This is a genomic window from Salinivibrio sp. VGrn1 (assembly GCF_009377995.1).
GTDB lineage: Bacteria > Pseudomonadota > Gammaproteobacteria > Enterobacterales > Vibrionaceae > Salinivibrio > Salinivibrio siamensis.
This window is the reverse complement of sequence record NZ_SATA01000008.1, coordinates 1-168,920: the sequence shown is the minus strand read 5'-3', so window position 1 is coordinate 168,920 and position 168,920 is coordinate 1. Positions and strand designations below refer to the sequence as shown.

Below are 168,920 nucleotides of genomic sequence, written 5' to 3'. Positions count from 1 at the left end.
CCTCGTCAGCCGTTTCATCTGCCTCGCGAGTCGCCTCTGGCTCAGCTGGCTCGTCCGCTAGAGCATCGTCTTCGTTTAACTCTGCTTGCGGTTCGTCATCAGCGTCCTCGTCGGCCGTTTCATCTACCTCGCGAGTCGCCTCTGGCTTAGCCGATTCGTCCGCCGGTGCGTCGTCTTCGTTTAACTCGGCTTGCAGCTCGTCGTCAGCCGTTTCATCTGCCTCGCCGGTAGCCTCTGGCGCAGCTGGCTCGTCCGCCGGTGCATCGTCCTCATTTAACTCTGCTTGCGGCTCGTCGTCAGCGCCCTCGTCAGCCGTTTCATCTGCCTCGATAGTCGCTTCTGGCTCAGCTGGCTCGTCCGCTGGAGCGTCGTCTTCACTTAACTCGTCTTGTGGTTCGTCGTCAGCGTCATCGTCAGCCGTTTCATCTTCCTCGCGAGTCGCTTCTGGCACGGCCGATTCGTCCGCCGGTGCATCGTCGCCCTCATTTAACTCGGCTTGCGGCTCGTCGTCAGCGTCCTCGTCGGCCGTTTCATCTTCCTCGCCGCTAACTTCTGGCGTGCCCGATTCGTCCGCCGGTGCGTCGTCTTCGTTTAACTCGGCTTGCGGTTCGTCGTCAGCGTCCTCGTCAGCCGTTTCATCTGCCTCGCTAGTCGCTTCTGGTGCAGCTGGCTCGTCCGCCGGTGCGTCATCTTCATTTAACTCAGCTTGCGGCTCGTCGTCTTGCTCGACGCGCGTCTCTGAGCCTTGATCACTTGTAGGTGTTTCTTCTGATTGCTCATCCGACGTGTAAAGAAGTTGCTCGAGCTCCGCTTCGTTCGGATCACTGTCATCTTCTTCTCCCCACAGTGCCGGATCGTCCTCATCAGCGAGTGGGTCTGGTTCATCGTCATCCCCCAACACTTCTTCTAGTAAAGCGTCAGAATCTTCTAGATGAGGATCATCATCTTTGTCTAAGACTTCATCCAGTAATGCATCACTACTTTCATCGAATTCGTCCTCAGTATCATCCCCTTCATTTAGCCAGCTGTCCTCGTCTTCTTCATCACCGACAAGTTCATCAAGCAACTCTGTCGTGTTATCGAGAGAAACGGCATCGTCATCGTTATCATCATCTGATAAGTCAATATCTTGGCTTAAATCCAGCTCAGGCTCATCGTCCAGCACCGAGTCAAACAAGGCGTCATTAGGCGCTTGCTCGTCATTGTTTTCGCTCTCTCGTGAAGCCTGTTCTTTGGTCTCGGTATTTTCGTCCTCAGGTTCATCAGCAGCGGAGACCTCATCGGCAGTCGTGTCTTCACCCGTTTCGCCTGCCAACAAGGCATCGATATCGTCGACATCACTGTCATTGCCTTCTTCGAGCGCTTTGGCCCACTCTGCGGCAAGTGCTTCATCAGCACTCATTTCCTCTTCAGGTTGCTCTGCCTCGCCCGTTTCTAATTCGCTGTCATCGTCGGATGATGTGTCATCGGCGGCGCTTTCCGTATCAGCCGGCGGCGCATCTGCCAACTCATCCAATGCGCGCTCCATGTCTTCAAGACCGATAGCATCATCGCTGGTGGGCGCGACACTCGATTCATTGCCAGCCATGTCATCGAGTTCGTCATCAAGATCCAGATCGTCCAGGTCGGTATCATCGCCAAACGCGACATCCTCGTATCCCTTACCGTCATCGGTGATCTCTAGCTCATCGTCATCTTGCGGATCGTCAACATCGCTTTCATCGTCATCCGGATCGGGCACCATGACCACAGGCATATCGTCCATATCATCATGATCCAGCGCCGCAGGCTCTTCCGCGTCTTCCTCTTGCTTTCTACGACGTGCGAGGAAGAAGAATATCGCGCCTGCAATCAAGGCCCCAGGAATGATGGCCAACATGGCAAGCAATAATGGGCTATCAAGTAAAGACTCAACCGCGGATGGGGGTTGGGTATCCTTTGCCACCTGTTGCTGACGCTGGGTTTCTAAAAATGCTCGGATCTCTTTATTAAGCTCGGCATCACCACTTACCTGTTCTTTTAACGCGCTCAACTCGTGCTGCACTTCAGACAGACGGACCTTGAGCACATGATTGCTCTCAACCAGGCGAGTCATCTCTTGATCAGAGGCTTGCAGCTGAGACTGTAGGTTTTGTACCACTTGTGGCTCTGGGGCGCTCGCTGTCGAGCTCTCACCACTAGGTTGGGCGTCTGACGCGTCTTCGCTATTTGGTGCTGGTTGGGTCTGCGCAGCTTGGTTATTATCGGCTTGTGCTGACTGTGGTTGTGGGCTCGGTTGCTCAACCTGTTCGCTCAGGGGCGTGGTATTTTGGGCTTGCTTACGCGCTTCATCAATTTCAAGCCGATTGATCACGTCCTGGGTGCTTTCTCGCTCAATTTGCGTCAGCGTCGGCATCACTAAGGTGCTACCCGGCTGCAAGCTATGAATATTGTTGTTGGTGAATGCGTCGGTATTAAGACGAAAAATCGCACCGAGCGTCTGATACACACTTACTTGCGTATTAGGACGCATTTGAGTCGCAATCGACCACAAGGTTTCGTTGGCCCCAGTTGGGCCATATTGTTGTGCCGATGCAACCGCTGGCGTCGGTTGGGGCGAGGCGGTTTCGGCCGCCATTTCATCTTGCGGACCAAGAATGCGTATTGCCGCTTCGACCGGCAACGTTGAAACACTGACAAGCGCAACCGCCAATACCCCTGCGACGGCAATGAGATGCCGCTTAACGCGATGCGGGGTTTTGGTCAATCGAGTTTGAGAAGAAGACTGTTCACTTTGCTGTGCGTTGGACACACCCGCACTCCCTTATGGCAAAAATGGCCTCACTAAATATCTAACTATATCGGAAGCCATGCTAAAAACTGTAGTTTGGTGATATAAAAGTGTGTTGCGCGATCAAACTGTGGGCGCTCTGCCTCAGTTTTGACTCGATGATAGCATCGTCACACGTCGCGTATCGTCCATCGTTGCAAATTTAATGCCTAAAAAAATACCCCATCAACGGATGGGGTATCAATCAACCTAGTGTGGTGATGGGCGGGCTATCACGCTCTTTTACGGATCATAGGCTTGTTGATTAAAGGTAATCGCGAACCAGTACTTCAGCAATTTGCACTGAGTTCGTCGCTGCGCCTTTACGCACATTGTCTGCCACCACCCAGAGGTTAAGTCCATTGGGGTGGCTGATATCATTGCGAATACGCCCGACGAGCACTTTATCTGAGCCAGTGCCTTCTTTCACCTGTGTAGGATAGTCTTCCCCTTCAAAGACCTCGATATGTTCATGCTGACTCAAGATCGCCACCGCTTCCGTCGCGTCAATCGGTTGACGGCACTCAAGGTGCACAGCTTCAGCATGACCGTAAAACACGGGCACTCTCACACAAGTAGGGTTAACCCCTATCATCTCATCGGCAAGAATTTTCTGAGTTTCCCACACCATTTTCATTTCTTCTTTGGTGTAGCCATTTTCCATAAACTGATCAATCTGGGGCAAACAATTAAAAGCAATTTGCTTGCTGTATAACGCAGGCTCCGCATCTTGGCTGTTAAGCAATTTAACCGTCTGTCCGGCAAGCTCATCGACGCCTGCTTTCCCTGACCCAGAAACCGATTGGTAGGTAGACACATTTAAGCGTTCGATACCGACGGCATCGTAAATAGGTTTTAATGCCACCAGCATCTGAATCGTCGAGCAATTTGGGTTAGCAATAATATTACGGTTACGAAAGTCACCAATCGCGGCGGCGTTCACCTCAGGCACCACCAAGGGTACGTCGAAGTCATAGCGGAACTGCGACGTGTTATCGATAACGACGACGCCCGCATCTGCTGCAATCGGCGCCCAGTGCGCAGAAGCCTGTGCGCCCGCCGAGAACAAGCCAAGCTGAACCTGTGTCCAATCAAACTTGTCGACATTTTGCACACGCAAGCTCTCACCTTTGAAGCTAATGGTTTCACCTGCACTTCGCTCACTGGCGAGGAGGTGTAGCGTGCCAATGGGAAAATCGCGCTCTTCTAAAATCTCGATCATGGTGCGCCCTACCGCACCGGTTGCGCCCAAAATGGCAACGTCAAATGCTTGTGTCATGCATGCTCCTCAATACTAAAGCCCAGCTTAGCCAGCGACTGTAACCCGAAATCAGCCTGTCCGGCTACCGTGATCGCACTGTACTCGCGTCGATCCCAGTAATTTTTTCGCAATTGGTCAAAGGCTGTACGCTGAGCCTGTTTGTCATCACCTGCGGTATGCATGGCACGACGAAAATCACTGTCATCTCGGCGAATATCGTAGACCAATTGGGTCAGTGCCATCAGATCGCTTTGTTGCCACGGCTGTGCCAAGGCAACCTGTGGAATCGGCGCCGTGGGCAGCAGCTCACTGGCATGCACACGATGAGGCAAGTCAAGGTGTTCACACAGTGCGTTAAAGACCATGGTGGTACCACGGGCTTTTCCTTCCAGACCATAGCCTGCAATATGAGGTGTGGCAAACGTGAGCTGGTCCATAAGGGCAAGGTCGACCTCAGGCTCATGTTCATAAACATCCAACACCGCATCAATGTCGCCTCGTGCTAACCGCGCTTTAAGTGCATGGTTGTCAACAATCGGGCCACGCGCAGCATTTATCAAAATGCTGCCTGACGCAAGCGCCTCTAACCGAGCTTGATTCATGAGGTGGTAAGTGGGGTGCTCACCAGTCGTGGTCAAAGGTGTATGGAAAGTGACCACGTCCGATTTTGCGATCAGAGTATCAATGTCCACCATGTCAGCAAGGTTCTCTCGAGCCTGACGAGGTGGGTCGCAAAGCAAAGTTGTAATCCCAAGAGCCGCAAGCCGCGCAGCCAAGTAGTCTCCCACATGACCCACGCCAACAATACCGACTGTGCGGTCGGTCAATTTAAAGCCTTGCTGTTGTGCCAATACCAATAAAGCACTGATCACATATTCCGCGACACCAACCTTATTACAACCTGGCGCTGCCGTGCCATGGATGCCTTGTGCGTGCAAGGCGTTAAAATCAAGATGATCTTCACCAGCAGTGGCTGAACCGACAAAACGAAGACGGGTGGCACCGTCAATCAGCGCATGGTTCACTTGCGTGACGCTTCTCACCATTAATGCATCAGCATCGATTAAATCCGCGGCACGGATTGCGCGCCCGGGTAATGCAACCACCTCACCCAATTGACTAAACAAGGTTTGGGCATAAGGCATGTTTTCGTCTACGACAATTTTCACGTTCAACGTCCTATGTGAGTCGGTGCATCGCTTATCGGATGCTAAATGCGAGAAGGTTATTGTATCTGTCTCACGGTAAGAAAACACCCTTCAGCTGAGCGGGTTACCCCGCTTACCGGGTGGCCTCAGACATAAAAAAACCCGGCCGAAGCCGGGTAAATCCAGGACCTGAAAAGACCATTAACGGCTCTCAACGATAATGATCCGTGTCTGATGGCAGAGTCTCTCTGCAAACCTGGAAACAGGCGCGGGATCAGCTGCGATACTTTTCAATCACCAAGGTGGCGTTGGTACCGCCGAACCCAAAGCTGTTCGACATCACGCGCGTCAGTGCTTGCTCTCGCGGTTGGGTCACAATATCTAACCCTTCAGCCGCGGGATCCAAGTTCTCCACATTGATACTTGGCGCGACAAAGCCTTGTTCAAGCATCAAGGTTGAATAGATGGCTTCGTGCACACCAGCAGCACCGAGCGCGTGACCTGTCATTGACTTAGTCGCAGAAATGGCTGGGCTCTTACCGCCAAACACTTCTTGAATTGCGCCTAGCTCTTTCACATCACCCACAGGCGTTGATGTACCATGCGTATTGATGTAATCAACCTCGCCATCCACATCTTGCATCGCCATATTCATACAGCGCACAGCGCCTTCACCCGACGGTGCCACCATGTCATACCCGTCAGACGTTGCACCGTACCCGACAATTTCACCGTAGATGGTCGCACCACGCGCCAACGCATGCTCCAGCTCTTCCACGACCAGCATGCCGCCGCCACCTGAAATGACGAAACCGTCCCGGTCCGCGTCATAGGTGCGTGATGCCTTTTGCGGATCATCATTGTATTTGGTTGAAAGGGCTCCCATCGCGTCAAACATCATGGTAAGCGACCAATCCAGCTCTTCACCGCCACCGGCAAACACCACATCTTGTTTACCCAGTTGAATCAGCTCTAGGGCATGGCCGATACAATGTGCCGAAGTCGCACATGCAGAGCTCATGGTGTAGTTCACCCCTTTGATTTGGAACGGAGTCGCCAAACACGCTGAAACAGTTGATGACATGGTGCGCGGCACCATGTAAGGGCCAACACGTTTAACCCCTTTCTCGCGCAATGTATCAACGGCGGTAACTTGGTTAACGGATGACGCGCCCCCCGACCCGGCAACTAAACCAGTTCGTGGGTTAGAAACCTGCTCAGGGGCTAAGCCCGAGTCTTCGATTGCCTGTTCCATCGCTAGGTAGGCAAAACCCGCCGCGTCACCCATAAAGCGCATTCTTTTGCGATCAATATGGTCGGCGGGGTTGAGTTTGAGATCACCCCAAACATTGCTGCGCAGCTTCATATCTGCAAACTGCTGAGAAAAGTTAATGCCAGATTTTCCCGCTTTGAGCGACTCCAGCACTTCTTTGACGTTGTTACCAATACTGGAAACAATCCCCATGCCTGTAATGACAGCTCGTTTCATGATTCTTTCCTAGACGTTAATTTCGCAGTGGATGATAGCGTTTTTAAAGCTGATAAGTGGTCAGCTTTCCTTAGAGCCAGTACAATTTGCTTTTTCCTTTCCTGTGTAAGAGGCATTTGTGAGCACTCCCTCGATCGACCACGCAAAAATCAGCTGGAATGATACGGGCACCCCCGTCGCGGAACAGTTTGATGACGTCTACTTTTCCAATCACGACGGTTTGGCCGAGACCCGCTATGTGTTCATCGAACAAAACCAACTTCCCGCACGTTGGCAAACCGCCACATCATCCCGGTTTGTGATTGCGGAAACCGGCTTTGGCACTGGGCTCAACTTTCTGGCTACTTGGGCAGCATTCGAGCAGTTCCGTCAAACCCATCCAAATGCACCTGTGACCCAGCTTCACTTTATCAGTTTTGAGAAGTACCCCCTGACAGTAGAGGATCTCGCCCGTGCACATCAAGCTTGGCCAGAGCTGGCAAGCTATGCTGAGCAATTACGTGCCTATTACCCCGTCCCGCTCGCGGGTTGTCAACGTGTCGTCTTGGCTCAAGGTCAGATTACACTCGATTTGTGGTTTGGTGATATTAAAGATTGGTTACCACAAGTGCCAACGGGCCCTGGAGGGATCGTGGATGCTTGGTATTTAGACGGCTTTGCCCCAAGCAAAAACCCAGAGATGTGGAATCAAGCCTTGTTTAATGGCATGGCACGACTTGCGCGCGAGCAATGTACCTGTGCCACCTTCACAGCGGCGGGATTTGTGCGCCGTGGCCTTATCGAGGCCGGTTTTGAGATGAAAAAAGTAAAAGGCTTCGGCTTCAAACGCGACATGTTGTCAGGCACATTGCCTGCTCGCCAAGCCGCTGCAAGCTACTCACCTTGGTATGCACGCTCACCTGCCTCAACAGCGGACGACATCGCCATTATTGGCGGCGGCATTGCCAGTGCCGCCTTAATCACCGCATTGCTTCAACGGGGTAAGCAAGTCACGCTGTATTGCCAAGACCCGCGCCCTGCGGCTGGCGCATCTGGGAACCATCAAGGCGCCATTTATCCGCTTTTAAATGGCAATAACGATAATTTAAGCCAGTTTTTTGCCCCCGCCTTTTTGTTTTCTCGCCAATTTATCGATCAGCAACGCACGCGAGGTATCCCATTTGAACACGACTGGTGTGGCGTCACGCAACTCGGCTACGACGAAAAAAGTGCCGCTAAGCTCGCTAAGATGGTCGATGGTGCCTTTCCTGAAGCATTGGTCACACCGTTAAATGTCGATGGCGTGAGCGAGAAAGTCGGTTTAGAAACCGGACATGCCGGCGTGTTTTATCCGCTTGGCGGCTGGATGAGCCCGCAACAGTTTACCGCGGGCGTGATTGATGCAGCGATAGCCAGCGGGCAGCTTGATGCTTATTTTGGTTGTCATGTGAATGCGCTGACGCAATCGGACAATGGTTGGACACTCGATACCAGCATGGGTGAGGTTTGTCATCAAAATGTGGTGATCGCCAATGGCCACCAAGCAGATAGCTTCAGCCAAACACAGCCTATTCCGGTTTACCCCGTGCGCGGTCAAGTCAGCCATGTGCCCACCAATACCGAACTCAGTAAGCTCAACACTGTATTGTGTTTCGAAGGCTATTTAACACCGGCTAATCAGGGGGAGGAACATTGTCTAGGCGCCAGCTATCGTCGCAATAATGCTGACTTAGCGTTCCAAGCTGCCGATCAGCTAGAAAATCAACAACGCTTAACCGATTGTATCGACACTGAGTGGGCGCGCGCGGTGCCACTGGCGGAAAAAGGACGCGTTGGGGTGCGCTGCGCCAGTCGCGACCATTTACCCTTTGTGGGCAACGTGTGTGATTATGACGCCTTGGTTTCCACCTACCAAACCTTGCAAAAAGACAAAGAAAAGGCGGACGCCGTTCCCGTTTACCCAGGATTATTTTGCTTACTGGGGCTCGGCTCTCGCGGCCTCACCTCAGCGCCATTGGCGGCAGAAGTGCTAGCAGCACAGCTGTGTGACGAGCCTTTACCTTTACCTCAGTCGGTCCTAGACACTCTGCATCCAGGGCGAATGTGGGTTCGTAAGCTGCTAAAAGGTAAAGCACTGTAGCCCCCTCGGATAAGGTCAAAAAAAAAGCCATCGTCGAGGCGATGGCTTTCTTTTTCCAAGACGTATCGTTTGTGATACCGCTTAATGTTCGATTTAAAACAGCACGTTACGCGTCTTTTTCCACTTGCTGCTGCAATAGATCCCACAGCGCTCCGACGAGACGTTGGTCGCCGGGTGACAGCTCACTGGCATTGTCATTGAGACTGGCATCGACGCGCGCTTTCAATGCTGACACCTCATCAACGCCTTCCAACTCACAGTCCGCTGCCGCTAAAGAAACGTGGCCACGTAAATAGCCACTGGCAAACAATTCATCGTCTGAGGCGGTTTCTACCATCTCATCGATTAACGCTAGAATGCGTGCTTCGTAGTCTTGAACTTTCATCTTTTTAACCTTGGCTTGGCTTGGCAACGTAAAGGTATCTGGCGTCAACGGTGCAACACCATAAAAGTCTCGCAAGGTATCAGAAAACTGCTTGGCGCGCACGGGCAAAGCGGCGCTTGTCGATGCATCCGAGACATATTGTACGACTTGTTGCCGAACTTTATCAGTAAACGCGTGGCGATCGGGCTCAACACCACTTAAATTGTCGCAGCTCACTTGAAAGCGAAACCCACAGCTTGCAGAGAGGATCCATTCAATCGCTTGCGGCTTCACTTCGACCGCCTCGAAGGCCGCTTGCGTGTCAGCGTCACGGCCATCCGGATGATACCAATAGCCATAGTCTTCCCATTGACGGCGCTGCACACCGGCAATGGTCCAGTGTGCAATTTCGTGTAAGGCAGAGGCAAAAAATCCGCGGGCAAAGATCACGCGGTGATGCGGGTGCGCCGCATCCGCAGGTAAGTAAATAGGTTCATCCCCGCCACGCACCAGCTCAGTATTGAAAGAGGCAAGAAAGGATTGGTTAAAAAGTTGGATCAAGTCGTGATAATCGTGGGTCATACTGCTCTTTAATAAGATCAAATATCAATAAGAAAACAAAAACACGCTCTTAGCGATAAAAAGCCGCACATACCTCGGCTAAACCTTTCAATATACACATTCTTTTTAATGTGTTTTTTACTACAAATTTGATTGTGAAAGGCAAATAAGGCCACTACAATGCGCGTCAATTTCTAATCTCAATGTAAGGTGTCGGGTTGTATGTTGTTATTGACGCTTTATGTCATAGGCATTACCGCGGAAGCCATGACAGGCGCGCTCAGTGCCGGGCGAAAACACATGGACTGGTTTGGGGTGATGTTTGTCGCTAGTGCCACCGCTATCGGAGGCGGGACAGTCCGCGATATTCTTTTTGGCCACTACCCTCTAACCTGGGTCGCTAACCCACACTTTCTCGTGATCACCTGCCTCGCCGGCTTGATCACGCCATGGATTGCCAGTTGGGTTGCTCGCAATTATAAACTCTTTGTTACCCTAGATGCACTGGGCCTTGCCGCTTTTAGTATTATCGGTTGCCGTGTGGCGATGGATATGGGGTTACACCCGTTAATTTGCATGGTTTCATCCTTGATTACCGGTATTTTTGGTGGGCTATTGCGCGACTTGATCTGTCGTCAATCGCCTATGGTATTGCACAAAGAGCTGTATGCCTTGGTCGCCTTTGTCACCGGTGCGCTCTACTTTAGTTTGATTCGACTTGATGTCGGTGAACTGATTGCGACCGTCGCCAGTTTAGTGATTGGTTTTGGATTCCGAATGGCGGCTGTTCGCTTTAGCTGGTCGTTACCGGTTTTCCGCTTTGAAGCCCCTTCCTCTCTACACTGATAAAAAAACCGCACAACGTAGTGCGGTTTTTGTCTGTCGCGTGAGAAGAACGCGCTGTTAAGTGCTGGGGTTTTCGCCCATTTGTCCACGATGACGCAGCAAGTGGTCCATCAACACAATCGCCACCATCGCTTCAGCAATCGGCACCGCACGGATACCCACACACGGGTCATGACGACCACGCGTCACCACATCCGCGGATTCACCGTGAACATCAATACTCTTGCCCGGCACGGTAATGCTCGAGGTGGGTTTGAGCGCTAAATGTGCCACCAATGGCTGGCCTGAAGAGATCCCACCGAGAATGCCACCAGCATGGTTTGAGGCAAACCCTTCAGGGTGAATTTCATCGCGATGTTCACTGCCACGCTGCTGCACCACATCAAAACCATCACCAATTTCGACCCCTTTTACCGCATTGATCCCCATTAGCGCATGGGCAATATCTGCATCTAAGCGATCAAATACCGGCTCACCTAGGCCTACCGGCAGATTCTCCGCCACCACGGTCAGTTTGGCACCAATTGAGTCGCCGTCTTTTTTGAGCTGACGGATAAGTGCATCTAACTCCTCGAGCTTATTTGCGTCCGGGCAGAAGAAGGGGTTTTGCTCGACTTGAGCCCAATCGACCGTGTCTATGGTCACCTCTCCCATCTGCGCCAAGTAAGCACGCACTTGAATGCCATGTACTTGCGCGAGGTATTTTTTAGCCACCGCGCCTGCAGCCACGCGCATCGCCGTTTCACGCGCTGACGAGCGACCACCGCCGCGGTAGTCGCGGATGCCGTATTTATGATGGTAGGTAAAGTCCGCATGACCGGGACGAAACACATCTTTGATTTTGGAGTAGTCTTTCGAGCGCTGATCGGTGTTTTCGATCATCAACCCGATCGATGTCCCCGTGGTTTGGCCCTCAAAGACCCCAGAAAGGATTTTCACCGCATCCGGCTCACGGCGCTGTGTGGTGTATTTCGACGTGCCGGGACGACGGCGATCGAGATCATGCTGCATATCCGCTTCGCTCAGTGCTAACCCCGGCGGGCAGCCGTCAATAATCGCCCCCAACGCAACGCCGTGGCTTTCTCCAAAGGTCGTGACGCGAAATATCTGTCCTATCGTGTTGCCTGCCATGCCTTCCTCTATTTGCCTGATCGGCATTGTTGTATTTTTGCGTACTTTGTTAGCAATTAACCATAAAGCAACCAAAGACGCAAAAAAAATCCAGGCGCATGAGGCAACGCTTGTCAGTGATAGAGAATAAAAAAGCCAGCTCGAGGCTGGCTTTATATCGAAAAGATGCCTTGCCGCTAATCGCGATAAAGCGCAAATTCATCGGCACACGCAACGAGGTCATGGCGGCTGATCATAAACACGCCATGACCGCCGTTTTCAAACTCAATCCAGTGCAAAGGCAAATGACCATACTGCTCTTGCATATGCACGATCGAGTTGCCGACTTCACAGACCAATACGCCCTCTTCTGTGAGATAATCGGGGGCATTAGCAAGCATACGCCGTACTAACTTTAAGCCATCCGTGCCGGCGGCAAGCCCCAGCTCAGGTTCATGGCGAAACTCATCCGGTAAGTCGTCCATATCCTCCGCGTCAACATACGGTGGGTTGCTCACAATTAAGTCGTATTTATCGTGCGGGACATCTTTTAGTAAATCCGATCGCATCGGGATCACTTGCTCTTCCAAGCCATGATCCTGAATATTGATTTCAGCCACATCCAGCGCGTCGGTGGAAATATCCACCGCATCGATCTCTGCCTCTGGGAACGCATAAGCACACGCGATAGCGATACAACCACTGCCCGTGCATAAATCCATAATCCGGCGAGGCGGGTGAGGCAAGATGCCAGCGAATTCTTGCTGGATAAGCTCACCAATCGGTGAACGTGGAACGAGCACGCGCTCGTCGACAAAAAACTCTAAGCCACAGAAATACGCTTTGTTGGTCAGATAGGCAACCGGTGTTTTATCATTGATACGTGCAATGACACGCTCAACAATACGATGCTTTTCACTGGTGGTCAGACGCGAAAAGCGCGTTTCTGAGGGCACATCGATCGGCAAGTAGAGTGTCGGTAAGACCAGCTGTACCGCCTCATCCCACGCGTTATCGGTGCCGTGGCCATAAAACAAGCCTGCCGCATTGAAACGACTGACGGTCCAGCGCAGCATGTCTTGCAGCGTATGTAACTCGCTGACCACCTCTTCAGTAAAAATCGTATCCACATTGGCCTCCATCGGCTTCATGCAATTGGGGGTCGCCCTTTGACGCGAGGTCAGTACAATAAGCAGCATTTTGAGCTGGCTGAATGTACAATTCAGGTCATCACCTCGGGGACAGTTTTTATGAGCAAAAAACCATCGATGACGGAAGAGGACTTGGCGCTATTCCGTGATGCCGTCAAGGGCGCAAAAAAGTTGAAGCAGGATACCATAAACCCGCCACAACGCCAGACGACCAAAACGCGCAAACAACGTCAGTTTGAGCGACAGAGTAGCGATCATGCGTTTTACTTTTCCGATGAGTTCGAGCCGCTGCTCAGTGAATCGGGCCCGATGCAGTACGCCCGCCAGGATGTCTCTAAATACGAGGTCAAGCGGCTTCGCCGTGGTGTGTATGTGCCCGATATCTATCTCGATTTACACGGGATGACCCAAACAGAAGCCAAACGAGAGCTGGGGGCGATGCTCGCGGCCTGTGTGAAAGACGGTATTCGTTGCGCCAGCGTAATGCACGGGATTGGTAAACGCGTACTCAAAGACAAAATTCCACTGTGGCTAGCACAACACCCCAATGTGATGGCGTTTCACCAAGCCCCACGTGAGTTTGGTGGGGATGCCGCCTTGCTGGTGTTGATTGAAGTGCCTGAGCGCTAAAGCAACCTGTCGCTAAAGAAACAGGTCAGCATCAAGCCGCTTTATCTATTTCGGATTCAAAAGCTGTCGTGGTGACATATGCGCACTCAGCGACGCCTGGTGGGTCGTGACGTCCACTTCTATCATGGCCATGGCTGAGGTCGCAAACATTGGCGGTTGCCCCTCTTGCACCCACTCGTTAGTGAGGTATCCGACTAAGGGCAGATGAGAGACAACCAAGACCACGTCGAGCGTCTCAACCTCTATCATTGCATTGACATAATCATAGACACGATCACTTTGCCCATAAGGGGTGATCTCTTCTTCCGTGATCACCTCTTTTGCATCGGGTAATAAAGGCGCACATACCTGCCATGTCTGTTGCGCACGTAAGTAAGGGCTCACCAACACTTTATCAATCACTTTTCCATCTAATTGCTGGTTCAGCCACGTCGCCATCTGTTTACTTTGTTGTTCACCATTGGCAGTTAGCGCGCGGTCGCTATCACTGGCCGCAAATGCTTGCGCTTCGCCATGACGCATTATGATTACTTTCATCGCCTTAATACCCACATTCATATGCCAAGATTGGCTGCATGCTATCAAGATGAACCGCAAAAGACCAAATAAGTGGTTTGCGACTCTGGTCACTGGTAGTCATACTTACTACTAACTTATTTACTCTGATAGTGAGATGCTTGTGCACGTTAGCCCTAACGACCATAAACACTACCGTTATATCACGCTTCCTAACGCATTACGTGTCTTATTGGTGAATGACCCATATGCGCATCGTAGTGCCGCAGCATTGTCAGTGAATGTCGGTCACTTCCACGATCCAGACGAGCGACAAGGGCTGGCCCACTTTCTTGAGCATATGCTTTTTTTGGGGACTGAGCAGTACCCCGTCATCGGTGACTTTCAGCGCTTTATTAGCCAGCATGGTGGCCACAATAACGCGTGGACAGGCACAGAACACACTACCTTCTTTTTCGATATTCGCCCCCGCCAGTTCGCCGCGAGCTTAGATCGCTTCAGCGCATTTTTCATTTCACCGCGTTTTGATGCTGATGCCGTGGATAAAGAGCGCCAATCGGTCGACGCCGAGTATCGCATGAAGCTCAATGACGACGTGCGACGTATCTATCAAGTTCATAAAGAAACCATCAACCCCAACCATCCATTTGCCAAGTTCTCCGTTGGCAGTGTCGAGACGCTCGCGGACCGCGATGACTCCAATGTACGTGATGATCTCATCGCCTTTTACCAAGCTAACTACAGCGCCAATCTTATGACACTGGCATTGACCGGGCCACAGTCATTGGATGAGCTTGAGCGCTTCGCGAAACAATATTTTTCCGCCATTGCCAACCATCACTACCCCGAACTTGCCATCAATGCGCCCTTAGTCACCAAAAATGAGCAGCATCAATGGGTGAGCATTGAACCTTTAAAAGACGTTCGTAAGCTCACCTTGGCGTTTTCTGTCCCTGAAAGTCCCGAGCAATACCGCACTAAGCCTTTGTCTTACATTGCCCATTTATTGGGGTATGAGGGGCCAGGGAGTTTAATGTCACTATTAAAAAATAAGGGCTATATCAACACCTTGTCTGCGGGTGGTGGGATCAGCGGGCGAGATTTTCGTGAATTTACCCTCGGTTTTTCGTTGACGCCATTAGGGCTTAGCCATCTCGACGACATTATTGCCTATGTTTTTCAAGCCATTGCCCTCATTCGGCGCGATGGATTACAACCTTGGCGTTATCAAGAAAAACGACAAGTCCAAGAGCTGGCATTTCATTACCAAGACCCGCACCGACCCATTGATACCGTCAGTCATTTGGTGATGAACATGCAGCATTATGCGCCAGCCGATCTTCTGTATGGCGACTACATGATGACAGGGTTTGATCGCCACCAGATTCAAGCCATGCTACAACATATGAGCGTCGATAATCTTCGCGTGATGCTGGTTGCCAAAGGGCTAAGTTACGATCAGTGCGCCGATTGGTATCACACGCCCTACGCGGTGAAACGCTTTTCTACGCAACAAATTGCCAAATGGAAAACCGATTACATTTCACCGGCACTGACACTGCCTGACCCCAACCCTTATATTGCCGATGCCCTGCATCCACTGGCTATCGAGCAAGATGCCAGCGAGGTACCAAGCTTAATTGAAGCGCTACCTGGTTTCCGCCTTTGGCATGGCCAAGAACCCCACTTTCGCGTGCCTAAAGGCCACATCTATATCGCCATCGATAGCCCACATGCCGTGGCGACGGTGAAAAACATTGTCATGACCCGCTTAAGTGTTGAAATGTTGCTCGAAGCCCTAAATGAGCAAGCCTATCAGGCTGAAATTGCGGGAATAAATTACAATTTATACGCGCACCAAGGTGGGGTAACGCTGACACTCAGTGGCTTCAATGACAAGCAGCCGCTATTGCTCGAACTTATCTTGAAAACCTTCTCTCAGCGCAGTTTCAACCCTGAGCGCTTCGAGACCATAAAAGCGCAGCTGCAACGTAGCTGGGAAAACGCAGAAAAGAACAAGCCGCTGAGCCAATTATATAACAGCATGACCGGGCTGCTTCAGCCTAATAATCCACCGTATCACGCCCTTTTAGCGGCATTGGAAACGGTGACCCTGAGTGACTTACCTGACTTTGTCGATGCCATGCTCGCCACCTTGCATGTCGATATGTTTATGTATGGTAATTGGCACCGCCATCATGCCAAGGCCTTAGCAGAAACTGTCAAAGACAGTTTGCGCGTGAAAGGACAAGCGTATCAAGAGTCTGTGCGTCCGTTGACCTTACTTGAGGGCGTCGGTACCGTCAGTTTTGAGCGCCCTCTTGCGCATGCTGAGTCAGCGCTTCTAGTGTATTACCAAAGTTCATCGACCGACCCTCAAGCTGTGGCGACCTACACCTTGGCCAACCACCTGATGTCGGCGACTTTTTTCAACGAACTGCGCACCAAACAACAATTAGGTTATATGGTTGGTGCTAATAACTTACCGCTAAACCGCCACCCTGGACTGATTTTTTATGTGCAGTCCCCCATGGCAGGCCCCAACCAGTTAATGGCAGCGATTGACGACTTTCTCAATGCTTTTTTCATGGTGCTGTTAGAAATGACGGAGGCAAGCTGGCAAAGCAGCAAGCAAAGCTTATTGGCACAAGTGAGAGAGCCGGATAATAACCTACGAGCTCGCGCTCAACGTTACTGGATCAGTATTGGCAACAAAGACTATCAATACCAACGTCGCGAGCAGGTTGCAGAGGCGATGGCGACACTCAGTCGCGCGGATATGGTGCGGTTTGTGGTCAATACACTCAAGCCGAGAACCGCAGATAGGTTAGTCATGCACAGTTGCGGGACAGAACATCAACAAGATGCACACCTAGACGGTGCCTATCCGATTGCGGATATCGCTGCCTTCCGCGCTTTATGTCAGCGTAGTGAGGACTAATCTCCCAATCAATAGAAAGGGCAGCCACTGGCTGCCCTTTCTATCATTGGCTGGCTAACGGTTAGCTTTCGGGGTAAAACACCTGCCCTTCTTTGGCCATCACGGTTAAGCGCTCACAAGGAGCAAATCGTTCACCGTAACGATTTTGATGCTCGTTGAGCAAGTTGACCACACGGTCAATGCCGATATGGTCCATATAGCGGAAAGGTCCGCCCAAGAACGGCGGGAAGCCGATACCAAAGATCGCACCGATGTCACCGTCACGTGCAGAACGAATCACGCCCTCATCGAGGCATCGTGCCGCTTCATTGAGCATCATCAATACGCAGCGCTGCGCCACCTCATGACCAGACAACTGGGCGTTAAGGGTAATATTGAGCAAGCTGTAGACTTTCTTATCGGCCTGCTTAGCCTTGCTGCCTTTTTTGCTGGCATCGTAGCGATAGAAGCCCTTACCTGTTTTACGCCCTTTGCGGTCGTCATTCAGCAGCACATCGAAAACATCCGGCGCTTCAAAACGCTCCCCAAGCTCTTGCGTCAGGATAGGCGCTATCTTAGCGCCAATATCAATGCCCACCTCATCAAGTAAGGTGATAGGCCCAACAGGGAAGCCAAAGTCCAATAGCGCGGTGTCGATATGCTCAATGCTTTCTCCAGCCAACAACACGCGCGCGGCCTCATTCATATAAGGGGCAAGGATCCGGTTGACGTAAAAGCCTGCGCTATCACCGACCACAATCGGCGTTTTACCTTGCTGGCGCGCCAGCTTAACTACAGTCGAAATCGTCTTATCACTGGTGTTTTTATGGGGGATCACCTCCACCAGTGGCATTTTTTCTACCGGGCTAAAGTAGTGCAAGCCCACAATGTTTTCCGGGCGCTGGCTGCCTTCAGCGATTTGGTGGATAGGCAATGACGAGGTATTGGTAGCAAAAATCGCGTCCTTCTCGGTGATGGACTCCATCTCTTCCACCATGCGGTGTTTAAGCGATAAATCTTCAAATACCGCTTCGATCACCACATCCGAGTTAGAGAGGGTCGTCGCCTGTGTATCGCCCGATAGCTGCATCATCGTCGCTTGCAGCTCGGCCTTACTGAGCTGTTTACGCTTGCGTTTTTTGTCCAGCAGTTGATAGCTATACCGCAGAGCATTCAAAATACCATCTTCGCTCACATCTTTCACGCGTACGGGATAACCCGCTTTTGCGACCGAAACATGCGCAATTCCCGCGCCCATCAAGCCACCGCCAAGCACGCCAATACGACTGATATCGCTGGGCTCAGCATCGGCACCGTTTTCTTTTTTCATCGCGGTGGTCGCGAAGAAAATGCTACGAAGTGCTTTAGACTCCGACGTCATCACCAGCTCACCAAACTGGCGCGCTTCTTCCTCAAAGCCGGCTTTCAAACCTTTATCGAGGCCCTTTTTCACCACGGATAAAATGGCATCGGCGGCAGGGTAATTACCACGGGTTTTCGCTCGCGCTTTTTTGCCTGCTTGATCAAAGACGATGTTACGCCCAACCGCATTCCCACTCAGCATCCAGCTTTGCCAGCTGCGGTTGCGTTTTGGTTTCGATTTCTGCGCCAGCTGTTCGGCCACGTCGAGCAAAACGGTATCTGGCACACAGTCATCCACCACACCAAGCTTTTTCGCTTTTTTGGCGCGTAACTGTTTGCCCGTTAGCATCATATCGAGTGCGTCAGGCACACCGATAAGGCGAGGGAGTCGCTGTGTACCGCCCGACCCTGGCAACAAGCCTAGTTGTACTTCTGGCAAGCCAAGGCGCGTTTTATCCCAATCTGTGGCCACACGGCTGTGACAGGCAAGCGCGAGCTCCAGCCCACCACCTAGGCAAGGGCCGTGAATGGCTGCCACCACGTGAAATGGAAGCTTTTCAATGCGTGAAAACAGAGCCTGACCTTGCGCGGCAATATCGCGGGCTTGCTCGGCGCTGTCACAGGCTTCTAGCATGCGCACGTCTGCACCGGCCACAAAGTTATCTGGCTTACCAGAGTGAATCACTAGCCCTTTCACGCTTTTATCGTTTTCGAGTTGGTCTAATACCGCGGAAACGCCCTCAACAAAGCTTGCCTGCAGCGTATTCATGCTCTCGCCCGGCACATCAATGGTCAGCCAGGCTATTTGGTTATCAGCAACCGTTAAATGAAAGGCTTGATGGGTTTCTGTGGTCATTATTCTGCCTCCAAGATCATTGCTGCGCCTAGGCCACCTGCTGCACAGGCTGTGTTCAATGCTAATCCGCCGCCACGACGTTTTAATTCACGTAAGGTTTGGGTGATCATCCGCGCGCCTGTCGCGGCAAATGGATGGCCGTAGGCGATTGACCCCCCTAACACGTTGAATTTATCCATATCGATGTCACCAATCGCGCGGTCACGATTTAAATGCTCACGAGCAAAGGCGTCGGAGGCAAACATTTTAACATTGGATAAGGTTTGCGCAGCGAACGCCTCGTGCATATCAATCAAGGTTAAGTCCGCAAGAGAAATCCCCGCACGATCAAGCGCAAGTGGTGTGGCGTAAGAAGGGCCCATCAGCATGTCTTTTTCCACCCCGATGGCGGAGAACGCATACGAGCGAATGTAACCGAGCACCTCAAGACCCAATGCTTTCGCGCGACTCTCTGGCATCATCAATACCGCAGCCGCACCATCAGTCAGCGGCGTGCTATTGGCCGCCGTGACCGAGCCATGCTTACGGTCGAATGCAGGACGCAACTTAGCGTAGTCCTCCAGCGTGGAGTCGGGGCGCAGGTTATTATCTTGTGCAATCCATGTTTTGTAAGGTTCGGGATAGGCCGTCATCACTTCATCGCTGAGCAAGCCTTCATCCCAAGCTTTGCTCGCCAGTTGATGGGAGCGCAGCGCTAGCGCATCTTGCTCTTTGCGTGGGATCTGATGCGACTTTGCCATTTGCTCGGCCGTTTGCCCCATGCTCAGCCCCGTCGAATATTCAGCCACGGCGGGCGGAACCGGTGCCAGATCTTTCACTGAAAGCTTACTGAGCAGCTTTAATCGCTTGCTCATGGTTTTCGCCTTGCTCAAGTCTAGTAATGTCCGCGCCAGTTTTTTACTAACGCCGATGGGCAGTACGGATGATGAATCCGCCCCGCCGGCAATACCCACTTGAATAGTGCCTGCAACCATACTCTCTGCCACATTGGCGACCGCCTGAAAGCTGGTGGCACAGGCACGCGTAACACTGTAGGCATCGGTGTGAATATCCATGCCAGTACCTAGCACGATTTCGCGAGCAATGTTTGGCGCTTCAGGCATTTGCACCACCTGACCAAACACCACTTGATCAATGTCTTTCGGGGAAATACTGCTTCGGTTGAGCATCTCTTGTACCACCATTTTGCCGAGATCAACCGCTGGCACGTCAGTATAAGCGGTTGATTGGCGGGCAAAGGGTGTGCGTAGCCCAGACACAATAGCAATGCGATCACCATTGCTGGTTTTGAGGTGTTGCTGAGACGTCATCACTGCTCCTTAGGATGTTCTACAGGTCTGACCACGAGTGTAACCAAATTGTTACCAGCTTAAAACATCCGTTTTAATTGATTGGTAAGATTGCCAACAGGCGCACAGATCCGCTACCCGTGTCACCACAATGGTTCATGGTAAACAAACGAAAAAGCAAAAAGAAAAATAAAAAAAGGGGCCTTGCGCGAACGCAGGCCCCAAAAATATTGGAAAGCAAAACGATAATCTGGGAAGTGTGCAGTGCTTTTCCCGCACCCAGATCCGAACAGAAAGTCATATCATTCAAAAAGGAAACGCCGTTCACTCAACCTCACGAGTGTCGACACATGGCCGATAACGACAGGAGTCACTTTACCGACTTGTCGGGTTCTAATATTGAAACAGATCAAACTTGTACCGATTTTTCACCTAAGATGAAATAAAATGACAAATCACTCGGTCTTTATAGGCTGACTAATCCATGGATAAAGGCTCATCCGGTATGACCCGACAAGCACGATACGAGGCATTGGTGCGCGCATGGCATCGTGACCTCTACCGCTATGCCTACTGGTTAGCAAAAGACTCGCATATCGCGGAAGACTTGGTGCAAGAAACCTGCTTACGCGCTTGGCGCTCGTTAGACAGCTTGCAAGATGACAAGGCAGCCAAAGCCTGGCTAATCACCATTTTGCGCCGAGAGAATGCGAGGCGCTTCGAACGGAAGCAGTTTGACCATGTGGACATTGACGATGGCGAATTGGAAGACAAAACGCGACCCAGCGAAGAAGCGTCCATGGAACAACGCTGGCTACACCGGCAGATTGCCGCTTTATCACCGGAATATCGCGAGCCCTTGGTCTTACAGGTTATTGCCGGTTTTAGCGGCGACGAAATCGCCCAAATCTTGGATTTGAACAAAAACACAGTGATGACTCGCCTCTTTCGCGCTCGCGCTCAACTCAAAGAAGCGCTGGACACCACCGCCACCTCAGGAGGCCAACAGTATGGACGATCTTGAATTTCGCCGCCGCCTACTTGCAGACCCTTATGATACTGATCCTGAGTTGCAAGCCGCCAAGGCCGAGTCTGAACGTCACCAAAACTATGCGGACGATATCGCCGAGTTGGACAGTAAAATCGACCAAGCGCTTCGCGTGGATGTGCCAGAAGACTTAGCCGATAAAATTTTGTTTTCGCAAACCACCGACGTTGAGCAACGAGCCAAACGTCCGCGCTGGCATCTCGCTATTGCCGCCTCTATTGCCTTTGTGTTTGGTATTGCACTTGGTCAGTTTAATTGGGGGCACGCGACGCTCGACCTTAATCAAACGGCATTGGCGCACTATTATCACGAACATGCCTTTATAGAAGGTATTAACGAGGGGGCGACCATTGAGCAAGTCAACGCGAAGTTACAACCCTTTGGCAAAGCGTTTAATGCGCTCCCCGGCGAGGTGACTTACATCAACCATTGTAGTTTTGGTGAGCAACATGCCCTACACATGGTGATGGAGAGTGATGGACAAGCCTATACGGTGTTTGTGGTCCCGTCTGCCAGTCAGGCGCCCGCACAAAAAAGTGACGGAAAAATGCAAGCCGTCAGCCGCCCCGTGCATTCAGCGAGCGTGATTGTGGTCGGCGAGGCGAAAAGCGCCGCCGCCCCCATTGCCGAGCAACTGCAACAGCAACTCACCCCCAGAGCGATCTAACCGCGTATTGTGCGCCCTCTCGGCAGGCAGAGAGGGCGCATGCTGTGATTTTTCCTTCCGCGCCAACGACTTTTCGCCTCCTAATGTGTAACAGGTGTGCGCTGAGTTCATCCTTCGTCGCTTAAATCCCCGCCAACACAGCAGATAAAAACACTAAAAACTCGTTTTTTGTTGTTTCATTATTTTGTTTTTACCCTTTATCGTAGCGATAAATTGATTTACGCACGCGAGCTTTTACTCTAGGCCTCCCTTTATACAGCGAACAAGTAAGCAGATGAAAAATAATAAGATCGTTTATCTTGCCGTCGCCACCGCGCTCGGCTCTCTTTCCACGACCGCACACAGTGCCGGTTTTCAGCTCGCAGAAACCTCAGCAACCGGCCTTGGCCGCGCTTTCGCAGGGGAAGCAGCAATGGCGGATAACGCCAGTGCGCAATTTCGTAACCCTGCGCTATTAAGCTACCTTGCCGACACGCAAGTATCAGCAGGGGGTATCTATGTGAACCCTAACGTTGATATTGATGGGACAAACACAAACATCTCGAATGATAAAAAGACTGCAACGTCAACCGATGATGTTGCCCATGATGCCGTGATCCCTAATTTCTATTTTGCCCATCAAATCGACGATCGCTTTACCGCGGGCTTAGCTCTGGCGACCAACTTTGGCATGGAAACCGATTTGGGCAATGACTTTACTGGGACCCAGTTTGGTAACGAAGCGGCGGTGACTACCTTTGAGATCAACCCTAATATCGCTTGGAAAGCCACCGAGCAATTACGCCTCGGTGCCGGTATCCGTTATGTGTTGGGAGAAGGGAGTATTGGCGCGCAAGCGAATACGATGGCCGCTAACAAGTCCATTCCGGCAGGATCGACTTTAAAATATATGGAAGGGGATGACCGTGCTTGGGGTTGGCAATTGGGGGCCGTGTACGACATCAATGACAAGCACCGCGTTGGTATTAGCTATCGCTCCGAAGTAAACCTAACGCTGGATGGACATGCTGAAGGGGTCACTTACAACAAGATAGAAATTGATAAAGGTCAACTCGCACCAAAAGACCTTTTGAGTGGCAACCACTATCCCGGCAGTATGGATCTCACCCTGCCCGCTACCGCCGAGCTCTCTTCGTTGCATCAACTGACTGAGCAGTGGGCGGTACACACCAGTATTAACTGGACCGAGTGGAACAGTTTTGACAAGTTAGAAGCAGATATTCCATCGCTGTCTAATGACCCACAAATGGTAAAAGTAGAAAATTGGGAAGATAACTACCGCTTTGCCATCGGCACCACCTATCAGTGGGATCAGCAGCTGACGCTCCGCTCAGGCGTTGCCTATGACACGTCGGCGGTAAGCGATAAAAATCGCACCCTGACCATCCCAGAAACTGACCGGACCTGGTTAAGCGTGGGCGCCGGCTATGACGTGACCCCTAAGCTCACGCTAGATGCGGCCTTTACCTATGTGTTTGCCAAAGATGCCCCGGTGAAAGAGCCGCGTGATGGCATCAACTCTGAATCAGAGAAAAATGCAGAGGCTCTATTTGGTAAATTTGAAGGCGAAACCACAGGTAATGTGTGGTTAGTTGGCGTGCAAGCCAGCTATCGTTTCTAAGCATCACGCCTTATCCAACAAAAACACCACGGCTTTGGCCGTGGTGTTTTTTATCGCGTTTTACCTAACTCGCTTACGCTGATCTACGGCGCGGCATCGATATCATCGATAAAATCATCGAGAAACTCATCATCCAAGGCAGGTTGTTGCTCAAGCGCTTCATCCCCTTTGGCGCGATAGCGACGGTTTTGCAGGTAAGCCTCTCGTGCAAACGCATAAGGGTCCGGCGAGTTATCCAATTGCGACTCCTGAGACACTAACGCTGCGCGCGACTCCATCCCATCAAACATCCATTTTAAAACCGACTGCGGCAGGGTGAGTAACGCAAGCGGCGGATAAAGGCCATCAACGACTTCGCCCGCGCCTTCTCGCACTGAGGTAGGCCCATAGCCAGGCAGCATAATATACGCGCCCGTTCCCACATCATAGTGACCGATGGCATCACCAAATTCGCGCTGATCATATTTTTGAATATCAGCCGCTGACGCGATATCAATCAAGCCCCCTAACCCAAACAAGGTGTTGATCCAAAAGCGGTTAAAATGGGTCGCGGCTTTCTCGCCTTCCAGCATGATCAAACTATTCAACATGCTGGCGGGCTCTTCGAGGTTGCCCAAAAAGTTAGAAATCCCGGTACGCACGGGGCTTGGCACGTAATCAACATAAGCGATTGAAACAGGACGCGCCACATAGGGATCCAGATAATCGTAGTTGACCGTCCACATCGCACGGTTAAAGCCTTCTAACGGGTCTTCTGGGTGCGGCTCTGCCCCTGGCGGACGTGATACACAACCGGATAACAGGCCGAGTACCGCCACCATCAAACACAGACGTTTCCACATCAAATGGGATTCCTCTACACAATGAAAGGCTGGGAATGCCCAGCCTTGCTAACAATGATGACTATTCTGTCTTGGTTATTGCTGTTTGTCGATAACCAGTTCAGCCTGGCTGCCCACGCTTACCTCAGAACTCTGCCCAATCCAATCACCTTGCTTGGTGGCCACATTGCCGTCTTGGTCAATCCGCGCCCGAATCACCACCTTATCATACGAGGATAACGCCTGATTAGGATTTAAGCTGTCAGTGTCTGCCAAATCTACAGACAAGGGAAACTTCGATAAAGGCAGGCGCTTGGCCGCGATTGGCATCGGTGAGTTTGCCGATGCATGCGCGGAAATAATCACCACGCCGTCCTGGGGTAACTGCACTTGCTGACCCAGTGCCACTGTTACCGCGACTTTCGCACCATCGGCGCTGTTAAGCGCTAGCTTCGCGCGTGCGATCGACTGATCTAACGTCTGGTTACGCGGATCGTCACTGCCTATCAAGGTTTTCATCGCCTTCCACGTGGCAATGGCATCTTGATATCGCCCTTGCTCGAACGCTTGATACGCGAGCAACGACATCGCCTGCAGATTAAAGGGATCCGCTTTCACCACGGATTTTAATAAATTCTGTGCCCGCACACTGTCTGCCTCATCACCGGCAAACAACAAGGCTTGCGCCAACCCGACTTGAACATCAGGTTGTGAAGGCGCCAAAGCATAGGCTTTTTCCATAGCGCCTTTGGCCGTTTCACCGTCTCGATTAGCAAGGCCAATACGACCCAGCAACAGCCACCCTGTACTATCGGTCGGCTCATGCTGCAAGCGTGTGCGCAGCGCCAAGGTTAAGTCTTGCATCTCTTGTTGCGTCAGCGGCTGTTCATTGTCCAGTAGACGCTTGGACAATGACGGTAACTGTTGGGCAGTTTGTTGCCACTGCGCTACTTGGTTGGCACTGCCCTCAATGCCATACAAGCCGAAGCTGACCACCGCCAGTACGACTAAACCTGGCACCCACTGCATCGGCGTCAGGCGCAAATGACGCGCTTGTTTGGCTTTCTCCTTTTCTGGGATATCGTCCAGCAATGATTGCTGCAGATCCTGCCTCAGATCGCGTGCATTATCGATTAAGCCTTCTGCACTTTCCGCTTCAATTTCTTCCACACGGTCAAAGTAAAAGGCTTTATTGAGTGCATCACGGCTCCCCTGATGATCGTGCTCACTTTTTTGCCAAAGGGGCCACAAAAACATCACTGCGCCAAGGACAAAAAACACCAAGGTCGCGCCCCAAAACTCAATCATTTTGGCTCCTTATTTTGCTGGGTTGACGCATGCTCAGATGACGCCGGTTGCTCCGCGGGGGTATCCATGTTCGTTGCTGAGGTGCCTGCAGGTGAATCATCGTCCTCTTCTGTCGATGACAACAGCGCATCGAGCCGTTGCTGCTCCTCATCGCTCAACGCGTGATTGATGGTCTGCTTGGCACGTCGGCTGCGCACTATCATCACCCCCACGCCAGACATCAGCACCAGCGCAGGCGCCAGCCATAGAATTACAGTTGATGCGGTGACGGGCGGGTTGTAAGTCACAAAGTTGCCGTAACGCGCGATCATAAAGCTGCGAATCTCTTCATCCGTCCGACCTTGCTGTAACATTTGGTGCACTTTTTGGCGTAAATCCTGCGCAAGCTCGGCGTTAGAATCGGCAATGCTGTTATTTTGACACTTGGGGCAGCGTAACTCACTGGTGAGGGCACGAAACCGAGCCTCTTGCTCGGCCGAGTCGAATTGGTACACGTCAATCGCATTCGCTAACGCCAAGGTCGCGCTCAGCCACAGCACGCTGAGTAGGATCAGTCGCTTCATCCGTCAACCTCCTTCAATGCGTCGAACTTCGGCTTGAGGGTCTCCTGCCAATTACGAGCGTTCACATCACCCACGTGCCGGTACTGAATCACGCCGTTAGCATCAATCAAAAACGTTTCCGGCGCACCGTACACACCCAAATCAAGCCCTAACATCCCATCGCCATCATACAGACTAATCTGGTAAGGATTACCGAGGTTGTTCAACCATTTGATTGCTTTTTCACGATCATCTTTGTAATTGAGACCGATAATTTTTACCCCTTGCGCCGCCAGTTTGTTCAAAAACTGGTGTTCGGCATAACAGGTCGGACACCAGGTTGCCCACACGTTAAGCAGCAATGGTTCGCCTGTGAAAATGGCCTGGTCATACTCCTTGCTCGGCGTTTGTAGATCCTCGAGATGAAAAGCGGGCACGGGTTTACCGACCAAGACTGACTCCAGCTTAGTCGGATCATCCCCTTTGGCGTTGTTGTCGAGCTGAGCGACAAAAAAGCCCGCCAGTGCCGCAAACGCCAATAATGGCAAAAACCAAAGTACCTTCTTCATACGCTGGCCTCCTGCTTGGGTACCCGCTTGCGACGAAACCGGTAGCGCTTATCGCTGATCGCTAACGCACCACCCAGCGCCATGACAATGGCACCAAACCAAATCCAACGCACAAAGGGTTTGTAGTAAAGTCGCATTGCCCATGAGCCATCAGGCAACTCTTCACCCATAGCGATGTATAGGTCACGCGTAAAGCCACGATCGATGGTCGCTTCAGTCATCATCGAGCGCTGCACTGAATAGAACCGCTTTTCGGCATCCAAATGGTTGATAAAGGTGTCACCACGGTATACATCAAACGAGGCCACGTAACCCTGGTAGTTAGGCCCTTGCTTGTCTGATAAGTCGGTAAACTTAAAGGTATAACCTTGCAAAGTGACGCTGCTGCCCGGCGCCATTTTGACATCACGCTCAATGTCATAATTCTCAACCATTGCCACCCCAATAATGGTGATCGCAAGGCCAATATGACCCAGCACCATGGCCCAATGGCTGCGCCCCAGTTTTTTAATCCCTACTGTAAAGGCATGACGATGGGTAGCACGCAAGTGAAGCTCATAGCCATGCAGGAAGGTGATCCACAGCGCCATGGTTACGCCCATTGCCGCCATCGCTTTGAAACTGTCCGCTAAGGTTGCGATGGCACCGACACCTAGAACAACAGCCGCAATACCACTCACGAGCATCGGTTTGGCTAAGGTTGACAGCTTGTCACGCTTCCAGCGAATCAAAGGTCCAATGCCGAGGAAAAAGGCAAACGGTAGCATCAGCCACGCAAACAGGAAGTTAAAGAAGGGCTCGCCAATCGACACCGAGCCAAGGCCCAACTGCTTGTGCACAAGCGGCAATAAGGTGCCAATGAGGACGATGACAAGCGCTGTCATTAACAAAGTATTGTTAACCAGCAAGGCATTTTCTCGTGAAATGAACGACACCTTAGTGCGCCCTTTGATCTCAGAGGCGCGCATCGCATAAAGCAGCAATGAACCGCCAATCACCACCACAAGAAAGCCAAGAATAAACAAGCCACGCGCCGGATCGGAGGCGAACGAATGCACCGATACCAACACCCCAGAGCGCACCAAGAATGTCCCTAACAAGCTGAGTGAGAACGCAGAAATGGCGAGTAACACGGTCCACGCTTTAAAGGTGCCCCGTTTCTCTGTCACCGCCAATGAGTGCATCAAAGCGGTACCCGCCAGCCAAGGCATGAATGAGGCATTTTCGACTGGATCCCAAAACCACCAGCCGCCCCAGCCAAGCTCGTAATAAGCCCACCAAGAGCCGAGCGCAATGCCTAAGGTTAAAAATAACCATGCGGCGGTGGTCCAAGGACGCGACCAGCGCGCCCACGCGGTGTCCAAACGTCCCGCAAGCAGTGAACCAATAGCAAACGCAAAGGCGACCGAAAAACCTACATACCCCATGTACAAAATAGGAGGATGCACAATGAGCCCCGGATCTTGCAACAATGGGTTGAGGTCACGCCCGTCGACGGGGAAATAAGGCAAGGTGCGGTCAAACGGGTTCGAGGTAAGAATAATAAACAACAAGAAACCGACCGAAATCATTCCCATCACGGCCAATACCCGTGCGACCGAAGACAACGGCATGCCGCGGCTAAATACCGCCACCGCCACGGTCCAAAGCGCCTGAATCAGCACCCAAAGTAACAGTGATCCCTCGTGCGCCCCCCAAACTGCGGTTAAGCGATAGTACCAAGGCAAGGCACTGTTGGAGTTGCTCGCGACATAGGCCACCGTAAAGTCGTTGGTATAAAATGCCCAACTCAACGCGATAAAAGAAAACAGCAACATGGCAAACATCCCCAAAGAGAGAGGACGCGCCATTTTCATCATCCCTTCATGGCCTTGATTGGCGCCATACAGCGGATAGAAACTCAATAACAGCGCCAGTCCCAACGACAGGATTAACGCATAATGCCCGAGCTCAACAATCATAACTGACTACCTTGTTTTTGCTCCTCTGTGTATTCAAGCGGCTGATGATTCTTTTCCATCGCCTCGGCTATCTCAGGCGGCATATACTCTTCATCATGCTTAGCCAACACCTCACTCGCTTTCACAGTGCGTGAGTTAACCAGCACGCCTTGGGCGACAATACCTTGCCCCTCCCGAAAAAGGTCCGGCAAAATTCCTTCATACGTCACGGTGACGGCGGGACCCACATCGGCAACATCAAACTGAATTTGCAACGATTCCTGATCGCGCTTCACTGAACCTTCCACCACCATGCCGCCAATTCTTAAGCGCTGGCCCACCTCGGGCTTGCTTCCATCCGGCTTGCCTTGCACGATTTCAGTCGGTGTGTAGAACAGATCCATGTTTTGGTTCAAGGCATACAAAACCAAACCGATAGTGGTCGAAACACCAATTAGCAACGCTAACGTGATCCACAACCGTTTTTTACGTCGGGGCGTCATAATGTGTTCTCCAGTGCTTGTGCATCTTTTATTCGCTGCTCACGGGCGATTTGCTGTTTGACCGCTTGCAGGCGTTTTTTATGTGTCCGTCGATAACCAAGGATGAGTGCCAGCATCGCAGCCGCCGTGATACCAAATGCGCTCCAGACATAAGCGGCATAGCCTCCCATCGCTAAAAACGCACTAAAACTCTCAAAATGCATTATTTCCCCTCCGCCAGTGCACGAACCCAAGGCCGGTGAGACTCTCTTAATAAAATTTGATTACGCAGTCCCATCAAGGTCAAGGCGACAAAAAAGCAGGCAAAGCCTAATAAACAAACAAGTAACGGCCAAAGCATCCCAGGGTCGATCGAGGGGCGGGCAAACTTAGTGATCGTGGCGCCTTGATGCAGCGTGTTCCACCATTCAACCGAAAAGTGGATAATAGGCAGGTTAATCACCCCCACCATCGCCAAGATCCCCGCCGCTTGCGAGGCCGTGCGCGCATCGTCAAACGCGTTATACAAAGCCATGACACCAATGTAGAGGAACAATAGAATTAACTCAGAAGTGAGGCGTGCATCCCACACCCACCACGCGCCCCACATGGGCTTGCCCCAAATGGCCCCAGTGACTAAGGCGATAAAGGTGAACACGGCCCCCACTGGTGCAATAGCACCCACCGCCCAATCCGCCATTTTTAACTGCCAAACACGACCAATAAACGCCGCGATGGCCATCGACATATAGGCCCCCATCGACCAAATAGCGGCAGGGACATGAATATAGATAATGCGAAAACTATCGCCTTGTTGGTAGTCTGCTGGCGCGAAGGCTAAGCCCCAAACCATGCCCACAACCAAGCTCAAGCCTGCCAACACAGCAAACCAAGGGAGAAGTTTTCCACACAGCCGGTAGCTCACTTCCGGCTTTGCGTAAGGGTGAAGCCACTTCCACATGACAATTGCTCTACTTCCTGATTAATAATTAGTTCACGCTCACACGCAACGCGGCGGCGATAGCAAAGGGGGCCAGGGTGACGGACCCGGCCAACATGGCACCAAGGATCGCCAGCTGTCCATTGATGTCTGCACCAAATCCCGCCATATCAATTGCTGAGGTGGCAAAAATCAGTACAGGAATATAAAGCGGGAGGATCAGCAAGCTCAAAAGAACACCTCCCTTGCGAAGACCCACTGTTAAGGCAACCCCGATCGCACCAACAAAACTCAATGTGGGCGTGCCCAACAATAGGGTCATCACCACCGCTTGATACTGGACCCCATCTAGCGATAGCAATAATGCCAACACTGGGCTGACTAATAACAAGGGCAAGCCGGTCAATAACCAGTGGGCAATGACTTTAGCAATCACTAACAGCGGCAAGGGGACGGGCATCAGCATCATTTGCTCAAGCGACCCATCAAGGTAGTCATCACGGAACAAACGCTCAAGTGACAGCAGTGCAGACAGTAATGCCGCGACCCAGATAATGCCGGGGGCGATGGTCTGCAGTAACTGAGGGCCAGGCCCAACACCGAGCGGGAATAAGGTGATCACAATAATAAAAAACCACAAAGGGTTTAGACTATCAGCCGGCTGACGAAAAGCGACTTTTAACTCTCGGCGAATAATCAACCACATCGCTTTGATCATTGCGCCCCCAAACGAATACGACGCAATAGCGGGTGACCCACAAACATGTCCTGGTGAGTGGTAAATAGCACCATTCCGCCTTGTTGCACATGCCGCTCAAACACAGCTTCAAGCACTTTCACCCCTTGTTTATCAATCGCCGTCAGCGGCTCATCGAGAATCCACAATCTCCGGTCACTTAACCAAAGCCGTGCGAGGGCAACGCGCCGGTTTTGTCCCGCAGACAGCTGTCCCGCGGGGATATCCTCACGCCCCGCCAAACCGACCTTGGCAAGTGCTTGCCAAATTGCATCATGATCACACCGTCCATGCATCCGCATGTAATAGGCCAGATTTTCAAACGCGGTGAGTTCGCGCTTGACCCCTGTGGTGTGACCTAAAAAAAGAAGATCGCGATAAAAGGCATCGCGTTGTTGGGTGATCGCCTGCTGCTGCCAACAGACCTCGCCACTGTCCGCCAACCCAAGGCCAGCGATGATACGCAATAATGTGGTTTTGCCTGCTCCATTTGGGCCTTCTACTTGTACGAGATCACCAGGAGCCAGAGAGAATGTCAGCGCATCAAACAACACTCGGTCATCACGAACACAGCAAAGCTGTTTCACTTCCAACATGACAAATGTTGCATCCTGCTTGTGTTACAAAAGTGGACGCATAGTACCACAATGGTCAAAATGACTGTTAGTTACCACAGGGTTGCAAAGTGTGACTCGCGTAAATAATTGTGAGAAACCATGAAGATTGCACCAACCAATCTACAGCATTTGATGGTAAAACCCGCAGCCATCGCCTCACCGTCCTTGCCATCAATCGATGGCCGCGCGCTGTCGCAGGCACAATTTACCCTAATACATACCGCGGCCAGCACAGGGTTGGCCGATGTGTTAGCCCAGTTACATTTGTTACCTGCACTGACTGCCACCATGAGACAACAGCCAGCATCAACCCAAGCGTTAATGCAATCACTACTTACCGCTTGGACGCTTCCCACTCCCGGCCATCAACAGGGAACCAGTTCAGACACCATTGTCCAGTGGCTCACACAACGCCCTGCCGATAAGTTGCTTGCCACACTACTCAAGCAATGGCTCTCGCCCCAGTCAGAGGGCGATAATCTTACGGGTTCATTAAGACTGATGGCCGAGCAAAGAGTGGCTGAGTCATCACGCCCTGGCGAGTGGCAATGGGTATTACCTTTTTCCGATCTCCAGCGGCCGCCCGTTCGTGTCACGGCAAAAAAACAAGGTGAACAAACGTCTCCCTCCACTGAGGAAACGGTTCAGTGGCACGTTCGCCTATATCTTCCGGTTAGGCACCAATTTGTCCGTGCCGACTTAACCTTGTCCAAGCACGAAAGAGCACTCACACTGACCGCACCGACAACGACACTCAAACACCGCATTCATCAAACGCTTGACTGGCTCAGTGAGCGGTTTGCGCATCAAGCGATTGCCTTAGATATAGCGATCAGTGAAGAGATCGATGAAACCGGACCAGAATCAGAGAGTGATGTGCCAGCCGCTGGCATTTCCATGAGGGTTTAATGATGAAAGATAAAAAACGCGCAGTGGCTCTCGGGTATGACGGCTACCAGGCCCCAAAAGTCAAAGCGAAAGCCACTGATCAACTGGCGCTGGAGCTGATTGAGGCCTTGAGTGAGCAAGGTGCACTCATTCATCAAGATGCTCATTTACTCGCCTGGCTAGACCGATTAGATAAAGATGATGAGATCCCACCTGAGCTCTATCGAGTGATTGCCGAATTGATTGCGTACGCTTGGGTACTGGAGGGAAAGACCCCGCCAGGTTGGCAGGGACATACACCGATAGACACCTTGGTATAGGGTATCGGAGAGTTTTAGTGGTTAGCGCTGCTGATTGGCAGCTTGTCGTTTACGCAGATTAAGCAGCAATTCGGCCTCTGCTTTGGGGAGATCACACTCTTGCATTAACTCATCAACATCCGCGCCCAAATCAACCATTTTACTGGCTCGACTATAGAGACGGCTTTCCGAATCCTGCATTTCCAGCTCAACATGCTTTTCTAACAACTCATCCACATTGGCAGATAAATCGGCGAGCTTCTGCCCCATCCCCATGCTACCTGCCCGCAATTCATTAAATTGCTTCGCTAAGCTGTCATGGCGTTGACGCGCACTCTTGAGCACGGTTTCCATAGCTTGCAGCTTATTCTCTAGTCGCTGCCTGGCACGCTTTTCTGCGCGAAGGCGCCATAAAGCAACGATGGCAAACACCACCGTCACAGCAACAGGCGACCACGTCAGCACAAGCTCCATCATTACAGCATTGCCATCTCATTCCATTCTTCGTCGGTCAACAGCTTGTTGAGATCAACCAAGATAAGAAGCTCGCCATTGCGGTTACTCACGCCTTGAATAAACTTAGCGCTTTCTTCCGTGCCAACACTTGGCGTGGTATCGATTTCTGATGTTTTCAGGTACACCACTTCCGCGACGCTATCAACCATAATACCAATCACCTGGGTCTCGGCTTCGATAACGATCACGCGCGTGTTATCGGTGACCTCGGCTGACGCCAAGCCAAAACGCGACCGTGTATCTATCACGGTAACGACGTTGCCGCGCAAGTTAATGATACCTAATACATAGTCAGGGGCGCCCGGTACGGGTGCAATCTCAGTGTAACGCAGCACTTCACGTACCTGCATTACATTAATGCCGTAGGTCTCTTCTTCAAGCTGAAAAGTAACCCACTGCAACACCTCGTCATTGACGCCTTCTTTTTGAATTTCAGCTACCTGAGACATTGATTTTCCTCTTTACGCGCTGTGTAACTAGTTATTACGCCATCGCCTTGGCGTCAATTCCCTGATTTAACATAGCAATAAATGCTTGAACATGGATCAGAGCACACATTTTTTCTTTAACCATGCCCGCTAGCCAAGGTCGCTTTCCCGCTTGTTTTCGCCAGCGAATCGCTTTGCCACTGAGCGTCTGAGTACCGAGTAACTGATCACACGCCAGTCCCCACTTACTATCGCCCAGAATCACAATATAATTATAGTCGTCCCTGTGCTGATTATCTGCCAGTTTTTCTGGCATCACCCAGCGAGCGGTATCAACAACATCAAGCTGTTGTTGCTTTTCTGTCTGCAATCCTAGATACCAATCCGGCCGACCGATAAGGCGATTGCACTCGCCCAATTGATGAATACCGCCCAATTCGGCTAAAGGGACCGCGTAGGTCACACCCATGCTTTCAAAGAATAATACCTGAAACTCTGCTTCCGTTTCAGCATTTTCCCATTGAGTGGGGGGCAGATCGTCACCGGCTTGCGTGTCGGCTTCAGCCTCGTCGTGAATCTGCTCTGCTTGTACCGTCTCCTCAACGGCCTCTGTATCAAGTTCCGGATCAGCTTGTTCTGCTTCTACCGCGACATCGACGTACGCTTCGGTCTCGGTCTCGGTCTCGGTCTCGGTCTCGGTCTCGGTCTCGGTCTCGGTCTCGGTCTCGGTCTCGGTCTCGGTCTCGGTCTCGGTCTCGGTCTCGGTAAGAGTTTCTACCTCAGGGACCGCCTCGTCTACCTGAACCTGCTCCTCAACATCAAGCCCCCAATCGGCCATGGTATAGGTTTCAAGGGTTTGCTCTTGTGCCTCTTCCACAGCAGGATCGACAACCTGCTCGGCCGTCTCTTGGGCAACGTCTTCTTCAGTTTGGGTCGCCGTTTTCGTTTCCAGCTCCGCCTCTTCATCGACTTTGAGCTGGGCAAGTAATCGCTCGACTTCCGCCAAGTCGCGTTCCGGCTCAGCATACGCGACCGGCTCAGGTATTCCCGCATTCATTATAGGCTGTGGCTGAAGCCGTGGGGAAGCATCACCGAGGTACGATGCAGACGACACCTCCGGCGTGGCACTAGCGGGCTCTACAGGCTGTTTGCCTGGTTGGGCTACCTCACCTAAGTCATCCAGCAGGGCCTCAAAGTAATCGTCGAGCGCTTGACCACTGGATAGGGCATTATGCTTGTTCATCCTGCTCCAGTCGCTCCAAATAGGTTAATAGAGTTTTGTAGGCAAATACACCACGGCAATTTTTCGCATAGAAAGACGCTGGCATATGCTTTAAGCTTGCATCTCGAAACTTAGTATCGATAGGCACGGCTGAGGCCCAGACCTGATCGCTATAGCGAATTTTAAGCTCCTGTAGGGTTTCCAGCGATGCCCGCGTACGCTTGTCGTACATGGTTGGAATGATAGTGAGATTAAAGTTAGAGCTACGAGACTTTTGCATGATCTGCAACGTGCGCATCATACGTTCCAACCCTTTCATCGCCAAAAACTCGGTCTGAACCGGGATCAATACACGATGACTGGCCGCCAACGCGTTGACCATCATCACGCCCAAAATCGGTGGGCAATCAATCAACACATAGTCATATTCGTCAGCCAATGCATCCAGTGCTTTTTTTAGCACCAACCCCATGCCACCCCGGTTCCCCATCACACGGTCTAACGTCGCCAGCGACATGTGTGCAGGAATTAAGTCCATATTCTCAAACTGTGTTTTGACAATGAGCGGCTTCACAGTCTCTTTATTGACAGTTTGTAGTTGAAACAAATCAAACAAGCTCGCTGGCAGCTGCTCTGAATCAAAATTCAAATAGGTCGAGAGAGAAGCGTGTGGATCCGTATCCACTAGCAGGACACGTTTCTTACGTTCACTGATCAATCCTGCCAATGTCACCGTGGTGGTTGTCTTACCAACACCGCCCTTTTGGTTGGCGATACTCCAGACTATCAAGCCCCACTCCTTATTTTAAATTCAGCTCAACCATGATGCGTTCGGCGATCCTCTCCAGCGGTAAGTCTTCCGACGAGATACCCGCTTTCGCCACTGCTTGCGGCATGCCATAAACGACACAGCTTTCTTCGTCCTGTGCCCAGATAGTTGCCCCCGCGCTTTTTAGCATACGTGCGCCCTCTCGACCATCTGCGCCCATACCGGTGAGCACCATCGACAGAACCTTATCGCCATATATTTTAGCGGCGGAGCCAAAGGTCACATCCACACAAGGCTTGTAATTCATCCGCTCGCCGCCGTCGAGAATTTTTAGACGTGCCGCGCCTGGTCTGCCATCAATCATCATTTGCATCCCTCCCGGCGCCAGGTAGGCGTGCCCAGGTTTGAGCGTGTCCCCATCTTTCGCTTCAACGACAGTGATTTTGCTCAGTCCATTCAGGCGCTGCGCAAACGCCGATGTGAATGTGGCAGGCATATGTTGAATCAAAACAATCGGCAGCGGAAAGTTTGCAGGTAGCTTGGTCAGTACTTTTTGCAACGCAACGGGACCACCGGTCGACGTACCAATCGCCATCAATTGGTAACGTTTCCCTGTGGCGGTAAATCGCGCTGGCGCCTTGGACGGCGCACTCGTCCCCACCGCAGGGCGGGACGCTGGGCGCGCAGGCGTGCGCACACCGCCCGATGGCGAAGCCGTTTGCCCAGTACTGCCTGGGGAGGATGGGCGCGTCGCACGTCGAAGTACCGGCCGTTTACGCGCAATTTCGAGTACGCGCTGTTGCAGTAAACTGGTCGCTTCTTCGCGATTGCGAGCGATGTCCTCAAACTTTTTAGGAAGAAAGTCGAGCGCCCCAGCTTCAAGTGCATCTAACGTGGCTTTCGCCCCATCATGCGTCAACGATGAAAACATCAAAATTGGTGTGGGCGTTTGCGCCATGATCTGGCGCACCGCCGAGATACCATCAAGTACTGGCATCTCCACATCCATAGTGACAACGTCAGGCTTGAGTTGAGCGGTTTTTTCCACCGCTTCCTTGCCATTCACTGCACTATCAATGACCTCCATTCTCGGATCGGCATTGATGATTTCACTAACACGGCGACGGAAGAAACTGGAGTCATCTACCACCAATACTTTTACTGCCATGGGCGTCCTTTTCTCAAATTAACCTGCGTAATGTTTCAACAGGTTGGGCACATCCAAGATCAGAGCAATATGACCATCACTGGTGATGGTTGCCCCTGCCATTCCCGGCGTCCCTTGAAGTAGTTCGTCAAGTGGCTTAATGACCACCTCCTCTTGACCAAACAAGGTGTCTACCACAAACGCGATGCGTTGATGCGCGATTTGCACGATCACCACATGTCCCTTGGTTTTATCGATATCAGTTGATCCTTTACACAACCAATCTTGCAAGAAGAAAATCGGGATGGCTTTGTCTCGAACAATCAAGGTAAGCTGCCCATCCACCGTGTTGGTTTTGGACATGTCCAAGCTGATAATTTCACTGACATTCGACAGCGGGAAGGCAAACGGATTTTCACCAACGCCTACCATCAAGGTTGGCAATATCGCCAGCGTTAATGGCACCTTGATTTCCAGGACTGTCCCTCGACCTAACTCAGAGTCGATATTAATCGAGCCATTAAGCTTGGTGATGCCGGTTTTCACCACATCCATCCCCACACCACGACCAGAAATATCGGAAATCTCGGTTTTGGTTGAAAAGCCAGGAGCAAAAATCAGGTTGTACGCTTCACTATTACTTAAGCGAGCCGCCGCTTCTGCATCAAGGACACCACGGTCAACCGCGATGCTCTTCAGCTTTTCAGCATCCATACCGCCACCGTCATCAGCAATGGTCAGGAGAATATGATCCCCTTCTTGTGACGCTTTGAGGGTGATGGTACCGACACGAGGTTTACCCGCTTTTTCACGCTCATCAGGCATTTCAATACCGTGATCCACCGAGTTACGTACCAAGTGGACCATAGGGTCAGCCAGCGCTTCGACCAGGTTTTTATCCAGATCGGTTTCTTCGCCCTGCATTTCCAGGACGATTTCTTTTTTCAAGCTACGTGCTAAGTCACGGACAACGCGGGGGAAGCGGCCAAATACTTTTTTAATTGGCTGCATACGCGTTTTCATCACCGCGCCTTGCAAGTCGGCAGTAACCACATCTAGGTTGGTAACCGCCTTGGCCATGCTTTCATCGTTGCTGCTTTGGCCCAGACTCACTAAGCGGTTACGCACCAACACCAGCTCACCGACCATATTCATAATGCCGTCAAGCGTGGAGGTATTAACTCGTACCGTTTGCTCTTGTTGAGGGGCGGCCGGTGGCTTCTTCTCAGGTGCCTTTTCTGCCGCAGCAGGCGCTTTAGCACCCGCGCCGGCACTTTTCGGTGTACTTTCTTTCGCGGGCTCAGGCTTGCTCGCTTTTTGTGCGGGCGCAGGCTCCGACTTTGGCTGAGGTTTGGCTTGTGCATCCACCTTATCGGCATCCGCTTTCGCTTTCTCCGCTTCGGCGGCGGGGCCTTTGCCTTTACCGTGCAAATCATCCAAGAGCTTTTCAAACTCGTCGTCATCGATCAGCTCATCACCACCAGATTGGGACGACGCCGAAGCGGGCTTATCCGATGGCGCTGATGGACTTTCATTGCTGGTGTCGCTTGCCCCTCCAGCAGGGCCTTTACCTGCACCGTGCAAATCATCAAGCAGTTTTTCGAACTCGTCGTCGGTAATATCGCCGCTATCCGCCTCAGTGCTTTCCACCACCTCAGGCTTTTCTGATGCTGAATCAGACGCCGTGGGTGCTTTTCCCTCACCATGGAGCTGATCGAGCAACTTGTCGAATTCATCTTGGGTGATCTCATCCACTGAGTCGCCACTGATCGCACTGTCGTCTTGGTTTGATGCGTCACTTTCAGACGCCTCAGGTTCAGGTTCGGGTTCTGGCTCGGGGTCTGGTTCAGGTGCAGGCTCTTCCACCACAGCCTCATCTTCACTCGCGGGTTTCGCATAGCGGTGTAGTGCTTCAAGCAAGGCACCATCGGCTGGCACTGGCTCTTCGCGGTTTTGTACCGCGGCGAATTGATCATTGACAGTGTCCAGCGCCTGCAAAATGGTGTCCATCACATCTGATGTCACCTCACGTCCGTGATTACGTAAGTTGTCAAAGACGTTTTCAGCACCGTGGCACGTATCGACCAGCGCATTTAAGCCAAGAAAGCCCGCGCCACCTTTTACCGTGTGGAAGCCACGGAAAATACTGTTTAGTAAGTCTGCATCATCAGGGGCACGCTCCAAATCGACCAGCTGCTCAGACATCTGCTCGAGGATCTCTCCCGCTTCAATCAAAAAGTCCTGAAGGATTTCTTCATCCATCTCAAAGCTCATAGCGCACCTCTAAAAACCCAAACTCGATAATAAATCGTCAACATCATCTTGGCTGTGAACCACGTCATCGCGCTCTTCAGGGTGAATCACAGGACCCTCAGGGGCTGACTTATCGGTGGTATCATCTGCTTTTTTCGCCGGTGCTGCGTCAATCGCAGCGCCATCCATGCCAAAGGCGGTAAGTATTTCTACCAGCTGTTGCTCAACTTCTTGCACCAATTCAATCACGCGCCGAATAACTTGGCCGGTTAAGTCTTGGAAGTCTTGTGCCATGAGGATTTCAGTCAGGTGCGCGTGCAATTCTGTCGCGCCCCCTTCTACTTGGGTCAAGAGTTCGTCAATGTTGTGACACAACGACTTGAACTCATCCAAGGCAATCTCACCGCGCATCAGGCTGTTCCAGTTGGGGCGAACAGCTTGCAAGTTGTCTTGCAGCTCGCTTGCTATCGGCATGGTTCGTTCAACCGAATCCATGGTTTTGTTGGCGGCCAATTCGGTTTTCTGCATGACATACGTGAGCCTGTCGCGAGCGTCAGGGATATCCACGTTGGCCAAATCACTCACTCTAGGATCCAAACGAAAGTCAGTAATCGAGTCATGTAATTGGCGGGTGAGCTTCCCCACTTCATTGAACAGTGGGTCACGCGCTTCTTTCGCTATTTCGGTAAGAAGCGTATTAGCGTTATCTTGCTCTCCGTTTTCAAGATACGCGACCAATTGTTTCGCTTGGTCCAGATTGATCATGGCGGTTCCTTCTTACTGTGCGCTTGCGAATTACATACGCTCGAAAATCTTATCGAGCTTTTCTTTCAACGTAGCGGCAGTAAAAGGTTTAACAATGTAACCGTTCACCCCTGCTTGCGCGGCTTCTACAATTTGCTCGCGCTTCGCCTCAGCGGTGATCATCAATACAGGCAGGTGCTTAAGATCGCCGTCCTTACGGATTTCTTTAAGCAAGTCAATCCCCTGCATACCAGGCATATTCCAATCGGTCACGACAAAATCAATACCGCCTTTTTTGAGGATTGGCAGCGCGGTTAAGCCGTCATCCGCTTCAACGGTATTGTTGAAACCTAAGTCACGAAGAAGATTCTTTACGATACGGCGCATTGTTGAAAAATCATCAACAACGAGAATTTTCATGTTTTTATCCAAGGTTGCCTCCGGTGAGGTCTCGTTTTATTGTCGAAACAGTTACTTACTCACTATGCCAAGCGGATAGCTTAGCTCTCAAACGTTGCGTAGCCTGACTTTGAATCTGACAGACCCGGGATTCACTGACCCCTATCACTGCTCCTATCTCTTTGAGGTTTAATTCCTCATCATAATAAAGAGATAGCACCAGCGCCTCTCTTTCAGGAAGACTTTTGATCGCCGCCGCTAATGCGGCTTTGAAACTGTCTTCCGCAACACCCTGAAAGGGAGTGTTGTCATTACGGCGACTCTCTGTTGTGAATGCATCTTCAGAGACGCCCAGATCATCCATCCCGATCAAACGCCCACAGTTTACATCGTTAAGCGCCTGATGGTACTGCTCTAAGCTCATATCAAGCTTTTCTGCAACCTCCACGTCGGTTGGATCCCGACCTAACGCTTTTTCTAGCGATGCGATAGCATCACTGATTGAACGACTCGCCTTGTGGACAGACCGTGGCACCCAGTCACCGCGGCGCATATCATCCAGCATAGCACCGCGAATTCGAATACCGGCATAAGTTTCAAAACTCGCCCCTTTGGCGGGGTCATAATTTTGCTGTGCCTCAAGGAGGCCGACCATACCAGCTTGGATCAAATCTTCTACTTGAACACTCGGTGGCAAGCGCCCCATCAAGTGATGCGCGATGCGCTTGACCAAACTCGAATAACGCTCAAGTACCGCTTGGCGATCTGCCCCTGTGCGGCTATACGTGAGCGCTCTATTCACGAACTAACTCTCCTGCGTCATCATTTTTGATAAGCAACCGCTCAACAAAAAACTCAAGATGGCCTCCCGGATTTCGCGGCACCGGCCAAGTCAGCGCTTTGTTCGCCAGCGCATTCATTGCCAATGATGCGGGCGAGCGAGGAAATGCGTCAATGACAACTTTTTGTTTTCTCACTGCTTGCCTCACCCTTTCGTCAACGGGAACACATGCTACTAATTCTAGATTAGCATTGAGAAACCTTTCAGTGACTCGCGTTAATTTTGTGAACAAGTCTCGTCCTTCACGGTAGCTTCTGACCATATTTGCAACAACTTTAAAGCGTGTCACACCATGTTCACGGCTGAGTACTTTAATCAATGCATACGCATCAGTAATTGATGTAGGTTCATCACAGACCACAATGACGACATCTTGTGCGGCGCGCGAGAAACTCAGTACCATGTCTGAAATCCCCGCGGCAGTATCCACTAAGAGTACATCAACCTCTTCTTCGAGTGTACCAAAAGCGCGAATTAAACCAGCATGTTGCGCCGGTGTGAGCTCCGTCATACCTTGAAGACCAGACGATGCAGGTACGATTTTCATACCGTGCGGACCTTCGAGAATAATATCTTTCAGATCACAGACGCCTTGAAGCACATGAGACAGATTCTTGCCCGCTCTTAGGCCAAGTAGCACATCCACATTGGCGAGGCCAAGGTCGGCATCCAACACCATGACTTTTTTCCCTTGGCGAGCCATAGACGCGGCCATTCCCAGCGTGACATTGGTTTTTCCTACGCCACCTTTTCCCCCGGTTACGGTAATAACCTTGGTGCGTGACGGATTGGTTAAACGGCGCAGGCCGCTTGCTTGATCTTGCATGCTTGTCTCAATCATAAAAGTCCGCCCCATTCGACTCTGGGACATCACTGTTCCAGAAGTGATTGTGCTGATCCGCACCTGACTCCAACATTTCACTGGCTTTGCCAACCAGGAACTGTCCCGTGGCTTGGCGGATATCTTCCGGCACACGTTGCCCGTCGGCTAAGTAGGCCACAGGCAGGGCATTTTCGATGGTGACACACAACAATTCACCGAGGCTGAGCGATTCATCGAGTTTGGTCAGAACACATCCCGATAACGGGATGCGGCGAAAATGTTCAATGGTTTCTTGCAATACACGGCGTTGTGATGTCGCCGGTAACACCAGTAGGCTACGAATATGCGAGCCACTATTTTGCATCAGGGTATCGAGCTGTTCCGACAAGCGAAGATCACGCTGCCCCATCCCGGCGGTATCTAGCAATATCAAGCGTCTATGACGCAGCTGATAAAGGATGTCGGCAAGCTCATCGGCATCTTTAGCCACTTTAACGGGGCAACCAAGAATACGGCCGTACGTGGCTAACTGTTCATGGGCACCGATACGGAATGTATCTGTGGTCACCAAGGCAATATCTTCCGGGCCAAATTCCATCGCGGCTCGCGCCGCCAGCTTAGCAATCGTAGTGGTTTTCCCGACCCCTGTCGGACCAAGAAGTGCAATCACGCCGCCGGTTTCTAGCATATTCTCGTCAACCGTGATCACCTGATCCGCAACCAAGTCAAGGAGCGCTTGCCACGCCTCATTCGGTGGTGTCTCTTCTGGGATATAACAGGCCAGTTGATCCGCTAGCTCAGAAGATAGTCCCATACGCTCTAAGCGTTTGATAAGCATGGCGCGTAACGGCTCTCGCCGCTCTACCTCTTGCCACATAAGCCCCGACAATTGGTGTTCTAATAAGCTTCGAATTGATGCCATTTCCTGACGCATTGCATCAATTTCTTGATGAGAAGCCTGGGATTGGCGTGCCTCAAACCGGGATGGATCTAGCTTAGGCTTGGACGTTGACGAAGATGCATGCGGACCGCTCGACTTATTGGCAGCCGTTTGCCAGCCAGAACGACTGCTACTTTTAAGTTGCCGACGAGGCTCATAACCGCGTCCTAGCGCGGCGGGCCGCTCGTCAGCCCCTGATGGCGATGGGCTCCGTGCTGGCTGCTTTTGTTGGCGTTGTAGCAACGCGCTCAACGAATCAGCTTCTGTTTCTGGTTCCGCGGGCTGAGATTGGTCACGGTACTCATCCAACATGGCAGAAAAACGAGGTGGGCGCTTAGTATGACCGTTTTGACGACCACCTGCCTGTTGCCGTTGACGCAGTTGCACTTGATCATCCGCAAGTTGGCGGTGAGCCTGAGAATAAGCCTGAGCAGATTGTTGCTGCGCTTTTAGTGCGGGCTTATCAGGCATTGGCTCTGTATCCGCATCAACCGCCGCGACAATTTCTACGCCGCCTGTCACTTTTTTGTTAGACATGATCACCGCATCAGCGCCAAGTTCTTCTTTCACTTGGCTTAACGCTGCTCTCATATCCTTTGCAAAAAAACGTTTTATTTTCAAAGCACTGCCCTACTCATAAACGATGTTAATTGTTGCCAACCGCATTGACGATACGAATTTGTTTTTCATCAGGCACTTCTTGATAAGACAAGACGCGTAGTGTCGGTATTGTGTTTTTAACAAATTTCGCCAATGTCGCTCGTAGCACGCCAGACGTTAGCAATACGGCCGGCTCTCCTTGCAACTCTTGCTGTTGCGTCGCTTCAGCCAACGAAGACTGCAACCGCTCAGCCAGACCCGGCTCAATCCCTGTCGACTCGCCACCGGATGCCTGCATAGTTTTATGCAACATCTGTTCCAGTTCAGGAACAAGCGTAATAACTGGCAGTTCAGGGGCGCTGCCATTGATTTCTTGAACGATCAGACGACGCAATGCAATCCTGACTGCTGCGGTTAAAATGTCAGGATCTTGACTCTTACCGGTATACTCAGCCATGGTTTGCACGATAGTGCGAATATCACGAATAGGGATCGCTTCACTCAGTAAGTTTTGCAGTACTTTGACTAGCACACTGAGCGGAATTTGATCCGGGATCAGTCCTTCAACCAAGCGCGGTACTTGCTTACCTAACATATCGACCAGATTTTGCGCTTCCTCATGACCCAATAAACGCTCGGCGTTGTTGGTCAACATCTGGCTAAGGTGGGTGGCCAACACAGTGGCAGAGTCAACCACGGTGTAACCGAGCGCTTGGGCATGCTCTCGTTGGCTTGGCTCAATCCAAACCGCCTCAAGGCCGAAAGCCGGATCCTGGGTGGGCTCGCCGTCGATAGGGCCAAAAACTTGACCTGGGTTGATCGCGAGTTCATGTTGAGGGTGGACGTCGGCTTCTCCGACAGCGACCCCCATTAAGGTGATGCGATAGTTATGGGGTGGCAGTTCAAGGTTGTCGCGAATATGTACCGGTGGGATCAAAAAACCAAAATCTTGCGACAGCTTTTTACGTACGCCTTTGACTCGGTCGAGCAGCTCTCCGCCCTGATCACGATCGACCATGGCAATCAGACGATATCCAACCTCTAGTCCGATAACATCTACCGGCTGCACATCGTCCCATGATAACTCTTTCGGTTTAGCGGGCGCGGCTTCGGGAAGATCGGTTTGCTCCGGCGCTTGCTGTGATTTTTGATATTGCTTGTATTTCCAGTACGCCAGGCCACCACAAATCACTGCCAGCAGCAAGAAAGGCACATGAGGCATCCCCGGTACTAGCCCCATCACCGTCAAAATACCGGTGGCAATCATCAACGCACGCGGGTTATCAAACAGCTGGAATACCACCTGTTGTCCCATGTCTTCTTCGGTGTTTTGTCGCGTCACCATGATGGCGGCGCCTATCGACAGCAGCAACGACGGTATTTGTGCAACCAGACCATCACCAATGGTCAGTAAGGTATATACCTCCAACGCCTCGGAAAAACCCAAGCCATGTTGACCCATCCCGATAGACAAGCCACCCACAATGTTGATGAAAAGGATCAAAATACCGGCGATGGCATCGCCTTTAACGAATTTAGACGCACCGTCCATTGAGCCATAAAAATCCGCTTCTTGCGTGACTTCTTGGCGTCGTGACCGTGCTTGTTCTTGGTCGATAAGCCCTGCGTTTAAGTCGGCATCGATCGCCATTTGTTTACCCGGCAATGCATCCAAGGTAAAACGCGCGGTCACTTCTGAAATCCGGCCCGCACCTTTGGTGACGACCATGAAGTTAATGATCATCAGGATAAGAAAGACCACCAAGCCCACGGCATAGTTACCACCAATGACCACCGAGCCAAAAGCACCAATCACTTGGCCTGCTGCATCCGAGCCCTCGTGTCCATAAAGCAAAACCACACGCGTGGAAGCAACGTTAAGCGCCAGCCGCATTAACGTTGCAATCAAGAGCACCGCTGGGAAAGCCGCAAACTCAAGTGGGCGCCGTGTATAAATGGTGACCAGCAAGACCACGAGCGACAATGCAATGTTAAATGAGAACATCAAGTCGAGCAGCATCGGTGGAACAGGCAGAACCACCATCGCTAAGGTCGCTAATACCAGTGCTGGCGCGCCGATAGCCGGCATCGCTCCTAACTTGTGGTAAGGCACTTTGTCAGAAAATGGCAATCGCCAGTTGGCTTTTAACATGTTAAGCGTTCAAATCCATGATTGGTGAACGCGGGCCTGTGCCGCGTATAATCAAAACGGGAATGCAGAGGAAGCAAGTTTTACGCCAAAAAAAGACAATAAAGTGTCAGCATTTTGGCACTGCGCTGACATTGCCGCGTTCAGCAACGCTTAGTCATGCTGCAAGTCGGAAGGGATAGGTAAATAAGCGTCATCAGGACGAGTGGGTCGTCGACCCCGTCCTTTTTTGTATTGCTTAAGCTGGAAGACATACGCCAAGACCTGCGCGACGGCGGTAAACAAACCGTCAGGGATCTGTTGCTCAAGCTCGGTGCTAAAATACAATGCCCGCGCCAGTGGGGGAGCGGGGACAATGGCAATGTCATATTCAGCCGCAATTTCTCGTATTTTCAATGCAGTAAAGTCCGAGCCTTTAGCTATCACGACGGGCGCACTATCCATATCACTGTTGTAGCGTAGCGCCACGGAGTAGTGTTCGGGGTTAGTCACGACCACATCGGCTTGAGGCACGTCCGCCATCATCCGGCGTTGCGCCATCTCACGCTGCAACATGCGAATACGCCCTTTCACTTCTGGGCTACCCTCAGTTTCTTTGTGCTCGTCTTTTACCTCTTGCTTGGTCATTTTAAGCTGCTCATTGTGTTGCCAAATTTGAAACGGCACATCAATGACCACCACAACCAACAGTGAGCAACACACGAGCAATACGAAGTTCATTAATATGTCGAGCGCGTGGTAGAGATTGCTGGGAAAGGTATCAATGGTCAGCTCAAAGAAGTCTTCCAGGTTCACATAAACCAGATAAGCCGCCACGCCGGCGACCAACAGCACTTTGAGGATAGACTTCAATAGCTCGACCAAGCCTTGGGTGCCAAACATACGCTTAAACCCAGAAAGCGGACTCATTTTCGACAGCTTAGGCCGTGCAGCTTCCCAAGAGAAACTCACCCCACCAAGCCCGGCCGCTCCCACGAGGCCGGAGATAAATAGCACAATCAAGATCAGCCCAAGTGGCAAAATCAAATGCAGTAGCTCACCGACCACCACCAGCATCAGCTCTGAGCTATCAAAGATCTCTGCACGTGACAAGGAGAATAGGCGCGTCATCAATGCCATTAAGGCTTCGCCCAGCGCTTGCCCGAACCACATCAAACTGATCGCCCCGACCACTAACACTGCCACGGAAGCCAGTTCTCTTGAGCGCGGTACTTGGCCCTTTTCCCGCGCCTGCTCCTGCCTTCGGGGCGTGGCGTCTTCTGTTCTTTCCTGACCGTCGCTCTCTGCCATGCCTCTACTCGCAATTAATTCGAATTAGCGAACAAACTTGGTTTAACCCTGTTTCCCAATGATTGTTGTAATGCGTCAACATACCGAACAGCAAATACCAGCTGATCAGCAACCCCATTAACAATGCAAAAGCGAAGCCAAGAGAGAAAATGTTTAGCTGCGGCGCGGCGCGCGTCATCACACCAAATGACAAGTTGACCACCAGCAAGGCGATAACGCCTGCTAGGGAAATACTGAGGGCAACTTTAAACATGATCCCGAACCACTGCGCCAAACTGCGGTAGTCGGCAGCACCAATCATCTCGCCAATCGGTAAGGTATCAAAGCTCATCACCACTAGGTTAAGCATTTTTAAATGCCCATCCGTGGCGAGAAACAACATCACCGCCAAAAATAAGTAAAACTGCCCTAGCAAAGGGGTATTCTGACCATTAGCCGGGTCGACCATGGATGCGAAACCCAAGCTCGACTGCATCCCCAAAATTTGCCCTAACACCACAAACGTTTGGGTGATAAATTGAGTGACCATCCCCATCGCCACACCTATGATCACTTGCTGCGCAAGCACGGTAAACCCCGCAAAAGAGACCAGCTCGATATTCTCGGGGGCGGCCGGTAACGCGGGCATCACGGCAAAGGTAATCGCTAAAGAGAGGTAGAGGCGGATCCTCACTGGCACAAACCGCGCGCCAAAGAAGGTCATCGCCATCATCATTGACGAAATACGGGTAAAGGGCCAAAAGTAGTTAGCCATCCAAGATAAAATCACCGAGGCTGGATATTCCATGGCTTGCCTCGTCAGTAGAGAATGTTGGGGATGTGATCAATCAAGCGATAGAAATACTCCATCAGCATTCGTGTCATCCAGTGGCCAAAAAACATCAGCGCAATAAAGGTCGCGATCAAACGCGGTAAAAAGCTCAGCGTTTGCTCGTTAATCGAGGTTGCCGCTTGAAAGATGGCGACAATCAGGCCAACCAACAAACCAGGCACCACAATCGCTGAGACGAGGAGTAACACCAAATAGAGCGCATCTTGGAAAAGCTCGACAAACGCTTCTGGGGCCATCGCTGCCTCCTTTAGCCGAAACTGGCTGCTAAGGTGGAGAGGATCAAGTTCCACCCGTCAACCAGAACAAATAGCATCAACTTGAAGGGTAACGACACTATCATGGGCGATAGCATCATCATACCCATTGCCATCAATACCGACGCCACGACCAAATCAATCACCAAAAACGGCAAGAACAGCATAAAGCCAATTTGGAACGCGGTTTTGAGCTCAGACGTTACAAACGCGGGGATCAGCACCGTCATCGGGACTTGTTCAGGCTCATCGACTTGTGATCCGGACATATTGACGAAGGTTTCCAAATCTTTAACCCGCGTTTGCCGGAGCATAAACTCACGCAGCGGCACCTGTACCCGATCAAAGGCTTCCCTTGCTGTGACTTGTTCATTGATATAAGGCTGAATCGCCTCTGTGTTCATTCGGTCAATCACAGGTGACATAATAAATAAGGTCAAAAACATCGCGATGCCAATGATCACTTGGTTCGATGGCGTTTGCTGTAACCCCATGGCTTGACGCAAAATGGCCATCACCACCACGATCCGAGTGAACGACGTCATTAAAATGACAACCGCTGGCAAAAAGCCCAGCGCGGTCATTATTGCCAGAATTTGCAACGTGACGGAGTAGTCTTCACTGCCATCCGGGTTGACACGCATCGTGACCGCTGGGATCCCGCCTCCCGTATTGCGACCCACTTCTAAACGTGCCGCCTCACCACTTTCGCTAATCGATTCGGTGGTGATGCTTTCTTGTGCTGGCGTCGCTTCTTGTTCGGCTGCAGCAAACGGTGTAAATAAGGTAGCTGCCACCCAGACCCAAGCGGCCAATAACATTCGTATCGTCATTTTCGATTCAACAGTTGGCTAAGCTGATTGGCAAAGCGAGAAGGCTTGTCAGACGCTGGCGTCGCCGTTGGAATGGGGTTATCCAGTGTTTTTAACACGTTCACGCTGGTAGCCGTTACGCCGACAACCAGCTGCTCGCCGTGGATATCGACCACCAGAATGCGCTCCTTTTGACCCACTGCCAATTGGCTGACGATCGTGATTCCGTCACTTTGCTGTGCCAGCCCCGGCACTTTTAATCGTCGCAGCAACCAGGCCAGAGCAAAGATAAGCCCAAGCACCAACCCCAGCGACAACAGCATTGTCACTATACTGACCTCGGGCGCCGCCGCCCACACGGGCATTGGCACCAAGAGTACACCCCAAACGCGTCGGTTCACCGTCATCCCTATCGTAGTTTCTTAATCCGTTCAGTTTGGCTAATCACATCCGTGAGGCGGATACCAAACTTGTCGTTAACGACCACCACTTCACCGTGTGCGATAAGCGTGCCATTGACCAGCACATCGAGCGACTCCCCGGCCAACCTATCTAACTCAACCACCGAGCCTTGGTTGAGCTGAAGCAGGTTACGGATGTTAATTTGCGTATGCCCCACTTCCATAGAAATGGTCACTGGAATATCGAGGATCGCGTCCAGTTTGCGCTGTTCATCCGCCCCCATTTTTTGCTCGCTGTCATCAGTGAGCTCTTCAAGTGGTGCCGCTTGTACATCATCAGAGCCCTCGGCATCAGATTGCTCAGCCAGGGCTGCAGCCCAATCATCGTCTACATCATTTTGATCCATGACGTCTCACCCTTGTTTACAGATTCTGATCACTGAGCATTACCTTGTTTATCATCGATGGGTAAATCTTCCTCGAGATCATCGAGTAGCTCAGGTTTATCCTGCAACAGCGAAATGTCCGATTTCGCCATTTCAGGACGCTTAAGTTTTTCCACAATTTTCAGTGCCAGCTTATCGTTAGATTGTCCCATCTTCGCGCGATAGGTGGGCAAGTCTTCCACGAACACCGTACACGCATCCGGCATATCAACCGGAATCACATCGCCTTTTTGCAGCTCCATCAGATCGCGCAAGGATAAAGTGACATCTAAAAGCTTGGCACTCAATTCAACATTCACATCCAAGATTTCATCCCGTAGCGCTTTACTCCAGCGCACATCGGTATCCATCTTGTCACTTTGTACCCCGGCATCAAGTAGCTCGCGAATCGGCTCCAGCATTGAGTAGGGCATGACCATATGAATGTCACCGCCACCACCATCAAGCTCGATATGGAATGAGCTCACCACAATCACTTCTGAAGGGCTGACAATGTTGGCCATTGCCGGATTAACCTCTGAGTCTAAATACTCAAAGGCCACTTCCATCACGGGCGCCCACGCGTCTTTGTAATCCTCAAACATCAACTTCAGCAGCATCTGGATCACACGCCGCTCTGTCGGGGTAAACTCCCGCCCTTCAATTCGAGCATGAAAGCGCCCATCGCCACCAAAAAAGTTTTCCACCAATATGAACACCAGACGGGCTTCCATGGTGATCAAGCTGGTGCCTTTTAGTGGGCGAAAACGCACCATATTCAAACTGGTCGGCACGTACAAGGTGTTTTGATACTCGCCAAACTTCATCATCTGCACGCCGTTGATCGACACTTCGGCGGTTTTACGCAGCATGTTAAACAAGCTAATGCGCATATGACGGGCAAAGCGCTCATTAATAAGCTCGAGCGTCGGCATCCGCCCACGCACAATTCTGTCTTGTGACGAGAAATCAAACTGAACCGCACCACCTTCACCTACTTCGGGCTCGTTATCCTCCTCTTCAACGTCATCAACACCGTGAAGAAGCGCATCAATCTCGTCTTGGCTGAGTAAGTCAGTCACGTCATCACCTATTGCATCACAAATCCAGTAAAGAGCACACGCTCTACCACCGGCTCGCCCGTTACTTTGATTAAGGCCGCGCGCACATTTTCTGCCGACTGGCGACGAATTTCGAGTTGGCCTTGTGGTGTGCGCAGTTGCTCCACCGTCGCCGCACCAAACGTATTAAGAAGCGCGTGCTCAATCAGCGGTAAGTTTTCCTTCGCTAGGGTTTCCATCTCACTGCCACGCACTAACAACTGGGTATTGACTTGCACCAGTCGTTGTTGCTCATCCCCGGTGACATTAAAAACAAAGGGTTTAGGCAAGGTGACATAAATCGCGGGCAGGGCATTGTTTTGTTCCTCGAGGACAATGTCTTCTTGGCTGCCGTCATCACCAGATAGGAAAAAGAACGCCGCACCGCCTACCGCCGCGAGCAATACAACGGCGGCGACAATGATAATAATCAGCTTTTTCTTGCTCCCACCTTGCTCTGGGGTTGCGTTATCATCTGCCATGGCTGGTCTTGCTCCTTGTTATTTAAGCATAGTAATCGACGGCGCGATCACTGTGTGAGACGTTCAGCGTTTGCCCGGCTAGCATGGCATCATCGCCATCATCCGGCCCTGTCGTGCCAAGTGGTGCCCCACCTGCATTGCCAGCACCATCGCCATGCTGGCCAGAGGCCATCTGTTGTGCACCACTGTCTTGCTGTTGAACCGACCCCTGGGCTAACTGTAGCCCTTGTTGCTGCAACATATCGCGCAACCTTGGCATCGCTTGCTCGACAGCATCACGCGCTTGCTGGTTCGCCACCGTGATATGCACAGAGGCTTGGTCGTTGTTTATCCCCAACTTAATTTGCATGCGTCCAAGCTCGGGTGGGTCGAGACGAATATCCACTTGCTTGAGGTTTTTAGACAACATGACATTGATTCGCTCAGTCAGTGCCGCGCCCGCGTCGCTAGGTGTTTGCCCCAAAGGTAGCGGGGCCTGCGCAGTTTGAGCGACCTGAATATCTTGTCGTACTGTCGCTGCGTTCGCGCTTGGTGTGCCTAGACTGCTTGCCAATTGCTGGGCCAAGTTCTCGCCTCGTGAGGCCCCTTCCGCCGCGCTTGCAGCGCTGCCTGCAGCCAATGCGGCGTCAGTTTGAACCGCCTGTTCTGCCATCGCTTTCAATGCCGCTTTACTGACATGGTCTGACCGTTCATTTTGCCCGGCTAACATAGAAGCGGCATTCGGGTTGCCTGTTGCGCCACCTTTTACGTCAGGGTTTGCCATATTCTGTTGTAGGCCCGACGCCTGTCGCAGCTTATCAGCCAATTCATTCGTTTTCGTCGTCGCCCCTTCTTTGGCTAACCAATCTTTAAGCGCAGACTCTTTATTGGCTGACGCAGCATCGCCTAAGGCAGACTCACCGGGCGCCATCTTAGCGGCGGCGGCCCCATGTTGATTCTCCTGCTGCGCCTTCATGGCCGCCCATTTGATCGCCGGTCCATCCACTGGGAGAGATTGCCCCCCTTTAGGCATCTCACCACTGCTATCAAGCGCCACTTGGCGCCCAGCACCTTGTTCCAATGCGGCGCCACGATCTTGCGTGGCTTTAACCTGGGCGACTAACGCGGCGAGTTGTTCGGGCGATAACTGCGCCAATACCTCCTCCGCGGAAACCTCATCCGGTAGCGCTTTAGAGAGTTCGGCAAGCAGTGCTTGTTTGTCTACTTCACCCTCTTGACCCTGTAGGTCTACTCGCGCGTTACTGTCAACGTCGCTCATCGGTAATGCATCGGCAGATAATGCCGTGGTATCCCCACCGGCAGGCAAGGTTTTGCCAGTAAGCATGTCCGCCGCTTGATTCAAACGCATTAATAAAGATTGGCTTTCTTCCATTGCCGTCATATCGGCAATTTTTTCCATCTCCGCCTCGCTGAAAACACCGTCAGCCAACATGGCTTCCGCATCAATGGCCTGACCATCGACGAGTAAGGTTTTGCCATCAGGGGTTAGCTTGATAGACTCCCCTTGTCCTTCACTTCCATCAAGGGATTGATGCAAAGCGGACAAAAAGCCGGCACTTTTCTCTCCTTTCACCTCGCTGGACGCGCCCTCACTCGGCGCAGACAGGGTTTTACTCGAAACATTGGAAAGTGTCAGCATTGACTGCGTCATAAGTTTCTCATCATTACCTATGGTTACCTATGCGTCAGCTTGGCATCAGCTGGCGCGTCGGTAATGAGAAAGCAATTATCGCGCCATTTTATTGTGAAGAGAAGGACGAGGGGCGTCGACGTGCGATAATCGCTGCCATTTCATCCATTTGTCGTTGTTCTTGGTAACGAGCACGCTCTGCTTCCTCACGTTCTCGTTTTTCTATCAGCCACTCTAGTGATTGCCGGTGCTGGCGGGTTTGTTGCCATGTCTGACGGCACTGCTCTAAATGATCTTTAAATTGATGCTCTGCATCTCTTTGTTTTGCCAAGGTTTCATCAAGCTGAACAATGAATTTATTTAAATGACCAAAGGCGCTGGCCGATAAGCCTGACTGACCACGCTCAGACATCTGACGGCAATACTCAAGCCGGTACTGTTCAATTTGCTCCAACTGGCGATAGTAATCATCAAGTGATTGCTGAGCCGCGCTCACACTGAGCTGAGCCTGCTTTTCATCCTCTTGGGCTTTGTCTAACAGCAACTGAAGTGCGTGATCGGCCATCGGTTACCCCTGTAAGGTTGAACGCAACATGTTGACACACATATCAAAAGGAACCACTTCTTTGATCCCTTGCTGCAGATAATTGTCGAGCTTGGGCTTCAAACTAAACGCCTGATCAACCGCCGCATCACTGCCAGGTTTGTAGGCGCCTATCGAGACCAGATCTTGATTTTTACGGCACACGGACAACACTTGCCGCACCGCTTTCGACATCAGTATTTGCTCATCGCTGGTAATATTGGGCATCACTCGACTCACTGAACGCTCAACGTCAATGGCAGGATAATGACCGCTATCTGCTAACTCGCGCGATAGCACAATATGACCATCGAGTATCGCTCGTGCTGCATCGGCAATAGGGTCTTGTAAATCATCCCCCTCGGTCAGCACGGTAAAAAAGGCCGTGATCGACCCCTGTCCAACGGCACCGTTCCCCGCGCGCTCAACCAGTGAGGGTAAGCGCGCAAACACCGAAGGCGGATACCCTTTGGTCGCGGGTGGCTCGCCCACCGACAACGCAATTTCGCGCTGAGCCTGCGCAAACCGCGTTAACGAGTCCATCAATAAGAGAACATCAAGACCCAGATCGCGAAAATACTCAGCAATGGTCAACGCCGTTTGGCAGCCTTTTAACCGCACCAGCGGTGAGGCGTCGGCAGGCGCGGCAACCACTACCGCTCGGGCACGGCCTTCTTCTCCGAGGATATCATCGATAAACTCTTTCACTTCTCGGCCACGCTCACCAATCAACCCCACGACCACCACTTGTGCAGTGGTACCGCGTGTCATCATCCCCAAGGTGACAGATTTACCCACCCCAGAACCAGCAAACAAGCCGATACGCTGCCCTTTCCCCACCGTCAAAAGACCATTGATCGCTTTGATGCCAACATCAAGCGGCTCACGGATGGGTTGACGTGATAAGGGGTTAATGGGCATGCCCTCCAAACTCGCCTGTTTATCCGTGTAGATGTCGCCTTTACCGTCCAGTGGGTTACCCATGCCATCAATAACACGTCCCAACAGCTCCATACCCACCGAGAGTTGACTGCGTTCAGACAAAGGCGTCACTCTTGCACCTGGCAATACGCCTGATACTTGCTCGTTGGGCATCAGGTATAAAAGTTCGTCGGCAAATCCCACGACTTCGGCTTCAATAGTGCCATTAAGGGTTTCAACCGAACAAACAGACCCAATGGGCGCGCGACAGCCTATCGCTTCAAGTGTCAGCCCAACCATACGCACCAATTTGCCCGACGCCACTGGCTTGGGGGCTAAATTATCAAGCTGACATTGTTTTAACCGCTCAGCGAGTTGGCTCATTATGATTGCCCTGGATCCTCAGTCGATGTGGGTTCATCTTGCGTCGTGGCCGTGGCGTCTTGCTCAACGGGTTCGTCACTCGACGGCTCGCGCTCAGCGGTCGCTGATTCGTTGGCATAGGCGCCAGTATCAATAGGCTCTACCGTTGCGCCGTCTGATGGCGTGGATTGCCGGGGTTGATTCTGCCCTTGAAACTCTCTTAATAACGCGTCCACGCGGTCAGCATAGCGATAGTCGACGACTGAATCTTTGGCTTTTACATGGACGTCTCCACGCGAGAGTGCGGGCTCTGATTGCAAAGTCCAGTCGCGGGCAGCCAGCATATCGTTGTCATACGCGTCGGTGACAATGGCATAGTCATCTGGATGCAAAGCAGCAGTAACCGGGTGGTCGGCCACTGGCAAAGCGGCAATGGCGGCCCGTAAGGTGTGTAGAATCACCTGAGGGTTAGTGTCTAGCTCCACGCCTGTCAATGATTTCGTCAAGGTCTGGACCATCACTAACAGTTGTTGCTCGACATCGATATCCAGCTTTTCTAATGGATGACTTAGCTGATTGAGAATACTGTCAAGCTGCTGGCAACGCGCTTCAATCAGCGCTTGGCCATCGGCGAGGCCTTGCTCAAACCCCGCCTTTTTTCCTTCTTCATGGCCTTTCTCATGCCCTTGTTCTAAACCGGCTTCGAGCCCCTCAGCATGCCCCAGCTGCTTGCCTTCTTCATACCCTTCGTCATAGCCCTGCTGGCGAATAGCATCGAGGGCATCGGCGGTTAAAGGTTCGGGGGCTGGCTCGTTTTCCTCCAGCTCCACCTCAACGTCCGGCTCCCAACTGGGGTCATAATTGAGTGCGGTCTCTTTGGGCAGGTTTTCGCCTTCGTTGTAAGGGGGCAGTGCCCACCTATCAATGCTTTCGGCATCGGCCTCATCGACGCGGATATAGCCACGGCGTTTTTCTAAACTCATCGTTGCCCCTTACAAAAACGACTTAGACGAATTCATCGCCGCCGCCTCCGGTAAGCATGATTTCACCTGCATCAGCGAGACGGCGTGCGACAGATAGAATCTCTTTCTGCGCCCCTTCCACGTCTGAAACCCGGATTGGCCCCATGGCTTCGATATCATCTTGCAACATTTCTGCTGCACGTTTAGACATGTTGCGATAGATTTTCTCGCGCAAGTTATCTTCCGCCCCTTTGAGCGCTTTTTGCAGCACTTCTTGTGGTACATCACGTAGCAAGGTTTGTACGCCGCGATCGTCCACATCAATCAAGTTATCAAACACGAACATCAAGTCTTGGATTTGTGAGGCCATCTCTTCGTCTTGATCGCGAATCGAGTCCATCAACACCCCTTCGACGCTGTTGTCCATGTAGTTCATGATTTCCGCTGCCGCTTTCAAGCCACCAATTTTGGCCGCTTGTGCCCCTGCTTGACCTGCAAACTGTTTCTCCATGATCTCATTCAGCTCATGGAGTGCGGCTGGTTGCACTTCTTCAAGGTTGGCAATCCGCATCATTAAATCGAGACGGTCACGCTCTACAAATTGCGAGAGGATCTCTGCCGAATGCTCGGGATCCAAATAGGATAAGACGATGGTTTGGATTTGCGGGTGCTCGTTGATGATAATGCTGGCCACTTGGCGCGGATCCATCCATTTCAGTGAGTCCAAGCCTTTGGAGCCGCTGCCCAACAAGATCTGATCGACCAAATTATTCGCTTTGTCCTCACCCAAGGCTGCTACCAGGGCGTTGCGCACAAAGTCTTCACTCCCCATCCCAATCGAGGTGTATTTTTGGATTTCCTCCAAAAAAGCTCGATGGACGGCAGCCACTTTGTCCGAGTTAAGGTCAGTCATCGAGGTCATGGCCGCGCCTACCCGCTGAACCTGTTTCGGCTCAAGGTGGCGAATAATACTCGCGGCGTCTTGTTCACTTAAACTGAGCAGCAAAATGGCGGCTTTTTCAATCCCACTCAACGAGTTGACATCGAAGTTTGAGCCCGCTTGCTCATCACCGCCTGTGGTTGCGACTTCATTTGCCATCTTCGGTTACCCAATTTTTCACCGCTTGTGCGGCCAGGTCTGGCTCATTAGCCACCAGCGCCCGCACCGCTTTTAACAAGTCTTCATCTTTATGTAAGTTTGGCAGCTCAACATCCGACGCTGACATCGCAAAGTTGCTAGAGCCGTCAAGCTCAGAGCCTATCAAGCCGACATCATCCCCATCAGGGGTAACTGGCAAGCCGTCTGGGCCAAGGATTTCGCCATTGGGACCCACGGTGTTGCCATCTTCGTCGGTATTTGGATAAAGCAGCTTTTTCATCGCTGGACGAACCAAGACCACGATAATAACAATAATCACCAAGGCCGCCGCTAACCACCGTACCCAGTCATTAAAGTTGGGATGATCCCAAATCGGCACATCTTGCTCGGCCGCTTGCTCTGGCTCAACAAAGGGGACGGCGATGACTTCAAGTACATCTCCACGTTGTTCGCTAAAGCCCACCCCGCCCATTAAGAGACGGCGGATTTTGGCCAGTTCATCGTCTGACAACGGCTGCTTGACCGTATCCCCGGTTTCAGGGTCGACACTTTGTTTAAAGTTCACCGCCACAGAAACAGTTTGCCGATCAATAACGCCTGACTGCGCGCGGCGGTGGCGAATGGTGGTATCGAGTTCAAAGTTACGTGTCGATTCGCGGCTCACTGAGCCGGTACCACCTGCACCATTTTTAAGATCCCTGACGTCTTCCGGAATGGAGGCATCGGCCGGCGGCTGGTTGCTTAACGCCCCTGGAATACCCGCTACACGATCCGAGCCATTATAATCTTCGCGCGTATATTCGCTTCGTGTTGCCGGTGTGTTGGGGTTAAACTGACGCTGCGTTTCTTCTAACGAACTGAAATCCAGTGACACGTCGACTTGCGAGGTATAGTTACCCAGCCCTAGTACGGGGATCAGTATTGAGTCGATTTTTTCGCGCAATTGACGTTCTTGCTTACGTTCCAATTCGTACTCTTTGCGTCGCGCCGCTGACGCAGGATCTTCACTGCCAGAATTTAGCAAACGACCATGTTGGTCGGTAACGGTGACGCGCGTGGGTTTTAGCGAGGGGACGGCAGAGGCGACCATATCAACGATGGAGTCCACTTCCTCTTGACCCAAGGTGTTCGTCCCTCCCAAGGTTAAGAATACCGTGGCCGACGCCTCTTGATTGTGGCGCACAAAGACACTCTGTTTGGGCATCGCTAACAAGACACGTGCTTTTCGCACTTGCCGCACTTCTTCAATCGCGGCGGCGAGCTGTCGCTCACGGCTAAGTTTTAAACGTTCTTGCTCGAGTTTTTGCGAGACGCCAAAACCCATGTCATTGAGCAAAATTTCATCGCCTTCGGCCGTGCTGGTATTCAGCCCTACCCGGGTTAAACCGAGACGAATCGAGGAATAATCGCTTGAGGGGACGCGGATGGTATTACCATCCAGTTGGTATTCTACTTTGTTTTGGTCAAGGTGATCCAAAACAGGGATCAGTTCTTCTGTTTCGTACGTACCCAGTGGCCGCATTTCGGGTTCCTGCACCCAAAAAAACAGCATCATGATCAGCGCAACACAAATCGCAACCGCTAACACCAAGATCAACTGGCGCACCATGTCGAGATCGCCAAATATCGAGTTTGACGATGCTGACTGCTCTGATGCGTCCGGATCTTGCGTGCTTTGCTCTGCGTCTAATGCCGCATCGGTTGATGGCAGTGCTGCTGCGCCATCTGAAACCGCCAGATCGGTGTTTTGGTTCTCTTCAGCCACTGATTAATTCCTACATTAAACAGGCATATTCATGAGTTCTTTATACGCCTCAACTAACTTGTTGCGCGTTTGCACGGTGGCATCAAACGCCACACTCGACTTGTTTCGAGCAATCATGACATCCGATAAGCTTACATTGCGGTCACCTTCATCGAACCGTGTGGCAAGCTCACCCGACGTCTTTTGCAATCCATTTACATGGTTAATCGCACTGGCAAGCATATCGCCAAATTCTTGGCTGACTTGTTGACCAGTTGCAGGCTGAGAGACATTCTTCGCCGCTGCCGCCATGGCTTGCATCTCTTGCGTCAAGGCATTCGCTTTCATCGTCGATCCTTCCTGTGTCAATATTTTGTCAATTCAGTCAGATTTTCATCAGTCATCTTACCATGTGCAACTTTGAGACCACTTTCGCAAAGGCTGACGACTTTGGGTGATTACTGGGGAATATCAATCCCGGCGTCGCGCATTTTGGCGAGCTTATAGCGCAGTGTCCTGGGGCTGATCCCTAAGCGCTCTGCCACATCTTTACGCCGCCCCTCACAGGCTCGAATGGTCTCCAGTATGATGGAAAACTCCTGATCGCGTAATTCATTGCCTAACCCTGCACCATTAGACTGCGCTTCCATCGCATCATGACTCGGTACTGAAGATGACGTTGTCGCCGAAACGGTTGATTGGCTATCCATCACCTTACTTTGTAAACTCGAGGCATCTTGCCAGTCTTGCCCTTCAAGTAAAATATCTGTCGCTTGAATATGAGATTGGGTTGCCAGTATCAAGGCACGCTGCATCACGTTATCAAGCTCCCTGACATTGCCCGGCCAGGTGTAATTCAACAACTTTTGCTCAGCGTCAGGCTGTATGCTTGGGCAAGGGAGACCTTGTTTTTGACAATGCCGTGATAATAAATAGTTTGCCAACGGGATGATGTCACCTGGGCGTTCATATAACGCAGGCCACGTGATGGGAAACACATTCAGACGGTAATATAAGTCTTCACGAAAGTGCCCTTGGGCAACATAGTCTTTTAGATCGCGGTTGCTAGTGGCAAGCACGCGCAAGTCAAGCTGAATGCTTTTGCGACCCCCGAGACGTTCCACCTCTCGCTCTTGTAACACACGGAGCAGTTTGGCTTGTAGCCCCAAATCCATCTCACTGATTTCATCCAATAAGATAGTGCCACCTTGGGCTTGCTCAAATTTTCCCGGACACGCTTGCACAGCACCGGTAAACGCCCCTTTTTCATAGCCAAAAAGGGTTGCTTCCAGCATGTTTTCTGGAATCGCGGCACAGTTAATCGCGACAAACGGGGCACTCGCGCGGGTAGAATGGTCATGGATATAGCGCGCCATCACTTCTTTACCCGACCCTGAGGGTCCAAGGATCATCACGTTGGCATCAGTGTTGGCAACCTTATCGGCCAAGGCTAACAAGGCGACGCTTTTAGGATCCTCTGCAATGGCATCCGAGTCGTCACTTTTAACCGGGGCGTAGCGACTGACCATATTAAGTAGCACTTCAGGCGCAAAGGGTTTGGCCATATAGTCGATCGCCCCCTCTTTCATGGCAGCGACCGCATCCTCAATGTTGGCATAAGCCGTCATGAGCAAAACGGGTAAATTCGGCATATGTGTTTTGATTGAGCGCAAAAGCGCCAAGCCATCCATACCCGCCATCTGTACATCTGAAACAACAATATCAATCGGCTCGGCTTTGAGTGTCACTAGGGCTTGCTCTGCACTGTCCGCCTCACGCCAATGGTATCCCGCCAAGGCTAGGGTATCGACCAGCGCCTCGCGCAAGCCTTCATCATCTTCAACGATTAGCACTGTGGTTTGGCTCATTGTGTTTCTCCTACGCTCTTACCCTGCTCTGCCGCTACACCCTTGGCGAGCGGCAAACACAATGTAAAACAGGCCCCTTTTTCAGGCTCCGATTGTAAGGTGAGCTTGCCATCATGGGCATGACACACCATTTGCACAACGGCGAGGCCAAGACCTGTACCTTGCTGTCGTGTAGTAAAAAAAGGCTCTAAAACTTTCGCTTGCAGTTCAGGCGCAATCCCAGGACCATTGTCCGCAACAGACAGCAATAAATTATCGCCTTGTTGGCGCGAATCAACCACAACTTGGCAGCCCTTGCCTGCCACTTGAGCGGCATTGACGACCAAGTTACTCAGCGCGCTGGCCAATGCATTGGGGTTACCGAGCAACGCAAGACTCTCATCATCACTGTTGATGGCAAAGTCAACATCGTGACCTTGAATCACCGCATCCACCATCGGCTCGAACTCGTTAAACAACTGCTCAACGGTAAACACTTTAACCACTTTGTTGTCGCCACCCTTCGCAAACAACAACATATCATTCACTTGTTTTTCCAAGTCATGTAGCCGGTCTAACAGTTTGAATTGAAACCGCTGCCGGGTCGCATCGTTGAGGTTGGGCGCGCCAAGATTCGACGCATATAAAATCGCGCTAGATAGCGGCGTACGCACTTGGTGTGCCAGCGACGCCACCATTTTCCCCAACGACGATAGCCGTTGCAGATCACTGACGCGCGACTGCAATAAACGGGTTTCTGTCATGTCGGTGATCAAGATAAGTTGCCCTGAATCGGACGCAGAAATGGCAAGCTTCACCCGACGACCATCTTTGAGAGAGACTTCGTGTCCATCATCATCTCGCGGCGAGAATGCGCGTTGAATCACATCAAACCATCGCTGCTGAGTAAGCGGTTCCCCAAGAAGGCGATGTGCCTCTGGATTGGCTTCAGCGACACGGCCATTCGCATCAAGCAAAATAACGCCTGCTGGCATCACATCGAGAACTTGCTTATACCGAGTGACTTGTTGATCCACTGATCCCAGTGGCGAAGATTGGGTTTCCATTTAGGCAACACACATTTCGATCAAGGTTTTACTCACTTAAGCAGAGATTATGCCATAAAAATAACTAATATTATCAGCTAGTTGAAGACAAAAAAGCGAAGTCATTTTTTTGACTCCGCTTTTTGACGCCTCGTCGTTCTAGATTAATTCTTCCTTATTCAATCCGTACTTTCGCATCTTTTCTACCAGTGTCGTTCGCCGCATACTCAGCATGTCAGCCGCCCTAGCAACCACACCAGACTGCGCCTCTAGCGCCTGCTTAATCAAATCAATCTCAACCTCGGCGAGGGTTTCTTTCAAGTTAACCCCCTCAGGCGGCAAGCTTGTGAATCCTGGGCTATCTGCAAAGCCTGGCATATCCTCTTCGAAAGCAGGTTCGTCCGGCTCATGAAACATCGCCGTTAGCGCATCACGCTCCGCCATTTCAGTATCTTCGACCGAATAGGCCTCAGGCTGGAATTCAGGGATATCACTGTAGCGATATTTAGCTGGCAAATGGTTCACATCGACCATTTGCCCAGGATACAAGATAACCAAACGTTCAATGAGATTAGCCAGCTCGCGTACATTGCCTGGCCACTCATGCTCCATCAGCGAATTAATCGCGCGAGGTGAAATATGGATCCGACCATTACCTTCCACATCAAGACGAGACATGAGCTCATGGATCAATAGCGGAATATCATCAATTCGCTCGCGCAGCGCTGGCATTTCGATAGGAAAGACATTGAGTCGATAATACAAATCTTCTCGAAACTCACCGTCTTTGATCATGGTTTCTAGCGTACGGTGGGTCGCGGCAACGACGCGAACATTGGCGCGAATGCTTTTGTTGCCTCCCACTCGCTCAAACGTGCGTTCTTGCAACACACGTAACAATTTGACTTGCATTGGCATCGGCATGTCGCCGATTTCATCCAAAAACAGCGTTCCGCCTTCCGCCAGTTCGAAGCGCCCTTTACGCGCTGAAATCGCGCCCGTAAAGGCACCTTTCTCGTGACCGAAGAGTTCGCTTTCTAACAGCTCTCCTGGAATCGCCCCACAATTGACGGGCACAAAGGGGCCAGACGCGCGCGATGAGGCATGGTGAATATGACGCGCCACCACTTCTTTTCCGGTACCGGATTCACCGAGGATCAAAACACTGGCTTCGGTAAAAGCGACCTGTTCAATAAGATGACGGACCTGTTCGATGGCATCGCTTTTGCCCACCATATTATGAAAGGCGGTATTATCGCCAGACAACTGTGGAATACTGAAAGCCTGTTTACCAGCAAACTCGCGGCAGTGATGGAGTGCATCGAATAATTGCGGGTAGTTCAAAGGTAGCCCAAGTTCACCCACATAGTTAGGTAACCCTGAAAGCTCACGATCGTGGCGTCGAATCGCAATCACAGGCACGTGATGATAGGTCGCAAGCTGCTCAAGTACTTTTTCAAGTAGCGGTGTCGAGCGGACGTGGCCAAGAAAACATGCGCCCCAGTTTTGCTCCCAAAGTGCATCACTGACATCTGTGGTCGAGTGAAGCGCGTAACGCTCGCCGATAAAGTCGAGTATCACGCCGAGATCGTGACGAAACTGGTCATCGTCATCGATAACGAGGATCTTTGCTAAATCTTGCATGTGTGAGATACGTCTGCCCTGATAACTTTTTATAATTGTGTCGCTTTTAAGCAACAACAATCTCAATTTTAATCAAGACATTGTAATAGAGAACGCGCATAAGGCAACCGGAGACACAGTAAACCTGTGACTCCAGTGCCATGTCAGTGGTTTGATAGGCAGTTTAACTGGTCGCTTGAGTCATATTATGGTATTCGGAAGGGATCTGGTCCCAAGCGGATTTTATCTCTCTTAACAGCTCAATCACATCGTCGATGGGTTCCGGTTTGTTTTCCAAATTCGCGGTACTCACCTGACGAATCATAAAGTCATAGATGGCGTCTAAGTTATCAGCAATATCGCCGCCATCATCCATTGATAGACATGCACGTAGATTAATAATGATATCTAACGCTTTACCTAACCGCTCACCTTTGACGGATAAGTCGCCTTGTGCCATGGCAGCTTTGCCTTGAATTAAGCGCTCAATCGCGCCTGCCATCAGCATTTGGATAACCTTATGAGGCGACGCAGCGCTTAATTGACTGTCAACCGAGACCTTCTTGTAGGCCTGTAGTGAGCCTCTCATAGTCTTCCTCACTTATTGAAATTTCTTATACAGCTGCACAGACTGCTTCCCCTTGCGCTGCTGTAACAAGCGCTTGGCAGCATCGGCTTTCTGCCCCTCGAGTGCATCAATGAGCGTTTCTGTTCTTGCTAACGCTTGAGACCATTGCTGTTGATTCGGCGCTTGTGGCGACGCTGCAATCTGCTCAAGCAACGCTTGTCTGTCATGCAATTGCTGAGCCAGTTTTTCTGAATCAATGTCACTCATGTTCAATTGCTGCGCAATTGCTTCATCAATCTGCTCGAGTGCGTCGAGCCATTCGGATACCTGGGTCATCATTAACCCGGCATAATGTTTTGCATAGCTTGTAACTGTGAACGCATTTGCGAGGTGGCTTCTTCCATCGCAGAAAAGCGCTGCATGGTGCGCGACTCTAAGTTTTCCATGCGGCGGTCTAACTCTCGTTGGTCATCACGAAGGCGAAGTTTTTGCTCTGACAATGTGCTTTCACGATTACTGATCGCACCACCCGCGCCGGTAAAGCCGCCGACGACTTGTTCAAGCTGACGCGCAAAGCCATCATTACCACCAAAAAAACCTTCCAATGCGTTAAAGTTTTGACGCAGTTGCCGATCAAGCACCTTGTTGTCGACTTCTAGACGACCGTCCATAGTAGTAGTGACACCAAGCTCGCTCAGGGTTTTCATTCCCTCCGGGGCTTGCTCAATCGGTGACGAGAAAAGATTGCGCAATCGACTGGTTGCCGTTCGAATGACACTTTCCCCCACCAAAGGGCCACCTTGCTGGGTCTCAGGGTCATACTTACTGACCGCTTGCGAGACACGGAAAAACGCATTGTAATTATCGACGAACGACGTAATGGTCGAACGTACAGACTCTCGGTCATGTTCAACGGCGAGTGCCAACGGCTTATCACTGGTTTGCGCGACTTCCAGTGATACGCCTTCGATGGCATTATCAAAGGTGTTCGTGGCACTGGAGACTGACGCGATACCATCAATCAGTATCTTGGCATCTTGTGCAGCTTGCATTTGTGCCATGCCGTTATTGGCTTGTCCCGCTTTGAAGCCTAACTGATGAAGCGCACTCCCCACTTGCGCATCAACACTGACTTCCACCTGATTATCCGCCCCCGTTTTATTGCCATTCAACACCATGCGTGCGCCGCTATCATCTTGGATAAGCGACGCTTGTACACCGGGATTTTTCGGATCGCTATTAATCGCACGCACGATGTCTGCCAAGCTGTCTTTGCCTTGGGGAACATCAATCACACTGGTGCGATTACCCATGGTAATAGTGAGCTTGCCACTACCTAAAGACGCATCAGCATCAACGCCCGGTGACACAAGCTTGTGTGCACCCGCGAGTTGCTGAACATCGATTTGATAACGACCGGGGATGGCATCTGGCGTCGCGCTGGCGCCAAGTGCGTCTGGATTGCTAACTGATGTGGTTCTCGCCGCAAAACCTTCATTACGACGAAAATCGTACATTTGGGTTTTGAGTTTATCGAGAGATTCTTTTAAGCGGCCAAACGCACTGATGTCGGTTTCGACATCATTCATGCGTTTGACGATACGCTCTTGTTTAGGTGCACGCTCAGCATCCACGATTTTAGTGACCATGGAGTTGATATCCATGCCACCGCCCATGCCTGCTGCCTTAACACTCATAACGACTCTCTCACCTCGTTATACCTTTTCTGTGACAAGCCCTCGCGCGTGTTGCGACAATTGCTTAGCAAGCTCTAACATTTCCTGCTCTGGGATCTGACGGATGATGTCACCACTGTTCATTTCATAAACGGTGACCACACTGCGTCCTGTGTCTTCATCCAAACGGAATGCGAGCCCCTTGTTAAAGTCGGACATAAACTCATCGAGCCGCTCTACCAACTTCTCCAGTTGTTTGCGTTGTAGCTGACGATTTTCCTCAATGCGCTGTGACTGCTCTACACGGCGTTGTTGCATTGACTCTCTCGCCTCACGACGCTCTGCCTGCTGGTGCTGGCTGACCGGATCTGGGCGTACTTTTCCAACTCTTACATCTCTAGCAACCTTTGTGCCATCAGAATGAGCTGAGTGCGGCAGGGATGAATTTGTAACGGATGAAATGTCCATCGCTATTCACCTCCCAAAACGTAGCGGCGGCGATTAGGCCGCCACTCGTGAATGGTTTAACCGAGCAAGCTCAGTGCGGCTTGTGGTGCCTGCTTGGCTTGCGCCAAAATAGAGGTACCAGATTGCTGCAAGATTTGTGATTTGGTCAAGTTGGTTGTTTCTTTGGCAAAGTCCACATCACGGATACGGCTGTTAGAGGCCGAGACGTTTTCATTAACGTTATCCAAGTTGGCAATGGTGTGGCTCAAGCGGTTTTGCTTCGCACCCAATTCCGCACGGTGAGAGTCGATAAACTGCATTGCATTATCAATCATACCCACGGCTTTTTGCGCACCACCCATAGACGAAACATCAACATCTTTAATGGTTTCATCCACTTTGGTACCCATCGCTAGCGATGTTGCCAAGGCTCCCGTGAAGGTGGCATCTGATCCAGCACCGGTTACGATTTGCAGCTCGCCATCTTCAGTCACAGACGCACTCAGTTTATCTTGAGCTTGACCATTGATGTAAGTAGCGATCTCTTCAATATCATCTCCGCCTTTGGCCGTCACATTGATAGATGTGGACGTCCCGTCAGCATTAGTGATATTGATTGCCATGGTGGCACCGGCAGTCGCCGTCCAACCTGCTGATTTAGCGTTAGCGGCCGTAAAGCTTGCCCCACCCATTTCGCTGTGGTCAGCACGGATGTTTTTAAACTCCATCATCACAGCTTCACCGGCGTCTGCACCCACTTGGAAAGAGCGCGTACCGAAGGTACCGTTAAGCAGTTTCGCCCCACCAAACGAGGTGGTTTCTGCGATACGGTTCAGTTCGTCTTTCAGCGCGACAACCTCTTCTTGGATTGCGCTACGCTCAGCATCACCGTTGGCACCGTTAGCTGATTGCAGTGACAAGTCACGCATACGTTGCAAGATGTTGCTTGACTCTTCCATCGCACCTTCAGCGGTTTGCGCCATTGAGATGCCGTCATTCGCATTTCGTACAGCCACGCCCAAACCACTGCTTTGTGCCATCAAACGGTTAGAAATCTGAAGGCCTGCCGCGTCGTCTTTAGCACTGTTAATGCGAGAACCGGATGACAAACGCTCCATCGAGTTGTTCAGCGCATCGGTTGAGTTATTCAAATAACGCTGAGCAGTCATCGCAGGGACGTTAGTGTTAACAGTAATAGCCATAACTATTCTCCTTTGGTTCTAGGTCCGGCTTCGCCCAGCTGACCAGGGAAAACCAGTATCAAAATTGTTCACAACCCATTTAGCGGCGCACGTTGAGAAAGCTTTAGCTTTTTTTGTCGGTGCTTGGCGGTGCATTTACACCACTGCCGTAAGGCGCTATGAAGGTTAACGCCCAAAGGAGAAATATCTTTAGCAAGATTTTGCGAAAAAATGGCACAAAAAAAAGCGGCAACCCATTGCCGCTTTTAGTGTGTTGATATAAAGAGAATTATTGCAGAAGGTTCAGTGCCGCTTGTGGCATTTGTTTCGCTTGCGCCAACATGGAGGTGCCCGCCTGCTGCAAGATCTGCCCTTTGGTCATTGCCGTGGTCTCTCGGGCAAAGTCGGTATCGCGGATCCGGCTATTCGATGCCGCCACGTTTTCCTGAATATTCGACAAGTTGCTAATGGTGTGGCTGAGTCGGTTTTGCTTGGCACCCAAGTCCGCACGTTGGCTGTCAATATAGCGCATAGCCGAATCAATCACCCCCACAGCCATTTGCGCGCCACCCACATCTGACACATCAATGTCAGCAGTAGAGACCAGATCGCCATTACCGCTCGCTAAACCAAGTGATGCCGCTAGACCACCACTAAATGTGACCGCCCCCTGCACATCGGGCTCTTGCACAAAGACTTGCAATTGCCCCTGTTCATCAACCGATGCGGTGAGCATTTCATCCGATTGACCATTGATATAGCTGGCCAGCTCTTCGACATCATCGCCCGCTTTTGCATTAATGCTCAAGCTGATGTTTTCACCATCTTTAGTCGTAAATTGCAGCTGTAATGTCGAGGCTGCGCCATCCACTTCCCACCCAGCTGATTTGGGTTGACCGCCAACAAATTCTACGCCACCCATGCGGAAATCATCAGCGCGAATACTCGATAGTCCCATGATGATCGCCTCACCGGCATCCGCACCAATTTGGAACGAGGCTTCACCAAACGAGCCATTAAGCAATCGACGGCCACCAAACGCCGTGGTTTCAGCAATCCGGTTAAGCTCATCTTTCAGTGCTTCTACCTCTTCTTGGATAGCGACACGCTCAGATTTACCATTGGCACCGTTTGCAGACTGGAGGGAAAGATCCCGCATACGCTGCAAAATGTTGGTCGATTCCTGCATTGCCCCTTCGGCAGTCTGCGCAATAGAAATACCATCATTGGCGTTTCGCATTGCCACATCAAGGCCTCGTGTTTGGGCAACCAAACGGTTAGAGATCTGCAAACCCGCCGCGTCGTCTTTAGCACTGTTAATTCGGCTACCTGACGACAGACGTTCCATTGAATTATTCAACTCATCGGTCGCTTTATTCAGGTAACGCTGCGCAGTCATCGCAGACACGTTGGTGTTAACTGTTACACCCATTTTGCTCTCCTTTGACTTTCGCTTGCTTTGCGAAACAGCCTACCCGCGACGTGTTGCACTGTGTTTGGCGGTGCTGCGGGAACAGCTTGTTAATCAGTTTCAAAATCAGCCCGTTCAAAAACTGGCCGCTTGTTCGAATAAATACAATATGTGTGCCAACTTTTTTAAATCCTTAAAAATCATGATTTTAAACGCTTTTCGTTGTACTAACAGCCAAAATTGATTCAAAAAGCGCTGCCGCTTTTCTGTGCTTGGCGGCAAGGTGCGGCAATGCCTCGCCTAGCTTTTGCCGTCTATGTGAGCGTTAGCCTGCAAGTTAGCGGCCAACTTCGCTCAACAGCCGGACGCGAGGCATATTTTTTGCTAAATTATTGGCTTATCGATGCTCGCCAGCCTCTTGCGGTAATACGCGAGGCTCTCACGGATAACAGGACGATGTAACCGATGACGCAAGACAATGACGGCCACACTAATATGACGCTGGATGACGCCTTCCAGCTCGGGATTCGTCTTTACCAAGAAGGGAAGAAAACCGACGCGCGGCAAGTGTTCGAGCAAATACTGAGCCACGCACCCGATACCGTGCAAGTGCGGCAAGTGCTGGCCGTATTGGATGCGGAAGCGGGGCAACACGCGCAAGCAATGGCTCACCTTGACCACGCGCTTGAGCATGCCCCTGACGATCTGTCTTTGTTATTCGATAAGGCACAGTTATTGACGCAACAAGGGCATAATCACGCGGCCATGGAACTTGTTGAGACATTGTTTGCCGCCGCTCCGACGAACCAAGACATCCTTAATTTGCGTGAGCAGTTAACAGCCAAGCTCGGCCTACAGGGAGAAAGTCGTCGAACGCATGCTTTGCGTGACGAGCTCCACCAGCTAAAAAACCAAGGGCTGGCCGATGAAATTAACAAAACCTTGTCAGTGGCGGCTGATTTGGTCGCTGATGGGCATAGTGACCAAGCTGAGCAGCTTTACCAAACCATACTCACGCTGGAGCCGGATTACCCACCGGCGCTGATGGCATTGGCGCAACAAGCATTGGATCAGAAAGCGTTCGGCAAAGCACAACAATTGCTACTACGTGGCAGTGAAAAAGCACAGGCTCATCCAGTTTGGCAACTGCTACTCATCCGCGCAGAAGCCGGACTGGGGGAGTATGCCAGCGCGCGCCAGCGCTGTTTAACGACCTATAAGCAAACGCAAGACACGGCATTTTTGCGTCAACTCCTAGTGGTTTATCTCAATGAAGCTAACTGGCTAGAAGCAAGTAAACTGGCCAAACAATGTTTGCGTGATGAACCTGAGCGCGGTGAACTACACTATGCCCATGCCCGTGCGACCTTCGAACTGCTCAAGCAGCACCATCAATTTACCCAAGATAAATTAACCGATTGCTACCAGATCCACCTCAAGGCACTCAATCATGTCAAGGATAAGCAAGCCAATACGTTACAAGCACAACTGGGCGAGCTTGATTGGTATATGGGCGATATTGAGCAAGCACAGCATCGTCTAGAAGCATTGCTATCGGCGCAGCCGGATGATCAGGCACTGCGATTTAACCTGGCGTTTGTCTATCGTACGCAAATGGCCTGGGAGAAATTCTACCAAGCCAATGAAGCTGGGATTGAATGCGGTCGCCGCCTCAAATATCACGGCAACTTACCCCGTTGGGATTTATCTCGGCCAAAAACCGATGCCGTGCTTATCATGCCCGAGCAAGGGGTTGGGGATGAACTGGCTTATTTTCACAATGTTGCCATGGTGGTTGAACGCACTCGGAAAGTGTATGTCGGCTGTGATCCCCGCTTAGAGCCCCTACTACGCCAAGCTTTCCCCAGCACGGAAATTGTGCCCATTTCTCGTACTGACGGGAAAGACATTTTTGTGCCAGAGCATGTCCTGGCCGATATTGATAGTTGGATTGCCGGTGGCTCGTTGGCGGGCCTGTGCTACCAACACTTTGGGCGCCATTTGTATCACCAAACCTACATTGTCCCAGATGTCGCCGCCGATGCGCCTTGGATCGCCCCGTTAGCCGAGCTACATCAACACGGGCCCGTGTTTGGCGTGTGTTGGCGAAGTGGCCTCGCCGCCGCCACCCGTAATATTCACTATTTGGTCGCGGATGAATTGGCTGGCTGGATAAAAACCATGCGCCAGCTTTGCCCCAATGCCCAATTTGTCAATTTGCAATATGGCGAGTGTGATAAAGAACTCAGTAAAATTAAGAAACAAACGGGGGTCGAGATCGTCTCCTTGCCGGGACTGGATCTTAAAAATGACTTTATGGGGACGGCGCACACAATCAAACAATTGTCTGGTGTGTTTACCGCAGGGACAGCGGTACACAGGCTGACGGTTGCAGTTGGCACCCCATGTTATGTGTTTTTTGCCGGCCATCAGCACAGTGATATGCAAACCCCTGACGCGATGCCGGGGAACCATGAGTACGCGTTCAGTTATCCGCCCATGCTCAAAGATAAGCAACCCCTGCTCGATGCCATGGCACACCGTATGGTGAGTGACCTCTGCCCCTGAAGGATGAGACTGCAAGTCTAAACGAATACAAAACGGGGCCGCTGATGCGACCCCGTTTTTCTCTTATCTTCGGCACCTTGTGGCCAACAAAGGCTTACGCTTTGGGTTAGATATAATTAAACAGCGAGAGATCTTTCGTTTTGGCAAAGGCCTGTTGGGACGCTTGCAGCGCGAGCATGTCCTCGTTCATATCGATGGCCGCCTGGGTATAGTCCAGGTCTTCCATGGTGCCCAGTGAGCGGTTGAGTACCAACTTGAAGTCTTTGTGCATACTTTCTTGCCTATCTAAGGTGGTCAGTCGTGTTCCCACTTCTGAACGAGCCTTGTTCAAATGCTTGAAGGCTGCTGCAAACTGTTCGGTCACTTGGTGGAGTTCTGCTGTGGCAGACGCATCGTCAATATCGGCATAAGACAGCGCGGCACCATTTTTAAACGAATCAAAAACGTTAAAACTGTCTTGCCTTTCAAGGTTAATGGTATCACCTGGCTTCATCTCACCCTCGAAAGTCATTTTCAGCGTGTTCCACTCAACGCCGTTTTGAGGATCATACAGCCCGGCACTGACCTCAGTACCATCTTGCATCAACGAGTAGGTGGTGTCCCCACTCGCATTAACGTCAAAAGACACCGAATAGTTAGAGGTATCCGCATCATTGGTATTTTCCGCTTTCGCCATCAGCAGTAAAGACCCGTCTTCAAGATCGTATTCAGGCTGATAATCACCAAAAGGGTTATCAATTTCCATAAACAGTTTATCGCCTGGATCAGACGTCGGCACTTCTACCGCTGGGGCTACTTGGGCCGTACGAAAGTAACTATCCCCCGCATAACGCACGTTGCCTTGGCTATCACGATAAAAAGGCTGCGTACTGGTTTGGGTACCAGAAAACAAGAAATTGCCTGACTCATCCTTGGTGTTCACCAAGTCCATAAAGTTATCAAACATCCCTTGCAAATCTTGCCGATGCGCGGTGCGGTCTTCCACCGATAACGAGCCGTTGATCATCGCCATCACTTTGCGTTTCGCGCCGTCCATGAGCTGTTCGGACTCATCAATCGCGATTTCTTCGCGAGTTTGTCGGTTTCGCGCTAACGTTATCGAGTCAATAAATTGGTCAATCTGCTCATCTTGCTGGCGAAAGTTTTGAATGTAGATAGACGACACCGGATCATCACCGGATGTAATAACACGTTTCCCCGTCGCCATCTGCTCTTGGTTATCCTGCACCTTCACATTCTGACGCATAATGTCGTTGGAGACCGACTGGTAATTGTGAAAGCTGGCAATACGACTAATCATACTGTCCTACCTTATCGCGTTGCATTGAGCAGAGAGTCAAATGTTTCGTTAGCGGCGGTCATAATCCGTGACGCCGCCATGTACGCGCGCTGAAACTTCATCATATTGGCCGCTTCTTCATCCAGGTTCACCCCAGACACTTCCGCCACACGACTTTCTGCGGCATCGTGTTCAACCATACTCACATCTTGCAGACGCTCATAAGAGGCTTTTTGCACCCCAAGATCGGTACTTAGTCCCTCATAGACATCGAGCACCGTCGAGCGACCGTTATCCATCAGTTTTTCCGTTTGCAGCTCTTGCATGCGGATAAGATTACTATTGTCACCATCAGCCGGGATAAGGCTGATAGCCAGCACATCATCCGGTGCCGCTTTATCGTTGATCTCAACGACAGTGCCATTGACATCAATCGGTCCACCCGGTGGGTAGGCTTGTGGCGCGACCAAGACTTGCCCCTTAGGATCGGTCACCGCAAATTGGCTGCCATCGGGGGAGAGCCGAACTTGAAACTCTTTTTGTCCACCGGCTTGTAAAATTCGCACATCACCGTCGCCATGACTCACCGAGCTTGCACTGACATAACTTTGCGCCGCAATATTCGCCGGATCCTCCATGGTCACACGCATTTGCCCAGCCGCTGAGCGAGCGGGCCGAATTAAAACGCGCTCATTAGCCGCCAACCCGGCATCCACTTGTACTCGCATCCCGTCGACATTAAAACTAGGCGGCGTGCCACTCGGTGTCACCGTCGATTGCTTTCCATCCGGTGAGGTGAGGGTATATTGGGTGCCATCAAATTTCAGTTGATAATCACCCCGCTTGAGCTGCTGAAGATCATCGATATAAACTTTCAAGTCAGCGGTAGAGTCGCCGCTTTTTATCGCGCGCGCACTCGCAATACGGTCACTGTTGTAGTCAGTGAAAATGTTCTTGCCAACCTCACCGTTAAGATCAAACCCTTGACCCTGTAAGTCATTGAGCGATTCAGAAAAGCCAATGGCCATCCGTCCTAATTCGTCTCGCGCTTGTCCTAAGGTATCATCACGATATTCAAACAATGCCCCGAGTTTGCCGCGGATGTCTTGATTAGAAATCGCTTTCACTGTCTTACCTTCCACCAACGCCAAACGACGCTCTTGATGGTCAGGCTTGCCCGGCAAGGTGGTCAACTCGCTACTATTCATCCCTGACACCAACATATGGCCACTGCCGATAATCACGTTGAATAGCCCATCTTCACGCGCGTTCACACTCACCTGCGTATATTCAGAGAGCTCTTTGATCAGCTTGTCATGCCGGTCTAGCAAGTCATTGGCTTCGGCGGGCGTTTTCAGTATGGCTTTATGCACATCCACCAACTCTTGACCAATGTCATTCATTCGTTTGACGGTGGCATCAATTTGCGAGGACGTATCAATTGATTGCTGCTGCAACACACCATAAACATCGTTCATACCAGAAGCGACCATACGCGCTTTCTCGAGCACGACTTTACGAGCGCCCATGTCGCTGGGGCTATCTGCCAGCCCTTTGACCGCCCCATAAAATTCGTTCATATTCTCGGGTATTTTTTTGGCCGAATGCGCCATCATATCGTCAAGCCGCCCAAGCTGTTCATTGCGGGCAGCAGCATGAGAAAGGTTTGACGTCGAGACATTTAACTCGTTGACCGCAAACTTGTCATAGTTGCGGCGTATTGCCGCGGCATGGACACCGGTGCCGTAGTTATTGCCGCCCCAAAACTGGACATCATTGGTTTTTTGCTCAACCGACTGACGACTATATCCCTCCGTATTCACGTTAGAGATATTGTGACCTGTTGTATTCAGCTGTCGCTGCGCAGTCAGTACGCCTTGCGACCCAAGGGAAAGCAGGTCCAAGCCCATTGTGCCTCCAAATAACCCGGCAATTAAAACGAGATACTAGGGGTTAAGCAAAAATTGAGCCAAGGAGTGAATTTGAGTTATTGTCTCATTAAAACAATGTATTAAGGAGTTCAAGAGTACAATTAAAGCAAGATGAAGTAAAAACGGCAAGCTCTTGCCTGCCGCCGCCTTAGTCCATCATGCCACGCACTTGGTCGAGCACACGAATGACTTTATCGGCATATTCCGGATCGGTGGCATATCCGGCTTGATGAAGTGCCCGAATAAACTGTTCAGGTTGCGCAGATTGCGATAAAGCTTGCTCATAGCGCGGGTTGTCACGCAAAAATGAGACGAAATCGTCAAAACTCTCTTGATAGGAGGGGTACGACCGAAAGCTTGCCGTTTCTTTGACCGGGATCCCGTCATACACTTCTAGGGTTTGTGTGGCGACTTTATCGCCTCCCCAACGTTGATCCGCTTTTATATTAAACAAGTTATGACTGTTATCGCGGGCATTGGCGATAACCTTTTTTCCCCAACCGGTTTCTAGTGCTGCTTGAGCAAGAATAATCGCCGGATCCGTGCCTAACGCGCGGGCCGCGCGACGAGCATGCGGTGCCAGCGTGTTCACAAAGGAATCAGGCGAATCGAAGCCTTCTGAACGTTGGGGCGTAGGGGGACTGGCGACTGGCGGCGCGATAGACTGACTATCGAGCGCCGCAATCGCTTTTTCTGCTGCCTCTCGACTACGGTTTTGATCCAACGGCAAAGATTGCGCCGACGCGCGAGCCGCTTCATTCATATCTGGCTGGCTGTCGCCTTGCGCTTTGCCTAATTGTTCAACAATCATATCCGCGAGGCCCAGTGAGCCCTCTCGGCTTAGTTCACTGGCCATTTGTTCATCGGCCATCTGCTCATAAAACTTCGAGGTACGATCGTCGATTAAATCAGACTCAAACGCCTCATTGGCATCACGCATTGACTTGAACAGCATCTGGGTAAATAAGGACTCGAACTGCTCGGCGGCTGAACGCAACGCCGCTTGCTCATCCCCTTCTTCCCCTTTCACGGCTTGGCGACGTAGTGAGTCGAGCTGGCTTATATCGTGTACAAATTGACTATCAACAGGAGATTTCATGCGTTGCCCTATATCACTATCAATTGGCCATCAATGGCCCCAGCTTGTTTCAGCGCTTGCAGAATCGCCATGAGATCGGAGGGAGCAGCACCAACGCCATTCACGGCGCGGACTAAGTCGTCTAATGTCACGCCAGGTTTAAAGTGGAACATCCGCCCTTGCTCTTCCTCAACATTGATCTCGGTATCAGGCGTGACCACAGCTTCACCGCCACCTAATGGATTAGGCTGATCAACATTGAAGTCCTCTTGGATCGAGACCGTCATGCCACCATGGGTGATCGCCGCTGGGCGAAGGCGCACATTTTGCCCGACCACAATCGTGCCAGTGCGAGAATTAACGATTATTTTCGCTGCCGCATCACCCGGCTGAAACTCAATATTTTCAACCGTTGATAAGAAAGCCACACGCTGGCTAACATCACGCGGTGCTCTGACTCTCACTGAGGTTGCATCCATAGCTGATGCGGTTGACGGACCAAGAAAGCGATTAACCGCATCCGCCATACGCTGTGCGGTAGTAAAGTCGGATTGGAATAAGTTGAAAGTCAGGTAATCACCACGACCAAAAGGATTAGGAACTTCCCGCTCAACGGACGCGCCATTAGTGATCCGTCCAACGGTTGGGGTGTTGCCCACCAACTGAGAGCCATCAGCACCGGTGGCGCTAAAACCGCCCACAATCAAGTTTCCTTGTGCGGTCGCATAGACATTACCATCCAAGCCTTTGAGAAAAGTTTGTAACAAGGTGCCACCACGTAAGCTCTCTGCCGAACCAATCGACGACACGGTAACGTCAAGTTTTTGACCTTGTTTTGCAAACGCGGGCAAGTCAGCGGTGACGGCAACGGCGGCAATGTTAGCTGATTGAGGATTGATATCTGGCGGCAATTGGATGCCAAAGTTTTCCAGCATCGACTTAAAGCTTTGATCGGTAAAGGGCGTGCTTTCACCTGTACCGGGTAACCCCACCACCAAGCCATAGCCGGTTAGGGTGTTACTGCGTACCCCTGCGACCTCCGCCACATCTTTGATGCGTGCGGCGAGGCTTGGCATCGCCACCATCAGCAAGACTATCGATAACAACCACTTTTTCACGTCAACTCTCCGACACATTGTAGGGCTACAAGGTGACATTAAAGAATCGTGCCAACCAGCCTTGCTCTTGGGTATCTTGTCGCTCACCTGTCCCTGAATACTGAATTCTAGCGTTGGAAATACGGGTCGAAGCAATGGTGTTGTCAGGGCCAATATCGGCCGGGCGAATTGTACCGCTGAGGCGGATATATTCCTCCCCTGAATTCAAGGTAAGCCACTTTTCACCGCGTACCATCAAATTCCCATTCGCGAGTACATCCACCACCTGTACAGAGATAGAGCCTTGCAGGCTGTTGCTCTGATCCGCCGAGGTGGAGCCGGTTACCGAGTTGTCGTTACTGACCTCGTACGACAGTGTTCGCTCACCAATGGTGATCTCCTCACCGCCTAGTGATAAGGGATCCATACTGAGATCATTGGATTTAGCCAAGTCAGAACTGGCACTTTTTTGCGCTTGGGTGTTTTCTTCCAGCATCACGGTCACAATGTCACCCAGACTACGTGGTTTTGAACCATCGTACAGGTCACGCTGGTCATTCACGTTGAATAAGGATCCTGTCGCCGTGGCGTAATGCTCGGGCGCTTGTTGCGGCCGGATTGGCGACCACGCTGGATCATCCGCTTTGGGGTCTTCACGTTGACGCAATAAGCCAATCAAGCCTTCGCTGTCCGGTGTGGTGTCCCCTTCGACCGCGTCGGTGGTCGAGGTCGCTTGGTCAAGATCACTGCCTGTGTCTTGTTGCCCCGGCAATGAACAGCCACCTAGCCCCAACAAGGTGGCAAGGAAAAGGCCTGGGATTAATATACGTTGCACCGTCATCATTGCCTCCTTAACCCTTATTACAGCTGCTGATTGACGTAGCTGAGCATCTGGTCGACCGACGAGATCACTTTGGAGTTCATTTCGTAGACGCGCTGAGCCTCAATCATATTCACCAGCTCTTCGGTGACATTCACGTTAGAGGTTTCCAGCATCGATTGCTTCACTTCACCGAACCCATCGAGTCCAGGCACCCCCTCTTGAGGATCACCACTCGCACCAGTGGGCAGGTAAATATTCTGGCCGATAGGCTCCAACCCACCTGGGTTAATAAAATCAACCGTGGTTATTTGCCCGAGTACTTGGTTCTCTTGTTGACCACGTAATCGCACAGACACTTCACCATCCGTTCCGACCGTAATTTGTACCGCGTCTTCAGGAACAGTAATTTCTGGCTCTAGCGTATAGCCCGCACCTGATGTCACTATCGTGCCTTCGTCATTCAGGGTAAATTGGCCGTTACGCTGATAGCCGATGTTGCCATCAGGCAGTAATACTTGGAAAAAGCCATCCCCTTCAATCATCATATCAAGGGCATTGTCTGTGGTTTGCACATTACCATTGGTGTGCACGCGCTGAGTGGCCACCACTTTTGAACCAGCACCGAGCATCAATCCACTTGGCAACTCAGTGTTCTGTGAGGATTGCCCACCTGGTTGGTTGATGTTCTGGTAGAAGAGATCTTCAAACACCGCGCGTGATTTTTTAAACCCGACCGTGGATGCGTTGGCTAGGTTATTCGAAATCGTCGAGATATTGGTCTGCTGCGCATCAAGTCCGGTTTTACTGACCCATAATGCTGGATGCATAATTACTTCCTCTTAATAAACCTTAGCCAAGCCGTAATAACGATGAAGACGACTCGTCCATTTTTTCCGCGGTTTTCATTAACTTCACTTGCATTTCAAAATGACGTTGCAAGTCGATTAACCCAGTCATCTCACCCACAGCGTTGACATTACTGCCTTCTAACGCGCCCGTTTGCAACGTCACACCCGCATCGGCCGGAAACACAGTGCCGGGCTCTTTGGGTTTGAACACGCCGTCTTTGTCTTTAAAGAGATCTTGATTATCTGGGCGAACCAGTTTGATTCTATCCACCACTTCCATCGCATCAGCTGGCGCACCTTGGGGGAGTACAGAGACACCGCCGTCTTTGCCCACTTCAATTTTGGCTGCAGGGAGGGGAATAAATATCGGGCCCCCACTCTCTCCGACAATGAGGTTACCATTACTGTTTTGGAGTAAGCCGGTTTGATCCACTTTGAGATGGCCCGCACGGGTATAGCCTTCTTGCCCTTGGCTGTCTAGCACTGACATCCAGCCTTCACCTTGCACCGCCACATCGAGGTTTCGGCCAGTGGTGATCGTCGAGCCTTGTTCAAAGCTGTATCCAGGTCGCTCAGTCATGTTAAACACACGGCTGGGTAGTCCTTCACCATAGGCCTGCATGGAGCGAGATTGCTCTAAATCTGCTCGAAAGCCTGTGGTGCTGACATTGGCCAGGTTATTGGCGCGCAGTTGCATGGCCTGCATATCTTGCTTTGCGCCACTCATGGCTAGGTATAACGAGCGATCCATAATTGGTTGCCTCCACAATCGTTCTACAGAGAAGAAAGCAAAGAGCGTGCCAGTAATTTAAATCGTTAAATATCAGCACTTTAACAGGGATGTGGTGTGGTTAAAAAGAAAGAAAAAAGGGAGAGAATGGAAAAGCCTTGCCGCCCTATGGCTAAGCGGCAAGGCGTATCATCGCTAGCGGATCTGTAGGATATTTTGTTGCATCTGGTTGCTCACTTCCAAGGCACGAGAGTTTGCTTGGAAATTTCGCTGCGCGGTGATCAAATCAACCAACTCTTGGGTCATATCGATATTGGACTGTTCGATCGTGCCACTTTTTACCTGCCCGAAGGCTCCTTGCATCGCTTCACCAAAAACGGGGTCACCCGAATCTTGCGTCACGTCCCATTGCGTATTGCCCACTTGTGCCAAGCCTTGCTGGTTGGCAACACGCACCATCGCCACTCGTCCTAGCGCGACATTTTCGCCGTTACTGTAGGTCGCCATGATAGTGCCTTTAGGATCAATGTCGACTTTGGTGAGATACCCCGTGGTTGCGCCATCATCGGTGAATTTTCGCATCTCAAACGGTGCCGCATACTGGGTCGGATTATCGAAGTTGAGCGTGAGCTGCTGATCACCATTCGCGCCGTTCATTTCCAATCCCGCCCCCGCAGGCCCTAGGGCATCGGTCACGATCGGGTTGCCACCATTGATATTGTTCACTGAACCATCAGAGTTAAAGTCGATGGTGTGGCCAACCTGTCCAGACGCGCTCGTCACGTTACCACCTTGAATATTCACCGGCTTCTCGCCTTCAGGATCTGTCATGGTGTAGTACACTGACCAGCTGTTCGGGTTCGCCGGATCGTTGCCTTTTACATAGTACGTCGACAACTTATATGGCTGACCGAGGGAGTCATAGACTGTGGCAGAGGTTTGCTTATTGTAGGTTTCTGGATCTTCAAAATTAAACTGCGCGGGATCTTTCTCTTCCCCGCCGGCAGGCAAGTTCAAGCCGATATCAACATTTTGTGACGCACGAGGCTGGCCAAACTGATCTGGGACATTGAGCGACTGCGGCTCATACGACGAAACCTGCTGAGTATCAGGGTCGACATTATAACCGAGCAGATACTGGCCTTCAGAGTTGATAATGTCGTTATTTTTATCAAGGTGGAAGGCACCGTTGCGCGTTAAGTGGTAATCGTTGTTTTGCAGCTTGTCATTTGACACGCCGAAAAAACCATTACCGCTAATCCGCAAATCAAGCGGGTTGTTGGTGTAGATACTCGAGCCTTCGTGGAACTGCTGTGCCACGGTCGACGTTTGTACACCGGTCCCGTTCGTGGTCTTCGAATTAGAGAAGATGGAGGTTGAGTAGACATCACCAAACTCAGCACGTGACTCCTTAAAGCCATACGTATTGGCATTCGAGATGTTGTTACTGGTGGTGTTCATGTCTTTCTGGGCCGCACCAAGGCCACTTAACGCAATATTAAAACCCATTGCTTTTCACTCCTAATAAATCGGTTAGCCTTTCGTCACATTTCCGACGTCGGCATTACCGACCTCTAGCACTTCAGCAAGCTTAAACGGTGAGGAGAAGCCGGCAAGATTTAGCATCACGTTGCCATCGCCATTCCCCAGCAAGACACTGTTTACATTGGCATAGGTCGACACATCAAACTCTTGAGTTTGGCCATCAACCAAGCCGCTAACTTTGAGCTTATAGGTCCCTTCCGGCATAGGATTGCCGTTATCGTCGAGCCCATCCCATTCCACACGGTGATCGCCCGGCGGTTTGGCACCCATACTGAACGTTCGTAATAGCTGTCCTTGTTCGTTTTCAACTCGGACACTGACGTTATCGAGCGCACGCGGCAACTTCACCATACCAGCCACACCGCCAGTCTCTCCTTTAACACCTGTCGATCCAGGCACAAGGACATCACGTCCGACCAAGGATGACGCTTGCAATGCTTGGTTGGAAGTAATCGACTCGTTGAACGTATCAAACTGATTGTTCATTTTGCCGATGCCTTCTACCGTCGCAAAAGACGCCATCTGCGAGATCATCTTGTCATTATCGACAGGTTTGAACGGATCCTGTTGTGACAGCTGTTTGGTGAGCAGAGAAAGAAAGTCTTCTTGCTTGAGTGCCTGTTTGCCTGTTGTACTATCTTGGCTCTCTTGCAGTTTTTTCTCTTGCTGCGCCTTTAGCTGGTCAATGTAGGACAGTCCGTTACTCGAACCTGTACCGTCGATTCCGGCCATCTTCGCCTCCTACATTACTGCCCCATCTGAAGCGTACGCATCAGCATTTGTTTACTGGCATCGGCAACCTGCACGTTGGTCTGGTAGGCCCGCGATGCCGAAATCATGTTCGCCATTTCTTCCATGACATTCACGTTCGGTTTGAAGATATACCCTTCTTCATTCGACATCGGATGATCAGGGTTATATTCCGCCCGTAATGGCTTTTGGCTTTCCACAATACCGTCAATGTTGACCGGCACACTTTCCCCTTGCTGTTTAAAGCGGTTAAGCTCCGCAGAGAAAATCGGATGCCGAGCTCGATACGTTTCTTCCGCAGAACTGCTCACCGAGTTGGCATTGGCCAGGTTGCTTGATGTGGTGTTCAATCGTACTGACTCGGCACTCATCGCCGATCCCGACACGTTAAAAATATTAAACAAACTCATCGATTATTTCCCATTCAATGCCTTCTTCATGTTCTTGAACTTAGAGCCAAGAAAGTCCAGTGAGGCTTGGTATTCTAGTGCGTTCTGCATGAACAAATTCTTTTCTAATTGCGCATCAACCGTGTTGCCATCGCCAGTGTCTGGTTGCGTGGGGATACGGTATTTCTTTTCCCCCATCACCTGGCTAGAGGCAGCAATGTGCCGCTCATTGGTGCGGCTTAGGCCAATACTTGCCTCGGATGTTGCCGCTTTTAAGGCGCGTTGAAAGTCGATGTCTTGCGCCTTGTAACCTGGCGTGTTGGCATTCGCAATGTTGCTAGACAGGGTTTCTGCCCGCTTGCCTCTAACGCCAACTGTGTGCTGGTGCACACCAAGTGCATTGTCAAATGTGATCGCCATGGACAACCTCCGAGTTCTTACTGCATGTAATAAAGCAAACAGGGTGCCAAGTTTTCAACAAGGCCTTGTTTTTGTCTTCAGCTCAGGTGGGACGTGGGGTGAGAGACAGGAATGTCTATCGATAAAAAGTGAGAGAGCGGCAGAGAGATGTAAAAAGCGGCAAACCATGTGCCGCTTTGCCGCCTGCTATTTAAGCTTATAGATAATGCCGGGGTTACAGCGGATCATTTCAAACTTATCGGTTAACCCCGTGAGTGACTCCGACGCGCCCAAGATCAAGTAACCGCCAGGATTCAATGCCCCCGCCATCTGATTCAACACTTTGGCTTTCATATCAGGTGAAAAGTAGATCAGTACATTACGACAAAAAATGATGTCGAACTTGCCTAACAGACTATAGCTTTCCATCAAGTTTTGCGGGCGGAACGTCACCATGCGCTTGATATTTTCTTTCACCCGCATTTTGCCATCTCCCACGTCCTCGAAAAAGGTACGTCGACGTTCCGGCGACAGTCCGCGTCCCAGTGCCAAGTTGTCGTATATCCCCTGGCGACACGCCTCCAGCATGGATGTCGATATATCAGTCGCGGTGATACTCACGCTTCCAAGCATGCCAGGTTTGCGTTGCTGGGTTTCCGCCACTGTCATGGCAATGGAGTAGGGCTCCTGCCCTGAGGAGCTTGCTGAAGACCAGATTTTTATCGGCTTACGAGATTTGGCTAGCTCGGGTAACAAACGATGTGCCAGCACTTCATACGGATAAGTATCGCGAAACCATAAGGTTTCATTGGTGGTCATCGCATCTATCGCAGCGACTGCCAGCTCGCGATTACGTCCAGTGGTGACTGACTTTATCAACTCTGACAGCGACCCCACACCAAATTTATTCACCAGCGGGCTCAAGCGGCTACGTACCAGATACTGCTTGCTGTCTCCCAGTACGATCCCACACTTGGCTTCGAGATGTTTGCAAAAGTCTCGATATTCTTGGTCACTGATTGCTACATTTGTCATTAATTAACTCAATCGCTTTGGTTGGGTTACGACTTAACCGCCTCGAGTACGGTAGAGCCCAATTCGTCAGGGTCGAACTTCGCGATAAACGAGTTAGCCCCGACACGCTCAACCATGGCCTCATTAAATACCCCACTCAATGATGAGTGCAATACTACATGAAGATCTTTAAGACTCGAATCTTTTCTAATCTCAGTTGTGAGGGTATACCCATCCATTTCAGGCATTTCGATATCGGAGATCACCAAGGCAAGTTGACTATAGATGCTTCCCTCAGCGGCCATTTCTTTCAGTTTTTCGAGTGCTTCTTTGCCATCTTGTACCAAGATAACGTCATAACCGACGCTTTCAACCGCGCGCTTCACCTGTCGGCGTGCAACGCTGGAATCATCGGCCACTAGCACTTGACTCGGAGCACTTTCTTCCCGCTCTTCACGTTTCGAGAGTACTTCCTCACTCACATCTTCATTCACAGGCGCGATTTCATTGAGAATTTTTTCAACGTCGAGCACTTCCACCAACTCGTTATCAATTTCGGTGACCGCAGTGAGGTAGTGCGATCGTCCTGTCCCTTGCGGGGGAGGAAGAATTTTTTCCCAGTTCATATTGACGATACGCTCGACCGAGCCGACTAAAAAGCCCTGCATGGAACGGTTAAACTCGGCAATAATCACAAAGCGGTTCTCTGGATCGGGAATAGCTGGCCCGCCAGTTGCTAGGCTCATGTCGATGACAGAGACGGTTTGACCGCGGATGTGGGCCACTCCTTTCACCAAAGGATGCAAATTTGCCATTGCGGTGAGCCGTGGGCACTGCAACACTTCTTTGACTTTAAAAACATTAATGCCAAAGCGCTGTTTTCTCATCAGGCGGAAAGTCAACAGCTCTAACCGGTTTTGCCCTACCAGCTGTGTACGCTGGTTGACCGAATCAAGAACACCACCTGTCATAAGATAAACTCCATATTGCCCCGTTTTTTTTGTAGAGTAGCATGGTAATCATAGTGGGTAATCACATGACTCTCGAGAAAAGAAGGGATTTTTTTTCTTAACGTCCGCTACTGCTGGATTGAATTATGTCCAAGATATCACGTTTATTTATCGTCATTTGGCTTGCAAGCTTTAGCCTAAGTATAGCTGCTGCGACAGTAAGTCAAATTGAAGCGGTGCAAGAAGCCGCAGAGGCACATGTCGCCGGTATTATTTCTCTACCTAAAAATGGCGAACTCAACATCGCGGCGGGGAACCTTGATTCGCGCATGCGCCTAACCGATTGCCCCGTGCCACTCGACACCAAAGTGCCAGGCCGTCAACAGATTAATACCTCGGTCACCGTGATGGTGTCTTGTGATCGAGACAACTGGCAAGTGTATATTCCGGTTAAAATCGAGTTGATGACCCCCTCGGTTGTCGCAAAGCGACCACTCAACCGTGGCATGACTATTGCATCGAATGATCTAGCTGTTCAAATGGTAAATAGTCGGTTTCAACGCGGGCATACCTATACGCAACCCGCGCGTTTAATTGGCTCTAAAGTCAAACGAACCGTGGGAATAGGTGAACCGATCAGCAGTAACGATGTCTGCGCCGTGTGTCGAAATGATGACGTTTTGATCACTGCGCAAGGAAACGGACTGAACATTGTTGCAAAAGGCACGGCATTAAGTGATGGCGCTCTAGGTGAGCAAATAAAAGTGAAGAACAATAAATCTAACCGGATTGTCGATGCTACAATCTCAGCGGTCGGCGAAGTAACGGTTAATTTCTAACTTTTTACGTCACAATGCTAAAGTAACAGCAAGGTGTGCCGATATGCTGAGCAACGGACTCAAAAAGCGACTGACAGTAAGGCGATGTTATGGCGAGTATTGACCAACTACGTGGTAATCAGCAACCCCTGACCACAACTCGTAATACGAGTAACCAGACCAAAACACAAGAAACGCAAAGCGGCTCAGTCCGTGAACAGCAAGGGGTAAAACCCCAAGACGACGCTGTTTCACTCAGCCAACAAAGCCAAGTGATCGATAAAATGAATCAGAAAATGGCATCTGAGCCTTACTTTGATAGCGCCAAGGTTGATCAAATCAAGCAAGCGATATCAAACGGCTCTTACAAAGTAGATCCTGATAAGCTCGCCGCAAACATGATGCGTTTCGAGAACGATCTCAACGACAGCTAAGCTGATTGGAGTGGTTATGACCCCTACTGCGCCTTTAAAAACCTTGGTTGAACAGCAACTCGAGCGAGTCCAAGCGCTACAAAGCGTGCTCGAGCAAGAAGCCGGTGTCATTGCCAGCCGCTCCTCTGAAGATATCGAAGCAATAGCCAAGCAAAAACAGTCGCTTATCAACGAAATTCAACGTAATGATGCGCAAATTAGCCGTCACCCAGAGCGCGATTTACTTAACCATGATGAAACGTTAAGTGAACACGTGAATGCCATTCAAGCCACCCTCTCAGCCTGCAAACAGCAAAATGAAACCAATGGCATCGCGCTTCAGCGCGCGAGTCTGAGTATTCATCGCCTGCGCAACCTGTTCCAAGAAAGCGGTGGTAAGTCAGAATTGACCTATAATCAAGACGGCAATGCGTCGGGGAGAAAAACCCTAGGCACTAACGTTAAAGCATAACGTCTTTCCTACGAACAACGACCACGCTCCAAGCCACCACACCGGCCACCTATTTGTCTCGCTTTTCTTGCCTATCTTATCGGCGCACAATCGTCTGCCTGTTTTTTGTCGACTCTGGCTTGCTCCCTAAGATGGCCTAACGCACTATCGCGCCACGATGGTACCTGACTCAAGCACAAAAAAAGCGAGCATAGTGCTCGCTCTCCGTCTAAAGGCATACGTCGTTTTTACACCCTGCCTGCTTAAGTGCCAAGATGTTGGCGTCATCCTTCTCATTTGATCAAAGCAAGACGCCCTAGTGGCTAGAAAATAATATTATTGTTATTCGGTACAGGCTGCGATTCGCCATAGCGTTTCATTTTCTGCATGGTATCGAGATCGAGTTCGAGTTCAGTGACGTAACTGTCACCCACTTTATAACTGGCCACCACTTCTGCGCCGCGAATAATACCATCCACCGCGCCCTGGGTCGTGTCGCGGCCTAAACTTTGATCATCAACGCGTGCACGGCTGCTAACCCGCAAGCCATATACTTGTTCACTCAATTCTTTGTACGCATCCACTTTAGAGGCACGCATGGCCCGGGTTTCTTTTTCTTCTTGGGTTGCGCCTTGTTGTGCACTAATTGACGCCATTCCCACCGCCGAGATGATATTTTCTTCTTTCATCTTAGTTAATGGCTGACAGGCTGACAGCATCAGCAAGATTGCGATGACAAATCCGTGTTTCGTAAACATTTATCTACCTTACTCTTTCCTGTACTAAGGTTTTAGCACCACTGTCTCTCGCTTCACGCGGTTTTGATCGTCTCGAATAATCACGCCATCGCGTTTGCGAACCTTGTATAAACTATCAATATCACGCCCAATACGATCGGCCGGCAAGAAGCCCTGCGCCGAAGCAACCACCACGCGAGATTCCATACCGATTACCCGGGCATTAACCAATACCCCGCCGCCTTGACGCAACATAGTCCCCGTCAATACATAATCGATTTGTTGTTCAGGGTTAAGTTCTTTCCAGTCTCGGCTAATGGTAAAATCACCATCTTCCGTCACCCGAATCGCGCCCGTCGATTTAAAGTCAATCACCGTAAAGCCGCGGCGCTGCATTTGATAAATCAGTCCCTCGGTGACGGTATTACCTAACCAGTTGGTCTCATCCATTTTTTGCAAATCAACAAACGAGGTGACCGCCAAGGGCGTTCGCGCTGTCAAATACGCATTGGTGGCTAACAGCTCATCGGCCATACTGTTTAGAAAGTAATCAAGCGTGTGACGTGGCCGCTGCTTAAGGAAAAACTCACTGCCCGAATACGGCTCTTTGCCGTTATAAATTGGCGTGTAAGCACAGCCTGTTACCAATAGCGCTACTATCGCCACTATCCACTTTTTCATCGTATCATGCTCCGCGCTCAGTCATCGATGTGAGACAAGTGTGTCATTAAGGGTATCGGTTGATTTGATGAAACCTTTACCTTTGATTGCTGGCTCTATTTAGGTACACAACTTGCATCAGCGTCTTTGCGTCATCTTTTTGGTAGGGCTTAACCCTACGCTCTAATAGATTGAAAGCAATTTCCATACCCACTAAGTGAGATCTTGACTATGAAAACCCTTTTGGCGCGGTTAACGCTCATTGTCAGCCTGAGTGTCGCTCCTTGGACACACGCGGCGTGGTATGAAGTATCGGCCAGTTCCCCCATACTCGAAAGCCAGCAAGCCGCCCGTGTTCGGGCACTTGAAGCCGCGACCTTTGATGCTATGCGCTTTGCCGGTGCCGATGTAGGTAGCTTGCAGCAACTCAAGCGTTTTTACTCGCAAGCTAAACCTGGTTATCAGTTTAGCGGCAATGCGGTACGCGAGGTACAAGTCTTAGAAGAAGGCACTCAAGGCGGCAATTATGTTGTCAATCTGCGCTTAGATATCTATCCATCGGCAAACGCTTGCCACAAAACCCAGTATAAAAAAGGCATGGTGTTAACACGTTTTCCGATTGTTTCACCCCAACAAGCCGCGTTAGGGGGCATTTATCAATTTGGCGATGACTTTTCGGTACTCCTCAACCGTGAGATAAAACAACACGCACAGAGCTTTGTCGGGCGTGGTATCGCCAATGTTGATGTCTCTCCTAATGCGCCCCGCACGGTGGCCATGTTAGCTGAAGACAAAGACGCGCAGTTTGTGATCACCGGCGCAATCACTGATCTGTCTGCCACGACGGACGCCAGTGGCTTTGGTGAGGCACAAAATAACCGCCAATTGGCCGTCAATGTCCAGGCAATGGACAGTGAGAGTGGTGAAGTCATATTTCAACGCCGCTATCGCGATGTTGCCCAATGGCCGTTTGAACGCCATAGCCAAGTCGATACCCAGACCGCGCGCTTTTGGCAATCTCCTTATGGGCAAATGGCACGCCGAATGAGTCGAAATATATTGTTAGACTTGGAGTCATCACTGTCTTGTCGCGCCAGTAAGCCAGAAATCGTCGCCCTTAAAGACAATATTGCACAAATAAGTGTCGGGCGTATCAATGGGGTTAAACAAGGCGATCAACTGAACCTGTGGCACATTGCCTCGTTCACCGATGATTTAGGTATCGTACGTACTCAACGTCGAAAAAGCGGCATCACACTGACCGTTGCACGCGTTTATGAAAGCAGCGCGGAAGCCGTGGTTCAGCCCAATAATCTCAGCGGCAGCATACAAATCGGCGACATAGTGACCAAAGGGGTAAATTAAATGAAAACAGGCGCTTAAATCGCGCCTGTTTTTACGTATAATGTCGACACGCTCTCATAGCTCAACAGGATAGAGCAGTCGCCTCCTAAGCGATCGATCGGGGTTCGAGTCCCTGTGGGAGCGCCATCTTTTTCTTACGCCACCTGAGCTTCGTCGTTGTCTGTCGATAACTTCTTATACTCAGCATGCGCTTTCTCCGCCTGCTGAGAAAGGCGAACTTTACGAGCAATTGCATCTTTTAAAGCTTTTTCTGCTTTTCTCAACTTCGCAACTTGCTGCTCTGAAAGCTCATTCATCTCATTTTCAAGGATTTCCCCTTTAAAAAAGCCAAAGTACTCACGTTTCAGAGATGTCAGTGCTTCCGTCTCTTTTTGCACGTCTTCGACGGCCTGGCGTGCAGACTGACATAAGCTTTCAAACTCTCCGAAAGCTGCGCCTTCATGTGACCATGGATCAACCTGCGGGAAAGCCTCAATATGAATGACAGGATCTTCATACTCAGCCTGCTCTCGCAGATCAAGCGTTGCGGCTCGCACAAATGAGATCATCAACAACACCGATATCACCAGTAACGGCAACCCACCAACAATTGCAGCCGTCTGTAATGTCGATAAGCCCCCCATAAACATCAAAACAGCAGGCAAGAAGGACAGCGCAAACGCCCAAAACAAGCGATTCCAACGCATTGGCTCTTCTTCAACATTATTCTGTACAACAGCAGCAAGAATGTAAGATATTGAATCAAACGTCGTTGCTGTGAATATGACACATAATAAGGTAAAAACGGCGATGACCAGGGTCGACATCGGTAACTGATCTAGGGTCGCGAAGATCGCAGCGGGTGCGCCTTGTGCGTTGAGAATCGCGACGACATCAAGTTGGCCACCTAATTGTAGCGATAGGCCATAGTTGCCCAAGACGATAAAGAATAGCGCGCAGCCCATTGAACCAAAGAAAATGGCGCCCGTGACCATCTCTTTAATGGTACGTCCTCGGGAAATCCGCGCGACAAATAGGCCCATAACCGGAGCAAACACTAACCACCATGCCCAATAGAAAATGGTCCAATCTTGTGGGAACTGAGTGTTGGAGAACTCGCCATAGCCTCCAAATGGCTCAGCCCAAGTCGCCATAGAGAAAAAGTTCGACATCATGCGACCGATTGCGTCTAGCCCTGTTTCGAGCATAAACACACTGGGACCAACGATAAAAACGAACAGCAGTAACCCCATTGATCCCCAAAAATTGATATTGCTTAGGAATTTAATCCCTTTTTCCATCCCGACATAAGACGAATAGGCAAAAATCGTCGTACAAATAATGAGCACGCCAACTTGGGTCAATGTATTGTTCGGTAGCCCCGTCAAATATGTCAAACCGCCATTAATAAGTGGTGCGGCTAAACCTAATGTCGTTGCCGCCCCACCCAACATGCCAAAGATAAACATGACATCTAAACATTTACCAAGCGCCCCCTTAGCTCGCCGCTCGCCTATCGCTGGCATTAATGCATTCGAGATTTTTAGCGCAGGTTGTTTCCGAACATAAAAGAAATAAGAGATCGGCAGCGCAGGGATCATATAAATAGCCCAAGCAACGGGTCCCCAATGGAAAATACCGTAGGTGGATGCCCACTGAATCGCGGCTTCACTGCCAGGCGCGTGCTGAAAGGGCGGATTTTGATAGTAATAAGCCCACTCGATACAGCCCCAGTAGAGAATACTGGCACCAATACCACCACAGAATAGCATTGCCGCCCATGAAGCTAGGCCAAACTCTGGTTTCTCGTCTTTTTCGCCCAGTTTGATTTGCCCTAAATCACTAAAGATCACAAAAACCATAAAAAACAACGCAGCAAGCCCGAGAGCCAAATAGGCAACACCGAGCTTACTGGTCATCATGTCTTTTGCATAAGCGATCCACTCTGCACCTTTGACAGGAAAGGCAGCTAACAGTGTCACAACAAGCAGCAACAGCCCTATTGAACCAATAAATGTTGGTTTATCAATAAGTTTTGTATTCATAACTTATATCTCCAGCAAGTAATCGACGCGAGTCTATACTTTTTTCGAAGAATTAAATAACAAAACTTTCTTATGGTAACGAACAGATAATTTTTTCGATGCGAGTGTCGCTTTTTCAGAGCTAACCGTTGCTTAAGCGGCTCACTAAATAGGGAGGAAGTGAGTCATGAGCCACAAGCTCAGCATTGCCATCACGCCAGCTAAAATGTCGTCCAACATGATCCCTAAGCCACCATGGATGTGCTTATCCAACCAGCTGATCGGCCATGGCTTAACCATATCGAAGAGGCGGAATAACACAAAACCGGCTAAAACGGTTTGCCAGTCGGTGGTAGGCACCAACGCCATTGTCAGCCAAAAACCAACAAACTCATCCCAAACAATCGCTCCATGATCATGCACTTGCATGTCTTTCGATGCCCGACCACAGATAGCAATGCCCGCTAAGCTACCGACAATAATCGCCAACCACAGTGCAAGCGTTCCCCCAACGTTCACCAGCACCAGGTAGAATGGCACCGCAAACAAGGTACCGACCGTCCCGGGTACAATCGGTGATAAGCCACTGCCAAAGCCAAGTGCCAATAGATGATATGGATTGGTCAAGGATAAACGATGCTTAGGATCTGTCACGACGTGGCTCCTTAAAATGATCCCATCCAGACAGCACCCAATCGAGAGGCTGACTGTCTGCCACAAGTTCAAGGCGGTGGTTGCCGGTTATTTGCCCGATGCATTGCACATTGACTCCGCTGTGCTTAAGCGTCGTATCTAGCATCCCCCGATACATTTCCGGTACCGTAAAACAAAGCTCGTACTCCTCGCCACTGGTGAGGGCGAGTTTTTGTGCCTGCTCAGTATCGCCGATCTCCGCTAACAAAGACTCAGAAAGCGGCAGTTGCGTCACATCAACTTTTGCACCGACACCACTAGCGGTGAGGATGTGGGTTAAGTCTGCGTGTAAACCATCAGAAATATCAATCGCCGCTGACGCGATACCTCGCAATGCCTGTCCAGCGGTCACTCGTGGCTGAGCCCGATAATGACGATTGATCAATGTGGTTGCGCGAGCCTTATCAACCACTGGCTTGCCGAGAATATAATCAAGCCCGGCTTGGCTCTCACCCAATGTGCCGGTCACAAAAATCCAGTCGCCCGGTTTCGCCCCCGCACGAGTCAGCGCCTGCCCTTTAGGAACATGACCATGTAGGGTAATGGTGATGCTTTTGGGCCCACGTGTGGTATCACCGCCAATCAGCTGGACTTGAAAGTGCTCGGCAAGGGCCGCAAAGCCTTGGCAAAACCCTGCCACCCAAGCTTCATCGGGGTCAGGCAAGGTAAGCGCCAGTGAACACCACGCTGGTATTGCGCCCATTGCAGCTAAATCGCTTAAGTTAGAGGCTAACGCTTTATGCGCCACATCAGAGGCACTCGCAGTCGGAAGAAAATGGGTGCCCTCCACCAGCGTATCTGTGGTCACCACTAACTGGCAGCCTTCAGGGACCTCGACCAACGCACAGTCATCACCAATACCTAAAGCGACATCACGACGCTTGACCGGCTGACGAGCGAAGTAGTCGCGAATCAAATCAAATTCGTTGCGTGTCATAAACACTATTTTGTTGGATAGAACAATAAAAAGGCCAGCAGTGCTGGCCTAGTCAGGAAGGGATTAGCGCAGCCGAGGGTACGCTTTATCCAAGACGCCATTAACAAACTTATGGCTGTCTTCTGCGCCAAAGCGTTTGGCCAGTTCCACGGCCTCATTGATAACCACTTTGTAGGGGACATCGTCGCACTTGATCAGCTCATACATTGCAAGGCGTAGTAAGGCGTGCTCCATATCATCTAAATCCTGCAAAGGACGGGATAGGTACGGGCGCATCTTACTATCAAGCTCTTGATGGCTAAGCGCTACACCGCTAAACAGATTACGAAAATAAGCAACATCCGTTTCTGGTTCACGTAGAAGCGGCTCGGTTTTCTGATGCTCGTCTTCTTCTTCGTATTTATCTGCGGCAAGAAACGCGGCTTCAATATCAGCGACATTGCCTTGCGCTAGCTGCCATGAATAGATGGCTTGCAATGCAAACTGACGTGCATTACGTCGTGCGGCTGGTTTCACTTTAACCCCCATTTAGGATTCAATTTGGGACAGAACATTCACCATTTCAAGCGCGCTCAGTGCAGCCTCTGCCCCTTTGTTACCAGCCTTGGTACCTGCGCGTTCGATCGCTTGCTCAATGGTGTCTACCGTCAGCACACCAAATGCGACTGGGGTTTCAAACTCCAGTGCAACTTGTGCTAACCCTTTATTACATTCTCCGGCGACATAGTCAAAATGCGGTGTGCCACCACGGATCACCGATCCGAGTGCCACAATCGCGTCATAGCGACCGCTCTTGGCGAGCTTTTGGGTCACCACAGGCAACTCGTAGGCACCTGGGCAACGCACCACGGTGATATTATCGTCGTTGACTTGGCCTTGGCGCTTCAGTGCGTCAACCGCACCATCCAGCAAACTCTCGTTGATAAAGCTATTAAAGCGAGAGATAACAATAGCAACCTGCGCGTTGGGCGCGGCAAATGCCCCTTCGATTACGTTCATGAGCCTTCCTGTGACTTGCTTTCCGGAATGAGAAACCGCGCGATTCTACCACATTTTTATCCGATGGCACCATGTTCCGTGCCAGTCGATGATGGTGCTAATCGCGCGCCCCGTTTATCTATCTTATTCGGTGACGTATTCCACCACGTTCAGGCCAAAGCCTGACAAGGCATGATAACGCTTGGTCGACGACGACAGCAGGCGCATTTGCTTGACACCAAGATCCGCCAATATTTGCGACCCAATCCCCACTCGGCGAGAGGTCCCCTGCCATTTAGCGCCGGCGGGTTTTTCACCTTTATCTTGCGCTTCAAACGCTTTCACTTTGTTGATAATGGCATCGCTGGTTTCTTCTTTACCCAGAATCACCAACACCCCGCCTTCATCGCTAACCCTTTGCATCGCGCGGGTCAGACTCCAGCTGCGCTCAGCCGTCCGATCAGATTGGAGCACATCGGTAAAAGTGTCTTGCAGATGCACACGCACTAGGGTGGGATCGGCGGTCACCTCGCCTTTACACATCGCATAATGGATTTGGTTATCAATGGTGTCGCGGTAGGTGACTAAATCAAACTCACCAAATTCCGTCGGCAATTTACAAGACGCCACCCGTTCAATGGTCGTCTCGTTGAGATTACGGTATTCAATCAAATCGGCAATGGTGCCCAGCTTGATGCCGTGTTTGTCACAGAATACTTCCAAGTCTGGGCGACGCGCCATGGTGCCGTCTTCATTTAAGATCTCAACGATCACGGAAGCAGGACTATAGCCACCTAAACGGGCCAGATCGCACCCCGCTTCGGTGTGGCCAGCACGGGTGAGCACCCCTCCTTCTTGCGCCATCAAGGGGAAGACGTGGCCCGGCTGCACCAAGTCAGCCGCTTTAGCGTCGGGAGTAACCGCGGCTTGCACGGTGCGTGCGCGGTCGGCCGCCGATATCCCGGTGGTAACACCCTCTGCCGCTTCAATCGACACGGTAAACGCGGTGGAAAATTGCGCATTATTGTCCGACACCATCAAAGGCAACCCAAGTTGCTGGCAGCGCTGCTGGGTCAGCGTCAAACAAATCAACCCTCGGCCATGCGTGGCCATAAAGTTGATCGCTTCTGGGGTCACAGCTTCTGCCGCGATGATCAAATCACCTTCATTCTCGCGATCTTCGTCATCCATCAACACCACCATTTTGCCTTGGCGGATATCGTCAATGATTTCTTGAGCGCTACTAATTGCCATCTTGGGATCCTTATTTCAAAAAGCCGGAACGGGCCAATGTGTCTAGACTGACACCCGTTGATTGTGTCGGTTCAGCGGCCTTGTCACCGAGCATCAATCGCTCAAGGTAACGGGCAATGACATCGACTTCGATGTTTACCTTGCGCCCAGGCGCAAAGTGCTGAATAGTGGTTTGCTCAGCCGTGTGCGGCACGATGGTGAGTTTAAACGCACTGCCGTTCACCTCGTTCACCGTCAAACTGATACCATCCACCGTGATAGAGCCTTTCAATGCCACATACTTGGCGAGTTCAGGCGGTAATGCAATCCAGTACTCCCAGGCGCGGCCAGTTTGGCTAACGGACGTTACTTCTCCCAAGCCATCAACATGCCCCGAAACCATATGACCGCCAAAACGGGTGGTAGGTAGCATGGCTTTCTCAAGGTTAACGCTATCTCCTACCGACAAGGCGCCCAGCGATGAACGCGCCAAAGTCTCAGAGGAGACATCCGCGCTATAGCCCGTTGCGGTCAATGCGACGACAGTCAAGCACACCCCGTTGGTGGCAATGCTGTCACCCAGTTTGACGTCCGAGAGATCAAGCGCACCGCTGTCGATCGTCAGAGTAATGTCTTGTCCCCGACGACTCAGGGTTTGTACGCGCCCTATCGCTTCAATAATTCCAGTAAACATTGTTCTTAATACTCTTGCGTAATTACGGCATGCTCAGAGAGGCTCGCCCGTAAGCGGACATCGTCACCGACAGTCTTTACCTGGTTAAAGTGGAAACGTGGCGCGTCATCCATCGACTCTAATCCGCCTAATGCGACCAAAGGACGGCTATCGGCCCCTAATAATACCGGCGCTTGGTAGACAATCAGCTCATCCACCAAGGATTCACTCAGCAGCTGGCTTGCCAGCCTCGCGCCTGCTTCCACCCATACTTTGTCAATATCATGTTCCGCCAATGCACGAAGGATAGTGGTGAGCGATGCATCGGGCATCACCCATTCTTGCACGTTATCTGGCCACGCTTTATTACTCGGCGTATCAACAATACGGATCACGTTGCCCGCAAGTTGATAGACACTCGCTTCCGGCACGGTTTGATTGTGTTTATCCAAGATCACACGTGTCGGTTGGCGTCGCGTCGATTGAGGATAATGGTCGAGGACAGCACGAGGAAGTTGGTTGTCACGGACATTGAGGCTCGGGTTATCCGCAATCACCGTGGCACTGGTCGATAGAATCGCACTCGCTTGCGCGCGAAATGCTTGCACATCGGCGCGCGCGGGTTCCCCAGTGATCCATTTACTGTGCCCATTCGCCAAGGCGGTGCGCCCATCGAGGCTCCCTGCCAGTTTGAGCTGCACATAGGGCATTTTAGTTTGCATACGTTTGATAAAACCGGGGTTCAGCGCGTTGGCGCGCTCGGCCATCACGCCCACAACCACCTCAATGCCGGCTTCTTGTAACCGTGCGATTCCACGTCCAGCTACTTGCGGGTTTGGGTCTTGCATCGCGCACACGACGCGGCTAACGTTGGCAGCAATCAGCGCATCGCAACACGGCGGCGTGCGACCATAGTGAGAACAAGGCTCTAAGGTGACGTAAGCTGTCGCCCCTTGTGCGCGTGCTCCCGCAGCCTTTAATGCATGTACTTCAGCGTGCGGGCCGCCGGGGGCAATATGAAACCCTTCACCGACCACTTCGTCGCCCTGTGCAATCACACAACCGACATTAGGATTAGGCGTGGTGGTATAACAGCCTTGCGCCGCGAGCGCTAACGCGCGCATCATCATGGTTGTATCCCGATCGCTTTGACTCATTTTTGCAACCGTGCGATTTCTTCGCCAAATTCACGAATGTCTTCAAAACTGTGATACACAGAGGCAAAGCGAATATAAGCCACTTTATCGAGCTCCTTGAGCGCTTCCATGACCAAGTTCCCTACCATGGCAGAGCCAATTTCGCGCTCTCCGGTGGCACGCAAACGTGACTTTATACTGTTGATCGCTTTTTCAATATCATCCGCGCTCACTGGACGCTTTTCTAATGCGCGTTGAATGCCGCCACGCAGTTTCTCTTCGTCAAACGGCTCTCGGTTACCGTTGGTCTTAATCACCCGTGGCATCACTAATTCCGCCGTTTCGAACGTGGTATAACGCTCTGCGCACGCCAAACACTGGCGGCGACGGCGAACTTGGTGACCATCAGCCACAAGACGAGAATCGATCACTTTGGTGTCGGTAGCACCACAGAATGGACAGTGCATGAGTGTCGCCTCCTCAATATCGTCTTGCTAGTGTAACCGATTTGTAGCGATGAAAAAGCCTATCGAAGAGGACTTTATGGTGGTTTTGTGTGCTAAACAAAGCCAGTGAGGCACATCGTGTCGATAAAAATAAAAAAGACGCCCAAAGGCGCCTTATAACCTATTCATTTCCGTGTTATTAATTAGGCATACACAGGCAGGCGACGGCAAATCGCTTGGACTTTTTCTTTGGTCTCGGCAATCACTTGCTCATTATCGATATTATCCAAGACATCACACATCCAATGCGCAAGCTGCTCAGCATCTTGCTCAGTAAAGCCACGACGTGTAATGGCTGGGGTGCCCACACGAATACCAGAGGTGACAAACGGGCTGCGTGGGTCGTTCGGCACACTGTTTTTGTTCACAGTGATATTAGCCGCGCCCAGTGCTGCGTCTGCTTCTTTTCCGGTAATGTCTTTATCGATAAGATCAACCAGCAACAAATGATTATCGGTTGAGCCTGATACTATTTTGTAGCCACGCGCTTGGAAGCCTTTGACCATCGCGCGAGCATTATCAATCACACGCGCTTGGTAAGCCTTAAACTCAGGTTCCATCGCCTCTTTAAACGCGACAGCTTTACCCGCAATTACGTGCATCAGTGGGCCACCTTGACCACCTGGGAACACCGCAGAGTTGAGCTTTTTGTAGAGGTCTTCACCCGCATTAGACAGGATCAAACCACCGCGAGGGCCCGCAAGCGTTTTGTGGGTAGTGGTCGTCACCACATGCGCGTGTGGCAATGGATCTGGATATACGCCTGCCGCAATTAAACCCGCGACGTGCGCCATATCGACCAATAGCCATGCGCCCACTTTATCGGCGATTTCACGCATGCGCTTCCAATCCACCACTTGTGAATAAGCAGAAAAGCCACCGATGAGCATTTTGGGCTTGTGCTCCAGCGCAAGCTGTTCCATTTGCTCATAGTCAATTTTGCCCGCTTCATCGATACCGTAAGGGATGACATGGTAATGCTTACCAGAAAAGTTGACCGGCGAGCCATGAGTCAGGTGACCACCATGCGCCAAGCTCATTCCCAGAACCGTATCTCCAGGGTTGAGCAGGGCCATATATACCGCGCTATTTGCTTGTGAACCTGAGTGAGGCTGCACATTCGCATACTCACAACCAAACAGTTCACACGCGCGCTCAATCGCCAGCGCTTCGGCTTTATCGACATACTCACACCCACCGTAATAGCGCTTGCCGGGATAGCCTTCCGCGTACTTGTTGGTCAGTTGAGAGCCTTGCGCTTCCATGACGCGTGGGCTGGTGTAGTTTTCTGATGCGATCAGCTCAATGTGTTCTTCCTGACGTGCCGTTTCTTCTTCAATGGCGGCGAACAGGGCGGGATCGTAATCCGCAATCTTCATGTCACGCTTTAGCATTTGTCTCTCCTGACTTAACATTGGCGGGCAATTACCCATAAAGCAAACGCTAGGGCTTTTTCAGCTCACCTAGCAAAAACCGGCGCAGGGGCGATGGCTTAGATCACGCCTTGGCTTAGTCGCCTTAAGATGACAAATCAAAGCGATTAAGCCAAGGAAAATCGTTCGCCATACCAGCACCACGCAAACGTTTTCGTTACCGCTATGACTGCGTTTGCTATTCTACAAAAAATCCAACCTATCAGGTAGCCTGCGTCACAATTTTTTATCGCGCATGGCAATCGTAATGGTCGGGCGTCAACGAACATAGTCGGTGTAAAGGTTTTACAGCTGAGTATCATAATGCTGACATTCTACATTCAAGTGATTTACCTCCCCGCCTTTCTCTTCGTCCTAATTGGCGATAAAATCCGCGCCCGATTATCCCATTAACTTTTTACCGCCAGCCCTTTGGGTTTTGGCGGGCTTTTTGTTGTTATCACGTTTTTGTTGTTGTCACGCTAATAAGTAGGGAGAAGCCGTGTGAGTCAGTATCAACACAGCTTTAAAGAAGACATTATTGCTATTGCCTCTGGCGCGTTCTTAGTCGCCCAAGGGGTGTTTTTCTTGCAACAAGCCGGACTTTTAACGGGCGGGACCACAGGGCTGGCTCTGTTGGTCAGCCAATTTACAGACTTGTCCTTCGGCACCCTGTACTTTCTGTGTAATTGCCCATTTTATTTGATGGCATGGTTTCGCATGAGCCCACGCTTCGCACTGCGCAGCTTACTTGCGGGGGGCGCGGTATCGGTGATGGCTGACCATATTGCCTATTTCTTTGAAATTACCTGGCTGGCACCTGCGTACTGTGCCGTCATTGGTGGGTTGCTAATGGGCGTCGGCATGTTGATGATCTTCCGTCACAACGCCAGCTTAGGCGGCTTTAACGTCTTGGTGCTCTATTGTCAGGACAAGTTTGGGATCTCGGCAGGAAAACTACAAATGGGCATCGACTGCACCATCCTCGCGTTATCTTTCTTCCTCATCGACCTCAACCTCTTGATGTGGTCGGTGGTTGGCGCGATTGTGCTCAACTTAGTCTTGGCGATGAATCATAAGCCCGGGCGCTATCAGGCGCATCCTGCTAACCCCGGGGCTTGAGCGCCCTCTCAACGCTAATCAATCCGACAGCACGGCGCAAAACAACAAAGCCAAGCATGATGCTTGGCTTTTTACTACTGATCGTATTCGCTTATAGCGCGTGATTAAATCGCTTCTTCGTCTTCTTCACCGGTACGGATGCGCACCACGCGCTCAACATCAAAGACAAAGATTTTGCCATCTCCGATTTTACCGGTTTGTGCGGTATCAATAATGGTATCCACACACTGCTCAGCCACATCGTTACTGACGATCACTTCAAGCTTCACTTTGGGTAAAAAATCGACCATATATTCGGCGCCGCGATAAAGCTCAGTGTGGCCTTTTTGACGACCAAAGCCTTTTACCTCTGAGACGGTCATCCCCGTAATCCCCACGTCGGCGAGCGCCTCGCGTACGTCATCGAGTTTAAATGGCTTGATGATGGCTTCAATTTTTTTCATTCTGTTATCCCTCTCGTTGGCCGCTGGCCGGTCCTGATGGATCAAGTGTTTAGCTCAAATTGTATCGCAGCAGGATAAAAAATCATCCATCGATTCACGCATAACACGAAAAAGCCGCCAAACGATGGCGGCTTGTATCACATTTAAGGGTTACCCCAAGGTCACCCGCGCATTGCGGAACATACGCATCCACGCACTGTCTTCGCCCCAATCATCTGGGTGCCAAGAGTTGGCGACTGTACGGAATACCCGCTCAGGGTGCGGCATCATAATGGTGACGCGGCCCGACTCTGTGGTCAGCGCGGTAATGCCATTCGGTGAGCCATTCGGGTTGGCAGGATACGCTTGTGTTGGCAGGCCGTGATTATCGGTGTAACGCAGCGTCACCGTGCCGGACGCTTCAATGGCCGCCAGATGCTCAGCATCGCGCACCTCCACGCGCCCCTCACCATGCGATATCGCAATAGGCATCCGTGACCCTGCCATCCCGGCAAAGAAGGCGGAGGGGCTGGATTGCACTTCCACCATGCTAAAGCGGGCTTCAAAGCGCTCCGACTCGTTACGAACAAATCGTGGCCAGTGTGCAGCGCCTGGGATCAGTTCATGTAGGTTCGATAGCATCTGGCAGCCATTACACACGCCAAGTGCTAAGGTGTCTTCACGCGTAAAGAAGGCACTAAATTGATCGCGCGCGCGGCTGTTAAACAATATTGATTTTGCCCAACCTTCACCGGCGCCCAACACGTCACCGTAAGAGAAGCCGCCACAGGCCACCAGCCCTTGGAAGCCGTCCAAACTGACGCGTCCTGAGAGAATGTCACTCATATGAACGTCCACGGCGTTAAATCCAGCGCGATCGAAGGCAGCTGCCATTTCCACATGCGAGTTCACGCCTTGCTCACGCAAAATAGCCATGGTCGGTTGTTGACCGGTGGCGATATAAGGCGCAGCGATGTCTTCGTGCACATCAAAGCTCAGGCTAGCGTGTAAACCAGGATCGACCGCCTGCTTGGCGTCAAATTCTTGGCGAGCACAGTCCGGATTATCGCGACGCGCTTGCATCTGATACGTGGTTTCAGCCCAAATCTGACGTAAGTGCTGACGACTGGCTTGATAGATAGGCGCCTCACCGTGACGTAAGATAATCTCATCGCTATCACTTAGGCCGCCAATCAGATGGCTGCATGCGGTCAATTGATGTTCGGCCAACACCGCATAAACACGCTCAAGATCTTGCGCCGCTACTTGGATCACCGCGCCCAGCTCTTCGTTAAACAGCACTGGCAAGGCATCGTCGCCTAAACGGGCGATATCCACGTCAATACCGGTATGACCGGCAAACGCCATTTCCGCCAAGGTGACGAACAGTCCGCCATCGGCACGGTCGTGATACGCCAGTAGCTTTTGCTCTGCCACCAAGGTTTGCATCGCATGGAAAAAGCCTTTTAGGCGAGCGCTGCTGGTGACATCGGCAGGCTTATCGCCCAATTGATGATAAACCTGAGCCAACGCGGTTGCGCCCAGACGCTGCGCCCCTTCTCCGAGGTCAATCGCGATCAGGTGGCTATCACCTTTATCGGTCCGCAATTGTGGGGTCACGGTACGACGCACATCTTCCACGCGGCCAAAGGCGGTGATGATCAGCGACATCGGCGCGGTCACGGTTTTGTTTTCACCGTCTTGCTGCCACTGGGTTTTCATCGACATTGAGTCTTTACCCACTGGAATGGTCAGTGACAGCTCAGGACACAGCTCCTCACCCACGGCCTTGACCGCTTCGTACAAGCCGGCGTCCTCGCCTGGGTGCCCCGCCGCAGACATCCAGTTCGCAGACAGTTTAATGTTAGTCAGGCTACCAATATCGGCACAGGCAATATTGGTGAGTGCTTCTCCCACCGCCATACGGGCAGAGGCAGCAAAGTCAAGCAAGGCAGCTGGGGTACGCTCACCCATCGCCATCGCTTCGCCGTGATAACTGTCATAGCTGGCCGCCGTCACCGCACAGTTGGCGACCGGTACCTGCCACGGGCCGACCATTTGGTCACGCGCAACCAATCCGGTCACCGAACGGTCACCGATAGTGATCAAGAAGGTTTTCTCCGCTACCGCCGGCAAGCGTAAAACACGCTCACAGGCTTCCTCCAGCTCAATGCCTTGGGTGTTAAGCGCGGCACCTGTCACTTGCTGACGCGTCACATCCCGATGCATTCTGGGCGCTTTACCCAGCAAGATGTCCATCGGCATGTCGATAGGGGTATTGTCGAAGTGGCTGTCTTCAAGCGACAGATGACGCGCATCGGAGGCCTCACCAATCACCGCGTACGGCGCCCGTTCACGCTCGCACAAGGCTTCAAAACGCGCCATATTTTCGGGTTTGACCGCCAAGACATAACGCTCTTGTGACTCGTTACACCAAATGGCAAGCGGACTCATTCCCGGCTCGTCATTAGGAATATCACGCAAATTAAAGCGCCCACCGCGGCCGCCATCATCGACCAGCTCTGGCATGGCATTGGACAGGCCACCCGCGCCCACATCGTGGATAAAGGCAATCGGGTTATCGTCACCAAGCTGCCAGCAACGATCAATCACCTCTTGGCAGCGACGCTCCATTTCTGGGTTCTCACGCTGTACCGAGGCAAAGTCCAAGTCTTCCGCCGACTGGCCTGATGCCATCGACGATGCCGCCCCGCCACCCAGGCCGATGTTCATCGCTGGGCCACCTAACACAATCAGTTTGGCGCCCACATCTATCTCGCCTTTTTGCACATGGCCATCGCGGATGTTACCCATACCACCGGCGATCATGATCGGCTTGTGGTAGCCACGGACTTCTTCCCCCGCATGTGAGGTCACCCATTGCTCATAGGTACGGAAGTAGCCCAGCAAGTTAGGGCGACCGAATTCGTTGTTAAACGCCGCGCCGCCCAACGGGCCTTCCAGCATAATATCGAGCGCAGTGGCAATGCGCTCAGGCTTGCCATAATAGCGCTCCCACGGCTGAATAAAGCCCGGAATTTTAAGGTTAGAGACAGAAAAACCGACCAATCCCGCCTTAGGTTTGCCCCCGACACCGGTCGCCCCCTCGTCACGAATTTCACCGCCTGAGCCGGTCGCTGCGCCTGGCCACGGTGAAATCGCGGTGGGATGGTTATGGGTTTCCACCTTCATCAAAATATGAGCCGGCTCATGATGATATTGATAAGTGTGGCTCTCTGGAGTGGGGAAAAAGCGTCCAACGTTTGAGCCCGTCATCACGGCTGCGTTGTCTTTATACGCCGACAGCACGTTATCTGGGGTTTGCTCATAGGTGTTTTTGATCATCTTAAACAGCGATTTAGGCTGCTTTTCACCATTGATGGTCCAGTCGGCGTTAAAGATTTTGTGTCGGCAATGCTCTGAGTTAGCTTGCGCAAACATCATCAGTTCGATGTCGTTTGGGTTACGCCCCAGCTGGGTGAAGTTCTCGACCAGATAGTCAATTTCGTCTTCTGCCAGTGCCAACCCTAAAGCTTGGTTGGCCTCGACTAAGGCGGCTCGGCCACCGGAGAGAATGTCTACGCTATGCATCGGCGCAGGTTCCGCTTGCTCAAACAACACCGCGGCGGCCTCAAGTTCACTGAACACCGCTTCCATCATCCGATCGTGCAACAATCCGACTAAGGTCGCGTGTTGCTCATTGGTCAAAGGCGCAGATAACTGAATATAGTACGCCGTCCCGCGCTCCAAGCGTTTGACCGCATCCAAGCCGCAGTTATGGGCAATATCGGTTGCCTTGGAGGACCACGGCGACAAGGTGCCGGGGCGAGGCGTCACGAGAAACAATATGCCTTCCGGCGCGTGCGGCGATAAGGTTGGTCCGTAAGTCAGCAGCTTTTCGAGCTTTTCGCGACTCGCGCTATCCAAAGGATGATACAAGTCGGCGAAATGAATAAACTCAGCATACAGTGCCGTGACAGGTAACTGGTGTGCTTGGCAGCTCGCCAGTAATTTGTTGACACGAAACTCAGACAGTGCGGGGGAACCACGCAAAATATCCATGTGCGTACGTCTCTCGTTAGCGGTAAATGAAAGGGGTATACCCAAGTTATCGCATCTTGGCACCATAACTTGGGTATCACCACCGGCATTGCCGCAATGGTTGCTCTCTCCGTTATCGTTAACGCTGACTCCCAGGGCAGTCCTCCCACGTTGCTCGGAGGTGTCGCCACGCCACACGCGCTTTAAGACTGGCGTTTTGCCTAAGCGGCCGCCATTATAGGGGAAAACTGTCACCGACAACACACCTGACGCAACCGTTTGCGCAAAAAATTTTCCCTCTATCGGTCTGACGTCTATTCACGTAGAATGGCGCGTCTATCGATCATCGCTAGCCGTTTGATGCTGGCATGCAACAGTGAGCGACAGCCTTTGACACAGCGTGACTTTTCTTTGCGATCATGGATGATTAGCCTAACGGTGCTTGTGCTTAGCCTCACCGTCACAGGCTGTGATTGGACGTTCGACGATCGTACCGTTCTAGAAAAAATTCGAGACCGTGGTGTCTTAAGAGTCGGGACACTCAACAACGAACTCTCTTACTACATCGGCCCCGACGGCCCTACCGGACTAGATTACGAGCTCGCCGCTCGGTTTGCTGACAAGCTCGGGGTCAAGCTAGAAATGGTGCCCACTTATACGCTTTCCGGCCTCTTTCCAGCCCTTGAACGCGGCGACGTGGATCTGATTGCGGCAGGCCTTACCATTACCGACCAACGTTTAGCTCAGTTTCGCCCTGGCCCTGCCTACTACTTTGTCAGCCAACAAGTGGTCTATAAAAAAGGGCATTGGCGCCCGCGGGATGTTGATGATTTTAATCGTGAAGATGCCATCATGGCGGTGGTGGAAGACTCTAGCCACGACCTCACCTTGCAAGCGTTAAAACAAGATCACCCTGATCTCAGCTGGAAAGTCGTGCAGGACGCCGACGATGATGAGCTGCTTAAACAAGTCGCAGACGGTGAGATTGACTTTACCATTGCCGACTCCGTCGATATTGCCTTGATGCAACGCACCCACCCAGATATTGCCGTCGCCATGGCCCTTAGTGAGGACGAACCCGTGGCCTGGTTTATGAAAAAACAAGGCGACAGCAGTGCCTATGCCTTAATGGTCAACTTCTTCGGTGAGATAAACCAAACTGGCGAATTAGCTATTTTAGAAGAGAAGTATTTTGGTCACGTCGACCAATTCGATTACGTCGATACCCGCGCCTTTTTACGGGCATTGGAGAGCAAGTTGCCTAAGTGGGAGCCGCTTTTCAAAAAGCACGCGAACGATTTTGATTGGCGCTTACTGGCGGCCCTATCGTATCAAGAGTCACATTGGAACCCACGGGCGATCTCCCCCACTGGGGTGCGCGGCATGATGATGCTTACCCTGCCGACGGCCAAATCCGTGGGCGTGCGCAATCGCCTCGACCCAGAGCAAAGCATTAAAGGCGGTTCGCTCTACCTGCAACGTGTACTTGACCGTGTACCAGACAGTGTTAATCCACACGAGCGCATTTGGTTTGCTCTCGCGTCTTACAATATTGGTTTTGGCCATATGATGGATGCGCGCCGACTGACGGAGGCGCAAGGCGCCGATCCTAACTCTTGGAGTGATGTAAAACAGCGGCTGCCATTGTTAGCCAAGCGCCAGTATTACACCCAAACACGCTACGGCTACGCGCGTGGCTACGAAGCGCTTAGCTACGTCGAAAATATTCGCCGCTATTACCAAAGTATTCTAGGCTATGAGAAAGCGCACATAGAGTCACTTGACAGCCAACAAGTTGAAGATCTCGGTGGTCTGCAGACGATCGTCGCCCCTGACGAGCCGTCGGAAAATGCCCCCGAGCAAACAACCGAGCAAGCGCCTGACCCGGCGTCATCGCAGTCAGAGGATAACTCGACACCGCAATCAGACACGCAACCGCAATGAGGACAGCATGGTTCCAAGAAAACGGCTGGTGAAACAAAGCTTTCGCAAAAACAACATTTCATCCGCTAACCGGCGTAAGCGTATGCGCCAAAATATGCACAAGAAGGTACTTTGGCGACAACGTGCCTTTGCGATTCGTGAATTTGCGGCTTTTGATGACGCGTTTTAGGACACCTTGCCTGAGTCAGGTAAGCAAGATTGAGATTGACAGGCTGCTTTTTTAGCGGCCTTTTTTTCGGCACGACGACGGCGGAAAAAGGCTTGCAGTTGCGCACGGCATTCCGCTTCTAACACCCCTCCCTCACTTTGCACATGATGATTAACACCGTCATAGCTGAGTAAGTTCATTACCGAGCCAGCGGCCCCGGTTTTGGGATCTGGCGCGCCAAAGAAAACCTTTCTGACACGGCCATGCACCATCGCCGCCGCACACATGGGACAAGGCTCTAATGTCACATAAAGGTCCGCGTCTAATAAACGATAATTACCCAGCACTTGGCCGGCTTGGCGTAATGCCATCACTTCGGCATGGGCCGTCGCATCATGCTGGGTAATGGTTCGGTTCCACCCCGTGCCCACCACCTCACCTTGATACACCACGACAGCGCCAACAGGCACTTCACCCTCTTGCTCCGCTTTGTCTGCTAGCTGGATCGCGTGGCGCATATAAACGTCGTGCTCGCTACCCGACGCGTGTGGATCTTTCATCCCAACCTCTGTGACTAACAACCTAATACGCCCTCAGTATACGATACAAATAAGCCGGCTCGAAGGCCGGCTTAAGACACTCAACGCGCAACAGCGTATTACTGCACCAAGTATTGGTAACTGGCTTGAATGCCCAGAGGCAATCCTAGCGCCCAGTAGGCGAGCAAGAATAAGGTCCAGCCCACCAGCATGGTCAGAGAATAAGGGATCATCATTGAAGCCACGGTACCAATCCCCGTGGTTTTCACGTAACGCTGGCAGTACACCACCACCAACGGGAAGAACACCATCAATGGCGAGATAATGTTCGACACGGAATCACCCACACGATAAGCCGCTTGCGACAATTCAGGGGAAATGCCCACGACCATTAACATCGGCACGAGAATCGGCCCAATCAGCCCCCATTTCGCCGACGCGGAACCAATCAATAAGTTCACCATTGCCGTCAGCAAAATCATCCCCACAATCGTCATCTCACCTGGCAGGTTCATTGACTGCAACAGCTCCGCGCCGTTGAGCGCCAACAAAGTACCAATGTTTGATTGGGTAAATGCGGCTAAGAATTGCGCGCAGAAAAACGCCATCACCATATAAGCGCCCATGGTCGCCATGGTGTCAGACATGGATTTGATCACGTCTTGGCTAGTTTTAAAGGTACCCGCGGTTTTGCCATAAACAATGCCTGGAATAATAAACAGCACAAAAATCAGCGGCACGATCGATTGCATAATCGGTGCATCAAACGCGGTCAGCTCGCCCGCCGGTGAACGGAGTGGTGACGTTTCCGGCCATGAGGCCGCCACCAGAGCGGCAATTCCTAGCAGCATCGCCAGCCCAGCTCGATTAAACGCCTTCCCTTCAATCGCCGTAAAAGAGCCTAAATCCGGTGCGTCTTCTGCATCCTCATCAATCGGCGTGCGATTTAGACGTGGCTCGACTATTTTCTCAGTCACAAACCAGCCCAGCGCCACAATCAAAATCGATGACAGACCAGTGAAATACAGGTTCGCAAGCGGGTTTACCTGATAGCTATCGTCCAACACATGCGCGGCAGATTCAGTAAAACCGGCCAGCAAAGGGTCAATCCCTGACGGAATAAAGTTCGCGGAGAAGCCGCCCGATACCCCGGCAAAGGCGGCAGCAATACCGGCCAACGGATGACGACCCGCGGCGTGGAAGATAATCCCGCCCAGCGGGATCACCAGCACATAGCCTGCATCTGCGGCGGTATGAGAAACGATCGCCACCAGAATCAGCATCGGCGTAAGCGCTTGCTTTGGCGTCACACTCAGCATTTTCTTAAGGCCGGTGGTAATAAAGCCGGACTGGTCAGCCACCCCCACACCGAGCATCGCCACCAAAACAATTCCCAGCGGCGCAAATCCAGTAAAGGTGTCAACCATATTGGCTAAAAAGTGGGCGAGCGCACTACCGGTGAGCAGGTTTTTCACTTGGACAGCGTCACCGGTCAAAGGGTGGACTGAATCAAAAGAAACCTGAGAGAGAATGGCTGATAATACCCACACGGTGATCAGCCCCCAGAAAAACAATAGCGCGGGATCCGGAATTCGGTTCCCTGCCCGCTCTATCATGTTCAAAAACCGATCCATGCCGCGCGGCTGGCCAGCATCGGTTGAGTCGCTTATGTGTTGGCTCACTGTTTACTCCATTTTTCGATGTTGTGTCTTTGCTTACCTGATCCACCAGGCTTTAGTGACATTAAAATGACAAACCATCGCCAGTAAAGCAAAAAACAGCATAGTTAGCCATAAGCAAGCCAGTTAACCAAATGTTAAATTATTTTGTAGTTAGAAAAGCAGCACAAAAAACGGATGCTTACTGAGGACACTGAAACATTTAGAAACAAAAAACCTATATGGCGTGGAAGTCGTGTTTTAACCCCTAGCAATCTATGTCATCAAATATATGATGGAGGTAAACCCACTCGAGGAGATCACCATGAAATCCATTTCGCGTGTCATAAAAGCCCCTGCACCGCACTGGGTCGGTAATGGTTTCCCTGCCCGCTCACTGTTTTCCTATCACAATCAAGCGGCGGAGATGAGCCCCTTTTTACTGCTGGACTATGCTGGCCCGATGCACTTTCCGGCGGATGGCGTGAAGCGAGGCGTGGGTGAGCATCCCCATCGCGGCTTTGAAACCGTGACCATTGTGTACCAAGGTGAAGTGGCGCATCGTGACTCCATCGGTAAAGGCGGCGTGATTGGCCCCGGGGATGTGCAGTGGATGACCGCAGGCAGCGGCATTATGCACGAGGAGTTTCATTCCAGTGCGTTCAGCCACACTGGCGGCGAGCTGCAAATGGCGCAACTGTGGGTTAACCTCCCCAAAAAAGACAAAATGACCGACCCGAACTATCAAGGCATTCGCAAAGCCGATATCCCCGACATTCCCCTGGCCGATAAGGCGGGCACATTACGGCTCATAGCCGGTGAGTTTGAGGGCCAGCAGGGACCGGCCAAAACCTTCAGTCCTATGCAGGTTTGGGATATACGGTTAAACGCTGACGGAAAAACGCAGCTTACGCTCCCCCAAGACTGGACCACCGCGGTGGTAATACTGGAGGGCAATGTCAGTATCAACGGCGCCGACCCAATTGGCGATGCCGATATGGCACTGCTTAGTCGCCAAGGACGCGAGGTCGCATTGCACGCCTCACAAGATAGCGTGATTTTGCTACTCAGTGGCGAGCCCATGACCGATCCCATCGTCGGTCATGGCCCTTTTGTGATGAATACTAAGCAAGAGATTTTGCAAGCGTTCAACGATCTGCAAGCAGGTAAATTCGGACAGTTATAAGGACTGAGCCAAGACGCTGTCATCCGCGAATACCAATAAAAAAGTCCGCCATTGCGCGGACTTTTTCTATTTAGAGCTTGTTAACGTCAAGCTTTTCGGTTGGAAATTATTCCCACTCAATTGTCGCTGGCGGTTTGCCGGAGACGTCGTAAACCACGCGGGAGATGCCGTCGACTTCGTTGATAATGCGGTTCGACACTTTGCCAAGGAAATCGTATGGCAGGTGTGCCCAATGTGCAGTCATAAAGTCGATGGTCTCGACGGCACGCAGGGCAATGATCCAGTCGTATTTACGGCCATCGCCCATCACGCCTACCGAACGAACCGGTAGGAATACCGCAAAGGCTTGCGAGACTTTCTCGTAGAGATCGGCGTTGCGTAGCTCTTCGATAAAGATCGCATCGGCGCGACGAAGCAGATCGCAGTATTCTTTTTGAATTTCACCTAGCACACGCACACCAAGGCCTGGCCCTGGGAAGGGGTGGCGATAAAGCATGTGGTACGGTAAGCCTAGCTCAAGGCCAATTTTACGCACTTCGTCTTTGAACAACTCTTTGAGTGGCTCAACCAGACCCATTTCCATCTCTTCCGGCAAACCACCGACGTTGTGGTGTGATTTGATCACATGCGCTTTACCGGTTTTCGAGGCCGCTGACTCAATCACATCCGGGTAGATGGTGCCTTGTGCCAGCCACTTGGCATTTTTCATTTTGCTCGCTTGCTCATCGAATACTTCGACAAACACGCGGCCAATGATTTTACGCTTGGCTTCCGGATCCGCTTCGCCTTTAAGGGCATCGAGGAAACGGTCTTCGGCGTTAACATGAATAATATTCAAACCAAAGTGGTCACCGAACATTTCCAGTACTTGCTCACCTTCGTTAAGGCGTAGCAGGCCATTATCGACGAACACACACGTGAGCTTATCGCCAATTGCACGGTGAACCAGCATGGCGACCACAGAAGAGTCAACGCCGCCAGACAAGCCAAGGATCACCTCATCATCCCCGACTTGCTCGCGAATACGCTCAATCGCATCGTCAATAATGGTGGCTGGCGTCCACAAGCGCTCGCATTGGCAGATTTGCATCACAAACTGCTCCAACATGCGTTGGCCTTGGCGAGTATGGGTCACTTCTGGGTGGAATTGCACACCATAAAAACGCTTGTCTTCATTGGCCATGGCCGCGAAGGGGCAAGTGTCCGTCTCGGCCACTTTGACAAAATCTTCTGGAATGGCGACCACTTTATCACCATGGCTCATCCATACATCGAGGAGCGCGTGACCGTCATCGGCGATGGCATCTTCAATGCCATCAAACAACGCGCTTTGTCCAACGCGTTTTACTTGCGCATAGCCAAATTCACGGTGATCAGAGCCGGCCACTTTACCACCAAGCTGCTCAGCCATGGTTTGCATGCCATAACAGACGCCCAACACAGGCACACCCGCGTTAAAGACATATTGCGGTGCTCGTGGCGAGTTCTCCTCTGCCACGCTCTCTGGACCACCGGATAGGATGATGCCGTTAGGGGCAAAGTCACGAATGTCTTGCTCATCGACATCCCAGCTCCAAAGCTCACAATACACACCGATCTCGCGTACACGGCGCGCAATCAATTGGGTGTACTGGGAGCCAAAATCAAGGATCAAAATACGTTGAGCATGAATGTTCTGGGTCATTATCTGGCTTTCTCAATTAAGTGGAACAAAGGGGAGCCGCGCTCCCCTCTCAAATGCATCGCGGTGGTGATGTCTTTAGCCGAGACGGTAGTTCGGCGCTTCTTTAGTAATGGTGACATCATGCGCGTGTGACTCTTTCATGCCCGCGCCAGTGACGCGAACAAACTGCGCTTGGGTACGCATCTCTTCAATGGTGGCAGAGCCGGTGAGGCCCATGCTGGAGCGCAGGCCACCCATTTGCTGATGAATGATCTCTTTCATCATGCCTTTGTAATCGACACGCCCTTCAATCCCTTCAGGTACCAGCTTGTCTGCGGCGTTGTCGCTTTGGAAGTAACGGTCAGACGAGCCTTTTGACATCGCGCCCACCGAGCCCATACCGCGATATGATTTATATGCACGGCCTTGGTAAAGTTCGACTTCCCCTGGAGACTCTTCGGTACCAGCGAGCATTGAGCCCACCATCACGCACGACGCGCCCGCGGCAATCGCTTTACACAAATCCCCTGAGAAGCGGATACCGCCATCGGCAATCACCGGAATGCCGTACTCTTGCGCTACAGCGGCTGCATCACTGATCGCCGTGATCTGCGGGACACCGACGCCGGTAACGATACGCGTGGTACAGATTGAGCCTGGGCCAATTCCAACCTTGACGGCATCGACACCGGCTTCAATCAGGGCGCGTGCGCCTTCAGCGGTGGCGACATTGCCGCCCACAATCTGCAGGTTCGGGTACGCCGCACGTGCTTCACGGATGCGTTGCAACACCCCTTCAGAGTGGCCGTGTGATGAGTCAATCAGCAGCACATCCACGCCCGCTTCAACCAAGGCGGCAATGCGCTCCTCGTTGCCCGCACCGGCACCAACCGCGCCGCCGACACGCAAGCGACCTTGTTCGTCTTTACAGGCATTAGGCTTGCTTTCCGCTTTTTGGAAATCTTTGGCGGTGATCATACCGGTGAGATGATGACTTGGGTTGACCACTAAAATCTTCTCGACGCGGTGCTGTTGCATGAGCTGTTGTACCTGCTCACGCTCTGCGCCTTCTTGCACAGTGGCGAGGCGAGATTTTGGTGTCATCACGTCTTCGACGCGCTTGCTTAAGTCAGACACAAAACGCACGTCACGGCCTGTGATGATCCCCACCAGCTCTTTTTGTGCATTGACAACAGGGTAACCGGCAAAGCCGTTACGCTCAGTCAGTGCCTTCACGTCAGCAATGGTCATTTCTGGGGTTACAGTCACTGGATTGGTGACCATGCCTGCTTCATAGATTTTGACCAAGCGTACTTGTTCGGCTTGTTGCTCGATAGTCATGTTCTTATGGATAAAGCCAAGACCACCTTCTTGCGCCAAGGCAATCGCCAAACGGGCTTCGGTCACCGTGTCCATCGCGGCGGATAGAACAGGAATGTTTAAGCTGATCGAGCGTGTCAGTTTTGTACGCAGATCGGCATGGTTAGGAAGAACATTTGAGTGGGCAGGGACGAGGAGTACATCGTCAAAGGTTAGCGCTTCTTTCGCGATTCTCAGCATTGCAATATCTCACACCAAAATTTGTGAAGGGGAACAAAATATTGCCGCAGCATTATACGTGCAGCGCAAACGTTTGGCTATCGATTTTTACTAAGAATGTCCGTTTGTTGGGCAACTCAGATTTAGTCGGTTGATTTATCAACAGATATCCGCGGGACTTTTTCGCAACCGATTGCTATAGGTCTATTTGGCATACCGGAATGCGACAGGTAGTATGCTGACAAGCTTATTGAAAGGGACCGAGATCGTGACCGCTAATAACCGAAATATTCTTTCCGTCTCTCGCTTAAATGCCGAAGTGCGTCTTTGCTTGGAGAAAAACATCGGTATCGTCTGGCTCACGGGGGAAATCTCTAATTTTACCGCTGCGACATCCGGTCACTGGTATTTATCGTTGAAAGATAACCAAAGCCAAGTTAAATGTGCGATGTTCCGTGGTAACAATCGCCGCGTGATGTTCAAACCTAAAAACGGCGATCAAGTGTTGGTACGTGCGCGTGTCTCTATGTACGAGCCTCGCGGCGACTATCAACTGATCTTAGAAAGCATGCAGCCCGAAGGCGATGGACGACTGCAACAGGCGTTTGAGCAACGCAAACAAGCGTTAGCCGCTGAAGGCTTATTCGCACAAAGCGCCAAACAGGTCTTGCCCGACCAACCCAAACGCGTTGGCATAATCACCTCCAAAACAGGCGCTGCCTTGCACGATATTCTAAATGTGTTGAAACGGCGCGATCCGAGCCTGCCAGTGGTTATCTATCCAACGCTGGTACAAGGACAAGAGGCAGCGGTCTCAATTGCCCAAGCCATTGGACGTGCCAACAGCCGCAACGAATGTGATGTGCTGATTGTTGGCCGTGGCGGTGGCTCACTCGAAGATTTATGGTGCTTTAATGAAGAAATCGTCGCCCGTACTATCGCCGCCAGTCAGATCCCTATTGTCAGTGCCGTGGGCCATGAGGTGGATGTTACCATTGCTGACTTTGTTGCCGACGTGCGCGCGCCGACGCCATCAGCCGCCGCAGAATTAGTGAGCCGTGACCTCAGTTATCGCTTGCAGCAATATCAGCAGCGCGAGCAAGCGCTCAAAAACGCGATTGGCACCCTCCTGTATCGCCAGCAGCGGGCACTGACGCAGCACGAACACCGTTTGTCTCATCAGCACCCTCGCCGTCGTCTACAACAGCAAAGTCAGCATATTGATGAGCTGCAAAGACGGATGCACCAGGCACTCACTAAGCAGTTTTCACGGTACAGCAGCCAACTGAACACGCTAGATAATCGATTGCAGCGCATGACGCCTGACCGTCGTATTCAGCAACATCAGGCTCAATTGGCGCAATACCATCAACGCCTCACCCACGCGATGGACTCACACCTGTCACATGCGCAACAGCGACTCGCCACCTTGGTCGCCACCTTAGATGCGGTCAGCCCACTTGCCACCCTTTCTCGCGGCTATTCAATTAGCCGTGATAGTGATGGGCACATCGTCACTAACATCAACCAGCTAGAAGAGGGCGATACCTTACACACTCAGCTCAGCAACGGCGATGTCACCAGCGTGGTTCGGCAGCGACACCCGCATCAATCTTCTGATTAAACTCTGCACAACACACATCTGACCGATCAGTAAGCGATCGCGCGATCTTGGGGTTTATTCCCCTTGATCAGCTTCCTACCCTGAAAAGAATATTTATCAATACACTTCCCGAAAGCATAAGTTACATATTCTGCATTTGGATTTTTAAAAGGATAAAAATCTGAAAAGTGTTTTATTAAAGCCTGGATCCAGAACAATCTAAAAGCGTGACGTGGGAAGGGGTGTCGATTTTATCACCGCTCAAAACCTGAGCGGCAGCGTGACACACTAGGATCTAAGACAACAGATAATCGCGCTCATTAATGTGAGTCAGATCACTTTTATTCAGTAACCGATCCCAAGAGAGATCGAACCCACCAAATCGCGATCAAAAAAAGCCCAGCATCGCTGCTGGGCTTTGTATTACTTCTTATTACGGTTTTTCACCATATCCATTAAGCGTTTACGCTGACGGGATTGAGATAATGTCAGCTTTTCTTTTTTCCCCTCATAGGGGTTTTCGCTGTTTTGGAACTGGATCTTGATCGGCGTACCCATAATATCCAGGGTTCGCCGATAGTAATTCATCAAATAACGCTTATAAGAATCTGGTAGCTCTTTGACCAAGTTACCATGAACCACCACAATCGGTGGATTGTAACCGCCTGCGTGCGCATATTTGAGCTTCACCCGACGTCCCCGGATCATCGGTGGTTGATGGTCATCTTGCGCCATTTTCAGAATACGGGTGAGCATCGCGGTTCCGACGCGTTTTGTCGCTGACTGATACGCCTCTTGAATCGACTCGAACAAGTGGCCTACCCCGGTGCCGTGCAAAGCAGAAATAAAATGCACACGGGCAAAGTCGACAAACCCTAAGCGGCGATCAAGCTCAGACTTCACGCGCTCTTTCACTTCGCTATCTAAGCCATCCCACTTGTTGACCGCCAAAACAATCGAGCGGCCCGCATTCAGCGCAAAACCAAGTAAGCTTAAGTCTTGGTCCGAGATGTTCTCTCGTGCGTCGATTACCAACAATACGACGTTGGCATCTTCAATCGCCTTGAGGGTTTGGATCACCGAGAATTTTTCTACCTTGTCGGTCACCCGTTTACGACGTCGCACCCCGGCAGTATCAATCATCACGTATTCGCGACCATCACGCTCCATGGGAATGTAAATCGAGTCACGGGTAGTGCCTGGCATGTCATAAACCACCACGCGCTCTTCGCCCAGCATACGGTTAGTCAGGGTTGATTTACCCACATTGGGACGGCCGATAATACCGATTTTAATCGGCAGCGACTGTAAGTATTCATACTCGCTTTCAGCCTGCTCTTCGGTTTTAACCGCGTCTTCGCCACTGTCGAGCGTATCCGCTTCATCGGTCAAATCGACCAAGCCTGCTTGCTCGTCGTCCTCGTCCGCGGACACTTGCTCAACCAAAGGCGTCAACGCACGATTAATCAAGCCACTCACGCCTCGACCATGCGCGGCGGCAATTTGGAACATGTTGTCCATGCCCAACTGCCAAAAGTCCGCGGTTGCCGTGTCTGGGTCAATACCATCCACTTTGTTCACCACCAAGAAGGTGGTTTTTTCACGGGTACGGATATGCTGAGCAATGTCTTTGTCCGCTGGCGTAAGACCGGCTCGACCATCCACCATAAACAGCACGACATCGGCTTCTTCAATCGCCGCTAGCGACTGCTCCGCCATCTTGGTTTCTACACCTTCTTCGGTGCCGTCAATGCCGCCGGTGTCGATCACGATAAACTCGTGATCATCCAGCAATGCTTTGCCGTATTTTCGATCCCTGGTCAGTCCCGGAAAATCCGCTACTAATGCATCGCGTGTGCGGGTAAGACGGTTAAAGAGCGTCGATTTCCCCACATTCGGGCGCCCCACTAGGGCTATAACAGGAATCATGTAGACCTCTTCTTTTCATTCGCTTTATTAATAAACAAGGCTCCCGACTGTCTTTGCAGCCAGGAGCCTAAATATAAACTGGGTGGCTTCGCTTACTCGATACTCAGCTTTCTCAGTTGACCATCACGGGTGATCACGATATAGCCATCATCCGTTTGCACCGGGGCAACAGCGATCCCGTTACCTTCCAGTGATTGCTGCGCGACAAAATCGCCCGTTTGCGGATCAAGCCAATGCAAGTAGCCTTGGCTGTCGCCGACCACCAGATAGCCGCCGCTTGCCGCGGGTGCCGTTAAGATACGGTACGCCAACTGTGTGTTGCGCCACTTCTCTAAGCCGTTGCGTGCATCTAACGCAACAATATTGTCTTTATCATCAATAAGATAAATACTATTGCCTGCTACGAGGAAGTCTTTAGCAGAGGAAAAATCCCGCTTCCACGCCGCTTTTCCGGAGCGCAAATCAATAGAGACTAATTGGCCATTATAGCCTACTGCATACAAACGGTCGCCATCGATCACTGGGGTCGCATCCACATCCACTAAGCGGTCGATTTCAGTCGCCCCTTTTGGTGTCGAGATAGGAATTTGCCAAATAGACCGTCCGGTTTCGATCATTGCCGCGCCTAGGCGTCCATTGGCCATCCCCCAGAATACGCCGCCGGAAATAGTCACCGGCGCACTTTCACCGCGTAGGCTCAAGTTCGGCACATCATTGGTGTTGTTCCACTGTGGCTCGCCCGATTCCGCGTCCAATGCCACTAACTCACCACGGCTGGTGTTAACGATCACCAACCCAGCTTCCACCAAAGGCTTGGCCAGCACTTCGCCATTCACGTTCTGTTGCCAAACCCGCTCGCCGGTTTCCGCATCCAGTGCGTACACTTGACCCGTTTCGCCACCCACATACACTTTGCCGTATGAGGCGCTCAACCCGCCGGAGAGCAACGCCGGTGTCTCGTCTTGCACCGACTGTTGCCAGATAGATTCACCGCTTTCTAAATCAAACGCGGCGACTAAACCTTGTCGATCAGCCGCAAAGACTTTGTCATAGGCCACTGTGGGCTGAAGTGCGGAATAATACTGCCCGACACCGTCGCCCACTTGTGCTCGCCAATGCTGGGTTGAAGATATCTCATTGGTCACAGCAGGCAGTGGCGCCATTTGCACCACATCTTCTTCACCGGCACAGCCAGCCAGTACAGCCATGGTCGTGGCCATTGCAGCCATGCGCCATAATCGTTTTTTCATACCACGACCTTATTGACTCAGATTATCAAGCTTCATGTTAACGGTCGGGCTTTCCGCCGCCGCCAATGACGCTGCATACGCGTCTCGCGCTGCCTGCTTGTCGCCCTGACGAAGCAAGACGTCGCCGCGGATCTCTTCCACTTTCGCGGTCCAGCTCTGCGTGGTGACTTTGTCGAGTTCGCTCAATGCGGCTGGGTAATTGCCTAACTCCGCTTCAACGCGCGCCAGGCGTGTCGTCACCAACCCGTACAGCGCCTCGTCTTTCACGGCTTGCTGAGCATTTTGCAATTGCTCACGGGCACTTTCCAGCTCCCCTTGCGCAACATGCTTTTGTGCCAGCTGCAATGCCGCCAAGGCACGATAACCTTCATGGCCTTCTAATTGGCTCAATGACACGGTATCGCCGCTTTCAATACCACTTAGCACTTGTTCGTATTGCTGCGAGGCTTGCTCTTGGTTGGTGAGCTGTTGTGACTGAAAATAACGCCAGCCATATAACGCCCCCAAACCGACAACGGCGCCGATCACGACCGCTTTACCGTTGTCTCGCCACCACTTCTTAATGGCTTCAACCTGCTGCTCTTCTGTGGTGTAGACGTCCACGTTCTGTCCTCTTAAATCAATGCTTTTAGTGACGCGGCGATCTCATCCTGATTCAGTGTTTGTTGCTCGCCGCCTTTCAAATCTTTTAACGCCACTGTGCCGTTAGCAACTTCATCCTCGCCTAGCACGAGCGCCACAGAGGCGCCGACTTTATCCGCGCGCTTAAACTGTTTCTTAAAGCTACCACCGCCAAAATGTGACATCACACGCAGTCCGGGCACCTGTTCGCGTAAGCGCTCCGCCAGTTTCATCCCAGCGATCATCGCGCCTTCACCCGCCGTGACCATGTACACATCCACCGCCGGGCGGACATCATCTTGGTTGAGGTTTTCCAGCATCAGAACCAAACGCTCCAATCCCATTGCAAATCCAACGGCTGGCGTCGCTTTCCCCCCGAGTTGCTCAACCAAGCCATCATAACGGCCACCACCGCACACCGTGCCTTGCGCCCCCAAGCTATCGGTGATCCACTCAAACACGGTCCGGTTGTAGTAGTCGAGGCCACGTACCAAACGGTGGTTAACTTGGTATTCGATACCTGCCGCGTCCAAGAGTTCACACAAGAGAGCAAAATGCTGTTTTGATTCGTCATCCAGATAATCACCCAACTGAGGCGCATTAACCAATACAGCTTGGATGTCCGCATTTTTGGTATCGAGCACGCGCAATGGGTTGGTCTGCATTCGACGCTTGCTGTCTTCATCCAACACTGATTCGTGTTGCATCAAAAAGTCCACCAGCGCTTGACGATAGTTCGCACGCGCTTGTGGTGAGCCGATTGAGTTAAGCTCCAATCGCACATGCTCAGCAATGCCCAGCTCACGCCACATACGTGCGGTCATCATGATAAGTTCCGCGTCCACGTCTGGGCCATTTAGGCCAAACACCTCAACGCCAAACTGATGAAACTGGCGATAACGACCTTTTTGTGGGCGCTCATGACGGAACATAGGCCCGGTGTACCACAAGCGGTGCTCTTGGTTGTACAGCAGGCCATTTTCGATCCCCGCTCGGACACAACCCGCGGTCCCTTCAGGACGCAAAGTGAGGCTGTCGCCGTTGCGATCATCGAAGGTGTACATTTCTTTTTCGACAACGTCTGTCACTTCGCCAATCGCACGGCTAAACAAATGCGTTGCTTCCACAATAGGCATGCGAACTTCGCTATAGCCGTAAGCGCTCACTACCTTTTTAATCGTAGATTCGAGCTTTTGCCATAAAGGAGATTGAGACGGGAGGCAGTCATTCATGCCTCGAATTGCTTGAATTGTTTTAGCCACGTTAACTTCCGTTACCGACATGATAGAAAAGGGGAGAAGGCCGCCTAACGGCTTAGCCTTCTTGATCGATTTGTGACACCTTGATGCGGTTGCGTTCATCCATCATCGCCGCTTTGGCGCGGATTTTTGCCTCCAACTCATCCACCAAGTTGTCGTTATTAAAGCGCTCTTTTTGGCGTTTACCGTCGAGGTAATAAGCGCTGCGCTTGTTACCTCCAGCCAAACCGAGGTGAGACGCTTCGGCTTCACCCGGGCCATTGACCACACAACCAATCACGGAGACATCCATTGGGGTCAGTATATCTTCCACGCGCTGCTCGAGCGCATTGACTGTACCAATCACATCAAACTCTTGACGCGAACAGCTCGGACACGCAATAAAATTGACGCCGCGCGAGCGAATGCGAAGTGATTTGAGAATATCGAAGCCCACTTTGATTTCTTCTACCGGATCGGCGGCGAGCGATACCCGCAAGGTATCACCAATGCCTTCCGCCAGTAGCATTCCCAAACCAACGGATGACTTAACCGCACCAGCACGCGCGCCACCAGCCTCCGTAATGCCAAGGTGTAAAGGCTGATCAATCTGCCGAGCAAGTTTGCGATAAGACTCAACCGCCAAGAAGACATCTGACGCTTTGACGCTGACTTTAAATTGATCGAAGTTAAGACGGTCCAAGATATCGACATGACGCATGGCCGACTCGACCAAAGCATCGGGCGTTGGCTCCCCGTATTTTTCTTGCAGATCGCGCTCAAGTGAGCCGCCATTCACACCAATTCGGATTGGAATGTTTTTATCACGTGCGGCATCTACCACCGCCCGAATGCGCTCTTCTTTACCAATATTGCCTGGGTTGATACGCAAACAATCGACACCATACTCCGCCACTTTTAATGCAATACGGTAGTCAAAGTGGATGTCTGCCACCAAAGGGATCGACGTTTGCGCTTTAATCTCTTTAAACGCTTCCGCCGCGTCCATGGTGGGTACTGACACCCGAACGATATCTGCACCCACCCCTTCTAGCGCTTTGATTTGCGCGACGGTGGCTGCCACATCTGTGGTTCGCGTGTTGGTCATAGATTGCACGGCAATCGGCGCGCCATCACCAATCGGCACATTGCCGACATTGATGCGCGTTGAGGGACGGCGTTTGATGGGAGTTTCGTTGTGCATATCGACGTTCTCTGATTACTGCGGAAGGCGCAACCGAGCCACTTGGCCGGTTGGGAAGCCATCAAGATCAATGTTGTCGCCATTAAAGGTGATTTTCACCACACTAGGGGCACCCAATACTAATTGATACGGGGTGTCGCCGGTTAAGGTCACTTGTTCACCCTCAGATTTTATCCCGGTTGCCAGTCGCTCACCATTGGCGTCTCGCACGTCTATCCAGCAATCTCCACTAAAGGTCATCACCAGACGGTTATTGACCGTGCTTGCGGGGGCTTCATCCTCAGACGCTGCCGTTGGTTGTGCCTCTGGTGTTGTTTGCGTTGTCGCCTCGTCCGTTTGCGCCGACTCAACCGCAGTGGCCGATTCTGACGCGGTCGATGCTGATGGGCTCACCTCATCTGACACCGGCGCGTTCGCGGCATCTTGTACATCAGTGACCTGCGGCTCCGCCCCTTGTGAGGCCGCCGAATCTGTCATCGCAGGCTCGGCCATTGCCGGTGCATCGGTGGCAACCATCGCGCTATCTTGTGCTGATGGGGTCGTGACGAGTTCATCCGCTTGTTGGCTATCCAATTGTGTTGGCACGGACGTCATAGCCTGCTGATTCTGCCAATACCACACGCCGGTGATCCCGACCGCAATGGCAATAATCACCCAAGACAGCCACATTAATCGACTTTCGCTCTTTTGCCGCCGCGTTTTGCGCGAGAAGCTTTGCATTTTTTGTACGGTAGCCGCACTGCTCGCTTCCATATTACTATTACCCAACAGCTGATCGGCGTCGATTTGCATCAGCTTGGCATAGGAGCGCAAATAGCCACGTGTAAACGTGGCCAATTGATCCATGTCTGGGTTGTTTTGTTCAAGATCCTCAATGACACTGACCCGCAACCGAAGTCGGTCAGCAACATCACGAACACTCCAGCCCATTTTCTCTCGCGCTTGCTTTAATACTTCCCCGGGCGCAGGTTGGGTATCAGATTGCGCTTGTTCTTCCGTCTGTTCAGTATTCATTCGCTAGGTACAATTGATATTCTTTGGATTCTGGAAACCGTTGCGCCAATCGCTGAGCGTCATGGGCAGCTCGCTCCGTGTAGCCTTGTTGCTGATAAGCTTTCACTAGCAATAACAGTCCGGCAGGCTGAACACCAACGCGTTGGTGGAGCCGCTTGATACGTGCGACGGCTGCTGCCTCTTGCCCAGTCTCTATCTCTAACTTGGCAAGTTGTAAACCCGCACGGACATTCCGCGGGTCGTGATCAGCCGCTTTGCTAAACAAGGCTTTTGCGCGTTCTACGTGGCCAGCTTTTAGCTGACAAAACGCCGCGTTTTCATAACTGTCTGACACACGATGATAATACGGTTGTACGACTGCTTGCAAAAATGCGTCATTTGCCGCGGCAAACCGCTGTTGTTCGCACAAGAAAACACCGTAATTGTTATATACATCGCCTTTTTCAGACGCTTGCGCTAACGCTTGTTGATATAAGCGATCCGCTTTGTCGTTTTCACCGACACGTTGTTGATAATACGCCATCGACAGCGAGGTGCGATAGTAGTTAGGTGCATATTGGCGCGCTTGCTGCAAGTTTTGCTGCGCTTGTTGATAGCGATCACTGTTTAGATAGCCTAATCCCAGTGCAATACGCGCCTCTGCGGCTTGAATCTTATCAAAATTGGGCTCACTGTGCTGCGAACTTGGCGTTGAACAACCAGCCAACGCCATCAACACGCCCACAACCCAAACCGTTTTTGTCATGCCATCCCCTTATCGCCATCTCATTTAGACGGGTCGAACAGGGATCACCTCCTGTGCGCCCAGTCGCTTCTCGGCACGCTTAGTTCGGTCGACAATGTCACCGGCTAGTTGGCCACACGCTGCGTCAATGTCATCGCCTCGTGTTTTACGTACCGTCACAGTAAAGTCGTATTCCATCAAGGTTTTCATAAACCTATCAATACGAGAATTACTCGGTTTGTTGAACGGTGATCCAGGATACGGGTTAAATGGGATCAGGTTAATCTTCGCTGGGGTGTCTTTTAATAGCTCTGCGAGTTGGCGCGCATGCTCCATGTAGTCATTGACATGATCCAGCAAGATATATTCTACCGTCACACGGCCGCGGTTGGCATTTGAGGTTGCGATATAACGGTGTACCGCATCCAAAAAGGCCTCGATATCCCAACGATCGTTAATTGGCATGATTTGGCTACGCAGCTCATCGTTCGGCGCATGCAGTGAGATGGCCAAGGCGACATCGATTTTGCCAATCATTTGCTCCAAGCCAGAGACCACACCCGATGTCGACACGGTGACTCGGCGCTTAGATAAGCCATAAGCATTGTCGTCGAGCATCAAATTCAGAGAAGGGAGAAGGTTTTTCATGTTGAGCAGCGGCTCTCCCATGCCCATCATCACCACGTTAGTGATCGGACGACGGCCCGTCTCTTTCTCAATGCCGATCTCTTTCGACGCACGCCACACTTGCCCGATGATCTCAGACACACGCAAGTTGCGGTTAAAACCTTGTGCCCCGGTTGAGCAGAACTTGCAATCAAGCGCACAGCCTACCTGAGAGGAGACACACAGTGTCGCGCGGTCATCTTCGGGGATATACACGGTTTCCACGTCTTGACCGCCCACACGCATTGCCCATTTGATGGTGCCATCTTGGGAGTAATGCGCTTCACTGACTTCTGGGGCTTTAATTTCTGCCACCCGCTTGAGCTTCTCACGCAACTTCTTGTTGATGTTGTTCATTTCATCGAAGTCGTCGCAACCAAAGTGATACATCCACTTCATGACTTGGTCAGCACGGAAGGCTTTTTCGCCGAGCTCATCAGCGAAGTAGGCACGCAATCCTTGCCTGTCAAAATCAAGCAGATTAACTTTCTCTGTCGTCATTGGGGGTTGCCTCGTAAGAACTAGCTAGGTGGTAAGACTGAATCATCGCCTCACGCGTGCCGATGTCTTACCTTGATCATAGCCAAGATATCTCCTCGGGACGCGCTTAAGGCGCGAAATTGTACAGGCTTTAGATCACAGTTTCCACTCTCTAACAGCGGGGTTATTCAATGTGGTTGTCTGATTTCGATAGGCAGAAAAAAAGAGGCTGACGCCTCTTTTTGAAGATTAAAAAGCAGGTGTTTGATTTAGCAGCGAGGATGAATTTCATCCGCGGTAAAAAAGTACGCGATTTCGCGCTCTGCAGACGCAGGGCTATCAGAGCCATGCACTGAGTTATATTGCATGCTTTCCGCATAGTCAGCGCGCAATGTGCCACACGCTGCTTCTTCTGGGTTGGTTTTTCCCATCAACTCACGGTAGCGGCTAATCGCGCTCTCGCCTTCTAGTACTTGCACCATGATAGGGCCTGACGTCATGAACCCAACCAAGGATTCAAAGAAAGGCTTCCCTTGGTGCTCGGCATAAAATCCTTCTGCCTGCTCTTTGCTAAGATGGAGCATTTTCGCCGCCACGATACGCAAACCTGCACTTTCGATACGCTGATAAAGCGTGCCAATTAAATTACGCTCTACGGCATCAGGTTTAACGATAGAAAAAGTGCGTTCAATGGTCATTCGCTTGTCCTTTCACTGTCTGAATCTGGCCCGCTAGGGGCAACAACGCGCCTACCCTAGCAAATTTCCTCGCGTGTCCCTATGACCAATCGGGTGAAGCGTTAACTCACACAAAATTTTTGTTAACCTTTCACCCAAGGTGTCACAGGTCTATTTCGCTTGGTCGAGCAATACACGCGCTAGGGTTTTCACACCCATACCGGTCGCGCCCACGGCCCATTTATCATTGGCCGCTTTGCGGTAAGTGCCAGAGCAATCAATGTGCATCCAGCCTTTTTGATAATCCTCAACAAAGTAGGAAAGGAACGCCGCCGCGGTGCTCGCACCTGGCATGTACGCCCCCATGGATGCATTGGCAATATCCGCAAACGAGGAAGGCAGCAGCTGGCGATGGAACTCGGCCAATGGCAACGGCCACATGCCCTCGCCTTCTTTTTGTGCCGCGTCAAGCGTACGGTGTGCGAGCTCATCGTCGAAACTAAACAGCGCATGATAGTCATTACCCAACGCGGCTTTTGCCGATCCGGTGAGCGTGGCACAATCAATCAGAAGTTCAGGTTTTTGTTCACTGGCGTACATCAGGCCATCAGCGAGCACCAAGCGCCCTTCCGCATCGGTATTGAGCACTTCAACGGTCACGCCATTTTTGTACGTGATAATATCACCCAACTTGTAAGCACTGCTTGAGATCATGTTCTCGGCACAGCAGAGTACCAGTTTAACGCGTTTATTCAGCCCCTTGGCAATCGCCATCGCCAGCGCCCCGGTCGCCGTCGCTGAGCCGCCCATGTCCGCTTTCATGGTGGTCATAAAGTCGGAGCCTTTAATGCTGTAGCCCCCAGAATCAAAGGTGATCCCTTTCCCCACCAAACAGGCATACACAGGCGCGTCCGGATCGCCTGTAGGGTTATAGTCAAGTTGTAACATGGTCGGTTTGCGCGCCGAGCCACGACCGACGGTATAAATGCCATTCCAGCCTTTTTCTAACAGGTCGGTACCGGAAATGATTTTATAAGTGACTTGGTCGGGGGCCATGGACTTAACAAACTCCCCTGCACGCGCCACTAACTGATGTGGCCCAACTTCTTCTGCCGTTTGGTTGATAATATCGCGTACCCAGTCACCCACGGTCTGTCGAAGCTCGAACTCTTGCGTATCGGCATCGTTCAACACGGTCTGCGTAAAGGCGACCTTATTTTTGGGGCCACGAAGCCCTTGGTAGAACGCCCAGACTAATTCAAGATCCCAGTGTTCTCCTGTGAGTGTCAGCGCAGGCACACCTTGCCCTTCAAGCTTGCGCGCCGCTTGTTGCACCTTGTCTCGCGGGTTGGCATCGCTCGACACATGGATCACCGCGTTGTCAGCGTCAAAGGAGACCAGCGCGTTATCGCCCCACTGTGGCGCCGCCGGCTGATGCGACAGGATAACGTTTAATGAATCTGACATATTGCACTCCTTGTACTGTCTCGCTGCTTTTACTGTACAGCGTGTCTCACTGGGCTCTCAGACAAACGCCTGGACGCCTCAGCGATATGAAAAAAGCGAGCCCATTGGCCCGCTTTGAATGTATGTTTTATTGGCCACAGGTACTGTGCCGAGCCGGAGACGATAACACAAGTATTATCAATCACTCGCGAGAGCTAGCCCTCAGTCTCGCTCATCCATCCAGCACATGATGATCGCCTCGAGGATGCGCTCATTGGAACGCTCTGGGTCATCGTCAAAATCATCCAGTTCAGTGATCCACTGATGCAAATCAGTAAAACGAACCGTTGTTGGATCGACATCTGGGTAGGCGTCACAAAGCTCGATTGCAATATCGAGCGAGTCTGTCCATTTTAAGCTCATCTTGCTTCTCCGTCCGTTACAGCCTTGGATTAATGGTTTTCGGCTGCGTGATTCAAGGTATAGCGCGGGATCTCAACCACCAAATCTTCATCGGTAATTTTTGCTTGGCAACCCAAGCGAGACTCCGGCTCAAGCCCCCACGCTTTGTCGAGCATGTCATCTTCTAGCTCATCACTTTCGTCTAACGAGTCGAACCCTTCACGGATCACCACATGGCAGGTGGTACACGCACACGACTTTTCACACGCGTGTTCAATGCCAATGCCATTTTTCAACGCCACGTCGAGGACTGTTTCCCCTTCTTTCGCTTCCAATTCCGCACCTTCTGGGCATAACTCGTGGTGCGGCAGAACAATAATCTTAGGCATGATTACACCTCATCAATGGATTGGCCGGCCAACGCATGACGAATCGATTGATCCATGCGGCGTGCCGCAAAGGTCTGGCTGGCTTTGTCTAATGCTTTGATCCCGGCTTCAATGGCGGCGCCATCATCACCGTTGCGCAAGGCAATCAAGGCTTCTATTTCTTTCACCAAAGCTTGCTGCTCATCAGGGTTGAGCAGGTTATCCCCGTCTTGTTGCATGGCAACCAGCAAGCCTTCGATCACACGATCGGCTTCCACACGCTGCTCCGCCAAGTAGCGGGCATCTTTGTCTTCTTCCGCATGGGTAAATGACGATTTGATCATGGTGGCAATCTCATCATCACTCAAGCCATAAGAGGGCTTCACTTGGATAGACGCTTCCACTTCGGTGGATTTTTCCATCGCCGTCACGGACAACAAGCCATCAGCATCTACTTGATAAGTCACGCGAACATGGGCCGCCCCCGCCGTCATCGGTGGGATGCCTTTGAGGCTAAAACGTGCTAATGAGCGGCAATCGTCTACCATTTCACGCTCACCTTGTACCACATGCACTTTCATGCCGGTTTGGCCATCTTTAAACGTGGTGAATTCTTGCGCTTTTGCCACAGGAATGGTGGTGTTGCGTGGGATAATTTTCTCCACCAAACCGCCCATGGTTTCGATACCAAGAGAAAGCGGGATCACATCTAACAGCAACATGTCAGAGTCTGGTTTGTTGCCCACCAAAATATCAGCTTGTGTCGCGGCGCCAACGGCAACCACTTTATCTGGATCGATGCTGGTCAGTGGCTCGCGACCGAAAAACGTACCAACCTGTTCACGCACGGCGGGAACACGGGTAGAACCGCCCACCATCACGACTTCCAGCACCTCATCGGCACTGACACCGGCATCTTTTAATGCGCGGCGGCATGACATCAAGGTTTTCTTAATAAGTGGAGCAACCAATTGATCGAACGTTTCACGGCTCAACTCGCCTTGCCACCCCAGCACATCGATGGACGCGCTGTCAGCAGAAGAAAGGGCAATTTTCGCCTGCGTGGCGGCGTGCAGCACGGTACGGCGCTGATCGCCACTGAGGGTGTCAAACCCGGCTTGCTCACAGATCCATTGCTCGAGTAGATGGTCAAAGTCGTCTCCGCCCAATGCGGAATCGCCGCCGGTCGCCATGACCTCAAACACGCCCTGAGACAAGCGTAGAATCGAGATATCAAAGGTGCCGCCACCTAGGTCATAGACCGCAATCACCCCTTCTTGGCCCGAATCAAGGCCATAAGCAATCGCCGCAGCGGTAGGCTCGTTAAGCAAACGCAGCACGTTTAGGCCTGCCAGCTTCGCCGCATCTTTAGTCCCCGCACGTTGTGCGTCATCAAAATAAGCGGGTACGGTGATCACCACACCTTCAAGCGCGTCGCCCAAACTTTTTTCCGCACGTTCGCGAACGGTGCGTAAGATATCGGACGAGCCCTGCACTGGGTTAATCGCGCCACGGCGGGTTTCCACTTGTGGCAAGCCATTTTCGGTTTGTGAAAACTGATAAGGAAGTTGCGGATAACGGGCTTGCACATCGTCTAATGAACGCCCCATCATGCGTTTGACAGACACCAAGGTATTGGCGCTATCCGTTTGCACGTGTGGGAGGGCGTCATAGCCCACGGAAATGGCATCATCACCGTAATGGACCACAGAAGGGATCAGTGGTCGATCTTGTTCGTCGTTCAAGGTGGTTGCGGTACCGCTTCGTACCGTGGCCACCAAGGTGTTGGTGGTACCCAAATCGATGCCGACCGCGTGCTTGTGCTCATGCGGCGCGGCACTTTGACCGGGCTCTGAAATTTGTAACAGTGCCATGTCTAATCCTTAAACTTTACTGCGTTGACAGGCGAAAGGGCGATCAACTCATCAGCTGATCTTCGACACGCTCCACTTCATGGCGAAGCTTTTCTGCGAACTTGAGTTTACGCACAATCACGGCGGCCTCTTGCCACTGTGACGCAGCCAATGCCTGTTTAACCTCTAGAATCAATGCGTCGTAGAGTGACTGGGCTTTTTCACCAAAATCAAACAGCGCCGCTTCATCTTGGCTATCGGTAATCGACTCGAGCTCCTCACGCAACGTCATTTGCTGCATCAGGAACTCAGGATCCTGCATGGTTTGCTGTTCGTCTTTTAAGTCAATACCTTGCAACGTCAGCATATACTCAGCGCGTCGAACCGGATCTTTTAACGTCTGAAACGCGTCATTCACTTGCGATGCTTTCTGTACCGCCTGCAGACGGGTTTTCTCGTCTTGGCTAGCAACATTATCGGGATGGTACTGACGTTGCAATTCCCGAAACGTTGAAGAAAGCGAGCTACCGTCCAGCTCAAACTGATACGGTAGCTCGAAAAGTTCAAAATGATTCATGTGCTCTCACGGATTACACGTTGAAGCTTTCGCCACAACCACATTCACTACTCACGTTAGGGTTGTTGAATTGAAAACCTTCATTCAGGCCTTCTTTAACAAAATCCAGCTCTGTCCCTTCGAGATAGAGCAAGCTCTTACCATCGACGATTACCTTGACATCATCGTACTCAAAAACCTGATCGCCTTCTTGCAGCTCATCCGCAAATTCGAGTACATAGGCCATGCCTGAACACCCTGACGTTCTCACGCCCAGGCGCAAGCCAATGCCTTTGCCACGGTTATTGAGAAACGCTCTGACGCGATCTGCTGCCGCCTGTGTCATGGTAATAGCCATATATCAACAACCCCTTCGTTTTACTGCTGGTGTTTTTTCTTGTAATCACTGACCGCCGCTTTAATGGCGTCTTCCGCCAAGATAGAGCAGTGCACCTTGACGGGTGGTAGCTCTAATTCTTCTGCGATCTCAGAATTTTTGATCGCAGCAGCGTCGTCAATCGAGCGGCCTTTCACCCACTCGGTAACCAGTGAGCTCGAGGCAATCGCCGAGCCGCAGCCGTATGTTTTAAACTTGGCGTCTTCGATGATGCCTTCGTCATTCACCTTGATTTGTAGTTTCATGACGTCGCCACACGCAGGGGCACCAACCATGCCATTACCAACCGATGGGTCGCCTTTCTCAAACGAGCCAACGTTACGTGGGTTTTCGTAGTGGTCAATTACTTTATCGCTGTAAGCCATAATCGTTTCCTCAATATGATTGCTCACTGTTGCCAGCTGGCGCGTTATTCGAGTTAGTGGTGCGCCCATTCAACGGTACTTAGATCGATACCGTCTTTGTACATGTCCCAAAGTGGTGACATTTCACGCAGCTTGTTAACTGCTTCACGCACTTTCTCAATCGCATAATCCACTTCTTCTTCCGTCGTAAAGCGACCAAAGGAGAAGCGCAGCGAGCTATGTGCGAGCTCATCGTCGCGTCCAAGCGCACGAAGCACATAGGAAGGTTCAAGGCTTGCTGAGGTACACGCAGACCCTGACGATACCGCCAGATCTTTCAGTGCCATCAGCAATGACTCGCCTTCAACAAAGGCAAAGCTCACGTTTAGGTTATGTGGAACACGCTGTTCCAAATCGCCATTGACGTAAACTTCTTCTAAATCTTTCACGCCTTCATAAAAACGCTCGCGCAATGCCAGCGCATGTTGGAAGTCTTTCTCGCGCTCTTCTTTCGCGATACGGAACGCTTCACCCATGCCCACAATTTGGTGAGTAGGCAATGTGCCTGAACGCATACCACGCTCGTGACCACCACCATGCATTTGCGCTTCAATGCGTACGCGTGGCTTACGGCGAACGTACAAGGCACCAATGCCTTTAGGGCCGTACGCTTTGTGTGCGCTGAACGAGATCAAATCGATTTTCATCTCTTTGACGTCCAGTGGCACTTTACCCACTGACTGCGCCGCATCGACGTGGAACATAATTTTACGTTCACGACAAAGCTCGCCAATCGCAGAGATATCTTGAATCACGCCAATCTCGTTATTCACGTGCATGATTGACACTAAAATCGTGTCATCACGCATCGCCGCTTCGAGCTTCTTCAGATCGACCAGGCCGTTTTCTTCTGGCTCAAGATACGTCACCTCAAAGCCTTCACGCTCCAGTTGACGGCAAGGGTCAAGCACGGCTTTATGCTCTGTTTTGCAGGTAATAATGTGCTTGCCTTTCTTGGAGTAGAAATTAGCAATACCTTTGATAGCCAAGTTGTCTGACTCAGTCGCGCCAGAGGTAAACACGATCTCACGTGGGTCGGCATTGCAGTAATTGGCAATGTTCTCACGCGCTGTATCAACCGCTTCTTCTGCTTGCCAGCCAAAGCGGTGTGAACGAGAGGCCGGGTTACCAAAAAACCCGTCCATGGTCAGGTACTGACTCATTTTTTCAGCAACGCGCGGATCCACCGGACACGTGGCTGAATAATCAAAATAAATGGGCAATTTCATGTTTTTCTCCAATTACACCGACATTGGTCATCAGGAGCGAACGTTCACGCCTATGGTGGCGCTATCTTGTTTGACCTTCGAGCTAAATGTGTTTCTGGGCGCCAATGAGGCATCCAGTTTAGCGTCCTGACGATCTGCTACTTGCTTCACTTCGTTATCATGCATCAGCTCACCGAGCGTGATGTCGTTTAAAAAGCCGCTAATTCGGGCACTTAAGTCGTGCCACAGAGTATGTGTTAAACAACGGGTGCCGCCTTGGCAATCCGCTTTACCTTGGCACTTGGTCGCGTCGACAGATTCGTCAACGGCAGCAATCACGGCCCCCACGGCAATGTCACTTGCCGCAATACCGAGGCGATAGCCGCCGCCGGGACCACGTACACTTGTCACCAACCCCGACTTGCGGAGCCGTGAAAAAAGTTGCTCAAGATAAGACAAGGAAATGCCTTGACGCTCAGAGATGTCCGCCAGTGGTACAGGACCCTGCTCGGCATGAAGCGCCACATCGAGCATGGCGGTAACCGCATAACGGCCTTTCGAAGTCAATCTCATAACACGCTACCTGTGGTGAATAGATGCTCAGATAGTTACATACCCGAGTAATTTGGTCAAGTATTTACCTGAGTATTTTTGTCAGGTTTTCACCTTAAGTTACGCATGCTCGGTTGAAAGGATCACTGAGCGCGATGATTATCGGTATTTTGCTCGCGCGATGCCGCTTGTTGGGTCACTTTTTCGATGGATGACAGCACCCCCCGTAAAATATTTAACTCTTGGCTCTCAAGTCGCGCTCGGTTAAAGAGCCGACGTAACTTGGTCATCACCATCCCGGGATGCTGAGTACGGATAAATCCGGTTTTGCTAAGGACCGTTTCTAGGTGCTGATAAAACCGTGAAAGCTCTTCATTTAAAGGGTAGGTTTGTTCCAGCGTGGGGCCTTGATAGGCTTGACTGTCTAACCAAGCGACGCGCATTTCATAGCACAGGGTTTGTACCGCCATCGCCAAGTTCAACGAGCTATAGTCTGGGTTGGACGGAATCGACACATGATAATGACAGGTCTGCAGCTCTTCATTGGTCAAGCCAGTGCGCTCGCGACCAAAGACAATCGCCACCGGGTGAGTACTCGCCTCTTCCACGGCCTTTTTACCGCATTCGCGCGCATCGAGCATCGGCCACTCGAGTGTCCGGCTTCTTGCACTGGTTCCCACCACAAGGCCACAGTCTGCCACTGCCTCTTCTAAGGTACCGACGACCCGCGCATTGTTGGCGATATCACTGGCACCGGCCGCCAACGCAATGGCTTGGCCATCCACTTTACATTCGGGGGCCACGAGGGTCATATTGCTAAGCCCCATGACTTTCATTGCCCTTGCGGCTGAGCCAATATTACCGGAATGGGAAGTTCCCACCAATACGACGCGGATTTGATCTAGCATGATGTTGTTTTCGTCTCTTACGCTGTGCACCCTTGGTGGGGTGGGCAGGTGTCTGTTAGATCTGCGCAGTTTATCACAGTGCAATCGATAATACTTCTCAGCTAAGCGTGTCGCGCCAGTTCACGGACGTCGCGACGGTCAAAAAATACCCACTTTCCTTTTGCTCTGGCTCTGTTATACTCCGCCCCGCTTTCGTTCTTTAACATCCGTTGGGAAAACCGTATGCATCCGATGCTAAACATCGCCGTCCGTGCTGCACGGAAGGCTGGCGACTTTATCGCCAAATCTGCAGAAAACAGAGACAACATCGAAACCGCGCAAAAAGGCAGTAATGACTTTGTCACTAATGTCGACAAAGCGGCAGAACAAATCATCATCGACATCATCAAAAAGTCCTACCCGGACCACACCATCGTTGGCGAAGAGTCAGGCGTGGCTGAAGGGAAAGATAGCGACTATCAATGGATCATCGACCCACTGGATGGCACCACCAACTTCGTTAACGACTTTCCCCATTTCAGCGTGTCTATCGCGGTGCGTATTAAAGGCCGCACTGAGATCGGCTGCGTTTACGACCCTATCCGTAATGAGCTATTCACCGCACAACGTGGTGCTGGCGCACAACTCAATAACAAGCGTATTCGTACCGGTAGCGCCAAAGAGCTCGACGGCACAATCTTAGCGACGGGCTTCCCCTTCAAAGCAAAGCAACACGCTGAAGGCTTTATGGCGGTCGTGAGCGCGTTATTCGTTGATTGTGCTGATTTCCGTCGCACCGGCTCTGCCGCGTTGGATCTTTGCTATGTGGCCGCAGGCCGTGTTGATGGCTTTTTTGAGCTTGGCCTGAAACCGTGGGATATCGCGGCAGGCGAATTGATTGCCCGTGAAGCTGGGGCGATTTGTACCGACTTTAACGGTGGAACCGACTACATGCGTAGCGGTAACGTGGTAAGCGGTGCACCACGCGTCGTAAAAGGCATGCTGGCCAAAGTGCGCGAGAACGCCCCTGAGTCGATGAAAAAATAATGCTTCCCTCTGGGTATAAAAAAAGCGACGCTCGGTGAGCGTCGCTTTTTTTATGCCGTCAAATCATCGGCTGTCTCTTTAACACTGAGTGCCATACTGGCTGCGACGCACACCGAGTGTGCAATTCGCCCCGCAACAGACGCGGGGCGAGCGCATCAAGGCATCGCGTCAAACTCTTGCCCTTCTTTTTCCACTTCTGGCACCAACAGGTGCTCACGCGCAATACCCAGCTTCAATGCCAGAGCAGACGCCACGTAGATTGAAGAGTAGGTACCCACAGTGATACCAATCAGCAAGGCCATCGCAAAGCCGTGGATCATGGTTCCACCCAAGGTGAACAGTGCAATCACCACAAACAAAGTCGTGCCCGAGGTAATGGTGGTTCGACTCAGGGTCTGAGAGACAGACGCATTAATGATTTCATCTGACTCACCTTTACGCAGCTTACGGAAGTTTTCACGAATACGGTCGAACACCACAATAGTATCGTTCAACGAGTACCCCACCACCGTCAACAACGCAGCGACAATGGTCAAGTCCACTTCGACTTGGAACAAGGAGAAAATACCCAAGGTAATGATCACATCGTGCGCCAGTGCCATCACCGCGCCAGCCGCCAAGCGCCACTCGAAACGGAACGACACGTAGATCAGGATACAGACCAGCGCGATAATAATCGCCAACCCACCCGCTTCGGTCAGCTCGTCACCCACATTCGGGCCAACAAACTCGATGCGGCGCATTTCTACCTGATCACCCGTACCTGTTTTGATGGCATTGAGCACCTCGTTACCGAGGTTCTCGCCTTCCATATCATCACGCGGACGCAGGCGCACCATCACATCAGTGGCACTACCGAAGTTTTGTACCACGGCGTCACCAAAGCCGTCAGCCGCCAGTGACTCACGAATTTGCGGTAAGTCAGCGGGCTGTTCAAAGCCCACTTCTATCAAGGTACCACCGGTAAAGTCGAGCCCCCAGTTAAGCCACTTAGTGGATAGGGTGACGACAGACGCGGCAATCATGGCGATGGACAACACGAAGGCCAATTTAGACCAACGCATAAAGTTGATCGACATGTCCGGTTTAAATATTTGAAACATGCTTGGACTCCCTTAAATCGACAGTTTCTTGACGCGCTTACCACCGTACACCAAGTTAACCAGTGCACGCGTACCAATGATGGCAGTAAACATCGAGGTCAAAATACCGATCGACAGTGTCACCGCGAAGCCTTTTATCGCGCCTGTTCCCACAGCAAACAAGATGATTGCGGTGATCAGCGTGGTGATATTGGCATCGGCGATGGTACTAAACGCGTTAGAATAACCACGGTCGATTGCATGTTGAGGATTGCGTCCTTCGTGGATTTCTTCGCGGATCCGCTCAAAAATCAGCACGTTGGCATCGACCGCCATCCCCACTGTCAAGACGATACCGGCAATACCAGGCAGTGTCATGGTCGCCCCTGGGATCAGAGACATAATACCGATGATCAAGACGATATTGGCGAGCAAGGCACAGTTGGCAAACAGACCAAAGCGACGATAGTAAATCAAGGTGAAGAGCATCACCGCCACCAAGCCCCAGATACAGGCTTGCACACCCATGTTGATATTTTGCTGACCCATTGATGGACCAATGGTGCGCTCTTCAACAATCGAGATAGGCGCAATCAAGGCACCTGCGCGCAGCAGCAGCGCCAAGTTATGTGCTTCGGCGGCAGAATCAATGCCGGTAATGCGGAAATTACGTCCCAAAGCAGACTGGATCGTGGCTTGGTTAATCACTTCTTCGTGTTTTTCCAAGATCACTTTGCCGTCTTCGTCACGCTCGCCACTGTCTTTGTATTCTGCAAACACGGTGGCCATCAGCTCACCAATATTGCGCTTACTGAAGTCCGCCATTTTGTCACCACCCTCACTGTCGAGAGAGATGTTAACTTGTGGTCGGCTGTATTCATCGCGGGAGGAGCTGGCGTCAGTAATGTGTGAGCCCGTCAAAATGACCCGCTTTTTCAGCACGGCGGGACGGCCATCTCGAGTACGCATCAACTCGCTGCCCGGTGGCACGCGGCCTGCCATGGCGGCAGATAGGTCAGCGTCCTGATCCACTTCGCGGAATTCCAAGGTCGCGGTGGCACCAAGAATTTCTTTCGCGCGTGCCGTGTCTTGCACACCGGGGAGTTCAACCACAATACGGCTTGCGCCCTGACGTTGCACCAAAGGCTCGGCCACACCCAGTTCATTCACACGGTTGCGCAGAATGGTAATGTTTTGCGCCACCGCGTAGTTACGAATCTCTTTGAGGCGCTCTTCTTTGTAAACCGCGGCTAATCGCCCTTCATCTTCATCGACAGAAAAGTTCATGTCGAGGTAGTTGTTCGAGAGCAGTTCTAGCGCTTTATTGGTGTCTTCGGCATTACGCAGATTCACCACAACACGGGTGTTATCTTCTATTCGTAAACCACGATAACGGATACGCGCTTCACGTAAGTCGGTGCGGAAGCTGTCTTCTTGCTGGGTGATCAGCTTTTCTAATGCTGCATCCATGTCCACTTCCATCAGGAAGTGCACCCCACCACGTAGGTCTAGGCCAAGCTTCATCGGGGTAGCACCCAGCGTATCCAGCCACGATGGCGTTGCAGGCGCCAAGTTTAAGGCAACAACATAGTCATCACTGTCGAAACGCGACATCAAGGCATCACGGGCACTGATTTGTGCTTCCGTGTCTTTAAAGCGGGCTAAGACGGTACCGTCTTCGAGCGCAATGGATTGGTAGGAAAGGTCGTTCGATTCGAGGGTCTGTTTGATGGAGTCCAACGCAGTCATATCTACCGAGGCGCCACGCGCCCCGGAAATTTGTACTGCTGGATCTTCACCGTATAAATTGGGAAGCGCATACACGATGCCAATAACCAGTGTTATTAGCACCATGATGTACTTCCACAAAGGATAACGGTTTAGCACAGCATGCATCCTTTATGGTTGCGAGAATTAGAGAGACTGGATAGTACCTTTAGGCAGTACTGCCGTCACGAAGTCTTTTTTGATGGTCACTTCGTTATTATCGTTGAGTGCAATCACAATAAAGTCATTGTCTTCAGCGATTTGAGTGATCTTACCCACTAAACCACCTCCGGTTAGCACTTCGTCCCCTTTGCTCATAGATGCCATAAGGTTTTTGTGCTCTTTGACACGCTTAGATTGCGGGCGGTAGATCATAAAGTAAAAAATCACCGCAAAGAGACCAAGCATGATAAAAAGCTGCATTCCGCCACCTTGTGGTGCGGCTTCAGCGGCTGCGTGAGCTTGTGAGATAAACATTCAATCACGTCCTCGTTCTAGTTGTTGAATTCGAAATTAATCGAGCGGCGGCACTTCCTTGCCACGACGCGCGTAGAAATCCGCTACAAAGGCATCTAATCTACCTTCGTCAATCGCGTTACGCAAACCTTCCATCACGCGCTGATAGTAGCGTAAGTTGTGGATGGTGTTGAGTCGCGCGCCTAGGATCTCATTACAGCGGTCTAAATGGTAGAGGTAAGCACGGCTGTAGTGGCGGCAAGTGTAACAGTCACACTCGGGATCCAGAGGCGAGGTATCACTTTTATGTTTCGCATTGCGGATCTTGATCACACCGCCAGTAATAAACAAGTGGCCATTACGTGCGTTTCGTGTCGGCATCACACAATCAAACATGTCGACGCCACGACGAACCCCTTCGACCAAATCTTCAGGTTTCCCTACGCCCATCAGATAGCGCGGTTTATCCTCTGGCAGCTGTGGACAAGTGTGCTCCAAGATCCGGTGCATGTCTTCTTTCGGCTCTCCGACCGCTAGGCCGCCAACGGCATACCCATCAAAACCGATCTCGGTAAGACCTTCTACAGATACATCTCGCAAGTCCTCGTACACGCCGCCTTGTACAATACCAAACAAGGCATTTTTGTTACCTAATTTGTCAAAGTGATTGCGGCTACGTTTTGCCCAGCGTAGTGACATCTCCATCGACTTTTTCGCTTCGTCATGCGTGGCAGGATAGGGCGTACACTCATCAAAAATCATCACGATGTCTGATCCCAAGTCATATTGGATCTCCATCGATTTTTCCGCGTCCATAAAGATGCGATCGCCGTTCACTGGGTTGCGAAAGTGCACCCCTTCTTCGGTGATTTTACGGATATCGCCCAAACTGAACACTTGGAAACCGCCAGAGTCGGTCAAAATAGGGCCATGCCACTGCATAAAGTCATGCAAATCCCCGTGCAGTCGCATAATTTCCTGACCTGGGCGTAGCCATAGATGAAAAGTGTTCCCTAATAGGATCTCCGCCCCAGTCCCTTTCACTTCTTCAGGCGTCATCCCTTTGACGGTGCCATAGGTACCCACCGGCATAAAAGCCGGCGTTTCCACAGTGCCGCGTTCAAAGATTAAGCGGCCACGGCGAGCGCGTCCGTCGGTTTTTTTCAGTTCGTATTCCACGAATCCTCCTCAGTGCCAGAGAAACAGTCTGGCGTGTGTCTTATGCTAACAGGTTTACCCTGCCGCAAGCATAGCGCACACGGACACAAGAGCCCGTGTTCTCATCATGTCGTCAGTGGTGCTGACGGGTAATAAACATGGCATCGCCATAGCTGAAAAAGCGATAGCGTTCTTCAACCGCCGCACGATAAGCGGCCATGGTATGCTGGTAACCGGCAAACGCGCTTACCAACATGATCAAGGTGGATTCCGGCAAGTGAAAATTGGTCACCAATACATCCACTAGCTGCCACTCATACCCCGGATAGATAAAGATCTGCGTGTCATTAAAAAACGGGGACAGTGGCTCACCTTTTTGCTTGGCCGCCTGTGCCGCACTTTCCAGTGAACGCACCGAGGTGGTTCCCACCGCAATCACCCGCTTGCCTTGTGCTCGCGTTTGATTGACCGCATCAACCACCTCTTGCGGCACTTCAGCATACTCAGCGTGCATGGTGTGCTCTTCAATGTTGTCGACCCGAACCGGTTGGAACGTTCCGGCTCCCACGTGCAAGGTGACAAAAGCAATATTGACGCCTTTTTCTTTAAGCGCTGCCATAATGGCATCGTCAAAGTGTAACCCCGCCGTTGGCGCAGCGACGGCCCCAGGCTTTTGGTTATACACGGTTTGATAGCGTTCTTTATCGCTCTCTTCATCTGGGCGGTCGATGTATGGCGGCAACGGCATATGGCCGATGTCGTTAAGCGTATCTACCACGCCTTTATCGTCGTGTAGCTGGATTTCGAACAGAGCATCATGGCGTGCCACCATCTTTGCTGGGACCTGTCCGTCATCGCCGAGGAATAATTCGGCGCCGGGTTTAGGTGCTTTAGAGGCGCGCACATGGGCGAGGAAACGACGTTCGTCGAGCACACGCTCCACCAGCACCTCTATTTTACCTCCCGACGCTTTGCGACCATACACGCGCGCGGGGATCACACGCGTGTTGTTGAACACCATCAAATCCCCTGGCTCAACCAGATCGAGGATATCCTTAAACTGACGATGTACCACCTCACCGCTTGTGCCATCGAGTGACAATAAGCGACTTGCACTGCGATCCGGTTGCGGATAGCGTGCAATTAACTCATCGGGGAGTTCAAAGTGAAAATCGGATAATTGCATGACATTTGCCTAGATAAAAAGCAGGCCGCTAGTATAGGTAGCCCACCGTGAAGATCAAGCAAGCTGGATGCTTGATTCAGGCATCGTTTACACAGGCGCCAATGAACACAACATTTGCCTCGATGCGCGTAGTTATCTTGATGCATATCACGCCTAACCCGGTACAACTGCACTACAGTGAAAGTATCCCTGTGTACTGATGACAAGGAGGTGCCATGTTTATTGTTGATGATATGATGACCCGGCATCCACACACGCTTAGCCCTGACCATACCCTGGATGACGCGCACCGTTTAATGCGCGCCGAGCGCTTTCGCCATCTCCCCATCGTTGACGATGATGAGCGTTTGTTAGGACTGGTCACACAAAGAGATGTGCTGTCAGCACAAGCCTCTTCACTAGGCAAAACGACCAATGGCGATCACCAGCTCCATACTCCCTTATCACACTTTATCGAGCGGCAACTGGTCACAGTCGACCCCGGGGCGTCACTACGGGCCGCGGCGCTAACCATGCTCGAGCGTAAAATAGGCTGCTTACCGGTGGTGAAGCACCAACGTTTGGTTGGGATCATCACCGACAGTGATTTTGTGGCCATCGCGTCAACATTGCTGGAGATCCAAGAAGAAAGTGAGCCGGTTGAAGAGGGAGAATAAAAAAAGGGAGTGTGAGACTCCCTTTTTATCAGGTTGATAACCGGTATCGTGCGATTAGAATTGATCTTCTTCCGTCGAGCCCGTTAATGCCGTGACCGATGATTGCCCACCTTGGATAATATTGGTCATCTGATCAAAATACCCAGTACCCACTTCTTGCTGGTGCGCGACAAAGGTATAGCCACGCTCAGCGGCAGCGAACTCTGGACGCTGCACTTTTTCAACGTAGTGACGCATGCCCTCACCTTGCGCATAAGCATGCGCCAAGTCGAACATGTTGTACCACATGTTATGAATACCCGCTAAGGTAATGAACTGGTACTTATAGCCCATATCAGACAGTTCTTGTTGGAAACGCGCTATCGTCTCGGCGTCCAGGTTTTTCTCCCAGTTGAAAGACGGTGAGCAGTTATAAGCCAAAAGCTGGTCTGGATACTGAGCATGAATGGCTTCAGCAAACTGTCGTGCTTCTTCCAAGTCCGGTTTCGCGGTCTCGCACCAAATCAAATCGGCATACGGCGCATAAGCTAGGCCTCGAGAAATGGCTTGCTCAATCCCAGGACGCACGCGATAAAACCCTTCGGCTGTGCGCTCACCAACGATGAAGTCCTTGTCGTATGGGTCGCAATCTGAGGTCAATAGATCGGCCGCGTTGGCATCAGTACGCGCAATGACCAGCGTATCGGTGCCCGCCACATCGGCAGCTAAGCGCGCCGCGACCAATTTTTGTACCGCCTCTTGGGTTGGCACCAACACTTTTCCGCCCATGTGGCCACATTTTTTCACTGAGGCGAGCTGATCTTCAAAGTGAACACCGGCAGCGCCAGCTTCAATCATGTTACGCATCAGCTCGTAGGCGTTAAGCACGCCACCAAAGCCTGCTTCGGCATCCGCTACAATCGGTAAGAAATAGTCGGTGCCCTCTTCCGGCGAGCCCCCTTTCGACCACTGAATTTGGTCCGCTCGGCGAAACGCATTATTAATGCGCTTAACGACAGCGGGAACGGAATCAACCGGATACAACGACTGGTCTGGATACATACTCGAGGCTGTGTTGTTGTCAGCCGCCACCTGCCAACCAGACAGATAAATCGCTTCAATACCCGCTTTGGCTTGCTGCACCGCTTGACCGCCTGTCAATGCGCCCAAGCAGTTGACGTAGCCTTTTTTGGCACTGCCATTGACCAAATCCCATAGTTTGGCAGCTCCCCGCTTAGCGACGGTATTCTCCGGCACAAACGAGCCACGCATATTGACGACTTCTTCAGCCGTGTAGGGGCGCTTAACCTGTTTCCAGCGCGGGTTTTCCGCCCAATCCTTTTCCAGTTCAGCGATTTGTTGTTGGCGAGTCAAAGTCATGTTCCATTCCTCTTTGTTAGCAGGGCTGTACCAGCCCCTTACTGTCATTCCATGTTTGTTATTGTGCTTCCATGCCCATTACGGCAAATACTCATAACCCGGTAAGGTTAAAAAGTTAACCAGCTCATCACTGGTAGTGAGCGTTTCCATCAAGGTTGCCGCTTGCCGGTACCGTCCTTGCGCAAAGCGCTCTGCGCCTAGCTCTTTTTCAAGCACCGCCATTTCCTCGGCAAGATACTGAGAGAACAACGCCTTGGTCACCACCTTGCCGTTGCTCAGTGGTTTTTGATGCTTAATCCATTGCCAAATCGACGCACGTGAGATTTCAGCCGTGGCCGCGTCCTCCATCAAGCCATAAATAGGCACACAACCATTACCTGAAATCCACGCTTCAATGTACTGCACCGCCACGCGAATGTTATGTCGCATTCCCGCCTCTGTGCGTTCGCCATCGCAAGGCGCCAGCAACTCTGCAGCAGTAATCTCAGCATCTTGCTCGCGGGTCACCGTAAGTTGATTCGGCTTATCGCCAAGTGCACGGTCGAAAATCGCGCGAGCCGTGTCAGCCAGCCCTGGATGCGCAATCCAGGTGCCATCGTGGCCATTATTGGCTTCTAAGGTTTTATCCTTTTCAATTTTCTCTAGCACCTGCTGGTTTTCAGCCGGGTCTTTACTGGGAATAAAGGCTGCCATGCCACCCATCGCCAACGCGCCACGCTTATGGCACGTTTTGACCAGTAAACGCGAGTAAGCGTTAAGGAAAGGCTTATCCATGGTCACCACTTGGCGGTCCGGCAACACGCGGTCCGGATGATTACGCAATGTTTTGATATAGCTAAAGATATAATCCCAACGACCACAGTTAAGGGCGACGATGTGATCACGAAGGTGATACAAAATCTCATCCATTTCGAACACGGCGGGCAAGGTTTCAATCAGCACGGTCGCTTTGATGGTGCCACGGCTTAGCCCAAACTCGTCTTCGGCAAAGGAAAACACCTCACTCCACCACGCGGCTTCTTGATATGCTTGAAGTTTAGGCAGGTAGAAATAAGGCCCCGATCCCGTCTCGAGTAAACGACGGTAGTTATGGAAAAAGTAAAGAGCGAAGTCGAACAGGGCACCTGGAATTGGTTTACCCTGCCACGTCACGTGTTTTTCGGTCAGGTGCAAGCCACGCACACGGCAAATAAGGCGTGCTGGGTCTTCATTTAGCTGATAGCGTTTGCCTGTATCAGGGTGCTGATAACTGATGGTGCCATTCACGGCATCGCGCAAATTACGCTGCCCGTCAACCACTTGTGGCCACGCCGGCGCAAAGGAGTCTTCAAAGTCCGCCATGAAAACTTTCACGTTGGCGTTGAGTGCGTTGATCACCATCTTCCGGTCTACCGGTCCGGTAATTTCTAGCCGCCGATCTTGTAAATCCTCGGGAATGCCACGGATGGTCCAATCCGCTTGGCGGATCGATTGCGTCTCCGGAAGAAAGTCGGGCAGCTCTCCCGCATCAATGCGTTGTTGACGCGCCTCACGCGCCGCTAACAGTGTGGGTACGCGCGCTGCATAACGCTCAGCGAGACTGGCTAAAAAGCACAATGCATCATCGGTTAAGATTTCTGCCTGCTCTGCGGTGACTGTCTCGTTAATCACCAACGATTCGCGTAAGGTTGAGCACGCTTCCGTCATATCGCCTCCCTGGCTTATCATTTGTAATCCAATCACAACACTATTATCACTGCACGCGCTTGGGCTCTCGTGCAGCACTTGTGTTCTTACGTTGGCTTACATTCGCGCAAAAATCAACCAAGGACAAAATAAAAACGGAAGGATTAATTATTAAAACAACTTAAAAACAAACACTTAAATAGTTTAGAGCATAAGCTTGAATGCGCTTTTTTATGTCCATTATCAGAATGATATAACACTGCTACGGGGATCATAATTTTGTCACCACTTTGTAATCAGTTACGTAATTAAATTACACACCAAGCGCTTTACCCCGTGGCGAAAAAATAAAAAAATATTTTAACTTCAATGACTTATATATAAAAACAAAAAGCAGCACCCTGGGGTGCTGCTTTTTTCGTGATAATAATCCAACGGCTTCGGTGTCATTTTCAACGCTCTTAAACAGACAATCATGCTGCAAAAAGGCAAAAATATCAGTGTAAATCACTTATTTTAGGCTTTTTACTCCCTAGCTGTTGGGGAAAGTAGTCCTGCGACCAGATCAGCAAGCTGGTTAAACGTATTAATCCGACTCGAAGAGGGTCGCCAGACCACTCCTATATCACGGTAGGCCGCTTCTCCCGGCGGCGTTTCTAAATGCACGTCGAGGTTATCAATTAAGCCATGATCAATCGCCATTTGCGGTATAAAGGTCACACCATTGCCGTTTGCGACCATTTGCACCAAGGTGTGTAAGCTGGTTGCCATAAATGGGTTAATCTTCTGTGAGGCCGTCATCTGACAGGCAGAAACCGCATGGTCAGTGAGGCAGTGTTCTCGCTCAAGCAAGAAAACAGATTCATCGGGCAGCGCGTCATAATCGATGGGTAACTCAAGCTGCGCAGCTTGCTTTTGGCTCATCACCATTTTAAACGGATCACGCCCCACCACGCGACGGGTCATGGTGCCAATGTCCATTGGCAGCGCGAGGATAAGGGTATCCATTTCGCCGTGTTTGAGCGCGGTGAGTAAGTTCGCCGTGGTGTCCTCACGCAACAACAAATCTAAGTTGGGGTAATGTCGGTTGACTTGCTGCACCACATCACACAATAAGAATGGCGCGATGGTAGGGATGCAGCCCAGCCGTACTTTGCCGTGCATAGGATCTGATTTAACTTGCGTTAGCTCCATCAAATCCTGACTGCGCGCTAGGATTTCTCGGCTACGGCGCACCACCTCTTCGCCCATCCCAGTGAGTACCAAGGTTTTATTGTCACGCTCAATGAGCTGAGCACCAATCAGATCCTCGAGGTTTTGGATCCCAGCGCTCAAGGTCGACTGGCTCACAAAACACAATTTCGCCGCTTCGCCAAAATGCCGCGTTTCGGAGAGGGTAACCAGATAGTGTAGCTGCTTTAAAGACGGATATTTGTTCATACAGTCATATTTTAAACAATCGTATTTTTCGATTATTACAATCTATTAATTCCACTTTTTTCAATCTAACAAGTTAGCTATAGTTTGTCTCGCTTATATAGGAACCTGATTATCAGGCAAACATTTAAACTAGGAGCTGAGATATGGTACTCGTAGGTCGTCAAGCACCAGATTTTACTGCCGCTGCCGTACTAGGTAATGGCGAAATCGTTGATAACTTCAACCTGAAAGAGTTCACCAAAGGCAAAAAAGCGGTTGTCTTTTTCTACCCACTCGACTTCACTTTCGTGTGCCCATCAGAGCTGATCGCATTCGATAAGCGCCTGAGCGACTTCCAAGCTAAAGGCGTTGAGGTTATCGGTGTGTCTATCGACTCTCAGTTCTCACACAACGCGTGGCGCAAAACGGCTGTCGAAGACGGCGGCATCGGCGCAGTGAAGTATCCACTGGTTGCTGACGTTAAGCACGAAATCTGTAAAGCATACGACGTTGAGCACCCAGAAGCTGGCGTTGCGTTCCGTGGTTCTTTCCTTATCGACGAGGAAGGTGTGGTTCGTCACCAAGTTGTCAACGACCTACCACTAGGCCGTAACATCGACGAAATGCTACGCATGGTTGACGCACTGAACTTCCACCAGAAAAACGGTGAAGTTTGCCCTGCACAGTGGGAAGAAGGTAAAGCGGGTATGGCTGAGTCACCTGAAGGTGTGGCTGCATACCTGTCTGAGCACACTGACGACCTGTAATAAGGTCAAGTGCCCTGCACTGGACAATGTGAGACAATAATGAGGCCCGGCAAACCGGGCCCTTTTTTATCTATCCCACCTCGCCTTACTCAAGGCTCTTCTCTCATCAAGCCATTTCCAATCTAACACTAGGTAATTACCTCTCACCCTGTCACAATAGCGTGGACTATCTTGACACGGTTCGTTTCGTCAAAGGGGTGATATGTCTGTCTTAGTTGAAGTTTGTATTGATAGTATTCGTTCATTATCGCTTGCTGAGCACGCTGGTGCGGATCGAGTGGAACTGTGCAGCGCACTGCGCCTCGGTGGTTTAACCCCAAGTGATGGCTATATGCAACAAGCCGCTCAGAAAGCGCGGATCCCTATTTATGCGATTATCCGACCGCGAGAAGGCGACTTCGTCTATGCCAGTGAAGAGATTGAAGTGATGCTGCAAGATATCGCCAACGCCCGCCAAGCTGGGTGTGCAGGTGTGGTGATCGGCGCACTCACGCCAAGTGGTCAACTCGACTTGCCGGCTATTGATGCCATGCTTGCCCAAGCAAAGGGAATGGGAGTGACTTTCCACCGCGCATTTGATCACTGCCAAGACCCTCACGCGGCGCTCGAAGCAATCCTTGCCCGCCCGACGATTGAACGCATTCTCACCTCCGGGCAAGCGACGAATGCTTGGCAGGGAAAAGAGGCACTCAAACAATGGGTGGACGCCACACGCCATACCTCATTGGCCATCATGCCAGGCGCAGGCGTGACCCCCGACAATGCACAAGCGATTTTAACGACCACCGGCGCACGTGAAATCCACTTGTCGGCACGCACCGAGCAAGTAAGCGTCATGCAATCAAACGCCTGCGCATCGATGGGCGATGGGGACGATGGCAGTTATCCGATCACCGATCCGGAACGCGTTCGTCTCGTCAAAGCCATTGCTCAATCGTTTTAAACCTCGGTGCAATGCCGTGATCAGACAACATGGCAATGTGACCCACTCTAGTCTTTTGAGGTGATATACGCTTTCGCTACTTGAATCCATTGCATCCGAAAAGTGAGTTTTCTACCGTGATCCCATCGCTGTGGTAAAAGGAGAGCGACCTTGTCGGATAAAAAAGCACACAAGATCAGCAAAAAACATTACGAGAAAAAGCTAACCGAATTACAGACTGAGTTGGTCAAACTTCAAGAATGGGTCAAGCAAGAGCAGTTGAAAGTGGTTGTCATTTTTGAAGGGCGCGATGCCGCCGGTAAAGGCGGCGTGATTAAACGGATCACCGAAAAGCTCAATCCGCGTGTTTGTCGAGTCGTCGCGCTAGATAAGCCCACAGAGCGTGAACGCACACAGTGGTATTTTCAGCGTTACATTGAGCACCTACCCGCCGGTGGTGAAATTGTCTTGTTCGACCGTAGTTGGTATAACCGCGCCGGCGTCGAGCGAGTCATGGGCTTTTGCAGCGATGAAGAATATGAAGAGTTCCTTCGTACGTGCCCCGAGCTTGAGCGAATGTTGATCCGTTCTGGGATCATCTTAATTAAATACTGGTTCTCGGTATCGGACGAGGAGCAAGAAAACCGCTTCGCGGAGCGGATTAACACCCCAATAAAGCGTTGGAAATTCAGCCCCATGGATCTCGAGTCTCGTAGTCGTTGGGTGCAATACAGTGAAGCCAAAGACCGCATGTTTGCCTACACCGACACCAAAGAAAGCCCTTGGTGGGTGGTGGAAGCCGATAACAAAAAGCACGCTCGGCTCAATTGCATCGCTCACTTGCTCTCACAAATCCCTTACCAAGAAATTGACTACCCCGCAGTCACCCTCCCAGAAATCAATAAGGAAGGTTACGTGCGTATGCCTTTGCATGACCAGAGCTTTGTCCCAGACGCCGTCAGTGACTGGTTAGACGACGAGTAGCGATTATTTGAGGAGCTTTTCCAGCTCCTCTTTTTGAATGTGGCGAACGTCTTTGCCTTTGACAAAATAGATGATGTATTCACAAATGTTCTGACAGCGATCGCCCACTCGCTCAATGGCTCGGGCCGACCACATTACTTTCAGCACATTGGGAATCGAGCGTGGATCTTCCATCATGTAGGTCATCAGCTGTCGCAAAATCCCCTCGTATTCACGGTCCAACGAGTCATCTTTACGATAGACTTTCATTGCCGCATCAATATCCATGCGCGCAAAGGCGTCTAACACATCGTGCAGCATTTTAGCGGCGCGCTGACCCAAGGCTTCGAGTGATACCAAAAACGGCTGCTGAGAATAGCTCGAGTTGTCGAGAGCCATTTTAGCGATACTGTCAGCAACATCACCAATGCGCTCAAGATCAGTGATGGTCTTAATGATAGCCATCACCAGTCGCAGATCGCTCGCGGTGGGCTGACGTTTAGCAATGATGCGTGTACATGCCTCATCAATCGCCACTTCCATGCCATTCACTTTGTGATCTTCACGAATAACATGGCGCGCGAGCTCCACATCTTGATTGTGCATGGCGCGCAGCGCATCGGTTAGCTGACGCTCAACCAAGCCGCCCATTGCCAGCACGTGGGTGCGAATGGCTTCAAGCTCTGCGTTAAACTGACCAGAAATATGACGGCTAATATTGTGGTTATCCAAGGCCTGCTCCTTATCCGTAGCGCCCGGTGATGTAGTCTTCGGTTTGTTTGTTTTGTGGGGTGGTAAACAAGGTATCGGTATCCGCGTATTCCACCAAGCGTCCCATGTTAATAAACGCCGTTTGATCCGAGACCCGCGCCGCTTGTTGCATATTATGGGTAACAATCACCACTGTGTATTGATTCTTTAAATCATTAATCAGCTCTTCAATGGTCAAGGTTGAGATGGGATCCAACGCTGACGATGGCTCATCAAGCAGCAACACTTCAGGTTCAATCGCGATCGCCCGCGCGATCACCAGCCGTTGCTGTTGCCCACTGGACAACCCAAACGCATTGTCATTAAGGCGATCTTTCACCTCATCCCATAATGCCGCGCCACGCAATGAACGCTCGACGGCATCATCGAGTGTTCTAGGATCATTGATCCCTTGTAAACGCAGTCCAAAGATCACATTTTCATAGACAGATTTGGGGAAAGGGTTAGGACGCTGAAACACCATCCCCACTTGACGGCGTAATGCTGGTACATCCACGTCGCGGTGATAGATATTTTGCCCGTGTAGGGTGATCCCGCCTCGAACACGGCAACCATCCACCAAGTCATTCATCCGATTAATACAACGTAGCAATGTCGATTTACCACACCCAGACGGTCCGATAAACGCAGTGACCTTCCCTTTGGGAATACGCATACTGATATCAAACAGCGCTTGGGTCGACCCGTAGTAAAGGTTGAGATCCCGAATAGCTAACGCGGTTTGCTCGTCAGGCAAATTCCCCAAGTCTAAGCTAGGCGTGACACCTATGGGTGGCGTTATCGAAAACATCGAGCGGGATCCTTATCGTTATAATTCCAATGCGCGATACTTTTCACGCAAGTAATGACGAATACCAATCGCGGACAAATTGAGCGCCACGATCACAGACACAAGCAAAAACGACGTGGCGTATACCAAAGGACGCGCCGTTTCGATGTGCGCGCTTTGAAAGCCGACATCATAAATATGGTAGCCCAGATGCATGAACTTCCGCTCTAAGTGCAAAAACGGGAAGTTACCATCCACTGGCAAAGAGGGGGCGACCTTAACCACTCCCACCAACATTAAGGGCGCCACTTCTCCGGCTGCGCGCGCAACCGCTAAAATCAACCCGGTCATCATCGCAGGACTTGCCATCGGCAGGACCACCCGCCAGAGCATTTCTGATTGTGTCGCCCCAAGGGCAAACGCACCATGGCGAACACTGGTGGGGATCCGAGCCAACCCCTCTTCTGTAGACACAATCACCACAGGTAAGGTGAGGATCGCCAAGGTTAACGCCGACCAGAGAATACCTGGTGTCCCAAAAACCGGTGCCGGCTGCGCCGCTTGATAAAATACATCGTCAATGGTGCCACCGATAAAATAGACAAAAAAGCCCAACCCGAACACACCGTACACAATTGACGGTACCCCGGCGAGGTTAACCACGGCAATGCGAATAATACGCGTGAATGCCGTTTTCGGCGCGTATTCGTGAAGATATACCGCGGCGAGCACCCCTAACGGGGTGACAATCACTGACATCAATAGCACCAAGAAAACGGTGCCAAAAATCGCCGGAAAAACGCCCCCCGCCGCATTACTGTCTCGTGGAGATTCGGATAAAAAGGTCGCAACCTGGTAGCCCCAAAATTTAAGCTTATCAACGGCACTCATGGCGTTGGGATACCAAACATTAATCACATTTTGCAGAGGCAACGCCACGGCGTCACCGTGGCTATCTTCAACAACAAGCGCACCCGTTTGTTGTTTTTCTCGCAGCTGTTTGAGCTTTTTCTCTAACTGCTGGTATTGCGATAGCAGCTGAGAACGACGCTTATCAATTCGTTTTTTTTCTGCCGTGTTTAGCTGGCTATCTAATGAGAGGGACTTTTCCTCCAGCCGCAGCTGCTCCAGCTTATAGTTAACGCTCGCTAGGTGTACTTGCTCGATGTCATTGATCACCTCTCGACGCGCCGCTAAATCTTCCAGGCGTTGATAAAGTTCAGACAGCACTAATGCATGTTGGTGGCCGCCGGCGTCGACGTATGCTTGAGGCTTGCCGTAGAACATGCCATTTTCATTTCGCTCGATCATCGCCATTTCAACGGGTGTGTGCTGACTTTTTATCTGAAACGCCAGCAATTGACGAAAATCGATCCCTTCTTGCTCACGGTTACCGGTTTTTACCACCAAACGTTGGTAGCTGGGCTGGCGATAGGCTGGCAATACAACACCTGCATCTTTGAGCTGCGTCGCATCAACCTCATCGGTTCGGTATATTTGCCCGACCACGGTTTCTACTCCCTGCTCACTCTTCACTTCAAAGCTGGTGACCGGTGTCGGCCAGAAATAGCCTAAGCCTCGATAGCCGAGCAATAACAGCACCCCAAGAATCGCAATCAGACTGACGCTGACCATTCCGGCCGTCATCCAAACCCAAGGAGTGCCAGATTTTATCCATGGACGCATGCGCATTCTCATCTCGGTTAAAGGTTGCTGTATTTGTCACGCAAACGCTGACGGATCAGCTCTGCCAATGTGTTAAAGACAAACGTGAAGACAAAAAGAATAAAAGCGGTTAAAAACAGCACTCGATAATGGGAACTACCGACTTCAGACTCCGGCATTTCCACCGCAATATTGGCCGATAAGGTACGTAGCCCTTCGAGCAAATTCCAATCCATGATAGGCGTGTTACCGGTTGCCATCAGTACGATCATTGTTTCACCGACCGCGCGCCCAAGGCCCATCATCACGGCAGAAAAAATACCAGGGCTTGCGGTAAGCAACACCACCCGAATCAAGGTTTGCCAGTGTGTCGCCCCTAAGGCCAAGGCGCCGTTTTTAAGGTGAGGGGGCACAGAAAAAATCGCATCTTCGGCAATAGAGAAAATGGTTGGGACTACCGCAAATCCCATGGCGATACCCACCACCAGCGCATTGCGCTGATCATAGCCGATACCCAGTTCATGCGTCATAAACTGGCGCGCATCGCCCCCTAACCAGACCTGCTCTACCCATGGTCCAAGGTAAGCGGCTACTACGCCCACCATCAATAACGCCGGAATAATGACCACTATCTGCGCGTTATCAGGTAAGCGGCGTCGCACATATCTTGGGATCATGCGCCACATGCCGCTTAGCCCAAGTAAAATAATAGGGATGAGCAGGAGCAACAAAAAGACGCTAGCAATGTGCGACTCAACCCAGGGTGCCAGCCACAAACCGGCCAAAAAGCCAATAATGACGGTGGGTAATGCTTCAATCGTTTCCACCGTCGGCTTCACCCAGCGCCGGAGCCCGGATGACATAAAGTAAGCAGTGTATATGGCCGCGCCAATCGCCATCGGCACCGCAAAAATTAAAGAAACCAAAGCGACCTTTAAGGTACCAAAAATCACGGGTACCACACTGAGCTTGGCTTCAAAGCTGTCATCCGCAGAGGTCGATTGCCACACATACTGCGGAGACGAGTACCCTTCATACCACACTTTCTGCCATAGCGAGTGAATACTCACTTCTGGGTGAGGGTTGTCGACGGTCAACCATTGCCATTGATTGTCGACCACAGCAATCAGCCCATTTGCACGAGGCGTAAACGCCAAAGCGTCGGGCAGCGCGGTAAACTGAGCATCGAAATGGCGCTGTTTCTCACTGGTGGCATGCACTAGGCTAAGTCGTCCCGTTTCATCTACCGTCGCCAGACTTTTACGGTGACGCTCAGGTGCGAGACGTGCCACGCCCTCCCCCGGTGAAAACGCGCGCACTTCAGTTAACGATGGCTCACCATTTTTCACCACATCGAACCATTGTGTGACGGTGCCATCTTGGTGCTGAAGGAGCAAAGAGCGTCCCCCGGCTAGCATCGACATTTTCGTGACTGGGCTGGCGACCACATTGTCGAGATTAACCGTTTCGCGCAACGCTAAATCGTTCCCGTTTACGCGCCAAATCGCTAAACGATTTTGTTGATGCACAAACAAGCGCTGCCCGTCTCCTGATAACGCGATATGGTCAACGGCTTGCGAAAGAGGCACCATGCTTTTCTGCGTACCACGAAAAACCACCAAACGGTTATCCTGAGTGACAGCAGCCAGCACGGGCGGGATGGTTTGACCGTGTAAACTATCCGGCACCGCAACAGTCAGCTGGTTAAGCGGCTGCGCGCTCGCGTCCACGATCAACTCACGACCAAAGGCCGGCATAGTGGACAATTGAGGGACCACTGAGGCGTCAGCTTGGTATTGTGTACGAAAGCGTAATTGCCAAGCAGCTACGCGCCCAGGCGTCTTTTCCACCGCCAAAAATGGCGTAGATGCTTCGACGCGGCTTATCGCAGGCTTATCCATGCTGGATAGCGGCTGCTGTAATACCGTTTGCGCGCGGAGCACGGCGCTGGCTGTGGGAGTCTCAGACCGTTGCGGGCGTTTGGCAACCGTTAACACACCTCGATCATCCAAGCCATACACCAGTTGATTGCGCGTATCGGCACCAATGTATTGAGGCACGCCGGGAGTGGCTAAGGTAAAACGCTCACTCAAGCTCACACTCGCTTGGTGAAAAAGCGGTACCACCACCGTGAGTAAGTAGAAGAAAAGAAGCAGCAGGGTCACTAATACCATCACGCCACCAAGACGTACCGTTTGGCGAGTCAGTTTATCTTTAAAACGCCGCGCCGGTCTGGTGTCCGTTAATGATGGTGAAGAGTGGGTCATTCGTGCCTCTTTTTATTAAGCAAGCCCTGTATTGTATGTCATTACAATGACAATTTTGTGACAGCGAGACGCACGACGCCGCCTTTCAAAAACACGGCATCGCATCACTGTCGTCCAGTGTATCGTGAGTGGTCATCAACGCCTAGTCACGCTATCGCCACGCAATAAATATGCAACAAACGGGCTTTAGGCTTGCTCAAGTTGATATTGGGCACACTTTCGTGAGTTTAGCCTCCAGCAGCATAGACAACACCTTGACTGGCCTCAATAATTGCCTAAAGAATCGCCGTAAGGATCACGCATGAAGCACTTTGTTATCACATTAGTGGGCCCAGATCGCGCTGGCCTCGTTGATCAAATATCACACACGGTTTTCAATCATCACGGCAGCTGGCAAGCCAGCCGACTCAGTCAGCTAGCAGGGCAGTTTGCCGGCATCATTCACATTTCAGTGTCAGACACGTACGCTGATGCGCTGGTCCATGCGTTACGCGCGCTCGATGGTTTACAGTTGCTCATCACCGATGCGACGCCCGCCTCACCGTCTCCGATTACCCATACGTTGTCGGTAACAGGCAACGACAGGCGCGGCATTGTGCAAGCGCTCAGCCAGCTGCTCGCCGCTCATGGCGTCACCATCAACAAACTCAACACGCAAACACAAAGCGCCGCCAATACGGGCGGGCAAATTTTCACCGCAGATTTTTATTTAACGGTTCCGCCGGCGGCGGACATTAACGTATTGCATGAAGCCCTTGAAACGCTGTCAGACGACTTGATTGTCGATTTTGACAGCAATTTTATTCAGTAGAACAGGATTTTCTTACGCGTTATGACTTTAGACTCTTATCATGTCGACAAAGAACTTAGCTGGCTTTCTTTTAATGAACGTGTCCTGCAAGAGGCCGCGGACAAAAGTGTGCCTATTATTGAGCGAGTTCGGTTTTTAGGCATTTTTTCATCCAACCTTGACGAGTTTTATCAAGTACGGTTTGCCGACGTGAAACGGCGCATCATTATCGATGAAGAACGCGGAGTGGAAAGTCATGCCAAAGAGCTATTGAGCAAGATTCAAGCGAAAGTCGTCAAACTGAATCAAGATTTTGATCATCTTTACAACGATATCTTGCTCGAAATGGCACGCCGCCATATTTTTTTAGTTAACGAACGTCAACTCTCTGATCATCAAGCGCAGTGGCTAAAACGTTATTTTAGAAGCAATATTTTGCCTTACATCACGCCAATTATGCTTAACAAGGACGTCGATGTTTTAAGCTTTTTGAAAGATGCCTACTCTTACCTCGCCGTACAGCTGAAAAAAGAAGGGGAAGAGCCCAAGTATGCGCTGATAGAGATCCCAACTGATGAATTAGAACGCTTTGTTAAAGTTCCTGAGCCAAAAGGAAAACGGCAGCGAAAAACCATCATTTTACTCGATAACATTATCCGTTTGTGTTTAGACCAAATTTTTAGTGGTTTTTTCGACTACGATACTGTCGAAGCGTACGCGATGAAGATGACCCGCGATGCGGAATACGATCTGACCAATGAAGTGGAGCACAGCCTGCTTGAAAACATGTCAGAGAGCTTGGATCAGCGTTTAACCGCCCTACCGGTTCGGTTTGTTTATCAACGCGATATGCCACCGGAAATGGTGAGCAAATTGATTCAGGTATTAAAAATCTCCGACTACGACAGTGTCTTACCGGGTGCTCGCTATCACAACTTTCGTGATTTTATCGGCTTTCCGAACGTTGGACGTAAATACCTGGAAAACCCGCCTTTGCCACCGTTCGAATCGGCTGATTTTCAGCTACAAAACAATGCCTTCGATGCTATTCGCGAACGCGATATTCTACTTTATTATCCCTATCATACGTTCCGCCATATGACTGAACTGGTGCGTCAGGCGTCGTTTGATCCTAAAGTGCGTAGTATTCGGATTAACGTCTATCGTGTGGCGAAAAACTCTCGCATTATCAACTCGATGATTGATGCTGCCAACAACGGAAAACGCGTGACCGTCGTGGTCGAGCTGCAAGCACGTTTTGATGAAGAAGCCAACATCGAATGGTCACGGGTGCTCACGGATGCTGGCGTAAAAGTCGTGTTTGGCACGCCAGGGCTCAAAATTCACTCGAAACTGTGTTTAATTTCTCGTCGTGAAGACGGCGTGCTACGCGATTATGGCCATATCGGCACAGGTAACTTTCATGAAAAAACGGCGCGTATTTATACCGACTTCGCGCTGTTTACAGCGGATCAGCCATTGACGTCAGAAATCCGCAAAGTATTTGAGTTTATTGAAAACCCGTATCGTCCTGTAAAGTTCAACCACTTAATTGTCTCGCCACGTAACTCGCGGCGTCGTATGTATAAACTGATTGAGCGTGAAATTGAACATGCGCAGGCCAAGCGTAAGTCAGGTATTACGCTCAAGGTCAACAACCTAGTCGACAAAGGCCTAGTGAACCTGCTGTACAAAGCCAGCAATGAAGGGGTGAAAATTCGCATCATCGTACGCGGCATGTGCTCGCTAGTGCCTGGGGTTAAAGGGGTCAGTCAGAATATCAAAGCAATCAGCATTGTTGATCGCTTCTTAGAGCATCCCCGCGTGTTTGCCTTTGAAAACGGCGGTGAACGTGATATGTATATTTCGTCTGCCGATTGGATGACTCGCAACATCGATAACCGGATTGAAGTTGGGGCTCCCATTCGCGATCCCAGACTGAAAGATCGCATCATGGCCATCTTGGAGATTCAATTTTCCGATCGCGCGAAAGCCCGCGTTATCGATAAAGCCATGTCCAACGCCTACGTCAAACGGGGTAACAAGAAAAAGATCCGCTCTCAGACCGAGATCTATGATTACCTTAAGCACGCAGAGCGCCAGGAACTCAAAAACGCGGAAAAGTTGCAACATGACACACCCCCAGTCAAAGGATAAGCCGCGCGAAATCGCAGCGGTTGATCTCGGCTCTAACAGTTTTCATATGGTCGTCGCGCGCGTCGTTGGCGAAGGGTTACAGATAGTGAGTCGCCATAAACAACGTGTGCGACTGGCTGCAGGGTTGGATGATCAACATTGCCTCAGTGATGAGGCGATCAGCCGTGGTGTCGAGTGCTTAGCCATGTTCGCTGAACGGCTGAACGGCTTAGATATGGAGAATGTCCGTATCGCCGCCACCCACACCTTGCGCCAGGCCCGCAATGTCGACACCTTCATCAAGCGGGCAAGACAGGTTTTGCCCTACCCGATTGAAATTATTTCCGGGGAGGAAGAGGCGCGTCTTATTTACATGGGCGTCTCCCACACGCAGCAAAACGTTGGCCGGAAGTTAGTGATTGATATTGGGGGCGGCAGTACAGAATTAGTGATCGGGGATAACTTTGAGCCCGCACTGGTTAACAGTAAACGGGTTGGCTGCGTGAGTTATAACGAGCGTTTTTTCCCCAAAGGCAACATTACGCCTAAGCAATTTGCCGCCGCACAGCTGGCCACCCAACAAAAGCTAGAAAGCTTGGCTTCTCAATACCGTCAGGCTGGCTGGCAAGTGGCGCTCGGCGCGTCAGGCACCATCAAAGCGATTCGTGAAGTGATTATCGGCCTGGGTGATGAAGACGGCATTATCACCCGTAAGCGGTTAGATAACCTGATCGAAAAACTGCTGAAGTTTAAAACCAGTGACAGTATCGATTTACCGGGCTTGTCGGTCGACCGCCAACCGGTTTTCGTCGCAGGCGTGGCGATTCTTTCTGGGATCTTTGATGCGCTTGCCATCGAATCGATGCGCTTCTCTGATGGTGCGTTACGTGAAGGATTGCTCTATGAAATGGAAGACCGCTTTCAACGTACCGATATCCGTGGTCGTACGACGGATGATATGGCAGCACGCTACAACATCGACCTGAGTCACGCCCGTCGCGTGCAACATACAGCCGCGTATTTTTATGCGCAAGCCGAGCCGGATAAGGGTAGTAAGAAAGCAGAGCTCGCCGGGCTTTTGAATTGGGCTGCGCTGCTGCACGAAGTGGGGTTAAGCATTGGTTATCCTGGCTACCACAAGCATTCTGCGTATATTCTGCGCAACACCAATTTGCCTGGGTTTAACCAAGAGCAGCAAACCGTGCTAGCCACCCTCGCGCGCTTCCATCGTAAGGCGCTAAAACTCAATGAAATGCCTAAGTTTACCTTGTTTAAACCTAAGCTCATCGAGACGCTGATTTGCGCACTACGGTTAGCCTGTGTGTTGCACTCACAACGTAACGACGAGGCCTTGCCAGAGATTGCTCTCAGTGTCGACAAAAAAGGGGCATGGCAACTCACCTTCCCTACCGGGTGGCTGCAAGAGAACCGTTTGCTCGCGGCGGACTTGGAAGCAGAGCAGGCATACTGGCAGTCAGTAAACTGGGGGCTGACCTTTAGCGACTGAGAGCACGACAAGCGTTCGGTGGAGGCCGTCGTTTCCGCAACGCTGAGTCCCTAAACGTCTAAACCCTTAACGCGAGTCTTTTAGCGACGCATCCAGCCCTAATGCCTGTCTTTGCGCACGCACCGCTTGAGCCGGCAAGGGAATATAGCCTTGCTGACTCACCGCCTTCTGCCCTTGCGCCGACAAAATATAACGCATAAATGCCGATTCAAGTGGCGCCAGCGGCTGATTGGGTGCTTTATTGATATACAAATATAAATAACGGGTAAGGGGGTACTCACCCGTTCGAATCGCTGAAGGGGTGGGCTTTATCGCCTCTTTTCCTTGGTGTGAAATCGCCAGCATGCGCGCCCCTGACGCTTGATGGCCGATCCCTGCATACCCGATCGCATTCAGCGAAGAGGCCACCGACTGCACAACAGACGCCGAGCCGGGCTGCTCATTCACATCGGCTCGAAAATCCCCACGACACAACGCTGCTTGCTTAAAATAACCATAGGTACCGGATACCGAGTTACGGCCGAATAATTGCAAATCTCGGTTGGCCCAACGGCCTGATAAGCCCAATTGCCCCCAGGTTGCCACCGGTTTACTCGCCCCACACCAGAGGGTGCGAGAAAATACCGCATCCAACTGTTGAAAACTGATGGTGCGTAAAGGGTTGTCTTGGTGGACATAGACGGCCATCGCATCCACCGCAACGGGTACCGCGGTAGGAGGATAGCCAAAACGTGCTTGAAACGCATTTTCTTCACTGACCCGCATCGGACGACTCATGGGGCCAAGTTGTGCGGTCCCTTCCACCAGCGCGGGGGCGGCGGAGGCAGAGCCTGGCGTTTGTAGCTGTATATTCACCCCTGGATGTAGCCGTTTGAACCCGTCAGTCCAAGCGGCCATCATATTGGCTAGGGTGTCTGAGCCGACAGAGCTCAAGTTACCGGATATACCGCTGCTACGTTGATAATCAGGCAGCGTGTCGGCATGACTAAAGCCCGCCATGCTCACTAGCAGGCTGGCTGTGGCAATAAACCGCTTTAACATGCTAACCGCTCCGGTAAGGTAAAGGAGAACGTGCTCCCCACCCCGAGTTCACTTTGAATATCTAATTCCGCATCGTGATGACTTAACGCATGTTTTACGATCGCCAACCCTAAGCCACTGCCACCCGTTTCACGGGAGCGGGCTTTATCCACCCGATAAAAACGCTCAGTTAACCGATCCAGATGTTGCGGCGCGATCCCCTCACCACTGTCCTGTACTTCCAAGCGTGGGCCTTTGCTTGCGCGATACCAACGCACAGTGATCCCAGCTTTGGGCGGGGTGTGCTTTACTGCGTTATAAACTAGGTTGGAAATCGCACTGCGTAATTGATCGTCATTGCCTTTCACTTTAAGGCTGGTATCAACTTCAAACGTAAGTACATGCTCACTATCACCACTTAAGGCTTGGGCTTCTTTTTGTAGCACATCAAGCATGGCTGGCACATCCACATGATGATCCAGCTCAGGCTTGGCCGCTGCTTCAATTTTAGACAGGGTCAAAAGCTGTTCTACCAGTGACTCCATCCGAGACAATTGCTCGGTCATCACCCCATGTGCTTTCGGCCACATGGGGCCAACGACCATCTCCGGATCTTCAGTCATTTCTAAGTAGCCACGTAAAACCGTCATCGGCGTGCGTAGCTCGTGTGAAACATTGGCGAAAAAGTTGCGGCGCATCCCTTCCAGTTGCTTCAACTGAGTGATATCACGCACCACCATCAAATATTCGCCTTCCGCATAGGGCATAGTCCGGAACTCAAGTGTGCGCGCGCTATTGAGGTGAGAGCGCATCTCGAGCGGCACATCGTAATTGGCATCAGCAATATAACTGACGAATTCAGGGGCGCGGATAAGATTACTGATATGCTGGCCATTATCATCAGGCATACGCAAGCCGAGCAGTTCTTGAGCTAATTTGTTACACCAAACAATGGCACCGTCACGCTCAAAAACCACCACCGCATCCGGTAAAGACTCTGCCCCGTTACGAAAGCGACGAATCAGATTCGCCAGTTCCTTACGGCGACGACGATTACGCTTTTGTAAGCGATAAATCCCATTAAACAAAGGCTCCCAGGAGCCGGTGCCTGAGGGTGGCATTAGGCTTTTGTCTTTCCAAAGCCAATCCGACAGCTTGACTTGCTGATGCAGGTGCCAAAGCAGCATGGCAACGGTGGCGCCAAGCAATAGCCAAGGTAGGCCACCAAACAGCCAACCTATGATAAACCAAGGTAAATAAAAAAAAGCCAGCTCCCAGGCTAGCTTCTTCCAAGACAGTCGTTCAACCATTGCGTCTCCATGCAGCCTACACCTGATGTAGGCGGGATTTAACTACGTGTTGAGAAACGATATCCAGCGCCGCGCACGGTTTGTACCAGTTTAGCGTGTCCACCGGCTTCCAGCACTTTGCGCAAGCGACGAATATGCACATCCACCGTTCTATCTTCAACATAGACATTGGTGCCCCACACGTTATTGAGTAGCTGCTCGCGGCTATATACTCGCTCTTGATGGGTCATGAAAAAGTGCAGCAGCTTAAACTCGGTCGGCCCCATGTCTAGCGGATTATCATTGGCGGTCACTCGATGCGAGACAGGGTCAAGCTTCAACCCTTGTACTTCAATGACATCATCCAAGGTTGTCGGCGACACGCGGCGCATCACCGCTTTTAATCGCGCCACCAGCTCTTTCGGCGAGAAAGGTTTGGTGATGTAGTCATCGGCCCCTACTTCTAAGCCTCGCACTTTGTCTTCTTCTTCGCCCCTTGCGGTCAGCATTACCACGGGGATTTGTCGGGTTAACTCTTCCCGCTTTAAGTGCTTAATAAGATTGAGCCCCGATCCGCCAGGTAACATCCAATCCATCAGGATCATTTCTGGGTAAGGCTCGCATATTTGCGCCAGTGCCGAGTCGTAGTCTTCTGCCTCAACCGTTTGATAACCTTTTTGTTCAAGTACAAAACAAAGCATCTCGCGAATGGGGGCTTCGTCTTCAACAACGAGAATCCGTCTAACCATGATAATTACCTAGTGTTATCATTGAACTGGCGCCATTATGTGGATTTATTATGACATTTTTGTGACCCAGCGCGAGCTATTTTCCCCTTGTGTCGACAGGCTGTGACCTAGCCTACACCTTGCTGTGTCACTAATACACGGCTTGCGCCGCCACCTTGGCTATCTACACGGACTTGTGCGCCAATCCGCTCAACCAGTGTATTCACATGCGAAATCACCCCAATTTGTCGGCCATCCGCTTGCAGGGTATCCAGGCAGGCTAACGCCATTTCTAAGCTATCAGGGTCTAGGGTGCCGAAGCCCTCATCAATAAATAGAGAGCCAAGCTGGCGGGTATCTGCCGCTAAAGAGGCCAGTGCTAGCGCCAGCGAGAGCGAGACTAAAAAGCTCTCTCCGCCAGACAGTGATTCGACACTGCGCACCTCATCACCCATATCATGATCGACCACCTGCAACGCCAGCAAGCTATCCGGCACCGTTTGCAGTGCATAACGTGGTGACAATGACGCCAAGTGCTCATTGGCGATATCCACTAACTGAGACAAGGTTAAAGATTGGGCAAGATTTCGGAACTTCGCCCCGCTCGCGGAGCCAATCAGATCAGCCAATTTTAGCCATTGTTCCGTTTGATGCCGCTGCGCCTCTATTTTTTCAGTCAGTGAGCCGGCTTGGTGCTTGGCTTTTTCTGACTCAGTCAATTGGTGACGAAGCGTAAAGAGGCGCTGCTCCTGCTCCTCAAGCGCTTGCTGCCACTGTGACTGCTGTGCGCTGAGAGACGCACCATCATCAGGTAGCTGCTGTGCCACTATCCAAGCTTTGGTGTCTGCCATGGTTTGCTGACAATGAACAAGCTGTTGCTGACGCTCATCAAGGCGCGTTTTGGCTTCTTGATAACGCGACTCAACATCGCTGATTGCCTGTCGCTCATTGGCACGCCATACCTCGCTATACGACAGCGCGCCAATCAAATCATACTGATGAACACCGAGTTCCGGCTGCCATTGGATCCAACGTCTCACACTTGCGCGGTAGCGCTGATCCGCCTCACGCTGCTGGGTATCAAGCGTTTGCTGGCGCGCCTGCACACCAGCACGCTTTTCACTGGCCTGCGTGTAGGCTTGCTCGGCTTGGTTACGTTGTACGGCTTGTTCTTCAATGGCCGCTTTGTAGGCTCGCTCTAGCGCCTCCAGATCTGATTGCGGGATCAGCGCTTGGCGCGCGGCACTTTGCTGTTGATGCTCTTGTGCGAGGGTCACCAGTTGGGCTTGCCGGGCTTGAATATTTTCTGACAAGCTCTGGCACTGCTGCGAAAGCGAGGCGAGGTCGGTCTCTCTTTGTTGCTTGTGCTCAGCAAGCGCCGCTTTTTCGTCTTGCAGTGCCTGATAGGCTTGAATTTTTTGCTCCATCTGGCGGATATAATGCGCGGCGCCAACCTGTTGCAGGCTCGCCAGCCACTGTCCAGCGCCTAATTGCTGATCCAGCGATTGGCTGACTCGAGTCACTTGCGTCTGTTGCTGCTGCCATTGCTCATCAATCGCATTGAGCCGTGTCTCACACTCTGTCAGTGACTGGTCGAGTTGATGACGTCGAGCCACTAGCTGCTCACGTGCATGCTGGAGTTCGGCAATGGCCGTATCCATTTGCTGAATGTGGGCAAGCTGTTGTTGGCGCTCTGTCATCGCTTGATAACAGGCTTGATACTCGGCATAGGTTGGTTGCGCCTGTGCGTCAATCTCGCCGAGGATGTCACTGAGTGGACGCGATAAGTCGATGGTTTCATCCAGCTCAGCGATCGCAGCATGTACCTCTCGTTCGCATTGCTGTCGCTCAGCCTGCCAAACCGCTCCCTGCTCTTTTAACTCGGCACACGCGTGCTGGCTTTGCTGGTGCTGCCTTTGCCAGTAATAATACTCGGCGTGATGTTGGTTATACGATGCTTGCAAGGCGTCTACACGCGCCTGCTGCTGCGCGATCATGCCTTCAATCGCGGGGGCATGGTGCAGGTAGGGGTGTTCGGTGGCCCCACAGAGCGGGCAAGGATCCCCCTCGTGTAAAGTTTGGCGAAGATCATCAAGCTCGACCACCGCCATCGCCTGTTGGAGGCTATTTTGTGCTTCTTCGACCTGAGCCTGCTCACGGGTCAGCGTGTCTTTCAAATGCGCTAACTGGGTTTGGCTGTCTGCAAACAGTGCTTGATGTTTTTCCAGCTCCGCTTGGTTATGCTGACAGCGCTCTTGCCAATACTGCCAGTTTTTTCCCTCATTGAGCACCGCTTCTTGCTGCTGCTTTTGCGTGTGCAGTTTGCTATACCGCACCTGATCCGCGTCTTGATTTGCCTGCAGCGCCTCAGGCTCTAACGCTTGTCGCTTGGCTTTCAGCTGCCCACTGCTGTCATCAACTTGGGCAATGTCTTTGTCCAACTTGTCACGTTGCGGCTGCCAGTGTTGCTGCTGATGATAACGGGCTTGATACTCTTCTTGCAGCGCAGAGAGTGTATCTTGGCAATCGAGGTACTGGCGCAGGTTATCAAACACAGGTTGATAGTGTTCCGCCACATGAGAAAAGTCACCATAACGGGCGATTTCTTTTTCTATCGCCGCCTCACGTTGTTGCTGTTGTTCGGCTTGCGCACGCGCTTGCGCAAAAGACTGTTGGGCTTGTCGATACTTTTGCTGTTGCTCATTCAGCGCTAGGTTTTGCTCATGCATTTGCCGTTCAATGCCAGACAGTTGGGTATCTATCTGTTGCGCTTGCCGTACTTTAGGCTCAAGCTCCGCCCAGCTTTGCTCGGCCTCCGCCACTGCCCGATTAGCGTCGCGCCAACGTTCAGCCTCTTGTTCATACGCTTGGGCTATACGACGTTCTTCACGCGCGAGCTGATGGCGTTCGAGTGTGAGCGCCTGGCGTTGCCATTGGGTGGTCTGCACCGCTTGCCAATCGTCCCGAGCTACTTGGACACGCTCTATCTCGTCCAACGCGTCACGCCGGGCGGCAATGCTCTCTCGCGCTTCACTCGCTTCATCGAGCGCCTGCTGAGCCGTCTCAACGCCCTGCTGCGCTTGCGCAAAATGCGTGTGTTGTTGGCGATAGTCATTGAGTTTTCGGAGCTGAGTGTGTAAATCGTGAATGTGCTGCTGGCATTGCGTCTGCTCTTGATGCAATTGCTGTTCTTCGTCATCCGTGAGTAACTGAATATCGCCCAACTGTTGGGTCAGTTGATCCAGTGCTTGCTTTTCATCACGTGCCCGCTCGTGCGCCATTTGCGACAGCCGGCTATATATTTCAGTGCCTGTCATGCGCTCAAGCAAGGCCGCTCTATCATCTGCAGACGCTTTTAAGAAAGCGGCAAAATCCCCTTGCGGTAACATCACCGCACGGCGGAACTGTTCATAGCTCAGTCCCACTAAGCGCTCTATTTCACTGAGTACTTCCTGTTTTTTACCGGCGATACGTTGGCCTGTGGCGAGGTTCTCCAACCAATGCTCGCTCGCCTGTATACGGCCGTCCGCCTTACCGCGCGCACGGCGCACCGACCAATGCGCACGCCAACGGCTGCCATCATAGGCGACAAAATCCACTTCCGCGTACCCCTCGCCTTTACCACGCGATAAGATACTGCGCACATCATTGGCTTTAACCCGAGTGGTCGGGTCGCCCAAGCCAATATCCGCATCATGCTTTTTATTGGACTGAAAGCGCGGGATCTTGTCGTAAAGCGCCAAGCAAATCGCATCCAAAAGCGTCGACTTTCCCGCGCCCGTTTTGCCTGTGATCGCAAACAAGCCACTGTCACCCAGCGGTCCTTGTGAAAAGTCCAATGCAAACGGATGTTGAATGCTGGCCAAATTCTCGCCACGTAATGCCAGGATTTTCATCGTTTATTGATCCTCGTCCTGTTCCAGTTGCTCCAATAACTGAGAAAACGTTGCTGATAACGCCGTATCAGGTTCACCTTGATACTTTTGCTGCCAACCATGGCGAAGCACCTGATAGGGCTCGACCTCCGAGAGACGTTGCTGTCGAAAGCCACTTGTTTGTGGTTGCTCGCGATAATGCGGTGTGATTTTGGCAAGCCGCACAGGTTTACCATCCAAGGCCGCTAGAATTTTTTCCCTGAGCATCGGCTGGGGTTTATCTAACAAAACAGGGACATCAAGCAAAGGTTGCTGCGACAGCGGTAAAGGCTCAAGCGTGAGTCCCGCCAGTGCGTCGAGTACTGTTTCCAACGGTGAGGGCTGTTCCGGAACCCGCCATAAATCAACGGCACGCGGCACATAATGTGGGATCACACTTTGTAGCTGATTGTCTTCAAGCGTTACCGCTAACACTTGGTGCCGATAGTGGCGTTCGGATAACGACAAAGGGATGGGCGATCCGCAATAACGAATCCGTGTTTGCTTTGCCACTTGCTGAGCTAAATGCAAATGTCCAAGCGCGACATAGGCAATATCCTCACTGAAAATATCCGCCGGCAGCGCATGCTGATTCCCCCCAAGAATGCGCCGCTCTGACATTTCTGACAACTCACCACTGGCCATATACACATGGCCCATCGCTATCAATGCCTGATCAGCGCGCGCGTTTTCACGCCCAGCTTGCTCCGTTTGCTGATAAATACTTCGCACTCCCTCAATAAGCCGATCATCCTTTTCATCGAGTCCTTCTGTACGCAAATCACCACTTCGCAAAAAAGGCACCGCCAATACCCAAGCCGCGACGTCGCCTGACTTATCGGTAATAGGCACTCGCATACGTTCTGTATCTAGGTGACCGTCACTGTCACGGGCAATGGCACCAATTAAGTGTAAATCAAAGGCTTTCAGTAGCTCGTGTGGGGCGTCGAGTTTGCTAGGTGAGTCATGGTTCCCGCCGGTGATCACCACATTTAAGTGTGGCAGTGCTTTGGCAACATCAGCCAAAAAACGATACAGCATTCGCCAAGCGCTAGCGGGTGGGTTGGCGCTGTCAAACACATCTCCCGCCACCAATAAGGCATCGGCTTGCTCATCAATGAGGCATTGTTTAAGCCAATCGAGAAAGGCTTGATGTTCATATTGGCGATCATAGCCATGTAGCTGATGACCAAGGTGCCAATCGGAGGTATGAATGATCTTTAACACAACTGAGGTAATCCGTTCATTGAGGAAGCTGGGCAAGTTTGTCTCGCTGAAGTCGCGAGCAGGGTTAAATTCTACGCTAATTGCAGCGACATTCGAGAGTGAATGCAATACCATGTTGCCTTTCTCACAACAGGATGGATAAAGCCTCGCCATGATTTGGTTTAAGAATTTACTCGTCTATCGTCTTACCCGTGATATTCCCCTCGATCCAACACAACTGGAAAGCCAGCTGAGGGAGTTCGACTTTACCCCTTGTGGCAGCCAGGACATGCAAAAGTTTGGCTGGGACAATGCACTGGGTAAGCATGGCGATATGCTCACGCATGTCAGCGGTAACAATATCCTGATCCGCGCTCGCAAAGAAGAAAAGTTGCTTCCCGCGTCGGTGATCAAAGACGCCTTGGAAGAGAAAGTTGACGCCATGGAGCAAGCCCAAGGGCAACGCCTGAAAAAGCGCGAGAAAGATAGCCTAAAAGACGATGTGGTCATGGAGCTCTTACCACGTGCCTTCACGCGTCAAAGTCAGATGTGCGCTTTGATTATGGCGGATAAAGGTTTGGTGTTAGTTGATGCCGCCAGTATCAAAAAAGGCGAAGAGTTGCTCGCCCTTCTACGAAAATCCATCGGCAGCTTACCCGTCGTTCCCGTTGAAACCGAGACCCCAGCAGAGCATGCAATGACCGAGTGGGTCAAGCAAGGCCAAGCGCCGCAAGGCTTTCACCTCGGTGATGAAGCAGAACTCAAAGCACTGCTGGAAGAAGGTGGGGTGATCAAATGTAAACAGCAAGATCTCACCAGTGATGAAATTCAGGCGCACCTGGAGGCAGACAAGCAAGTCACCAAGTTGTCCATGGACTGGCAAGAACAAGTCGACTTCATATTGGGCGATGATTTAAGCGTGAAGCGACTGAAATTCTCCGAGGAAATTCGCGATCAAAACGCTGACATCGACCGAGAAGATGTCGCAGCCCGCCTTGATGCCGACTTATCGCTGATGTGCGGCGAGCTCGACACCCTTCTAGATGGCTTATTCACCGCGTTAGGCGGTTTAAAAACCGACTAACTAATCCCCACAAAGATTAGGTAAATTCGGCTGGTAGTGTGGGTAATGTCACAGTAAAATGGCGCCCACACTCACCTTCAACGTGAAGGTGCCTGACTTATACTCAGACTCAAGCTTGGAATTATGTTTACGCCAGAATTACTCTCTCCCGCCGGTAGCCTAAAGAATATGCGCTACGCGTTCGCCTATGGGGCCGACGCCGTGTATGCCGGCCAGCCACGCTATAGCCTGCGTGTGCGCAACAATGAATTTAACCACGACAACTTGAAAATAGGCATTGACGAAGCCCATGCGCAGGGTAAGAAGTTCTACGTGGTCTGTAACATTCAGCCGCACAACGCCAAGCTAAAAACCTTTATTCGCGATCTAAAGCCAATTATCGATATGGGCCCTGACGCGCTGATCATGTCCGATCCTGGCTTGATTATGATGGTACGTGAGCACTTCCCTGATATGGCAATCCACCTTTCCGTGCAAGCCAACGCGATTAACTGGGCGACCGTCAAGTTTTGGCAGCAGCAAGGGATTGAACGTGTGATCTTATCGCGTGAACTATCACTGGAAGAGATCGAAGACATCCGCCAACACTGCCCTGAAATGGAGCTTGAGGTGTTTGTTCACGGCGCGCTATGTATGGCGTATTCTGGCCGTTGTCTGTTGTCAGGCTATATTAATAAGCGTGATCCAAACCAAGGCACCTGTACCAACGCCTGCCGTTGGGACTACAAAGTGCATAAAGGCAAAGAAGACGACGCAGGCCAAGTCGTACAAGTTCAAGAAGTGACCCCAACCCTGGGTAAAGGCGAGCCAGTTGATGATGTCGTGTTGCTTGAAGAAGGCGGACGCCCGGGTGAGTTGATGGCCGCGTACGAAGATGAGCACGGCACCTACATCATGAACTCAAAAGACTTGCGCGCCATTCAGCACGTTGAACGCTTGACCCAAATGGGCGTGCACTCGCTAAAAATCGAAGGTCGCACTAAGTCTTTCTATTACTGCGCACGCACCGCACAGGTGTATCGACAAGCAATTGATGATGCCGTGGCCGGTAAACCGTTCGATGAGAGCCTGATGAATACCCTCGAGAACCTTGCACACCGAGGCTACACCGAAGGCTTTTTGCGTCGTCATACCCACGATAGCTACCAAAACTATGACTACGGCTATTCGATTTCTGAACAGCAGCAATTTGTCGGCGAATTCACTGGCAAGCGCCGTGGCGATCTGGCTGAAGTGGAAGTGAAAAACAAATTTATGCTCGGTGACAGCCTTGAGCTGATGACACCGCGAGGCAATGTCCATTTCACCCTAGAAGCGATGGAAAACCGTAAGTCAGAAACCATCACTGATGCCAAAGGTAGCGGCCACTTCGTATTTATTCCTGTGCCAGAAGATATGGATCTAGAGTACGCGCTACTGATGCGTAACCTGCAATCAGGACAAGATACACGTAACCCATCGGGTAAGTAATATGGCACTACTCATCACCGATAAATGCATAAACTGCGATATGTGTGAGCCCGAGTGTCCCAACGGGGCCATCTCGATGGGTTCCGAGATCTTTGAGATCGAGCCAGATTTATGTACCGAGTGTAAAGGCCATTACGACAAGCCAACGTGTCAGTCTGTCTGCCCTATCTCCAAATGCATTATCACCGATCCCGATAATGTCGAGACAGAGGATCAGCTCTTAGAAAAATTTGTGGTCATCCAAGGGATGGTGTAACCCTCCCCAAAAAACTGGTCATTAGCAATTAGAGTTTTTCCGTTTACACTGAAACAAACGGAGAACGCATGATGAAAAAATCACGCTACACAGAAACACAAATCGTAAAGATCTTGAAGGAAGTCGAAGCAGGCCGAAAGGTCAACGAAGTCTGTCGTGAATATGGCATCTCTGATGCGACATACTACAACTGGAAGTCCAAGTATGGTGGGATGGAAGCGTCAGATGTTAAACGGCTTAAAGAGCTTGAGGATGAGAACCGGAGGCTCAAGCAAATGTTTGCCGACCTAAGCCTTGAACACCGTATCGTTAAAGATATTCTGGAAAAAAAGCTGTAGAGCCAGCGGTTAAGCGCGAGCTTGTCGATTACGCTCGCAAACACTATCAGGTCAGTTTGCGAATGGCCTGCCGCGTAGTTGGCATTAGCGACTCAGTCTATCGTTACCGACCAGATCTGCATCGAGATGATGAGGTTATCGCGAAGTTGCAGGACGCAGCAGAGCGTTATCCTGCATACGGTTTTGGCAAATTATTTAAAGTACTTAGGCGCTGGGGACACCGATGGAATCATAAACGAGTCCATCGAGTGTACTGTTCGCTCAAGCTAAACCTACGGCGCAAGGGAAAAAAGCGCCTACCTAAACGAAATCCAGCACCACTGGTATGTCCAGAGTCGATCAACAGTTGCTGGTCTATCGATTTCATGAGTGACTCTTTGCTCTGCGGCAGGCGCTTTCGTACGTTCAATGTCGTGGACGATTTCAACCGTGAGGTACTAGCGATTGAAGTAGATCTCAATCTGCCAGCACCACGCATCATAAGGGTGCTAGAACGCATTATTGCCTGGCGAGGGTACCCCAGTAAGCTGCGCATGGATAATGGCCCTGAATTTATCTCGACCACTCTGGCTGAATGGGCGGAAGAGAACGCAGTTGAGTTGGAATTTATTCGTCCAGGTAAACCAACGGAGAACTCCTATATAGAGCGATTTAACCGAACTTATCGGACAGAAATACTCAACATGTACGTGTTTAAAACCTTGAGCGAAGTCCGCGACCTGACAGAAAACTGGATGAAGGAATACAACGATGAACGCCCTCATGACTCACTCGATGATCTGACTCCTTGGGAGTATTTAGCAAGGCATGAAAGTAGGAAAAACTCTAATTTAGAGTGCCACTAAAACAGGGAGGGTTACAATGGCCTAAGCCATTAAAAGCGCCGCAAGGCGCTTTTTTTATGTCTATATCAATCTACTCTACAACAGTGAACTAACGCTAAGCGCTTAACAGTAATACATGGCAGTCTCAAATGAAGGGGTTGCGTTCAGGCGCTCAGGCTCACACATATCGCAATTGGTACCCTAGGGTTCTGCTTTTAACATAAGCAGGCTATTTACTCCGGGCCTAAACGCAAAAAACCCCAGCTTTTCAGCTAGGGTTTCTAAGTAGTGGCGGAGTGGACGGGACTCGAACCCGCGACCCCCGGCGTGACAGGCCGGTATTCTAACCAACTGAACTACCACTCCGCACCAATTCTGTCTCATCAAAGTCTTACATCTATTTGCTTTGATGATTAAATCTGTTTTTGCCTTCAGATTTTTCCAAAAATCCGAAAACAAGAAAGCAAGCCTGGCGATGTCCTACTCTCACATGGGGAGACCCCACACTACCATCGGCGCTGCTTCGTTTCACTACTGAGTTCGGCATGGAGTCAGGTGGGTCCAAAGCGCTATGGTCGCCAAGCAAAATTTTGTCTGGAACAAAATTTAACGCACTTTAGTGCGGCCCGTCAGGGTCAAATACAAGGATGTATTTGATAAATTCGTTCCTAAATCTAGAAAGCTGTTCGTTCTCGCCACAATCAACTGGCTTTATTTGAGTCCAACCCAAAACCTCTTGGGTGTTGTATGGTTAAGCCTCACGGGCAATTAGTACAGGTTAGCTCAACGCCTCACAGCGCTTACACACCCTGCCTATCAACGTTCTAGTCTAGAACAACCCTTTA

Annotated in this window: 153 protein-coding genes, 2 tRNA genes, 2 rRNA genes and 3 pseudogenes; 32 read left to right on the top strand and 128 right to left on the bottom strand. The window is 51.3% G+C overall.

What is annotated here, in order from left to right; genetic code table 11:
• The 4 genes from EHW56_RS12635 to fabB form a co-directional block, all read right to left on the bottom strand.
• On the bottom strand, positions 1-2,791 hold a 2,791-nt coding region (locus EHW56_RS12635), incomplete at its 3' end, for a FimV/HubP family polar landmark protein (RefSeq protein WP_371416110.1).
• A gap of 283 nt (positions 2,792-3,074) precedes the next feature.
• The gene (locus tag EHW56_RS12630; RefSeq protein WP_046074897.1) at positions 3,075-4,088 is read right to left on the bottom strand and encodes an aspartate-semialdehyde dehydrogenase; all 1,014 of its coding nucleotides are present in this window, start codon (positions 4,086-4,088) and stop codon (positions 3,075-3,077) included.
• On the bottom strand, positions 4,085-5,239 hold the full coding sequence (locus EHW56_RS12625) for a 4-phosphoerythronate dehydrogenase (protein WP_077668780.1): 1,155 nt from the start codon (positions 5,237-5,239) through the stop codon (positions 4,085-4,087). The genes EHW56_RS12630 and EHW56_RS12625 overlap by 4 nt, the downstream gene beginning before the upstream one ends.
• Before the next feature lie 253 nt (positions 5,240-5,492).
• Positions 5,493-6,707: a beta-ketoacyl-ACP synthase I gene (fabB, locus tag EHW56_RS12620; protein WP_152796290.1), complete on the bottom strand. Its 1,215-nt coding sequence runs from the start codon at positions 6,705-6,707 to the stop codon at positions 5,493-5,495.
• Positions 6,708-6,825: 118 nt separating this feature from the next.
• Between fabB and mnmC the strand changes: the two genes are divergently transcribed.
• Positions 6,826-8,826, top strand: coding sequence for a bifunctional tRNA (5-methylaminomethyl-2-thiouridine)(34)-methyltransferase MnmD/FAD-dependent 5-carboxymethylaminomethyl-2-thiouridine(34) oxidoreductase MnmC (gene mnmC, locus EHW56_RS12615; protein WP_172970033.1), 2,001 nt, complete (start codon positions 6,826-6,828; stop codon positions 8,824-8,826).
• Between the two features lie 106 nt (positions 8,827-8,932).
• Here the strand turns inward: mnmC and EHW56_RS15570 are convergent, their stop codons facing one another.
• Together EHW56_RS15570 and EHW56_RS15565 are read right to left on the bottom strand one after the other, a co-directional pair.
• On the bottom strand, positions 8,933-9,211 hold the full coding sequence (locus EHW56_RS15570) for a YfcL family protein (protein ID WP_077484690.1): 279 nt from the start codon (positions 9,209-9,211) through the stop codon (positions 8,933-8,935).
• Positions 9,212-9,238: 27 nt separating this feature from the next.
• Positions 9,239-9,772: pseudogene (locus EHW56_RS15565) on the bottom strand (elongation factor P hydroxylase); the annotation flags it as partial.
• Positions 9,773-9,973: 201 nt separating this feature from the next.
• On the opposite strand from EHW56_RS15565, the gene EHW56_RS12605 reads away from it, so the two are divergent.
• Positions 9,974-10,597: a trimeric intracellular cation channel family protein gene (locus EHW56_RS12605; RefSeq protein ID WP_046074903.1), complete on the top strand. Its 624-nt coding sequence runs from the start codon at positions 9,974-9,976 to the stop codon at positions 10,595-10,597.
• A 57-nt stretch (positions 10,598-10,654) separates the two neighbouring features.
• Here EHW56_RS12605 and aroC read toward each other — a convergent pair whose 3' ends face one another.
• Entirely contained in the window at positions 10,655-11,728 is a 1,074-nt protein-coding gene (gene aroC, locus EHW56_RS12600; RefSeq protein WP_046074904.1) for a chorismate synthase, read from the bottom strand.
• A 176-nt stretch (positions 11,729-11,904) separates the two neighbouring features.
• Positions 11,905-12,837, bottom strand: a complete 933-nt coding sequence (prmB, locus tag EHW56_RS12595; RefSeq protein ID WP_077606560.1) for a 50S ribosomal protein L3 N(5)-glutamine methyltransferase — start codon at positions 12,835-12,837, stop codon at positions 11,905-11,907.
• 120 nt (positions 12,838-12,957) lie between these two features.
• Here prmB and smrB point away from each other — a divergent pair, with 120 nt between their 5' ends.
• On the top strand, positions 12,958-13,488 hold the full coding sequence (gene smrB, locus EHW56_RS12590) for an endonuclease SmrB (protein WP_046074905.1): 531 nt from the start codon (positions 12,958-12,960) through the stop codon (positions 13,486-13,488).
• A 45-nt stretch (positions 13,489-13,533) separates the two neighbouring features.
• Here the strand turns inward: smrB and sixA are convergent, their stop codons facing one another.
• The gene (gene sixA, locus EHW56_RS12585) at positions 13,534-14,025 is read right to left on the bottom strand and encodes a phosphohistidine phosphatase SixA (RefSeq protein ID WP_077578029.1); all 492 of its coding nucleotides are present in this window, start codon (positions 14,023-14,025) and stop codon (positions 13,534-13,536) included.
• Between the two features lie 142 nt (positions 14,026-14,167).
• Here sixA and EHW56_RS12580 point away from each other — a divergent pair, with 142 nt between their 5' ends.
• The gene (locus EHW56_RS12580) at positions 14,168-16,945 is read left to right on the top strand and encodes an insulinase family protein (RefSeq protein ID WP_172970034.1); all 2,778 of its coding nucleotides are present in this window, start codon (positions 14,168-14,170) and stop codon (positions 16,943-16,945) included.
• Positions 16,946-17,006: 61 nt separating this feature from the next.
• Here the strand turns inward: EHW56_RS12580 and fadJ are convergent, their stop codons facing one another.
• Positions 17,007-19,142: a fatty acid oxidation complex subunit alpha FadJ gene (fadJ, locus tag EHW56_RS12575; protein ID WP_077665883.1), complete on the bottom strand. Its 2,136-nt coding sequence runs from the start codon at positions 19,140-19,142 to the stop codon at positions 17,007-17,009.
• Entirely contained in the window at positions 19,142-20,452 is a 1,311-nt protein-coding gene (gene fadI / locus EHW56_RS12570) for an acetyl-CoA C-acyltransferase FadI (RefSeq protein ID WP_077578027.1), read from the bottom strand. The genes fadJ and fadI overlap by 1 nt, the downstream gene beginning before the upstream one ends.
• 463 nt (positions 20,453-20,915) lie before the next feature.
• On the opposite strand from fadI, the gene EHW56_RS12565 reads away from it, so the two are divergent.
• The 3 genes from EHW56_RS12565 to EHW56_RS12555 all read left to right on the top strand — a co-directional run bounded on the left by EHW56_RS12565 (position 20,916) and on the right by EHW56_RS12555 (position 23,767).
• Positions 20,916-21,455 (top strand): sigma-70 family RNA polymerase sigma factor, encoded by a 540-nt coding sequence (locus tag EHW56_RS12565; RefSeq protein WP_152796285.1) that lies wholly within the window; start codon positions 20,916-20,918, stop codon positions 21,453-21,455.
• Complete coding sequence (locus EHW56_RS12560) at positions 21,442-22,146, top strand: DUF3379 family protein (protein ID WP_077771491.1); 705 nt, start codon at positions 21,442-21,444, stop codon at positions 22,144-22,146. The genes EHW56_RS12565 and EHW56_RS12560 overlap by 14 nt, the downstream gene beginning before the upstream one ends.
• Positions 22,147-22,420: 274 nt before the next feature.
• A complete protein-coding gene (locus tag EHW56_RS12555; protein WP_152796283.1) occupies positions 22,421-23,767 on the top strand; it encodes an outer membrane protein transport protein in 1,347 nt (448 codons plus the stop codon).
• Positions 23,768-23,850: 83 nt separating this feature from the next.
• Here EHW56_RS12555 and EHW56_RS12550 read toward each other — a convergent pair whose 3' ends face one another.
• The 10 genes from EHW56_RS12550 to ccmA form a co-directional block, all read right to left on the bottom strand.
• Complete coding sequence (locus tag EHW56_RS12550) at positions 23,851-24,609, bottom strand: VacJ family lipoprotein (RefSeq protein WP_152796281.1); 759 nt, start codon at positions 24,607-24,609, stop codon at positions 23,851-23,853.
• Between the two features lie 75 nt (positions 24,610-24,684).
• Positions 24,685-25,896 (bottom strand): c-type cytochrome biogenesis protein CcmI, encoded by a 1,212-nt coding sequence (gene ccmI / locus EHW56_RS12545; RefSeq protein ID WP_077578023.1) that lies wholly within the window; start codon positions 25,894-25,896, stop codon positions 24,685-24,687.
• Positions 25,893-26,459, bottom strand: coding sequence for a cytochrome c-type biogenesis protein (locus tag EHW56_RS12540; RefSeq protein ID WP_152799784.1), 567 nt, complete (start codon positions 26,457-26,459; stop codon positions 25,893-25,895). The genes ccmI and EHW56_RS12540 overlap by 4 nt, the downstream gene beginning before the upstream one ends.
• Positions 26,456-27,007: a DsbE family thiol:disulfide interchange protein gene (locus EHW56_RS12535; RefSeq protein ID WP_152796277.1), complete on the bottom strand. Its 552-nt coding sequence runs from the start codon at positions 27,005-27,007 to the stop codon at positions 26,456-26,458. The genes EHW56_RS12540 and EHW56_RS12535 overlap by 4 nt, the downstream gene beginning before the upstream one ends.
• Positions 27,004-28,968, bottom strand: a complete 1,965-nt coding sequence (locus EHW56_RS12530; protein WP_152796276.1) for a heme lyase CcmF/NrfE family subunit — start codon at positions 28,966-28,968, stop codon at positions 27,004-27,006. Before EHW56_RS12530 ends, EHW56_RS12535 begins: the two co-directional genes overlap by 4 nt.
• Positions 28,965-29,450 (bottom strand): cytochrome c maturation protein CcmE, encoded by a 486-nt coding sequence (gene ccmE / locus EHW56_RS12525; RefSeq protein WP_046074918.1) that lies wholly within the window; start codon positions 29,448-29,450, stop codon positions 28,965-28,967. Before ccmE ends, EHW56_RS12530 begins: the two co-directional genes overlap by 4 nt.
• Positions 29,447-29,653: a heme exporter protein CcmD gene (ccmD, locus tag EHW56_RS12520; protein ID WP_077638738.1), complete on the bottom strand. Its 207-nt coding sequence runs from the start codon at positions 29,651-29,653 to the stop codon at positions 29,447-29,449. Before ccmD ends, ccmE begins: the two co-directional genes overlap by 4 nt.
• The gene (locus tag EHW56_RS12515) at positions 29,653-30,390 is read right to left on the bottom strand and encodes a heme ABC transporter permease (RefSeq protein ID WP_046074920.1); all 738 of its coding nucleotides are present in this window, start codon (positions 30,388-30,390) and stop codon (positions 29,653-29,655) included. The genes ccmD and EHW56_RS12515 overlap by 1 nt, the downstream gene beginning before the upstream one ends.
• A 28-nt stretch (positions 30,391-30,418) precedes the next feature.
• Positions 30,419-31,087: a heme exporter protein CcmB gene (gene ccmB / locus EHW56_RS12510; RefSeq protein WP_077578019.1), complete on the bottom strand. Its 669-nt coding sequence runs from the start codon at positions 31,085-31,087 to the stop codon at positions 30,419-30,421.
• Positions 31,084-31,701 carry a cytochrome c biogenesis heme-transporting ATPase CcmA gene (gene ccmA, locus EHW56_RS12505; protein ID WP_152796274.1) on the bottom strand — a complete coding sequence of 206 codons (618 nt, stop codon included), beginning with the start codon at positions 31,699-31,701 and terminating at the stop codon, positions 31,084-31,086. The genes ccmB and ccmA overlap by 4 nt, the downstream gene beginning before the upstream one ends.
• A gap of 120 nt (positions 31,702-31,821) precedes the next feature.
• Here ccmA and EHW56_RS12500 point away from each other — a divergent pair, with 120 nt between their 5' ends.
• Both EHW56_RS12500 and EHW56_RS12495 read left to right on the top strand, forming a co-directional pair.
• Positions 31,822-32,631 carry a hypothetical protein gene (locus tag EHW56_RS12500; RefSeq protein ID WP_152799786.1) on the top strand — a complete coding sequence of 270 codons (810 nt, stop codon included), beginning with the start codon at positions 31,822-31,824 and terminating at the stop codon, positions 32,629-32,631.
• On the top strand, positions 32,631-32,930 hold the full coding sequence (locus tag EHW56_RS12495; RefSeq protein ID WP_370517160.1) for an EscU/YscU/HrcU family type III secretion system export apparatus switch protein: 300 nt from the start codon (positions 32,631-32,633) through the stop codon (positions 32,928-32,930). Before EHW56_RS12500 ends, EHW56_RS12495 begins: the two co-directional genes overlap by 1 nt.
• Before the next feature lie 21 nt (positions 32,931-32,951).
• Here EHW56_RS12495 and EHW56_RS12490 read toward each other — a convergent pair whose 3' ends face one another.
• The 37 genes and pseudogenes from EHW56_RS12490 to EHW56_RS12315 form a co-directional block, all read right to left on the bottom strand.
• Positions 32,952-33,386: a DUF2802 domain-containing protein gene (locus EHW56_RS12490; RefSeq protein ID WP_046074924.1), complete on the bottom strand. Its 435-nt coding sequence runs from the start codon at positions 33,384-33,386 to the stop codon at positions 32,952-32,954.
• The gene (locus EHW56_RS12485; protein ID WP_021023081.1) at positions 33,386-33,874 is read right to left on the bottom strand and encodes a chemotaxis protein CheW; all 489 of its coding nucleotides are present in this window, start codon (positions 33,872-33,874) and stop codon (positions 33,386-33,388) included. Before EHW56_RS12485 ends, EHW56_RS12490 begins: the two co-directional genes overlap by 1 nt.
• A 34-nt stretch (positions 33,875-33,908) precedes the next feature.
• Positions 33,909-35,096, bottom strand: a complete 1,188-nt coding sequence (locus EHW56_RS12480) for a chemotaxis protein CheW (protein ID WP_152800429.1) — start codon at positions 35,094-35,096, stop codon at positions 33,909-33,911.
• Entirely contained in the window at positions 35,083-35,865 is a 783-nt protein-coding gene (locus EHW56_RS12475; protein WP_046074927.1) for a ParA family protein, read from the bottom strand. The genes EHW56_RS12480 and EHW56_RS12475 overlap by 14 nt, the downstream gene beginning before the upstream one ends.
• 10 nt (positions 35,866-35,875) lie before the next feature.
• Positions 35,876-37,012, bottom strand: a complete 1,137-nt coding sequence (locus EHW56_RS12470) for a chemotaxis response regulator protein-glutamate methylesterase (RefSeq protein WP_046074928.1) — start codon at positions 37,010-37,012, stop codon at positions 35,876-35,878.
• Between the two features lie 18 nt (positions 37,013-37,030).
• Positions 37,031-39,265, bottom strand: a complete 2,235-nt coding sequence (locus EHW56_RS12465) for a chemotaxis protein CheA (protein WP_152796268.1) — start codon at positions 39,263-39,265, stop codon at positions 37,031-37,033.
• Between the two features lie 9 nt (positions 39,266-39,274).
• Complete coding sequence (locus EHW56_RS12460; RefSeq protein ID WP_152796266.1) at positions 39,275-40,009, bottom strand: protein phosphatase CheZ; 735 nt, start codon at positions 40,007-40,009, stop codon at positions 39,275-39,277.
• A gap of 30 nt (positions 40,010-40,039) precedes the next feature.
• Entirely contained in the window at positions 40,040-40,408 is a 369-nt protein-coding gene (gene cheY / locus EHW56_RS12455; protein WP_046074931.1) for a chemotaxis response regulator CheY, read from the bottom strand.
• Between the two features lie 55 nt (positions 40,409-40,463).
• On the bottom strand, positions 40,464-41,189 hold the full coding sequence (locus EHW56_RS12450) for an RNA polymerase sigma factor FliA (protein ID WP_046074932.1): 726 nt from the start codon (positions 41,187-41,189) through the stop codon (positions 40,464-40,466).
• On the bottom strand, positions 41,182-42,069 hold the full coding sequence (locus EHW56_RS12445; protein WP_046074933.1) for a MinD/ParA family protein: 888 nt from the start codon (positions 42,067-42,069) through the stop codon (positions 41,182-41,184). Before EHW56_RS12445 ends, EHW56_RS12450 begins: the two co-directional genes overlap by 8 nt.
• Positions 42,062-43,528: a flagellar biosynthesis protein FlhF gene (gene flhF / locus EHW56_RS12440; protein ID WP_370517161.1), complete on the bottom strand. Its 1,467-nt coding sequence runs from the start codon at positions 43,526-43,528 to the stop codon at positions 42,062-42,064. The genes EHW56_RS12445 and flhF overlap by 8 nt, the downstream gene beginning before the upstream one ends.
• A gap of 109 nt (positions 43,529-43,637) precedes the next feature.
• Positions 43,638-45,743, bottom strand: a complete 2,106-nt coding sequence (flhA, locus tag EHW56_RS12435; RefSeq protein ID WP_152796262.1) for a flagellar biosynthesis protein FlhA — start codon at positions 45,741-45,743, stop codon at positions 43,638-43,640.
• A gap of 150 nt (positions 45,744-45,893) precedes the next feature.
• On the bottom strand, positions 45,894-47,030 hold the full coding sequence (gene flhB / locus EHW56_RS12430) for a flagellar biosynthesis protein FlhB (RefSeq protein WP_152796260.1): 1,137 nt from the start codon (positions 47,028-47,030) through the stop codon (positions 45,894-45,896).
• A gap of 4 nt (positions 47,031-47,034) precedes the next feature.
• Complete coding sequence (fliR, locus tag EHW56_RS12425) at positions 47,035-47,817, bottom strand: flagellar biosynthetic protein FliR (protein ID WP_152796257.1); 783 nt, start codon at positions 47,815-47,817, stop codon at positions 47,035-47,037.
• Between the two features lie 11 nt (positions 47,818-47,828).
• Positions 47,829-48,098, bottom strand: coding sequence for a flagellar biosynthesis protein FliQ (gene fliQ, locus EHW56_RS12420; RefSeq protein ID WP_046074938.1), 270 nt, complete (start codon positions 48,096-48,098; stop codon positions 47,829-47,831).
• 11 nt (positions 48,099-48,109) lie between these two features.
• A complete protein-coding gene (gene fliP / locus EHW56_RS12415) occupies positions 48,110-48,949 on the bottom strand; it encodes a flagellar type III secretion system pore protein FliP (protein ID WP_077578010.1) in 840 nt (279 codons plus the stop codon).
• Positions 48,946-49,329 (bottom strand): flagellar biosynthetic protein FliO, encoded by a 384-nt coding sequence (gene fliO / locus EHW56_RS12410; RefSeq protein WP_158010009.1) that lies wholly within the window; start codon positions 49,327-49,329, stop codon positions 48,946-48,948. Before fliO ends, fliP begins: the two co-directional genes overlap by 4 nt.
• Positions 49,330-49,337: 8 nt before the next feature.
• On the bottom strand, positions 49,338-49,736 hold the full coding sequence (gene fliN, locus EHW56_RS12405) for a flagellar motor switch protein FliN (RefSeq protein ID WP_046074940.1): 399 nt from the start codon (positions 49,734-49,736) through the stop codon (positions 49,338-49,340).
• Between the two features lie 29 nt (positions 49,737-49,765).
• Complete coding sequence (gene fliM / locus EHW56_RS12400; RefSeq protein WP_077638746.1) at positions 49,766-50,836, bottom strand: flagellar motor switch protein FliM; 1,071 nt, start codon at positions 50,834-50,836, stop codon at positions 49,766-49,768.
• A gap of 8 nt (positions 50,837-50,844) precedes the next feature.
• On the bottom strand, positions 50,845-51,336 hold the full coding sequence (gene fliL / locus EHW56_RS12395) for a flagellar basal body-associated protein FliL (protein ID WP_077638747.1): 492 nt from the start codon (positions 51,334-51,336) through the stop codon (positions 50,845-50,847).
• 22 nt (positions 51,337-51,358) lie between these two features.
• Entirely contained in the window at positions 51,359-52,987 is a 1,629-nt protein-coding gene (locus tag EHW56_RS12390; protein WP_152796255.1) for a flagellar hook-length control protein FliK, read from the bottom strand.
• Between the two features lie 88 nt (positions 52,988-53,075).
• On the bottom strand, positions 53,076-53,531 hold the full coding sequence (gene fliJ / locus EHW56_RS12385; RefSeq protein WP_077606539.1) for a flagellar export protein FliJ: 456 nt from the start codon (positions 53,529-53,531) through the stop codon (positions 53,076-53,078).
• A 3-nt stretch (positions 53,532-53,534) separates the two neighbouring features.
• Positions 53,535-54,854 (bottom strand): flagellar protein export ATPase FliI, encoded by a 1,320-nt coding sequence (fliI, locus tag EHW56_RS12380; protein WP_046074945.1) that lies wholly within the window; start codon positions 54,852-54,854, stop codon positions 53,535-53,537.
• Positions 54,854-55,816 carry a flagellar assembly protein FliH gene (locus tag EHW56_RS12375; protein WP_152799790.1) on the bottom strand — a complete coding sequence of 321 codons (963 nt, stop codon included), beginning with the start codon at positions 55,814-55,816 and terminating at the stop codon, positions 54,854-54,856. The genes fliI and EHW56_RS12375 overlap by 1 nt, the downstream gene beginning before the upstream one ends.
• 22 nt (positions 55,817-55,838) lie before the next feature.
• On the bottom strand, positions 55,839-56,894 hold the full coding sequence (gene fliG, locus EHW56_RS12370) for a flagellar motor switch protein FliG (protein ID WP_152796251.1): 1,056 nt from the start codon (positions 56,892-56,894) through the stop codon (positions 55,839-55,841).
• A complete protein-coding gene (gene fliF, locus EHW56_RS12365) occupies positions 56,884-58,659 on the bottom strand; it encodes a flagellar basal-body MS-ring/collar protein FliF (protein WP_172970035.1) in 1,776 nt (591 codons plus the stop codon). Before fliF ends, fliG begins: the two co-directional genes overlap by 11 nt.
• Before the next feature lie 15 nt (positions 58,660-58,674).
• Entirely contained in the window at positions 58,675-58,986 is a 312-nt protein-coding gene (gene fliE / locus EHW56_RS12360; protein ID WP_046074949.1) for a flagellar hook-basal body complex protein FliE, read from the bottom strand.
• Between the two features lie 110 nt (positions 58,987-59,096).
• Positions 59,097-59,270 (bottom strand): annotated as a pseudogene (locus EHW56_RS15710) (helix-turn-helix domain-containing protein); the annotation flags it as partial.
• 78 nt (positions 59,271-59,348) lie between these two features.
• Positions 59,349-60,506: pseudogene (locus EHW56_RS12355) on the bottom strand (sigma-54-dependent transcriptional regulator); the annotation flags it as partial.
• Positions 60,503-61,552 (bottom strand): PAS domain-containing sensor histidine kinase, encoded by a 1,050-nt coding sequence (locus EHW56_RS12350; RefSeq protein WP_152796249.1) that lies wholly within the window; start codon positions 61,550-61,552, stop codon positions 60,503-60,505. The pseudogene EHW56_RS12355 and the gene EHW56_RS12350, both read right to left, overlap by 4 nt.
• Positions 61,553-61,690: 138 nt before the next feature.
• Complete coding sequence (locus EHW56_RS12345) at positions 61,691-63,175, bottom strand: sigma-54 dependent transcriptional regulator (protein ID WP_152796247.1); 1,485 nt, start codon at positions 63,173-63,175, stop codon at positions 61,691-61,693.
• A gap of 163 nt (positions 63,176-63,338) precedes the next feature.
• Positions 63,339-63,743: a flagellar export chaperone FliS gene (gene fliS, locus EHW56_RS12340; protein ID WP_046074953.1), complete on the bottom strand. Its 405-nt coding sequence runs from the start codon at positions 63,741-63,743 to the stop codon at positions 63,339-63,341.
• 12 nt (positions 63,744-63,755) lie between these two features.
• Positions 63,756-64,061 (bottom strand): hypothetical protein, encoded by a 306-nt coding sequence (locus EHW56_RS12335; protein WP_077606536.1) that lies wholly within the window; start codon positions 64,059-64,061, stop codon positions 63,756-63,758.
• Positions 64,061-65,419 (bottom strand): flagellar filament capping protein FliD, encoded by a 1,359-nt coding sequence (gene fliD, locus EHW56_RS12330; RefSeq protein WP_046074954.1) that lies wholly within the window; start codon positions 65,417-65,419, stop codon positions 64,061-64,063. Before fliD ends, EHW56_RS12335 begins: the two co-directional genes overlap by 1 nt.
• 18 nt (positions 65,420-65,437) lie before the next feature.
• Positions 65,438-65,836, bottom strand: coding sequence for a flagellar protein FlaG (locus EHW56_RS12325; protein WP_227486540.1), 399 nt, complete (start codon positions 65,834-65,836; stop codon positions 65,438-65,440).
• Between the two features lie 86 nt (positions 65,837-65,922).
• Positions 65,923-67,047: a flagellin gene (locus EHW56_RS12320; protein WP_152796244.1), complete on the bottom strand. Its 1,125-nt coding sequence runs from the start codon at positions 67,045-67,047 to the stop codon at positions 65,923-65,925.
• A gap of 268 nt (positions 67,048-67,315) precedes the next feature.
• Positions 67,316-68,458: a flagellin gene (locus EHW56_RS12315; protein WP_152796242.1), complete on the bottom strand. Its 1,143-nt coding sequence runs from the start codon at positions 68,456-68,458 to the stop codon at positions 67,316-67,318.
• Between the two features lie 444 nt (positions 68,459-68,902).
• Here EHW56_RS12315 and EHW56_RS12310 point away from each other — a divergent pair, with 444 nt between their 5' ends.
• Positions 68,903-71,005, top strand: a complete 2,103-nt coding sequence (locus tag EHW56_RS12310) for a lipopolysaccharide assembly protein LapB (protein WP_152796240.1) — start codon at positions 68,903-68,905, stop codon at positions 71,003-71,005.
• Between the two features lie 106 nt (positions 71,006-71,111).
• Here EHW56_RS12310 and flgL read toward each other — a convergent pair whose 3' ends face one another.
• The 13 genes from flgL to EHW56_RS12245 all read right to left on the bottom strand — a co-directional run bounded on the left by flgL (position 71,112) and on the right by EHW56_RS12245 (position 83,859).
• Complete coding sequence (gene flgL / locus EHW56_RS12305) at positions 71,112-72,305, bottom strand: flagellar hook-associated protein FlgL (protein ID WP_046074959.1); 1,194 nt, start codon at positions 72,303-72,305, stop codon at positions 71,112-71,114.
• An 11-nt stretch (positions 72,306-72,316) separates the two neighbouring features.
• Complete coding sequence (gene flgK, locus EHW56_RS12300) at positions 72,317-74,194, bottom strand: flagellar hook-associated protein FlgK (protein WP_152796238.1); 1,878 nt, start codon at positions 74,192-74,194, stop codon at positions 72,317-72,319.
• A 169-nt stretch (positions 74,195-74,363) separates the two neighbouring features.
• Positions 74,364-75,314 (bottom strand): flagellar assembly peptidoglycan hydrolase FlgJ, encoded by a 951-nt coding sequence (gene flgJ / locus EHW56_RS12295; RefSeq protein WP_077577998.1) that lies wholly within the window; start codon positions 75,312-75,314, stop codon positions 74,364-74,366.
• Positions 75,315-75,322: 8 nt separating this feature from the next.
• A complete protein-coding gene (gene flgI, locus EHW56_RS12290; protein ID WP_369795706.1) occupies positions 75,323-76,378 on the bottom strand; it encodes a flagellar basal body P-ring protein FlgI in 1,056 nt (351 codons plus the stop codon).
• A gap of 58 nt (positions 76,379-76,436) precedes the next feature.
• Positions 76,437-77,231 carry a flagellar basal body L-ring protein FlgH gene (locus tag EHW56_RS12285; protein ID WP_152796304.1) on the bottom strand — a complete coding sequence of 265 codons (795 nt, stop codon included), beginning with the start codon at positions 77,229-77,231 and terminating at the stop codon, positions 76,437-76,439.
• Between the two features lie 20 nt (positions 77,232-77,251).
• Positions 77,252-78,040, bottom strand: coding sequence for a flagellar basal-body rod protein FlgG (gene flgG, locus EHW56_RS12280; RefSeq protein ID WP_046074963.1), 789 nt, complete (start codon positions 78,038-78,040; stop codon positions 77,252-77,254).
• Between the two features lie 22 nt (positions 78,041-78,062).
• A complete protein-coding gene (flgF, locus tag EHW56_RS12275; RefSeq protein WP_046074964.1) occupies positions 78,063-78,812 on the bottom strand; it encodes a flagellar basal-body rod protein FlgF in 750 nt (249 codons plus the stop codon).
• A gap of 174 nt (positions 78,813-78,986) precedes the next feature.
• A complete protein-coding gene (gene flgE / locus EHW56_RS12270; RefSeq protein WP_152796234.1) occupies positions 78,987-80,300 on the bottom strand; it encodes a flagellar hook protein FlgE in 1,314 nt (437 codons plus the stop codon).
• A gap of 24 nt (positions 80,301-80,324) precedes the next feature.
• Positions 80,325-81,068: a flagellar hook assembly protein FlgD gene (flgD, locus tag EHW56_RS12265; RefSeq protein ID WP_046074966.1), complete on the bottom strand. Its 744-nt coding sequence runs from the start codon at positions 81,066-81,068 to the stop codon at positions 80,325-80,327.
• Between the two features lie 14 nt (positions 81,069-81,082).
• Positions 81,083-81,496 (bottom strand): flagellar basal body rod protein FlgC, encoded by a 414-nt coding sequence (gene flgC, locus EHW56_RS12260; protein WP_046074967.1) that lies wholly within the window; start codon positions 81,494-81,496, stop codon positions 81,083-81,085.
• Positions 81,497-81,499: 3 nt separating this feature from the next.
• Entirely contained in the window at positions 81,500-81,895 is a 396-nt protein-coding gene (gene flgB / locus EHW56_RS12255) for a flagellar basal body rod protein FlgB (protein ID WP_046074968.1), read from the bottom strand.
• A 186-nt stretch (positions 81,896-82,081) separates the two neighbouring features.
• Positions 82,082-82,909 (bottom strand): protein-glutamate O-methyltransferase, encoded by an 828-nt coding sequence (locus EHW56_RS12250; RefSeq protein WP_152796232.1) that lies wholly within the window; start codon positions 82,907-82,909, stop codon positions 82,082-82,084.
• A gap of 26 nt (positions 82,910-82,935) precedes the next feature.
• On the bottom strand, positions 82,936-83,859 hold the full coding sequence (locus tag EHW56_RS12245; RefSeq protein ID WP_152796230.1) for a chemotaxis protein CheV: 924 nt from the start codon (positions 83,857-83,859) through the stop codon (positions 82,936-82,938).
• 125 nt (positions 83,860-83,984) lie between these two features.
• Here EHW56_RS12245 and flgA point away from each other — a divergent pair, with 125 nt between their 5' ends.
• The 3 genes from flgA to EHW56_RS12230 all read left to right on the top strand — a co-directional run bounded on the left by flgA (position 83,985) and on the right by EHW56_RS12230 (position 85,541).
• On the top strand, positions 83,985-84,677 hold the full coding sequence (gene flgA, locus EHW56_RS12240) for a flagellar basal body P-ring formation chaperone FlgA (RefSeq protein WP_152796228.1): 693 nt from the start codon (positions 83,985-83,987) through the stop codon (positions 84,675-84,677).
• Positions 84,678-84,766: 89 nt separating this feature from the next.
• Entirely contained in the window at positions 84,767-85,090 is a 324-nt protein-coding gene (gene flgM / locus EHW56_RS12235) for a flagellar biosynthesis anti-sigma factor FlgM (RefSeq protein WP_046074972.1), read from the top strand.
• Positions 85,091-85,106: 16 nt separating this feature from the next.
• The gene (locus tag EHW56_RS12230) at positions 85,107-85,541 is read left to right on the top strand and encodes a flagella synthesis protein FlgN (protein WP_152796226.1); all 435 of its coding nucleotides are present in this window, start codon (positions 85,107-85,109) and stop codon (positions 85,539-85,541) included.
• A gap of 302 nt (positions 85,542-85,843) precedes the next feature.
• Here the strand turns inward: EHW56_RS12230 and EHW56_RS12225 are convergent, their stop codons facing one another.
• Positions 85,844-86,278, bottom strand: a complete 435-nt coding sequence (locus EHW56_RS12225) for an LPP20 family lipoprotein (protein WP_046074974.1) — start codon at positions 86,276-86,278, stop codon at positions 85,844-85,846.
• 24 nt (positions 86,279-86,302) lie between these two features.
• The gene (locus EHW56_RS12220; protein ID WP_046074975.1) at positions 86,303-86,938 is read right to left on the bottom strand and encodes a FlgO family outer membrane protein; all 636 of its coding nucleotides are present in this window, start codon (positions 86,936-86,938) and stop codon (positions 86,303-86,305) included.
• A 210-nt stretch (positions 86,939-87,148) separates the two neighbouring features.
• On the opposite strand from EHW56_RS12220, the gene EHW56_RS12215 reads away from it, so the two are divergent.
• Positions 87,149-88,282 (top strand): flagella assembly protein FlgT, encoded by a 1,134-nt coding sequence (locus EHW56_RS12215; protein WP_152796224.1) that lies wholly within the window; start codon positions 87,149-87,151, stop codon positions 88,280-88,282.
• A 50-nt stretch (positions 88,283-88,332) separates the two neighbouring features.
• Positions 88,333-88,408, top strand: a tRNA-Arg gene (locus tag EHW56_RS12210).
• Between the two features lie 8 nt (positions 88,409-88,416).
• Here EHW56_RS12210 and EHW56_RS12205 read toward each other — a convergent pair.
• From EHW56_RS12205 to glyA, 10 genes are all read right to left on the bottom strand, one after another.
• Entirely contained in the window at positions 88,417-90,306 is a 1,890-nt protein-coding gene (locus tag EHW56_RS12205) for a BCCT family transporter (protein ID WP_152796221.1), read from the bottom strand.
• Positions 90,307-90,450: 144 nt separating this feature from the next.
• Positions 90,451-90,939, bottom strand: coding sequence for a phosphatidylglycerophosphatase A (pgpA, locus tag EHW56_RS12200; RefSeq protein WP_172970036.1), 489 nt, complete (start codon positions 90,937-90,939; stop codon positions 90,451-90,453).
• A complete protein-coding gene (thiL, locus tag EHW56_RS12195; RefSeq protein WP_152799793.1) occupies positions 90,926-91,915 on the bottom strand; it encodes a thiamine-phosphate kinase in 990 nt (329 codons plus the stop codon). The genes pgpA and thiL overlap by 14 nt, the downstream gene beginning before the upstream one ends.
• Positions 91,916-91,978: 63 nt before the next feature.
• Entirely contained in the window at positions 91,979-92,443 is a 465-nt protein-coding gene (nusB, locus tag EHW56_RS12190) for a transcription antitermination factor NusB (RefSeq protein ID WP_069363225.1), read from the bottom strand.
• Entirely contained in the window at positions 92,444-92,914 is a 471-nt protein-coding gene (gene ribE / locus EHW56_RS12185) for a 6,7-dimethyl-8-ribityllumazine synthase (protein ID WP_046074980.1), read from the bottom strand.
• 123 nt (positions 92,915-93,037) lie between these two features.
• A complete protein-coding gene (gene ribBA / locus EHW56_RS12180) occupies positions 93,038-94,147 on the bottom strand; it encodes a bifunctional 3,4-dihydroxy-2-butanone-4-phosphate synthase/GTP cyclohydrolase II (protein ID WP_046074981.1) in 1,110 nt (369 codons plus the stop codon).
• Between the two features lie 10 nt (positions 94,148-94,157).
• Positions 94,158-94,820 (bottom strand): riboflavin synthase, encoded by a 663-nt coding sequence (locus tag EHW56_RS12175; protein WP_152796217.1) that lies wholly within the window; start codon positions 94,818-94,820, stop codon positions 94,158-94,160.
• A gap of 5 nt (positions 94,821-94,825) precedes the next feature.
• Positions 94,826-95,956: a bifunctional diaminohydroxyphosphoribosylaminopyrimidine deaminase/5-amino-6-(5-phosphoribosylamino)uracil reductase RibD gene (gene ribD, locus EHW56_RS12170; RefSeq protein ID WP_152796216.1), complete on the bottom strand. Its 1,131-nt coding sequence runs from the start codon at positions 95,954-95,956 to the stop codon at positions 94,826-94,828.
• A complete protein-coding gene (gene nrdR / locus EHW56_RS12165) occupies positions 95,953-96,402 on the bottom strand; it encodes a transcriptional regulator NrdR (protein WP_046074984.1) in 450 nt (149 codons plus the stop codon). The genes ribD and nrdR overlap by 4 nt, the downstream gene beginning before the upstream one ends.
• Positions 96,403-96,584: 182 nt before the next feature.
• Positions 96,585-97,835 (bottom strand): serine hydroxymethyltransferase, encoded by a 1,251-nt coding sequence (glyA, locus tag EHW56_RS12160; RefSeq protein WP_046074985.1) that lies wholly within the window; start codon positions 97,833-97,835, stop codon positions 96,585-96,587.
• Between the two features lie 522 nt (positions 97,836-98,357).
• Here glyA and EHW56_RS12155 point away from each other — a divergent pair.
• Positions 98,358-98,975, top strand: coding sequence for a YitT family protein (locus EHW56_RS12155; protein WP_046074986.1), 618 nt, complete (start codon positions 98,358-98,360; stop codon positions 98,973-98,975).
• Between the two features lie 104 nt (positions 98,976-99,079).
• Here the strand turns inward: EHW56_RS12155 and glnB are convergent, their stop codons facing one another.
• Together glnB and purL are read right to left on the bottom strand one after the other, a co-directional pair.
• On the bottom strand, positions 99,080-99,418 hold the full coding sequence (gene glnB, locus EHW56_RS12150; RefSeq protein ID WP_046074987.1) for a nitrogen regulatory protein P-II: 339 nt from the start codon (positions 99,416-99,418) through the stop codon (positions 99,080-99,082).
• A gap of 150 nt (positions 99,419-99,568) precedes the next feature.
• Entirely contained in the window at positions 99,569-103,459 is a 3,891-nt protein-coding gene (gene purL / locus EHW56_RS12145; RefSeq protein ID WP_152799794.1) for a phosphoribosylformylglycinamidine synthase, read from the bottom strand.
• Positions 103,460-103,861: 402 nt separating this feature from the next.
• Here purL and mltF point away from each other — a divergent pair, with 402 nt between their 5' ends.
• Complete coding sequence (mltF, locus tag EHW56_RS12140; RefSeq protein ID WP_227486536.1) at positions 103,862-105,382, top strand: membrane-bound lytic murein transglycosylase MltF; 1,521 nt, start codon at positions 103,862-103,864, stop codon at positions 105,380-105,382.
• 7 nt (positions 105,383-105,389) lie between these two features.
• Complete coding sequence (locus EHW56_RS15330) at positions 105,390-105,551, top strand: hypothetical protein (RefSeq protein WP_167369481.1); 162 nt, start codon at positions 105,390-105,392, stop codon at positions 105,549-105,551.
• On the opposite strand, the gene tadA is transcribed toward EHW56_RS15330, so the two are convergent.
• Both tadA and EHW56_RS12130 read right to left on the bottom strand, forming a co-directional pair.
• A complete protein-coding gene (gene tadA, locus EHW56_RS12135; protein WP_046074989.1) occupies positions 105,548-106,090 on the bottom strand; it encodes a tRNA adenosine(34) deaminase TadA in 543 nt (180 codons plus the stop codon). The two genes, EHW56_RS15330 and tadA, sit on opposite strands and share 4 nt — an antisense overlap.
• A gap of 98 nt (positions 106,091-106,188) precedes the next feature.
• A complete protein-coding gene (locus tag EHW56_RS12130) occupies positions 106,189-107,703 on the bottom strand; it encodes an AbgT family transporter (RefSeq protein WP_046075047.1) in 1,515 nt (504 codons plus the stop codon).
• 349 nt (positions 107,704-108,052) lie between these two features.
• Between EHW56_RS12130 and EHW56_RS12125 the strand changes: the two genes are divergently transcribed.
• Positions 108,053-108,913, top strand: coding sequence for a pirin family protein (locus EHW56_RS12125; RefSeq protein WP_152799796.1), 861 nt, complete (start codon positions 108,053-108,055; stop codon positions 108,911-108,913).
• A gap of 106 nt (positions 108,914-109,019) precedes the next feature.
• Here the strand turns inward: EHW56_RS12125 and guaA are convergent, their stop codons facing one another.
• Positions 109,020-110,597, bottom strand: coding sequence for a glutamine-hydrolyzing GMP synthase (guaA, locus tag EHW56_RS12120; protein WP_069363239.1), 1,578 nt, complete (start codon positions 110,595-110,597; stop codon positions 109,020-109,022).
• Positions 110,598-110,672: 75 nt separating this feature from the next.
• Positions 110,673-112,136: an IMP dehydrogenase gene (gene guaB, locus EHW56_RS12115; RefSeq protein WP_152799799.1), complete on the bottom strand. Its 1,464-nt coding sequence runs from the start codon at positions 112,134-112,136 to the stop codon at positions 110,673-110,675.
• A gap of 214 nt (positions 112,137-112,350) precedes the next feature.
• Between guaB and xseA the strand changes: the two genes are divergently transcribed.
• Complete coding sequence (gene xseA / locus EHW56_RS12110) at positions 112,351-113,739, top strand: exodeoxyribonuclease VII large subunit (protein WP_152799801.1); 1,389 nt, start codon at positions 112,351-112,353, stop codon at positions 113,737-113,739.
• Between the two features lie 402 nt (positions 113,740-114,141).
• Here the strand turns inward: xseA and der are convergent, their stop codons facing one another.
• From der to trmJ, 19 genes are all read right to left on the bottom strand, one after another.
• Entirely contained in the window at positions 114,142-115,647 is a 1,506-nt protein-coding gene (der, locus tag EHW56_RS12105; RefSeq protein WP_077606525.1) for a ribosome biogenesis GTPase Der, read from the bottom strand.
• A 92-nt stretch (positions 115,648-115,739) separates the two neighbouring features.
• Complete coding sequence (bamB, locus tag EHW56_RS12100; protein ID WP_077579551.1) at positions 115,740-116,897, bottom strand: outer membrane protein assembly factor BamB; 1,158 nt, start codon at positions 116,895-116,897, stop codon at positions 115,740-115,742.
• A gap of 9 nt (positions 116,898-116,906) precedes the next feature.
• A complete protein-coding gene (locus EHW56_RS12095; RefSeq protein WP_046074997.1) occupies positions 116,907-117,500 on the bottom strand; it encodes a tetratricopeptide repeat protein in 594 nt (197 codons plus the stop codon).
• Positions 117,501-117,511: 11 nt separating this feature from the next.
• The gene (gene hisS, locus EHW56_RS12090) at positions 117,512-118,780 is read right to left on the bottom strand and encodes a histidine--tRNA ligase (RefSeq protein ID WP_046075050.1); all 1,269 of its coding nucleotides are present in this window, start codon (positions 118,778-118,780) and stop codon (positions 117,512-117,514) included.
• Positions 118,781-118,832: 52 nt separating this feature from the next.
• Positions 118,833-119,960 (bottom strand): flavodoxin-dependent (E)-4-hydroxy-3-methylbut-2-enyl-diphosphate synthase, encoded by a 1,128-nt coding sequence (gene ispG, locus EHW56_RS12085; RefSeq protein ID WP_046074998.1) that lies wholly within the window; start codon positions 119,958-119,960, stop codon positions 118,833-118,835.
• 15 nt (positions 119,961-119,975) lie between these two features.
• Positions 119,976-120,974 (bottom strand): cytoskeleton protein RodZ, encoded by a 999-nt coding sequence (rodZ, locus tag EHW56_RS12080; RefSeq protein ID WP_152799803.1) that lies wholly within the window; start codon positions 120,972-120,974, stop codon positions 119,976-119,978.
• Positions 120,964-121,719 (bottom strand): type IV pilus biogenesis/stability protein PilW, encoded by a 756-nt coding sequence (gene pilW / locus EHW56_RS12075; RefSeq protein WP_152796204.1) that lies wholly within the window; start codon positions 121,717-121,719, stop codon positions 120,964-120,966. The genes rodZ and pilW overlap by 11 nt, the downstream gene beginning before the upstream one ends.
• Before the next feature lie 24 nt (positions 121,720-121,743).
• On the bottom strand, positions 121,744-122,865 hold the full coding sequence (locus EHW56_RS12070) for a bifunctional tRNA (adenosine(37)-C2)-methyltransferase TrmG/ribosomal RNA large subunit methyltransferase RlmN (RefSeq protein WP_046075001.1): 1,122 nt from the start codon (positions 122,863-122,865) through the stop codon (positions 121,744-121,746).
• A 248-nt stretch (positions 122,866-123,113) separates the two neighbouring features.
• On the bottom strand, positions 123,114-123,542 hold the full coding sequence (ndk, locus tag EHW56_RS12065) for a nucleoside-diphosphate kinase (RefSeq protein WP_077579555.1): 429 nt from the start codon (positions 123,540-123,542) through the stop codon (positions 123,114-123,116).
• A gap of 150 nt (positions 123,543-123,692) precedes the next feature.
• Positions 123,693-124,988 carry an aminopeptidase PepB gene (gene pepB / locus EHW56_RS12060; protein WP_077606520.1) on the bottom strand — a complete coding sequence of 432 codons (1,296 nt, stop codon included), beginning with the start codon at positions 124,986-124,988 and terminating at the stop codon, positions 123,693-123,695.
• Between the two features lie 201 nt (positions 124,989-125,189).
• Positions 125,190-125,390, bottom strand: coding sequence for a Fe-S cluster assembly protein IscX (iscX, locus tag EHW56_RS12055; RefSeq protein ID WP_046075004.1), 201 nt, complete (start codon positions 125,388-125,390; stop codon positions 125,190-125,192).
• Between the two features lie 29 nt (positions 125,391-125,419).
• On the bottom strand, positions 125,420-125,758 hold the full coding sequence (gene fdx / locus EHW56_RS12050; protein WP_046075005.1) for an ISC system 2Fe-2S type ferredoxin: 339 nt from the start codon (positions 125,756-125,758) through the stop codon (positions 125,420-125,422).
• Positions 125,759-125,760: 2 nt separating this feature from the next.
• The gene (gene hscA / locus EHW56_RS12045; RefSeq protein ID WP_077606519.1) at positions 125,761-127,611 is read right to left on the bottom strand and encodes a Fe-S protein assembly chaperone HscA; all 1,851 of its coding nucleotides are present in this window, start codon (positions 127,609-127,611) and stop codon (positions 125,761-125,763) included.
• Positions 127,612-127,654: 43 nt separating this feature from the next.
• A complete protein-coding gene (hscB, locus tag EHW56_RS12040; protein ID WP_046075007.1) occupies positions 127,655-128,167 on the bottom strand; it encodes a co-chaperone HscB in 513 nt (170 codons plus the stop codon).
• Between the two features lie 13 nt (positions 128,168-128,180).
• The gene (gene iscA, locus EHW56_RS12035) at positions 128,181-128,504 is read right to left on the bottom strand and encodes an iron-sulfur cluster assembly protein IscA (RefSeq protein ID WP_046075008.1); all 324 of its coding nucleotides are present in this window, start codon (positions 128,502-128,504) and stop codon (positions 128,181-128,183) included.
• Positions 128,505-128,524: 20 nt separating this feature from the next.
• Positions 128,525-128,908 (bottom strand): Fe-S cluster assembly scaffold IscU, encoded by a 384-nt coding sequence (gene iscU, locus EHW56_RS12030; protein WP_046075009.1) that lies wholly within the window; start codon positions 128,906-128,908, stop codon positions 128,525-128,527.
• 53 nt (positions 128,909-128,961) lie between these two features.
• The gene (locus EHW56_RS12025) at positions 128,962-130,176 is read right to left on the bottom strand and encodes an IscS subfamily cysteine desulfurase (protein ID WP_046075010.1); all 1,215 of its coding nucleotides are present in this window, start codon (positions 130,174-130,176) and stop codon (positions 128,962-128,964) included.
• A 30-nt stretch (positions 130,177-130,206) separates the two neighbouring features.
• Positions 130,207-130,728 carry a Fe-S cluster assembly transcriptional regulator IscR gene (iscR, locus tag EHW56_RS12020; RefSeq protein WP_077579558.1) on the bottom strand — a complete coding sequence of 174 codons (522 nt, stop codon included), beginning with the start codon at positions 130,726-130,728 and terminating at the stop codon, positions 130,207-130,209.
• 122 nt (positions 130,729-130,850) lie between these two features.
• Complete coding sequence (gene trmJ / locus EHW56_RS12015; protein ID WP_152799805.1) at positions 130,851-131,615, bottom strand: tRNA (cytosine(32)/uridine(32)-2'-O)-methyltransferase TrmJ; 765 nt, start codon at positions 131,613-131,615, stop codon at positions 130,851-130,853.
• Between the two features lie 222 nt (positions 131,616-131,837).
• Between trmJ and suhB the strand changes: the two genes are divergently transcribed.
• A complete protein-coding gene (suhB, locus tag EHW56_RS12010) occupies positions 131,838-132,641 on the top strand; it encodes an inositol-1-monophosphatase (RefSeq protein WP_046075013.1) in 804 nt (267 codons plus the stop codon).
• A gap of 155 nt (positions 132,642-132,796) precedes the next feature.
• On the opposite strand, the gene secF is transcribed toward suhB, so the two are convergent.
• From secF to queA, 5 genes are all read right to left on the bottom strand, one after another.
• Positions 132,797-133,744 carry a protein translocase subunit SecF gene (gene secF / locus EHW56_RS12005; protein WP_046075014.1) on the bottom strand — a complete coding sequence of 316 codons (948 nt, stop codon included), beginning with the start codon at positions 133,742-133,744 and terminating at the stop codon, positions 132,797-132,799.
• A 12-nt stretch (positions 133,745-133,756) separates the two neighbouring features.
• The gene (secD, locus tag EHW56_RS12000) at positions 133,757-135,610 is read right to left on the bottom strand and encodes a protein translocase subunit SecD (protein WP_172970037.1); all 1,854 of its coding nucleotides are present in this window, start codon (positions 135,608-135,610) and stop codon (positions 133,757-133,759) included.
• 27 nt (positions 135,611-135,637) lie between these two features.
• The gene (gene yajC / locus EHW56_RS11995; RefSeq protein ID WP_046075016.1) at positions 135,638-135,967 is read right to left on the bottom strand and encodes a preprotein translocase subunit YajC; all 330 of its coding nucleotides are present in this window, start codon (positions 135,965-135,967) and stop codon (positions 135,638-135,640) included.
• A gap of 36 nt (positions 135,968-136,003) precedes the next feature.
• Entirely contained in the window at positions 136,004-137,125 is a 1,122-nt protein-coding gene (gene tgt, locus EHW56_RS11990; protein WP_077579559.1) for a tRNA guanosine(34) transglycosylase Tgt, read from the bottom strand.
• Between the two features lie 112 nt (positions 137,126-137,237).
• Positions 137,238-138,290 (bottom strand): tRNA preQ1(34) S-adenosylmethionine ribosyltransferase-isomerase QueA, encoded by a 1,053-nt coding sequence (gene queA / locus EHW56_RS11985; protein WP_077579560.1) that lies wholly within the window; start codon positions 138,288-138,290, stop codon positions 137,238-137,240.
• Positions 138,291-138,505: 215 nt separating this feature from the next.
• Between queA and EHW56_RS11980 the strand changes: the two genes are divergently transcribed.
• A complete protein-coding gene (locus EHW56_RS11980; RefSeq protein ID WP_152799809.1) occupies positions 138,506-138,946 on the top strand; it encodes a CBS domain-containing protein in 441 nt (146 codons plus the stop codon).
• Between the two features lie 54 nt (positions 138,947-139,000).
• Here EHW56_RS11980 and aceA read toward each other — a convergent pair whose 3' ends face one another.
• From aceA to EHW56_RS11965, 3 genes are all read right to left on the bottom strand, one after another.
• Complete coding sequence (gene aceA, locus EHW56_RS11975) at positions 139,001-140,305, bottom strand: isocitrate lyase (RefSeq protein ID WP_046075020.1); 1,305 nt, start codon at positions 140,303-140,305, stop codon at positions 139,001-139,003.
• Between the two features lie 78 nt (positions 140,306-140,383).
• Positions 140,384-141,991: a malate synthase A gene (aceB, locus tag EHW56_RS11970; protein ID WP_046075021.1), complete on the bottom strand. Its 1,608-nt coding sequence runs from the start codon at positions 141,989-141,991 to the stop codon at positions 140,384-140,386.
• Between the two features lie 504 nt (positions 141,992-142,495).
• Positions 142,496-143,410 (bottom strand): hydrogen peroxide-inducible genes activator, encoded by a 915-nt coding sequence (locus tag EHW56_RS11965; protein WP_152799811.1) that lies wholly within the window; start codon positions 143,408-143,410, stop codon positions 142,496-142,498.
• Positions 143,411-143,553: 143 nt separating this feature from the next.
• Between EHW56_RS11965 and EHW56_RS11960 the strand changes: the two genes are divergently transcribed.
• The 3 genes from EHW56_RS11960 (at position 143,554) to ppk2 (ending at position 146,062) form a co-directional block, all read left to right on the top strand.
• Complete coding sequence (locus EHW56_RS11960; RefSeq protein ID WP_046075024.1) at positions 143,554-144,156, top strand: peroxiredoxin C; 603 nt, start codon at positions 143,554-143,556, stop codon at positions 144,154-144,156.
• 202 nt (positions 144,157-144,358) lie between these two features.
• Positions 144,359-145,099, top strand: a complete 741-nt coding sequence (locus tag EHW56_RS11955; protein WP_152796194.1) for a copper homeostasis protein CutC — start codon at positions 144,359-144,361, stop codon at positions 145,097-145,099.
• A gap of 150 nt (positions 145,100-145,249) precedes the next feature.
• Positions 145,250-146,062 (top strand): polyphosphate kinase 2, encoded by an 813-nt coding sequence (ppk2, locus tag EHW56_RS11950; protein WP_152799813.1) that lies wholly within the window; start codon positions 145,250-145,252, stop codon positions 146,060-146,062.
• Between the two features lie 3 nt (positions 146,063-146,065).
• Here the strand turns inward: ppk2 and phoU are convergent, their stop codons facing one another.
• The 4 genes from phoU to EHW56_RS11930 are packed head-to-tail and all read right to left on the bottom strand — an operon-like array spanning position 146,066 to position 151,513.
• Positions 146,066-146,773 (bottom strand): phosphate signaling complex protein PhoU, encoded by a 708-nt coding sequence (gene phoU, locus EHW56_RS11945; protein ID WP_046075027.1) that lies wholly within the window; start codon positions 146,771-146,773, stop codon positions 146,066-146,068.
• Between the two features lie 10 nt (positions 146,774-146,783).
• Positions 146,784-147,602: a phosphate ABC transporter ATP-binding protein PstB gene (gene pstB, locus EHW56_RS11940; protein WP_046075028.1), complete on the bottom strand. Its 819-nt coding sequence runs from the start codon at positions 147,600-147,602 to the stop codon at positions 146,784-146,786.
• A gap of 18 nt (positions 147,603-147,620) precedes the next feature.
• Entirely contained in the window at positions 147,621-149,267 is a 1,647-nt protein-coding gene (gene pstA / locus EHW56_RS11935; RefSeq protein ID WP_152799814.1) for a phosphate ABC transporter permease PstA, read from the bottom strand.
• A gap of 17 nt (positions 149,268-149,284) precedes the next feature.
• Positions 149,285-151,513 carry an ABC transporter permease subunit gene (locus EHW56_RS11930; protein ID WP_152799818.1) on the bottom strand — a complete coding sequence of 743 codons (2,229 nt, stop codon included), beginning with the start codon at positions 151,511-151,513 and terminating at the stop codon, positions 149,285-149,287.
• 301 nt (positions 151,514-151,814) lie between these two features.
• On the opposite strand from EHW56_RS11930, the gene EHW56_RS11925 reads away from it, so the two are divergent.
• From EHW56_RS11925 to ppx, 3 genes are read left to right on the top strand one after another with little or no spacing between them, the layout of a single operon-like run.
• Entirely contained in the window at positions 151,815-152,324 is a 510-nt protein-coding gene (locus EHW56_RS11925; RefSeq protein ID WP_077579571.1) for a glycine cleavage system protein R, read from the top strand.
• 21 nt (positions 152,325-152,345) lie between these two features.
• Positions 152,346-154,460, top strand: coding sequence for a polyphosphate kinase 1 (ppk1, locus tag EHW56_RS11920; RefSeq protein ID WP_152799820.1), 2,115 nt, complete (start codon positions 152,346-152,348; stop codon positions 154,458-154,460).
• Positions 154,435-155,946, top strand: a complete 1,512-nt coding sequence (ppx, locus tag EHW56_RS11915; protein ID WP_152799822.1) for an exopolyphosphatase — start codon at positions 154,435-154,437, stop codon at positions 155,944-155,946. Before ppk1 ends, ppx begins: the two co-directional genes overlap by 26 nt.
• A 66-nt stretch (positions 155,947-156,012) precedes the next feature.
• Here the strand turns inward: ppx and EHW56_RS11910 are convergent, their stop codons facing one another.
• The 5 genes from EHW56_RS11910 to EHW56_RS11890 all read right to left on the bottom strand — a co-directional run bounded on the left by EHW56_RS11910 (position 156,013) and on the right by EHW56_RS11890 (position 164,238).
• On the bottom strand, positions 156,013-156,987 hold the full coding sequence (locus EHW56_RS11910; RefSeq protein WP_077579568.1) for a PstS family phosphate ABC transporter substrate-binding protein: 975 nt from the start codon (positions 156,985-156,987) through the stop codon (positions 156,013-156,015).
• Positions 156,981-158,276: a phosphate regulon sensor histidine kinase PhoR gene (gene phoR, locus EHW56_RS11905; RefSeq protein WP_077579567.1), complete on the bottom strand. Its 1,296-nt coding sequence runs from the start codon at positions 158,274-158,276 to the stop codon at positions 156,981-156,983. Before phoR ends, EHW56_RS11910 begins: the two co-directional genes overlap by 7 nt.
• Before the next feature lie 38 nt (positions 158,277-158,314).
• Positions 158,315-159,004: a phosphate regulon transcriptional regulator PhoB gene (phoB, locus tag EHW56_RS11900; RefSeq protein WP_046075035.1), complete on the bottom strand. Its 690-nt coding sequence runs from the start codon at positions 159,002-159,004 to the stop codon at positions 158,315-158,317.
• Positions 159,005-159,111: 107 nt separating this feature from the next.
• A complete protein-coding gene (locus EHW56_RS11895) occupies positions 159,112-162,879 on the bottom strand; it encodes an AAA family ATPase (protein WP_152799824.1) in 3,768 nt (1,255 codons plus the stop codon).
• A 3-nt stretch (positions 162,880-162,882) separates the two neighbouring features.
• Positions 162,883-164,238 (bottom strand): exonuclease SbcCD subunit D C-terminal domain-containing protein, encoded by a 1,356-nt coding sequence (locus EHW56_RS11890; RefSeq protein WP_077579565.1) that lies wholly within the window; start codon positions 164,236-164,238, stop codon positions 162,883-162,885.
• 40 nt (positions 164,239-164,278) lie between these two features.
• Between EHW56_RS11890 and rdgC the strand changes: the two genes are divergently transcribed.
• From rdgC to EHW56_RS11870, 4 genes are all read left to right on the top strand, one after another.
• A complete protein-coding gene (gene rdgC / locus EHW56_RS11885) occupies positions 164,279-165,187 on the top strand; it encodes a recombination-associated protein RdgC (protein ID WP_172970039.1) in 909 nt (302 codons plus the stop codon).
• A gap of 123 nt (positions 165,188-165,310) precedes the next feature.
• Complete coding sequence (gene yegQ / locus EHW56_RS11880) at positions 165,311-166,657, top strand: tRNA 5-hydroxyuridine modification protein YegQ (RefSeq protein WP_077667228.1); 1,347 nt, start codon at positions 165,311-165,313, stop codon at positions 166,655-166,657.
• Position 166,658: 1 nt separating this feature from the next.
• The gene (locus EHW56_RS11875) at positions 166,659-166,913 is read left to right on the top strand and encodes a YfhL family 4Fe-4S dicluster ferredoxin (protein ID WP_152799826.1); all 255 of its coding nucleotides are present in this window, start codon (positions 166,659-166,661) and stop codon (positions 166,911-166,913) included.
• Between the two features lie 71 nt (positions 166,914-166,984).
• A protein-coding gene (locus EHW56_RS11870) for an IS3 family transposase (protein WP_304610642.1) occupies positions 166,985-168,096 on the top strand; the annotation gives its coding sequence in 2 pieces (ribosomal slippage) (positions 166,985-167,237 and positions 167,237-168,096; 1,113 coding nt in all).
• Between the two features lie 268 nt (positions 168,097-168,364).
• Here EHW56_RS11870 and EHW56_RS11865 read toward each other — a convergent pair.
• The 3 genes from EHW56_RS11865 to EHW56_RS11855 form a co-directional block, all read right to left on the bottom strand.
• A tRNA-Asp gene (locus tag EHW56_RS11865) sits at positions 168,365-168,441 on the bottom strand.
• 101 nt (positions 168,442-168,542) lie between these two features.
• Positions 168,543-168,658: ribosomal RNA gene (rrf, locus tag EHW56_RS11860) — 5S ribosomal RNA — on the bottom strand.
• A gap of 164 nt (positions 168,659-168,822) precedes the next feature.
• Positions 168,823-168,920 (bottom strand): 23S ribosomal RNA (locus tag EHW56_RS11855); the annotation flags it as partial.

What these genes read in the sequence shown, in the direction of transcription:
- EHW56_RS12250 (WP_152796232.1), bottom strand. Translation starts at nt 82,909, where the DNA reads ATGACAAATGTAGCAATCAGTGACCAAGAATATCGAGACTTTTGCAAA.
- EHW56_RS12285 (WP_152796304.1), bottom strand. Translation starts at nt 77,231, where the DNA reads ATGACGGTGCAACGTATATTAATCCCAGGCCTTTTCCTTGCCACCTTG.
- rodZ (WP_152799803.1), bottom strand. Translation starts at nt 120,974, where the DNA reads ATGAATACTGAACAGACGGAAGAACAAGCGCAATCTGATACCCAACCT.
- glyA (WP_046074985.1), bottom strand. Translation starts at nt 97,835, where the DNA reads ATGCTAAAGCGTGACATGAAGATTGCGGATTACGATCCCGCCCTGTTC.
- EHW56_RS12215 (WP_152796224.1), top strand. Translation starts at nt 87,149, where the DNA reads ATGAAAACCCTTTTGGCGCGGTTAACGCTCATTGTCAGCCTGAGTGTC.
- ccmI (WP_077578023.1), bottom strand. Translation starts at nt 25,896, where the DNA reads ATGATTGAGTTTTGGGGCGCGACCTTGGTGTTTTTTGTCCTTGGCGCA.
- EHW56_RS12350 (WP_152796249.1), bottom strand. Translation starts at nt 61,552, where the DNA reads ATGGAAACCCAATCTTCGCCACTGGGATCAGTGGATCAACAAGTCACT.
- flgA (WP_152796228.1), top strand. Translation starts at nt 83,985, where the DNA reads ATGTCCAAGATATCACGTTTATTTATCGTCATTTGGCTTGCAAGCTTT.
- flgE (WP_152796234.1), bottom strand. Translation starts at nt 80,300, where the DNA reads ATGGGTTTTAATATTGCGTTAAGTGGCCTTGGTGCGGCCCAGAAAGAC.
- fdx (WP_046075005.1), bottom strand. Translation starts at nt 125,758, where the DNA reads ATGCCTAAGATTATTGTTCTGCCGCACCACGAGTTATGCCCAGAAGGT.
- EHW56_RS12315 (WP_152796242.1), bottom strand. Translation starts at nt 68,458, where the DNA reads ATGGGTGTAACAGTTAACACCAACGTGTCTGCGATGACTGCGCAGCGT.
- pilW (WP_152796204.1), bottom strand. Translation starts at nt 121,719, where the DNA reads ATGACAAAAACGGTTTGGGTTGTGGGCGTGTTGATGGCGTTGGCTGGT.
- fliS (WP_046074953.1), bottom strand. Translation starts at nt 63,743, where the DNA reads ATGAGAGGCTCACTACAGGCCTACAAGAAGGTCTCGGTTGACAGTCAA.
- fliI (WP_046074945.1), bottom strand. Translation starts at nt 54,854, where the DNA reads ATGAGCCAACTCGCTGAGCGGTTAAAACAATGTCAGCTTGATAATTTA.
- flgL (WP_046074959.1), bottom strand. Translation starts at nt 72,305, where the DNA reads ATGATTAGTCGTATTGCCAGCTTTCACAATTACCAGTCGGTCTCCAAC.
- ribD (WP_152796216.1), bottom strand. Translation starts at nt 95,956, where the DNA reads ATGAGTCAAAGCGATCGGGATACAACCATGATGATGCGCGCGTTAGCG.
- EHW56_RS12320 (WP_152796244.1), bottom strand. Translation starts at nt 67,047, where the DNA reads ATGGCTATTACTGTTAACACTAACGTCCCTGCGATGACTGCTCAGCGT.
- fliE (WP_046074949.1), bottom strand. Translation starts at nt 58,986, where the DNA reads ATGAAAGCGAATGCCTTGACGCAAGAGATGCAAGCCATGGCGGCAGCG.
- EHW56_RS12465 (WP_152796268.1), bottom strand. Translation starts at nt 39,265, where the DNA reads ATGAGCTTTGAGATGGATGAAGAAATCCTTCAGGACTTTTTGATTGAA.
- cheY (WP_046074931.1), bottom strand. Translation starts at nt 40,408, where the DNA reads ATGAAAATTCTCGTTGTTGATGATTTTTCAACAATGCGCCGTATCGTA.
- fabB (WP_152796290.1), bottom strand. Translation starts at nt 6,707, where the DNA reads ATGAAACGAGCTGTCATTACAGGCATGGGGATTGTTTCCAGTATTGGT.
- EHW56_RS12130 (WP_046075047.1), bottom strand. Translation starts at nt 107,703, where the DNA reads ATGGATCGGTTTTTGAACATGATAGAGCGGGCAGGGAACCGAATTCCG.
- EHW56_RS12335 (WP_077606536.1), bottom strand. Translation starts at nt 64,061, where the DNA reads ATGATGACCCAGGTATCCGAATGGCTCGACGCACTCGAGCAGATTGAT.
- flhF (WP_370517161.1), bottom strand. Translation starts at nt 43,528, where the DNA reads ATGTCTAACAAAAAAGTGACAGGCGGCGTAGAAATTGTCGCGGCGGTT.
- ccmB (WP_077578019.1), bottom strand. Translation starts at nt 31,087, where the DNA reads ATGATCAAAGCGATGTGGTTGATTATTCGCCGAGAGTTAAAAGTCGCT.
- ispG (WP_046074998.1), bottom strand. Translation starts at nt 119,960, where the DNA reads ATGCACAACGAAACTCCCATCAAACGCCGTCCCTCAACGCGCATCAAT.
- fliQ (WP_046074938.1), bottom strand. Translation starts at nt 48,098, where the DNA reads ATGGCCCCAGAAGCGTTTGTCGAGCTTTTCCAAGATGCGCTCTATTTG.
- fliG (WP_152796251.1), bottom strand. Translation starts at nt 56,894, where the DNA reads ATGGCAAATGAAGTCGCAACCACAGGCGGTGATGAGCAAGCGGGCTCA.
- EHW56_RS11980 (WP_152799809.1), top strand. Translation starts at nt 138,506, where the DNA reads ATGTTTATTGTTGATGATATGATGACCCGGCATCCACACACGCTTAGC.
- fliP (WP_077578010.1), bottom strand. Translation starts at nt 48,949, where the DNA reads ATGACGATACGAATGTTATTGGCCGCTTGGGTCTGGGTGGCAGCTACC.
- ccmE (WP_046074918.1), bottom strand. Translation starts at nt 29,450, where the DNA reads ATGACGCCCCGACGTAAAAAACGGTTGTGGATCACGTTAGCGTTGCTA.
- EHW56_RS11960 (WP_046075024.1), top strand. Translation starts at nt 143,554, where the DNA reads ATGGTACTCGTAGGTCGTCAAGCACCAGATTTTACTGCCGCTGCCGTA.
- queA (WP_077579560.1), bottom strand. Translation starts at nt 138,290, where the DNA reads ATGCAATTATCCGATTTTCACTTTGAACTCCCCGATGAGTTAATTGCA.
- EHW56_RS12500 (WP_152799786.1), top strand. Translation starts at nt 31,822, where the DNA reads ATGAAGATTGCACCAACCAATCTACAGCATTTGATGGTAAAACCCGCA.
- EHW56_RS12460 (WP_152796266.1), bottom strand. Translation starts at nt 40,009, where the DNA reads ATGATCAATCTGGACCAAGCGAAACAATTGGTCGCGTATCTTGAAAAC.
- yajC (WP_046075016.1), bottom strand. Translation starts at nt 135,967, where the DNA reads ATGTTTATCTCACAAGCTCACGCAGCCGCTGAAGCCGCACCACAAGGT.
- EHW56_RS12245 (WP_152796230.1), bottom strand. Translation starts at nt 83,859, where the DNA reads ATGACAGGTGGTGTTCTTGATTCGGTCAACCAGCGTACACAGCTGGTA.
- EHW56_RS12550 (WP_152796281.1), bottom strand. Translation starts at nt 24,609, where the DNA reads ATGTGGAAACGTCTGTGTTTGATGGTGGCGGTACTCGGCCTGTTATCC.
- EHW56_RS12225 (WP_046074974.1), bottom strand. Translation starts at nt 86,278, where the DNA reads ATGTTTACGAAACACGGATTTGTCATCGCAATCTTGCTGATGCTGTCA.
- EHW56_RS12310 (WP_152796240.1), top strand. Translation starts at nt 68,903, where the DNA reads ATGACGCAAGACAATGACGGCCACACTAATATGACGCTGGATGACGCC.
- flgC (WP_046074967.1), bottom strand. Translation starts at nt 81,496, where the DNA reads ATGAGTTTGTTTAATATTTTTAACGTGTCGGGATCGGCGATGAGTGCC.
- purL (WP_152799794.1), bottom strand. Translation starts at nt 103,459, where the DNA reads ATGGATATTTTGCGTGGTTCCCCCGCACTGTCTGAGTTTCGTGTCAAC.
- fliJ (WP_077606539.1), bottom strand. Translation starts at nt 53,531, where the DNA reads ATGGCCGATCACGCACTTCAGTTGCTGTTAGACAAAGCCCAAGAGGAT.
- flgG (WP_046074963.1), bottom strand. Translation starts at nt 78,040, where the DNA reads ATGCATCCAGCATTATGGGTCAGTAAAACCGGACTTGATGCGCAGCAG.
- ccmA (WP_152796274.1), bottom strand. Translation starts at nt 31,701, where the DNA reads ATGTTGGAAGTGAAACAGCTTTGCTGTGTTCGTGATGACCGAGTGTTG.
- fliD (WP_046074954.1), bottom strand. Translation starts at nt 65,419, where the DNA reads ATGAGTGTTAAGGCAGCAGGCATGGGCGGTGGCATGGATATCAACTCC.
- bamB (WP_077579551.1), bottom strand. Translation starts at nt 116,897, where the DNA reads ATGAAAAAACGATTATGGCGCATGGCTGCAATGGCCACGACCATGGCT.
- EHW56_RS12495 (WP_370517160.1), top strand. Translation starts at nt 32,631, where the DNA reads ATGATGAAAGATAAAAAACGCGCAGTGGCTCTCGGGTATGACGGCTAC.
- der (WP_077606525.1), bottom strand. Translation starts at nt 115,647, where the DNA reads ATGATTCCTGTTATAGCCCTAGTGGGGCGCCCGAATGTGGGGAAATCG.
- EHW56_RS11965 (WP_152799811.1), bottom strand. Translation starts at nt 143,410, where the DNA reads ATGAACAAATATCCGTCTTTAAAGCAGCTACACTATCTGGTTACCCTC.
- flgB (WP_046074968.1), bottom strand. Translation starts at nt 81,895, where the DNA reads ATGGCGATCACATTTGACAATGCACTTGGTGTGCACCAGCACACAGTT.
- secF (WP_046075014.1), bottom strand. Translation starts at nt 133,744, where the DNA reads ATGTTTCAAATATTTAAACCGGACATGTCGATCAACTTTATGCGTTGG.
- xseA (WP_152799801.1), top strand. Translation starts at nt 112,351, where the DNA reads ATGCTGACAAGCTTATTGAAAGGGACCGAGATCGTGACCGCTAATAAC.
- flgD (WP_046074966.1), bottom strand. Translation starts at nt 81,068, where the DNA reads ATGGCCGGAATCGACGGTACAGGTTCGAGTAACGGACTGTCCTACATT.
- EHW56_RS12605 (WP_046074903.1), top strand. Translation starts at nt 9,974, where the DNA reads ATGTTGTTATTGACGCTTTATGTCATAGGCATTACCGCGGAAGCCATG.
- EHW56_RS12530 (WP_152796276.1), bottom strand. Translation starts at nt 28,968, where the DNA reads ATGATTGTTGAGCTCGGGCATTATGCGTTAATCCTGTCGTTGGGACTG.
- ppx (WP_152799822.1), top strand. Translation starts at nt 154,435, where the DNA reads ATGACACACCCCCAGTCAAAGGATAAGCCGCGCGAAATCGCAGCGGTT.
- iscA (WP_046075008.1), bottom strand. Translation starts at nt 128,504, where the DNA reads ATGGCTATTACCATGACACAGGCGGCAGCAGATCGCGTCAGAGCGTTT.
- EHW56_RS12230 (WP_152796226.1), top strand. Translation starts at nt 85,107, where the DNA reads ATGACCCCTACTGCGCCTTTAAAAACCTTGGTTGAACAGCAACTCGAG.
- EHW56_RS12445 (WP_046074933.1), bottom strand. Translation starts at nt 42,069, where the DNA reads ATGATTGAGACAAGCATGCAAGATCAAGCAAGCGGCCTGCGCCGTTTA.
- EHW56_RS12220 (WP_046074975.1), bottom strand. Translation starts at nt 86,938, where the DNA reads ATGAAAAAGTGGATAGTGGCGATAGTAGCGCTATTGGTAACAGGCTGT.
- sixA (WP_077578029.1), bottom strand. Translation starts at nt 14,025, where the DNA reads ATGAAAGTAATCATAATGCGTCATGGCGAAGCGCAAGCATTTGCGGCC.
- EHW56_RS11955 (WP_152796194.1), top strand. Translation starts at nt 144,359, where the DNA reads ATGTCTGTCTTAGTTGAAGTTTGTATTGATAGTATTCGTTCATTATCG.
- phoR (WP_077579567.1), bottom strand. Translation starts at nt 158,276, where the DNA reads ATGGTTGAACGACTGTCTTGGAAGAAGCTAGCCTGGGAGCTGGCTTTT.
- pepB (WP_077606520.1), bottom strand. Translation starts at nt 124,988, where the DNA reads ATGTCAGATTCATTAAACGTTATCCTGTCGCATCAGCCGGCGGCGCCA.
- flhA (WP_152796262.1), bottom strand. Translation starts at nt 45,743, where the DNA reads ATGTTAAAAGCCAACTGGCGATTGCCATTTTCTGACAAAGTGCCTTAC.
- aceB (WP_046075021.1), bottom strand. Translation starts at nt 141,991, where the DNA reads ATGACGGAAGCGTGCTCAACCTTACGCGAATCGTTGGTGATTAACGAG.
- EHW56_RS15330 (WP_167369481.1), top strand. Translation starts at nt 105,390, where the DNA reads ATGGTTCCAAGAAAACGGCTGGTGAAACAAAGCTTTCGCAAAAACAAC.
- yegQ (WP_077667228.1), top strand. Translation starts at nt 165,311, where the DNA reads ATGTTTACGCCAGAATTACTCTCTCCCGCCGGTAGCCTAAAGAATATG.
- EHW56_RS11875 (WP_152799826.1), top strand. Translation starts at nt 166,659, where the DNA reads ATGGCACTACTCATCACCGATAAATGCATAAACTGCGATATGTGTGAG.
- tadA (WP_046074989.1), bottom strand. Translation starts at nt 106,090, where the DNA reads ATGAAAGATCCACACGCGTCGGGTAGCGAGCACGACGTTTATATGCGC.
- iscR (WP_077579558.1), bottom strand. Translation starts at nt 130,728, where the DNA reads ATGAGATTGACTTCGAAAGGCCGTTATGCGGTTACCGCCATGCTCGAT.
- EHW56_RS12490 (WP_046074924.1), bottom strand. Translation starts at nt 33,386, where the DNA reads ATGATGGAGCTTGTGCTGACGTGGTCGCCTGTTGCTGTGACGGTGGTG.
- phoB (WP_046075035.1), bottom strand. Translation starts at nt 159,004, where the DNA reads ATGGTTAGACGGATTCTCGTTGTTGAAGACGAAGCCCCCATTCGCGAG.
- EHW56_RS12555 (WP_152796283.1), top strand. Translation starts at nt 22,421, where the DNA reads ATGAAAAATAATAAGATCGTTTATCTTGCCGTCGCCACCGCGCTCGGC.
- ppk1 (WP_152799820.1), top strand. Translation starts at nt 152,346, where the DNA reads ATGACTTTAGACTCTTATCATGTCGACAAAGAACTTAGCTGGCTTTCT.
- EHW56_RS12375 (WP_152799790.1), bottom strand. Translation starts at nt 55,816, where the DNA reads ATGAGTTTAGAAAAACGCCGTGGCTATATCCGCGTCGATGAGGCCGAT.
- fadJ (WP_077665883.1), bottom strand. Translation starts at nt 19,142, where the DNA reads ATGACCACAGAAACCCATCAAGCCTTTCATTTAACGGTTGCTGATAAC.
- suhB (WP_046075013.1), top strand. Translation starts at nt 131,838, where the DNA reads ATGCATCCGATGCTAAACATCGCCGTCCGTGCTGCACGGAAGGCTGGC.
- mltF (WP_227486536.1), top strand. Translation starts at nt 103,862, where the DNA reads ATGATTAGCCTAACGGTGCTTGTGCTTAGCCTCACCGTCACAGGCTGT.
- EHW56_RS12485 (WP_021023081.1), bottom strand. Translation starts at nt 33,874, where the DNA reads ATGTCTCAGGTAGCTGAAATTCAAAAAGAAGGCGTCAATGACGAGGTG.
- EHW56_RS12540 (WP_152799784.1), bottom strand. Translation starts at nt 26,459, where the DNA reads ATGAAGCGACTGATCCTACTCAGCGTGCTGTGGCTGAGCGCGACCTTG.
- EHW56_RS12025 (WP_046075010.1), bottom strand. Translation starts at nt 130,176, where the DNA reads ATGAAATTGCCCATTTATTTTGATTATTCAGCCACGTGTCCGGTGGAT.
- guaA (WP_069363239.1), bottom strand. Translation starts at nt 110,597, where the DNA reads ATGACCCAGAACATTCATGCTCAACGTATTTTGATCCTTGATTTTGGC.
- EHW56_RS12175 (WP_152796217.1), bottom strand. Translation starts at nt 94,820, where the DNA reads ATGTTTACTGGAATTATTGAAGCGATAGGGCGCGTACAAACCCTGAGT.
- EHW56_RS12630 (WP_046074897.1), bottom strand. Translation starts at nt 4,088, where the DNA reads ATGACACAAGCATTTGACGTTGCCATTTTGGGCGCAACCGGTGCGGTA.
- flgK (WP_152796238.1), bottom strand. Translation starts at nt 74,194, where the DNA reads ATGGGCTTGGACCTGCTTTCCCTTGGGTCGCAAGGCGTACTGACTGCG.
- hscB (WP_046075007.1), bottom strand. Translation starts at nt 128,167, where the DNA reads ATGAATCATTTTGAACTTTTCGAGCTACCGTATCAGTTTGAGCTGGAC.
- EHW56_RS12470 (WP_046074928.1), bottom strand. Translation starts at nt 37,012, where the DNA reads ATGGCAGTAAAAGTATTGGTGGTAGATGACTCCAGTTTCTTCCGTCGC.
- pstA (WP_152799814.1), bottom strand. Translation starts at nt 149,267, where the DNA reads ATGCGTCCATGGATAAAATCTGGCACTCCTTGGGTTTGGATGACGGCC.
- aroC (WP_046074904.1), bottom strand. Translation starts at nt 11,728, where the DNA reads ATGGCAGGCAACACGATAGGACAGATATTTCGCGTCACGACCTTTGGA.
- flhB (WP_152796260.1), bottom strand. Translation starts at nt 47,030, where the DNA reads ATGGCAGAGAGCGACGGTCAGGAAAGAACAGAAGACGCCACGCCCCGA.
- guaB (WP_152799799.1), bottom strand. Translation starts at nt 112,136, where the DNA reads ATGCTGAGAATCGCGAAAGAAGCGCTAACCTTTGACGATGTACTCCTC.
- nrdR (WP_046074984.1), bottom strand. Translation starts at nt 96,402, where the DNA reads ATGCACTGTCCATTCTGTGGTGCTACCGACACCAAAGTGATCGATTCT.
- EHW56_RS12070 (WP_046075001.1), bottom strand. Translation starts at nt 122,865, where the DNA reads ATGACGACAGAGAAAGTTAATCTGCTTGATTTTGACAGGCAAGGATTG.
- EHW56_RS12565 (WP_152796285.1), top strand. Translation starts at nt 20,916, where the DNA reads ATGGATAAAGGCTCATCCGGTATGACCCGACAAGCACGATACGAGGCA.
- EHW56_RS12515 (WP_046074920.1), bottom strand. Translation starts at nt 30,390, where the DNA reads ATGTGGAAGTGGCTTCACCCTTACGCAAAGCCGGAAGTGAGCTACCGG.
- EHW56_RS11910 (WP_077579568.1), bottom strand. Translation starts at nt 156,987, where the DNA reads ATGTTAAAGCGGTTTATTGCCACAGCCAGCCTGCTAGTGAGCATGGCG.
- hscA (WP_077606519.1), bottom strand. Translation starts at nt 127,611, where the DNA reads ATGGCACTGTTACAAATTTCAGAGCCCGGTCAAAGTGCCGCGCCGCAT.
- EHW56_RS12345 (WP_152796247.1), bottom strand. Translation starts at nt 63,175, where the DNA reads ATGCAAGATTTAGCAAAGATCCTCGTTATCGATGACGATGACCAGTTT.
- EHW56_RS11890 (WP_077579565.1), bottom strand. Translation starts at nt 164,238, where the DNA reads ATGGTATTGCATTCACTCTCGAATGTCGCTGCAATTAGCGTAGAATTT.
- pstB (WP_046075028.1), bottom strand. Translation starts at nt 147,602, where the DNA reads ATGTTTTCGATAACGCCACCCATAGGTGTCACGCCTAGCTTAGACTTG.
- trmJ (WP_152799805.1), bottom strand. Translation starts at nt 131,615, where the DNA reads ATGCTAGATCAAATCCGCGTCGTATTGGTGGGAACTTCCCATTCCGGT.
- iscX (WP_046075004.1), bottom strand. Translation starts at nt 125,390, where the DNA reads ATGAGCTTAAAATGGACAGACTCGCTCGATATTGCAATCGAGCTTTGT.
- iscU (WP_046075009.1), bottom strand. Translation starts at nt 128,908, where the DNA reads ATGGCTTACAGCGATAAAGTAATTGACCACTACGAAAACCCACGTAAC.
- EHW56_RS12125 (WP_152799796.1), top strand. Translation starts at nt 108,053, where the DNA reads ATGAAATCCATTTCGCGTGTCATAAAAGCCCCTGCACCGCACTGGGTC.
- flgM (WP_046074972.1), top strand. Translation starts at nt 84,767, where the DNA reads ATGGCGAGTATTGACCAACTACGTGGTAATCAGCAACCCCTGACCACA.
- EHW56_RS15570 (WP_077484690.1), bottom strand. Translation starts at nt 9,211, where the DNA reads ATGAAAGTTCAAGACTACGAAGCACGCATTCTAGCGTTAATCGATGAG.
- EHW56_RS11925 (WP_077579571.1), top strand. Translation starts at nt 151,815, where the DNA reads ATGAAGCACTTTGTTATCACATTAGTGGGCCCAGATCGCGCTGGCCTC.
- EHW56_RS12205 (WP_152796221.1), bottom strand. Translation starts at nt 90,306, where the DNA reads ATGAATACAAAACTTATTGATAAACCAACATTTATTGGTTCAATAGGG.
- EHW56_RS12560 (WP_077771491.1), top strand. Translation starts at nt 21,442, where the DNA reads ATGGACGATCTTGAATTTCGCCGCCGCCTACTTGCAGACCCTTATGAT.
- ccmD (WP_077638738.1), bottom strand. Translation starts at nt 29,653, where the DNA reads ATGCATTTTGAGAGTTTTAGTGCGTTTTTAGCGATGGGAGGCTATGCC.
- EHW56_RS11930 (WP_152799818.1), bottom strand. Translation starts at nt 151,513, where the DNA reads ATGACCCACTCTTCACCATCATTAACGGACACCAGACCGGCGCGGCGT.
- thiL (WP_152799793.1), bottom strand. Translation starts at nt 91,915, where the DNA reads ATGACACGCAACGAATTTGATTTGATTCGCGACTACTTCGCTCGTCAG.
- ribE (WP_046074980.1), bottom strand. Translation starts at nt 92,914, where the DNA reads ATGAACGTAATCGAAGGGGCATTTGCCGCGCCCAACGCGCAGGTTGCT.
- flgF (WP_046074964.1), bottom strand. Translation starts at nt 78,812, where the DNA reads ATGGATCGCTCGTTATACCTAGCCATGAGTGGCGCAAAGCAAGATATG.
- ribBA (WP_046074981.1), bottom strand. Translation starts at nt 94,147, where the DNA reads ATGGCAATTAGTAGCGCTCAAGAAATCATTGACGATATCCGCCAAGGC.
- glnB (WP_046074987.1), bottom strand. Translation starts at nt 99,418, where the DNA reads ATGAAAAAAATTGAAGCCATCATCAAGCCATTTAAACTCGATGACGTA.
- fadI (WP_077578027.1), bottom strand. Translation starts at nt 20,452, where the DNA reads ATGACGTCTCAGCAACACCTCAAAACCAGCAATGGTGATCGCATTGCT.
- EHW56_RS12390 (WP_152796255.1), bottom strand. Translation starts at nt 52,987, where the DNA reads ATGACGCAGTCAATGCTGACACTTTCCAATGTTTCGAGTAAAACCCTG.
- EHW56_RS12535 (WP_152796277.1), bottom strand. Translation starts at nt 27,007, where the DNA reads ATGAAGAAGGTACTTTGGTTTTTGCCATTATTGGCGTTTGCGGCACTG.
- fliN (WP_046074940.1), bottom strand. Translation starts at nt 49,736, where the DNA reads ATGGATCAAAATGATGTAGACGATGATTGGGCTGCAGCCCTGGCTGAG.
- flgJ (WP_077577998.1), bottom strand. Translation starts at nt 75,314, where the DNA reads ATGAAATCTCCTGTTGATAGTCAATTTGTACACGATATAAGCCAGCTC.
- EHW56_RS11895 (WP_152799824.1), bottom strand. Translation starts at nt 162,879, where the DNA reads ATGAAAATCCTGGCATTACGTGGCGAGAATTTGGCCAGCATTCAACAT.
- nusB (WP_069363225.1), bottom strand. Translation starts at nt 92,443, where the DNA reads ATGGGGGTTAAAGTGAAACCAGCCGCACGACGTAATGCACGTCAGTTT.
- aceA (WP_046075020.1), bottom strand. Translation starts at nt 140,305, where the DNA reads ATGACTTTGACTCGCCAACAACAAATCGCTGAACTGGAAAAGGATTGG.
- fliL (WP_077638747.1), bottom strand. Translation starts at nt 51,336, where the DNA reads ATGGCAGATGATAACGCAACCCCAGAGCAAGGTGGGAGCAAGAAAAAG.
- flgI (WP_369795706.1), bottom strand. Translation starts at nt 76,378, where the DNA reads ATGGTGGCGATGCCAAGCCTCGCCGCACGCATCAAAGATGTGGCGGAG.
- EHW56_RS12480 (WP_152800429.1), bottom strand. Translation starts at nt 35,096, where the DNA reads ATGAACAAGCATAATGCCCTATCCAGTGGTCAAGCGCTCGACGATTAC.
- ndk (WP_077579555.1), bottom strand. Translation starts at nt 123,542, where the DNA reads ATGACCATTGAACGCACTTTTTCTATCGTTAAACCTGATGCCGTAGAG.
- fliR (WP_152796257.1), bottom strand. Translation starts at nt 47,817, where the DNA reads ATGGAATATCCAGCCTCGGTGATTTTATCTTGGATGGCTAACTACTTT.
- smrB (WP_046074905.1), top strand. Translation starts at nt 12,958, where the DNA reads ATGAGCAAAAAACCATCGATGACGGAAGAGGACTTGGCGCTATTCCGT.